The 212482-nt window shown below is 64.5% G+C and carries 215 protein-coding genes, 1 tRNA gene, 1 other RNA gene and 1 pseudogene; 129 read left to right on the top strand and 89 right to left on the bottom strand.

Annotated elements, in window-relative coordinates; all coding sequences use genetic code 11:
• Together Q0C17_RS09355 and Q0C17_RS09350 are read left to right on the top strand one after the other, a co-directional pair.
• The coding region (locus Q0C17_RS09355; protein ID WP_291204889.1) for an OmpA family protein at positions 1-414 on the top strand (414 nt) is incomplete at its 5' end.
• A 45-nt stretch (positions 415-459) separates the two neighbouring features.
• A complete protein-coding gene (locus Q0C17_RS09350; RefSeq protein WP_291204887.1) occupies positions 460-1419 on the top strand; it encodes an alpha/beta hydrolase in 960 nt (319 codons plus the stop codon).
• Here Q0C17_RS09350 and Q0C17_RS09345 read toward each other — a convergent pair.
• Together Q0C17_RS09345 and Q0C17_RS09340 are read right to left on the bottom strand one after the other, a co-directional pair.
• Entirely contained in the window at positions 1416-1880 is a 465-nt protein-coding gene (locus Q0C17_RS09345; RefSeq protein WP_291204884.1) for a DNA starvation/stationary phase protection protein, read from the bottom strand. The genes Q0C17_RS09350 and Q0C17_RS09345 overlap by 4 nt on opposite strands.
• A 98-nt stretch (positions 1881-1978) precedes the next feature.
• Positions 1979-3190: a pyridoxal phosphate-dependent aminotransferase gene (locus tag Q0C17_RS09340; protein ID WP_291204881.1), complete on the bottom strand. Its 1212-nt coding sequence runs from the start codon at positions 3188-3190 to the stop codon at positions 1979-1981.
• A gap of 226 nt (positions 3191-3416) precedes the next feature.
• Here Q0C17_RS09340 and Q0C17_RS09335 point away from each other — a divergent pair, with 226 nt between their 5' ends.
• The 6 genes from Q0C17_RS09335 to Q0C17_RS09310 all read left to right on the top strand — a co-directional run bounded on the left by Q0C17_RS09335 (position 3417) and on the right by Q0C17_RS09310 (position 8294).
• A complete protein-coding gene (locus tag Q0C17_RS09335) occupies positions 3417-3704 on the top strand; it encodes a hypothetical protein (RefSeq protein WP_291204878.1) in 288 nt (95 codons plus the stop codon).
• A 40-nt stretch (positions 3705-3744) separates the two neighbouring features.
• The gene (gene uvrC / locus Q0C17_RS09330; RefSeq protein WP_291204876.1) at positions 3745-5619 is read left to right on the top strand and encodes an excinuclease ABC subunit UvrC; all 1875 of its coding nucleotides are present in this window, start codon (positions 3745-3747) and stop codon (positions 5617-5619) included.
• Positions 5620-5645: 26 nt separating this feature from the next.
• Positions 5646-5998, top strand: a transfer-messenger RNA (tmRNA) gene (ssrA, locus tag Q0C17_RS09325).
• 93 nt (positions 5999-6091) lie between these two features.
• A complete protein-coding gene (locus Q0C17_RS09320; RefSeq protein ID WP_291204874.1) occupies positions 6092-6736 on the top strand; it encodes a DUF5671 domain-containing protein in 645 nt (214 codons plus the stop codon).
• Positions 6726-7220, top strand: coding sequence for a hypothetical protein (locus Q0C17_RS09315; RefSeq protein ID WP_291204871.1), 495 nt, complete (start codon positions 6726-6728; stop codon positions 7218-7220). Before Q0C17_RS09320 ends, Q0C17_RS09315 begins: the two co-directional genes overlap by 11 nt.
• Positions 7221-7304: 84 nt before the next feature.
• Entirely contained in the window at positions 7305-8294 is a 990-nt protein-coding gene (locus Q0C17_RS09310) for an SDR family oxidoreductase (RefSeq protein ID WP_291204868.1), read from the top strand.
• On the opposite strand, the gene Q0C17_RS09305 is transcribed toward Q0C17_RS09310, so the two are convergent.
• From Q0C17_RS09305 to Q0C17_RS09295, 3 genes are all read right to left on the bottom strand, one after another.
• Positions 8291-8599 (bottom strand): FAD-dependent monooxygenase, encoded by a 309-nt coding sequence (locus Q0C17_RS09305; RefSeq protein WP_291204865.1) that lies wholly within the window; start codon positions 8597-8599, stop codon positions 8291-8293. The two genes, Q0C17_RS09310 and Q0C17_RS09305, sit on opposite strands and share 4 nt — an antisense overlap.
• Positions 8600-8627: 28 nt before the next feature.
• Positions 8628-9299 (bottom strand): glutathione S-transferase, encoded by a 672-nt coding sequence (locus Q0C17_RS09300; protein WP_291204862.1) that lies wholly within the window; start codon positions 9297-9299, stop codon positions 8628-8630.
• Positions 9300-9406: 107 nt separating this feature from the next.
• A complete protein-coding gene (locus Q0C17_RS09295; RefSeq protein WP_291204858.1) occupies positions 9407-11371 on the bottom strand; it encodes a prolyl oligopeptidase family serine peptidase in 1965 nt (654 codons plus the stop codon).
• Between the two features lie 150 nt (positions 11372-11521).
• Here Q0C17_RS09295 and Q0C17_RS09290 point away from each other — a divergent pair, with 150 nt between their 5' ends.
• Together Q0C17_RS09290 and Q0C17_RS18165 are read left to right on the top strand one after the other, a co-directional pair.
• A complete protein-coding gene (locus Q0C17_RS09290) occupies positions 11522-12859 on the top strand; it encodes an ectonucleotide pyrophosphatase/phosphodiesterase (RefSeq protein WP_291204855.1) in 1338 nt (445 codons plus the stop codon).
• Positions 12860-12896: 37 nt separating this feature from the next.
• Positions 12897-13043: pseudogene (locus tag Q0C17_RS18165) on the top strand (dihydrofolate reductase); the annotation flags it as partial.
• Positions 13044-13254: 211 nt separating this feature from the next.
• Here the strand turns inward: Q0C17_RS18165 and Q0C17_RS09285 are convergent.
• On the bottom strand, positions 13255-14493 hold the full coding sequence (locus Q0C17_RS09285; protein ID WP_291204853.1) for an aminotransferase class I/II-fold pyridoxal phosphate-dependent enzyme: 1239 nt from the start codon (positions 14491-14493) through the stop codon (positions 13255-13257).
• 206 nt (positions 14494-14699) lie between these two features.
• Here Q0C17_RS09285 and Q0C17_RS09280 point away from each other — a divergent pair, with 206 nt between their 5' ends.
• The 4 genes from Q0C17_RS09280 (at position 14700) to Q0C17_RS09265 (ending at position 17528) form a co-directional block, all read left to right on the top strand.
• Entirely contained in the window at positions 14700-15158 is a 459-nt protein-coding gene (locus Q0C17_RS09280; RefSeq protein ID WP_291204849.1) for a ClpXP protease specificity-enhancing factor SspB, read from the top strand.
• A 12-nt stretch (positions 15159-15170) separates the two neighbouring features.
• Positions 15171-15623 (top strand): PaaI family thioesterase, encoded by a 453-nt coding sequence (locus Q0C17_RS09275; RefSeq protein WP_291204846.1) that lies wholly within the window; start codon positions 15171-15173, stop codon positions 15621-15623.
• Between the two features lie 11 nt (positions 15624-15634).
• Complete coding sequence (locus Q0C17_RS09270; RefSeq protein WP_291204843.1) at positions 15635-16219, top strand: hypothetical protein; 585 nt, start codon at positions 15635-15637, stop codon at positions 16217-16219.
• Positions 16220-16298: 79 nt separating this feature from the next.
• Positions 16299-17528 carry a cytochrome P450 gene (locus Q0C17_RS09265; RefSeq protein ID WP_291204841.1) on the top strand — a complete coding sequence of 410 codons (1230 nt, stop codon included), beginning with the start codon at positions 16299-16301 and terminating at the stop codon, positions 17526-17528.
• Between the two features lie 66 nt (positions 17529-17594).
• On the opposite strand, the gene Q0C17_RS09260 is transcribed toward Q0C17_RS09265, so the two are convergent.
• Complete coding sequence (locus tag Q0C17_RS09260) at positions 17595-17969, bottom strand: RusA family crossover junction endodeoxyribonuclease (RefSeq protein ID WP_291204838.1); 375 nt, start codon at positions 17967-17969, stop codon at positions 17595-17597.
• Positions 17970-17992: 23 nt separating this feature from the next.
• Positions 17993-18649 carry a Rieske (2Fe-2S) protein gene (locus Q0C17_RS09255; protein WP_291204835.1) on the bottom strand — a complete coding sequence of 219 codons (657 nt, stop codon included), beginning with the start codon at positions 18647-18649 and terminating at the stop codon, positions 17993-17995.
• A 141-nt stretch (positions 18650-18790) separates the two neighbouring features.
• Between Q0C17_RS09255 and fumC the strand changes: the two genes are divergently transcribed.
• From fumC to Q0C17_RS09210, 9 genes are all read left to right on the top strand, one after another.
• Positions 18791-20194 (top strand): class II fumarate hydratase, encoded by a 1404-nt coding sequence (gene fumC / locus Q0C17_RS09250; RefSeq protein ID WP_291204833.1) that lies wholly within the window; start codon positions 18791-18793, stop codon positions 20192-20194.
• 108 nt (positions 20195-20302) lie between these two features.
• Entirely contained in the window at positions 20303-21106 is an 804-nt protein-coding gene (locus Q0C17_RS09245; RefSeq protein WP_291204830.1) for an SDR family oxidoreductase, read from the top strand.
• A gap of 41 nt (positions 21107-21147) precedes the next feature.
• Positions 21148-21603 carry a GNAT family N-acetyltransferase gene (locus tag Q0C17_RS09240; protein WP_291204827.1) on the top strand — a complete coding sequence of 152 codons (456 nt, stop codon included), beginning with the start codon at positions 21148-21150 and terminating at the stop codon, positions 21601-21603.
• Between the two features lie 318 nt (positions 21604-21921).
• Positions 21922-23241, top strand: a complete 1320-nt coding sequence (locus tag Q0C17_RS09235; protein WP_291204825.1) for a type IV secretory system conjugative DNA transfer family protein — start codon at positions 21922-21924, stop codon at positions 23239-23241.
• Positions 23242-23316: 75 nt separating this feature from the next.
• Positions 23317-23619, top strand: coding sequence for a PepSY domain-containing protein (locus Q0C17_RS09230; protein WP_291204821.1), 303 nt, complete (start codon positions 23317-23319; stop codon positions 23617-23619).
• A gap of 173 nt (positions 23620-23792) precedes the next feature.
• Positions 23793-24089: an aspartate decarboxylase gene (locus Q0C17_RS09225; RefSeq protein ID WP_291204818.1), complete on the top strand. Its 297-nt coding sequence runs from the start codon at positions 23793-23795 to the stop codon at positions 24087-24089.
• 10 nt (positions 24090-24099) lie between these two features.
• Entirely contained in the window at positions 24100-24690 is a 591-nt protein-coding gene (locus Q0C17_RS09220; protein ID WP_291204815.1) for a GNAT family protein, read from the top strand.
• Positions 24687-24881, top strand: a complete 195-nt coding sequence (locus Q0C17_RS09215; protein ID WP_291204811.1) for a DUF4169 family protein — start codon at positions 24687-24689, stop codon at positions 24879-24881. Before Q0C17_RS09220 ends, Q0C17_RS09215 begins: the two co-directional genes overlap by 4 nt.
• Before the next feature lie 71 nt (positions 24882-24952).
• The gene (locus Q0C17_RS09210) at positions 24953-25078 is read left to right on the top strand and encodes a hypothetical protein (protein WP_291204808.1); all 126 of its coding nucleotides are present in this window, start codon (positions 24953-24955) and stop codon (positions 25076-25078) included.
• Positions 25079-25089: 11 nt separating this feature from the next.
• Here Q0C17_RS09210 and Q0C17_RS09205 read toward each other — a convergent pair whose 3' ends face one another.
• Positions 25090-26097 carry a hypothetical protein gene (locus tag Q0C17_RS09205; RefSeq protein WP_291204805.1) on the bottom strand — a complete coding sequence of 336 codons (1008 nt, stop codon included), beginning with the start codon at positions 26095-26097 and terminating at the stop codon, positions 25090-25092.
• Between the two features lie 114 nt (positions 26098-26211).
• Here Q0C17_RS09205 and Q0C17_RS09200 point away from each other — a divergent pair, with 114 nt between their 5' ends.
• Both Q0C17_RS09200 and Q0C17_RS09195 read left to right on the top strand, forming a co-directional pair.
• Positions 26212-27318 carry an NADH:flavin oxidoreductase gene (locus Q0C17_RS09200; RefSeq protein WP_291204803.1) on the top strand — a complete coding sequence of 369 codons (1107 nt, stop codon included), beginning with the start codon at positions 26212-26214 and terminating at the stop codon, positions 27316-27318.
• Positions 27319-27396: 78 nt separating this feature from the next.
• Positions 27397-27933 carry a DUF3833 domain-containing protein gene (locus tag Q0C17_RS09195; protein ID WP_291204800.1) on the top strand — a complete coding sequence of 179 codons (537 nt, stop codon included), beginning with the start codon at positions 27397-27399 and terminating at the stop codon, positions 27931-27933.
• Here the strand turns inward: Q0C17_RS09195 and Q0C17_RS09190 are convergent.
• The 4 genes from Q0C17_RS09190 to Q0C17_RS09175 are packed head-to-tail and all read right to left on the bottom strand — an operon-like array spanning position 27908 to position 30142.
• A complete protein-coding gene (locus tag Q0C17_RS09190; RefSeq protein WP_291204798.1) occupies positions 27908-28651 on the bottom strand; it encodes a hypothetical protein in 744 nt (247 codons plus the stop codon). The genes Q0C17_RS09195 and Q0C17_RS09190 overlap by 26 nt on opposite strands.
• 52 nt (positions 28652-28703) lie before the next feature.
• The gene (locus Q0C17_RS09185; RefSeq protein WP_291204795.1) at positions 28704-29252 is read right to left on the bottom strand and encodes a DUF5655 domain-containing protein; all 549 of its coding nucleotides are present in this window, start codon (positions 29250-29252) and stop codon (positions 28704-28706) included.
• A gap of 12 nt (positions 29253-29264) precedes the next feature.
• Positions 29265-29813, bottom strand: coding sequence for an SRPBCC domain-containing protein (locus Q0C17_RS09180; RefSeq protein ID WP_291204792.1), 549 nt, complete (start codon positions 29811-29813; stop codon positions 29265-29267).
• Complete coding sequence (locus tag Q0C17_RS09175) at positions 29810-30142, bottom strand: metalloregulator ArsR/SmtB family transcription factor (RefSeq protein WP_291204789.1); 333 nt, start codon at positions 30140-30142, stop codon at positions 29810-29812. Before Q0C17_RS09175 ends, Q0C17_RS09180 begins: the two co-directional genes overlap by 4 nt.
• Before the next feature lie 111 nt (positions 30143-30253).
• On the opposite strand from Q0C17_RS09175, the gene Q0C17_RS09170 reads away from it, so the two are divergent.
• The 7 genes from Q0C17_RS09170 (at position 30254) to Q0C17_RS09140 (ending at position 40374) form a co-directional block, all read left to right on the top strand.
• Entirely contained in the window at positions 30254-32590 is a 2337-nt protein-coding gene (locus Q0C17_RS09170) for an ATP-dependent helicase (protein ID WP_291204786.1), read from the top strand.
• A gap of 502 nt (positions 32591-33092) precedes the next feature.
• Complete coding sequence (locus tag Q0C17_RS09165; protein WP_291204783.1) at positions 33093-34133, top strand: rod shape-determining protein; 1041 nt, start codon at positions 33093-33095, stop codon at positions 34131-34133.
• A 28-nt stretch (positions 34134-34161) separates the two neighbouring features.
• The gene (locus Q0C17_RS09160; RefSeq protein WP_291204780.1) at positions 34162-35190 is read left to right on the top strand and encodes a rod shape-determining protein MreC; all 1029 of its coding nucleotides are present in this window, start codon (positions 34162-34164) and stop codon (positions 35188-35190) included.
• Between the two features lie 3 nt (positions 35191-35193).
• Positions 35194-35742: a hypothetical protein gene (locus Q0C17_RS09155; RefSeq protein ID WP_291204777.1), complete on the top strand. Its 549-nt coding sequence runs from the start codon at positions 35194-35196 to the stop codon at positions 35740-35742.
• Positions 35742-37691: a penicillin-binding protein 2 gene (gene mrdA / locus Q0C17_RS09150; RefSeq protein WP_291204774.1), complete on the top strand. Its 1950-nt coding sequence runs from the start codon at positions 35742-35744 to the stop codon at positions 37689-37691. Before Q0C17_RS09155 ends, mrdA begins: the two co-directional genes overlap by 1 nt.
• A complete protein-coding gene (gene rodA, locus Q0C17_RS09145) occupies positions 37688-38920 on the top strand; it encodes a rod shape-determining protein RodA (RefSeq protein ID WP_291204772.1) in 1233 nt (410 codons plus the stop codon). Before mrdA ends, rodA begins: the two co-directional genes overlap by 4 nt.
• Before the next feature lie 80 nt (positions 38921-39000).
• Positions 39001-40374: a sodium-dependent transporter gene (locus Q0C17_RS09140; protein ID WP_291204769.1), complete on the top strand. Its 1374-nt coding sequence runs from the start codon at positions 39001-39003 to the stop codon at positions 40372-40374.
• Here the strand turns inward: Q0C17_RS09140 and pip are convergent.
• A complete protein-coding gene (gene pip / locus Q0C17_RS09135) occupies positions 40371-41360 on the bottom strand; it encodes a prolyl aminopeptidase (protein WP_291204766.1) in 990 nt (329 codons plus the stop codon). The two genes, Q0C17_RS09140 and pip, sit on opposite strands and share 4 nt — an antisense overlap.
• Before the next feature lie 225 nt (positions 41361-41585).
• Between pip and Q0C17_RS09130 the strand changes: the two genes are divergently transcribed.
• The gene (locus tag Q0C17_RS09130; RefSeq protein WP_291204763.1) at positions 41586-42086 is read left to right on the top strand and encodes a hypothetical protein; all 501 of its coding nucleotides are present in this window, start codon (positions 41586-41588) and stop codon (positions 42084-42086) included.
• Here the strand turns inward: Q0C17_RS09130 and Q0C17_RS09125 are convergent.
• A complete protein-coding gene (locus Q0C17_RS09125; protein WP_291204760.1) occupies positions 42083-42436 on the bottom strand; it encodes a DUF423 domain-containing protein in 354 nt (117 codons plus the stop codon). The two genes, Q0C17_RS09130 and Q0C17_RS09125, sit on opposite strands and share 4 nt — an antisense overlap.
• Before the next feature lie 7 nt (positions 42437-42443).
• Positions 42444-42860 (bottom strand): PaaI family thioesterase, encoded by a 417-nt coding sequence (locus Q0C17_RS09120; RefSeq protein WP_291204757.1) that lies wholly within the window; start codon positions 42858-42860, stop codon positions 42444-42446.
• A 105-nt stretch (positions 42861-42965) separates the two neighbouring features.
• Between Q0C17_RS09120 and Q0C17_RS09115 the strand changes: the two genes are divergently transcribed.
• Positions 42966-44078 (top strand): hypothetical protein, encoded by a 1113-nt coding sequence (locus Q0C17_RS09115; protein WP_291204754.1) that lies wholly within the window; start codon positions 42966-42968, stop codon positions 44076-44078.
• On the opposite strand, the gene Q0C17_RS09110 is transcribed toward Q0C17_RS09115, so the two are convergent.
• Entirely contained in the window at positions 44079-44765 is a 687-nt protein-coding gene (locus tag Q0C17_RS09110; protein ID WP_291204751.1) for a GNAT family N-acetyltransferase, read from the bottom strand.
• A gap of 66 nt (positions 44766-44831) precedes the next feature.
• On the opposite strand from Q0C17_RS09110, the gene Q0C17_RS09105 reads away from it, so the two are divergent.
• Positions 44832-46724: an ABC-F family ATP-binding cassette domain-containing protein gene (locus tag Q0C17_RS09105; RefSeq protein WP_291204748.1), complete on the top strand. Its 1893-nt coding sequence runs from the start codon at positions 44832-44834 to the stop codon at positions 46722-46724.
• On the opposite strand, the gene dgcA is transcribed toward Q0C17_RS09105, so the two are convergent.
• The gene (dgcA, locus tag Q0C17_RS09100; protein ID WP_291204745.1) at positions 46725-47708 is read right to left on the bottom strand and encodes an N-acetyl-D-Glu racemase DgcA; all 984 of its coding nucleotides are present in this window, start codon (positions 47706-47708) and stop codon (positions 46725-46727) included. It abuts the gene before it with no gap.
• 87 nt (positions 47709-47795) lie between these two features.
• Here dgcA and Q0C17_RS09095 point away from each other — a divergent pair, with 87 nt between their 5' ends.
• Genes Q0C17_RS09095 through Q0C17_RS09080 form a run of 4 tightly spaced genes read left to right on the top strand, consistent with a single transcriptional unit; the run spans position 47796 to position 51241 of the window.
• On the top strand, positions 47796-48914 hold the full coding sequence (locus Q0C17_RS09095; protein ID WP_291204742.1) for an MlaE family lipid ABC transporter permease subunit: 1119 nt from the start codon (positions 47796-47798) through the stop codon (positions 48912-48914).
• Complete coding sequence (locus Q0C17_RS09090; protein ID WP_291204739.1) at positions 48911-49690, top strand: ABC transporter ATP-binding protein; 780 nt, start codon at positions 48911-48913, stop codon at positions 49688-49690. The genes Q0C17_RS09095 and Q0C17_RS09090 overlap by 4 nt, the downstream gene beginning before the upstream one ends.
• A gap of 7 nt (positions 49691-49697) precedes the next feature.
• Positions 49698-50654, top strand: coding sequence for an MlaD family protein (locus Q0C17_RS09085; RefSeq protein WP_291204736.1), 957 nt, complete (start codon positions 49698-49700; stop codon positions 50652-50654).
• A complete protein-coding gene (locus Q0C17_RS09080; protein ID WP_291204733.1) occupies positions 50651-51241 on the top strand; it encodes an ABC-type transport auxiliary lipoprotein family protein in 591 nt (196 codons plus the stop codon). Before Q0C17_RS09085 ends, Q0C17_RS09080 begins: the two co-directional genes overlap by 4 nt.
• Here Q0C17_RS09080 and Q0C17_RS09075 read toward each other — a convergent pair.
• Together Q0C17_RS09075 and Q0C17_RS09070 are read right to left on the bottom strand one after the other, a co-directional pair.
• Positions 51238-51435, bottom strand: coding sequence for a DUF2892 domain-containing protein (locus Q0C17_RS09075; protein ID WP_291204729.1), 198 nt, complete (start codon positions 51433-51435; stop codon positions 51238-51240). The two genes, Q0C17_RS09080 and Q0C17_RS09075, sit on opposite strands and share 4 nt — an antisense overlap.
• Positions 51436-51537: 102 nt before the next feature.
• Positions 51538-52737: an acyl-CoA dehydrogenase family protein gene (locus tag Q0C17_RS09070; RefSeq protein ID WP_291204726.1), complete on the bottom strand. Its 1200-nt coding sequence runs from the start codon at positions 52735-52737 to the stop codon at positions 51538-51540.
• Between the two features lie 206 nt (positions 52738-52943).
• On the opposite strand from Q0C17_RS09070, the gene Q0C17_RS09065 reads away from it, so the two are divergent.
• The gene (locus tag Q0C17_RS09065) at positions 52944-53483 is read left to right on the top strand and encodes a type VI secretion system tube protein Hcp (protein ID WP_291204723.1); all 540 of its coding nucleotides are present in this window, start codon (positions 52944-52946) and stop codon (positions 53481-53483) included.
• Between the two features lie 61 nt (positions 53484-53544).
• Here Q0C17_RS09065 and Q0C17_RS09060 read toward each other — a convergent pair whose 3' ends face one another.
• On the bottom strand, positions 53545-54660 hold the full coding sequence (locus tag Q0C17_RS09060; protein ID WP_291204720.1) for an acyl-CoA dehydrogenase family protein: 1116 nt from the start codon (positions 54658-54660) through the stop codon (positions 53545-53547).
• A 194-nt stretch (positions 54661-54854) separates the two neighbouring features.
• Here Q0C17_RS09060 and Q0C17_RS09055 point away from each other — a divergent pair, with 194 nt between their 5' ends.
• Positions 54855-55430 carry a hypothetical protein gene (locus Q0C17_RS09055; RefSeq protein WP_291204717.1) on the top strand — a complete coding sequence of 192 codons (576 nt, stop codon included), beginning with the start codon at positions 54855-54857 and terminating at the stop codon, positions 55428-55430.
• Here Q0C17_RS09055 and Q0C17_RS09050 read toward each other — a convergent pair whose 3' ends face one another.
• Positions 55431-55802, bottom strand: coding sequence for a VanZ family protein (locus tag Q0C17_RS09050; RefSeq protein WP_291204714.1), 372 nt, complete (start codon positions 55800-55802; stop codon positions 55431-55433).
• Positions 55803-55908: 106 nt separating this feature from the next.
• Between Q0C17_RS09050 and pepN the strand changes: the two genes are divergently transcribed.
• Together pepN and Q0C17_RS09040 are read left to right on the top strand one after the other, a co-directional pair.
• Positions 55909-58512 (top strand): aminopeptidase N, encoded by a 2604-nt coding sequence (gene pepN / locus Q0C17_RS09045; RefSeq protein ID WP_291204711.1) that lies wholly within the window; start codon positions 55909-55911, stop codon positions 58510-58512.
• A gap of 99 nt (positions 58513-58611) precedes the next feature.
• Complete coding sequence (locus Q0C17_RS09040; protein WP_291204708.1) at positions 58612-61020, top strand: PAS domain-containing sensor histidine kinase; 2409 nt, start codon at positions 58612-58614, stop codon at positions 61018-61020.
• Between the two features lie 7 nt (positions 61021-61027).
• On the opposite strand, the gene Q0C17_RS09035 is transcribed toward Q0C17_RS09040, so the two are convergent.
• The 6 genes from Q0C17_RS09035 to Q0C17_RS09010 all read right to left on the bottom strand — a co-directional run bounded on the left by Q0C17_RS09035 (position 61028) and on the right by Q0C17_RS09010 (position 66661).
• Positions 61028-61630, bottom strand: a complete 603-nt coding sequence (locus Q0C17_RS09035) for a histidine phosphatase family protein (protein WP_291204705.1) — start codon at positions 61628-61630, stop codon at positions 61028-61030.
• Between the two features lie 3 nt (positions 61631-61633).
• A complete protein-coding gene (locus Q0C17_RS09030; RefSeq protein ID WP_291204702.1) occupies positions 61634-62443 on the bottom strand; it encodes a manno-octulosonate cytidylyltransferase in 810 nt (269 codons plus the stop codon).
• Between the two features lie 26 nt (positions 62444-62469).
• Positions 62470-62895: a hypothetical protein gene (locus Q0C17_RS09025; RefSeq protein WP_291204699.1), complete on the bottom strand. Its 426-nt coding sequence runs from the start codon at positions 62893-62895 to the stop codon at positions 62470-62472.
• A 144-nt stretch (positions 62896-63039) separates the two neighbouring features.
• Positions 63040-64212 carry a S41 family peptidase gene (locus tag Q0C17_RS09020; protein ID WP_291204696.1) on the bottom strand — a complete coding sequence of 391 codons (1173 nt, stop codon included), beginning with the start codon at positions 64210-64212 and terminating at the stop codon, positions 63040-63042.
• A gap of 53 nt (positions 64213-64265) precedes the next feature.
• Entirely contained in the window at positions 64266-66299 is a 2034-nt protein-coding gene (locus tag Q0C17_RS09015) for a M56 family metallopeptidase (RefSeq protein ID WP_291204693.1), read from the bottom strand.
• Positions 66296-66661 carry a BlaI/MecI/CopY family transcriptional regulator gene (locus Q0C17_RS09010; protein ID WP_291204690.1) on the bottom strand — a complete coding sequence of 122 codons (366 nt, stop codon included), beginning with the start codon at positions 66659-66661 and terminating at the stop codon, positions 66296-66298. The genes Q0C17_RS09015 and Q0C17_RS09010 overlap by 4 nt, the downstream gene beginning before the upstream one ends.
• A 194-nt stretch (positions 66662-66855) precedes the next feature.
• On the opposite strand from Q0C17_RS09010, the gene Q0C17_RS09005 reads away from it, so the two are divergent.
• Positions 66856-67578 (top strand): DUF4197 domain-containing protein, encoded by a 723-nt coding sequence (locus Q0C17_RS09005; protein ID WP_291204686.1) that lies wholly within the window; start codon positions 66856-66858, stop codon positions 67576-67578.
• A complete protein-coding gene (locus Q0C17_RS09000; RefSeq protein ID WP_291204683.1) occupies positions 67578-68555 on the top strand; it encodes an alpha/beta hydrolase in 978 nt (325 codons plus the stop codon). The genes Q0C17_RS09005 and Q0C17_RS09000 overlap by 1 nt, the downstream gene beginning before the upstream one ends.
• 3 nt (positions 68556-68558) lie before the next feature.
• Here the strand turns inward: Q0C17_RS09000 and Q0C17_RS08995 are convergent, their stop codons facing one another.
• Complete coding sequence (locus Q0C17_RS08995) at positions 68559-69026, bottom strand: MarR family winged helix-turn-helix transcriptional regulator (RefSeq protein WP_291204681.1); 468 nt, start codon at positions 69024-69026, stop codon at positions 68559-68561.
• Positions 69027-69115: 89 nt separating this feature from the next.
• Here Q0C17_RS08995 and hppD point away from each other — a divergent pair, with 89 nt between their 5' ends.
• The 5 genes from hppD to Q0C17_RS08970 all read left to right on the top strand — a co-directional run bounded on the left by hppD (position 69116) and on the right by Q0C17_RS08970 (position 73363).
• On the top strand, positions 69116-70216 hold the full coding sequence (gene hppD, locus Q0C17_RS08990; protein WP_291204678.1) for a 4-hydroxyphenylpyruvate dioxygenase: 1101 nt from the start codon (positions 69116-69118) through the stop codon (positions 70214-70216).
• Entirely contained in the window at positions 70216-70764 is a 549-nt protein-coding gene (locus Q0C17_RS08985) for a VOC family protein (protein WP_291204675.1), read from the top strand. Before hppD ends, Q0C17_RS08985 begins: the two co-directional genes overlap by 1 nt.
• A gap of 145 nt (positions 70765-70909) precedes the next feature.
• The gene (locus tag Q0C17_RS08980) at positions 70910-71920 is read left to right on the top strand and encodes a fumarylacetoacetate hydrolase family protein (RefSeq protein ID WP_291204672.1); all 1011 of its coding nucleotides are present in this window, start codon (positions 70910-70912) and stop codon (positions 71918-71920) included.
• Between the two features lie 109 nt (positions 71921-72029).
• Positions 72030-72737: a CoA transferase subunit A gene (locus Q0C17_RS08975; protein WP_291204670.1), complete on the top strand. Its 708-nt coding sequence runs from the start codon at positions 72030-72032 to the stop codon at positions 72735-72737.
• The gene (locus Q0C17_RS08970; protein ID WP_291204667.1) at positions 72737-73363 is read left to right on the top strand and encodes a CoA transferase subunit B; all 627 of its coding nucleotides are present in this window, start codon (positions 72737-72739) and stop codon (positions 73361-73363) included. The genes Q0C17_RS08975 and Q0C17_RS08970 overlap by 1 nt, the downstream gene beginning before the upstream one ends.
• 43 nt (positions 73364-73406) lie before the next feature.
• On the opposite strand, the gene Q0C17_RS08965 is transcribed toward Q0C17_RS08970, so the two are convergent.
• Positions 73407-73694: a DUF1330 domain-containing protein gene (locus Q0C17_RS08965; protein WP_291204664.1), complete on the bottom strand. Its 288-nt coding sequence runs from the start codon at positions 73692-73694 to the stop codon at positions 73407-73409.
• Between the two features lie 133 nt (positions 73695-73827).
• Here Q0C17_RS08965 and Q0C17_RS08960 point away from each other — a divergent pair, with 133 nt between their 5' ends.
• A complete protein-coding gene (locus tag Q0C17_RS08960; RefSeq protein ID WP_291204661.1) occupies positions 73828-75015 on the top strand; it encodes an amino acid aminotransferase in 1188 nt (395 codons plus the stop codon).
• Here Q0C17_RS08960 and Q0C17_RS08955 read toward each other — a convergent pair.
• Complete coding sequence (locus Q0C17_RS08955; protein ID WP_291204658.1) at positions 75012-75935, bottom strand: thioesterase family protein; 924 nt, start codon at positions 75933-75935, stop codon at positions 75012-75014. The two genes, Q0C17_RS08960 and Q0C17_RS08955, sit on opposite strands and share 4 nt — an antisense overlap.
• On the bottom strand, positions 75932-76420 hold the full coding sequence (locus Q0C17_RS08950; protein WP_291204655.1) for a transcriptional repressor: 489 nt from the start codon (positions 76418-76420) through the stop codon (positions 75932-75934). Before Q0C17_RS08950 ends, Q0C17_RS08955 begins: the two co-directional genes overlap by 4 nt.
• 141 nt (positions 76421-76561) lie before the next feature.
• Between Q0C17_RS08950 and Q0C17_RS08945 the strand changes: the two genes are divergently transcribed.
• The 3 genes from Q0C17_RS08945 to Q0C17_RS08935 are packed head-to-tail and all read left to right on the top strand — an operon-like array spanning position 76562 to position 78463.
• Entirely contained in the window at positions 76562-76942 is a 381-nt protein-coding gene (locus tag Q0C17_RS08945; RefSeq protein WP_291204652.1) for a MarR family transcriptional regulator, read from the top strand.
• A gap of 25 nt (positions 76943-76967) precedes the next feature.
• Positions 76968-77813 (top strand): NlpC/P60 family protein, encoded by an 846-nt coding sequence (locus tag Q0C17_RS08940; RefSeq protein ID WP_291204649.1) that lies wholly within the window; start codon positions 76968-76970, stop codon positions 77811-77813.
• Complete coding sequence (locus Q0C17_RS08935; RefSeq protein ID WP_291204646.1) at positions 77810-78463, top strand: GNAT family N-acetyltransferase; 654 nt, start codon at positions 77810-77812, stop codon at positions 78461-78463. The genes Q0C17_RS08940 and Q0C17_RS08935 overlap by 4 nt, the downstream gene beginning before the upstream one ends.
• Before the next feature lie 69 nt (positions 78464-78532).
• Here Q0C17_RS08935 and Q0C17_RS08930 read toward each other — a convergent pair whose 3' ends face one another.
• Positions 78533-79282 (bottom strand): cytochrome c family protein, encoded by a 750-nt coding sequence (locus tag Q0C17_RS08930; protein WP_291204643.1) that lies wholly within the window; start codon positions 79280-79282, stop codon positions 78533-78535.
• Between the two features lie 166 nt (positions 79283-79448).
• Between Q0C17_RS08930 and Q0C17_RS08925 the strand changes: the two genes are divergently transcribed.
• From Q0C17_RS08925 to Q0C17_RS08910, 4 genes are all read left to right on the top strand, one after another.
• Entirely contained in the window at positions 79449-80285 is an 837-nt protein-coding gene (locus tag Q0C17_RS08925) for a prephenate dehydratase (RefSeq protein WP_291204640.1), read from the top strand.
• 90 nt (positions 80286-80375) lie between these two features.
• Complete coding sequence (locus Q0C17_RS08920; protein ID WP_291204637.1) at positions 80376-80612, top strand: hypothetical protein; 237 nt, start codon at positions 80376-80378, stop codon at positions 80610-80612.
• 28 nt (positions 80613-80640) lie between these two features.
• Complete coding sequence (locus Q0C17_RS08915; RefSeq protein WP_291204634.1) at positions 80641-81000, top strand: YciI family protein; 360 nt, start codon at positions 80641-80643, stop codon at positions 80998-81000.
• Positions 81001-82230 carry a DUF6596 domain-containing protein gene (locus Q0C17_RS08910; RefSeq protein ID WP_291204630.1) on the top strand — a complete coding sequence of 410 codons (1230 nt, stop codon included), beginning with the start codon at positions 81001-81003 and terminating at the stop codon, positions 82228-82230. It begins immediately after the preceding gene.
• Positions 82231-82232: 2 nt separating this feature from the next.
• On the opposite strand, the gene Q0C17_RS08905 is transcribed toward Q0C17_RS08910, so the two are convergent.
• The gene (locus Q0C17_RS08905; RefSeq protein WP_291204627.1) at positions 82233-83129 is read right to left on the bottom strand and encodes a LysR family transcriptional regulator; all 897 of its coding nucleotides are present in this window, start codon (positions 83127-83129) and stop codon (positions 82233-82235) included.
• A 176-nt stretch (positions 83130-83305) separates the two neighbouring features.
• On the opposite strand from Q0C17_RS08905, the gene Q0C17_RS08900 reads away from it, so the two are divergent.
• Positions 83306-83833 carry a hypothetical protein gene (locus Q0C17_RS08900; protein WP_291204623.1) on the top strand — a complete coding sequence of 176 codons (528 nt, stop codon included), beginning with the start codon at positions 83306-83308 and terminating at the stop codon, positions 83831-83833.
• A gap of 87 nt (positions 83834-83920) precedes the next feature.
• Entirely contained in the window at positions 83921-84379 is a 459-nt protein-coding gene (locus Q0C17_RS08895; protein ID WP_291204620.1) for a YHS domain-containing (seleno)protein, read from the top strand.
• 301 nt (positions 84380-84680) lie between these two features.
• Here Q0C17_RS08895 and Q0C17_RS08890 read toward each other — a convergent pair whose 3' ends face one another.
• Together Q0C17_RS08890 and nudC are read right to left on the bottom strand one after the other, a co-directional pair.
• The gene (locus Q0C17_RS08890; RefSeq protein WP_291204617.1) at positions 84681-84836 is read right to left on the bottom strand and encodes a hypothetical protein; all 156 of its coding nucleotides are present in this window, start codon (positions 84834-84836) and stop codon (positions 84681-84683) included.
• Between the two features lie 103 nt (positions 84837-84939).
• The gene (nudC, locus tag Q0C17_RS08885) at positions 84940-85857 is read right to left on the bottom strand and encodes an NAD(+) diphosphatase (protein ID WP_291204614.1); all 918 of its coding nucleotides are present in this window, start codon (positions 85855-85857) and stop codon (positions 84940-84942) included.
• 116 nt (positions 85858-85973) lie between these two features.
• Here nudC and Q0C17_RS08880 point away from each other — a divergent pair, with 116 nt between their 5' ends.
• Positions 85974-88163 carry a beta-propeller domain-containing protein gene (locus Q0C17_RS08880; protein WP_291204611.1) on the top strand — a complete coding sequence of 730 codons (2190 nt, stop codon included), beginning with the start codon at positions 85974-85976 and terminating at the stop codon, positions 88161-88163.
• Positions 88164-88178: 15 nt separating this feature from the next.
• On the opposite strand, the gene Q0C17_RS08875 is transcribed toward Q0C17_RS08880, so the two are convergent.
• The gene (locus tag Q0C17_RS08875) at positions 88179-91874 is read right to left on the bottom strand and encodes a peptidoglycan-binding protein (protein ID WP_291204608.1); all 3696 of its coding nucleotides are present in this window, start codon (positions 91872-91874) and stop codon (positions 88179-88181) included.
• 254 nt (positions 91875-92128) lie between these two features.
• Between Q0C17_RS08875 and Q0C17_RS08870 the strand changes: the two genes are divergently transcribed.
• The 7 genes from Q0C17_RS08870 to Q0C17_RS08840 all read left to right on the top strand — a co-directional run bounded on the left by Q0C17_RS08870 (position 92129) and on the right by Q0C17_RS08840 (position 100457).
• The gene (locus tag Q0C17_RS08870; RefSeq protein WP_291204606.1) at positions 92129-92611 is read left to right on the top strand and encodes a MerR family DNA-binding transcriptional regulator; all 483 of its coding nucleotides are present in this window, start codon (positions 92129-92131) and stop codon (positions 92609-92611) included.
• Between the two features lie 109 nt (positions 92612-92720).
• Positions 92721-94505, top strand: coding sequence for an acyl-CoA dehydrogenase C-terminal domain-containing protein (locus Q0C17_RS08865; RefSeq protein WP_291204603.1), 1785 nt, complete (start codon positions 92721-92723; stop codon positions 94503-94505).
• 109 nt (positions 94506-94614) lie between these two features.
• A complete protein-coding gene (locus Q0C17_RS08860) occupies positions 94615-95790 on the top strand; it encodes an acyl-CoA dehydrogenase family protein (protein WP_291204601.1) in 1176 nt (391 codons plus the stop codon).
• A gap of 5 nt (positions 95791-95795) precedes the next feature.
• Positions 95796-96230: a PaaI family thioesterase gene (locus tag Q0C17_RS08855; protein ID WP_291204598.1), complete on the top strand. Its 435-nt coding sequence runs from the start codon at positions 95796-95798 to the stop codon at positions 96228-96230.
• 22 nt (positions 96231-96252) lie between these two features.
• Positions 96253-97458, top strand: a complete 1206-nt coding sequence (locus Q0C17_RS08850; RefSeq protein WP_291204595.1) for an acetyl-CoA C-acetyltransferase — start codon at positions 96253-96255, stop codon at positions 97456-97458.
• 7 nt (positions 97459-97465) lie between these two features.
• Positions 97466-98191, top strand: a complete 726-nt coding sequence (locus tag Q0C17_RS08845) for a hypothetical protein (RefSeq protein WP_291204592.1) — start codon at positions 97466-97468, stop codon at positions 98189-98191.
• Positions 98192-98222: 31 nt separating this feature from the next.
• The gene (locus Q0C17_RS08840; RefSeq protein ID WP_291204589.1) at positions 98223-100457 is read left to right on the top strand and encodes a 3-hydroxyacyl-CoA dehydrogenase NAD-binding domain-containing protein; all 2235 of its coding nucleotides are present in this window, start codon (positions 98223-98225) and stop codon (positions 100455-100457) included.
• 189 nt (positions 100458-100646) lie between these two features.
• On the opposite strand, the gene Q0C17_RS08835 is transcribed toward Q0C17_RS08840, so the two are convergent.
• On the bottom strand, positions 100647-103310 hold the full coding sequence (locus Q0C17_RS08835) for a ribonuclease E/G (RefSeq protein ID WP_291204586.1): 2664 nt from the start codon (positions 103308-103310) through the stop codon (positions 100647-100649).
• 503 nt (positions 103311-103813) lie between these two features.
• Here Q0C17_RS08835 and Q0C17_RS08830 point away from each other — a divergent pair.
• The 4 genes from Q0C17_RS08830 to Q0C17_RS08815 are packed head-to-tail and all read left to right on the top strand — an operon-like array spanning position 103814 to position 108691.
• Complete coding sequence (locus Q0C17_RS08830) at positions 103814-104935, top strand: N-acetylmuramoyl-L-alanine amidase (RefSeq protein ID WP_291204583.1); 1122 nt, start codon at positions 103814-103816, stop codon at positions 104933-104935.
• A gap of 58 nt (positions 104936-104993) precedes the next feature.
• Positions 104994-106718 carry a tetratricopeptide repeat protein gene (locus Q0C17_RS08825; RefSeq protein ID WP_291204580.1) on the top strand — a complete coding sequence of 575 codons (1725 nt, stop codon included), beginning with the start codon at positions 104994-104996 and terminating at the stop codon, positions 106716-106718.
• A gap of 24 nt (positions 106719-106742) precedes the next feature.
• A complete protein-coding gene (locus Q0C17_RS08820; protein ID WP_291204578.1) occupies positions 106743-107621 on the top strand; it encodes a 4-(cytidine 5'-diphospho)-2-C-methyl-D-erythritol kinase in 879 nt (292 codons plus the stop codon).
• Positions 107618-108691, top strand: a complete 1074-nt coding sequence (locus Q0C17_RS08815; RefSeq protein ID WP_291204576.1) for a hypothetical protein — start codon at positions 107618-107620, stop codon at positions 108689-108691. The genes Q0C17_RS08820 and Q0C17_RS08815 overlap by 4 nt, the downstream gene beginning before the upstream one ends.
• 61 nt (positions 108692-108752) lie before the next feature.
• On the opposite strand, the gene Q0C17_RS08810 is transcribed toward Q0C17_RS08815, so the two are convergent.
• Positions 108753-109766, bottom strand: a complete 1014-nt coding sequence (locus Q0C17_RS08810; RefSeq protein ID WP_291204574.1) for a polyprenyl synthetase family protein — start codon at positions 109764-109766, stop codon at positions 108753-108755.
• A 168-nt stretch (positions 109767-109934) separates the two neighbouring features.
• Here Q0C17_RS08810 and Q0C17_RS08805 point away from each other — a divergent pair, with 168 nt between their 5' ends.
• From Q0C17_RS08805 to Q0C17_RS08765, 9 genes are all read left to right on the top strand, one after another.
• Positions 109935-110420 (top strand): hypothetical protein, encoded by a 486-nt coding sequence (locus Q0C17_RS08805; RefSeq protein WP_291204571.1) that lies wholly within the window; start codon positions 109935-109937, stop codon positions 110418-110420.
• The gene (locus tag Q0C17_RS08800; protein ID WP_291204568.1) at positions 110420-110626 is read left to right on the top strand and encodes a DUF2007 domain-containing protein; all 207 of its coding nucleotides are present in this window, start codon (positions 110420-110422) and stop codon (positions 110624-110626) included. The genes Q0C17_RS08805 and Q0C17_RS08800 overlap by 1 nt, the downstream gene beginning before the upstream one ends.
• Complete coding sequence (locus tag Q0C17_RS08795) at positions 110623-111354, top strand: methyltransferase (protein WP_291204565.1); 732 nt, start codon at positions 110623-110625, stop codon at positions 111352-111354. The genes Q0C17_RS08800 and Q0C17_RS08795 overlap by 4 nt, the downstream gene beginning before the upstream one ends.
• A 242-nt stretch (positions 111355-111596) precedes the next feature.
• Positions 111597-112493 carry a glycine--tRNA ligase subunit alpha gene (locus tag Q0C17_RS08790; RefSeq protein ID WP_291204562.1) on the top strand — a complete coding sequence of 299 codons (897 nt, stop codon included), beginning with the start codon at positions 111597-111599 and terminating at the stop codon, positions 112491-112493.
• Between the two features lie 61 nt (positions 112494-112554).
• Positions 112555-112947, top strand: a complete 393-nt coding sequence (locus Q0C17_RS08785; protein ID WP_366914794.1) for a DoxX family protein — start codon at positions 112555-112557, stop codon at positions 112945-112947.
• A gap of 132 nt (positions 112948-113079) precedes the next feature.
• Positions 113080-113394 carry a hypothetical protein gene (locus tag Q0C17_RS08780; protein ID WP_291204556.1) on the top strand — a complete coding sequence of 105 codons (315 nt, stop codon included), beginning with the start codon at positions 113080-113082 and terminating at the stop codon, positions 113392-113394.
• A gap of 176 nt (positions 113395-113570) precedes the next feature.
• Complete coding sequence (gene glyS, locus Q0C17_RS08775; protein ID WP_291204553.1) at positions 113571-115691, top strand: glycine--tRNA ligase subunit beta; 2121 nt, start codon at positions 113571-113573, stop codon at positions 115689-115691.
• 202 nt (positions 115692-115893) lie between these two features.
• Positions 115894-118611 carry a pyruvate, phosphate dikinase gene (gene ppdK / locus Q0C17_RS08770; protein ID WP_291204550.1) on the top strand — a complete coding sequence of 906 codons (2718 nt, stop codon included), beginning with the start codon at positions 115894-115896 and terminating at the stop codon, positions 118609-118611.
• A gap of 438 nt (positions 118612-119049) precedes the next feature.
• Positions 119050-120147 carry a cell wall hydrolase gene (locus tag Q0C17_RS08765; RefSeq protein ID WP_291204547.1) on the top strand — a complete coding sequence of 366 codons (1098 nt, stop codon included), beginning with the start codon at positions 119050-119052 and terminating at the stop codon, positions 120145-120147.
• Positions 120148-120227: 80 nt separating this feature from the next.
• On the opposite strand, the gene Q0C17_RS08760 is transcribed toward Q0C17_RS08765, so the two are convergent.
• The 9 genes from Q0C17_RS08760 to Q0C17_RS08720 all read right to left on the bottom strand — a co-directional run bounded on the left by Q0C17_RS08760 (position 120228) and on the right by Q0C17_RS08720 (position 131950).
• The gene (locus Q0C17_RS08760) at positions 120228-121037 is read right to left on the bottom strand and encodes an SDR family oxidoreductase (protein ID WP_291204544.1); all 810 of its coding nucleotides are present in this window, start codon (positions 121035-121037) and stop codon (positions 120228-120230) included.
• A gap of 50 nt (positions 121038-121087) precedes the next feature.
• Positions 121088-121945 carry a carboxylating nicotinate-nucleotide diphosphorylase gene (gene nadC, locus Q0C17_RS08755; protein WP_291204541.1) on the bottom strand — a complete coding sequence of 286 codons (858 nt, stop codon included), beginning with the start codon at positions 121943-121945 and terminating at the stop codon, positions 121088-121090.
• Entirely contained in the window at positions 121942-123504 is a 1563-nt protein-coding gene (locus Q0C17_RS08750) for an L-aspartate oxidase (protein ID WP_366914790.1), read from the bottom strand. The genes nadC and Q0C17_RS08750 overlap by 4 nt, the downstream gene beginning before the upstream one ends.
• The gene (locus tag Q0C17_RS08745; protein WP_291204535.1) at positions 123488-123958 is read right to left on the bottom strand and encodes a hypothetical protein; all 471 of its coding nucleotides are present in this window, start codon (positions 123956-123958) and stop codon (positions 123488-123490) included. The genes Q0C17_RS08750 and Q0C17_RS08745 overlap by 17 nt, the downstream gene beginning before the upstream one ends.
• Before the next feature lie 78 nt (positions 123959-124036).
• Positions 124037-125179 carry a quinolinate synthase NadA gene (nadA, locus tag Q0C17_RS08740; protein ID WP_291204532.1) on the bottom strand — a complete coding sequence of 381 codons (1143 nt, stop codon included), beginning with the start codon at positions 125177-125179 and terminating at the stop codon, positions 124037-124039.
• Between the two features lie 236 nt (positions 125180-125415).
• Positions 125416-127674 carry a hypothetical protein gene (locus tag Q0C17_RS08735; RefSeq protein WP_291204529.1) on the bottom strand — a complete coding sequence of 753 codons (2259 nt, stop codon included), beginning with the start codon at positions 127672-127674 and terminating at the stop codon, positions 125416-125418.
• A 141-nt stretch (positions 127675-127815) separates the two neighbouring features.
• A complete protein-coding gene (locus tag Q0C17_RS08730) occupies positions 127816-129249 on the bottom strand; it encodes a M20 family metallopeptidase (RefSeq protein WP_291204526.1) in 1434 nt (477 codons plus the stop codon).
• 102 nt (positions 129250-129351) lie between these two features.
• Positions 129352-130620, bottom strand: coding sequence for a dicarboxylate/amino acid:cation symporter (locus Q0C17_RS08725; RefSeq protein WP_291204523.1), 1269 nt, complete (start codon positions 130618-130620; stop codon positions 129352-129354).
• Positions 130621-130813: 193 nt separating this feature from the next.
• Positions 130814-131950, bottom strand: a complete 1137-nt coding sequence (locus Q0C17_RS08720; protein WP_291204520.1) for an AraC family transcriptional regulator — start codon at positions 131948-131950, stop codon at positions 130814-130816.
• 34 nt (positions 131951-131984) lie between these two features.
• Here Q0C17_RS08720 and Q0C17_RS08715 point away from each other — a divergent pair, with 34 nt between their 5' ends.
• Entirely contained in the window at positions 131985-132800 is an 816-nt protein-coding gene (locus Q0C17_RS08715; protein ID WP_291204517.1) for a DUF2306 domain-containing protein, read from the top strand.
• Between the two features lie 4 nt (positions 132801-132804).
• On the opposite strand, the gene Q0C17_RS08710 is transcribed toward Q0C17_RS08715, so the two are convergent.
• A complete protein-coding gene (locus Q0C17_RS08710; RefSeq protein ID WP_291204514.1) occupies positions 132805-134913 on the bottom strand; it encodes a lytic transglycosylase domain-containing protein in 2109 nt (702 codons plus the stop codon).
• A 108-nt stretch (positions 134914-135021) separates the two neighbouring features.
• On the opposite strand from Q0C17_RS08710, the gene dapA reads away from it, so the two are divergent.
• Both dapA and smpB read left to right on the top strand, forming a co-directional pair.
• Positions 135022-135903: a 4-hydroxy-tetrahydrodipicolinate synthase gene (dapA, locus tag Q0C17_RS08705; protein ID WP_291204511.1), complete on the top strand. Its 882-nt coding sequence runs from the start codon at positions 135022-135024 to the stop codon at positions 135901-135903.
• A 52-nt stretch (positions 135904-135955) separates the two neighbouring features.
• Positions 135956-136396, top strand: coding sequence for an SsrA-binding protein SmpB (gene smpB, locus Q0C17_RS08700; protein WP_366914793.1), 441 nt, complete (start codon positions 135956-135958; stop codon positions 136394-136396).
• Here smpB and Q0C17_RS08695 read toward each other — a convergent pair.
• Genes Q0C17_RS08695 through Q0C17_RS08675 form a run of 5 tightly spaced genes read right to left on the bottom strand, consistent with a single transcriptional unit; the run spans position 136393 to position 141494 of the window.
• Positions 136393-137436 (bottom strand): alcohol dehydrogenase family protein, encoded by a 1044-nt coding sequence (locus Q0C17_RS08695; RefSeq protein WP_291204504.1) that lies wholly within the window; start codon positions 137434-137436, stop codon positions 136393-136395. The two genes, smpB and Q0C17_RS08695, sit on opposite strands and share 4 nt — an antisense overlap.
• A gap of 23 nt (positions 137437-137459) precedes the next feature.
• A complete protein-coding gene (locus Q0C17_RS08690) occupies positions 137460-138479 on the bottom strand; it encodes a phosphotransferase family protein (RefSeq protein WP_291204501.1) in 1020 nt (339 codons plus the stop codon).
• Between the two features lie 27 nt (positions 138480-138506).
• Positions 138507-139169, bottom strand: coding sequence for a uracil-DNA glycosylase (locus tag Q0C17_RS08685; RefSeq protein WP_291204499.1), 663 nt, complete (start codon positions 139167-139169; stop codon positions 138507-138509).
• Positions 139159-141075, bottom strand: coding sequence for a gamma-glutamyltransferase (locus Q0C17_RS08680; RefSeq protein ID WP_291204496.1), 1917 nt, complete (start codon positions 141073-141075; stop codon positions 139159-139161). The genes Q0C17_RS08685 and Q0C17_RS08680 overlap by 11 nt, the downstream gene beginning before the upstream one ends.
• A complete protein-coding gene (locus Q0C17_RS08675) occupies positions 141072-141494 on the bottom strand; it encodes a TIGR02301 family protein (protein WP_291204493.1) in 423 nt (140 codons plus the stop codon). Before Q0C17_RS08675 ends, Q0C17_RS08680 begins: the two co-directional genes overlap by 4 nt.
• Positions 141495-141554: 60 nt before the next feature.
• On the opposite strand from Q0C17_RS08675, the gene Q0C17_RS08670 reads away from it, so the two are divergent.
• The 3 genes from Q0C17_RS08670 (at position 141555) to Q0C17_RS08660 (ending at position 144747) form a co-directional block, all read left to right on the top strand.
• Positions 141555-142469, top strand: a complete 915-nt coding sequence (locus tag Q0C17_RS08670) for a D-2-hydroxyacid dehydrogenase (protein WP_291204490.1) — start codon at positions 141555-141557, stop codon at positions 142467-142469.
• A gap of 19 nt (positions 142470-142488) precedes the next feature.
• Positions 142489-143670, top strand: a complete 1182-nt coding sequence (locus tag Q0C17_RS08665) for a PQQ-dependent sugar dehydrogenase (protein ID WP_291204487.1) — start codon at positions 142489-142491, stop codon at positions 143668-143670.
• Positions 143671-143739: 69 nt separating this feature from the next.
• The gene (locus Q0C17_RS08660; protein WP_291204484.1) at positions 143740-144747 is read left to right on the top strand and encodes a magnesium transporter CorA family protein; all 1008 of its coding nucleotides are present in this window, start codon (positions 143740-143742) and stop codon (positions 144745-144747) included.
• Here the strand turns inward: Q0C17_RS08660 and Q0C17_RS08655 are convergent.
• The 3 genes from Q0C17_RS08655 to Q0C17_RS08645 form a co-directional block, all read right to left on the bottom strand.
• Positions 144744-145019 (bottom strand): alpha/beta hydrolase, encoded by a 276-nt coding sequence (locus Q0C17_RS08655; RefSeq protein WP_291204481.1) that lies wholly within the window; start codon positions 145017-145019, stop codon positions 144744-144746. The genes Q0C17_RS08660 and Q0C17_RS08655 overlap by 4 nt on opposite strands.
• Before the next feature lie 106 nt (positions 145020-145125).
• Positions 145126-147078 (bottom strand): potassium transporter Kup, encoded by a 1953-nt coding sequence (locus Q0C17_RS08650; RefSeq protein WP_291204479.1) that lies wholly within the window; start codon positions 147076-147078, stop codon positions 145126-145128.
• Positions 147079-147243: 165 nt separating this feature from the next.
• Entirely contained in the window at positions 147244-148227 is a 984-nt protein-coding gene (locus tag Q0C17_RS08645) for a nitronate monooxygenase (protein WP_291204476.1), read from the bottom strand.
• A 209-nt stretch (positions 148228-148436) separates the two neighbouring features.
• On the opposite strand from Q0C17_RS08645, the gene Q0C17_RS08640 reads away from it, so the two are divergent.
• Both Q0C17_RS08640 and Q0C17_RS08635 read left to right on the top strand, forming a co-directional pair.
• On the top strand, positions 148437-148673 hold the full coding sequence (locus Q0C17_RS08640) for a hypothetical protein (protein ID WP_291204473.1): 237 nt from the start codon (positions 148437-148439) through the stop codon (positions 148671-148673).
• A 162-nt stretch (positions 148674-148835) separates the two neighbouring features.
• Positions 148836-149105, top strand: a complete 270-nt coding sequence (locus Q0C17_RS08635) for a hypothetical protein (RefSeq protein ID WP_291204470.1) — start codon at positions 148836-148838, stop codon at positions 149103-149105.
• A gap of 131 nt (positions 149106-149236) precedes the next feature.
• Here Q0C17_RS08635 and Q0C17_RS08630 read toward each other — a convergent pair whose 3' ends face one another.
• The 3 genes from Q0C17_RS08630 to Q0C17_RS08620 all read right to left on the bottom strand — a co-directional run bounded on the left by Q0C17_RS08630 (position 149237) and on the right by Q0C17_RS08620 (position 151783).
• A complete protein-coding gene (locus tag Q0C17_RS08630; protein WP_291204467.1) occupies positions 149237-150022 on the bottom strand; it encodes an SDR family oxidoreductase in 786 nt (261 codons plus the stop codon).
• Positions 150023-150098: 76 nt separating this feature from the next.
• Complete coding sequence (locus Q0C17_RS08625) at positions 150099-150521, bottom strand: NUDIX domain-containing protein (RefSeq protein ID WP_291204464.1); 423 nt, start codon at positions 150519-150521, stop codon at positions 150099-150101.
• Positions 150518-151783, bottom strand: a complete 1266-nt coding sequence (locus Q0C17_RS08620; protein WP_291204461.1) for a hypothetical protein — start codon at positions 151781-151783, stop codon at positions 150518-150520. Before Q0C17_RS08620 ends, Q0C17_RS08625 begins: the two co-directional genes overlap by 4 nt.
• Positions 151784-151854: 71 nt before the next feature.
• Here Q0C17_RS08620 and Q0C17_RS08615 point away from each other — a divergent pair, with 71 nt between their 5' ends.
• The gene (locus Q0C17_RS08615; protein ID WP_291204458.1) at positions 151855-152856 is read left to right on the top strand and encodes a patatin-like phospholipase family protein; all 1002 of its coding nucleotides are present in this window, start codon (positions 151855-151857) and stop codon (positions 152854-152856) included.
• Between the two features lie 14 nt (positions 152857-152870).
• Here the strand turns inward: Q0C17_RS08615 and Q0C17_RS08610 are convergent, their stop codons facing one another.
• Positions 152871-153278 (bottom strand): hypothetical protein, encoded by a 408-nt coding sequence (locus tag Q0C17_RS08610; RefSeq protein WP_291204455.1) that lies wholly within the window; start codon positions 153276-153278, stop codon positions 152871-152873.
• 65 nt (positions 153279-153343) lie between these two features.
• Positions 153344-153904, bottom strand: coding sequence for a 16S rRNA (guanine(966)-N(2))-methyltransferase RsmD (gene rsmD / locus Q0C17_RS08605; protein WP_291204452.1), 561 nt, complete (start codon positions 153902-153904; stop codon positions 153344-153346).
• A gap of 110 nt (positions 153905-154014) precedes the next feature.
• Between rsmD and Q0C17_RS08600 the strand changes: the two genes are divergently transcribed.
• The 7 genes from Q0C17_RS08600 to Q0C17_RS08570 all read left to right on the top strand — a co-directional run bounded on the left by Q0C17_RS08600 (position 154015) and on the right by Q0C17_RS08570 (position 159568).
• On the top strand, positions 154015-154797 hold the full coding sequence (locus Q0C17_RS08600; protein WP_291204449.1) for an enoyl-CoA hydratase/isomerase family protein: 783 nt from the start codon (positions 154015-154017) through the stop codon (positions 154795-154797).
• 23 nt (positions 154798-154820) lie between these two features.
• Entirely contained in the window at positions 154821-155258 is a 438-nt protein-coding gene (locus Q0C17_RS08595; RefSeq protein ID WP_291204446.1) for a nucleoside deaminase, read from the top strand.
• A gap of 65 nt (positions 155259-155323) precedes the next feature.
• Complete coding sequence (locus Q0C17_RS08590) at positions 155324-155992, top strand: crotonase/enoyl-CoA hydratase family protein (RefSeq protein WP_291204443.1); 669 nt, start codon at positions 155324-155326, stop codon at positions 155990-155992.
• Positions 155993-156058: 66 nt separating this feature from the next.
• A complete protein-coding gene (locus Q0C17_RS08585) occupies positions 156059-156799 on the top strand; it encodes a hypothetical protein (protein ID WP_291204439.1) in 741 nt (246 codons plus the stop codon).
• A 117-nt stretch (positions 156800-156916) separates the two neighbouring features.
• Complete coding sequence (locus tag Q0C17_RS08580; RefSeq protein WP_291204436.1) at positions 156917-157435, top strand: DUF2975 domain-containing protein; 519 nt, start codon at positions 156917-156919, stop codon at positions 157433-157435.
• Positions 157435-157695, top strand: coding sequence for a helix-turn-helix transcriptional regulator (locus Q0C17_RS08575; RefSeq protein ID WP_366914787.1), 261 nt, complete (start codon positions 157435-157437; stop codon positions 157693-157695). Before Q0C17_RS08580 ends, Q0C17_RS08575 begins: the two co-directional genes overlap by 1 nt.
• Before the next feature lie 124 nt (positions 157696-157819).
• Positions 157820-159568 carry a cation:proton antiporter gene (locus tag Q0C17_RS08570; RefSeq protein WP_291204433.1) on the top strand — a complete coding sequence of 583 codons (1749 nt, stop codon included), beginning with the start codon at positions 157820-157822 and terminating at the stop codon, positions 159566-159568.
• 22 nt (positions 159569-159590) lie between these two features.
• Here the strand turns inward: Q0C17_RS08570 and Q0C17_RS08565 are convergent, their stop codons facing one another.
• Positions 159591-160484: a LysR family transcriptional regulator gene (locus Q0C17_RS08565; RefSeq protein WP_291204430.1), complete on the bottom strand. Its 894-nt coding sequence runs from the start codon at positions 160482-160484 to the stop codon at positions 159591-159593.
• A gap of 122 nt (positions 160485-160606) precedes the next feature.
• Entirely contained in the window at positions 160607-161353 is a 747-nt protein-coding gene (locus Q0C17_RS08560; protein ID WP_291204427.1) for a sulfite exporter TauE/SafE family protein, read from the bottom strand.
• 130 nt (positions 161354-161483) lie between these two features.
• Here Q0C17_RS08560 and Q0C17_RS08555 point away from each other — a divergent pair, with 130 nt between their 5' ends.
• The gene (locus Q0C17_RS08555; RefSeq protein ID WP_291204425.1) at positions 161484-162785 is read left to right on the top strand and encodes an acyl-CoA dehydrogenase family protein; all 1302 of its coding nucleotides are present in this window, start codon (positions 161484-161486) and stop codon (positions 162783-162785) included.
• Positions 162786-162859: 74 nt separating this feature from the next.
• Here Q0C17_RS08555 and Q0C17_RS08550 read toward each other — a convergent pair whose 3' ends face one another.
• Genes Q0C17_RS08550 through Q0C17_RS08540 form a run of 3 tightly spaced genes read right to left on the bottom strand, consistent with a single transcriptional unit; the run spans position 162860 to position 164870 of the window.
• Positions 162860-163372: a VOC family protein gene (locus Q0C17_RS08550; protein ID WP_291204422.1), complete on the bottom strand. Its 513-nt coding sequence runs from the start codon at positions 163370-163372 to the stop codon at positions 162860-162862.
• Between the two features lie 22 nt (positions 163373-163394).
• On the bottom strand, positions 163395-164285 hold the full coding sequence (locus tag Q0C17_RS08545) for a phytanoyl-CoA dioxygenase family protein (protein WP_291204419.1): 891 nt from the start codon (positions 164283-164285) through the stop codon (positions 163395-163397).
• Between the two features lie 12 nt (positions 164286-164297).
• Positions 164298-164870, bottom strand: a complete 573-nt coding sequence (locus Q0C17_RS08540; protein ID WP_291204416.1) for a TetR/AcrR family transcriptional regulator — start codon at positions 164868-164870, stop codon at positions 164298-164300.
• Between the two features lie 119 nt (positions 164871-164989).
• Between Q0C17_RS08540 and Q0C17_RS08535 the strand changes: the two genes are divergently transcribed.
• Positions 164990-165700 (top strand): hypothetical protein, encoded by a 711-nt coding sequence (locus tag Q0C17_RS08535; protein ID WP_291204413.1) that lies wholly within the window; start codon positions 164990-164992, stop codon positions 165698-165700.
• Positions 165701-165760: 60 nt separating this feature from the next.
• Complete coding sequence (locus Q0C17_RS08530) at positions 165761-166129, top strand: hypothetical protein (RefSeq protein WP_291204410.1); 369 nt, start codon at positions 165761-165763, stop codon at positions 166127-166129.
• Positions 166130-166465: 336 nt separating this feature from the next.
• On the opposite strand, the gene ttcA is transcribed toward Q0C17_RS08530, so the two are convergent.
• The 7 genes from ttcA to Q0C17_RS08495 all read right to left on the bottom strand — a co-directional run bounded on the left by ttcA (position 166466) and on the right by Q0C17_RS08495 (position 172811).
• Positions 166466-167350, bottom strand: coding sequence for a tRNA 2-thiocytidine(32) synthetase TtcA (gene ttcA / locus Q0C17_RS08525; protein ID WP_291204407.1), 885 nt, complete (start codon positions 167348-167350; stop codon positions 166466-166468).
• Between the two features lie 174 nt (positions 167351-167524).
• Positions 167525-169762 carry a TonB-dependent receptor gene (locus Q0C17_RS08520; RefSeq protein WP_291204404.1) on the bottom strand — a complete coding sequence of 746 codons (2238 nt, stop codon included), beginning with the start codon at positions 169760-169762 and terminating at the stop codon, positions 167525-167527.
• 159 nt (positions 169763-169921) lie between these two features.
• Positions 169922-170383, bottom strand: a complete 462-nt coding sequence (locus Q0C17_RS08515) for a GIY-YIG nuclease family protein (protein WP_291204402.1) — start codon at positions 170381-170383, stop codon at positions 169922-169924.
• Between the two features lie 85 nt (positions 170384-170468).
• On the bottom strand, positions 170469-170828 hold the full coding sequence (locus Q0C17_RS08510; protein ID WP_291204397.1) for a nuclear transport factor 2 family protein: 360 nt from the start codon (positions 170826-170828) through the stop codon (positions 170469-170471).
• Complete coding sequence (locus tag Q0C17_RS08505; protein WP_291204394.1) at positions 170825-172063, bottom strand: FAD-dependent monooxygenase; 1239 nt, start codon at positions 172061-172063, stop codon at positions 170825-170827. Before Q0C17_RS08505 ends, Q0C17_RS08510 begins: the two co-directional genes overlap by 4 nt.
• Before the next feature lie 77 nt (positions 172064-172140).
• Positions 172141-172485 carry an antibiotic biosynthesis monooxygenase gene (locus tag Q0C17_RS08500; protein ID WP_291204393.1) on the bottom strand — a complete coding sequence of 115 codons (345 nt, stop codon included), beginning with the start codon at positions 172483-172485 and terminating at the stop codon, positions 172141-172143.
• A complete protein-coding gene (locus Q0C17_RS08495; protein ID WP_291204391.1) occupies positions 172482-172811 on the bottom strand; it encodes an NIPSNAP family protein in 330 nt (109 codons plus the stop codon). The genes Q0C17_RS08500 and Q0C17_RS08495 overlap by 4 nt, the downstream gene beginning before the upstream one ends.
• Before the next feature lie 76 nt (positions 172812-172887).
• Here Q0C17_RS08495 and Q0C17_RS08490 point away from each other — a divergent pair, with 76 nt between their 5' ends.
• Positions 172888-173574, top strand: a complete 687-nt coding sequence (locus tag Q0C17_RS08490; protein ID WP_291204388.1) for a winged helix-turn-helix domain-containing protein — start codon at positions 172888-172890, stop codon at positions 173572-173574.
• Here the strand turns inward: Q0C17_RS08490 and rnhB are convergent.
• Positions 173522-174130, bottom strand: coding sequence for a ribonuclease HII (rnhB, locus tag Q0C17_RS08485; protein ID WP_291204385.1), 609 nt, complete (start codon positions 174128-174130; stop codon positions 173522-173524). The genes Q0C17_RS08490 and rnhB overlap by 53 nt on opposite strands.
• A 263-nt stretch (positions 174131-174393) precedes the next feature.
• Between rnhB and Q0C17_RS08480 the strand changes: the two genes are divergently transcribed.
• Positions 174394-174813 (top strand): hypothetical protein, encoded by a 420-nt coding sequence (locus tag Q0C17_RS08480; RefSeq protein ID WP_366914792.1) that lies wholly within the window; start codon positions 174394-174396, stop codon positions 174811-174813.
• Here Q0C17_RS08480 and Q0C17_RS08475 read toward each other — a convergent pair.
• Together Q0C17_RS08475 and Q0C17_RS08470 are read right to left on the bottom strand one after the other, a co-directional pair.
• Positions 174795-175385 carry a hypothetical protein gene (locus Q0C17_RS08475; protein ID WP_291204380.1) on the bottom strand — a complete coding sequence of 197 codons (591 nt, stop codon included), beginning with the start codon at positions 175383-175385 and terminating at the stop codon, positions 174795-174797. The genes Q0C17_RS08480 and Q0C17_RS08475 overlap by 19 nt on opposite strands.
• Positions 175382-175759, bottom strand: coding sequence for a hypothetical protein (locus tag Q0C17_RS08470; RefSeq protein WP_291204377.1), 378 nt, complete (start codon positions 175757-175759; stop codon positions 175382-175384). The genes Q0C17_RS08475 and Q0C17_RS08470 overlap by 4 nt, the downstream gene beginning before the upstream one ends.
• A 54-nt stretch (positions 175760-175813) precedes the next feature.
• Here Q0C17_RS08470 and Q0C17_RS08465 point away from each other — a divergent pair, with 54 nt between their 5' ends.
• Together Q0C17_RS08465 and Q0C17_RS08460 are read left to right on the top strand one after the other, a co-directional pair.
• Complete coding sequence (locus Q0C17_RS08465) at positions 175814-176806, top strand: WYL domain-containing protein (protein ID WP_291204374.1); 993 nt, start codon at positions 175814-175816, stop codon at positions 176804-176806.
• Between the two features lie 73 nt (positions 176807-176879).
• Positions 176880-177653, top strand: a complete 774-nt coding sequence (locus Q0C17_RS08460; RefSeq protein ID WP_291204371.1) for an SDR family NAD(P)-dependent oxidoreductase — start codon at positions 176880-176882, stop codon at positions 177651-177653.
• A gap of 67 nt (positions 177654-177720) precedes the next feature.
• Here the strand turns inward: Q0C17_RS08460 and Q0C17_RS08455 are convergent, their stop codons facing one another.
• Positions 177721-178152, bottom strand: coding sequence for a hypothetical protein (locus Q0C17_RS08455; protein ID WP_291204369.1), 432 nt, complete (start codon positions 178150-178152; stop codon positions 177721-177723).
• Positions 178153-178223: 71 nt separating this feature from the next.
• Positions 178224-179207, bottom strand: a complete 984-nt coding sequence (locus Q0C17_RS08450; RefSeq protein ID WP_291204366.1) for an alpha/beta fold hydrolase — start codon at positions 179205-179207, stop codon at positions 178224-178226.
• A 136-nt stretch (positions 179208-179343) separates the two neighbouring features.
• Here Q0C17_RS08450 and Q0C17_RS08445 point away from each other — a divergent pair, with 136 nt between their 5' ends.
• The 7 genes from Q0C17_RS08445 (at position 179344) to Q0C17_RS08415 (ending at position 184398) form a co-directional block, all read left to right on the top strand.
• Positions 179344-180123, top strand: coding sequence for a TerC family protein (locus Q0C17_RS08445; RefSeq protein WP_291204363.1), 780 nt, complete (start codon positions 179344-179346; stop codon positions 180121-180123).
• 72 nt (positions 180124-180195) lie between these two features.
• Positions 180196-180984 carry an enoyl-CoA hydratase/isomerase family protein gene (locus tag Q0C17_RS08440; RefSeq protein ID WP_291204360.1) on the top strand — a complete coding sequence of 263 codons (789 nt, stop codon included), beginning with the start codon at positions 180196-180198 and terminating at the stop codon, positions 180982-180984.
• 3 nt (positions 180985-180987) lie between these two features.
• Positions 180988-181965, top strand: coding sequence for a quinone oxidoreductase (locus Q0C17_RS08435; RefSeq protein WP_291204357.1), 978 nt, complete (start codon positions 180988-180990; stop codon positions 181963-181965).
• A complete protein-coding gene (locus Q0C17_RS08430) occupies positions 181962-182543 on the top strand; it encodes a hypothetical protein (protein ID WP_291204354.1) in 582 nt (193 codons plus the stop codon). The genes Q0C17_RS08435 and Q0C17_RS08430 overlap by 4 nt, the downstream gene beginning before the upstream one ends.
• Positions 182544-182591: 48 nt before the next feature.
• Positions 182592-183065, top strand: coding sequence for a hypothetical protein (locus tag Q0C17_RS08425; RefSeq protein ID WP_291204351.1), 474 nt, complete (start codon positions 182592-182594; stop codon positions 183063-183065).
• Positions 183066-183140: 75 nt separating this feature from the next.
• Entirely contained in the window at positions 183141-183821 is a 681-nt protein-coding gene (locus tag Q0C17_RS08420; RefSeq protein WP_291204348.1) for a hypothetical protein, read from the top strand.
• 91 nt (positions 183822-183912) lie between these two features.
• Positions 183913-184398: a TspO/MBR family protein gene (locus Q0C17_RS08415; RefSeq protein WP_291204345.1), complete on the top strand. Its 486-nt coding sequence runs from the start codon at positions 183913-183915 to the stop codon at positions 184396-184398.
• A 9-nt stretch (positions 184399-184407) separates the two neighbouring features.
• On the opposite strand, the gene Q0C17_RS08410 is transcribed toward Q0C17_RS08415, so the two are convergent.
• Positions 184408-185217, bottom strand: a complete 810-nt coding sequence (locus Q0C17_RS08410; protein ID WP_291204343.1) for a hypothetical protein — start codon at positions 185215-185217, stop codon at positions 184408-184410.
• A 4-nt stretch (positions 185218-185221) separates the two neighbouring features.
• The gene (locus Q0C17_RS08405) at positions 185222-185446 is read right to left on the bottom strand and encodes a DUF2093 domain-containing protein (protein WP_291204341.1); all 225 of its coding nucleotides are present in this window, start codon (positions 185444-185446) and stop codon (positions 185222-185224) included.
• A gap of 137 nt (positions 185447-185583) precedes the next feature.
• Between Q0C17_RS08405 and Q0C17_RS08400 the strand changes: the two genes are divergently transcribed.
• Together Q0C17_RS08400 and Q0C17_RS08395 are read left to right on the top strand one after the other, a co-directional pair.
• Positions 185584-185775 (top strand): hypothetical protein, encoded by a 192-nt coding sequence (locus Q0C17_RS08400; RefSeq protein ID WP_291204339.1) that lies wholly within the window; start codon positions 185584-185586, stop codon positions 185773-185775.
• The gene (locus Q0C17_RS08395; RefSeq protein WP_291204336.1) at positions 185768-185995 is read left to right on the top strand and encodes a hypothetical protein; all 228 of its coding nucleotides are present in this window, start codon (positions 185768-185770) and stop codon (positions 185993-185995) included. Before Q0C17_RS08400 ends, Q0C17_RS08395 begins: the two co-directional genes overlap by 8 nt.
• Here the strand turns inward: Q0C17_RS08395 and Q0C17_RS08390 are convergent.
• Positions 185992-187026 carry a P63C domain-containing protein gene (locus tag Q0C17_RS08390; protein WP_291204333.1) on the bottom strand — a complete coding sequence of 345 codons (1035 nt, stop codon included), beginning with the start codon at positions 187024-187026 and terminating at the stop codon, positions 185992-185994. The genes Q0C17_RS08395 and Q0C17_RS08390 overlap by 4 nt on opposite strands.
• A 130-nt stretch (positions 187027-187156) precedes the next feature.
• On the opposite strand from Q0C17_RS08390, the gene Q0C17_RS08385 reads away from it, so the two are divergent.
• From Q0C17_RS08385 to Q0C17_RS08360, 6 genes are all read left to right on the top strand, one after another.
• A complete protein-coding gene (locus Q0C17_RS08385) occupies positions 187157-188035 on the top strand; it encodes a DDE-type integrase/transposase/recombinase (protein WP_291204330.1) in 879 nt (292 codons plus the stop codon).
• Positions 188036-188105: 70 nt separating this feature from the next.
• Entirely contained in the window at positions 188106-188414 is a 309-nt protein-coding gene (locus Q0C17_RS08380; protein ID WP_291204327.1) for a hypothetical protein, read from the top strand.
• Positions 188415-188533: 119 nt separating this feature from the next.
• The gene (recA, locus tag Q0C17_RS08375) at positions 188534-189628 is read left to right on the top strand and encodes a recombinase RecA (RefSeq protein WP_291204324.1); all 1095 of its coding nucleotides are present in this window, start codon (positions 188534-188536) and stop codon (positions 189626-189628) included.
• Positions 189629-189902: 274 nt separating this feature from the next.
• Entirely contained in the window at positions 189903-192545 is a 2643-nt protein-coding gene (gene alaS / locus Q0C17_RS08370) for an alanine--tRNA ligase (RefSeq protein ID WP_291204322.1), read from the top strand.
• Between the two features lie 27 nt (positions 192546-192572).
• Positions 192573-192977, top strand: a complete 405-nt coding sequence (locus tag Q0C17_RS08365; RefSeq protein WP_291204319.1) for a hypothetical protein — start codon at positions 192573-192575, stop codon at positions 192975-192977.
• 46 nt (positions 192978-193023) lie between these two features.
• Entirely contained in the window at positions 193024-193818 is a 795-nt protein-coding gene (locus Q0C17_RS08360) for a hypothetical protein (protein WP_291204317.1), read from the top strand.
• Positions 193819-193849: 31 nt separating this feature from the next.
• On the opposite strand, the gene Q0C17_RS08355 is transcribed toward Q0C17_RS08360, so the two are convergent.
• Positions 193850-193926, bottom strand: a tRNA-Pro gene (locus Q0C17_RS08355).
• A 173-nt stretch (positions 193927-194099) separates the two neighbouring features.
• Between Q0C17_RS08355 and Q0C17_RS08350 the strand changes: the two genes are divergently transcribed.
• Complete coding sequence (locus Q0C17_RS08350; RefSeq protein WP_291204314.1) at positions 194100-194807, top strand: peptidoglycan recognition family protein; 708 nt, start codon at positions 194100-194102, stop codon at positions 194805-194807.
• On the opposite strand, the gene Q0C17_RS08345 is transcribed toward Q0C17_RS08350, so the two are convergent.
• From Q0C17_RS08345 to Q0C17_RS08335, 3 genes are read right to left on the bottom strand one after another with little or no spacing between them, the layout of a single operon-like run.
• Positions 194794-195441 carry a glutathione S-transferase N-terminal domain-containing protein gene (locus tag Q0C17_RS08345; protein ID WP_291204311.1) on the bottom strand — a complete coding sequence of 216 codons (648 nt, stop codon included), beginning with the start codon at positions 195439-195441 and terminating at the stop codon, positions 194794-194796. The genes Q0C17_RS08350 and Q0C17_RS08345 overlap by 14 nt on opposite strands.
• The gene (locus Q0C17_RS08340; protein WP_291204308.1) at positions 195438-196370 is read right to left on the bottom strand and encodes a rhodanese-related sulfurtransferase; all 933 of its coding nucleotides are present in this window, start codon (positions 196368-196370) and stop codon (positions 195438-195440) included. The genes Q0C17_RS08345 and Q0C17_RS08340 overlap by 4 nt, the downstream gene beginning before the upstream one ends.
• Before the next feature lie 54 nt (positions 196371-196424).
• Entirely contained in the window at positions 196425-196814 is a 390-nt protein-coding gene (locus tag Q0C17_RS08335) for a MerR family transcriptional regulator (RefSeq protein WP_291204301.1), read from the bottom strand.
• Between the two features lie 71 nt (positions 196815-196885).
• Between Q0C17_RS08335 and Q0C17_RS08330 the strand changes: the two genes are divergently transcribed.
• Positions 196886-198139: an NADH:flavin oxidoreductase/NADH oxidase family protein gene (locus tag Q0C17_RS08330; RefSeq protein ID WP_291204298.1), complete on the top strand. Its 1254-nt coding sequence runs from the start codon at positions 196886-196888 to the stop codon at positions 198137-198139.
• A 10-nt stretch (positions 198140-198149) separates the two neighbouring features.
• Here the strand turns inward: Q0C17_RS08330 and Q0C17_RS08325 are convergent, their stop codons facing one another.
• Positions 198150-198527, bottom strand: a complete 378-nt coding sequence (locus Q0C17_RS08325) for a VOC family protein (RefSeq protein ID WP_291204295.1) — start codon at positions 198525-198527, stop codon at positions 198150-198152.
• Between the two features lie 68 nt (positions 198528-198595).
• Between Q0C17_RS08325 and Q0C17_RS08320 the strand changes: the two genes are divergently transcribed.
• Positions 198596-199081, top strand: coding sequence for an NAD(P)H-dependent oxidoreductase (locus Q0C17_RS08320; protein WP_291204292.1), 486 nt, complete (start codon positions 198596-198598; stop codon positions 199079-199081).
• 135 nt (positions 199082-199216) lie between these two features.
• Here the strand turns inward: Q0C17_RS08320 and ispH are convergent, their stop codons facing one another.
• Positions 199217-200176: a 4-hydroxy-3-methylbut-2-enyl diphosphate reductase gene (gene ispH, locus Q0C17_RS08315; RefSeq protein ID WP_291204289.1), complete on the bottom strand. Its 960-nt coding sequence runs from the start codon at positions 200174-200176 to the stop codon at positions 199217-199219.
• A 116-nt stretch (positions 200177-200292) separates the two neighbouring features.
• Between ispH and Q0C17_RS08310 the strand changes: the two genes are divergently transcribed.
• The 6 genes from Q0C17_RS08310 to Q0C17_RS08285 all read left to right on the top strand — a co-directional run bounded on the left by Q0C17_RS08310 (position 200293) and on the right by Q0C17_RS08285 (position 210347).
• Positions 200293-200850 carry a hypothetical protein gene (locus tag Q0C17_RS08310; RefSeq protein WP_291204285.1) on the top strand — a complete coding sequence of 186 codons (558 nt, stop codon included), beginning with the start codon at positions 200293-200295 and terminating at the stop codon, positions 200848-200850.
• A 3-nt stretch (positions 200851-200853) separates the two neighbouring features.
• The gene (gene argS, locus Q0C17_RS08305) at positions 200854-202623 is read left to right on the top strand and encodes an arginine--tRNA ligase (RefSeq protein ID WP_291204276.1); all 1770 of its coding nucleotides are present in this window, start codon (positions 200854-200856) and stop codon (positions 202621-202623) included.
• Between the two features lie 342 nt (positions 202624-202965).
• A complete protein-coding gene (locus tag Q0C17_RS08300; protein WP_291204273.1) occupies positions 202966-203952 on the top strand; it encodes a hypothetical protein in 987 nt (328 codons plus the stop codon).
• Positions 203952-205667 (top strand): hypothetical protein, encoded by a 1716-nt coding sequence (locus Q0C17_RS08295; RefSeq protein WP_291204270.1) that lies wholly within the window; start codon positions 203952-203954, stop codon positions 205665-205667. Before Q0C17_RS08300 ends, Q0C17_RS08295 begins: the two co-directional genes overlap by 1 nt.
• 503 nt (positions 205668-206170) lie before the next feature.
• Positions 206171-206686 carry a hypothetical protein gene (locus tag Q0C17_RS08290; protein WP_291204268.1) on the top strand — a complete coding sequence of 172 codons (516 nt, stop codon included), beginning with the start codon at positions 206171-206173 and terminating at the stop codon, positions 206684-206686.
• Between the two features lie 394 nt (positions 206687-207080).
• Positions 207081-210347, top strand: a complete 3267-nt coding sequence (locus Q0C17_RS08285) for a TIR domain-containing protein (RefSeq protein WP_291204265.1) — start codon at positions 207081-207083, stop codon at positions 210345-210347.
• A 394-nt stretch (positions 210348-210741) separates the two neighbouring features.
• Here Q0C17_RS08285 and Q0C17_RS08280 read toward each other — a convergent pair whose 3' ends face one another.
• The gene (locus Q0C17_RS08280) at positions 210742-211410 is read right to left on the bottom strand and encodes a GNAT family N-acetyltransferase (protein ID WP_291204261.1); all 669 of its coding nucleotides are present in this window, start codon (positions 211408-211410) and stop codon (positions 210742-210744) included.
• A 278-nt stretch (positions 211411-211688) separates the two neighbouring features.
• On the opposite strand from Q0C17_RS08280, the gene Q0C17_RS08275 reads away from it, so the two are divergent.
• Positions 211689-212482 (top strand): tetratricopeptide repeat protein (locus Q0C17_RS08275; RefSeq protein WP_291204258.1); only part of this gene is annotated, 794 nt, incomplete at its 3' end.

Genomic DNA, 212482 nt, shown 5'->3' with positions numbered 1-212482 from the left:
GAGTTGGAGGGACTCGAATCCCTTCCGCCGCCACCACCACCGCCACCACCACCACCACCGCCGCCGGCAGCCGTGCAGATGCCGGAGTTGTTCTACACGATCCAGGTCTCAGACCGGAGCGACGTGCGATTTGAGCCGTTCGAGCCGGTGCTGCAGTCTGCCCTCAGCCAGGGGGAAATTGCCGAAGTCATTATCCGTGCGCATACCGACAGTGTTGGCAGCGAAGCGGACAATCTGGCCCTCAGTCAGCGCTGGGCTGAGGACCTCAAGGGCTGGATAGTTGCCCGCGGCGTGCCCGCTTCCGCAGTCACAGCTGAAGGTCTGGGCGAGAGCCGCCCGCTCGAGGATGTGCCGGACGGCACGCCGTCCGCCGCTAACCAGCGGATCGACATCACCATCCGGTTCGGTGGATAAACCGTCTGCGCCGCGCGGTAAGAAAACAAGTTCGAGGAAACCAGAATGTCATCACGCCATCTCGTCGAGCCGGACCTGATCCCGTTCATTGAGGCAATGCCGACAATGACCCTTTCGGCGGAGAACCTCGCTGCGATCCGCGCCGCGCGGGAAGGGATGCTCAGCCAGCTGCCGCCATTCCCGGACACCGTGTCGGTCGAGCAGCGCCATATTCCCGGCCCCGGCGGCGCGCCGCCCGTCCGTACCAAGATCTATCGCCGAAAGCAGGGCGCCGTGCGGAGACCGGCGATCCTTCATCTTCACGGCGGCGGCTACATCATGGGCAATCCGGAATTCATGGGCCCGCAATGCGCGCTCTGGGCGGATGCCTTTGATAGCGTCGTCGTCGGCCCCGCATACAGGCTCGGGCCAGAGACGAGCTATCCCGGCAATGTCGAGGACGCCTATGCGGCGCTTGCCTGGATGGTCGCGAACGCCGCCGAGCTGGGCATAGACACGGCCCGCATCGCGGTCGCCGGCGAGAGCGCGGGCGGCGGGCTAGCGGCCGCGCTGGCGCTGCTCGTGCGTGACCGGGGCGAATACACCTTCTGCCACCAGCAGCTCATTTTCCCGATGATCGACGACCGCACGGCAACGCGCACCGACCTGTCGCCAATCTATGGCGAATACATCTGGAACAATGGCTCGAACCATTTCGGCTGGGCCTCGCTGCTCGGCCAGGCGCCCGGCGGCGAGAGCGTCTCGCCCTACGCGGCGGCCGCCCGCGCAGAAAGCCTCAGGAACCTGCCGCCCGTCTTCATGGCCACTGGCGCGCTTGATCTGTTCACGGAAGAAAATCTCGACTATGCCAAGCGCCTGATGGCGGACGGCGTGCCGGTCGAGCTGCATGTCTATCCCGGCGCCCCTCACGCCTTCATGCAGGCCACCACAGCCCGCGTCAGCCGCGCCTATGCACGGGACGCGATGGCCGCGCTGGGGCGCGCGCTCGGTGTTGAGCAGGCCTAAACCGCCGCGCGCAGCATCCAGGCCGTCTTTTCGGCGATCTGGGCACGCTGCGTGAACAGGTCGACAGAAACAGGGTCGTTGTTCTTCTCGGCCACCTTGATACCGGCCTTCGCGGCCTTGCTCACGGCTTCGTGCCCGGCGGCGAGATATTTCACCATCTCGGCGGCTTCCGGTACGCCATTGTCCGGCTTGATCGTCGCATGTTCCAGCATCTCGCCGGATGAGCCCGGCGCAAAATGGCCCAGCGCCCGGATGCGCTCGGCAATCACGTCCAGCGCGGTCCACAGCTCTGTGTACTGGGTCATGAACATGTTGTGCAGCTCGTTGAACCGCGGCCCCGTCACGTTCCAGTGGTAGCCATGTGTCTTGGTATAAAGCGCGTAGGTCTCACCGAGCAGAACCTTCAGCGCCTCGGCCGAAGTTTTCCTTGCGGCGTCTGTCAGGCCAATATCAATCGCCATGTCAGTCTCCTTGCAGCTATAGCAATCTGTGGTCGGGATATGGGGATGCACCCATCCGCGCACAAATGCGTATTGTCGGAAGGTGTTATAGACTGCGTCTATGACAAGGCAGCGCAGAACCGCTGGATGCGCACCAGCGCTTCCTTGAGCGCTGCGTCAGACGTGGCGTAGGAGATCCGGAACGTGCCCGGCAGGCCGAAAGCCTCTCCGAACACGATGGCCACCTTTTCGGCCTCCAGCAGCTCCGCCGCAAACGTCTTGTCGGTGTCGATCACTGTGCCCGAGGGGGCCTTCTTGCCGATCACGCCGGCGCAGGATGGGTAGACATAGAACGCTCCCTCCGGCTTGGGGCAGATAAGGCCGGCGGCCTTGTTCAGGCCCTCCACCATGAAGTTGCGGCGCGCCTGGTAGGCCGCGCGGAAGCCGGGCAGGAAATCCTGCGTGCCGTTCAGTGCCTCGACGCTCGCCCACTGGCTGACGGAGCAGGGGTTGGACGTCGACTGGTCCATCACCTTACGCATCGCGTTGATCAGCTTCTCCGGCCCTGCCGCATAGCCAATTCGCCAGCCGGTCATGGCATAGGCTTTCGATACGCCATTCATCGTCAGTGTACGGTCATAAAGCGCAGGTTCCACCTGCGCGATGGTCGAATATTCGAAGCCGTCATAGACCAGGTGCTCGTACATATCGTCCGTCAGTACCCAGACCTGCGGATGCCGCAGCAGAACTTCTGCCAAGCGCTTCAGCTCGGCGTATGAATAGGCGGCGCCCGTGGGGTTCGACGGCGAGTTGAGGATCAGCCACTTGGTTTTCGGCGTGATCGCCGCTTCCAACGCTTCCGGCGTCAGCTTGTAATTCGAGTTTGCGCCGCACGCCACGGCCACGGGCTTGGCGCCCGCCAGAAGCACGATCTCCGGATAGCTCACCCAGTAAGGCGCTGGGATGACCACCTCGTCGCCCACGTTCAGCGTCGCGATGAGCGCATTGAACAACACGGCCTTGCCGCCGGGCGACACGTTCACCTGGCTCGGCTTGTAGACGAGCCCGTTCTCGCGCGCGAACTTCCCGCAGATCGCTTCCTTCAGTTCCGGAATGCCGTCCGAGGGCGTGTACTTCGTCTTGCCCTCGCGGATCGCGCGGATGGCAGCTTCCTTGATGTTCTCCGGGGTGTCGAAATCCGGCTCGCCGGCGCCGAGCCCGATGACGTCCAGACCCATCCGCTTCATCTCGTTCGCCTTGGTCGTCACTGCAATCGTGGCGGACGGCTTCACGCGGGAAATGGCTTCGGAAAGCTGGATATCGGCGGCCATTGAAGAACGGTTCCTTTGTCGAGGGGAGGCGGGGCACGCATACCGGGGCGCCCTTTGCTCCGCAAGGCGCACCGCCCCGCTCAGCCGCGAAAGGTTTGGTTTCCCGCCGATTGCGCAGGACCCGTCAAATTTCATCGAAGAATTGGCGGAAAGGTAAAATAATTCCCGCATTCTGTTCATACGGGCGGGACACTTCAGGCCGCAGGGCTGGCCCGGAGGTAGTAAAATGTTTGGTGACAACTGGAAGGCGCGGATCGATTCCGTGCTCTCTGGCATCGGGCGGGACGTGAAAGACATGGCCCGCCAGGGGTGGCAATTCTTCGAACGTCTCGAGACGACCGAGCAGCTGGTACTGCTGGGCCTCGTGATGATTGGCCTGTTCTACCTGCTGGTTGGCCATTTCAAGGGCGGCAATGAGGAAGAAAAGGCGGGCGGACGCTTCATGGGCATCATGTTCATGACCGTTGCGGCAGCCGCCACCCTCGGATGGGTTGCGTCTGGCTACACCACATAGCGCCCTTCCTGCGCTGGCCGCGGTCGACTATCTGTCTGCCATGAGCGAGAATCAGGCCGGCGCAGCCCCCCGGCGCGGCGTCGATGTCATCAAGGACAACCTCTCCCGGCTTCCCGCGAAGCCCGGCGTCTACCGCATGTTCGGTGAGGCGGACGAGGTCCTGTATGTCGGCAAGGCCCGAGACCTGAAGGCCCGCGTTTCAAACTACACCCGCATGGGCGGCCATACCCAGCGTATTGCCCGGATGATCTTGCAGACCCGGCGCATGGAATTCGTCGTCACCGAAAGCGAGACGGAGGCACTGCTTCTGGAAGCCAGCCTCGTCAAATCGCTCAAACCCAGATTCAACGTGCTGCTGCGCGACGACAAGTCCTTCCCGTACATTCTGATACGCCGCAACCATGAGGCGCCTCAGATCAAGAAGTATCGCGGCTCGAAACAGGACGAGGGCGACTATTTCGGCCCCTTCGCCAGCGCCGGCGCCGTGATGCGTACGCTCGACACGCTGCAGAAAGCCTTCCTGCTTCGCACCTGCGAGGACAGCGTCTATTCCGCCCGCACACGCCCCTGCATGCTGCACCAGATCAAGCGCTGCGCCGCGCCTTGCGTCGGGCTGATCTCGAATGCGGACTATACCGAGCTTGCCGACGAAGCCGCAGACTTTCTGCGCGGGAAGGGGGTCGGCCTGCAGAAACGCCTCGCCGCCGAAATGGAAGCGGCCGCCGAGGCCATGGAATTCGAAACAGCCGCGCGCCTGCGCGACCGTATCCGCGCCCTCGCGCATGTCCTCTCGACGCAGGACGTGAACCCGGACGGCATCGAAGAAGCAGACGTCTTTGCTATCGCCATGGATGGCGGCGTCTCCTGCGTGCAGGTCTTCTTCATCCGCGCCGGCCAGAACTGGGGCGCCACCGTCCACTTCCCCCGCCATGAACGGGATCAGGGAGCTGAGGAAATTCTCGCCGCCTTCCTTGTCCAGTTCTACGACAAGCGTCCTCCGCCGCGCCTGATCCTCGTCAACGAGCTACCCGAACAGTCCGACCTCATTGCCGAAGCGCTTAGCCTGAAAGCCGGCCACCGAATCGAACTGCGCCGCCCTGAACGCGGCGCCAAGCGCGACCTTCTTACCCAGGCCGAACGCAACGCCGCCGAGGCGCTCACCCGCAAGCTGTCAGAAACTGCCAGTCAGGAGCGCCTGCTGCTGGAGGTGCAGAAAGTGTTCGAACTGCCGGGAGTGCCCGAGCGCATCGAGGTGTATGACAACTCCCACATCCAGGGCACCAACGCCGTCGGCGGAATGGTCGTTGCGGGCCCTGAAGGCTTCCGCAAGGCGGCGTATCGCAAGTTCAACATCAGGGACACGGAGATCACGCCTGGCGACGATTTTGGCATGATGCGCGAAGTCATGCGACGCCGCTTCGCCCGCGCGTTGAAAGAGCGCGAAGCCGGGCAAGACCAGGACTGGCCGGATCTCGTGCTGATCGATGGCGGCCTCGGGCAGCTGAACGCCGCGATCGAAACCCTCGCCGAACTTGGTCTGACCCCGGACGATGTCACCCTCGTCTCCATCGCCAAGGGTGTCGACCGGAACGCCGGCCGCGAGCAATTCTTCCGCCCCGGCCGCGCGCCGTTCAAGCTGCCGGAAAACGCCCCGGTCCTCTACTATCTCCAGCGGTTGCGCGACGAGGCCCACCGCTGGGCCATCGGCGCCCACCGTCAGAAACGCGCCGCTGAGGCGGCCCGCTCCCCGCTCGACGAAATCGAAGGTATCGGTCCCACGCGCAAGAAGGCGCTGCTCCACCATTTCGGCTCCGCTCGCGGCGTCTCCCGGGCCAAGGTAGCCGACCTCATGCAGGTCGAAGGCGTGAGCGAGTCCCTCGCCATTCGCATTCACGGCCATTTCAACGGCGGTTGATCGATCCACAGGGCTTAGCGCTTTATGGGCTTACAAGCCCGGCCCGGATCGCCTATATTGATCCTGTCTTCGGACTATGGCGATAAATGCGCGTGTAATAAGCGGCTCGGACCCGGGGGCGGTACCCGGCAGCTCCACCAAAAGACGGCCGGTCCGGCCGTTTCCTGATGGGGCTGAAATAGTGTCGACGGACGTGTAAAGACGAGGCTTTCGCTCGCTTGAGCTGCGTTAGAAGCTCAAAAGCAAATAGTTGCAAACGACAACTTTGCTGAGGGCGAACTGCTCGCCGCGTAAGCGGTGACGGTTTTTCCGACCTAAGTCCTACGGTTTCAGACCCGTAGGCGGGGCCCGGGGGCGCCTGGCAACAGAAGCCCCCACCTTTCCCGCCCGTGCAAAGGCCTTGCGCCCCGGCGCATTCCATTCCTATCCTGCCCACCAGCCCGGCAAGGGGCGCAAGAACAGGGCAGGACCCATGGCCATCAGTACGCTGACAGTCTTCGTCAAGGAGGCGCTCGAGAAGGGACAGGCCCGCGACCGGATCCGCGCCGCGCTGCTGGATGCCGGCTGGCGCGCGCCGGAGGTCGACGAAGCCCTTGCAACCTTTGCCGACGTTAGCTTTCCCGTCGCCGTACCGCGCCCGCAGGTCTATCTCTCGGCCCGCGAAGCCTTCCTCTATCTCCTGTTCTTCATTCTCCTTGCGGTCGTCGCCTGGAATCTCGGCTCGCTGCTCTTTGCGCTCATCGACACGGCCATCCCTGACCGACTCGAGCAGGGCGGCTATCTCGCCAGCAATCTGGATTTCCAGATCAACGGCGCCATCGCCGGTCTCGTCGTCGGCACGCCCATCTTCCTCTGGCTCGCCCGGCTGCTGCTGCGCGCACGCAAGGCCAACCCGGCGCTGCAGCGTTCGCGCATCCGCAAGTGGCTGATTTATATCAGCCTCGTCATTGCCGGCAGCATCCTCGTCGGCGACGCCATCTCGCTCGTCTACAGCTTCCTGTCGGGTGAGCTATCGCTGCGCTTCGCGTTGAAGTCCCTTGTGGTGGCCGCCATCGCCGGGGCAATCTTCGGCTACTTCATCACCAACGCAGAACAGGACGAGGGCGATGGCGTCTAGTCAGCACACCCTGTTCGGCGGCGCGCTAGCGGTTATCGTTGCGGGCGCCTGCATCGCCGGCCTCGTCATCACCGGCGGCCCAGGGCAGGCGCGCAAGGACAAGGAAGACGCGGCCCGCCTGGTCGCTGTCAGCCAGATGGCTTACGCGCTTGCCTGCTACCAGCAGGCCAGGGGGGATATCCCGGAAAATCTGGTGCTGGTCGATGCCGCGCTCGGCGACGCTGCCACCGGCATCCGCGAGCCGGGCCGCTGTCTTGATGCGCACACCGCCGCCGATCCCGTGACCGGCGCGCCCTTCCGTCTCCAGCGCGAGCGCAACAAGGTCACGCATATCTGCGCCACCTTCGCCGCAAAGAGCGAAGCGGACGAGGCTGTCTTCAGCCCCGTCGGCACCGGCGTCATTCCTGGCCTCAACGATGCCCGCCCTGTAGCGGGCGAACATTGCTTCGCGCTGAACCTCGAGGCCGACCTCGACACCTATTGAAGTGGCGCCCGCCGCATTGCCAAGGCGCGTGCCGGGACTATTCTGAACACAGGCAATCCTAAAGCGCCTCCAGGAGGAAACGACATGGGCCATGAAGGCATCAACCGCCGGCAGATGCTGGGTGTATCGGCCGCCGTGCTGGGCGCGGCCTGCGCGGCCCCCGCCGCCGGCGCGGACGCTGCCCGTCCGCTGGATGGCACCACCATCCTCATCACCGGCGCCGCTTCCGGCTTCGGCCGTCTGGGGGCGGAGCACTATGCCCGCCTCGGCGCGCGCGTCTTCGCCTCAATGCGCAACCTGCCGCGCCCCGAAGCAGCCGGCCTTGAAAAGCTCGCTGCGGAAGAAGGCCTCGCGATCGAGGTCGTCGAGATCGACGTGACCTCCGACGCGAGCGTCGCGGACGGCGTCGCCGCCGTGCTTGCGAAAACCGGCGGCACGCTCGACGTACTCGTCAACAATGCCGGCATTGGTCTGGGTGGCCCGGTGGAAGTACAGGACATGGAGGCCACGAAACTCCTGTTCGAAACCAACGTTTTCGGCGCCCACCGCATGGCCCGCGCCGTGCTGCCCGCCATGCGCGCTGCGAAGAAGGGGCAGATCTTCCAGCTCTCCTCACAGCTCGGCCGCGTTATTGTTCCGGGTCTCGGCCACTATTCGCCTACCAAGTTCGCCCTCGAGGCGCTCAGCGAAGGCCTCGCTTATGAACTCGTGCCCCACGGCATCGAGGTCACGATCATCCAGCCCGGCGGTTATCCCACCGAGATCTGGGCCAAGAGCACCAGCCGCGCCGCTGCTCTCAAGGCGCGCACGCCGCAGGACCTGCTCGACGCCTATCCGCAAATGACCGCCGGCATGGGCGAGCCAGGCAGCGGCGGCGGCAGCACCGATCCCATGGACGTGCCCCGTTCGATCGCCGAGATCATCCAGATGCCCCGCGGCACCCGGCCCTTGCGCCGCCCGGTCCATCCCGGCGCGAAGCCACAGGAAGCCATCAACGACGTCTCCCGCCAGGCCCAGCTCGCCATGCTCGGTGCCTCTGCGTATGGCCCCTGGGTCAAGGACGTTCTGGATTAGGCGGCCGGCCAGTCCAGCCCCGTATCCCAGCGCTCGGGCCTGAGTCCCAGGCCGACCGCGCGTGCGGGCAACTGGCGCAGCAGCCGGAGCATGAAGCGCGGGCCGATCTTCGTTTTAGCCCCCGGCGCCGGCCATGCCGTACGTTCCTCCACGGCGGCCAGATGCTCCGTGGTCAGAGGGCCCACGCTCACCGGCGTCCCCGGAATGCGCGCTGCCGCCGCGGCGTCCTGAACCCCGAGGTTCACGCCCATCCCGCCGACGGGCGACCTCCCATGGGCCGCACCGCCTGCCTCAAGCCTTCGCATGCCATCCCTCCGGCTGGCCCTGCGAAGATTATAGCAGGATTGTGCCTTTCCCGTCCTTCTCCATCGCCCGGATGTAGGAGGGATATTCGCGCATCTGCTTGAGGAAGCGGAACGCGTTCGGATAGGCCGCCTCGGTCATGCCGCCGCGGTGGGCGCACAGTTCCATCGAATAGCCCATTACCATGTCCGCCGCTGTCAGCGTGTCGCCGGCAAACCATTTGCTCTCCGCCAGCGCCTTCTCGATCTCGCGGAAGAGCGCGGCAAGGCGCGGCCCGTAAAAGGCCTTGTCCAGCCCGTCGACCATGGCCTTCGCCACCGGCCGCATCAGGAAAGGCGCGCGCGCCGTCAGCGCCATCATAACGAACTTGTTGGTCAGCAGAGGCTGCAGGCTGCCCTGTGAGGTGTGGAACCAGAACAGGTATTTCGCCCGGTTCGGTGCGCCCGGCTTCGGCCGCAGCCGACCGTCATCATGGCGGTCGAGTATGTAGTCGACGATGGCATTCGTCTCAGCCAGCGTCACGGCGCCGTCGGTGATAACTGGCGCAGTGCCCAGCGGCGAGACGGCCTTGTAGGCCGCCGGCGCCAACCGTGTCTGCGGATCCCGGTCGTAAAGCTTTACCTCGTAAGGCTCGCCAAGTTCCTCCAGCAGCCAGAGAATCCGGATCGATTGCGACTTTTCCAGATGGTGAAGTGTGATCAACGCAATGCCCTCCAGGCTCAATCGCCCGCAAGAAAGGTAGGCCGCAGCGGCCTGCTCGGCCAGTGCTGTCGTGGAGGCAAGCCCGTCTCGCCCCCACAGCCGGCAGGTCAGGGCGTCCCGATGACCTCTTTCAGGAACAGCGTCTCGGCCTCGCGCTGGGCCTCGATATTGCCCTTCTTCTTGAAGCCGTGGCCCTCGTCCATCGCCATCATGAACCAGCTTTTCACGCCGCTGGCCTTCAGCGCCGCGAGAATCTGCTCGGACTCGGTATACGGTACGCGCGGGTCGTTGAAGCCCTGGATGATGAAAAGGGGCTTGGTGATCTTCGAGGCGTTCTTCAGCGGCGAGATTGCATCGAAAAAGGCGGCGATGGCCGGGTCTCGCTCGTCGCCGTATTCCTCGCGGCGCAGGTCCACGCGGTAGCCTTCGGTGTTCTCAAGGAAGGTCCTGAAATCCGAGATGCCGACAATATTCACGCCCGCAGCGAGCCGGTCCGCATAGTCGATCATCGAGGCAAGTACCATGTAGCCGCCATACGAGCCGCCGTGGACGACCACTCTGTTTTTGTCGAGGTCCGGCTGCGCCGCGATCCAGTCCAGCAGCGCGCCGATATCCTCGACCGATTTCTTCCGGTTCACGCCATTGTCCAGCGACACGTAGGTCTTCCCGTATCCGGCCGAACCGCGCACGTTCGGCACCACTACCGCCAGGCCCAGCTCCTTCGCCCAGTACTGGTAGGTCGAGCTGAAGCCGGGGCGCGACTGGCTTTCCGGGCCGCCATGAATGGAGATGATCACCGGGTGCGGCCCCTGGCCGTCCGGCTTGTAGATGAAGGCCGGAATGTCCATACCGTCCGCATTCGGATAATCGAACATCACCGGCGTGATGAAGCTGGCGGGCAGCAGCCCGCCCGTCTCGGCCTCGGTCCAGCGCGTCAGGTTCAGCGTCGCGAGATCAAACGACCAGGCATCCCCAGGGCTGGTGGCGCCGTTGAAGGTGAAGCCGACCTGCGCCCCGCTCGGAGAGAAGACGAGCCCGCTCGCAATCCCCACCGGCAGCGTCGGCCCCGGCCGCACCAGTCCGCTCGCCACATCCAGCAGCCGGATCGTGCCCAGCCCGCCTTCGTTCAGCGTGAACACCACCGTCTTCTCATCCGGAGACAGCGCCCAGTCGGAAACGCCCCATCCGAGATTGCTTGTGTAGTTCGTCATCGTCCCGTCCGGTGCGATACGAACGAGGTTCTGGAACTCGCTGTCCTTGTCGGTCACCGTCAGCAGCGATCCGTCTGCCAGCAAGGCTGCGCCCGAATAGGCTACGTCATCGCCGGCATTGAACTCAGTCAGCGTGCCGGTCGCCACATCGAGGCTGTAGATGTGGCTCTTGGCGATCGACTTGTAGCGCTGCAGCACCAGCGTCTTGCCGTCGGCGGACCAGTCCACCGGTCCGATTGCGCCTTCGCCCTCCAGTGCTAGGCGCACGCTCGCCGGCTCGGCCGGATTGCTGATCAGGATGTCATTGTTCGGGTCGCCCGCATTGGTGCGCGCCCAGGCCACCAATGCGCCGTCATCGGACCAAAGCCCGCTGCCATTGCGCGAGCCGGGATCTGAAAACTGCGTGATCTTCCCGTCCTTCAGGTCGAACCGGTAGGACTGGTAATACTCGTCGCCGCCCTTGTCCTTGCCGAACAGGAACGCACCGCCTTCCGGGCTCACGTCGGCCGCGTTCACCGGCTCGCTATAGAAGGTCAGCTGCCGGCGCGCGCCTCCGGGAAAGCGCACCTCATGGATCTGGTTCACATCGGCAAACCGCGTCGACACCAGGATGCCGCCTTCGCCCGTCCAGTCCTGGAAGGTGTGCCCGCGCACATTGTTGTATCGGGCGAGGCGTTCCTTCACGTCCGCCGAGGCGACCGGCACGCGCTCTGTCACGAGGTTGCCGCGCGTCTCGCGCGGGCTCGCGGGGGCAGGGGCTTCCGTCAGACTTGCGGCGGGCGCTGCGCCGGTCTGCGCGCAGGCCACGAGCGCCAGCGCCGAAAAGCCGAGCAAAGCGGATCGAAGGGAAAGTGTGCGCATCACGGCGTCTCCTCGCAGTTTTTTTCACGTGACGAACTTTTTAGGGTGTTTCCTGCCCGCGTCACCTTCTTTTCAGTCACGGGCTTCACACAGCTGCGTCATCCAGGTTCTAAGGGGCTGAGCAATCACGCCCCGCGAAGGAGTATCCCGATGAACTGGCCCCACAGAGCGCAGCGCGCCGCCGCCGCGGCCGCCTTCGGCCTGCTCGCCCTCGCCGGTTGCACGACGCCGGCGCCGGCTGTGCCCGAATCGCCAGCCGAATCGCTCGCGCCCGCCTCCGCCGAAACGCCGCCGGCGCAAAGCGTCCTCCTCATCGGCCTCGATGGCCTCAACCCCGCCCTCCTGAAGGACTGGGACGCGCCAAACCTCAAAGCGCTTGCTGCGCGGGGTGTGCAGGCCGAGGCGATGCACCCCGTCATGCCCAGCCTCACCTTCGTGAACTTCTACTCCCTTGCCACTGGCCTCTATCCCGAAAACCACGGCATGGTGACGAACTACCCGTTCGATCCGCCCTCGGGAAAAATCTTCGACGTCGCCACCGGCCCGCAGGAGGAAATGTGGTGGGAAGGCGAGCCGATCTGGGTCACCGCCGAGAAGCAGGGCCTGCCCACAGCCATCATGTTCTGGCTCGGCTCCGAGGTCGCGCATGATGGTGTACGCCCTACCGTCTGGACGCCCTACCAGCACACCAAGCCGTATCAGGAGCGCGTCGACGAAGTCCTCGCCTGGTTCGACAAGTCCGAAGCCGATCGCCCCCGTTTCGCCGCCCTCTATTTCGACCGCGTCGACACCGCCGGCCACTATACCGGCCCGCGCTCCGACAAGACCAGGGAAGCCCTCCTCGAAGTCGATGGCTATGTCGGACAGCTCGTTGAAGGCCTGAATTCGCGCGGCTTTCTCGATACCACCAACATCATCATCGTCTCCGATCACGGCATGGCCGCGATCGATCAGGAGAAGGTGATCGAGGTCGGCCGGTTCATCGACCTCACCCAACTCACCGTCCCGCAATTTACCGGCAAGTATGGTGGTTCCGCGCAGACCTTCATCCAGATCTATGGCGAAGGCGAAGCCCTCGAGACGGCGTATGAAGGCCTCAAGACCGTCAGCGAACACATCCATGTCTGGCGCCGCGGCGAGATGCCCGCGCACTACCACATGGACCACCCGGTTCGCGGCCCCGCGCTCCTCGCCGTCGCCGATCCCGGCTGGACCATGCGCACCGCCGATGTCGGCGGCTGGAGCGTGCCCATCCCCGGCAACCACGGCTACGACAACCTCGCGCCCGAAATGAACGCCACCTTCATCGCCGCCGGCCCGATCTTCCCGAAAGGCGAAACCGTCGCCCCCTTCGAGAACGTCAACGTCTACGGAATGATGGCCTGCGCCCTCGGCATCACCCCCGCGAAGACGGACGGAGATGCGGCGGTTGTGGAGAAGGTGACAGGCGGGCGGTGCCCGGCCTCGGCGCCAAAGTCTGCGGAGTAGGAGCCCCGCCGCGGCCAAGCTGGCCTTCGGCCTCAACGTGGACGAATACCAGATCTACGTCCACCCGGTCGTCCTCGGCAAAGGCACGTTCATGTTCCGAGGCCCCCGCCCACGCTTCCGCCTCACCGGGACCGACCATATAGGTGAGAGCGTGATCAGGCTGACCTACATGCCCGCAAGCTAAAGCGTCTGCAGCTTTCCCGGCATCGAAGGCCCCGCGCTGAACACGCCGAAGATTGGGCCCCGTCTGCGGATTGCGCCTGGTCCGCGCGCAACCATCGCCTCCGCGGCCGCCTGGTCCTGCGGGTTCAGGGTTTGCATCGCGGATTTCACGTCGCTGTCAGTTTAATGCCCGGACGCCGCCGGCTCGCCGCTCGCCAGCAGGATGACAGGTTTCACGAATAGCGCGCCTCTACTTTCGCCGCTGCCACTCCCGCGCGCACGTCCGCGACGCTCGCCGCCAAATCCGACAGATACGCTTCTGCCACCTCCGCATGTTTCGGCGACAGCATCAGGTGGAGGCTCTGCGGCTCGGCCGTGAACGAGGTGAACCACCCCCGTGCGCGCATTGCGGCGTAGAGCGCCATCGTCTCCGCTTCCGGATGCCGGAACGCGACCAGCCCGAGCAGCGGCCGGCCCAGTACTTCGAATCCCAGTGCCCTTACGCCCGCCTCAATCTTCTCCCGCGTCGCGCACACAAGGCCCTGCTTCTCGCGGTAGCCCGAAACACCGAGCACGTTCATCACGGCCCAGGCTGCCGAAATCGCGCCGCCCGGCCGCGTGCCCGCCAGCGTCGGCGTCTTCATCGGCGAGCCCGACCAGTCGCGCATCGAGAAGGGCATGTGTTTGTAAAGCGCTTCCGACCGGAACAGCACGGTCGAGGCGCCCTTTGCGCAATAGCCATACTTGTGCAGGTCCGCGCTGATCGAGTTGACCGCAGGTACGGCAAAATCAAAGTCCGGCACGGCCACGCCGTTCATCCGCGCGAACGGCGCAAAGTAGCCGCCGACGCACGCGTCCACATGCAGCCACACGCCCTTCGCCGCCGCCACCTCACCGAGCGCGGCGATGGGGTCGATGATGCCGTGCGGAAAGTTCGGCGCGGAGCCGACCATCATGATCGTCGCCGCGTCCACCGCCGCTGCCATCGCGTCCGGGTCCGCCTCATAGCTGCCATCCGATTTCAGCGGCACGCGGCGCACCTCGATGTCCATCAGGTGCGCGGCCTTGTCGAAGGCGAGGTGCGCCGAGCGCGGCAGCACGATGTTCTGCCCGGCGCGGGGTTTAGCGTTCGCCCGCGCAAAATCCCGCGCGGCCTTCATCGCCATGGTGATCGAATCGGTGCCGCCGGACGTGATCGCCCCCGCCGCGCCCTCTGGACCGTGCAGCAGGCCGAGCGCCATGGAGATCACTTCCTTCTCCATCTGCGCCAGCGACGGAAAGGCAAGGGGGCCAAGCCCGTTCTCCGCCATGAACAGGCCATACGCGTCATGCTGGACATGGTGAACGTCCTCGCCCGCATTAAACACGTAGACGGCCGTCTTTCCGCCGCGCCAGTCCACATCCCCGCCGCCGCGCGCCACCATCTCGGCGCGCACCTCGTCCCAGGCTCGTCCCTCTTGAGGCATCTGCATGGCGTCTCTCCCTTGCGGCGTGTCCTGCAGCCTAGGCTGCCCCCGCCGGTCTGACCAGTCTGCACGCCCGCGCCTGCAGCCGGAAGCGCGCGAGACAGAAAATAAATGCTCGCGTGTTGCGCTAAGGCCGTTGCGGGCGGTCGTGGGTCTGCGTAATTTACGTTTCGCTAACCCAAAAACTCCTGACATGAAAAGCAGCGCGCAAGATGACGGATTACATCGGATACGAAGCGCTCACCCAGGCTGCCATGCGCGGCGTCGTGCGCGAGGCCCTGCGCCGCGCGAAAACGAATGGCGGCGTGCCCGGTGACCACCATTTCTACATCTCCTTCCGCACCCGCGCCCCCGGCGTGAAGATCGCCGACCATCTGGTCCAGCGCTTCCCGGAAGAGATGACCATCGTCATCCAGCACCAGTATTGGGACCTTGAAGTCAACGAAGGCCATTTCGAGGTTGTCCTGAAATTTGCCGGTGTGCCGCAGCACCTGTCGATCCCGCTTGCCGCGATCACGCGTTTCGTCGACCCCTCGGTGAACTTCGGCCTCACTTTCGAAACCCGCGGCCGCGATGCCGGCGTGCTCTCGCCCGCGCAGGAAGCTGTCGAAGAGGCTCCCAAGCCGCCCGCCGAAACGGTGGTCAGCCTCGACGCCTACCGCCGCAAGTAAGGCCCGTCGGTCTTGACCGAGGAGTCCAAACCCCGCGTCCCGGACGCCGACATGCTGGCGCGTTTCCAGAATTCGAAGAAACGCCCGCCCTGTTCGGATACGCTCGGCATGCGCCTCTCCGCGCTTTCGCAGGACGAGCAATGGGTGCGCATGGACTTCGACGTGCCGCAGATGTTCGCCAATCCCACCGGCGCCGTGCAGGGCGGCTTCATTGCCGCCATGATGGATGAGGCCATGAGCACCGCCGTCATCATCGCCTCCAACGTTACGATGACCGCGCCGACACTCGAAATGAAAACGAGCTACCTCAAACGCCTGATGCCCGGACCCGCCAGCGTGCAGGCCCGCATCCTCAAACTCGGCAAGTCTGCCTGCTTCATGGAGGCCGACTGCTTCGATGCCGCCGGCGACCTTGTCGCCCGCGCCACCGCCACCGCCATTCCCATGCTTTACAAGAAACTGTGAAGCGCCGCCGCATGGTTCGTTTCGCTGCCCTGCCGCTCGCGGTCTTGATGGCCGCCTGTGCTGCCCCGCAAGTGCCGGCCAGTGAACCGCCCATCACGGTTACGCGTCCGGCCGAAGGCCCTGGCGGGCGTCCCAACACGGAAGCGGAATGGGCCAGCGCGGCCATCCAGCAGCGCGCCGACATTCTCGCAGCCGCGAACGCCGCACCCGAGGTGAAGGCCCGCTTCGCCGAAATGGTCGACTGCGCCCGGTATGTCAGTGACTACAGCACGCGCCGCATCGCGGACGATATCAATGCCGGCCGCTCAAGGGATGAGGCCTGCGAAGCGAGCTATTCCTCGGCCTACACCGCCTTTGAGGCGCAGGCGGACGCCGCCCTGCCGCTCGCCGACATGGCGCGGTTCCAGTACTGGAATTCCGGCTGGGTTCTCGACCGGCACGAGTTCCGGCTGGTCGGCGATGCCGCTGCCCAGCGCGCCTATCTGCAACAGAAGATCGAAGCCTGCTTCGCCGCGCCGGACTTGCCGCCGCACCTCTCTGCCAGCCTCCTGACTCACTGTCCCATGGCCGCCTCGGGCGATCCCATCGCGAAGTGACCTTGCGAGACGGGGCGCCACAGCCCGAAAAATCGGCTATACACGTGCCATAACAAAAACGCTCCCGGGAGGAGACAACATGGCTGATGATCCGAAACCGCTGCCCAGCGTCCCGCAATCCGTCCTCGAACTCTCCGCGTTCAATCCTGTCGCCCGCGACAATCCCCATCCGTTGCTGAAATCCCTGCGTGAGGGCTGCCCCGTCATGCGCGACGAGGGCGCACGGGTCTGGGTCCTCAGCCGCTACAAGGATATCCGCGACACGGTGAACGACCGCACCTTCGTGCGCCATCCGCTGAACGCCGACCCCGAGTCGATCACTGCCCGCCTCGTCGAGGAGGGCAGGGAGCGGCGCACCAGCATCCTCTTCCTCGACGATCCGGACCATGCCCGCATCCGCCAGCCGCTCGCCAAAGCCTTCTATGCCCGTATCAACAGGATGCGGCCCGAGATCGAGGCGATGGTCGACAAGGTGATCGACGCCGCCCCCGCCTCAGGAGCGTTCGACCTGATGGAACAGGTCGCCGTGCCGCTTCCCGTGCTCGTCATCGCACGCATCATCGGGGTGGATGAAGCCCGCCTTGCGGATTTCCGTCAGTGGTCGGAAGATGTCATCCTCGGTCTCAATCCCGTCCGCACGTCGGAGGAGAACGCCCGCATGATCTCCAGCGGCGAGGCCCTCGATGCCTATTTTGGTGAGCTGATGCAGGCCCGCCGAAAAGCGCCGCAGGACGATCTCGTCACCGATATGGTCCAACTGCAGGCGAGCGGCGAGGCGAACGTCGAGGACGATGAGGTCCGACTCAACCTGCAGGCCCTCCTCGTCGGCGGCAACCTCACCACCACCGATCTCATCGGCAACGGCATCTGGCTGCTGCTGAACCATCCCGAGCAGGCCGCCGCACTGCGCGCCGATCCTGGCCTTGCTGCCCAGGCGGTGGAGGAAGTGCTGCGCTACGAAGCGCCGGTCCAGGTCACCTCCCGCATCGTCGAGGCCGACCGCACCGTCGCCGGTTGCCCGATGCAGAAAAGCCAGCCGGTCTTCATGTCGCTCGCCGCGGCCAACCGCGACCCTGACACGTTCGAGGCGCCGGACGACTTCGACATCACGAAGAAACGGGCGAGCCACATTGCCTTCGGCGGTGGCCCGCACATCTGCATCGGCGCCCCGCTCGCCCGCATCGAAGCGCGCCATGCCTTCGTCAAACTCCTGAGCCGCTATCCCAATCTGCGACTTCCGGAACAGGACCTTGCCTGGCGCACGCTGCCCTTCTTCCGCGGCCTCGAGCGGCTGATCGTTGAAAGTTGACCTGGTTCTTCCCGCCTTCGCCCAGCTCGAGTGGGGCCGGGGGCGGGAGGTAGCAGAGGGCGGGTCCTAAGCCCCCACAGCCTGCGCCCGCATCCATATGCCGTCCCGCTCGGCGCTGCGCCGCTCCACCAGCAGCCGCGCGACCTGGTGGTCATCCTCGAAGGCGTTGCCGACGAGCGAATCCAGCAGCGCCTTGGCCAGGTTGTCGAGGTCCATCCACGGCGCCTCGCCCAGATGCTCCATCACGATGTGTACGGAGTAATCACCATAGCCGGGGCGCAGGCGCGGGAAGTCCTTGCGGAAGAATTCCCGCAGCAGCGTCTTGTAATACTTGGTTTGCGTCGTCAGCCCGGCGCACGCCACCTCCAGCGCGCCATCCTCCGTGATGCGCGCGCGGACCTTGCCCGCGCTTATCCAAGCATGTGCGCCTGTTTCCATCATGCGATCATCCGGCCTGCTCTCGTTCAATCCGTCCAGCCTCTGGCCTTGCCCTTGACGCAAGCCCCCGTGCGCGCATCGAACTGATAACCATGCCAGGGGCAGGTCATCAGGCCGCTGGCATCCGGCTCGCAATCCAGCGGCAGTCCCTGGTGCGGACACAGATTAGGTACTGCTACGACCGATCCATCAGGGAGCTGCGCCGTCCGGCGAGCCTTGCGTCCGGCCGGTCCGGCCTTCACCGCTGCCGCGCGGTGCACCATCTTTGGCTCGTCCTCGTCCAGGATGCGCGTGAACAAGTCACGGTAGAACGCGCCGGCGGCCTCAACAGGAAATCCCGACCCCTCCGGTATGAAGAAACGCAAGGTGATCCGGCAGGTCTCTGTGCCGGTTTCCTCGAACCGGGCAACTGCGCGGCCATTCTCGGCGCCAGCCGAATAGGTTGCATTGGTATAGCCGCGCCGGTCGGGGTCGACCGTGACCTTCATGCGCATCGGAGTGCCATCCACCAGCTCGACCTCGGCATCCCAACCGTCCCGGTCGGCATGAATGAGTGAGGCAGCCCGGAATGTGGACCGGTGAACATGCGGAAGGTGCTCCCAGTCCAGTTCGTCCTCCACGGCCATGGCAGCGCTCGCCGCCAGGTCCCGGGTCAGACTGCCCACTTCGATCAAACCCTGCATGTTGCTGCTCCAGTCCGGCTTCGGCTGCCAGACTGCGCGGACACACCCGGTCCTGTCGAGCCCCTTCGCCCTTGATGGGGCGGGGCTCCCTCGCTAGACCGCCCGGGCAGATACAGCCCACCCCGATCAGGAGCCCAGCCGATGGCCAAGAAACCCGATACCCGCACCGAAACCGACACCTTCGGGCCCATCGAGGTCGAATCCGACAAGTACTGGGGCGCGCAGGCACAGCGTTCGCTGGGCAATTTCAAGATTGGCTGGGAAAAGCAGCCCCAGCCCATCATCCGCGGCCTCGGCGTCGTCAAGAAGGCCGCCGCCGAAGTGAACATGTCGCTGGAGAAGCTGGACCGGCTGGTCGGCCGCGCCATCGTGCAGGCCGCCGACGAGGTGATCGAGGGCAAGCTCGACGATCACTTCCCGCTGGTCGTCTGGCAGACCGGATCAGGCACCCAGTCGAACATGAACGCCAACGAGGTGATCTCGAACCGCGCCATCGAGATCCTCGGCGGCAAGGTCGGCTCCAAGGCGCCGGTCCATCCGAACGATCATGTCAACATGAGCCAGTCGTCGAACGACACGTTCCCGACCGCCATGCACATCGCGTGCGCCGAGCAGGTCGTCCACAAGCTCTTGCCCGCGCTGCAGCAGCTGCACAACGCGCTGAACGACAAGGCGCAGGCCTGGAAACACATCATCAAGATCGGCCGCACGCATACCCAGGATGCGACGCCGGTCACGCTGGGTCAAGAATTCTCTGGCTACGCAAAGCAGATCGAGAACGGCATCAAGCGGATCGAGATGACCCTCCCGATGCTGATGGAACTGGCGCAGGGCGGCACCGCCGTCGGCACTGGCCTCGCTTCGCCGGAAGGCTTCGCCGAAATGGTGGCCGATAAGATCAGCCAGATCACCGGCCTGAAATTCACCTCCGCCCCGAACAAGTTCGAGGCGCTGGCCGCTCATGACGCGATGGTGTTCACCCACGGCGCCATCACGACCGCCGCGATGAGCTGTTTCAAGATCGCCAACGACATCCGCTTCCTCGGCTCGGGTCCACGTTCCGGACTTGGCGAACTGGCTCTGCCGGAGAACGAGCCCGGCTCGTCGATCATGCCGGGCAAGGTGAACCCGACCCAGTGCGAAGCGATGACCCAGGTCTGCGCGCACATCCTCGGCAACAATGCAGCCATCGCCTTTGCCGGCAGCCAGGGCCATTTTGAACTCAACGTCTTCAACCCGATGATGGCCTACAATTTCCTGCAGTCCGTGCGCCTGCTGTCGGATGCGGCCGTATCCTTCACGGAGAACTGCGTCGTCGGCATCGAGCCGCGCCTCGACAATATCCAGCGCGGCCTCGAGAACTCGCTGATGCTGGTGACGCCGCTCAAGGAAAAATACGGCTACGACCTCGCCGCGAAAGTCGCCAAGACTGCCCACAAGAACGGCACGACGCTGAAGGTGGAAGCGCTGAAACTCGGCATTTCCGAAGCCGACTTCGACGCCATCGTCCGGCCGGAGAAAATGATCGGCCCGGATCCGGTATAAAAGGCCTTCTGCGGCCCGTTTTCCAGCCCCGCCGGATTTTTTGGTCTTGTTCCCGAAGGCCCTCGCGCCCACTACCAGCGTAGAGGAATTTTCCGGGAGGAACGGCACATGGATTTCGGCAACCTGTTTTCAGTCAAAGGCAAGACCGTCGTGATCACCGGCGGCTCGCGCGGCATCGGGGAGATGCTCGCGGCGGGCTTCCTGGCGAACGGGGCGAAGGTGATCATCTCCTCGCGCAAGGAAGCGGCCTGCCATGAAACGGTGGAGCGCCTCAAGGCAGAGTATGGCGGCGAGATCTATACCATCCCGTCCGATGTCGGCCAGATGGACGGCATCCTGCACCTCGCCGGCGAAATCGCAAAGCGCGAGGCCAAAGTTGATGTGCTGATCAACAATGCCGGTGTCGCCTGGGGCGCGTCGCTGGACGAATTCCCGGAAAAGGGCTGGGACAAGGTGATGGATGTCAACGTCAAGGGCATCTTCTTCCTGACGCAGAAACTGATGCCGTTGCTGCGCAAGGCGGCCAGCGCGGATGATCCGGCCCGTGTCATCAACATCGCCTCGATTGACGGCATGCACACTTCGCCGATGAGCGGATTTGCCTACGGAACCTCTAAGGCCGCCGTGATTCACCTGACCCGCTTCATGGGCTCGCAGCTGGCGAAGGAGCATATCCTCGTCAACGGCATCGCGCCGGGACCGTTCCCGACCTACATGCTGTCCACCGGCGTCGGGTACAAAGGCGAGACCGAGGGTGTGGACTGGGATGCCATCGGCGCACGCAGCCCGTCAGGCCGCGTCGGCCGGCCGGAAGACATTGCCGGCCTCGCGATGTTCCTGTCGTCGAAGGCCTCGGCCTACATCAACGGCCACACGATCCCCTGCGACGGCGGCATCATCTCGGCGAGCTGACGCCCTCGCGCCGGCAGGCGCACTCCCGGTGAGGTCAGTGCATGACGCAGGTCGTTCGCCTTGAGCAACACCTTCCGCTTGGAATGTCGACGCTTGCCGAGGCGGCGGCCTTGGAGGGCGTGCGCAATGTCGGGAAGCTGATGGCTGCCTGGGAGGCGGGAGAGCAGCGTTTCGACAGGGACGGCGCCGCGTTGTTTGCCGCGTTCGTTGACAAGGACCTAGTCGGAGTTGGCGGCGTGAAGCGGGAGGAGGACGCAGGTGAGTCTGCGATGCGGATGCATCGGTTCTACGTCCATCCGATGTATCGCAGGCAAGGCGTGGGCCGCGTGCTTGCGGATGCCGCCATGGCGCATGGCCTCGCCAGTGCCGCGCTGCTCACCTGTAATGCGCGCGCCAGCGCGGCGGCCGCCGACTTCTGGGAAGCGTCTGGATTTGCAAAGTGTGACGCGGCCGCCTATACGCATATCTTCCGTGCAGGGACGAAATGGACTGCATAGCTGCTATGTGCTATTTCCCATAATTCAACATTGACTTTGAACGCTTGTTGAATCAGCTTCTCCGGCAAGGGGGACGGTGGGCGTTCCCCGTCAGGAAGCAAACTTCAAATGTCCGGGTCATCTGATACTCCACGGGGCTGGGAAGCCGGGGGGGCAGAGACCAACACGCCAAAGCGCCGCAAAACGGCCACAAAATCGGCAAAGGCAGCCACAACGTCCATCGCGCCGGAGGCGCAGGCAAGTGCCGCAACGCCGGCAATGCCGCGCAAGAGGGCCCGGCCACCGAAAGCCGCCAACCCTCCGCCTGCGGATAATCCGTTGCTGAACGCGGGCGACAGCCTGCTGCTCGGCTGGCGCATCGAAGAAGCGCGCCAGCAGCTCGGTTTTCACAACGGGCCAGCGCCCGTCGCGGAAACCGGCAAGCCTGTCTGGCTCGACGGGGAAGGCCACCTCATCACGTTTGCTCGGACCGGCACCGGCAAAGGGCGGGGCGCGCTGATCCCTAACCTCCTGACCTATGAAGGCCCCGCCATCGTCATCGACCCGAAAGGTGAAGCCTGCCATGTCACGGCGCGCCGCCGCCGGGAGATGGGCCAGAAGGTGCATGTCATCGATCCGTTCGGCATCATCTCGCCGGAAACCGACAGTCTCAACCCGATGGACGCTTTCTCCATTCCCGGCGTCGATTTCTCGTCACTGGCTATGGACATCGCAAAGCTGCTCTCGGGCGGCGGCAAGATCGGCAAGGATCCCTTCTGGGACATCCGGGGCCACGATCTCGCCGCCGGCGTGATCGCCGCCGTCGCGGCCGTGCGCGAGCCCGAGGACCGCAGCCTCGTCCAGGTGCGCCGCCTGCTGAAGGACGGCGACCATCTGTTCCATCTCAACATGCTGGTCGAAAACTCAGGCAAGAAACTGCCGGCCTTCGCGCGCGAGGAAATCTCGAACTATCTCGGCACGACGGACGTCACGCGCTCCGGCATCCACGCCACCGCCTGCAGCTATTTCTCGATCATCGCCTCGGAGGCCGCGCAGCGCACGGTGTCCACCTCGACGATTGACCTCGCCGCCGTGCGCCGGGGTGATCCGATGACGATCTACCTTGTCGTTCCGCCCACACAGCTAGCCAGCCACGCGCCGCTGTTCCGCCTGTGGACGGCCGCGCTGATGTCGGCCGTTCTGTCGCGCGACGGAAACCTGCCGAAGTACCGCACGCTGTTTGCCATCGACGAGTGCGCCCAGCTGGGCGATTTCGGCCTGCTGCCGATGGTCTACACGCTGGCGCGTTCCTACGGCATGCGGGTCTGGGCCTTCTTCCAGGACCTGGCGCAGCTGCGCAAGGTGATCGGGGAGGATTGGCCGACGGTCATCAACAATGCTGCGGCGATGCAGGTCTTTGGCGTCGCCAACCAGCTCGCCGCCTCCGACCTTGCCATGGTGCTCGGCGATTTCACCGATGACGGACTGCGGAACATGGACCCGTCGCACCTCGCCCTGCAGGTTGCCGGGCAGCGCGGCGTCACGCAGCGGCGGCCGGACTACCTGATGGATCCCGCCTATGCAGGCCTCTTCGATCCGCACCCCTTGCTGGGCGGCACCCCCCCTGAGCGGCAGGGGGCGCGCACGCTCCTGCGTTGAAAATCACCCAGCCCCCTGAAACCCCGGCCGGGCGACCCTATGTCAGCCCGGCCGAACTATCGCAGGACCTTTCCGATGACTGAACTGCTCAGAAGCACGCTGCTCGCCGCCCTGCTGATGCTGGCCGGTGCCGGACCTGCGCTCGCCGGCAAGGATGGCAACCGCGCCGCGGCCGAATTCGAGATCAATGAGGCGCAGGCGCTGGAAATCGCCCGCGCGCAGGGCATCGCCGCCGTGCGCGAAGTGAAGGCCCGCCGGGGCGTCTGGAAGTTCGAAGGCGTCGATGCCGATGGCGTCGACCTCGAAGTCGAGATCGACGGCTTCACGGGCGAAGTCGTGAAGGTCGAGCGCTACGGCATGCCAGCGCAGGGCTTCTAGCCGGCGCGCCAGGCAGAAGGCCGCATGTGACGGTGCAGGCTCTCTGATTGCCGCACAGGAACACGCCCTCAACCGGCTTTTCTTCGACATCTGACACTTCTGCTGACGCTGGCGCGGCGGGCGGCTAGGATGGCTCAAGAGAATCACCTCCGGTCCAGAAAGACAAAAGCACCATGTCCAAGCCCCCCGTCGGCTCCAAATCCAATCCCTCGCAGTTCGATGTGCTCGGCAAGCTGGCCGAGGACGAGCCCTATTTCGTTATCCGGGCGCACGACCCGCTGTCCTCGGCATTGGTGGAGCTGCATGCCTATATCGGCGCGGGCCAGGCGGGCGCAGCCCATAACAAGCTGGCCGAGATCATGGCGCTGACCTCGCAGAAGCCGCCGCGCCCGGCCTCCAGCCCGAAATACCGCGAGACCTTCGCGATCTCGCTGGCGATGGAGCAGTGGCGCGACGCCAACAAGGACTGAGCCTCAGGCCATGAAACTCGCCCCGCATATCCTTGAGAATGCCCATGTGCGCCTGCGCCCCTTCGACGAGGCAAAGGATGCGCAGGAACTCTACGCGCTGGAGAAGCGCGCGCCGGAGATTTTCAAGCTCTGGTCCCACTGGGCGCCGGGCGACTGGGTGACCGAGTGGATCGATGTCATCCGCAAGCGGACGAACGACGGCACGATGATCCCGCTCACCGTGACCCGTGCGTCCGACGGCGGCTTCCTCGGCATCACCAGCTGGCTTGACCCGAGCGAAGCCAACAAGACGGTCGAGGTCGGCATGACCTGCTATGCGCCCGAAGCGCAGGGCACAGTGGTCAACCCCTCCTGCAAGCGCCTGCTGATGGGCCACGTGTTCGAGGAGTGGGGCGCCAAGCGCGTGCAGTACCAGGTAGACGAACGCAACATGCGCTCACGCACGGCCGTGCTGAAGCTCGGTGCGGTGCAGGAAGGCATCCTGCGCAACCACAAGATCGTGGGCAGCGGCCACATTCGCAATACGGTCTTCTTCTCGATCATCGACCGCGAATGGCCGGAGGTAAAGGCCAGGCTCGATGCTAGGATTGCGGCGGCATGACCAGGCCGATCAATCTCAACAAGGCCCGCAAGGCGAAGGAAAAGGCCGAGGCCGAGCAGCTCGCGAAAGAAAATCGCGCAAAGTTCGGACGCACCAAAGCCGAGAAGAAGTTCGAGGCCGCAAAGGCTGAAAAGCAGGCGAAGCTGACCGAAGCGCATCGCCGCGAATCGCCAGATCCGAAAGACGGTTAAAAAAGCGTTGACAAGGCGGCCTCCCGTTTGCACTTCGTGTCCTGCGTTGTGCCAGTGTGGGAGTGCGGGTCGTGGCGAAGAACATCCTCTACAAGACCGCGTTCAGTGTTGTGGCCTTCGCCGCCGGAATCGTCTGGGGCATTGCCGCCGAAGCCAGCGCGGCCGGCCTCCCGCTCATCGGTGTGTTCCAGGGCTGAAGCGTTAACGCTCAGCTCCCGCCAGTATCTTTTGCCTGATCGATCAGCGTGTTCTCGTACCGCCCGCGATTGACGCGCTCGAGGGCGTCGAAGATCGCTTTCGCATCCTTGTCCTTCAGCAGCGGGATGGCGCGCGCGAGTTCGGCGGCGCGGGCGTACTGCGAATGCGCGCCCGGCAGGTCGCCGCGCGCTTCGGCGCAGGCGCCCTGGTTGTGCTGGATGCCGGGCGCATTGGGGTAGGCGGAGGCCAGTTCGTCCCACTGCGCGCACGCGCCGAGTAAGTTGCCCTGTTTGGTCGCCTTTACGGCGGCGGCGAAGCGCGCATCGCCCTTTTCCTCTCCGGTCAGCGGCTTGGTGACGATCTCGGCGCGGAAGCTTGCCATGTAAGGCGCGATGTCGAAGCGGAAGAGGCGCACGGCCTCGGGTACCGCCTGCTGGATCATGCCATAGGGCGCGTCAAAGGGGTCATAGATCTCATAAAGGACCGAGCCGACCGTGCCGGTAGGTTGATCCGTATCCGGATATTCGCCGATATCGTAGCAGTCTTCCCGCTCGGTCGTGCCGCCCTTGGCGGAGGTGAAGACCGGCCGGTTGGCGGCGGTATCGACCAGCGTGGTGGTGACCTCGACGTCGACGATCTCCTTCAGACATTCGCGTTCGACTACCGCCCGGCGCTCGCAGTCGAAGGGCGCGTCCCATTCCACGCACTTACGTTCTGTCTCCCGGCGGATTTCGCCCCGGTAGCTCGTAACCGTGACGCCGCCGGTATAGCGCCCCTGCGGGCGGTCGGGGTCCTGCACGATGAACCAGGGCCTGCCTTCCAGTTCGGCAGAGCGGATGAGGGCGTCGAACTCGGCCTCCGCCACATCGCCGGCGGGCCCGTCGAAGCGCCCTGTGACCACGTCCGTATAGTCCAGCGCGGCCGGATAATTCGGCGCAGCGCGGGCGGCATAGTCGTATCCAGGTGTCTGGCAGGCGGCGACTATGCCCGCTAGGACCAGGGCGATCAGGCGCTTCATGTTTACCCCCGCTAAAGTCTAAGGATAGAGGTGCCGTCCCGGCGGCGCGGCGTCAATGGTTGACGAAGCGGGGCCTGCGTCCCAAGTCTCGCCCAGCTTTAAGAGGACATATCCATGGCGCGCACCCTGTTCACTCCCTTCAAACTCGGCAAACTGGAACTCCGTAACCGGGTCGTCATGGCGCCGATGACGCGCTCTCGCTCGCCGGGCGGTGTGCCGGGCGAGGATGTGGCGGACTATTATGCCCGCAGGGCTGCGGCCGATGTCGGCCTGCTTGTCACTGAAGGCACGACCGTGCGCCGGGGCGGCTCGTCGAATGATCCGAACGTGCCGAATTTCTACAAGGCCGATGCACTGAAGGGCTGGGGCCGGGTGGTCGAGAAGGTCCACGCCAATGGCGGCGCCATCGCCCCGCAGATCTGGCACCAGGGCATGGTGCGCAAGCAGGGCACCGGTCCCAATCCCGACGCGCCGACTGACAGCCCCTCCGGCGTCACTCATACCGGCAAGCAGGTGCTGCCTGAGCCGACGACCGCAGACGTAGACGACATGGTGGCCGCCTATGCGGACGCAGCCGCTGATGCCAAGCGCCTCGGCTTCGATACGCTGGAGATCCACGGCGCACACGGCTATCTGATCGACCAGTTCTTCTGGGACGCGATGAACAAGCGCTCCGATCGCTATGGCGGCAGCCTCACCGACCGCGCGAGCTTCGGCGGCGACATCATCCGGGAGATCCGCAAGAAGGTGGGCCCCGACTTCCCGATCATCCTGCGCTATTCGCAGTGGAAGCAGCAGGACTATACCGCACGCCTCGCGCCGACGCCGCAGGAGCTGGAAGCCTTCCTCAAGGTGTTCGTCGATGCGGGCGTCGATTGTCTGCACGTCTCGCAGCGCCGCTACTGGGAGCCGGAATTCCCTGAGATCGACGGCCCCAACGGCCTGAACGGCGCCGGGTGGGCGAAGAAGCTGACCGGGCTGCCAACGATCACGGTCGGCTCGGTTGGCCTTAATGGCGACTTTGAGAAATCCTTCGCCGGCGAAGGCGCGCCGCAGCGCTCGCTGGACGACCTGGAAGCCCGCCTCGACAAGGGCGAGTTCGACCTCGTGGCCGTCGGCCGAGCCGTCCTTCAGGACCCGGAATGGGCCAAGAAGGTGAAGGAAGGTCGCTTCGCCGACCTGCGCGATTATGATGGCAAAGCGCTGGCGACGCTTTACTAGCCGAGACCAATTTTCATCCGGCAGGGTCCGGGCTGCGTATCAAGCTCAGAAGTTTGATTGCAGACCGGACCCAAGCCCATGAAACGTGCCAGCCTTGTTGCTCCCGCTTTCGTTGCCGCCGCGGCGGCGACGGGGTGTGCCTCCAGTAGTTCGCTGGAACAGTTCGAGGCGGCGCCGCGCCAGCTGGTGCTGGAAGAATACTTCGACGGCAAGACGACCGCCTACGGACTGTTCGAGGACCGGTTCGGCAAGGTGCGCCGTCAGTTCAAGGTAGACATTACCGGCGAGGTGGAGGCGGGCCGCCTGACGCTGACCGAGAAGTTCCTCTATGATGACGGCGAGCGCGACACGCGCGTCTGGGAAATCGACATCCTCGGCGGCGGACAGTATCGCGGCACGGCGGGCGATGTGCCGGTGCCGGCGGTGGGGCAGGTCAGCGGCAATGCGTTCAACTGGAAGTACAAGGTCGACCTGAAGGTCGGCGGGTCGGTCTGGAATGTCGGCTTCAATGACTGGATGTTCCTGATGGAAGACGACGTGCTGATCAACCGCGCGTATGTCACGCGCTACGGCATAGAGATCGGGCAAGTCACGATCGCGTTCCGGAAAGGCTGACCACCAGCAGCACGACCGCAAAAGCGGCGGCCGGGATAAGGTTCGTCATCATCAGGCGGCGGTGCAGGGCGCGCCGCTCGGCCTCGCTCATGCCTGCAGTATCGTCCGTGCCCGGCCATTCGGGGCGGGAGGTGCCCCAGAGGGTCAGGAAGCCGCCTTCACCGCGCGCCATGGGCTGGCGCTTCAGCGGCACGCGGGCATAACTTGCGAGGGCCTGCGCGGCCTCGCCAGCAAGGGTGCTCCAGAGGTACGTGCGCGGGATCGGGCGGTCCTCGCCGAGAAAGATCAGGCGGCCATCCTTCAGGCGGATGGCGTAGACATGGTTGATCGTGACCATGCCGAGGCTGGTGATCGCTTCCTCGCGCCACTCGACATTGCGGATTTCGTCATAGCGCAGCGAACCGTCGAAGGCGGGCGCGCGGCCGAACAGGAGGCGCCCGGTCGGCAGGCGCAGCCAGGCCTCCTCGCGGCCGAGCGAGAGGCGCCATCCCCACTTCATGTGGCAGTCGCGGATGATGATGTTGGCGAGCTGCAGGAAGAAGACGACGGTGCCGGCGAGTACGAGCGCGGCCGCGTACTCCCCGTCCACCAGCACGGCTGCGGCGCCGCCTGCCGCGCCGATCAGCAGGACCCAGAGTAGGCCGCTGGTCAGCCCGATGCCCAGCCGGTCGGCGAGGCCGAAGCGGAACACGGTCGGCGGGGGCGCATCTGCAGGCATGGGGCGTCATCCGGTTGCTACCGGTAAAGGCGCAAGCCTCCCGCCAAACGGGTCAGGCCTTGTCGTAGGCCGCGTTCAGCCAGGCCTTCAGTTCGGCATCGAGGTCGGAGACGGATTCGAGTCTGACCTTGTGAGTGCACATGGCGCCGGGCTTTTCCTCGAGGAGGCGCGCCGTAGGCGCTGTGCCCTTGAGGTTCAGGCCGAGGTCGATGCGCGTTTTCGAAGCGGGCGTGGCGACGGCGAAATTCTTGTTGCGGCGGAAGGCGACGCTGGTCTTTTTCGGGGATACGTCGACATCCTTGCCCAGCGCGCGGGCAAGGGCTTCGAGTGCATCATAGACCGGGCGCAGCGCTTCGCGGCCAGCAAACTGGCCGGCGAGCAGGTCGCTCTCTGGCGCGTCTAACGTGCCCTTGGCCGTGTGGCAGATGAGGTTGGCATAGCCATGGCCGAGGCCGTGGGTCTCCTTCAGGAGTTTCATCTGGTCGCCGTGTTTTGGCAGGCCGCTCCTTCGGACAAGGTCTGCCCATTGATCAATAGATTTTCCGGTGTTCTTCAGAAGGTTGGCCTTCATAGTGTCCATCGGGTCGGTTTTCTCGGTCATGGCATCCTCCTTCTACTGATAGCGGCCGGGCGGCCAATATTCGATGCGGCAGGCCTTGGGCACGGTGAAGTTCAGCATGGGCCCGAGCGCCATGATTATCTGCGCTGTGAACTTCGGCTTGCCGGTTTCCAACAGCGCCTTGAGGTTCTCGGTGATGAAGGCGCCGCCGGGGACCATCGATTTTTCGGTCTTTGTGCCGGCGGGAACGCCTTCGGTGGTCAGCGTGAACTCCGTGCCGCCGTCGATATCCTTGAGGTCGTAGATGACTGTACACGGCGCATCCGGGTACTGCGTGAACTTCATCGTGTGGGCGTAGCGGTGGGGCGGGGAGAATTCGAGCACTTCGCCCGCGACGATGGCAAATTTTCGATCCACCGAAACCATGCGCATCGGCTTGCCTTTGGCGAGGCCGCCTTCGGCGTCGCAGACCGCGCCGAAAAAGAAGGGCAGGACCGCATCGGTCTTCACAAGCGTGTCCCAGACAACGCGGATCGGCGCGTCAATGGTAACGCGGTAGATGGCGCGTTCAGCGAGCGCGGGTTGGGCGTCAGGCTCGGTCATGGCTTGTCCTTTTCCTTGAGGGCGGCGGCTTCGGCGGCAAACTTGAGATGTGTCAGGCGCCGGGCGAAATGCTCCGTGTAGGCATCGAGCCAGCGATCCTGGATCATCTGTAGCGGCGCGGCGTTGAGCCAGAGGCGGCGCTGACGGCCGTTCTTCTCGCTGATCACGAGACCAGCCTGTTCCAGGACGGCGATGTGGTTCATCACGGCGATACGGCTGACATCGAAGCGGCTGGCCAGTTCGCCTACTGGCAGGCCGGGCTCTGCCTTCAGGATGTCGAGGATATGCCGCCGGCTCTCGTGGGAGAGCGCGTTGAAGACAGCGGACATGTCTTGATCTGTAAACATGTAATTACCTAATTACATATTGTGACGCGAGTCAATGCCCCCTGTCGCAGCACGGAAGGTGTCAGGTGGGCAGGTGGCTGCTATACGTTCACCATGAGTTCCAATCCGAATCGTCTCCCGATCAGCCAGATGGCATCTGCGCGTCCGCCCCAGCCGGTGGCAGAGGGCGCGCCGTACCTGAAGGGGCTGAACCCCGAGCAGCGCGAGGCCGTGCTGCACACGGAAGGCCCGCTATTGGTGCTGGCGGGCGCGGGCACGGGCAAGACGCGCGTGCTGACGGCGCGCCTCGCCCATATCGTGGCGACGCGGCTGGCATATCCGTCGCAGACGCTGACGGTGACATTCACGAACAAGGCCGCGCGCGAGATGCGCGAGCGGGCGCTGCACCTGCTGGGCGAGGCGGGCGAAGGGCTGCGCTGGCTCGGCACGTTCCACTCGATCTCGGCGCAGATCCTGCGCCAGCATGCCGAACTCGTCGGCCTCAAGTCCTCCTTCACCATCCTCGACACCGATGACCAGGTGCGCCTGTGCAAGCAGATTGTGCAGGCAGAGAACCTCGACCCGAAACGCTGGACCCCGCGCAACCTCGCCGGGCTGATCGATGGCTGGAAGAACCGCGCGCTGACGCCGGACAGGGTGCCGTCGGAGGAGGCTGCCCATTTCGGCAATGGCAAAGGCATCGAGTGCTACAAGATCTATCAGGCCCGGCTGAAGGTGCTGAACGCCTGTGATTTCGGCGACCTCTTGATCCACAACATCACGATCTTCCAGCAGAATCCTGACCTGCTGCGCGATTTCCATTCGAAGTTCCGCTACATCCTCGTCGATGAGTACCAGGACACCAACGTTGCGCAGTACCTTTGGCTGCGCCTTCTCGCGCAGGGCTCGAAGAACATTTGCTGCGTCGGCGATGACGACCAGTCGATCTATGGCTGGCGCGGCGCTGAAGTGGACAACATCCTGCGCTTTGACACGGATTTTCCAGGCGCGAAGGTAGTGCGGCTGGAACGCAACTACCGCTCGACCCGGCACATCCTCGCGGCGGCCTCCTCCGTCATCGCGCATAACAAGGGCCGGCTCGGCAAGACGCTGTTCGTTGGCGATGACAGCGCGGCCGCCGATGATGCTGACGCGCCGAAGGTGAAGGTGCGCGGCCTCTGGGACGGCGAGGCAGAAAGCCGGCTGATTGCGGACGATATTGAAAGCTGGGTGCGCGGCGGCGGGCGCCACGACCAGTGCGCCGTGCTGGTGCGCGCGTCCTGGCAGATGCGGGCCTTCGAGGAGCGGTTCATCCTGCTCGGGATTCCCTATCGCGTGATCGGCGGCCCGCGTTTCTTCGAGCGCGCCGAGATCCGCGATGCGATGGCTTACCTGCGCCTCGTGCGCTCGCCAGATGACGACCTGGCCTTCGAGCGGGTGGTCAACGAGCCGAAGCGAGGCGTCGGGGATTCTACCCTCGCCAAGCTGCAGGCCTATGCGCGGGCCGACGGGCGCAGCCTGTTCACGCTGACGCCGATGGTGCTGCAGACCGATGAGGTCAAGGGGCCGGCCAAGCGCGGGCTGACTGTGTTCATCGACCAGATCAGCATGTGGCGTGACAAGCTGGCCGGCGGCATGCCGCATACGGAACTCGCCGAGATGATCCTCGAGGAGTCGGGCTACACCGACATGTTGCAGAAGGACCGCAGCCCGCAGGCGCAGGGCCGGCTGGACAACCTCAAGGAACTTGTCCGTGCGATGAGCGAGTTCGACACTCTGGCGGGCTTTCTGGAGCATGTGGAACTGGTGATGGACGCCGCCTCCGGCGCGGGCAGCGATGACCAGGTGCAGATCCTGACGTTGCACGGGGCCAAGGGCCTCGAATGGCCGGTCGTGTTCCTCCCCGGCTGGGAGGAGGAGGTGTTTCCCTCAAAACGCTCGCTGGACGAGAGCGGGCTGCGCGGCCTCGAGGAGGAGCGCCGCCTCGCCTATGTCGGCATAACGCGGGCGCGCGAGCGCTGCTACATTTCCTTCGTGGCGAACCGTCAGATCTACGGGCGCTGGCAGTCGGTGCTGCCGAGCCGGTTCATCGACGAGTTACCCCACGAGCATGTCGATGCGGTCTCGGAGACAGGGTATTCCGGAATGCCGGGAGCTGAAAACGCATTTGTCGGCACAGTCGAGGACCTCGGCGAGCGCTCGAACTATGAGAGTCCGGGCTGGAAACGGCTGAAGGAGAATGCGGGCCGGCCGACCGGAGCGCCGCCGCGCGAAGCCTCGGGCCTGAACGTGACGGCCTCGGGGCCGGACTCCTTCACGGTCGGGGCGCGGGTCTTCCATGACAAGTTCGGCTATGGCCGGGTCGCTTTCACCGAGGGCAACAAGCTGACAGTCGACTTCGACAAGACCGGCCGCAAGAAGGTGATCGCAACCTTCGTGACGCCAGCCTGAGGAAACGGCCCGGGCCAGGAAAAATCGCAACGCCGGGAGACAGTCGGCCCGCCCGGAGGGGGAGGTTCGGCAGGCCTTCGCGCCGGGCCCGTGGAGGGGGGAGTCCCGCGGCGCGGGGTCATCACCGGCGTTGCAGGGTGAACATTGCCAGAGCCGGCATCAACCAAATCCGAACGATGCGTTCATTTCCCGCTCATCGGCCGACTCAGGGACGCATGATCGTTTGCCAGAAGTGTTCCAAAGCGTTAACGCGCCTCGGGTGTTTGTTAACTAAATCAGAACGATCCGTTCCGATTGCGGTTCGGGTACATCGGGCGCTCCCGCGGCCACCCTAGATTTTACAGGGGAGTTGGGCCTATTGAACGGAGCGTTCCATTTAACTGCGAGCTGCGCCTTGCTTTAAAGGAGCGTTAACGGCACATGATGTATAGGGCTGAGATCAAACAAGTGCATGTGGCCGAACGGAACGTTTCGGACCGTATAGAAAAGAGCTCGATTGAACATGATTGGTAGCCTCCTCGGCCTGCTCTCCACGGACATGGCCATCGACCTCGGTACAGCCAACACGCTGGTGTACGTGAAGGGCCAGGGCGTCCAGCTCGATGAACCCTCAGTGGTGGCCTACATGACGCAGGGCGGCCGCAAGATCGTCTATGCGGTCGGTGAGCAGGCGAAGAACATGCTCGGCAAGACCCCGGTCAACATGGAGGCGATCCGCCCCATGCGCGATGGCGTGATCGCCGACTTCGAAGTCGCCGAGGAAATGATCAAGCATTTCATCCGGAAGGTTCACAACCGCCGGGCGTTTGTGTCCCCCCTCATCATCATTTGTGTGCCCAGCTCCGCGACCAGCGTCGAGCGCCGCGCCATCCACCAGTCGGCCCTTGCGGCCGGCGCGCGCCATGTCGAGCTGATTGAAGAGCCGATGGCCGCCGCAATCGGCGCCGGCCTGCCAATCGATGATCCGGCCGGCTCGATGGTCGTTGATATCGGCGGTGGCACTTCGGAAGTGGCCGTGCTGTCCCTTGGCGGCATCGTCTATTCGCGCTCGGTGCGCGTCGGCGGTGACAAGATGGACCAAGCCATCGTCAACTACCTGCGCCGCGAGCAGAAGATCCTGATTGGTGAAATGTCGGCCGAGCGGATCAAGAAGGAAATCGGCACCGCCATGCCGCCGGAGAACGGCACGGGCATGGCACTGACCGTGCGCGGCCGTGGCACTCTCGACGGTGTGCCAAAGGAAACCGAAATCACCGAGGCGATGATCGCCGAAGCCCTGCGCGAGCCGGTCACCGACATCATCGATGCCGTGAAGATTGCCCTCGAAGCGATGCCGCCTGAACTCGCTGCAGACATCGTTGACCGCGGCATCGTGCTGACGGGCGGCGGCGCGCTGCTGCGCAACCTTGACACCGTGATCCGCAACCAGGCGCAACTGCCGGTGATGATTGCTGATGATCCGCTGAAATGTGTGGTCAACGGCTGTGGACAGGTCCTCGAGAATTACTCCAAGATGAAGAGTGTTCTCTGCCCGGAAGTCTAGGCTGCGGGCATTGCAGGGAGCCTGAGGCATGGCACGTTCCGGCCGTTCCAGTCAGAAATCAGGCGCGCGGCGGGTCACGCTGGGCATCCTGATTTTTGGCGCGCTGGCGTTGATCGTGGCGCAGTCGGCGCCGCAGATTGCCAGCTTCTTTGTCCCCACGCGCACCACGATCAGCGACCGTATCGGCGCGCCGGCGGATACAAGCCTCTGGGCCCGCGTCAGCGGGCAGGCGGACCGTGAGCGCCGGATCAAGGAACTCGAAAACGAAGTGCGCGATCTCGCGCGCTACAAGGCAGCTGCCATCTCGATGGCCGAGCGGATGGAGGCCTATGAGCGCATCCTGAACCTGATGGGCGAGCCGCCAGAGCGCGGCGTGACGGCGCGGATTACGACCGTGATCGATGGCCCGTTCGCGCAGACCGTTCTGGCCAATGCCGGCAGCCGGCAGGGCGTTGTGCCGGGCGCGGTGGCGCTGAATGAAGGCGGGCTTGTGGGCCGTGTCATCCAGCTGGGCGAAAGCTCCTCGCGCATCCTGCTGGTCAGCAATTATCAGAGCCAGTTGCCGGTGCTCGGCGAGGTCAGCGGCGTGCGCGCGATCCTGCAGGGCAAGGACCGTGACCGCGGCGTGCTGAAGGATCTGCCGGAAGCCGCCGATTTCATCGAGGGCGAACGCGTGCTCAGTTCCGGCGAAGGCGGCGCGTATCCGCGCGGCCTGGTGGTCGGGACGGCGACCAAGCAGAGCGGCGACTGGGTTGTGCGCCTCGCGATGCGCGACCATTCGAGCGGCTATGTGCGCATGATTGCGCCGCCGGACATCGTGGAGCCAGTGCCGGAATCGGAATTGCCGCCAGAGCCAGTGGTGGCCGAGGAAACGAAAACCCCGCCGGCCGCCGTGACGCGCCCGGCGCCGCAGCCGGCGCGTCCCGTCGCCGCCGATCCGCCGCCGGTCGTGGCTGCGGCGAGCGAGCCGCCCGCGCCGCAGGCGACATCCCAGACGTCTGAAGCGGATCCCAACACGGTCGGCGTTCCGGCCGCGCCGCCGCCCGGAGGCGAATAAGAGATGGCGGGCCCGCGGAACAACCGGAAGCAGCGCACGCTCTGGAGCCAGTCCGGCCCGAGCCCGCGGCTGCTATTCGGCGCCGCGATCATCGCCATCGTCGGCGTGCTCGGCATGACGCCGAAAGCCTTCTTCGGGATTCCGCTGGCGTGGCCGTTTGCGGCGCTGTGGGGGGCAATGGGTTGGGGCCGGGTTGGCCTTGCCTTGCGCCCGATGGTGCTGCTGGTCCTGTTCGGCCTGATGCAGGATATTGTCTCGAATGCGCCGCTTGGCTGTTTCGCGATGATCAACCTTCTCGTCTACGGCGTCAGCGCCGGCATTGCGGAACAAACGGACGGCATGCGCGATACGCTGGTTGCGGTGGTCGGCCCGGTAGTGATGCTGATCGTGGCGTTCCTGTTGGTCTGGGGCTTTGCCAGCATCACGAGCGACCATCTCGTGCGGGCCTGGCCGCTGATGACGAGCTTCATTGCAACCGGCGCGGTCTATGCGGTCGGCAATCAGATGTTTGACCTCGGCCGCCGGCCGGGCGAATCCCCGGGAGGCAGCTGATGGCACGCCGGCAGAGCCCTGAAGCGGATTTCGACCGGCGCCTGCTGCTCGCGATGGGCGCGGGCGGCGCGGTGTTCGCTACGCTGGTCGCGCGCCTGTCGCAGTTGCAATTCCTCGAAGCCGATCACTACGAGAAGCTGGCCGCCGAAAACCATATCCGTCTCGTGCTGTCGCCGCCCGAGCGCGGGGAAATCCTCGATCGGTTCGGCCGGCCGCTGGCCTCGCAGCGCCAGGCGGGCCGCGTGTCAGTGGTGCCGGAACGCCTGACGGACGCCGAGGCGACGCTGAAAAATCTCGGCCGGTTCATCGACCTGCCGGAAGCGCGCGTGAAGCGCGTTCTGCAGGACATCCAGAACAACCGTTTGCGCCGGGCGAGCTTTATTCCGGTCACCGTGGTTCAGGAGCTCAGCTATGAAGAGTTCGCGCGCCTGCGTGTGCGCGCCGTGGAAATGGAAGGCGTGGATGTCGAAATGGCGTCAACGCGGTCCTATCCGCGCGGCCGCGATTTCGCGCACGTGCTCGGTTATGTCGCGCGCGCCAGCGCCGATGACATCACCCGCATGGCCGAGGGACGCACCGGCCCGGAACTGAAGACCTTCGAGGACCTTCTGCGCCATCCGGACATCCGGGTCGGACGCCAGGGCATGGAACGGTTTGCCGAGGACTGGCTGCGCGGGCGCCCGGGGCGCCGCCGCGTCGTGACCAACGCGCACGGCCGTCCGATGCAGGAGCTGGAGCAGGACCCTGCAAACGCCGCGGTGCCCGGCAAGGACCTCTACGTCACGATCGACTCCGAACTGCAGCGCATCGCCATCGAGCGCTTCGAGGGCGAGAGCGGCGCGGCAGTCGTTGTGGATGTTGCGACCGGCGACGTGCTGGCGATGGTGTCAACGCCGGCATTCGATCCCAACTCATTCGTGAACGGAATATCCGGCAAGGACTATGCCGAGCTGCGCGACAATCCCATGGCGCCGCTCTATCCGCGCGCGCATGGCGGCGTGTATCCACCCGGATCGACCTTCAAGATGGTGGTGGCGACCGCCGCGCTTGAAGCGGGTGTGGTGAAGACGAGCGACACCGTACGCTGCGGCGGCTCTTACCGATTTGGCAACCGAACCTGGCACTGCTGGAAAAAAGGCGGCCACGGCACGATGAACATGCACAATGCCCTCAAGCATTCGTGCGACGTGTATTTCTACGAAATCGCGCGGCGCACCGGTGTGCGCAAGATTGCAGAAGTTTCGCATAAGTTCGGTTTCGGCGAGACCTTCGTGCTCGGCATGACGGGTGGCCGCTCCGGCCTGGTGCCGGATCCGGAATGGAAGCAGCGCGCGCGCGGCGAGCCCTGGTTTGAAGGCGAGACGCTGAACTTCGGCATCGGGCAGGGGCAGCTCGGCACGACGCCGCTGCAGCTGGCGCTGATGACAGCGCGGATCGCCGCGACCGGCGCGCCGCTGAAGCCGAACCTGATCGGGCTTGGCCCGCCCTCGCCGGAAGACAAGACGCTGGACGCGCCGCTCGACCCGGCAATCATGGAAATCCAGAAGGCCGGCATGTACGGCGTGACCTCCGAGCCAGGCGGTACGGCCTATCGCTCGGGTGACCTTGGCCTCGGCGGTCCGCGCCTTGCGGGCAAGACGGGCACGGCGCAGGTGCGGCGCATTTCGGCGGAAGAACGCCGCAAGGGCATTCGTGGCGGCGAAGACATTGCGCGGGAGCTGCGCGATCACGCGCTGTTCGTGGCGTATGCGCCGGCGGACAATCCGAAATATGCGGTGTCGGTCATCGTCGAGCACGGCGAGGGCGGCTCGCGCACAGCGGCGCCGGTGGGGCGTGACATCCTTGCTGCCGCGATCAAGATGAACAGCGGCCGCACGCCAGCCTATGCGAAGCGCGCAGCGGTCAAAACGCCGGATACGGACGGTGCGCCGGAAGGAGACCCGGCATGAGCCGCGACGGTTATACCGGTTTTACCCGCGGCGAGGCCCGCACCTCGACCGCGCGCGCGCTGCAATTTGCAAACTTCGGGCCGCTGGGCAAGGTGGCGCGGCTGCCTTGGAGCATCATCCTGCTGATCGTCGGCGTCGGGCTCACCGGTGCAGCGATGCTGTTCTCGGTCGGCTGGGATCCGGTGGCGCAGGCGCCGTCGCCGGAAGAGGCGGGGCTGTGGCGTGATCACCTGTCGCGCCTGGCAGTCGGCTTTGTGCTGATGATCACGCTGGCGCTATTGCCGCTCGGCATCTGGGCACGCCTTGCCTGGCCGGCCTATGCGACAGTGATCGTATTGCTGGTGCTGGTCGATTTCTTCGGGGTGATGGGCGGCGGCGCGGCGCGCTGGCTGAAGATCGGCCCGATCATCCTGCAACCGTCCGAGCCGGCGAAGCTCGCCGTGACGATGGCGCTCGCGAGCTACTATCAGCGCGCGATGCCGACGGGCGGGCAGAGCCCGCCGCTCTGGGTGCACGGCGGCGCACTGATCATCATGCTGATCCCGGCGGCGCTGGTGTTCAAGCAACCGAACCTGTCGACAGCGCTGGCGCTCGCTGCATCAGGCGCGATGATTATCTTCTTTGCCGGCATCGCGATGCGCTACGTCGCCGGCGCGATGGTGCTCGGGCTGGCGATGATCCCGGTCATCTACACGTTCGTGTTGGAGCCTTATCAGCGCGAGCGTGTGGATACGCTGATCGCCGGGATTACCGGCGAAGCGACCAATGGCCTCGGCGAGAGCTACCAGATCGAACAGGCCAAGATTGCTATCGGCGCGGGCGGGCTGAGCGGGCGCGGGTATCTGCAGGGCATCCAGTCGCAGCAGGAATACGTGCCGGAGCAGCATACAGACTTCATCCTGACGATTATTGCCGAGGAGTTCGGCTTCCTCGGCGCTGTGGGCCTGCTCGCCGTGTTCGCCTTCCTGTTTGCCTGGTCGTTCATGGTGGCCGCGAAGAACCGCAGCTGGTTCGGCCGGCTCGCGACGATCGGCGCGACCTCAACGATTGCCTTCTTTGCCATCTTCAACAGCGGGATGGTGCTGGGCCTCCTGCCGGTGCTGGGCATGCCGCTGCCGCTGATCTCGTATGGCGGCACCGCGCTGATCACCGTGATGGCCTGTTTCGGGCTGATCCTGTCGGCGCACCTGCACCAGGACGAGAAGCTGTCTGCGCGTGGATTGTTTTAGTCCGGAATCCTCAATTCGCGTTGATTTCTGCCTTTGAATGACTAGTGTCCCGCCAAACAATGCCCTGGGGAGCATGATTCATGGCAGAGATTGGCCGCAAGACCGAAGAATGGGGCTCCCGGATCGGGTTCATTCTTGCCGCCGTCGGCTCCACTGTCGGGCTCGGCAATTTCTGGCGCTTTCCCTATCTCGCCGGTGAGTATGGCGGCAGCGCCTTCATCATCATCTATATTCTCTGCGTGGTCTTCCTCTGCCTGCCACTGCTGATGGCGGAGTATGCGATGGGCCGGAAGTCCGGTATGTCGGCGGTCGAGGGCGCGCACTCGCTGGCGCGGGCGGAGAGCCGGTCGAAATACTGGGGGCTGGTCGCCTGGATCGGCACCGTCGCCTCATTTTTCATCCTGACGTTTTACGCCGTGATCTCGAGCTGGGTTCTGAGCTACATTCCGCAGGCAGTGTCCGGCGCGTTTGAAGGTATCGACGCAGCGGGCTCGCGCGCAAATTTCGAGGCGACCATCGAGAACCGGCCGATGGTGCTGGTGCTGCTCGCGCTGTTCATCCTCGCGCACATCGTGGTGGTGGCGCGCGGCGTGAAGAGCGGCCTCGAGCGGGTAAACCTGATCCTGATGCCGCTGTTCTTCGTGATGCTGCTCGGCATGGTCGGCTTTGCGCTGGTCGAAGGCGATGCGGCAGCGGCCGCAAGCTTCATCCTGAAGCCGGACTTCTCGCAGACGGGACTTCCGACCGTGCTGGCCGCGATGGGGCAGGCCTTCTTCTCGGTAGGCGTCGGCCTCGGTCTGATGATGACCTATGGCGCCTACCTGCCGCGCGATACCGACATTCCGAACGTGTCGGTGACGATTGCGCTGTCCAACACGCTTGTCGCCCTGGTTGCGGCGTTTGCCGTGTTCCCGATCGTGTTTGCGGCAGGCTTGTCGCCCGCGCAGGGGCCGGAGCTGTTCTTCGTGACCCTGCCCATCGCCTTCGGCCAGATGCCGGGCGGCGAGATCATCGGCGGCCTCTTCTTCACGCTGGCGCTGTTTGCGGCCTTCACTTCGTCTATCTCGCTGATGGAAGTGGCCGTCTCCTGGTTGGAGGAAAAGCAGGGCGTGACGCGCGCTGGGGCTGCGGTGGGCATCGGCTTTGCAGTGTTCCTGATCGGTGCGGGTTATGTGTTCTCGACCGAATACATTGCCTTCATGGAATTCGTGACCGGCTCGCTGATGCTGCCACTCGGCGGATTGCTGATTGCCGTGTTCGCGGGCTGGGCGCTGTCACGCGAGATGCTGATCAGCGAACTCGGCGACGGACGCGTGATGAACGTCTGGCGGTTCATGGTACGCTGGATCGCGCCGCCGGCGATTGCGGTGATCCTCGTGTTCGGCTCGCTGAGCGTTGCGTCGGGCAATGGCTGGCTGCCGTTGCCGGAGTGGCTGGCGGATCTCGTCAGCTAGGCGCGGGACTTGACCGCCAGCTGGTCGGCAAAATCGTCCGTGGCCTGAATAAGCCGGTCGATGATGCCCGGCTCCATCGAGGAGTGCCCGGCATCCGGTACGATGTGCAGCTCAGCTTTCGGCCAGGCTTTGGATAGCTCCCACGCTGTCGACAGCGGCGTGACCACGTCGTAGCGGCCGTGGACCATCACACCGGGTGTCGATTGCAGTTTCAGCTTCGTCTGTTCAAGCAGCCAGTTGTCGCTCTCGAAGAAACCATCGTTGATGAAATAGTGGCATTCGATGCGCGCGAAAGCGTCGACGAAGTCGTCCTCGTTGAAGCGCGGAGGCGTAGTGACCGGGCCTTTGATCGAAAGGGTCTGCCCTTCCCATCGGGCCCAGGCCCGGGCCGCGTCGATGCGGGCAGCAGCGTCCGTGCCGGTGAGGCGCTGGTAGAAGGCGGTGACAAGGTCACCGCGCTCGGCTTCCGGGATGGGGGCGACGTAGCGGTCAAAGGCGTCCGGGAACAGGCGGCTGGCGCCTTCCTGATAGAACCAGCGGATCTCGGATCTCGAGACAAGGAATATGCCCCGCAGGACGAGGCCGAGGACGCGGCTTGGATGGGTGACGGCATAGGCAAGGGCGAGGGTCGAGCCCCAGGAGCCGCCGAAGACTAGCCAGCTGGAGACACCGGCATGCTTGCGCAGGGCTTCGATGTCGTCGACCAAATCCCAGGTCGTGTTGCCTTCGAGTTCGGAATGGGGCGTGGAGCGGCCACACCCGCGCTGGTCGAACAGGAAGATGCGGTAACGCTCGGGATCGAAGAAACGCCTCATTTCTGGACTGGAGCCGCCACCGGGGCCGCCATGCAGGGCGACGACCGGAATTCCCTTCGGATTGCCCGATTCTTCCCAGTAAATCTCGTGTAAAGGCGAGACCCGAAGGCGTCCGGAGGCATACGGTTCGTGCCGGTGGTAGAGAATGCGGCGGCTCTGGCGTCTGTTCATGCGCTCTTCACTTATAATCGGCTAGCTTTTGGCCAATGACTGGACTAATGGCCACCCCACCCATACTGTTTTTATGGGTTGGGGTAATAGCTGCTGGCGGGTGGCAAATTGATGCGTAGCGTTCTTGTGTGTCTATCCCTAGGCGTTCTTGCGGGATGCGCAACCGTTTCGGTTGTGCCCGGAGAGGCAACGGTTGAGACCTCATTAACCAAGAGCCAATCTGAGTTGCGTCAGGCGTCCAATGCCTATTGCGACGAAGTTGTGAAGGCCGGCTGGGCCGAGGAAACGGGCGGTTTTGCTTCGCTTGCCGACACCCTTATGCATGGCCGCACGGAAGTCGCTGGCGCGCCAGGTTTCTATGCCGCGCGGATCGGGGCGGACTCCAAGGCTCCGGCGCTGATCCTTGCCCGGATCATTACGGACAGCCAGTCGGCCCGGGTCGGTCTTGCCGGCGTGACGGCCGAAGCCGAATCGGTTCTGCGCAGCGCAAATGCCAAGGCGTCCAACCGCGGAGACGTGATGAGCTTCGAGCGGGCGCTGGTGCGCGCACAGATGGCGCATCGCGGTTTCCAGGAAGCGCTGGACCTCGTGTCGGTGCGCGCCGACATGGACGTGAAGCCGATCGCCGCCGAAATCGAAGCCTTCGCGCGCGAGATCGACAGTGCCCGCACGATCGCGGACGGTCTGGCCGACCGCTATGTTGCTGAAGGCGCTGCCGGCTCCTAAGTCCGCCGGCCGGCGCCGAGGGCGAGCAGTGCCCAGCCTGCGAGCATACCTACACCGCCGAGCGGGGTGACCGCGCCCAGCCAGCGCGGCGCGCCGAGCGCCATGGCGTAGAGCGTCGCTGAGAAGATGACGCCGCCGATGAGCAACAGGGCGCCGCCGCGTGCGATGTGGCCGCCGCGTTCCGAGAGACCGGCGGCGAGCGCGGCTGCGGCATGCGGCAGGGCGTAAAGCGTGGCGGTGTGCCACCACGCTGCACCCTCTGCCGTAAGGCGGCCTTCAAGCGCGTGCGCGCCGAAGGCGCCTAGGGCGACCGAGGCGAATCCAAACAGGGCGGCGAGGCGGGCGAGCATACGGGTGTCAGGCCTTCCGGGGCAGCGCGTAGGTGACGATGGCGTGGCTTGAAGGTTTTTCCGCCCCCTCGATACGGATGTCCACATCGATGACGGCAAGGGCCTGGCCCATCTTCATCATCCGGCCTTCTGCCACAACAACGGCGCCGATGCAGGGGCGCAGGAAATTGATGTTGAGATTGCTGGTCACCGTCATCGGCTCGAGCCCCGTCTGCGTCATGATCACCATGTAGGCGACGCTATCGGCAAGGCTCATCTGCGTCGGGCCGGAGATGTAGCCGCCAGGGCGAAGGTGGGTCTCGTCGGCCTCGAGGCGCATGATCGCGCGCCCGGGCTCCATCAGGATTACCTGATTCTGGCGGCCGCGTCCTTTGAAGGCGGCTTCGAGAAAGGTGTTGGCCTCTTCAGCTGTGAACTTCGTCATCGCTCCCTCTCCCGGCGGCAGGCTTGATTGTGCCGGTGCCCGGCGTCAACCTACCCTGTACGACCCGTCCGCCAAGAGGTCACCCAAAGGAAGGAAGCCTGCGCCATGCTCACCGCCGGAGACGAATACCCGATCCACCAGACACCGGAACCGGTTGCCTTTGCAGGCTCGGACCGCAATTTCTATGACCGTTTCTTCTTCAACGGCTACAGCGCGGATGGAAAAATCTTCTTCGCCGCCGCGATGGGCGTCTATCCGCATCTGAACGTGATCGACGCGTCGGTGTCGATCCTGAAGGATGGCAAGCAGTCGACGATCTTCGCCTCGCGCCCGCTGAACATGCAGCGCATGGATACCTTCGTCGGGCCGATCTCGGTCAGCATTGTGGAGCCGCTCAGCAGAGTTCGCCTGACGCTGAAAGAGACTGAAGGCCTCGCGCTGGACGTCGAGTTTACCGGCCGCGCGTTTCCGATCGAGGAGCCGCGGTTCACCCGCCGCATCGGGCCGCGCATGATGATGGACCTCACCCGGATGACGCAGAACGGCCGGTGGGCCGGGACGCTGAAGATGGACGGCGAGACGATCAAGGTGGACCCGAAGAGCTGGACCGGAACGCGTGACCGCAGCTGGGGCGTGCGCCCGATCGGGACACCCGATCCGCAGCCGATGCACCCGGCGATGCCGCCGCAGTTCTACTGGATATGGACGCCGACAAACTTCCCGAACCTCTCCTTGTTCTTCCACGTCAACGAGGATGGCGCGGGCGAGGCGTGGAACGAGCGCGCCTCGCTGGTGATGGACGGCTCGGAACATGGCGGCGGCATTCACCTCGGAAATCCGAAGATGGAAGTGCGCTATGCCAAGGGCACGCGCCGAATGGAGACGGCGACCTTGTCGGTCACCGATCCGTCTGGCCGTCCGCATACGGTTGATTTCACGCCGCTCGGCACCTTCCTGATGAAGGGCATCGGCTATAACCACCCGGTCTGGCGCCACGGGGCGTTCCAGGGCGATCAGGTGAAAGTGATGCGCGAGGACTTTGCGCCCGGCAAGACGCCCTGGGCGGCGCTGGAGAACCTGCACATCCAGGAAATCGTAAAGGCCGTGCACAAGGGCCCGGACGGCGCAGGCTCGGAAGGCATTGGCACGTTCGAGCAGCTGTTCCTCGGTCCGCATGCGCCCTCGGGCTTCAAGGAAATTCTCGACGGCGCGGCCTGATCAGACGGCGCGTCGGGCGGCAGCCGCCAGCAGGCGCGCCCGCCGGGCGGCGGCTTCCTTGAGGCCGGCGCGCAGCGCGGTCCCGGCGGGCCCCTGCGTCAGCGGTTCGAGATTCTTCAGCGCGGTGTCGGTGTCGAAGCGGTAGCTGACGACCGGGCCTTCACGGTGGGCCGAGAGGCCGCTGAGGCTGCGGAAGAGCTGCCGGGAGGCGCGGTTTTCCGCCATCGTCTCGGCTGTGAGCCGCGTGATGCCGGCCGCGCGGGCATCGGTCAGCACGGCGGTGAGCAGAAGGCGCGCGAGGCCCTTGCCATGCCAGGCATCGAGCACGGCGAGGGCGAGTTCGGCCTCGTTGCTGGCGCCGCGGCGGATCGCGTGCACTGCGCCGATCGCCGGCTGGCCGGGCGCGGCATGGTCGATGGCGCCCCAGGCGATGTGCTTCCAGCCGTCAGCATCGCAGAGCCGCTCGATTACGTGGTCGGGCAGGGTCTGCGAGCCGTTGAAGAAGCGCAGGTAGCGTGAATGGTCCGACAGGGCCGCGATTCCGGCCTTCATGCGGCCAGTATCGCGCGGGCCGATGGGCCGCAGCTGGACAGACTCGCCGCTGTCCAGCTGGACGGGGAAACTGGGATATTCCATACGCGCAATGTTGCACTGCAACATGGCGGCAATGGGGCATGGCTCCAGCATGGATGCGATGTCATTTTGCAGTGCTTTTAGCGTGTCTTTTTGACTTTGAGCGGGTATGGGACGGCCATGCTGGAAATCCGTAACCTTGACTACCGCGTTGAAGCGCGCCCGCTGTTTGAAGCTGCGTCGGCGCGGATTTCGGCTGGCTGGAAGGTGGGCCTCGTCGGGCGCAACGGGACCGGGAAATCCACGCTGCTGCGGCTGATCCGGGAGGAGATCGCTGCGCCTGGCAAGGACAGCCCGATCCGATTGCAAAACGGGGCACGGCTTGGCTGGGTGGCGCAGGAAGTGGCGCCGTCGGATGAGACGATCATGGACGTGGTGCTGCAGGCCGACGCTGAACGCCACGCGCTGATGACCGAGTCAGAGACGGCCACCGACCCCGACCGGATCGGCGAGATCCACGCGCGCCTCCTTGACATTGATGCCTGGTCGGCCGAGGCGCGGGCGGCAGAAGTGCTGATGGGGCTTGGCTTCAAGCATGCGGACCTCTCGCGCGCGACGCGCGAGTTTTCCGGCGGCTGGCGGATGCGCGCGGCGATTGCTGGCGCCCTGTTCGCGCAGCCGGACCTGCTGCTGCTCGACGAGCCGTCCAACTATCTCGACCTTGAAGGCGCAGCCTGGCTGGAAGGCTATCTGCGCAAGTATCCGAATACGGTACTGATTGTCAGCCACGACCGCGAGTTGCTCAATCGAAGCGTGACGCACACACTGGCACTGGAACACCGCAAGCTGTCGATCACGCCGGGCGGATATGATGACTGGCTGCGCCTGCGCGCGGCGAAACTGGCGCAGCTGGAAAGCCAGCGTACCAAGCAGGCCGCCGAGCGTGCGCACCTGCAGGCCTTCGTCGACCGGTTCCGCGCCAAGGCCTCGAAGGCGAGACAGGCGCAGAGCCGCGTAAAGATGCTGGAGAAGATGCAGGACGTGTCGATCCCGATCGCGGAGCGCACGACGCCCTTCGTGTTCCCGGCGCCGGAATCGAAGCTGTCGCCGCCGCTTCTGGAGATCAAGGGCGCAGAGCTCGGCTACGGGCCGGGCGCACGCATCCTCAGCGGTGTGGACATTCGTCTTGACCCGGATGACCGGATCGCGATTGTCGGCACTAACGGACAGGGCAAGACGACGCTGGTGAAGTCCATAGCCGAGCGCCTGCCATTGATGGGCGGCAAGCGTCTTGCGCCGAAAGCCGTCCGTATAGGGTATTTCTCACAGGACCAGCTGGACGAGCTGACCGCCGGCGACACGCTGCTTGAGCACGTGATGCGCGCGCTGCCGCAGGGCACGCCGCCGGCGAAGCAGCGGTCGGTTGCGGCGCAGATGGGGTTCAGTCACGAGAAGGTCGAGACCAAGGTTGAGGCACTTTCGGGCGGCGAGAAGGTGCGCCTGATCCTCGGGCTGATCGCGCTGGAACGGCCACATATCCTTATCCTCGACGAGCCGACCTCGCACCTTGATATCGACAGCCGCGAGGCGCTGATCTATGCCATCAATGACTTCCCGGGCGCTGTGCTGCTGATCACGCACGATGTCTACCTCGCCGAAGCGACGGCGGACGAACTGTGGCTGGTGAAGGACGGGAAGGTCTCGCGCTATGACGGCGACCTGAACGATTACCGCACGCTGGTGCTCAGCACGGACCGTGAGAAGGCGGGGCCGGCAAAGGCAGCGGCTGCGCCCGATGATGAGCCGGCCGACAAGGCCGAGGCACGTCGCAAGGCGTCGGCCGCGCGCGAAGCTGCTGCGCCGCTGAAGAAGAAGGCGCAGGATGCGGAGAAGGTGATGGAGCGTCTCGCCGCGAAGATCGCGTCCCTGGACGTAGAAGTCGCCCGCCCCGACATCCCGCCGCACGAGGTGCGCCAACGTCTGAAGGAACGAGCGAAGTTCGTCGCCGAGAAGGAAGCGGCGGAAGCCGTGTGGCTCGAGGCAAGTGAAGCTTATGAAGCCGCGGTGCGCTGACTAGCCCCAGAGCGCGGCGGTTGGCGGTGAGATGATCCCTTCACGGATGATCAGGCCATCCCCGATGTCTTCCGCCAGCCAGAGCGGGCCGTCGAGATCGGCGGCGTCAGCGAGGCTGGCGAGCAGGGCGGCCGGCGCCATCGACAGGGAACTGGCGACCATGCAGCCGATCATCACGCCCATGCCGGACCGGCGCGCGGCGTGCACCATGGCGAGGGCCTCTGTAAACCCGCCGGCCTTGTCGAGCTTCACGTTCACGGCGTCATAGCTGCGCGCGAGCGTCTGAATGTCGGCGCTGGTATGGGCGCTTTCGTCCGCGCACACTGCAACCGGACCGGGGCGGTTCAGGAGTTGCTCGTCCTTGCCAGCCGGAAAGGGTTGCTCGATGAGCACAGCGCCGAGTCGCGCCGCAGCGGCGACGAGGGCGGGGTAGGCGTCCGCGGCGAGACCTTCATTGCCGTCGAGAATGAGGCGCGCACCGGGGCGGGCGGCGTGAACGGCGCGCAGTCGGTCAAGGTCGCCCTCGCCGCCGAGTTTCAGTTTCAGGAGGGTGCCGGGCGCGGCTTTTGCCGCTTCGGCCATACCCTCCGGTTCGGCGAAGCTGATCGTAACGGCAGTTTCGAAGGGTTTGGGTTCGGGCAGGCCCGCGAGCTGCCAGACGGGGCGGCCGGCGCGCTTGGCTTCAAGATCCCACATCGCGCAGTCGAGCGCGCACCGGGCGGCGCCGGCCGGCAGGGCCGATTGCAGCGCGTCGCGGCCGAGGCCTGCCTCCACTGCGCCGCGCAGGTTTTCTAGCGCAGCAACGACGCTGTCGACGGTTTCGCCATACCGCGCATAGGGAACGCATTCGCCCCGCCCCGCGTTGGTCCCGTCAGAGAGGCGTACCCGCACCGTCTCCGCATGTGTCTTAGCGCCCCGCGAAATCGCGAACGCCGCTCGCAGAGGCGTGGAAACACGGGCAATTTCGAACCGCAGATTTCGCATGGGTTAATCCTGCCGGGTGAAATGTGTTGGACTGGCCAGTCCTGTGCTTAAGCATGTTTTGCTAGAAAGGTCAGGCCAGTACGCAACATGACATCGCCTGTCGCCCCCGGTTTCGCGCTCGACAAGAGCGGCGAAGAGACCGTTCTCCGCCTGTCGGGGGACTGGACGGTGGCGACGTTGCACATCGTCGAGGCGTCATTTGGGGAGGTGAGCCTGCCCTCGGGCGCAGCCATCGACCTTGCCGGCCTGGGGCGCATCGACACGGCGGGCGCCTATGTCATCGACCGCATCGTGCGCTCGGCGCGCGATGCGCGCGTAACCGGCACCCCGGCCGCCGCCGCGAGCCTGATCGCGCAGGTGCACGCGGTGTCCGATCCCGCCAAGCCCCGTCCCCGTCGTACCTACGGGCTGGTCGACCTGCTCGAGCGCCTTGGCCGGGGCACGGTAGCCTTCTTCCGCGAAGTGACGGCGACGCTCGCCTTCCTCGGCGAGACGATGTTCACGATCATCCGCCTGCTGGCCCAGCCCTGGAAGCTGCGCTGGACGTCGATTGTCTCGGTGATGGAGGAGGCGGGCCTCAATGCCATGCCGATCATCGCGTTTCTCTCTTTCTTCGTCGGTATGGTCGTGGCCTTCATCGGCGCGACGACGCTTCGCGACTTCGACCTAGAGATCTACACAATCGAACTCATCGGCTATTCGATGCTTCGCGAGTTCGGCGTGGTGCTGACTGGCATCGTGCTGGCAGGGCGGACGAACTCGTCCTTCACTGCGCAGATCGGCACGATGAAGATGCGCCAGGAAATCGACGCGATGCAGACGCTCGGCCTGAAGCCGATGGATGTCCTGGTGGCGCCGCGCGTTCTGGCGATGCTTGTGATGACGCCGATCCTGACCTTTGTTGCGACGCTTGCCGGCATCGCGGGGGGCATCCTTGTCGGGTGGACCTCGCTGGACATCAACCCGAGCCTGTTCGTGGAGCGTCTGCGTGCGTCGGTGCCGCTTGACCAGTTCTGGGTCGGCATGTCGAAGGCGCCGTTCTTCGGCATGGTAGTCGCGATGATTGCTTGCCGTCAGGGCCTGCTGACCGGCGGCAGCGTGCAGTCGCTCGGCCACCGCACCACGACCTCGGTCGTGCAGGCGATCTTTGCTGTCATCGTACTCGATGCATTGTTCGCCATTTTCTACATGGAGCTTGGCATATGAGCGCCACGCCCATGATCCGTATCCGCGACCTCAAGGTGGCCTATGGGCCTAATATCGTGCTGGAACACCTGAACCTCGATATCCCGCAGGGGGAGATCGTCGGCATTATCGGACCGTCCGGATGCGGAAAATCCGTTCTGCTGCGTGCGATCACGGGCCTTAAACCGCCAGAGAGCGGCAGTGTGGAAGTGTTCGGCGAGCGGCTGGAAACCCTGTCGCGCGATGAGCGCACGGCGATCGAGCGGCGCTGGGGCATAATGTTCCAGGATGGTGCACTGTTCTCGAACCTCACCGTTCGCGAGAATGTCATGGTGCCGATGAAGGAGCATACGCAGCTCAGCCGCGGCCTGATGAGTGAACTCGCGGACATGAAGATCCGCCTGTCTGGCCTCGCCGCGAGTGCAGGCGACAAGTATCCCTCCGACCTGTCCGGCGGTATGCGCAAGCGTGCCGCGCTGGCTCGTGCGCTGTCGCTCGATCCGGAACTCCTGTTCCTCGACGAGCCTACGGCGGGGCTTGATCCGATCACCGCGGCGGGTTTCGATACGCTGGTGCGCTCGCTGCAGCGCGCCCTCGGGCTCACGGTCTTTCTGGTGACGCATGATGTCGATACGCTGCACGCGACGTGCGACCGCATCGTTGTGCTGGGCGAGAAGAAGGTGCTCGCGGTCGGAACGATCCCGGAACTAAGACAGGTCGATCATCCGTGGATTCAGGAGTATTTCAGCGGGCCGCGCGGTCGCGCGGCTGCCCCGATGGAACAGAAAGAGGCTTAGAAGAAGCATGGAAACCCGGGCAAACTATGCATTGATCGGCGTACTGGTGATTGTTGCCACCGCGCTCGTCGCCGGCTTTGTGCTCTGGCTCGGACAGTCCGAGTTCCAGCGCGACTACAAAGCCTATGACATCGTGTTCGAAGGCCCGGTCTCGCTCGAGAGCGGTGCGGCGGTGCGCTATATCGGCGTCAAGGTCGGCGAAGTAGCGACCGTGCGGATCGACAAGGCAGACCCATCAAAGGTGCGCGCGCATATCCGCGTGTCGCGCGAGACGCCGATCCGGGTGGACTCGACGGCCTCGATCCAGTTGGCTGGCATCACGGGTATAACCTTCGTGCAGCTGACAGCGGGCACGGGCGCGCCGCTGGAGGGCAAGCCCGGCCAGCCGGTGCCGGTGATCAAGTCCGAACGCACACTGGTCGATCAGATCGTGGCTGGCGGCGCGCAGGCCCTCGGCCGTGCGAACCTCACCTTTGACGGTATCAACCGCGTACTGACAGACGAGAATATTGCCTCGATGGGCAACTCGATCCGCAACATTGAAACCATCACCGCCAAGCTGGCCGCTGATGATGGACTGATAAGCGAAGCCTCGGTCACGCTGAAGAACGTGTCGGCCGCCTCGCAGGCTTTTGAGGATGCCTCGCGCGAACTGCAAACGGTCGGCGTCAACGCCGATGCGAGCCTGACGGAAGTGAGCGGCGACCTGAAGACGCTCGTAGGCGATTTCCGCAAGGTGGCAACTGCCGCAACGGGGACGCTGGCTGAAAGCCAACGCGCCGTAGCGGCAGCGACTGCCGTGATGCAGGGGCCCGCGACTGAGACATTCGAGAATACCGCCGCAGCCAGCCAGGACCTGCGTGTCCTGATCAACCGGCTTGACCGGACGGTGCGGGAAATTGAACGCAACCCGCAGGGCTTCGTCGTCGGCGAACCCCTGCCTTATGAGGAGAAACGGCGATGATCCGGTTCCTGATTGTCTCGGCCGGTCTTGCCGGTCTGGCCGGCTGCGTGAGTGTCCTGCCGACGCCGGAAGCCCCAGAGGCATATTACCGGATTGGTCCGATCCAGCCGCTGCACGAGCTGAAAGCGACGGTGCGTATCCGTGAGCCGGAAGCCTCGCGCCTCTTCTCCGGCCGCACGATCGCCGCTGAGGACGAGACCGGCGCGCTGCGCGTCGTGCGCGGCGTTCAGTGGACGGACAATGCGACCGAGATGATGCTGGGCGGCCTGCTGGACGCGCTGAACGGCGAGGGCGAGCACGCCGCGCTGCCCACCGGGGCCTCCGGACCGACGGAGTATGAAGTCACGTGGCGGATGAGCGAGTTTACACTCTACGGCGAGACGGCCCGCTGCCGGCTGGATGCCGCGCTGCTGAAAGGGCGCTCGCGCGCGGTCATTTCGCAGACGACGGTCTCGACGACAGCGGTGGCCCTCGACAGTTCGAATGCCGCCCGGGCCAAGGCGCTGACCGATGCCGGACGCGCCTGCATCAGCGAACTGGCTTCGTTCGTTGCCGATGAGACGGCAGAAGAAACGCCTCAGCCCTAGCCCTTTTTCAGCGGGCAGGTGTTGAGGCCCAGCAGGCTGTAGAGCGGGCAGGAGCCGATAACGCCGGTGACGAGCGGCACGATGCCGAGCCAGCCCCAAGGCGTCTGCGGGCCGACAAACACGAGGCTGATCAGTACGATACCGGCAATCACGCGCAATGCGCGGTCGATGGTACCTTCGTTGGTCTTGAACATGGCGCTCTCCAAGAAAAATGCCGGGCCCGCATGGCGAGCCCGGCATCATCCTCATTCCATCCGGTCTCCGGCGTTATCCGGAAACCTACCTAGCGCTCCGCCTCAGCCGACCTTCATCTCGTCGAAAGCGAGGTCCTTGTCGACGCGAACGTCCTGCGGCAGGCCAAGCACGCGCTCGGCGATGATGTTCTTCAGGATCTCGTCGGTGCCGCCCGCGATGCGCAGGCCAGGCGCCCACATGAAGCTCTGCTGGAAGATCGCATCGCCTGGCATCCGGTCGGTCTCGGTGATGATACCGTAATGGTCCTGCATCTCGATGGCCGAGTTGCAGATGTCCTGCAGGTGGTTGGCGGTGATGATCTTGCCGATCGAGTTCTCCGGTCCAGGCGTCTGGCCGCGCGAGAGGGCCGTCTGGGTACGGAACTTGGTCAGCTTGTAGCCCTGGGCGGCAACATACCAGTCAGCGAGCTTCTCGCGGAAGGCCTGGTCTGACATGGCGCCCGACTGCTGGGCATAAGCCATGATCTCGCCCCAGTCCGGACCGGGCGATCCGCCCACGGCGAGGCGCTCGTTCATCAGCGTAACGAGAGCCACTTTCCAGCCATCGCCCACGGCCCCGAGACGGTCGGTATCCGGGATGCGCACGTCGGTGAAGTAGACTTCGTTGAATTCGCGGCCGCCGGAGGCCTGGTGGATCGGGCGGACTTCAACGCCGGGCTGCTTCATGTTGACGATGAACATGGTGAGGCCCTTGTGTTTCGGAACCTTGGGGTTCGTCCGCACGAGGAGGATGCCGAAATCGGAATAGTGGGCGCCGGAGGTCCACACCTTCTGGCCATTGATCACCCACGTATCACCGTCCTTGACCGCTTTGGTCTTCAGACCTGCCACGTCTGAACCGGCCGAGGGCTCGGAGAAGAGCTGGCACCAGATTTCCTCGCCCATCAGGGCTTTCTGGACATAGCGGTCCTTGTGCGCGTCGGAGCCAAAGGCGATGACGGTCGGCACGCACATGCCGAGGCCGATGGCGAACGGGCCGGTGGGCGCGTCGAACTTCGATTCTTCTTGGCCCCAGATGACGGCCTCCATCGAGCTGCCGCCGCGGCCGCCCCATTCCTTCGGCCAGGTGATCTGGGCGAATTTGTTCTCGGCCTTGGTCTTCTGCCAGGCCTTGGCGCGGGCGAGCGCTGACTCGTTGGCCCCCCGCGGGCGGGCGCCGGATTTCGGCTCGAGGTGTTTCGAAAGGAAGTCATGCGCCTCCTTGCGGAAGGCGGCTTCGGCGGGGGTATCGTTGAAGTCCATGTCGGTCTCCGTTGCTTTCAGTGGCTTGAGGTTGAAACCGGGCGCGTTGCCCGGCTTGCAGTTTGGTAAAAATATTTTTGTGTGAACGCTTGCTGACAAGGCGTTGCCATATTCCATCCCAAATTGGGGCGTCGTATGGCATTCAGACGCCGGGGTGACGAGCGATGGGCTTCCGCCAGCGGCGCAGTACGAAGGGACAACGTCTTATGTCGAATATCTTTGCGCATACCCGCCGCATCGCTGCGGCTTCTGCCGCCTCCATGCTCATTGCCGGGCTCGCGCATGCCGGCGTCGAAGTGAAAGTCGGCAACGACAAGCTTGCCGCCACGGCCGCCACGATCAGCGTGTCGCAACAGCCGGTCTATGATCCGATCACCTACATGCCGGTCGAGCCTGCCAAGACGCAGCTCTACACAGGTGGCATCTACGTGACGCGCAATTTCGACTCCGGCTCCGCCAAGGTCATCAAGCACATCGTCAACGCCACGGCCGTTCCTGTCGTGGAGATCACGATCACCACGGACGGCTCCGCCGACAAGCAGGTCTGGAAGCTGACTGACGCCGTGCTGAACAACTACTCGACCTATACGGGCGAAGCTTCCCAGGTCATCGAGAACTTCGACATCACCTACAAGACTGCGACCCTGAACGTGTACACCGGCGGTTCGGCCACGCCGACCGACTCGGTCACCTGGACGGCTCCTGAGCCGGCCGCTGCGGTCGCCGTTGAAGAAGGCGGCCACTGATCCAGCATCAGACGGGCGGCGGGAGAGATCCCGCCGTCCGTTGCCTGCCGGGGCGGGTGCCTCAGGCCGCATTCTTCGCCTCGAGCGCGCGTACCAGCTTCTCTTTCCAGACCTTGGGAGAACCGGCCTGAACGGCCAGCAGTTTCGCCCGGCGATAGTAGAGGTGGCAATCGACTTCCCAGGTGAAGCCCATGCCGCCATGCGTCTGGATGTTTTCCTTCGACGCGAACCAGTAAGCTTCTGACGCGGCCACGCGGGCGGCGGCAGCGGCCTCCGGCAGTTCGGCGGCATCGGTTGACAGGGCCCATGCGCCATAGAAGCTGTTCGAACGCGCAATCTCGTTCTTCACGTACATGTCCGCCAGCTTGTGCTTGATCGCCTGGTTGCCGCCGATCGGGCGGCCGAAAGCATAGCGGTTCTTGGCATACTCGTTGGCCATATCGAGGCAGACCGAAGCGCCGCCCAGCTGTTCGAAGGCGAGCAGCACGGCCACGCGGTCCATCAGCTGCGCGTTCAGGGCTTCGCCCTCGCCCTTGCCGCCAAGGCGTTCGGCAGGCGTGCCGTCGAACACGATTTCTGCGTGGCTGCGGGTCGGGTCGATGGTCTGCAGCGTCTTGCGGGTGATGCCCTTGGCGGACAGGTCGACGAGAACCAGGGAGAGGCCCTTGCCTTCCTTGGCCAGCACGACCGCATGGGTCGCGATGTCACCGTCCGTGACCGGGATCTTGGTGCCGCTCAGCGTCTTGCCATCAAACGTGGTGCGCATGTTGGAGGCGTCCGCGTTGCCTGGGCCTTCAGAGGCGGCATAGGCGCCGATCACGTCGCCAGCGGCGATCAGCGGCAGGATGGCGGCTTTCTGCTTGTCGCTGCCGGCCAGCTTGACGGCTTCGGTCAGGAAGTAGGCGGTGGAGGCGAAGGGCACCGGCGCAATGGCGCGGCCCATTTCCTCGGCGAGGACGCACATTTCGAGCATGCCGAGACCAAGGCCGCCATGCTCTTCCGGAATGGCGGCGCCCAGCCAGCCCATCTCGGCAACCTTCTTCCAGAGGTCCTTGTGGAAAAGGGTCTTGTCGTCGTTGAGCACCTTGCGGACTTCCGAGGTCGGACACTGTGCCGACAGGAACTTCCGGGCTTCACCGGCAAGGTATTTCTGGTCTTCGGAGAAATCAAAATTCATGGCGCATTGGCTCCCATCGCCCTCGGGGCGTTACTTGTTATCTCGGATGGACAGAGAATAGCCCACTTTACGCGCGCGGAAAGGTGTGACCCAGCGGCAATGGCACTGCGACATTCGATCGAATTTTAAAGGTTCCGTTCACCGGAAGAGCACGCTCCTGTGGCAGCTTGGCGGCTGGATGAGGAGACGCACAGATGGCCAAGGCCCTGTTCCACAAATCGCAGCGCGTGTTCGTAAAGCCCGTCGGAACATGGGCTGTGGTCGAACACGTCGTTCCACACTGGGTGAAGGACGTTAACGAGCCGCTGCGCATCACCTATGATTGCGGTCTCGGGCGGCCGTTCCATGCCCACGAGCTTGTGTCGGAGCAGGCCGTACACAACCAGAACCGCGTCAGCGACGAAGATGACGACATGATGCTGGAACATTGGACTGTTGAGCGGCGCAGCATCAAGTGGCGCCCCAGCGAGTTCGGCGTCACGCTGGCAAATCCGGGAACCTACCCTGTGGTCACAACGGACGAAGGCAGCGCAGGCGGATGGCGCGTCGGCGGCACGGAATATGACCGTGATCCGCAGCGTATCGAACACCAGGCCCGCATGATCGTGCACACGCCAGACCTGATGCGCATCGCACGCCGCGTCGCGGAGTTTGCCTCGGACAATCCGGGCGAGTTCCCGGCCGACCTCAAACCCGTCGCCCAGCACTGCGCGCTGATCTTGCGCAATGTGTACCGGCTCGACGAGGAAATCACCGTCGCGGCCGAGTGATCACTGCGCCCGAGTGCGCGCAATGAACCAGACCAGAAGGTAGCCCGCCGCCGCGCCCAGCGCGTTGGCGGCGCCGTCGAGGACGGACGCTTCCCGCGTCTGCGTAAACACCGCCTGCGCGAACTCCAGCCCGGCGCCGTAAGCTGAGAGCACAAGCACCGTCGCAATGCGCCCGGGGCCAAACCACATCGCGGCGGGAATGGCCAGCATGGCATAGGCGCCGAAGTGACGGATCTTGTCGGAGACGTCCGGTGCCGGAACCGCGGCGCCTGACATCATCGACAGGTAGCCGATGCCGAGGGCAATCAGCAGGGCGATGACGAGGGCGGCGCGCCGGACATTGGGCGGGTAAGGTAAAAGGGCAGGCTTCATCCGCGTCTCTTGCCAGCCCGCGCGGTTGCGGACAACGGCCCTCGACGGGCCGGATGCGCCCCTATATTCCTGAGGACCCGTCCAGACAGCCCTGAGGAGCCCCATCATGCGGACCGAAACGCCGGTAGCGGTGAAACTCAAGGACTATGCGCCCTATCCCTTCAAGCTGACGCAGGTGACGCTGGATTTCGACCTCGGTGTCCAGAAGACTGTGGTCAAAGCGGCGATCTCGGTGACGCCGGTGGGCAAGGGGCCGATGCGCCTGGATGGCGAGGCGCTGCACCTCAACTATGTTGCGGTGGCGCTGCCGGGTGAGGCGTCCCGCCCTCTCGATCCGGCGGATTTTACGGCGGACGCGCGCGGGCTGACGTTGCACGCGCCGCCGGAAGGGCCTTTCGTACTGGAAACCGAAGTCGAGATCTCACCGGAAGCAAACACCGCGCTGTCGGGTCTCTATCTGTCCGGCGGCCGGCTCTGCACCCAGTGCGAGGCCGAAGGTTTCCGGCGCATCACCTATTTTCCCGACCGGCCGGATGTGATGAGCGCGTTCCGGGTACGGATGGTGGGGTCGAAAGACGAATTTCCGGTCCTTCTGTCCAACGGTACACCGGGCACCTGCGGCGACCTGCCGGGCGGACGCCACTATGCCGAGTGGATCGACCCCCACAAGAAGCCCGCCTACCTCTTCGCGCTGTGCGCCGGAGACTACGACGTGCTGCGAGACACATTTACGACGGCCTCCGGCAAGCACGTTGATCTCGGCATCCATGTCGACAAGGGCGATGCGGACCGCGCTGCCTGGGCGATGGACAGTCTAAAGCGCTCGATGCGCTGGGACGAGGAAGTCTATGGCCGCGAGTATGACCTCGGCGTGTTCAATATCGTGGCGGTGCGCGACTTCAACTTCGGCGCCATGGAAAACAAGGGCCTCAACATCTTCAACTCGGCCTATGTCCTGGCCGATGAAGCGACTGCGACGGACGCCGATTTCGAGGCCATCGAATCGATCGTCGCCCACGAATATTTCCATAACTGGACCGGCAACCGGATCACCTGCCGCGACTGGTTCCAGCTCTGCCTGAAGGAGGGCCTGACGGTCTTCCGCGACCAGAACTTCTCCGCCGACATGCGCTCGCGCCCGGTGCAGCGGATCAAGGACGTGATCAAGCTGCGCGCCCGCCAGTTCGTCGAAGACGCCGGGCCGCTGGCGCATTCGGTGCGCCCTGACACCTATGGCGCCATCGACAATCTCTACACCGCGACGGTCTATGAGAAAGGCGCCGAACTGATCGGCATGCTGCGCCGGATGATCGGCGAGGAGAAATACCGGGCGGGCATGGATCTGTATTTCGAGCGGCATGACGGGCAGGCGGTGACCATCGAGGATTTCTACGCCTGTTTCGAAGCCGTCACCGGCGAGGACCTGTCCGCCTTCCGCCGCTGGTATGCGCAGGCCGGGACGCCGGAAGTGCGCGTCGCCGAAGCATGGGACGCTGCCACCGGCACGCTCCACGTGAGCCTCGCGCAATCAGTGAAGCCGACGCCGGGCCAGCCGGTGAAACAGCCGGTTCCGATCCCGCTGCTCTGCGCGCTGCTGGACGGAAAGGGCGGCCATGCGGCAGAGCCTTTCCTGCACGTGCTCGACAGGGCCGAAGGCACGCTGGAACTGCGCGTCGCGCCTGGCAGCCCCCGCCCGCACCTCTCCATCGGCCGCGATTTCAGTGCGCCGGTGCGTATCGAGCGCAGCCTGACGCGGGCAGACCGTCTGGCGCTGGTGAAGGCGGAAACCGATCCATTCAACAAGTGGGACGGTCTGCAATCGCTGATCAAGGAAGAACTGGTCGCGCTGTCTGATGGCAGTCAGACCAATCCGGACCTCGAACTCGTAGAAGCCCTTGGCGCGGCCGTGCGCGGCGCCAAGGATGACCCCGCTTTTGCGGCGCTGCTGACGCGCCTGCCGGAAGTGGGTGAGCTGTTCCTCGAGCGCCAGCCGGCCGACCCGGTCGCGCTGGCCGGCGCCATCGCGAAACTGAAGGCGGCGCTATACAGCGAACTGGCGAGCGAGATTTCCGCGGCGCTGAAGGCCCCGCCACCGGCGCCTTATCATCCGGGCGCGGAACAGGCCTCCATCCGCGCGCTGCGCACGGCGTTCATCGGCCTGACCGGCGCTTCGGCTTCGCCTGGTGCTGCGCCCACGCTGCTCGGCCTCTACGAGCGCGCGCCCAACATGACCGAACGGCTGGCGACCCTCCGAGCGCTGATGTTCACGGCCGGCGGCGCGAAGCAGGCGGCGATCTCGTCGTTCGAGCGGCAATGGGCCGGCAACCCGCTGGTCATGGACAAGTGGTTCTCCGTCCAGGCCGCCACCGGCACCGCGGAGGACGTGAAGCGCCTGATTGCGCATGCGGCTTTCGACCTGCGCAACCCGAACCGGGTGCGCGCCGTCATTGGCGGATTCGCGATGCAGAACCTTGCAGCTTTCCACGCCCCCGATGGCTCTGGCTACCGGGCCGTGGAGGCGACGATTCTGGCGGCCGACAAGGCAAACCCCGCGCTCGGCGCGCGGCTGCTGACAGCGTTCGAATCCTGGCGACAGCTTGAGCCGAAAGCCCGGGCCGAGGCGGAGGCCTGTCTGAAGCGGCTGGTCGAGGCCGGATTGTCCGAAAACGCTATGGACATTGCCAGCCGGTCCCTGTCCGGCGGCGCCTGACAGACGTTAACAAAGTCCTGCCTTAGGTTAACCAAGCTGCAACATTTGCAGCCGAAACTCCCACGATCCGGCGATCCGTTTGCCGGCGACGGGGATACTTTGGGCAAGAACGCGGCGCATCCTACCAATGCCCAGATTCCGGAACGTCCGGAATTGAAGGCGCTGTGGAGGGATACAAAGCGGACCTGGACACTTATCATCGCAATCCTCGGCCTGCTGACGCTCGCGCTCAGCCTCAAGGCCTGGGACGAGCATCAGGCCGCTGAACGCGCCTTCCTGAGCCGCCTCGATGCCGAAGCGAAGATGCTGGCCGAACGCGTCTCTGCGCGGGCAGATGCGGCAGATGTCGTGTTGCGTCTCGTCGGCCAGAACGAACTCTCGAAATCCGAAGCCGCCAGCATCGCCAAGGGCCTCGACGCGCTGGTCTCGCTGCGCGATGCGGCTCAGTCGCCGCCGGGCTCCCGCCTCGGCGATGCGGCGGCCGCGGCGCGCACCCTGCCGGAAGGCGACTCCGGTCTGGTCCTCACGGTGCACGGTGACCTCGTGGCGGTCTCGGCGCTGCCGGAACGCCCAGCGCTCATCGCGCTGTCGCCGATCACGTCAACTTTTTCAAAGCCGGAGAACGCGCGGCTCACGCTTCGCTCGCCTGATGCAACGTTCAGTTTTGGTGGCGCGCACCTGTCATCAGCCGCGGAGCTGGCGCCGCTTGCGGGCGCGGCCATACAGTCCGGCCCGGACGTGCTGCGCGCGGGCACGGCCTGTGCGCCGATCGGTGAGAGTGCCGTCACCGTCTGCATAACCATCGCCCGGCCGCTCTTTGCGGCCGCCGACCTCGCGCGCCTCGCCATCTTCTTCCTGCTGCTGCTCGCGCCGGCGCTTGCCCTGTTCGGACTGACCCGCCGGCTGTCAAAACGCGAAGCTGAAGCGCTGGAGCAGGCTGCGCACAATACCGAGTCCGACCGCATCCTCGGCCTCGTTATGCGCGGCGCGCAGGCCGGTTACTGGGAATGGTCGCACACAACCAACACGATCTTCTTCAGCGACGGCGCCTCGGAATTCCTGGGTCTTGGCCGCACCGGGCTTGTTTCGCTGGACGACCTGCTGTCGCGCGCGCCGGTGGAGGCGCATGAACGCATCCGCGAAGCCTTCAACAAGGCGCGCACCATTGGCTGGATCCAGTTGTCCTTCCCCGTTTCCGTGCCGGGCGGGCGCTGGATCGAGATGCGCGGCAGCCTTTCAGACGACCCGAATACCGGCGAGCCCGTCTTCGGCGGTATCATGCTGGATGTGACCGAGCGTAAGCAGGCGGAGGACCGCGTCCGCGCGGCCGAGCGCCGGCTGCGCGATGCCATCGAGGGATTTGCCGGGCCGTTTGCGTTGTGGGATGCGCGCAAGCGGCTCCTGTTCTGGAACCGCGCTTTCGCGCTCGACTTCGGCCTGCAGGATACGCTGCGCGCCGGGATGGGCCATGACACGATGCAGATCGCCCGTGCGGGCGCGGTGCTCGTCGAGCGCCAGTCGAAGGAAGACAGCCGCACGACGCTGATCGCGCTGCGCTCGGGACGCTGGTTGAAGATGGTGGAGCGCCCGACCCCGGATGGCGGCCTTCTGACCGTCGGCGTCGATGTCACCGAGAACATCCGCAACGAGGAAGAGCTGAAGAAGCAGCAGGAGAAGATGAAGCGCACCGCGCTCGATCTCCAGCGCTCCGAAGGCAAGGCGAGCGAGCTGTCGCGCAAATACTCCGAGGAGAAGGCCAAAGCCGAGCACGCGGCCTTCACCAAGTCTGCTTTCCTTGCCAACATGAGCCACGAGCTGCGCACGCCGCTCAACGCGATCATCGGTTTTTCCGAGATCATGATGAACGAACTGGCCGGCCCGCTCGGCCATGCGTCGTACAAGGAGTATTCCCGCGACATCCTCATGTCGGGCCAGCACCTGCTCGACATGATCAACGACATCCTCGACATGGCGAAGATCGAGGCCGGCAAGATGACGATCACCACGCAGGCGATCGATCCGTCCGACCCGGTGGACGCGGCGCTGCGCATGATCCGCCGCAAGGCCGAGGAGAAGGAAATCGATCTCGTGCTTGACACCGCGCAGAACCTGCCGGACATCGACGCCGATCACCGCGCCATCCGCCAGATGGTGCTGAACCTCGTCTCCAACGCCATCAAGTTCACCGATCGCGGCGGCAAGATCACAGTGCGCGTCGAACAACGCGGGCCGGAGATCTATTTCGGCGTCACCGATACCGGCATCGGCATTCCGGCGGAGGATATCTCCCGCCTCGGCCAGCCCTTCGAGCAGGTCTCCAAGACCAAGGACCGCAATACAGACGGCACCGGCCTCGGCCTCGCGCTCACCAAGTCCTTTGCCGAAATGCATGGCGGCCGGCTGACACTGTCGTCGATCTATGGCGAGGGTACAACAGTCGCCTTCTACCTGCCGATCGGCGGGCCCGGCTCGCTCGGCCAGCAGGTCGTCTCGCGCGACGTGGCCTGAGGCCCCGTCAGGGGCGCTTGTTCCAGACCAGGATTTCAGACCGGCTGAGCGTGACCGCAATCTCGCCCCAGGCTCCGGTCTTCAGCTTGCGGTCCAGACCTTCAGGCACGGCCTCCACCACATCCGGAAGGAAGCGGGCGGTACCGTTGCTGGTCACGACCAGCACGTTCGCATCGGCCGCGAGCGCGCCGACATCTTTCAGCAAGTCAGACCACCCGGCGCGGGTGGCGGCCGGGTCAACGATCCAGCCCTGCGGCGGCGTGCCGTCCGTGTCCCACGCGTTCAGCGCGGCTTCGCCGAGACGGGCGACGACGGCCTCCTCCGGCTGGTTTTCGTCCGGGCCATAGTCGATCTCGCGCAGGAAGCTGCGGATCAGCAGGGCCGGAGAATCCGTCCGTGTACCGAGGATAGCACGGGCCGTTGCGCGGGTGCGTACCAGCGGTGAGGCGAGTGCGGCGGTGAAGGGCGTCTCGGCGAAATGCGCCGCCAGTTTTGTCGCCTGCACCTTGCCGGAGCTAGAGAGCGGAAGGTCCGTGCGACCGCCGACGCGCGTCACCACATCGCCCGGATCGAACGTATTGCCATGCCGCACGACGAACAGGCGCGCCATGGATCAGGCCTTGTCCGGATCGCCGTGCTCGGCGACGAGGCGTTCGGCGAGGGCAATGTCTTCGGCGGTGTCGATGCCCGGAATGGCGATGCGGCCGGGCTGCACTTCCACGGCCTGCACGGTCATGCCGTTCTCGATCAGGCGCAGCTGCTCGAGGCCTTCAAGGCGCTCGTAACGGCTTTCCGGCAGCGTGCAGTAGCGGCGCAGCGCTTCCAGCCGATAGGCGTAGAGCCCGACGTGCTGGCACACCGGCGAGAGCGGGCCCAGGGTGCGCAGGTCCTTTTCCTTTCGCATCGCGGGCAGGATGATCTTCGAAAACCAGATCGCGCGGCCGGATGGATCGGTCACCAGTGTCGTGCCGGAAAACGGCGTTTCCGCCTTGTGGGCGCGCAGCCGGTCGAGCGCTTCCCAGCTGAGGCGGATATAAGGCGTTGCGGCATCCGTCCCGGACGTTGCGAGCGCGTCCACGATGGCGACGACATGCGCGGCCGGTGTGAAGGGCGCATCGCCCTGCAGGTTGACGATGAATTCCGGCTGCGCGCCGAGCCCTTGGGCGGCAGCGAGTGCCCGGTCGGAGCCGGACGGCAGCGCCGGATCGGTCATCACCACCGGAATGCCGGCGTCGCGGCAGTGTTCGAGGATGCGCATATCATCGGTCGCGACGACGTATTCGGCGTTCTCCAGCCCGGCGGCCGCACGGCGTGCGAGGCTGGCGACGCGCTCGACCATGGTGCGCCCGGCTATTAGGGCCAGCGGCTTGCCCGGCAGGCGCGTGGATGCATAGCGGGCCGGAACGACGATCAGGGTTTTCATATCGGGTGGGGCTTTGCGTCAGCGCGTCATTGCTGGCTCTGGACCACCTGCGACAGGGCCATGATCGGGCCGACCCATTCCAGCGCGCTCTCCGAGACGCCTTCGTTTCGGAGGAACTGCGTGAAGGCAGGAATGAAGTCCGGATTGTCGCCGCACTGGCCGACAGCTGATTCCAGTTCGGGAACCACGATCTTCTCGAAGCTGTTCGCAAACCGGCGCAGGTCTTCGGCCTTGGCCGCCAGCAGGATGGCCTGCACGGGATCGACGTCGCCATCAGCGCGGACCAGCTGGCGCAGGTCGGATACGAGCGCGCGATTCTCTCCTGCGAAGCGTTTCAGGATCCGGTCGGTGCGGTACTCGACCCATTCCGTCGTGCACGGCTCCGGCGCCGTGGCACAGGCGCCGAGCGAGGTGGCCACGAGCAAGGCGGCACAGAGGGCACGAAGTTTCATGGCGTCAGCTCCCGGATGTTTGTCTGGCGCGCACCCTAACGGCTTGGGCGGGCGGCGCAAAGCACTGGCTGGCAGGCAAAAAAAGACCCCGGCCTTTCGGGCCGGGGTTGAGGATCTTGAAGATAGGGGGCTTTGCCAACGCGTTTAGCCGGCGCTGCCCCCGGGAGCGCGCATCGGGACCATCGGCGCGACGCTTGCGGACAGGCGGGCAGCTTCTTCGGCGGGGACGCCTGCCAGTTTCAGCGCTTCAGTGAGCGCCTCGCTTGGGGGCACGTCGATGTCCGGCGCAACGCCGTCTCCTTCCCAATCCTCGCCTGTATCGGGGTTATAAGTGCGGCCGACGGGAATGAAGGCCGTAAATTCGTCGCCGAGGTCTTGTTCGCCTCCAAAATGGTTGGCGCCATACGTCGCGCTGCCGATCAGCGTGGCCCGGGCGGTTCTCTTGAGCGCGAGCGCAAAGTGTTCCGCCGCCGAGCCCGTCATCGGTGATGTCAGAACAAAGACTTTCGCGTCTGCAAGCGGCGAGTCCGCGAGCGGGGTCACCCAGTGTTCGCGGACCACAAATTCCGGGTCTCCTTCAACAACCCGCAATGACGCAACGTCTGCGATTGGCGAACCGCCAGCCGCGTCAACGGACTTGCGTGTGGCCATCGACAACAGCCGGGTGGGCTCTGCAAACAGCCATGGGAAGATCTCGTCCATCTCGCCAAGGCCGCCTCCCATATGCGTCCGAATGTCGAAGATGATCACCTTGGCCTCTGCATGCGCGGCCATGAAATCCGCTGCGGCCTGATTGGTCTGCGGATCGCCAGGGAAGACGTTGAAGCGGACGAAAGCGACGCCGGGCGCGAGCCATTGCGGCGCCTCGATTGCCGGCGGCGGCGCGAGGCGCACCATCCGGGGCGGTCCTCCCGGTACGGGCGCGCCGTCCTCCGCGCCGGGCGGGCCAGCGATCACGATATGCGGGCCGCCGCCCTGGCCCTGATACATCACGCGCAGGTGGCCATCGGACGCAACAGCCTGCAGGTCTGCCGTAAGGCGTTCGGCCAGTTCGGCCCCGCTGAGGGAATCATAGGCGCCCGATTGGGCGTTCGCAGTCAGCATCGCGGCGTAACGCCGGCCCTGCTCCGGATACACGAAGTCGGATTCCAGCCGTGACGCGAGGGTTGCGGCGTAGGCGCGAGAGGCGATTGATGAGGCAGGCTCTTCTTTCGCCGACAAGGTGGCTGGTGAGGCGTTCGTGTGTGTGGTGCAGGCCGGAGCGACGCTCAGCAGAAGGCATGTCGCAACGAATGTTGCGGAGGCATAGGGCTTCATTTTTGGAGTCCTGTTGAAGGTCGAAGCAGACGGTGTTCTCAGTATGTTTTCGCCTATCGATCACTCGGCTCCGGCGGGACCGGTGCCGCCGGTCTTGCCGGCGCACCTTCCAGAGCGGAAGGCGGAGCGGGCGGCGCGGGGGCCACAGGCGCTTCAGACGAGTCGCTGCGGATCACCATGACGTGCTTGCGTTTCTGGCCTTCGGCTGCGGCCTTGAACGCGGCTTTCTCGGCTGGCGTGATGCCTGGATGGGAATCGACTGCGGCGAGGGTCGAGGCAGCCTTGAGGTTGGCGCGGTCGCCTTCGACACAGGCGAGGCGGAAGACTTCGCCCTGAGCATCGGCGCGCTCGATGATGCGCGTCTCGCCGGCATTGAGGTTGGCACCTTCGCAGGTTTCGACGAGATATTCGATCAGCTCGGCCTGGGCTTCGACCTTCGCTTCAAAATCGGCACCGAAGCGCTCTTCCATGATCCGTTCGATTTCGCCGGTGCGGGCTTCGATGCGCTTCTCAAGCAGCCTGACCTTGTGATCGACCGCTTTTTCATGGTCGCCGATGGCCGCTTCTCGGGCTTCCATCCTGGCTTCCAGTTCAGCGGCCTTGGCCTCGATCTTGGCGACCAGGGCTTCACGCTCGGCCTCTGTCATTTCCTTGCCATTGACGACCATGCGCTTGACGATGCGCTTGCCATTTTCTTCGGTGACGGTCTCTTCAAAAATCTCGTCATTGAGGCTGGCGTGCAGCTGACCAAGTTCTTCGCCCAACCGGCCGAATTCTTCCCAATCCGCACTTTCATGCATCTCGATGACCGGGCCGAGGACGTCCGGTCCCGTCAGTTCAGCCACGTCCAGTTCGATCAGGCGGTGCAGTTCTGCGATCTCCGGCGGCTCGTCCGGAACCGGCATCACTTTGGCCATCGGGTCGCCAAGCATCACGATCTGGCGATCGGTCTTCTCGCTGGTGATCAGGAGCGTATCGGACTCCACGCGGATTTCGTGGGTCTCGGTCTCTGTCGGCTCAGCGGCCGCGGCAACCGAGGCGGTGATGGCCAGCGTCGAGACGCCGAACAGGCAGGCCGCGCCGAAGCCGATCATGCGGCGGCGGGACGAGGGGGCGGGGTAGGTCATGCGGGTCAGTCTTTCCTTGAGGGCGTGGGTCAGGGGCAGACGGCCTGCGGCAATTGCAGGTTCGGGCAGGTGCAGCCGGGCCGCCTTGATGAGCGTGGACCCGTAGGCGTGCGGACTCGTCTGGCAGCGGGCCAGGACATCAGCGTCGCAGGCGGCTTCCTGATCTGTCCGGAACGCATTCCGGGCAATGTAAGCCAGCGGGTTGAACCACATCGCCGCCACGAAGAGTTCAGAGACCTGCAAGGCCCAGAGATCGCCGCGGCGCACATGCATCAGTTCATGGGCGAGAGCGGCGCGTGCCTCCGCTGGCGTGTAGTCGTCCTCGAACCAGGCCGGCATCACGACAACGGGGCGGAAAAGTCCGGTCACAAACGGACCGCGGGAAATCAGGCTCGCGATAAGGCGCGGCGGACGGCGAAGGCCGGTTTCCTGCGCAAGGCGGGCAACGAGGTCTGCCATGGGCGCCGAGACCGGCATCGCTTCGCGGTCAACCGTCTGCATGAAGCGCCAGTGAGAATAGAAACTGCGAGCGGCAAGGAACAGGGCGCCAGCAATCCAGGCGGCGACACCTGCCAGCAGCGCCAGCGCCAGAAGATCATCCGTCCACGCCGCGGGCGCCATGACGTCCGCCGGGACGGCTGCGGTGAGCGGCTCGGCGCCGGGTGTGCCGGCGTGCAGCATGACGCCGCGTTCGCTCGTATCTGCGGCCGCAACCAGGGCCGGCTGGGCGGCTGGCTTTGCAAAGGCACCGAAGTCGAGGTTCAGAACCGACACGGGGGTCTGCAGCGGCGGAAGGAAGAAGCGCAAGACCGGAATCGCCCACAGCATGTAGACGACGCCGGCGCCGAACTGACGCGAGACCGTGCGGCGCAGCATCAGCACGACAAGGATCAGCAGCGAGACGGCGAGCAGCGTTTCGAGGGCGTGGGAGACATCTCCGTTGAGGACCGCATGGATCATTTCTTCAGCTCCCCCAGGAGTTTCTCGAGTTCGGCAATGTCTTCGCTGGTCAGGCCGCGGCTGTCGGCAAGGTGGGCCACCAGCGGGGCGGCGCGGCCGGAGAAGACGCGGTCGATGAACTGCGTCGCGGCCTCGGCCTTGTATTCGTCTTCCTTGATGGCGGGGTAATAGAGATAGCGCCGGCCATCTTCTTCGGTCCGAAGCGCGCCCTTTTCGACGAGCCGGGCGAGGAAGGTTTTGACCGTGCGGATGTTCCAGTCGCGCCCGTCACCGAGCGCTTCGTGGACGTCACTGGCCGCGAGGCCCGGCCGCGCCCAGAGCACGTCCATGACCTCCAGTTCGGATGCGGAAATCTGCGCCATCTGCCACCTGTATATGACTACAGGCGTGGTCCTAATATTGACTACATGCGTGGTCAATAGGCCTTTTGTGAAATCCCGGTAAGGCGAACTTCCACAGCGGAGGGGCGCACGCGCCCTTCATTTCCGGGAATCCCTCCTGTAGGGTCTGCGCGTGTTGCGTAACCGTTTCCGGACGGCCTTGGGAGTTTGAAAGCATGAAACCTGGAATCCTGGCGGCTCTGGTTCTTGCGATGCTTCCGGCAGGCTGCGAATCGGCCGGGGCCTATGGCCCGGTCCTCGGCGGCATCCTCACCCAGCCCTCGGGCGAACTGACGCTGGGCGAAATCGACGCCGGCCTGCGCGAAGCGCTCACCCTTGGCACCGGCAACGTCGCCGTCCGCCTCGGTAAGGAGAATGGGTATTTCGGCGATCCGCGTGTACGCATCCCGCTGCCTCAGACGTATCGCAGCCTCCAGAAAAATCTCGCCGTTATCGGTGCCAGCGGCCCCCTGGATGATGTCGAGCTGCGCCTCAACCGCGCCGCCGAAGCGGCCGTGCCCGAAGCGCGCAGCCTGATCGTCAATGCGGTGCGCAGCATGACCATTGAGGACGCGCTCGGCATCCTTCGCGGCGGTGATACTGCCGCCACCGATTTCCTCCGGACCCGGACGGAATCGCAGCTGAAGGCTGCATTCACCCCGCATGTGCGCACCGCGCTCGCCCAGTCCGGCGCCTTCACCGCGCTGGAGTCCTATGCAGCGAGCGCCGGCCTCGGCGGCGCCACCTCAAGCTTGCAAGCGGATCTGACGTCGCACGCGGTGGGTCTCGGGCTTGACGGCATCTTCCTCTATGTGGCCGAAGAGGAGAAGAAGATCCGGGAGAATCCAGTGGCGCGCACGACCGACCTGCTCCGCAAGGTGTTTGGAGCTGCCGCCTGATGCGCCGTTTCCGCGAAGACATGAAGTCCGGCGGGCAGATGGCCGGCATAGAGTTCGGCGATCCGATAAAGCCGTTTGCCGCCGTCTGGCTCCACGCGACCGGCTTCAACGCAATGACCTACCAGTCGATGCTGGCGCCGCTCGGCCTACGCGCACGAGTTGCCGCGCTCGACATGCGCGGCCATGGCCGTTCGACGATGCCGTCCAAGGGCGGTCTCGCGTCCTGGAACAAATACCGCGATGACGTGATCGAGTTCCTCGAGAACGAGGCGCCGCAGGGCGTCGTGCTCGGCGGCCATTCGATGGGCGGCTGCGTCGCGCTGCTCGTTGCCGGCAAGCGGCCGGACCTCGTGAAAGGCCTCGTGCTCGCCGACCCGGTGATCCTCTCGCGCCGCACCTATTTCTGGAACCATGTCTTCCCTCCGATGAACTGGCTGATCGCGCGCAACGGCATGGCCGCGCGCGCCCGCAAGCGCCGCGGCGAGTTCAGCTCCTTTCGCGAAGCGCTGGACGGCTATTCCGGCAAGGCCGCCTTCAAATCCTGGCGCGAGCCTTTCCTCGCAGATTACTTGCTCGACGGTCTCGACCGCGCCGACAATGGCGCCGCCGACGCCGAGAAGCAGCGCTGGAAACTGCTCTGCACGCCGAAATGGGAAGCCAAGACCTTCACCGCCCAGCGCAACGCGCCCTGGAGCGCGCTCGCCAAGGTCCGCAAGAAGAAGATCCCCATCGTCATCCTTCGGCCGAACCGGGACTCGGTGATCTCCGACAAGGTCCGTGCCGAGATTATCCAGAAGAATCCGTCTCTGATGATGCGTGCTGTGCGCGGAACTTCGCATTTCCTGCCGATGGAAGCACCCTACGAGATCCGGGATCAGCTGTCGGCCTTCATCGCGCGCCTCGTCGAACGTTTCACGCTGGAAGAAGACGGCCCCGTTTCGCGCAACCTGCGCCAGCGCCGACGCCGGGCAGGCTAGGCCTCACCACAATTCCCGGTCCGGCGACGAAGCACCCGCCAGCTTGCCCATCAGCCGGGCGAGTTCGGTCTGTTCCTTGTCAGACAGTGCACTTACCAGGCGGGCCTCCTCGGCGAGCGCCAGCGGCACGATGAGGTCGTAGATGCCCAGCCCCGCCGGTGTCAGGACGAGGTTCGACCGGCGCGCATCGTCCGTGGACGGACGCCGCTCCAGGTAGCCCATCTCAATCAGGCCGGCGACCGCGCGGCTCACCGCCACCTTGTCCATCTGCGTGCGCTGGCCGATCTCGGTGGCGCTGATGCCCGGCGTGTCCGCCGTCACCGCCATGACGCGCCATTGCCAGACCGAGAGGCCGAACTCGCGGTCGTACAGTTCAGCTATCCGCTGCGAGATGGCGTTCGACAGCACTGACAGGCGGAACGGCAGGAAGGTCGACAGGCGCAGAGTGGCGGCGGCGGGCTTTTCGGGCATTCTGTCCTCGTCTGTCGCTTGCAGGGGGAAGCGAAATTAGTTACATATGAAACTATCTGTTGCAGCCTTGCAAGATGGGAACCTTTGCCATGGCCGATCTTTTCGACAATCCCGCCGGTCTCGACGGATTTGAGTTCATCGAGTTTTCCGCCCCGACGAAGGGTGTGCTGGAGCCCGTCTTCGAAACCATGGGCTTCACAAAGGTTGCCCGCCACCGGTCCAAGGATGTCGAACTCTGGCGCCAGGGCGGCATTAACCTGATCACCAACTACGAGCCAAACTCCGCCGCCTGGTATTTCTCGCGCGAGCATGGCCCGTCCGCCTGCGGCATGGGCTTCCGCGTGAAGAACGCCCGCGCCGCCTATGACCACCTTCTGAAGCAGGGCGGCGAGCCGGTCGAGGCGAAGACTGGCCCCATGGAACTGCACATCCCCGGCATCCGCGGCATCGGCAATTCGATCATCTACCTGATCGACCGCTACGATTCAGGCGCGGGCGAGCTGTCGATCTATGATATCGATTTCGAGTATCTTCCGGGCGTCAACCGCCACCCCGTCGGCGCGGGCTTCAAGGTGATCGATCACCTGACCCACAACGTTTATGGCGGGCGGATGAAATACTGGGCGGACTTCTACGAGACCCTCTTCAATTTCCGCGAGATCCGCTACTTCGACATCAAGGGCGAATATACGGGCCTGACCTCCAAGGCGCTCACCGCGCCGGATGGGAAAATCCGCATACCTCTGAACGAGGAAGGCAAGGGCGGCGGCGGCCAGATCGAGGAATTCCTGCGCGAGTTCAATGGCGAAGGCATCCAGCACATCGCGCTTATCTGCGACGATCTCTATACCTGCTGGGACGACCTGAAGAAGCGCGGCGTGCCCTTCATGACGGCGCCGCCGGAGACCTATTACAAGATGCTCGACGCCCGCCTGCCGGGCCACGGCGAGAACGTCGCCGGTCTCAAGGCGCGCGGCCTGCTGCTTGACGGCACGACCGAGGGCGGCGAGCCGCGTCTGCTGCTGCAGATATTCGCGCAGCCGCAGATCGGCCCGGTCTTTTTCGAATTCATCCAGCGCAAAGGCGACTACAAGGAAGGCTTCGGCGAAGGTAACTTCAAGGCCCTGTTCGAATCCATCGAACGCGACCAGGTCGAGCGCGGCGTGCTGGCGGTGAAGGAGAAAGTGTGATGGCAGCCCCCAAACTTCGCGGCGTCCACCACGTCGCCTATCGCTGCAAGGATGCGAAGGAGACGGTGGAGTTCTACCAGAAGACGCTCGGCATGGATTTCCAGCTGGCGATTGCCGAGGACCATGTGCCCTCGACCGGCGCCTATGATCCCTACATGCACATCTTCCTGGATGCCGGGAATGGCAACGTGCTCGCCTTCTTCGAGTTGCCCGAGCAGCCGGAAATGGGCCGCGACCCGAACACGCCGATCTGGGTCCAGCACATCGCCCTGCGCCTCGGCAGTCTCGAAGAACTCCGCGCCGCCAAGTCGCATCTTGAGTCGCTCGGCATCGACGTGCTCGGCCCGACGCATCATGGCATCTTCAAGTCGATCTACTTCTTCGACCCCAACGGTCACCGCCTGGAACTGGCTGCCGACATCGGCACGCCCGACCAGATGGCGCAGCTCAAATCCGTCGCCCAGCCGATGATCGACGAATGGACCGCCACGAAGAAAGCCCCGCGCCATGCGGCGTGGCTGCACGAGAAGATCCGGGAAGAAAGCTGACCTGCTCCCCTCTCCCCTGGGTGAGGGGCCGGGGATGAGGAGCGCGCAACATTTCCTCGCTTGCATTCTGTTGAGAGGGCGTGCTCCCTCACTCCAACGCCTCTCCCAAGGGAGAGGGGCCTAAAAACTCAGAGGAAACGCTTCCATGAAACTCGCCACCCTCCGGAACGGCACGCGCGATGGCCGCCTCGTGGTCGTCAGCCGCGACCTGACACGTGCCACCGACGCCGCGCGCATTGCGCCGACGCTTCAGGCCGCGCTCGACAAGTGGAGCATCTACGGGCCGGAACTGGAAATTCTGGCTGGGCAGGTGGAGCTGGGCTCGGTTCCGACCTTCCGCTTCCACGAACATGATTGCGAGAGCCCTTTGCCGCGCGCCTATCAGTGGGCGGACGGTTCGGCCTATATCAACCATGTCGAGCTCGTTCGCGCCGCGCGCGGCGACAAGGTGCCGGAAAGCTTCTACTATGATCCCCTGATGTACCAGGGCGGCTCCGACGGCTTCCTTGGCCCGCGCGACGCGATTCCTCTCGGCGATGCCGCCTGGGGCTGCGACATGGAAGGCGAGATCGCGGTGGTCACCGATGACGTGCCGATGGGCGTCAGCGAAGAGGAGGCGGCCTATCACATCAAGCTGATCATGCTCTGCAATGACGTCTCGCTGCGCGGCCTCATTCCCGGCGAACTCGCCAAGGGCTTCGGCTTCTTCCAGTCCAAACCCGCCAGCGCCTTCTCGCCCGTCGCCGTGACGCCGGACGAGTTGGGCCCCAACTGGCAGGACGGCCTCGTGCACCTGCCGCTGCGCGTCGATCTCAACGGCCAGCCATTTGGCCGCGCGAATGCAGCGGTGGACGCGACCTTCAATCTCCCGCGCCTGGTCGCCCACGCCGCAAAGACGCGTGCGCTCTCGGCCGGTACGGTCGTCGGCTCAGGCACAGTCTCCAACAAGGGCAAGGATGGTGGTCCCGGCAAACCGGTCAGCGAAGGCGGCCAGGGCTACTCCTGCATCGCCGAGATCCGCATGATCGAGACCATCCGCGACGGCGCGCCGAAAACACCGTTCATGAAGCCCGGCGACACCGTGCGCATCGAAATGAACGATGCCTCCGGCCACTCGATCTTCGGCGCCATCGAGCAGACGATTGCGTCGGTCTGATCTTATTCAACAGCCGTTGAAGTTTATGGCGCACTAGGGCATTCAGGCGCCGCAGATGATGATAGTCCCGCGAAAGCGGCGGCAACGCGACCAGGGAGTGACAGGCCGGATGGCAAGCAAGGTCTATAAATCGGCGAAGGAGGCTCTGGACGGCCTCACCTTCGATGGCATGACGGTGATGGCCGGCGGCTTCGGCCTCTGCGGCATTCCGGAAAACCTGATCCTGGCGCTGCGCGATAGCGGCGTGAAAAACATAACGGCCATTTCGAACAATGCCGGCGTCGATGATTTCGGCCTCGGCCTGTTGCTCAAGACGCGGCAGATCAAGAAGATGATCTCGTCCTATGTCGGCGAGAACAAGGAGTTCGAACGCCAGTATCTCTCCGGCGAACTGGAACTGGAATTCAATCCGCAGGGCACGCTGGCCGAGCGCTGCCGTGCCGGTGGGGCAGGCATCCCCGGCTTCTACACGAAAACCGGCGTCGGCACGCTCGTCGCCGAAGGCAAGGAACACCGCGAGTTTGGCGGCGAGACCTACATCCTCGAAACCGGCCTCGTCGCAGACCTCTCGATCGTGAAGGCCGAGAAGGCCGACACGCAAGGCAATCTGATCTTCAACAAGACCGCCCGCAACTTCAATCCGCCAATGGCGATGGCCGGCAGGGTCACCGTCGCCGAAGTAGAAGAGATCGTTCCGGCCGGTGATCTGGACCCGGACCATATCCACCTGCCGGGCATCTTCGTGCAACGCCTCGTCAAGGGCACATTTGAAAAGCGCATCGAGCAGCGCACCACACGCAAGCGGGAGGCAACCTGATGCCCTGGACACGCGACGACATGGCGGCCCGCGCCGCGAAAGAACTGCGCGATGGTTACTACGTGAACCTCGGCATCGGCATCCCGACGATGGTGGCCAACCACATCCCCCACGGTATGGACGTGACGCTGCAGAGCGAGAACGGGATGCTCGGCATGGGTCCGTTCCCGTATGAAGGTGAGGAGGACCCCGACCTCATCAATGCAGGCAAGCAGACGATTACGACGCTGCCGCGCACCAGCTTCTTCGACAGCGCGACCAGCTTCGCGATGATCCGCGGCGGCCACATCAACATCGCCATCCTCGGCGCCATGGAAGTCGCCGAGAACGGCGATCTCGCCAACTGGATGATCCCCGGCAAGCTCGTCAAAGGCATGGGCGGCGCGATGGACCTCGTTGCCGGCGTCAAGCGCATCGTCGTCGTCATGGATCACGCCAACAAGGCGGGCGAATCCAAGGTGCTGAAAGCCTGCACCCTGCCGCTCACCGGCAAGGGCGTCGTCAACCGCATCATCACCGACCTGTGCGTGATGGATGTCGTCCCCGGCGGCCTCAAGGTCATCGAACTCGCGCCCGGCGTGACGATGGACGAAGTGAATGCGAAGACCGAGGCGACGCTGGTTTGAGCCTGCAAACCCCTTCTCCCAGGGGAGAAGGGGCTTTCAAGGCTCACACGCCCTCGACGAACAACACCCGGTAATCCGCCGCCTGGAAGCGGTGCACCTTCGCCGCCGTGTATTCCGGGCTGTCATACCAGGCCTTGGCCTCGGCCATGGTCGGGAAAGCGAGGATCACCACGCCGTCGGCAGCGGCGCCTTCGGTCACTTCGTGCTTTCCATAGAAGGCCAGCGGCGTGATCTTGTGGTCGCCGCGCGCCCCGCCGGCGGCCGCGCCGTACTTCGCCATGGCGTCGGCATCGCGCAGCTTCTCGCGGATCAGGATTACATAGGCGGTCATCAGGGTCTCCCTCGGTTTGTTTGAGGCACCTTTCGTCAAGGCGCGCGACCGCGCAATTCCTTCCGCCGCGTCGCGGGGTTTCAAGCCCGCGCAAAAACCGCTACGGCTGCGCGAACTTTACCGGGTGCCCGCAATGTCCCACTTTTCCGTTCTCTCGACCCTGCCGCCGGATGCGCTGCTGGGTCTGATGACAGCCTTCCGTGCCGACCCGCGCGAGGACAAGTACGATCTTGGTGTCGGCGTCTACAAGGATGAGGCGGGCGAGACGCCCATCCTAACCTCCGTAAAGAAGGCCGAGGCGCGCCTCATCGCGGCGCAGACCACCAAGGTCTATGAAGGCCCGCGCGGCAACACGGACTATTGCGACCACATCGAGGATTTCGTCTTCGGCAAGGACCATCCCGCCCGCAAGGAAGGCCGCACGATTTCCTTTACCACGCCCGGTGGCTGCGGCGCCCTGTTCCAGGGTGTCAGCCTGATGCGCCGCACCGGCACGAAGCGCGTCTGGGTGTCGAAGCCCACCTGGCCGAACCATCCGAACGTCGTCAAGTCGCTCGGCCTCGAAGTGATGGAATATGCCTACGCCCGCGACGGCGAGTTCTACCGCCTTGGCATGCTGGCAGACCTTTCCGCGGCCCAGCCCGGCGACGGCGTGATCATCCAGGGTCCGTGCCACAACCCGACCGGCATTGATCCGCATATCGACGACTGGCGCGCCCTTGGTGCGATGGCGAAGGAAAAGGGCCTCTTGGTCATACTGGACGTCGCCTATCACGGCTTCGCCCAGAGCCTCGAGCGCGACATGGACGGCGTACGCGCCTTCATGCTCGAGGCGGGCGAAGCGATGGTTGCCTATTCCTGTTCCAAGAATTTCGGCCTCTACCGCGAGCGCACGGGGTGTTTCCTCGTGCTCGGCGAAACGCCGGCCGGCATCGCGGCGGCCACCACGCATGTCGCTGACAATGGCCGCGCCACCTGGTCGATGCCGCCGGCCCACGGGGCAGGGATCGTCGCAACGATCCTCGGCAATGCAGAGCTGCGCGCCGAATGGGAAGCCGAGCTCAACGCGATGCGCACACGGATGAAAGGCCTGCGCGCCTCGCTCTCCGATACGCTGGTCGCCGCTACCGGCTCCAACGCGCTCGCCGCGCTGAAGGCCCAGAACGGCATGTTCTCGCAGCTTCCCGTGACCGCCGCCCAGGCGGTCGAACTGCGCGACAAGCACGGCGTCTACATGCCCTCGTCGGGCCGCATCAACATCGCAGGTCTGAACCCGAAAGACATTCCGGCGCTCGGGAAAATCCTCGCAGCCTATCTCTAGATAGTCAGCCCGCGCGGCGCGATCCGTTCCAGCTCCGCCAGCATTTCCGGCGGCGCCTCAACGGCCTTGCGCGCGTCGAGGTCCAGCGAGATCGCCACTGCCTCGCACGTCGCCCAGGGCCCACCCGTCACCGGGTCCATGAACCAGTGCACCAGCGCATGCGTCTTGCCCTGCACCTTGCCGAGCGAAGTATAGGCGGCAAACAGGTCGCCCGCCTTCGGGTGGTGGTGATAGCGCAGCCGGTATTCCAGCACCGCCGCGCCCATGCGCCGGCCGCCCGATGTCTGGCCAACCCGGTTGCGCCAGTCATGCAGGAGGTTCGGCACCGAGTCCGAGATCCGGCCGATTACCCAGTAAGGCTGCATCCAACCGTTCACGCCGCAATGCTGCGGCGGCACCGCGCCCATGCCGATCAACGGCGCGCCGACGGCCTTTACGCGGTCGAGGGTGATCTCGCTCAGCGGCAGACCCGGCTGATCGGGGTCGAAGGAGCGGGGCAGGGCTTCAGCCGGCGTCTCGCCGCGCATCGCTTCCAGCTTTTCCAGTACGCGCCGGCTCCAGGGGAAGGCGGTGCCTTCTGCCGTGTCAATATGGACGATCCGTGTACGGAATGAAGCCGCCAGTCCGCCATCCGAATGGCGCAGCTCCTGGTAGATCACGGCTTTGTCTTCGCCGATCTCCAGCACGCAGCCGCGCATCGAGATCGGCTTGCCGGGAAGCACCTCGCGCACGAAGCGGATATGCTGGTCGATGGGCAGGATGGTTGAGGGCGTCTCCAGCCGGAAGGCATTCGGCATGCCGGCCGCATAGGCGAGCGCCGTCATCCCTTCCAGTTGCTTCTCGACATAGACGCGCACGTTCATGTGCCCCATCTCGTCGCAGTCCCACTGATTGCAGCTGCCTTGCCAGAGGGGGATCATGCAGCGCAGTTCCGGCATGTTCCGCGCACTTCGACGACTGCGCGCGCCATGCGGAAGCCGGCGCCCTTGGTTTCTGTCTTCAGCGCATCGCTGGTGGCGGTGGCGTGCAGTTCCTCAGCATTGTGGCAATTGTCGCAGATCAGGAACACGGCCGAGTGGCTGTGGCTCGTATGGCCACAGGCGACATAGGCGTTGAGGCTCTCGATCTTGTGGACGAGGCCGGTCTCCTGCAGGAAATCCAGCGCCCGGTAGATGGTGGGCGGCTTCGCCGCGCCCTCACCGTCAAGGTTTGCCAAGAGGTCATAGGCCTTCGCAGGCCCGTCGTTTTCGAGCAGCAGACGCAGCACCTTGCGGCGAATGCGCGTCATCCGCTGGCCCTGCCGCACGACCATGGCTTCCGCCTCGTGCAGGAAGGCTTCGGCGTCCTTCGGACTGCACGGCGTATTGGCGTGCCCGTGGGTATGGGAGGGGTGTGTCGCGGCCATACCCCTATTTCGGGTGTTTCGGTGCGTATGTGAAGGGGCGGGCGGCGTTCCGGGTCTGGACGGCCCCGGCAAATCACTTGAGATTCCCCTCAGACGCGACTCGGGCCCGGGGGCCGGGCGCGGTGTGGAGGCCTTGGAATCATGCAGTTATCCGAACGGGACGGGCTCGAACTCTGGCGCAAGGCGGTCACCGCCTCGGTGCGCTCTGACGCGCCGGACCTCACGGCACGCCAGCAGGCGGTGCTGATGTCGGTGGCGCTGATGCCGGGCCCGCACACCGTACGCGGCCTGGCCGAGCATCTCGGCGTCGCAAAGCCGGCGATCACCCGCGCCCTCGACGCACTGGAGCGGCTGAACTTCATCCGCCGCCTGCCGGACGATTCGGACCTTCGCTCCATCTTCATCGAGCGCACGCCGGACGGCATGACCTACCTGCGCAGCTTCGCCCGTCTTGTCCTTGCGGCCGCTTCCGGCGAAGAAGCTGGCGGAAAGCCTCCGGCTAAGCGCTCCAACGCCGCCTGAGGCGTCTGCCTCGGAGCTGCCTGCCATGCTGCCCTTCAATGACGCGCGCCTTGCACGGCCATCCGGCACGCCCGTGCGCTACCAGGTGACAGCCGGTGTTGCCGCCGTGCGCGAGACGCCCGCGCCCGATGGCCGCCTCGGCACGCAGGCTCTGCACGGCGAAGGGGTCGACGTGTTCCATGAAGAGGGCGAGTTCGGCCTCTGCCAACTGGTGCGTGACCGCTATACCGGCTGGGTCAACATGGACGCGCTCTCCGCGCCGGCCCTTCCGCAGACGCACAAGATCAGCGCGCTGCGCACCTATTGTTTCTCCCAGCCGGACATCAAGTCCGCCCCGCGCTTCATGCTCTGCCTCGGCGCGCGTGTCGCCGCCACCGGTCGCACCGATGGCGTGTGGACCGAATGCGCCCGCGCCGGATGGGTCCACCGGCACCATCTCGCGCCACTGGATGTGTTTGAAAGCGATCCTGTCAGCGTGGCTGAGCGCTATCTGGAGACGCCCTACCTCTGGGGCGGGCGCGAAAGCCTCGGCCTTGATTGCAGCGGCCTTGTCCAGCAGGCCTTCGAGGCGTGCGGTGTGCGCCTGCCGCGCGATTCGGACATGCAGGCGGCCTGGGCGGGCGCGCCCGTAGAGAACTGGCAGGCGCCCGGCGCGCTGAAGCGAGGAGACCTCGTGTTCTGGGAAGGTCATGTCGGCCTGATGACCTCGCCGGACACGCTGCTGCACGCCAACGCCTGGCATGTGGCTGTCGAGCGCGAACCGCTCGCCGAGGCGATTGCGCGCCTACGAAACGTTGCGGGCGACGTCACCGGTGTGCGGCGCGTTTCTCTGGCGGCCACCGGCGCGCCGGACTGGCTCATCGCCGGATGAGCGGTCTCGACGCGCCCATTCTGCAGCAAGTCACAGACCCGCGTACGCGCCTTTTCCAAGACGCCTTCGCACTCTATGAAACGTCCATTCCGCGTGCGGAGCAGAAGACGCGCGACGAAATCCTCGCCGGCCTCGGCCGCGAGGACGTGCGCTTCTGGGCCTACACGCGCGGCGACGAAGCGCTCGGCATGTCGATCCTGTTTGCTGACCGCGCGCACAACACGATGCTGCTGGAATACCTCGCCGTCTCGCCCGCCGCGCGCCGCGGCGGTATCGGCTCGGCCCTGTTCACCGCGTCCTTCGAGGCGAGCCGTTTCGACGCCGCCACGCAGCTGCTGATCGAAGTCGATTCCGAAGCGGAAGACGTCAGCGACGCCGAACGCGCCATCCGCCTTAAGCGCAAGCAGTTCTATCGCCGCCTCGGGTGCCGCGAGGTGCAGGGTTTCAACTATATCCTGCCGCTCGCCCATTACGGCCCTGCGCCGCGCATGAGCCTTCTTGTTCTCGGCGCAGACCGCGCCGCGCTCGACACCGTGGATCTCCGCCGCGCCCTCGCCATCATCTACCGCGAGGTCTACGCCCAGCAGAGTTACGACGCCCGCCTCGATCTGATGTTCGCGGGCCACGGTCCGCAGCTGCAACTCGTCTAGGGATACCCTCAAAACAAAAACCCCCGGCCGGAGCCAGGGGTTTTCAGATCGGACGTTAATGCCGGGCGATCAGGTTGGCTGGACTTCTTCGGCCGGGGCTTCAGCCGGCGCGCCTTCAGCGGGCGGGGTCGCTTCCGCCGGAGCGGCCTCGCCGCCGGCCGGAGCCGCTTCGCCCTCAGCCGGGACTGCCTCGCCTTCAGCCGGAACGACTTCACCTTCAGCTGGCGCAGCCGCTGCCAGCGGCGCCGGGAAGGCCGGTGCGCCTTCCGTATTGGCAGCGAGGTAAGCGATCACGTTGGCGCGGTCGGCATCCTTCTTGATGCCGGCGAAGGACATCGAGGTGCCCTTCATGTAGCCGGCGGGGCTCTTCAGCCAGGCGTCGAGATTCTCGTAGGACCACTGGCCTTCAGCCGCCTTCATGGCGCCGGAATAGTTGAACCCGGCGATGTGCATTTTTGGCCCGCCGACGATGTTGTGCAGGTTCGGGCCGGTGCCGCTGGCGCCGCCGGGAGTGATCGTGTGGCAGGTCGAGCACTGGCCCGCAAAGGTGCGCTCACCGCGCGTCAAATCGGCCGAAGCAAGAGCCGCGCCGAGGTCGAACACTTCTTCCGCCTCGGCGGTCGAGGCAGCTTCGGCGATTTCGATGCAGTAGTGGAACTTCTTGCACATCTTTTCGCTGAGGGTTGCCGGCTCTTCGTGGTCGCCGTAATGGCCGCCTCCACCGCCGAACACGAGGCTCGGCAGGGTGGCCAGGCCCATCAGGCCGAGGGCCGTGGCGAGCAGGGCGCCCATGATCTTGTTGAGACCGAGTTCTCCCATAGGGCAATCCTTCGAATCTATTCCGTTACGAGTGTCTTGGCGGGCGCCTTTTGGCACGCTAACCGGGTGCACACAATATAACGGGTGCCTCTCCGGGGCGCTTCCCCCCATCGTCGCGGCGATCAGACGCACGTCGAAACCGGGGGTCAGGGCAGGGATTTCCTCAATGAGCCAGAAAATTGCCTATCAGGGCGAACCGGGCGCGAACTCGCATATCGCCTGCAGCGAGGCCTTTCCGGCCCACGAACCGATGGCCTGCCGCACGTTCGAGGACTGTTTCATCGCGGTCGAGAAGGGCGAGGCTGCCCTTGCCATGATCCCTGTGGAAAACACCATCGCCGGCCGGGTCGGCGACATTCACTACCTGCTGCCCTCCACTCAGCTGCACATCACCGGCGAGTATTACCTGCCTATCCGCTTCCAGCTGATGGCGCTCAAGGGCGCCCCCCTCTCCGGCGTGAAGAAGGCGCGCTCCCACATTATGGGCCTCGGCCAGTGCCGCAATTTTCTGCGCAAGCATGGCATCGAGGCGGTGACGGCCGCCGACACCGCCGGCGCCGCCCGCGAAGTCGCCGAACTCGGCGACCCGTCCGTCGCCGCAATCGCGCCGCGCCTCGCCGCCGAAGTCTACGGCCTCGACATCCTCGCCGAGGACATCGAGGACGCCGCCCACAACACGACGCGCTTCGTCATCATGTCGCGCACTCCCGCCGACATCGATGCCGGCGACGGCCCCGCCAAGACCGCCTTCCTGTTCGAGGTGCGCAACATTCCGGCGGCGCTCTACAAAGGCCTCGGCGGCTTCGCCACCAACGGCGTCAACATGACCAAGCTTGAAAGCTATCTCACCGGTGGCTCCTTCGAAGCCTCGCAGTTCTACGCCGAGATCGAAGGCCACCCCGACGAGCGCCCGGTTCAACTCGCGCTGGAAGAACTCGGCTTCTTCTCTCAGTCGCTGAAGATCCTCGGCGTGTTTCCCAAGACGGTGGTGGCGAAGCTCTGAAGATTTTACCGCGCCATTGTCGAAACCGGCGGCGCTCACGGCTCATCACAGCAGGCAGGAATGGTCCTGCCGCTGTGATGGAGTTTTCACGTGCCTCGCTTTCTTCCGGCCCTCGCGGCCCTCGCGCTCGCCGCCCTGCCGGCTGCGGCTGAAACCAGTACCCTGTTCCTCTGCGACGCGCCGCTGATATCCGAAAGCGAGGCCCCCACTGGCGAACGCGTTCTCGGGGGCTATTTCCAGATCGAGACCGCTTTGCGCGCCGCTGCCGAGGCCTATGCGGGGGAGCCCCCTTGCTCGAAACGCGGCGGCATGACGGCGCCGCAATAGTCGTCGCCCGGATCAAGGAACCCGAACCATGCAGTACATGTTGATCTTCACCGAACCTGCAGAAACCTTCGCCAGGCGCGAAGACCCCGCCGAAGCCCCTGCCTATTGGGGCGCCTGGGCGACCTATATGGGCGCCGTCGCTCAGGCCGGCATCATGGTCAACGGCGACGCCCTCCATCCGCCGCACACCGCCACGACCGTCCGTATCCGGAACGGCAGGCGCGAGGTGCAGGACGGCCCCTATGCCGACGTCAAGGAACAGCTCGGCGGCTATATCGTGATCGAGGTCGCCGGTCTCGATGCCGCGCTGGCCTGGGCCGCGAAGGCGCCGTCGGCCGAGTACGGCGCGGTCGAGGTTCGCCCCGTGTTGCCACCGCCGGTGCGCTGAATGAACGAGGGAGACGCCCGCGCCGCCGCCGAAGCCGCCGCGCGGATAAGCTACGGGCGTCTCCTCTCCCACCTCGTGCGCACCACCCGCGACATCGCCGCCGCAGAAGACGCACTGTCGGATGCTTTTGCCAGCGCGCTGCGCATCTGGCCGGACCAGGGTGTGCCGCGGCGTCCGGAAGCCTGGCTCCTCACTGCGGCCCGCCGCGCCGCCGGTCATGTCCGCCGCCATCAGGGTGTGCGCGATGCCGCAGCGCCCGCGCTCGAACAGGTTTACGATGCCATGCAGTCGCGCACGCCGTCCGAGTTTCCCGACGAGCGCCTCAAGCTGATGTTCGTCTGCGCCCATCCCGCCATCGACGAAGCCATCCGCACACCACTGATGTTGCAGACCATCCTTGGCCTCGACGCGGCGCGCATCGCGCGTGCCTTCCTGGTCGAAGCGCCTGCGATGTCGCAGCGCCTCGTACGCGCGAAGGCGAAGATCCGCGATACGGGAATTGCCTTCGAGGTTCCCGAAGCGTCTGCACTGGACGACCGCCTCGAAGACGTGCTCGCCGCCATCTATGCCGCCTACACGCTTGGTTGGGACGAGGTGCCGGGCGAGGAGCCCGCCGGCGAGCCGCTGACCGGCGAAGCGATCTTCCTCTCGCGCCTCGTCGTCAGGCTGCTGCCGGGGGCGGCGGAGGCGAAGGGCCTGCTCGCGCTGATGCTGGCCAGCGCAGCGCGCGCCGCTGCGCGCCGCGACCCGGACGGCGCCTATGTTCCGCTCAAGGATCAGGACGTGCGCCTCTGGAACGGCGCCTTCATCGCCGAGGCCGAAGCCTGCCTGCGCGCGGCCGCGATGATGGGACGGCCCGGCCGCTTCCAGACCGAGGCCGCGATCCAGTCGCTGCACAACCAGTCAGTCATGCTCGGCGAGGTGCCTGCCGAGGCGCTGCTGACCCTCTATGATGTGCTCGTGCGCCAGTGGCCATCGATTGGCGCCGCAGTCGCGCGCGCGGTCGCCTACGGCGCACATCGCGGCGCCGAGGCAGGGCTCGCGCGCCTTGGCGAAATACCTGCCGAGCGCATCACGTCCTACCAGCCCTACTGGGCGGCGCGCTTCCATCTGCTGAAATCAGCCGGTCAGTTGAAGGAAGCCGCCGAGGCTTGTGCGCGGGCGACCTCGCTGACCCGCGATCCGGCGCTTGCGGCGTTCCTTTCTGCCCGTCTCGGCAAGCCGGGCTGAGATCAGCTGTGCGCCACCTCCAGCCGCGTCAGACTGCACGCGGCGGCAATCGCAGGCTCAGCATGGTCGATGAACAGCTTCGCCTTGCCGCGCAGCTTGCCCGAACTCCAAACCGCATGGATCGCGAGGCTCGGCCCGTGCCAGTCCGGCAGCACACGGACGAGACGGATCTCGCCGGTGCATTCGGAGGCAAGCCAGGCCGGCGCGAGGAAGAGGCCCAGCCCGCCGGCAGCCGCTTCGAGCAGCGTCTCGCCCGAAGATGCGCGGAACGGTCCGTCGACTTTCGCTTCCACCGTCTCGTTGCCCTTGCGCAACTCCCAGGTCGGCTGCCGGCTGTGACGGAACACGACCGCATCATGCGCGGCAAGGTCATCGGGATGCTGCGGTGTGCCGCGCCGGTCGAGATAGGACTGCGAGGCCCACAGCACCTGCGGCGCTTCGCCGACCTTCTTTGCCATCAGGCTCGAGTCGCGCAGCTCGCCGAGACGGAAGGCGATGTCGACACCTTCCGCAACGAGATCCGTGATCGCGTCGTCGGAGATCAGGTCGATGCGGATGTTCGGCCAGGCGCCGAGGAAGCTGGTGGCAGCCGGCGCCACTACGCGCCGCCCGAAGGAATGCGAACACGAGATACGCAGCAGGCCGACCGGCTGATGCTCCAGTCCGCGCGCCTCGGCTTCTGCTTCGTCATACTCGGTGAGGATATCTGTCGCGCGTTTGTAGAAGCGGGTGCCTGCCTCGGTCAGGCTCAGCGCACGGGTCGTCCGTTGGAAGAGGGTCGTGCCGAGGCTCTCCTCCAGATCCTGGACCCGGCGCGAGACCGTTGGCTGTCCCAGTTCGAGATCGGCGGCTGCGCGCGAGAAGCTGCCCGCATCCGCAACGCGAATGAAAAGGCGCATTGCATCAATCCGGTCCAAGAACATCCCCCTTATGCAGAATACGCATGAACATAGGATATGTCCGCGCGATCCGCGAGGGGACGCCTCACGCAGGCGTGAAGCCGCCTCACAAAGGCGTGCTTAGTCGCGCCGCAGCTGCGGTGGCATATGCGGCCGGACAGAGGGACACACCAGACATGACACGCCATCTGCGCACCTATGCGCCCATCGCCTATTCAATCACCGCCGCTGCCGTCTTCCTCGACAGCCTCCGCTTCAAGTTCACCAATGCGCCGGAGACGCAGACCATCTTCGGCAAGCTCGATAGCTGGGCGGCCAGCTTCGGCGCGGGCGGCCTCTTCGCGCAGACGGGCCTCTTCAGCCAGTACGTCATCGGCTCGGCAGAACTCATAGCGGCGGCGTTTCTTCTCGCCAGCCTTGTGCCCGCGCTCAAACGCCTGCGCATCATCGGCGCGCTCATCGCCGCCGCCGTGATGAGCGGCGCCGTCGGCTTCCATCTCTTAACGCCTCTCGGCATTGATCCGAACGATGATGGAGGCGGCCTGTTCGCCATGGCGGTCGTCGTCTGGCTCTCTTCGGTTGCCATGCTGATCGCGGGGCGCAGCGTGCTCGGCGAACTCGCCGGCTCCATCACGCGCGTGCTTTTCCCGCGTGACGCACGCTCAGCCCTTCAGGGACCGATTCCGCCCCCTCAGCGGCCCTGATCCGCTGGCCGCGGCGGCGCGCCGCCCCTTCGCATCGCCGCAGGGGCCAGTTTATTTCTTCAACCCCGAAAGTGGAAACCTGATCCCATGAACCTCCGTACAATCCTCGCCGCCGCCGCCATCGCCGTGGCGCCCGCCATGCTTCTCCCGCCCGTCGCGGCGGCCGAACCGCCGATCTACACCAGCGCCTTCGACGACATCGCGGTGCAAGGCTACGATCCGGTCGCCTACTTTGCTGAGGGCAAGCCGGTAAAAGGCACGAAGGCATTCGCCACGACCTGGAACGGCGCTGAGTTCCGCTTCGCAAGTGCAGCGAACCGCGACGCTTTCAAAAAAAACCCGGAAGCCTACGCGCCGCAATACGGCGGCTACTGCGCCTGGGCGGTCAGCCAGGGCTACACCGCGAAGGGCGATGCGAAGCACTGGAAGATCGTCGGCGGTAAACTGTATCTCAACTACAACACTTCCGTACAAAAGAAGTGGGAAGGGGATATCCCGGGCTTCATCTCGGCCGCAAACACCAACTGGCCGGACGTGATCAACTAGAAAATGGCGATTCCGGCTCAGGCGGCGCCCGCGCAGATCCTGCCGGCACCGTTGCGTTTGAGCGCGAAGGACGGGCGGCGCGAAGGCGTCGGCATGAGCGCGAAATGCGGGGCGGTGAGGGCGGAGGATGCGCCGTCAGAGGGGCATCGACGCGGTTATTCGCGGACCGGGATGGCCAAGGAATCCGAGCGCTGCGCGCCCTCATCCGGCGCTTGAACTCTCGCGGCAAATTCCTTGAAAATACAAAAGAAAAAGGGCGAGCTTGCGCTCGCCCTTTTGTATTTTGAAGTCGTCCGTAGACTTACTTCTTCTTCGCTTTTGCGGCCGGCTTTTTGGCCGGAGCAGCTTTGGCGGTTTTAGCGGCCGGCTTTTTCGCGGCGGCTTTCGGCGCAGCTTTTTTCACGGCAGGTTTTTTTGCGGCGGGTTTTTTCGCAGCAGGTTTTTTTGCAACAGCCATCTTCGATCTCCTTTGAGTGGCTCGCCAATAATATCGTGATTCGCGGGAATGCAACTCCTAAAATTCATTTTTCAGGCGAGTTCCTGTAACCGTCCGTACACGGTCAATCGTCCCGTTCGGCCCAAACCTTCAATATATGATGGGCAATTGCAGAAGATGGCGGGCAAAAAAGTTCGGCATGCTTGCCTGAAAGAATTTCTCTCATTTCGGCGCGCGGAACCCATCGGGCGCTCTCGAGTTCCTTGGAGTCGATGTTGATCTCCTCCGTTTGGGCCGGAAGGATGAAGCCCATCATCAGCGAAGAGGGGAATGGCCAGGGCTGGCAGGCGACATATTCTGCCGTCGCAGGGTCGCACACGATGCCCGCTTCCTCGAAAAGTTCGCGCGCAGCCGCCTGTTCGATCGTCTCTCCCGGTTCGCAGAAGCCCGCGAGGCAGGACATGAAACCAGCCGGCCAGAATTTCTGGCGCCCGATGAGCGCCTTGCCATCTTTCACCGCCAGCATGATCGCCACAGGGTCGGTGCGCGGGAAATGTTCGGTGCCGCACGCGGTGCACTGCGCCTTCCAGCCCGCATCGGTGATGCCATTCTTGCCGCCGCACTTCGCGCAGTGTCCGTGCGAGGCATGCCAGAGGAAAAGGCTGCGCGCGGTTGAGGCGCAGTTGGCATCCATCGCGGGCAGGCGCGCGGCGGCCTGGCGGAAATCGGTGAACTCGCCGATGCCTTCGATCAGCGAGCCGGCCAGTTCGAACTTCGCCGGCAGCTCGACCGCGAACACCGGCGCACCCGCCTTGTCCTCACCCAGGAAGAGGCGCGGCGAGCCCGGCGAGATGCGCTCTGTCTCCGGTCCCATCCAGACCAGGCCGCCATCGCGGCCAATCAGCGGCGCGCCGTCGCGCAGCAGCAGGATCAGCACGTCGTTGCGCCTGAAAGCATCTTCAAGCCAGGCTTCATTCGTGCGGCGATGGGCGGCACGGTCGATGGGCTTGGCGGCGAGGGGCATGTCATTCGAGTTCGTCATGGCCTTCGCACTAATCCGGTTTTCGCCGCGAGGGAACATCCCTGTGCCAAACCCGTGCCTTTACTCCGCCCAAGTCTGGTGTGCTTACTCGGCTCTCAGACAGGGAGGGGAGTCCCATGAAATTGATGTCCGCTGCGAGCCTCGCGGTGCTGGTGATGACGGCGGCTGCCTGCACCACGCCGCGCACGAAGACGATGGAAGTGCAGGCGCAAACCCTGGCGCCGGCGGTGGCGGTGAACCGGTTTGCCGATCTCAAGCTCGCCGAACCGGACCGCAATGTGCCGGCCTATGCCGACACCGCGCTCGATCCGCTGCGCGCGCCCACGCTGACGCGCTTCAACAGCGAAGCGGAGTTCCTCTCCTGGCTGACACTGGTGCGCGAGGCCGCGTCGCAGCGCGGGGTCCACAACTGGCGCGACATGCCGGTGGCGATGTCCGCGCCAACCGGCGTGATGGACAGCGCCGCGATGTCGCCGCCGCCTCCGCCGCCGCCCGCGATGGCGATGGAAAGCGCGGCACCGGAAGAGGTCGTCATCACGGGATCGACGATCCCTGCCGACCCGTCGAATCCCGAGATCACCAACAACCAGAAAGCCGGCGTCGACGAAGGCGGCATCGTCAAGCAGATCGGCAACCATCTCGTCGTCCTGCAGGACGGCCGCCTCTTCGTCACCGACCTGATGCCCGGCGGTGAGCCCGGCCTGAAGCTCACGGACCGCGCCAACGTCTACCGCTCCGACCAGGAAGATACCTGGTATGACGAGATGCTGGTCGCGGGAAGGACGATCCTCGTGACCGGTTATTCCTACGGCGAGAATGCGAGCGAGTTCACTGTGCTCAAGCTCGGCGCGGACGGGAAGGTGACGCGCGAGGCGACCTTCTACATCTCCTCGGACGATTACTATTCGGGCAGCAACTATGCCTCGCGGATGATCGACGGGAAGCTCGTCATCCATACGCCGATCTTCACGTCCGGGCGCGGCTGGTGGGACGCGTTCGATCCGCCGGAGATCCGCGAGTGGCGCAAGGAAGGTCCCGAAGGCGAGCGCGAGCATGTGCGCGGGCGTCCGCTGTTCCGCGCCGAGGACATCTGGATGCCGGTACAGCGCCTGCTTGAGCCGGTGATCCATACGGTAACAGTCTGCGATATCTCCGGGGCGACGGATTCTTCTGCGCCGCTGTGCGAGTCGACCGCGATCGTCGGCACAGAGTTCCATGAATTCCTGGTCACCAAGGATGCCTTCTGGCTCTGGATGAATCCGGGCTGGGCGGAAATGTCGAGCGAGTCCGATGGGCGTTATCAGGCCTGCCCTGAGCGGAGTGGGCACGCGCCGGTGCGCGAGATCGCGACATCCGCGCTCGTGAAGCTGCCGATCAGTGGCGACATGCCTTCGGTGCTAAGTGTGCGGGGCATGCCGCAGAACCAGTTCTCGATGGACATGGATGCCGGAACTTTCCGCGCAGTAGTCGACTGGCAGTCAGCCGCTTGTCCCGTCGGCTGGAGCACGCCGGCGACGCTGACGTTCTTCGATGCACCCATGTCAGCGTTCACGAACACGTTCACGGACGCGCCGGGCGGACGCTATGTGCCGCTGCCGTCGCCGGGAGCGTCGAGCTACGAGGCGCGGTTCACCGAGAAGCACCTTGTCTATGGCGCGCGTGAAGGATGGGGCACCTGGGCGCCCGGCCAAGGCGAAGCGGTGCGCGACGATGCCCGCGCCATCATCGTCCCGGTCGACAATCCGTCCTGGCCGGTCACCGTCAGCGTCCCGCATGACGTGATCCGGGCCGAGCGCGCCGGTCCCTACATGGCGCTCACCGGCTACCGCGACTACAAGGGCCTCAGCGTCTCGCTCATCGACCTGCGCCTTGAGGAGCCGGCGGTCGCCAGCACCTTGGTGATGGAGAACCGATACGAGAGCGAGAACCGCAGCCACTCGTTCAACAGCCGCATCGGCGCCGACGGCAAGGGCCTCATCGCGCTGCCGACCGTCTCGCGCTCGGAGGAATCTGAACGCTGGTGGTGGTGGTCATCGAGTTCGGATCTCAGCTACCTTGAGACCGACGCTGCGGGCAAGCTCTCCAAGGCCGGCGAGCTGATCGCCACGCGCCGCGACCCGGAACTGGAAAGCGCCACAGGCTATGAGTGCGAAGTTTCCTGTGTGGACTGGTACGGCAATGCCCGCCCGATCTTCACCGGCGGCCGCGTCATCGCGCTGGTCAATTCCGAACTGATCGAAGGCGTCCACGAGAGCGGAACGGTCCGCGAGATCCGCCGCATCGACCTGACCGCAAAGCCGGACTAGCGCCCGGCGGATGCCTCAGCTCCGGCGCGTGCCGCCGGCCCGTGCGTTCAGGTGATCGACGAGTTCCGGCGTGATCGTGCCGGTCACTTCGAGGCCTTCCGCAGTCTGGTAGTCGGCAATCGCATCAGCCGTGCGCGGGCCGATCACGCCGTCCGGCGTGCCGGCGCCATAGCCGAGACGTCCGAGCGCGGTCTGCACGGCCTGCACCTGCAGCGGGTTGCCGGTGTTCCAGCGCTGCGCGCCGAAGCGGCCATTGGCAAGGGCGACCGGTGTCGCGGCCTTCCACTTGCCGGCCTTTTCGATGGCGTCGATCGACTCCGTCATCGGCAGGCGGGTGCGCAGGTTGGCGACTTCCTGTTCGGCGCCGGTGTCGCCCGCACGCGCCGCGATCTGGAACCAGAAGAGAGCCGTTGCGAGGTCCTGCGGCGTGCCGATGCCTTCGGCGTGGACGACGCCGAGATTGTACTGCGCGTCGACGTGTCCCGCCTGGCCCGCTTCATGGAACCAGGTCACGGCATCGGCTTCCGACTTTGCGCCGCCTTCGCCTTCGGCGAGGAACAGGGCGTAGTCGTACATCGCATTGACGTGTCCGGCTTCGGCGGCCTTCTGGATGAGGTTGCGGGCCTCGATCATGTCCTTGTCGACGCCCTGGCCGCGCTCATAGAGTTTACCAAGTTCGTACTGCGCGGGCGCGATGCCCTTCTGCGCGGCGCGGCGCAGGAACGAAGCGGCGGTCTCGAGATCGCCTTCCGACATCCGCACCTGCGCGTACTGGTACTGGGCGACTGCGTTGCCGGCATTGGCTTCGGCTTCGACGGTGACCACCGACGGAATCGGCGGGAAGCTGCCATCACCGCGCACAGCGCCCTTGGCGGCCGTGTAGATACCGTCCGGTTCCGGGGTCAGCATTGCGGACAGTTCCGCGGGCTTCAGCGAGGGCGGGCTGCCCGCATCGATAGCTTCGGCAGCGCTGACGATGGAGCGGATGGCGGCTTCTTCCGGCGTCAGGTCGGCGGCGGGTTTTGATGCCAGCTTCACCGCCGGCTTCGCAGCGGGCTTCGGCGCGACGGCGGGTTTCTTCTCCGGGATTACTGGCTGGACCGAGGCGAGCAACGGGGCGGGCTCCGGCGTTTCCGCTTTCGCGGAAGCGGCTTTCGCCAGGGCCATGATGTCGTCCGGCGCCGGAGCAGCTTCCGCCGTATCGATCTCGCCGAACAGGGTATCGGCCACCAGCGGCGCTTCATCCTCGAACAGCATCTGCTCGGCATCCACCGGGGCCGTCTTGCTCGCGGCGGCCAGTGTCGTCGCAGCGGCGGCGCCGGTCATCGGATCGACATAGGTGTCGACCGGGCCGGACAGCGTCGGTGTCACTGGCTGCTTGCCGCGCAGGTAGAGATAGCCGCCGACACCGGCGCCGGTGATCGCGACTGCAGAGGCGGCGAGCAGCAGCGGCACTTTCGATCCGTTGCCCTTGGTCTTGGCTTCAGCCGGCAGCGGCGCTGCGCGCGGCTTGGAGCGGGCCGGCGCCTCGGAGGCGGCCAATGCGGCGCGGCGGGCGCGCGCCAGGTAGTCGGCGGTTTTTTCGTCTTCGGTTGCATCGAGCGGGGCAAGCGGCGCGGTCTCGGCCTGCGTGCGGGCGAAGTCCGGCTCGTTGTCGAAGATGTCCGACTCGCGCGTTTCGGTATGGCTGTTCTCAAGGTTGTCCTCGACCATGTCGAACCCGTCGAGTTCGGACACCGGGTCAAAGCCGCGAGCATCGTCGAGATCTTCTTCCGGTTCGGTCACAGTCGTCTGCGACGGCTCAAGCGGTTGCAACACCGCCTCCCGTGCGGGTTCGGAGAACGCTTCGTCTTCCTCGAGCGGCGCGTCTGCAGCCGACAGCATGCGCTCGCCGGCGGCGCGGATCGCATCGAAGTCGGACTTGTACGGGCTCTCGGTCGAGGGCGTCTCGACAACTTCCCAACCCGCGAAACCGGCTTCGAATTCGTCGGCGTCATTGATGTCGCTATAGCGCGGCGTCTGAGGCACGGGTGCAGCGTCGATTTCGGCTTCGAACATCGAGGCGGATTCAAACTCGGCCTCGTGCGCGCCGCTGAACATGCCGTCATCGTCAATCGTGTCGTCGAACTCTGACGGCAGAACGGGCATCGTCTCGACATGCGGCGGCGATGTGAAAGCTTCGAGATTTTCGAGGCGTGTTGCGAGCGCGGCAATGGCGCGCTGCACCGGGGAGAGCGACTCTGAGGACTGTGCGTTCATCCGCTCGAGGCGTTCGGAGACACCGGCGAGCGCGTCGGAGAGACGCGCATCGGAGGCCTGACGCATGCCGTCGATGTCCTGGGCCAGCGCGGTCAGCGCTTCGTCCTGGCGTTTCTGAAGGCGCACGGCAGCGACGGTGACCTGCTCGCCGACCTGCTCGATCGCTTCAGCGCTGCGCAGTTCGCTCTCTTCGATCCGGTCTTCGACGTGGGCTGCGAGCGCATCGATGCGCTCGGCGACCTGCGTGCCGAGTCGGCCGATCTCTTCCTGCACGGTCGCAGTCATGTCCGCCGGATCGCGCGCTTCGACTTCGGCGAGGCGGGCCTTCAGTTCACTGACTTCCGCCTTCAGACGCTCTTCAATCCGCTCGTCCTGGCTGGCCGCGGCCTGGGCAATCTCGGTCGCCATCTCGAGGCGGGCATTGTCCACGGCGCTGCGCACCGAGCGGGTGAGGTCTTCGAAGCGTGCTTCGAATTCCTGCTTCAGGCGTCCTGCAAGTTCCGGATCAACCTGACTGGCCACCGCTTCGATCCGCTCATCGAGATGGGCGAACGTCGTCTCGAGGCTCTTGAGCGCGGTGTCGGTGCTGGTCTCGGCCCGGTTCAGGCGTTCCTGAATCCGCAGCAGCGTCGATTCCATCGAGTTCAGCGCACCGGATACATCCGCCTCCACGGCGCTGAGGCGCTCCTCGGACTGGCCGGACGCGGCGAGGCGGTCCTGCACCTGCGACTCGAGGGTGTTCATCCGCTCGGCCAGGACGCGGGCTGTGCCTTCGGCGCGAAGCTCGGCCTGCTCGACGGCGCGTTCAACGCGGGCTGCAGCTTCCGAGAGCGTTCGGTCAACGCGCGACTCCATGCCTTCAACGCGGTCGGTGAGATCGGTGAAGCCCGATTCGATCCGGCCCTTGATGGCGACGGTTTCGTTCTGGGTAAGCTCGGCTTCCTCATAGACATGCGTGGCCAGCTTGCCGAGCGCGCCTTCGAGCGCCTTCAGCGCTTCGACATTGTGATGGTTGCGGTCGTCCTGTTCGAGGCGGCGCACTTTCGTCTGCAGCGTCTCGTGCGTCTGGCGCATCTCGTCGATCAGGCCTTCGACATGGCCGGCAATGGCCACGGTGGTCTGTTCGGAGTTCTGAAGGCGGGCGACGAGGCCGTTGATCGTGTGGTCTATGCCGTTGATGGCGAGGGTTGAGCGCGCCTCGGTGGCTTCGATGCGGCGGGTCAGCCGGTCAAGTGCGGCTGCCGAATCAGGCGTGTGAATGGGCGGCGGCGGGGGCGCGCCGGTGCGGCGGGTATAAGAGTAGGAGGTTTCGCCCGGCTGGGGTTCTTCCACCATGGTCAGCAGGCGGTTGAGATACTCCCCCAGGGTGATGCCCTCGGCCAGTGCCGCTTCACGAGCCGCTTCGCGCGCCCGCTGGTCGGTGCTGAACTTGCTCCATCCGGTCTGGCTCATACGCCCGCTCCTCACGCTGCCGCTCCCTCCCGTCAGGTTAAGGGAAGGGCCGCAATTATTTACACCTCGCCAGAATTGACCGGCGTCCGTTAAGGCCGCGTTAAAGGTAAGATTCTGCGTGGGTTTCCCGCGTGGGGCGTGCGGGTCACTGTCTTTCCCTTCGCGTAAGCGGAAATTTACGTTGACGTTCGCGTAAAGGCGCGATTAGAACGCGTTATAAGAAGTCTGCAGACTCGAACGGAGGAGCCAACGTCATGCAACATCGTACAATCACGTCCATTTCTGCCGCCGATTCCCGCACCTATACAATTTCCGAGCTTGCCCGGGAGTTCGGGGTGACGCCGCGCGCGCTGCGTTTCTATGAAGACAAAGACATGCTGCATCCTGCCCGTGACGGCATGATGCGCCTGTATTCCAACCGCGACCGGGCCCGGCTGACGATCATCGTCCGCCTGAAGCGCCTCGGCCTGCCGCTCGCCGACATCCGCGAGATCCTGGACCTTTATGCCCTCAACGACGGCAAGCGCGCCCAGACCAAGATGATGCTGGAGAAGTTCCGCAAGCAGGCCGCCGAGCTGGAAGTCCAGCGCGGCGACATCGAAACGGCGCTGACCGAACTCTATAAAGGCATCGAGTGGCTGGAAGACCTCGTCTCCAACAACGGCGCTTCGGAAGAGACCAAGCGTCAGGCCGCCGCCTATGAGCAGGTCGCTCGCAAGCAACTCGACGAAGTCTGAGTTTCTGCTACCGATAAAATTGTAGATTAGCAGGCGTGTTGGAATGACTTTTCCAACACGCTTTGCCATTCAAGGCCGCAAACATCCCGTTTGAGAGGAGCCTATCCCGATGCCGCGTTATGACGCCCCCGTCCGTGACATGCAGTTCGTGCTGCACGAAGTGCTGCAACTCCAGAACTATTCGAACCTTCCCGGCTTTGCCGAGGCGACCCCAGAGACGATCGACCAGATCCTCGAGGAAGGCGCCAAGTTCGCCAAGAACGTCCTGTTCCCGCTGAACGCTGTCGGCGACCGCCAGGGCTGCAAGCGCAATGCGGATGCCAGCGTGAAGACGCCGGACGGTTTCCCGGATGCCTACAAGCAGCTCGTCGAGAATGGCTGGCCGCTCCTGTCGGCGCACCCTGAAATGGGCGGGCAGGGTCTGCCGCACGCCGTCAACATCGCCTGGACTGAGATGGTTTCGGCTTCGAACATGGCCTTCGGCATGTATCCGGGCCTGACCCACGGGGCCTACCAGGCGCTGATGGCGGGCGGTTCGGATGAACTGAAAGCCAAGTATGGCCCCAAGATGGCCTCGGCGGAATGGGCCGGTACGATGAACCTGACCGAGCCGCATTGCGGCACCGATCTCGGGCTGATGAAGACGAAAGCCGTTCCGCAAGGCGATGGCACCTACAAGATCACCGGCCAGAAGATCTGGATCTCCGGCGGCGAGCAGGACCTGACCGAGAACATCATCCACCTTGTCCTCGCCCGGATCGAAGGCGCCCCGGAAGGCATCAAGGGCGTCTCGCTCTTCGTCGTCCCGAAATACCTCGTCAATGATGACGGCACCCTCGGTGCGCGCAACGCAGCCAGCTGCGGCGGCCTCGAAGAGAAGATGGGCATCCACGGCAACGCGACCTGCGTGATGAACTATGATGGCGCGACCGGCTGGCTCGTCGGCGATGAGCACAAGGGCATGCGCACCATGTTCGTGATGATGAACGAAGCCCGCCTGGGGGTCGGCCTGCAGGGTCTGTCGCAAGCCGAGGTCGCCTATCAGAACGCGCTCGACTTCGCGAAGGACCGCGTCCAGGGCCGCTCGCTGACCGGCACCAAGGCGCCGGAGAAGCCCGCAGATCCGATTATCGTGCACCCGGACGTGCGCCGCATGCTGCTGGAGCAGAAAGCCTTCATCGAGGGTGCCCGTGCCTTTGCCTACTGGGCCGCCTTCCAGGGCGATCTCGAGCACAAGTCGCCCGACGAGAAGGTGCGCGAGAAGGCCGGCGACTACATGGCCCTGCTGACACCGGTGGTGAAAGCCTATCTCACGCATAAGGGGTACGAGAGCGCCAACCTCGGCCTGCAGGTGCACGGCGGGTCGGGCTTTACGCGCGAGTGGGGCCTCGAGCAGATCGTGCGCGATTGCCGCATCACCCTCATCTATGAAGGCACCAACGGCGTGCAGGCGCTCGACCTTGTCGGCCGCAAGCTCGGCGCCAATGGCGGGCGTGCGGTATTCAGCTTCTTCGCCGAAATCGACGAGTTCGTCGCGTCCGCCGAAGCGATCCCTGGCATGGAGCCCTACCTTGAGGGCCTGAAGACCGCCCGCGCTCAGCTTCAGGACGGCACAATGTGGCTGATGCAGAACGGTATGAGCGACTTCAACAATGCCGGCGCCTCCAGCCATGACTATCTGCACCTGATGGGCCTGACCGCCCTGGCCTACATGTGGGCCCGCATGGCCAAGCTGTCCCTGGAGAAGGGCGAGACGAAAGATCCGTTCTACGCCGCCAAGCTCGCCACGGGCCGCTACTTCGTCGAACGCATGTTGCCGGACACCGCCGCCCACCTCGCGAAGGTTAAGACGGGTTCGGCGGCGATGATGGCAGTCAGCGAAGCGCAGTTCTGATACATTCCTGACGCTGCGGTACGGATGGCGAAACCGGACCGCAGCGACTACATCCTGACGTGAACGTAAGCGGCAACCCGCGTGCCGCGCCCGGCCTGGAGATTGCCCGATGCAGACAAGTCCCCTCAACGTCCCGAAGTCCGCCTGGCGGCAGGATGAGGAACTCGACATTTTCGCCGATGCCGTCGGCCAGTTCTTCGAAAAGGAATGCGCCCCGCATGTGCCCGCCTGGCGCAAGGCCGGCGTGGTGCCGCGCGAGATCTGGAGGAAAGCCGGCGAGATGGGCCTGCTCGGCGCCTCCGTGCCGGAAGAGTATGGCGGCGCGGGCGGGGACTTCCGCCACGAGGCCATCATCATCGAACAGCAGCAGTGGAAGGGCATCGACGGGTTCGGCATCACGCTGCACAACGCCATCATCGCCCCCTACATCACCGCCTACGGCACCGAGGAACAGAAGCGCCGCTGGCTGCCGAAGATCTGCTCGGGCGAAATCGTCACCGCGATCGCGATGACCGAGCCGGGCGCGGGCTCGGACCTGCAGAACATCAAGACGACCGCCAAGCGTGACGGCAACGAATATGTCGTCAATGGCTCGAAGACCTTCATCTCGAACGGCCAGACCGCCAACCTCATTCTCGTCTGCGCCAAGACCGACCCGACCAAGGGCGCCAAGGGCATCTCGATCGTCTGTGTCGAGACAGACCCTGTCGAAGGCGAAGGCGGCTTCCGCCGCGGCCGCAACCTGGACAAGGTCGGCCAACATGCGGCCGATACCTCCGAGCTGTTCTTTGACGAGGTCCGCGTGCCGGCGACGCACCTCCTCGGCGACGAGGAAGGCAAGGGCTTCATCCAGCTGATGCAGAAGTTGCCGCAGGAGCGGCATATCATCGGCCTGCAGGGTATCGGCATGATCGAACGTGCGATCCACGAGACGGTCGCTTATGTGAAGGGCCGCAAGGCCTTTGGCGGCACGATCTGGGATTTCCAGAACACGCAGTTCAAACTGGCCGAGTGCAAGACCGAGGCGACCGTGGCCAAGGTGTTCATGGATCACTGCACGGAATTGCTGCTGCAGGACAAGCTCGACGCGGCCACTGCGTCGATGTCGAAGTACTGGGTCTCGGACCTCCAGTGCAAGATCATCGACGAGTGCCTGCAGCTGCATGGCGGCTTCGGCTACATGGACGAGTATCCCATCGCCCAGATGTATGCCGATGCCCGCGTCCAGCGCATCTATGGCGGCGCCAACGAAGTGATGAAAATGCTGATCGCGAGGACGCTGTAGAGGCAATGCCTGACCGTCACCTCCTTCGTGACGTCTTTCCGAGCCCTGCGAGGAGCTCGGTCTCCCTCGGCTTTGAACTGCTTGAGCTGGACGCGAAGGCGATGACCACGCGCGTCCGGTTCAATGGCAGTCCCGAATTCACCAATCCTGCCGGCTATATCCAGGGTGGCTATCTCGTCGCCATGATGGATGACGCCATCGGCATGCTGACGACCGTGAAGGCCGGCACGTCGAAATATCCGTCTACGGTGGACATGCATACGCACTTCCTCCGCCCCGTCCGCACAGGCCCCATCGAAGTGGCGGCCCGCTTACGCAATATCGGCCGCGCGATGGTTTTCGCAGAGGCCGACCTCTTCGACTCGCGCGGCAAGGAAGCCGCGCGCGCCACCGCCTCCCTGACACTCAACCCGGTCAAAGCACCGGCGACCCCATCCTGATCCCCCGAAAGGAGCTTTCAAAATGCCCGAAGCCTATATCTACGACGCCGTCCGCACGCCCCGCGGCAAAGGCAAGTCCAGCGGTGCGCTGCACGAGATCACCGCACTCAGTCTCGGCACGCAGGTGCTGCAGGCCATCCGCGACAGGAACAATCTCGACACCTCGAAAGTCGATGATGTCGTGTTCGGCTGCGTTTCGCCGGTTGGCGAGCAGGGCGGTGACATTGCCCGCATTGCGGTGCTGAACGCCGAGTATGCCGAGACGACCGCCGGCGTGCAGGTCGACCGGTTCTGCGCGTCCGGCCTGGAAGCCTGCAACATGGCTGCCTCGAAAGTGATGACCGGCGAGGCCGACATGGCCATCGGCGGCGGCGTCGAATCGATGAGCCGCGTGCCAATGGGCGCCGCCGGCGGCGCCTGGTCGACCGATCCGCAGATCGCCATCAAATCCTACTTCACACCGCAAGGCATCGGCGCCGACACGATTGCCACGAAATACGGCTTCAGCCGCGATGACGTGGACGCCTTCGCCGTCGAGAGCCAGCGCCGCGCCGCGCAGGCCTGGAAGGAAGGCCGCTTCAAGAAATCTATCGTACCGGTGCGCGACCAGATGGGTGGCATCCGCCTCGCCCATGACGAGTTCATGCGCCCCGACACGACCATGCAGACCCTTGCCGCGCTGGACCCGTCCTTCGCCGGGATGGGCGCCGCTGGTTTCGACGAAGTGATCAAGCAGCGCTATCCGGAACTCGAGAAGATCAACCACGTGCACCACGCCGGCAACTCGTCGGGCATCGTGGATGGCGCCTCGGCCGTCCTGTTCGGTTCCGAAGCGATGGGCAAGGCCACCGGCATGAAGCCGCGCGCCCGTGTTCGCGCGATGGCGTCGATCGGCTCCGAGCCCGGCATCATGCTGACCGGCCCGACCTACGTGACCCAGAAGGTCCTCAAGAAAGCCGGCATGACTGTCGAGGACATCGACCTGTTCGAACTTAACGAGGCGTTCGCGTCCGTCGTCATGCTGATGATGAAGCTGCTCAACATCCCGCACGAGAAGATGAACGTGAACGGCGGCGCCATCGCCATGGGCCACCCGCTGGGTGCGACCGGCGGCATGATCCTTGGCACGATGGTCGACGAACTCGAGCGCACCGGCAAGAAGACCGCACTGGTCACCCTGTGCGTCGGCGCCGGCATGGGCACGGCCACGATCATCGAACGCGTCTGATACGCTCATGCGCGGCGCCGACCGGTACAGCGCGCTTTCAGCGGACTCGATCCTCACGACGCTCTCGCGTCTTGGGGACCGGGTGCGCGAGCGCTTTCCGGACCGGGGCCTGACGGGCGTCTGCGCCGAGCTTCAGCGCATTGCTGAGGCGCATGTGAAGCGGGTGGTTGACGTATCCAAGCCTCACCTGCTGTTGCGCGGGCTGGTTGCGCTCGTCCTCCTTGCCGGCCTGTTCATGGCCGGTGTGGGGGTGGAGCAGAAAGTCCGCCAGCTGATGATCAATCCTGATGCCATCGGGTTCGAGGGCATCGAGGCGATTGCCAACATCCTGATCCTGATGGGCGCAGCGATCTGGTTCCTGTTGAACCTGGAAACCCGCATCAAACGGTCCCAGGCGCTGGGCGCCCTGCACGAGCTGCGTTCCATCGCGCATGTCATCGACATGCACCAGCTGACCAAGGATCCGGCGAGCCTGCTGGGCGCGGGGCGCACGGCCTCCTCGCCTGACCGGGACCTCTCGCCCGCCGACCTCATGCGTTACCTCGACTATTGCACCGAGATGCTGTCGCTGACCGGCAAACTCGCCGCGCTCTGCATGCAGAGCGTGCGCGACGAAGTCGTGATCCACACCGTCAACGAGATCGAAGGCCTCACCACAAACCTTTCCAGCAAGATCTGGCAGAAAATCATGATCATCCGTTCGGAGATCGATCTGCCTGTTCCAAAATCCTGACCCCAGTTTTCCGCATACAAGGAGCCATTCCATGAACCTCGAAACCTTCAAATGGGACATTGATGCCGATGGCATCGCCCATGCCATCTTCGACGTGCCGGGCCGCAGCATGAACACGCTGACCGGCAAAGCGGTCGCCGACATCATTGCAATCACCAAGGAAGTCGCCACCAACGATGCCATCAAAGGCCTCGTCATCTCCTCCGGCAAAGCGAGCGGCTTCTGCGCCGGCGCCGACCTTGGCGAAATGGGCAGCCGCGCGGGCGCGGGCGGCGAGCAGAAGAAAAAGTCCGTGGACGAACTTAAGAAAGAGCAGTTCGATGCCGGCTTTTCGCTGAACGGCACGCTGCGCAAGCTGGAGACCTGCGGCAAGCCGGTTGCGATCGCGCTGAACGGGCTCGCGCTCGGCGGCGGTCTCGAAGTGGCGCTCGCCGGGCATTACCGCGTCGCCGCTAATGACAATCCGAAGCTGCAGTTCGGCCTGCCGGAAGCCAAGATCGGCCTCCTGCCGGGCGCCGGCGGCACGCAGCGCCTGCCGCGCCTTGTCGGCGTTCAGGCCGCGCTCCCGCTGATCCTGCAGGGCGAAAGCTTCACAGCCGAGCAGGCGAAGGCGATGGGCGTCGTCAACGAACTCGCGCCGTCCTCGGAAACCGTCGCCCGCGCGAAAGCCTGGGTGAAGGCAAACCCGAAAGCGAAAGCGCCGTGGGACGAGAAGGGCTACAAGGTTCCGGGCGGCGTGCCGCACAAGTCGCCGGGTGTCGGCCAGGTCGCCACGATGGCGAACATGATGCTGTCTTCGAAAACCTATGGCAACTTCCCGGCCCAGAAGAACATCCTCTCCTGCATCTATGAAGGCATCCAGGTGCCGATCGATGCCGGCCTGCGCATCGAGACGCGCTATTTCATCAACACGCAGCAGCGCCCTGAAGCGAAAGCAATGATCCGCTCGCTGTTCCTGTCGATGCAGGAACTCGGCAAGGGCGCCAACCGCCCCTCCGGTCATCCGAAGACGGAGTTCAAGAAGATCGCCGTCATCGGCGCGGGTCTGATGGGCGCCGGCATTGCCTATGTGCAGGCGAAGGCCGGCATTCCGACCGTGCTCGTCGATGTCTCGAAAGAGGCTGCTGAAAAGGGCAAACAATACTCTGTGCGCCTCGTCGAGAAGGATGTCTCTCGCGGCAAGCTGTCGAAGGAGAAGGGCGACGCGCTGCTCGCTCTGATCACGACCACGGACAATTACGATGACTTCAAGGGCGCCGATCTCGTGGTCGAGGCCGTTTACGAAAACGAAGAGCTGAAGGCGAAGATCACCAAGCAGGCTGAAGCCGTGCTGGGCGCGGATGCCGTATTCGGGTCCAACACCTCGACGCTGCCGATCACCGGTCTCGCCAAGGCGTCGAAGCGTCCGGCAAACTTCATCGGCATCCACTTCTTCTCGCCGGTCGAGCGCATGGGTCTCGTCGAAATCATCATGGGCAAGGAGACCAGCGAGGCGACCCTGGCGAAGTCGATCGACTATGTGCTCGCCATCCGCAAGACGCCGATCGTCGTCAACGACAGCCGCGGCTTCTACACCTCGCGCTGCTTCGGCACCTATACGCGCGAAGGTATGGAAATGCTGGGCGAAGGCATCAAGCCGGCGATCATCGAGAATGTCGGCCGCCAGGCCGGCATGCCGATGGGTGCGCTTGAAGTCTCCGACTCGGTTGGACTCGACACCGCCCTGAAAGTGACCCGCGCCATGGCCGAAGCCACCGGCGTTGATCTGCAGTCGGACGAACGCACAAACTTCCTCGCCTGGCTGGTCGAAGACCAGGGCCGCGTTGGCCGGAAAGCCGGCAAGGGCTTCTACGACTATGACGAGAAGGGCAAGCCGTCGCGCCTCTGGCCGGATATCAACAAGCAGCTCGAGATCAAGGTCGACGAATGTCCGCCCGCGCTGAAGAAGGAGCTGACCAACCGCTTCCTCGTCCGCCAGGCAGTGGAAGTCGCCCGCTGCTTTGAGGAAGGCGTGATCACGGATGCGCGCGACGCCGACATCGGCTCAATCCTCGCCTGGGGCTTTGCCCCGTTCACCGGCGGCTGTTGCTCCTACATCGACCTGATCTGGGGCATCAAGGAATTCGTCGCCGAAGCCGACCGCCTCGCCGATAAGTACGGCGACCGGTTCCGCCCGAACAAGTTGCTGCGCGACATGGCCGCCAAGGGCGAAGGTTTCTACGACCGCTTCCCGCCCGCCGGCACGAAAGCCAAAGTGCCCGCCTAGGTTTTGCGGCCACAAGCTGAAGAGGCCGGAGCAGCGCTGCTCCGGCCTCTTCTTGTTTGAGGCGGATCAATTGCGATCTCCCCGGTCGCGCGTCATCCTCAGATGAATTCTGCCATCAAGGGGGAGGCGCCGGAAAAAAAAGGGCGGCCGCAGCCGCCCTCTCGTCAATCCAAAACATCCGCTCCCGGATTATTTCTTTGCGCGGTTCCACCAGCCGGTCTTGCGCGGGCCTTCGGGCTGGGGCGCAGGAGCGGGTTCCGGAGCAGGCGCGGGAGCCGGCGCTTCGGCTTGCGCCATCACAGGTTCCGGCTCAGGCGAGGGCGCTTCGGCAACCGGCTGTGCTTCCTCGGCCGCAGGAGCAGCCGCGTCCGCCTCAGCTTCAACCGGCGCGGCTCTCGGGCGGCGGCTGCGCGGGGCGCGGGCTTTCGGGGCAGGCGCCTCGGCAGCAGGTTCCGCCTCGCCTTCCATCGGAGCCTCGAGTTCCAGCTCGGCGGCGACGCCTTCTGGTTCCTCATCCGAAAGCATGGCATCGGCGCTGGCCGAGAGGCCGTCGAGATAGGCGCCGCCATCGGCGATCGCGGCAATCTCGGAACCCTCCGGACGTCCCTCGCCCGAACGGCGGCGGCGGCGGCCGCCCCGGCGTCCGCGGCGGCGGCGCTTGCGCGGGCCTTCCTCGCCGTCTGCACGCGGTGCAACACCGGACTCGTCACCCTCGTCCTCGTCGTCCTCACTATCATCCTCATCCGAGGTGATCACCGCGTCGCCCTGAGCCGGGGTCTCGGCATCGACCACTTCAAGGCCCGTCTCGCGGGTTTCGCCGCGATTGCGGCCGCCGCGGCGGCGGCGGCGGCGCTTGCGTCCGCCATTGCCGCCTTCGGCGCCCTCGGGGCGTTCGGCCCGCGGCTCGGCAGCGTCTTCGCTGTCCTCTTCCGTCTCCTCAGCGGTGTCTTCGATGTCCTCGGCGTCTTCATCGTCCTCGTCGCGGACCGAAGCCGGGGTGGGCTTCATCAGCGAGCGCGGCGTCTGGCGCTTCTTCGGCTTGGCATTCGGGTCACGCTCGGCATCAAGCTGGAAGTCGCCCGGCAGCATGTCTTCTGATGAATGGATCGACACGGCAAAGCCGGCGACCCGCTCGATCTCAATCAGCGCTTCGCGTTTGTTGTTGAGGATGTAGAGGGCCACATCCGTCGGCGCCTTCACCGAGATGCCCTTCAGCGCGCCGATGGCAGCCCGGGCCTCGATGGCGCGGATCAGTTGCAGCGCAGCTGACGGAATCGAGCGGCGGCGGCCGGTACCGTTGCACGCTTCGCACGGATCGGAGGTTGCCTGCAGAACGCCCTGGCGGCGGCGCTGGCGGGAGATTTCCATCAGGCCGAACTGCGAGATGCGGCCATGCTGGACGCGCGCGCGGTCAACCTTCAGGCACTCCTTCAGGCGTTTCTCGACGGCGCGGTTGTTCTTGTTCTCCTCCATGTCGATGAAGTCGATGACGATCAGGCCGGCGAGGTCGCGCAGGCGCATCTGGCGGCACGCCTCTTCGGCCGCTTCCAGGTTGGTGCGCACGGCGGTCTGCTCGATATTGCGCTCGCGGGTCGATTTGCCGGAGTTCACGTCAATAGCGACAAGGGCTTCGGTCTGGTTGATCACCAGATATCCGCCCGACTTCAGCTGAACGGTCGGCGAGTAGATCGAATCGAGCTGCCCTTCGACGGCTTCGGCGACATAGAGCGGATCATCCTCCCGCCACTGCTGAACCTTCTTGGCCTGGCTCGGCATGATGATCTTGGCGAGGTCTTTCGCCTCGCGGTAGGCGTCGTCGCCCTGGACCCAGACTTCCTCGATCTCCTTGTCGAACATGTCGCGCATGGCGCGGTGAACGAGGCCGCCTTCGGCATTGATCAGCGCAGGGGCTTCGGAGGTCAGGGTCTTTTCGACGATCTGTTCCCAGAGTTTCGAGAGGTAGTCATAGTCGCGCTTGATCTCGGCCTTGGTGCGCTTGGCGCCGGCGGTGCGTACGATCAGGCCCTGGCCTTCCGGGATGTCGAGTTCGGCGACGATGGACTTCAGGCGCTTGCGGTCGGCCGAGTTGACGATCTTGCGCGAGATGCCGCCGCCCCGGGGGGTGTTCGGCATCAGTACAGAATAGCGACCTGCGAGCGAGAGATAGGTGGTGAGGGCGGCGCCCTTGTTGCCGCGTTCTTCCTTGACGACCTGCACCAGCATGACCTGCCGGCGGCGGATCACTTCCTGGATCTTATAGCGCTTCGAAATCGGCGTCCGGGTGGAGGCCGGGCGGGCGGCACGTTCGCTGCGGGCGCGCTGGCGCGGCTGGCTGGGTTTCGGCGCATCTTCGCCGCCGTTCTCTTCGCCGTCGCTCTCGTCCTCGTCGCCGGCTTCAGCGTCCGCTTCGGTCTCAGCGCCGTTCTCGCCGTCTTGGTCATGATCGTGGTCGTGATCATGGTCGTGGCCGGAATGGTCATGGCCGCCGCGTTCCATTTCGGCGGCAACGCCATGGGGCACGTACGGGCCGTCATCATCGTCATCGTCCTCGATGGCGGCGGCGGCTTCTTCGGCGGCTTCGCGCAGCAGGGCTTCGCGGTCCTCGGCGGGCAGCTGGTAGTAGTCCGGGTGAATCTCGCTGAAGGCGAGGAAGCCATGGCGGTTGCCACCGTACTCCACAAAGGCCGCCTGGAGCGAAGGCTCCACCCGGGTCACTTTTGCGAGGTAGATGTTTCCGCGGAGTTGTTCGCTGCCGGTTGATTCGAAGTCGAAATCGTCAACCTGGCCGTTGTTGACGATCGCTACCCGTGTTTCTTCGGGATGGGCGGCGTCGATCAGCATCAATCTGCTCATGTAACAGAACCTTTCGGTCCGGCGCAGCGGGCCAGGGCGCATGGCGCCTCGGTTGGCCCCGAAGGCCGGCAATATGATTTGAGGGGAATGCCACGCCTGACGGCTCCGCGAATCGCATTGGCGACCCGGCGGTTCCTGTATTGGCGGCGGCACAGTTGCGCATTGATCCTTGCTTTCCGGAGCGCGCGGCCCGCTTGCCTTTCCGGGGAAGCCGGGATGGTGCGCGCTAGAGGGAAACCTTTGGGCCAGCCCCTTCGGACGGCCACGGGTTGATAGTGCCCAATTTCATCCGGAAATGAAAGGGCCAAATTCCGAAGGTCCTGCGGCCCGCCGTGAAGGCGCGGTCAAGCGGAGGTTAATCTTCATCGGTCTAAGAGCAAGGTTACCGACCGTTTGACTGCTTGCCAGGCCCGCGAACTGATCCAATGCCGAGATTCCTGCCTATACTTTTGATATTACTAGGATTTATATGGTGCCTGCCGGCTTCGGCAGACGTCACGCAGGTGCGAATCGTAGGCGACGGCGCCCCCACCCGGATCACCATCTGGACGGATGTCGCCGAAACCGCTGACGGGCTGGTGACGGAAGCGCCAGGGGAACGCAAGGTTGTGCTGCTTCTCTCGCAGAACGGGTACTCTGCAGCGGGTGAAGGCAGTGGCGGCGTGGAGTCCTGGTCGCTGGAGCCGGGCCGTCTGGAATTCGTGCTGGACCGTCCGATGGCGGTCACCCGGATGCTGCGTTTGCCGCCGACCGGCAAGGAGCGCGCCTACCGGGTGATCCTTGACCTCGATACGATCTCTCCGGCTCGCTACACGGTGGCGGCGCGCCGGGATGTGAAGAAACTGGCGAAACTGGAAACCGAGATGGCGGCGGCCCGGGCCGAGGCCACGAAACAGCTCGCGGGCGGCAAGTGGCCGGCGGGGCGCTCTCCTGGGGGCGCGCGCAAGCATGTGGTCGTTATCGACGCCGGGCATGGGGGCAGGGACCCCGGCGCGATGGCCCTGACGGGCGGCAAAGAAAAGGAAATCACCCTCAAAGCGGCGCTCGCCCTGCGCGACGTTCTGGAGAAGGGCGGCAAATATGATGTGCGGCTCACCCGGGAGTCAGACATCTATGTCGAACATGAGGACCGGGTAACGCTGGCGCGCAATTGGGGCGCTGACCTGTTCATTTCGCTGCACGCCGATGCGGCAGGGTCCGCCTCGGTGTCCGGCGCCTCGGTCTATACGATCTCGGCCCGGGGCGAGACGCGGATCGACCGGGAGGCGACGAAGAATGACTGGAAGATCGCCATCGAAGATGGCACCCCAGAACGGCTGAACGGCCTGCTGGAGGATCTCGTCAAGCGCGAGACCAAGACCCGCTCGGCGGAGTTTGCCGAGTTCCTGCTGCCCCAGCTGGAGAAGGCCGGGCCGGTGCTGCGCAATACCCACCGGAATGCCGGCTTCTATGTGCTGTTGGCCCCGGACGTGCCGGCTGTGCTGCTGGAGCTCGGCTTCCTGACCAATGAGGCGGATGCCAAACGGCTGCAGTCCGACAAGGGCCGCAAGGCGGCGGTGGAGGCGATCGCCGAGGCGATCGACACGTATTTCGAGGCACAGGACTTACGGCTTGCAGCCAACTGAGACCTGCCGCGGCGCGCCGCCCCTTGCCGCATCTGCCGGATGCTGCGAATTTCCGCCGATGAAAACCCAACGTTTCCTGCTGGCCCTCGCGCCGCTGCTTCTGGCCGCTGCCTGCGCCTCGAGCCCGTTCTCGCGTACCACCTATCCCTCCGCCGACCGGCCGGATGAGGCCCGGGCCTACAGCGACTTCATGATCGCGCGCTTTGCGGCGCTGACCAATGATCCCCAGGTGGCGGCGCGCCACTACGCTTCGGCGATCAGCACCGCGCCGGAGGATCTGGGTGTGGCGGAGCGGGCTGTGTTCTCCGCGCTGCTGGCCGGCGACTACGGCGTCGCCGCCGGCCTTGCGCGGCGGGCCAATGATGCCGGCAGCGAAGCGGCGCTGGTGCGCCTGACGCTGGCGGTGGATGCCATCGCACGCGGCAAGACGGAGCACGCCATCGAGATCATCGAGGCGAGCGACTTGCGCGCCTTCAACCGGATGATCGCCCGCAACCTGGAAGCCTGGAGCCTGCTCGACACTGAAGGCGCGGCGGCCGCCGAGGCGATGTTGCAGCAGAACCTGACCGGCGATGCCCGCCTCGACAATGCGACGCTGCACATGCTCGGCCTGATGCAGGCAGCGGCGCGCAATGACGCCGGTGCGATCCAGACCTTCGACCGGATCTGGGCCTCGGGCGCGCGCCTCGCTGTGGGCGCGGAGGCTTATGCCGAGCTGCTTGCGGCGAGCGGCGAGCGCGACAAGGCGGTGGCTATCCTCGACCAGTTCCGCACTGAAGTCGGCGCCAACGCGGCCCTCGGCGTCTTGAAAACGCGGATCGAGGCAGGCGAGACCATCACGCCGAAACGGCTGACAACGCGCCAGGGTGCAGCGCTGGCGATGTTCCTGCCGGCCTCCGCGCTCATGCTGCAGACGGACGATGACATCGCCTCGGTCTATTTCGTGCTGGCCGTTGCACTCGACCCGCAGCTGCATCAGGCGCGCACGCTGCTCGGCCAGTCGCTGGTGCAGGGCAAGCGGCCGGATGCGGCCATCCGTGTGCTGAGTGATGTTCCGGCCTCCTCGCCGTTCTATGCGGCGGCGCGCGGCCAGATTGCCGGCATCCTCCTGTCACAGGAAAGACCGGACGAGGCACTGGTGGTGGCCATCGAGGCGCTGAAGATAAAGCCGGAACGCAGCCTGCGCCTGCAGGTGGCCGACCTTCACCGGGCGCAGGAGCGCTATGCCGAGGCCGAAGCTTTGCTGACCGAAGTGATGCTGAGTGACGAAGCCGAAGGGCGCAAGGACTGGCGGGTGTTCTTCCTGCGCGGCGCCTCGCGTGAGCGCCAGTCGAACTGGGAAAGTGCGGAGACGGACCTGAAGGAAGCGCTCGCGATCGATCCGCACAATGCGAACGTGCTGAACTATCTCGGTTATTCCTGGATCGACCGGGGCATCAATCTGGAAGAAGGCTTCAGCCTGATCCGGCAGGCTCTGGTGCTGGAGCCGCAGTCGGGCCATATCGTCGACAGCCTCGGCTGGGCGCACTATCAACTGGGCCAGTATGACGAGGCGGTGGAGCTGCTTGAACGCGCGGTGGAACTGCTGCCCGGTGATCCCGTACTGAATGACCATCTTGGCGATGCCTACTGGAAGGCCGGTCGCCGCAAGGAGGCGGGGTTCCAGTGGAGCCGCGCCCTGAAACTTGATCCGCAGGCGGATGACCGCGTGGTGATTGCACAGAAACTGGTGACGGGCCTTGCTGCGGCGCCGGCACCTGCCGGCGCGCTTGTCGCGCAATAGGCAAGACGCCGGGGAGGGCGGACGATGACACTGCTAAAAGCCTGGGCGCCGGCCAAGGTGAACCTGTTCCTGCATGTCGCCCCGGTAAAGCCGAACGGACGGCATGATCTCGACTCGCTCGTCGTCTTCTCAGACGAGCGCGCCGCTGACTATGTGACAGCGGAGGCGGCAGATGACCTCAGCCTGACGGTTTCCGGGCCGTTTGCCCCGGTATCGGGCCGGGTCGAGGACAATCTTGTGCTGAAGGCGGCCGAGGCGCTGCAGGCCGCGTCCGGCTGCAGGAAGGGCGCAAAACTTGCCTTGCAGAAATGTCTGCCGGTGGCGGCAGGGATCGGCGGCGGATCGTCGGATGCGGCGGCGGCGCTGCGGCTGCTGACCGAGCTGTGGGGGATTGATCCTTCATATGCGGCGCAGGTGGCGCCCGGCCTTGGCGGGGATGTGCCGGTGTCGCTTGCGGCCGTGCCGTCGCTGATGCGGGGCGAGGGTGAACGGGTGGAGCCGGCACACCTGCCGTTCCGGATTCCCGCGCTGCTGGTGAACTCACATGCGCCGTGCCCGACCGGGCCTGTGTTTGCCGCCTATGATGCCGCTGGCGGGGGCAAGGATTTCGTGGAGGTCGATCCGCTGCCGGGCTTTCTCGACAAGGACCACCTGACCGACTGGCTGGCCTACCAGCGCAATGACCTCGAGGCGCCGGCGACGGCGCTGGTGCCGGAGATCTCGGACGTGCTGGATTTCCTGCGGGCGCAACGCGGTGTGCGGCTGGCGCGGATGAGCGGATCGGGCGCGACCTGCTTTGCGGTGTTCGATGCAATCTCGCTGGCGGAACTCGCCTCGGTCGCACTGAAGGCCGAGAAACCGGACTGGTGGTCGGTGCCGACGCGACTGGGCGCGGCAACATGATCCTGGCAGCGTTGTTGCTGGCCCCCTTTGCGGTCAGCCTTTTCGTCTGCTGGCTGATGATCCGGTTCGGCCCGAAAGATGCGCCCGACGGGGCGCGCAAGATGCAGACAGCGCCAGTGCCAAGTTCCGGCGGAATAGGAATTCTTGCAGGGCTCACGGCCGGCGCGGCCGTGCTGGCGGCGGCGGGGGAGCCGGTCGCGGCGCTGCTCGGGCAGCCGCCGCTGGCAGGACTGGCTGCGTTCACTGTGTTTGCGGCGCTGCTCGGCTGGTATGATGACGCCTCCGGCATGCCGGCGCTGCCGAAACTGCTGGCGCTGCTGGGCGCAGCGGTGATCGCGGCCCAGATCGGGCCGGTACCGGAACGTATCTGGCTTAGCGGGCTTGATATCGGGCTCGGGCGGATTGCCGGCATGCTGCTGGTGGCGGCGTGGATCTTCGTGATGGCGAACGCCGTGAATTTCATGGACGGCGCCAATGGCATCGCGCTTGGCTCGGCGCTGATCATCCTCGCGGCGCTGGCCTTGTTGCTGCTGCCGCAGGCGGCGTATGCGGCAGACCGGGACGCGGCGTCGGTGATGCTTGGCCTGCTGCTGGCTGAAGCGGCAGCGATCGGCGGCTTCCTCGCCTGGAACCTGAATGGCCGCCTTTTTGCTGGAGACGCGGGCTCACTGTCCGTAGGCGGACTGATCGGCGGGGCCTCAGCGATGTTTGCCATCAACGGGCCGGTGCTGATCCCGCTGACTCTGTGCCTGCCAATCCTGGTGGACGTGTTCATGACACTCGGCTGGCGGGCGCTGAAGGGACGGCCGGTGATGCAGGCGCACCGTGACCATGCTTATCAGTTGCTGCTGCGGTCTGGCTGGAGCCATGGCCGCGTGGCCCGGCTGTGGTGGGGCATGACGGCGGTTTGTGCGGGGGCGGTGCTGGCCGGGCCGTTGGCGAGCTTGTTCGGCGTGTCTGGCGCCGGCGGACCGCGGCTGGATGCGGCGGTGTTCGGCGCGCTGCTGATCGCTGGGATTGTGCTGTGGGTTCGGTCGCGGGTGACGCTGGGCCGGGCGCTGGCGGCATAGCTGCCTTCCTGAGGGACATCGCCTCCGGCCTCTCCTGCGCTTGCAGATGAGGGGAGCGGGTTCAGTACGCTCGGCTGACGCAGAAGTCTGCGAGGTCTTCGAGCGCGTCGCGGAAGGGGGAGGCTGGAAGCGTGCGCAGGGCGCCCTTGGCGAGGGCGGCATAGGCTTCGGCTTCCTGAACGGTGGCCTCAGAGGCGCCGGTCGCACGGATCAGGTGGACAGCGTGGGCGAGGTCCGAATCTTCCTGCGTGGCCGGGTTCAGGGCGCGGTCCCAGAAGGCGCGGTCTTCGTCCGAGCCGCGGCGTCGCGCGATGATGACCGGCAGGGTGATCTTGCCTTCCCGGAAATCGTCGCCGACGGATTTGCCGATGACCGACGTGGTGCCGCCATAGTCGAGCGCGTCGTCGATGATCTGGAAGGCGAGGCCGAGATTCTTGCCATATGTGGCGAGCGCCGGAGCGTGGCCTTCGCCGCCGCCCGACATGGCCCCGGTTTCGGCTGCGGCTTCGAACAGGGCGCCGGTCTTAGCCTCGACGATGGCCAGGTATTCTTCGGTCGGCAGGTCGCGCGTCGCCATGGCGGCGAGCTGACGCACTTCGCCTTCTGCGATCACGGTGGAGGCGGTGGCGAGGCGGTTCAGGATGGTGAGGCTGTTGGTCTCGACCAACAGGTTGAAGGCGCGGGCGAAGAGGAAATCGCCGACGAGGATGGATGCCTTGTTACCCCAGAGGGTCTTGGCGGCGGGCTTGCCGCGGCGCAGTTCGCTCTCGTCGACGACGTCGTCGTGCAGCAGTGTGGCGGTATGGATGAACTCGACGGCCGCGGCGAGGGCGTGGGTGGCGGCGCTGGCCTTGCCGACGGCGTTGGCCGCAATCAGTGTGATCAGCGGGCGCAGGCGCTTGCCGCCGGCGGAGACGATATAGCCGGAGAGGTCCGGGATAATGGCAACGGGGCTGGCAGCGCGGGTGGCGAGGAGATGCTCGACCTGGCCCAGATCGTACGCGACCAGGGCCTGCATCCGGTCCACCACCGAAGACAGGGCCGCCTTGCTTTTCGGTTTGGGGGCAAGGGTCAAGACGGGAACTCCGGGGATGGCTCTGACTTGTTAGGTAACTCTACGTGAGGGGTTCGCCAAGGCGACGTGGCACCCGGCCGCACGTATTGGACCCTGGACGGGGCGGCCAGCAACCATGAATCCTTCGTAAGGCTGACAAGCGAGCCGGATTCGCGCTAGATGTGGCGCATGAAGCACGTATTCCTGATCCCCGCCCTCGCCGTGATGGCTGCTTGCGCCACGACGCCGGCTTATGGTCCCGCCAAGTCCGATCGCGGCGTTGGCTACCTGTCCCAGCAGATCGAGCAGGGGCGGCACATCATCTCCTATACCGATCCCGACCCTGTACGCGCGCGCAACATGGCCTTGCTGAGGGCGTCCGAGATCACCCTGATGGAGGGCAAAGACTGGTTCGAGATCACCAGCGAGGGAGCCGATACCGAAGAGTCGCGCGGTGGTGGCCCGTCGGTCAGCATCGGTGGAGGCACCAGCAGCTATGGCCGCTCGTCCGGCGTCGGGGTGGGCCTAGGTATCGGCATTCCGCTGGGCGGCGGCGGCTCAGGCAAGACCACGCAGACCATCGAGATCGTGACTGGCGCGAACCCCAAACCAGACAGGCCGTCGGCGTATGACGCCCGATCAGTGGACATGAATCTGCGGGTTACCGCGGGCTGATGGAAGAGGTCTTCCGGACGAACGATCCGGTGAAACTGTCTTACATCGAGCATCTGCTCGCCGAAGCCGGCGTGGCATTTGTCGTGCTCGACCGGCACATCTCGGCCATCGAGGGCAATATCGGCATCTTTCCGCGCCGTGTGCTGGTAGCTCAGGGCGAAATTGCCCGTGCGCGTATGGCGCTGCGAGGCGTAGAGCCCGGATGAGCGCCACGACACAAGATACCGTCTATCAGGGCCGGGTAACGCTGGTGCAGCCGGCGGCGGGATTTCGCGCAGGGTTTGACTCGCTTGCGCTGGCGGCGGCGCTGCCGGCGCTGACCAGGGGCGAGGCGCTGGAGCTGGGCTGCGGCTGCGGCGGCGCGCTGTTGCCGGCGGCGTTCCGGCTTCCTGGGGTGAGTTTTACAGGTGTTGAGCAAGCGGCTGAGACAGCGGAGCTAGCGCGCGCAGGCGCGGGGCTGAACGGGTTTGGCGCACGGGTGAGCATCGAGACGGGCGAGGCCTCGACCTTCGTGCAGGGGCAGGAAAACCGGTTTGACCTGGTGTTTGCCAATCCGCCTTACTTCGAGCCGGGAAAGATCTCGGCGCCGGGCGAGGGCAAGGCGGGGGCGTATATCGAGAGCCTGCCGCTGGAAGGCTGGGTGAAGGCGATGTTGTTTGCTGCAAAGCCGCGGGCGCCGGTTGTGATGATCCACCGAGCGGCAGAGTTGGCACGGCTGCTGGCGCAGCTCGACCGGCAAGCGGGAGAGATCACGGTGCTGCCGCTGGCCTCCAAGGCGGGCGAGGCGGCGCGGCGGGTGCTGGTGCGGGCGCGCAAGGGGCTGAAGCGGGGGCCGCTGACACTGCTGGCGCCGCTGGTGACGCATGAGGTCGATGGCAGCGCGCGGACGGCGGCGGCGCAGGGCATCGTCGAGGGTCAGGCAATCGAGTGGTGAGGGCGCTGATCGCTCTTGTAATCGGGGGTGGGGGGGCCAACTTTAGGCTTTGGGGGCCAACAAGGGCGCAAGACCATGTTCACCTTCCTCTTTATTGCCGCCCTCGCGCTGGGCATCGCGATTTCGTGGATCGGGTGGTTCGGGCAGCGCGACTACAACACCGAGCGCCGGAAAAAGTGAGACCGGTTGCGCGGGGGCGGGCTTGGCGCTAGGCCGGGATTTCCCTGACCGATGAGTTCAAGATGCCTGCGCCCAAAGCCCATGCCAAACCGAAATCCTTTCAGGACCTGATCCTGACATTGCAGGCCTACTGGTCCGCGCAGGGCTGCGCGATCCTGCAGCCGTATGACATGGAAGTGGGCGCCGGGACGCTGCATCCGGGCACCGTGCTGCGCGCGCTGGGGCCGAAGCCGTGGCGGGCGGCATACGTGCAGCCCTCGCGCCGGCCGAAGGATGGACGCTACGGCGAGAACCCCAACCGGCTCGGGCATTACTATCAGTTCCAGGTGATCCTGAAGCCGAACCCGGCAAATCTGCAGGATCTCTACCTCGAGAGCCTCTACCGCATCGGGATCGACCCCGCTGTGCATGACATCCGCTTCGTGGAGGATGACTGGGAGAACCCGACCGTGGGCGCCTGGGGGCTTGGCTGGGAAGTCTGGTGCGACGGGATGGAAGTCAGTCAGTACACGTACTTCCAGCAGGTGGGCGGCCTCGATGTGGCGCCGGTTTCGGGCGAGCTGACCTACGGGCTCGAGCGACTTGCCATGTACGTGTTCGGTGTGGACCGGGTCTATGACCTGCCGTTCAACGATCCGGCGAGCGCGGTGCCGCTCACTTACGGCGACGTGTTCCTCGAGAACGAGCGCCAGCAGAGCGCGTTCAATTTCGAGCATTCGGATGTCGAGATGTTGAAGCGCTGGTTTGCCGATTGCGAGAACCAGTCGAACGCGCTGCGCGCGGCGGGCAAGCCGCTGCCGGCGTATGACTATGCGCTGAAGGCCTCGCACACGTTCAACCTGATTGATGCGCGCGGCGCGATTTCGCCGACCGAGCGGCAGGCCTATATTGCGCGCGTGCGGGACCTTGCGCGCGGGGCGGCGGCGCAGTGGGCCGAGAGCGACGCGGCGAAGGCTTAGGGCTTGCCTCTGGACCGCCTCCCGCGTGCGAAAAAGGGACGAGACATGAGCGTACCATTGAATACCCGCACCGCCCGCGCTTGCTGCAATCCGCATCGGCGTGGCGCTTCTGATCTTTGTGCATGGCGCGGCTCGCGTAGCGGCGGGCGGCGTGGCGCCGTTCGGGGGCTGGCTGGAGGCACAGGGGTTTCCGGTGGGGATTGCCTGGGCGTGGGGCGTGACGGGGTATGAACTGGTGGCGCCGGCCTTCATCATCTTGCGCCGGTTCGTGAGCGTGCTCTGCCTCGGGCATGTCGGGATCCTGGCGCTTGGGATGGTGATGGTGCACCTGCCGAACGGATGGTTCGTGGTCGGCCTCGGGCGCAACGGAATGGAATACAGCGTACTGCTGATCCTGTGCCTGCTGGCGCTGGCCTTCGTGCACTGGCCGAGGCCGCATGATGAGCGAGCCTGAACGTTTATTCATATAAAAAACAATCACTTACGCGAAGATTCTTTTGGAGGGTGGCGACGGAAGCGGGCCGGCAGGTGCGTTGAAGGGGCGTGATCCGGTTCGACGGGTCACTCAAACAGAGAGGACCATCCCATGTTCAAACCCCTGATTGCCGCTGCATTGATTGCCGCTTTCGCTGCCCCGGCGGCGCTGGCCGGACCGGCCGAACGCCTTGGCCGGATCGACCACCGCCTGACCGCCGCCGAGATCCGCGGCGACATCCCGCAAGACAGCCGCGCTGATCATGCCGAAGACCGCCTCGACCGGTTCGAGAACAAGGCAGACCGCCGCGAGAGCCGCCGCGACGAAGCGTATGACCGCGGGCCGCGCGACGTGGCTGAGGACAAGCTCGACCGCGCCGAGAACCGCCTCGACCGCCGCGAAGACCGCATCGATCGGCGCCTCTAGGCCAGGCGTCAGCCCATTCCGGCGAGGGCCGGAACCCGGACGGCCTGCTGGTAGCAGGCATGGGCCGGGCCCCGGTCTGGCCGGGGTGGGCCGACCTGTCGCCGCGCGCCGCCCTTGACCCCGGCGCGCGCGCGTCTATGCCGTGACCCACGCGAAACTCCTGCCGCCGGGGCCCCATGGCTGAACTCCTGCTTGAACTCTTCTCCGAGGAAATTCCTGCGCGCATGCAGGCGAAGGCCGAGGCGGACCTGCTGGCCGCGCTGACGGCGCGCCTGAAGGCGGCGGGGCTTGGCTGGAAGAACGCGTTTGCGGTGTCCGGCCCGCGCCGGCTGACCGCTGTGGTCGAAGGGCTGGACGCGCGCTCGGCGGATGTGCGCGAAGAGAAGAAGGGCCCGAAGGTCGGCGCGCCGGAGCAGGCGATTGCGGGCTTCCTGCGGGGGGCGGGGCTCGCTTCCCTCGACCAGGCGGAGATCGTCTCCGATGCGAAGAAGGGCGACTTCTATGTGGCCTATCTCTCTGTGCCGGGACGCGACGCGAAGGATGTGATTGCCGAAGCGGTGCCGGAGATCGTCAAGACGTTCCACTGGCCGAAGTCCATGCGGACGGCGGACGGGGACCTGCGCTGGGTGCGCCCGCTGCAGCGGATCACCTGCCTGCTGGACGGAGGCGTAGTACCGTTCGAGGTGGGCGGCGCGGCGAGCGGGAACGAGACCGAGGGGCACCGCGTGCACGGACGTGGTCCGTATACGGTCAAATCCTGGGCGGACTACAAGAAGCAGCTGGAAGGCAAGGGCCATGTGATCCTGTCGCGGGCGGACCGGCGCGCGCGCATCCTGGCGGGAATCGAGGACGTTTGCAGCGCGTCCGGGCTGGAGCTGGTGCCGGATGAGGGGCTGCTGGAAGAGGTGACAGGGCTCGCGGAATGGCCGGTGGTCGTTCTGGGACAGATGGAGCCGTCGTTCCTGGACCTGCCGCCGGAAGTGATCCGCCTGTCGATGCGCACGCACCAGAAATACTTCGCGGTGAAACGTCCGGGTGCCGAGGGATTGGCGCCGAACTTCATCGTGGTGGCGAACATTGCCGCCACTGATGGCGGAGCGAAAATTGCCGAAGGCAATGCGCGCGTGCTGTCAGCCCGCCTGTCGGATGCACGCTTCTTCTGGGAGAAGGACAAGGCAACGCCGCTGGAGGTGATGGGCGAGAAGCTGAAAACCATCGCGTTCAAGGAAGAACTGGGGTCGCTCGGCGACAAGGTAGACCGCGTGGCGGCGCTGGCGCGGGAACTGGCGCCGAAGGTTGGCGCGGACCCGGTGCTTGCCGAGCGCGCGGCGCGGCTGGCGAAGGCGGACCTTGTGTCGGAGATGGTCGGCGAGTTCCCGGAACTGCAGGGTGTGATGGGGCGGTATTATGCCCGGGCTGCGGGCGAAGACGCGCGCGTCGCCGATGCGATCCGCGATCACTACAAGCCGCAGGGGCCGAACGATGCCGTGCCGTCTGAGCCGGTAGCGGTGGCCGTCGCGCTGGCGGACAAGCTCGACACGCTGGTGGGCTTCTGGGCGATTGATGAAAAGCCCACGGGATCGAAGGACCCGTTTGCGCTGAGGCGCGCGGCGCTTGGCGTGGTGCGGATGATCCTAGAAAATGGCGTGCGCCTTAAACTGTCGGATGCAATCTTGAATGCGCCGCTCGCTGTCAAACCCGCCGGTGATGGCGGGCGTTCGAAAAGCGTCAAAGAGGCGGTTGCAAAGGCAGTCGACACACTCGTCGATCCTACCCTCCTCGCCTTCTTCGCCGACCGTCTCAAGCAAGTGCTTCGTGATCAGGGCAAGCGGCACGATCTGATCGACGCCGTGTTTGCGCTGGGTGAGGATGACCTCGTGCTGATCGTGAAGCGGGTCGAGGCGCTGGGGGCGTTCCTGGAGACCGAGGACGGGGCGACCTTGCTGGCAGGGTATCGCCGGGCGGCGAACATCCTGAAGGCGGAAGAGAAGAAGGGCGCGCTGCCGGAGAACCTGAAGGTGGATGCGGCGCTGGTGGCCAAGGGGCCGGCGGCGGAGCAGGCGCTGGCGAAGGCGGTGGCGGCGGCCGAAGCGGCGCTCGCCGCGCCGCTGGCAAACGAAGACTTTGCCGGGGCGATGCGCGTGCTGGCAGGCCTGCGTGCGCCGGTCGATGCCTTCTTCGACGGGGTGATGGTGAACGACAGTGACGCGGCCGTGCGGGCCAACCGCCTGGCGCTGCTTGAGGCAGTGCGGGACGCCCTGCACAAGGTGGCGGATTTCTCGCGGATTGAGGGCTGAGGCAGTTTGTTCCGCTTCAATACGCGCACGCCGCGATATCGCGGCAACACTTACCTCGAGGCGAGAAAATACAACGTTGTCACTCGCCTCGGAAACGAAACGCGCACTTCTCATTCCGTGTGCGATGCAGCATAGGACTTGCAAATGGACGGACCGGGTAGATTCCATCCGTTCACCAAGATGACAGGGAAGGCGATTTCGCATGGCTGAGGCAGCACGCAAGGGCGCAGAACAAACCTGGGTCTATGCCTTCGGTGGCGGCACGGCGGACGGCGATGCCTCCATGAAGAACCTGCTGGGCGGCAAGGGCGCCAACCTCGCCGAAATGGCGAAGCTCGGCCTGCCGGTACCTCCCGGTTTCACGATTTCGACCGCTGTATGCGTCGCCTATTACCAGACGGGCCGGGCCTATCCGGCGGGCCTTGAGGCGGAAGTGAATGCGGCGCTGGCTGCGTTGGAGCGCCAGTCCGGCAAGGGCTTTGGCGACCCGGCAAACCCGCTGCTGGTGTCCGTGCGGTCGGGCGCCCGCGCCTCGATGCCGGGCATGATGGACACGGTGCTGAACCTCGGCCTCAACGAAGCGGTGGCCGAAGGACTCGCCAGGCTCGCCGGCGACCGGTTTGCCTATGACAGCTATCGTCGCTTCATCCAGATGTATTCGAACGTCGTGCTGGGCCTCGGTCATGACGAGTTCGAGCATATCCTGGACGATTACAAAGAGCGCGAAGGCCTCGACCTCGACACCGACCTGAATGCCGATAACTGGAAAGCGGTGATCGTGCGCTACAAGGCGGCGGTGCAGAAGGAACTGGGCCGGCCGTTCCCCGAAGATCCGCGCGAGCAGCTTTGGGGCGCCATCTCGGCGGTCTTCAACAGCTGGATGAGCGACCGCGCCATCATCTACCGCAAGCTCAACGACATTCCGGAAGACTGGGGCACGGCGGTCAACGTGCAGGCCATGGTGTTCGGTAACCTTGGCGAGACCTCGGCGACGGGCGTGGCGTTCACGCGCGATCCGTCGAACGGGCAGGCGATCTTTTACGGCGAATACCTGATCAATGCGCAGGGCGAGGACGTGGTGGCGGGCATCCGCACACCCGCGCCGATCTCGCGCGAGCGCGCCGCGACGCTGGGTTCGGGCGACAAGCCGCTCGAGGACGCGATGCCGGAGGTCTACAAGCAGCTGCGCGATGTCGCTGCGAAGCTGGAACATCACTACAAGGACATGCAGGATATCGAGTTCACGGTCGAAGCCGGCCGCCTCTACATGCTGCAGACCCGCAACGGCAAACGCACGGCGGCTGCCGCGGTGAAGATCGCCGTCGACATGGTGCGCGAGAAGCTGATCAGCGAGAAGGAAGGCCTGCTGCGGCTTGATCCCTCGCAGCTCGACCAGCTGCTGCACCCGCGCATTCCGAGTGATGACGAGAACAAGAAAGCTGGCGGCAAGCCCTACGACGTGATCGTGAAAGGCCTGCCGGCGAGCCCTGGCGCTGCGGTCGGCAAGGTCGTTTTCGACTCCGACGAGGCCTTCCTGCTGGCGGGCAAGGGCGAGGACGTGATCCTGGTGCGCGTCGAAACGAGCCCGGACGACATCAAGGGCATGCATGCCGCGCGCGCCATCGTGACGGCGCGCGGCGGGATGACCAGCCACGCGGCCGTGGTGGCGCGCGGCATGGGCCGGCCCTGCGTGTGCGGGGCGAGCGACCTCAAGATCGACGTGGCACGCGGCGAGTTCAGTGTGCGCGGGCGCACGTTCAAAAAGGGCGATACGGTCACCATCGATGGCGGCACGGGCCGCGTGATGGCAGGCGCAATTGCGCTGATCAAGCCGGACCTGTCGGGTGATTTCGGCGAGCTGATGAGCTGGGCCGACAAGGTGCGCCGCCTGAAGGTGCGCGCCAACGCGGAGACGCCGCTGGATACGCGCACGGCTGTGGAGTTCGGCGCGGAAGGCATTGGCCTTTGCCGCACGGAGCACATGTTTTTCGAGGAAGAGCGCATCCCGGCGGTGCGCTCGATGATCCTGTCCAACGACGAAAAGGGCCGCCGCGAGGCGCTGGCGAAACTGCTGCCGATGCAGCGGTCTGATTTCGAGGAAATCTTCCGCATCCTGGAAGGCCGCCCGGCGACGATCCGGCTGCTGGATCCGCCGCTGCACGAATTCCTGCCGCATACGGACGAAGACATCGCGAATGTGGCGAAAGCCTCCGGCATAAATGCCGACGAGCTGCGCCGCCGGGCGCATGACCTGCACGAGAGCAATCCGATGCTGGGCCATCGGGGCTGCCGTCTCGGGATCACATACCCCGAGATCTACGAGATGCAGGCGCGTGCCATCTTCGAGGCGGCGGTCAACGTCGCCAAGGAAGGCAAGCTGAAACCGGTGCCGGAAGTGATGATCCCGCTGGTGGCCACGCAGCGCGAGCTGGCCATCCTCAAGGCGCTGGTCGACGAGACAGCAAACACCGTGTTCAAGGAGACGGGCGTGACGGTCGATTATACGGTCGGCACCATGATCGAGCTGCCACGCGCGGCGCTGCAGGCGGGCGAAATTGCCCATTCGGCGGCCTTCTTCTCCTTCGGCACAAACGACCTGACCCAGACGACGCTGGGCATCAGCCGCGACGATGCGGGCCGCTTCCTGCAGGCCTATTCGGAGAAGGGCATCTACGAGAAGGATCCCTTCGTGACACTGGACCAGGAAGGCGTCGGCGAGCTGGTCAAGATTGCGGCCGAGCGCGGCAAACGTACGCGCCCCGGCATCAAGCTGGGAATTTGTGGCGAGCACGGCGGCGACCCGGCCTCGGTGGAATTTTGCCACCGCGCGGGCCTCGATTACGTCTCCTGCTCCCCCTACCGGGTGCCGATCGCGCGTCTTGCAGCGGCACAGGCGGCGCTCAAAGACAGCGCAAAGTAGCCTCTGGCAGCCAAAACCGCGGGCGCTTGAGTGTTGTTTTTCAGCAACAGGGGCCCCATCCCTGAGTCGCTTGGGTTGAGGCCTGAGGGGCCTGAAAACATAGCATTTTCAACTGGTTAACGGCAATTTCATCGAAGTTGCATGAAGGCCCGGTTCCCACCTGCCGGCGACCCTGTCGACTTTGTCACTCAGAAGGTTGGCTGATTTATTGCTAGATACTCCCGGGTGGGCCACATCCCCCGTGCTCCCAGGGAGCGTGGTGGGACGCGTTAGGTCCTCTGACAATGCGTATAACCCTGAAAGCTCGGGTACCAAGGCGGAACGATACCGCTGTCCGGGCAAAGAGGAACGGTGATGTTAAGGTTTCTTCAACCAAGCCAGACGAGTCTGGTCACCCTGAATGGGCTGCGTGAAAAGCTCAAACGTTGGTGGCTCGGAATGACGGATCAGGAACAGCGTGAAGTGTTCATTCGTGGGGGGATGATTGCCGTTTGTGCAGTCACCGCCACCGTGTCGCTCCCCGTTATCTCGAGCCAGCAGGTCAGCCTGCGCGCCGAAGCCGAATACCGCGCCGAGGCCGAGCGCTTCGCGATGTTCCAGGATGCCGGCCTCGCCGTGCGCACCGATGCGCATACGCCGGCCCTTCTCGACACGCCCTGGCTGCGCACTGTCGAATACACGCTGAAGCGTGATCCCGATTCCTCGATGAGCCGCTATGCAATGCGCGACCGTGATGGCGCAGCGCTGCAGACGCTGGCCTCGTTCCGCGCCGAAGATGTTCAGCGTGCGGAGACCATCGATTCCGAACTGATGTGCATGGCGCAGGCTGTGTACTACGAGTCTGCCCGCGAGCCGCTCGAAGGCCAGCTGGCGGTTGCCGAAGTCATCGCCAACCGGATGCAGGACCACCGCTATCCGGACACTGCCTGCGGCGTAGTCTTCCAGGGCGCGACGCGCACCACGGGCTGCCAGTTCACGTTCACCTGTGACGGCGCCATGAAAGTGAAGCCGAAGGGCGAGAACTGGGCCCGCGCGAAACGCATTGCCGCGCACGTCCTTATGAACCTCAACGAGGAACGCACGGGCGGCGCCACGCACTATCACGCGACTTATGTGGACCCGATCTGGAACTCCGGTCTGATCCAGACCAACAAGGTCGGCCTGCACATCTTCTACCGGTTCCCGCGCGGCGCCGAATGGGCAAGCGTGGAGCGCAACTTCCAGGCCCGCAAGCAGTCCGTCGCGCTGCAGCTCGCGGCGCTCGATGCCGGCACGGCCGGCCCGGACGCGGTCGACGAAAGCCTGCTGTTCGCAGAAGGCTCCTCGGCCGGCGACGATGGCTACTATGCCGTGACGCCGACCACGGCCCCGGCCGCTGTCTCGACCTCGACGCGCACGATCTCGACTGGTGCGCCGCGCCTGATGAGCCTGCAGAAGGTGCCCGCGACGGAGCCGAAGGAAGCAGTCCCGGAACTTGATGAATACACCGCCCGCCAGATCGGCGCGCCTTCGGTTTCGGTGGACGGCGCGCTCTGATACTTCCACGGTAGGTACCACAAGACATGAAAAGGCCGCCGGTGATGAACCGGCGGCCTTTTGCTATCGGTTGCGGCCCGTCAGGTGCGCGGGGGCACGCCCTTGCGGATCTGCTTGCGTACAAGGCCTGGCAGCCAGCGCGTCATGAAGCGCGCGCGTTCAGCCTCGCCGCCAACCATGTACTGGATGTCATCACCGTGGGCGGCTTCCCAGGCTTTCTCGGCGGCCATCGAGACCGGATAGATGGTCGCGCCGTTCGCCTTCATCTGGTCCGACATCTTCTCGTTCGAGCCTTCTTTGGCGCCCATGTCGAGGATCGGCGTATCGACGAACCAGGGCATCAGGCTGGTGACGCGGATGCCGAGATCGCGGAACTCGGCGTCGAGCGCTTCGGATAGTCCGCGTACGGCCCATTTGGAGGCGGAGTAGACAGCAAGCTGCGGCGCACCGACGATGCCGGCGGTGGAGGCTGTGTTGACGATGCGGGCTCCGGGCGTGGCTTTGAGCAACGGCAGGGCAGCGTAGACGCCGTTGATGACGCCCTTGACGTTAATGTCGATGACGAGGTCGGAGTCTTCCGGCGGCACCTCCTCGAACCAGCCATGGCGGCCTATGCCGGCATTATTGAAGAGCACATCCATTTTTCCGCCGGTCGCGGCGCTGAAGCCTTCGATGGCGGCCGCCCAATCGGGGCGCTTCGTGACATCGAGTTTGGCGGCGTGGCTATTGCCGCTGCCGAGCTCGGCGGCGACGGATTTCAGGCCCATCTCGTTCACGTCATAGAGACCGCAGAACCAGCCCTGTTTCGAGAAGTAACGCGCAGTTTCCGCGCCGATGCCGGAGGCTGCGCCGGTGATGAAAATGCTCTTGCGGCCGTTGGCGGTGGTCATGGCTGACATCTCCGAGTCGCTTGCGCCGGTTTGGCGCGCGGGATCGACTGTCAGACGACATCCAGTCCAAGGTCAAGGTTCGGTGCGGAATGGGTCAGCGCGCCGGACGAAATGAAGTCCACGCCTGTTTCGGCAATTGCCGCAAGGGAAGACAGCGTAACGCCGCCCGAGGCTTCGAGCGGCACGCGGCCGGCGGTGAGCGCGACGGCCTGGCGCAGGGTCGCGAGGTCCATGTTGTCGAGCAGGATGGCATGAGGGCCGTGCTTCAACGCTTCCTCGAGCTGAGCGAGATTGTCGACCTCGATCTCGATCATGCGCAGGTGACCGGCATAGGCCTTGGCCCGGGTGAGCGCGTCAGCGATGGAGCCGTTGCAGGCGGCAATGTGGTTGTCCTTGATGAGGATGGCGTCGTCCAGGCCGTAGCGGTGAGACGTGCCGCCGCCGCAGCGCACCGCGCGTTTCTCCAGCGCACGGTGGCCAGGCGTCGTCTTCCGTGTGCAGACGACCCGGGCCCTGGTGTGGGCGACGGCGTCGACATACTGGCGGGTGAGGCTCGCGACACCCGAGAGGCGGCCGAGGAAATTCAGCATCGTGCGCTCGGCGATCAGGATGGAGCGCGCGGCGCCGTCGAGCTCGGCGACCGTGTCGCCGGGCGCGAGCGCAGCGCCGTCATTCTTTTTTACGGTGAGGCGGACGTCCGGATCAATGAGGCGCAGCGCATGGGCGGCGGCGTCGAGCCCGGCAAGCACGCCCGGTTTGCGCGCCGCGATCCTGGCGCGCATGCGCGTGCCGGCGGGGATGGTCGCATCGGTCGTCAGGTCGCCGGCGCGGCCGAGATCTTCGGTCAGCGCGAGGCGCACAATGGGATCGAGGATGACCGCGGGCAGCGGTGGGATGTCGGTGGTCATGGCGTTACGCGCTCGCGGAAGGGATGGGCGATGAACTGGCGCTGCGGCTTGCCGGTGTCCGGATAGTCGCGGCGGAAATGGCCGCCACGGCTTTCGGCGCGGGCGAGGGCGCCCTCAGCAACAAGGCGGGCGGCGGTAAGCGCAGGGGCGCCCGGGGCTTCTGCCTCAAGCTGGCGGCAGAGGTCGAGGAGCTTCGTCAGGCCGGCCGCATCGCGCACCACGCCGCAATGGGCGGACATGGCTTCGCGCAGTTTGAGGAGGCTCTGATCGGTAAGTGCGGAAGGGATCGACGCTTGGCTGGCAGCTGGCGCGTCAAGCGTGGCGGACATCAGGCGGCGCGAGATGCGCTCGGCGAAGACGACGGCTTCCAGTAGCGAGTTCGAGGCGAGGCGGTTGGCGCCGTGCGCCCCTGTGGACGAGCATTCTCCGCATACGGAGAGGCCCGCCAGCGTCGAGCGGCCCCAGAGGTCGGAGACAATGCCGCCCATGTGGTAGTGTGCGGCGGGGGCAACCGGAATGCGGTCGCGGCGCGGGTCGATGTTTGCGCTCATGCAGGCGCCGAAGACGGTAGGAAAATGGTCAGGGAAATGGTCTCCCACGGCCTTGCGGCAGTCGAGGAAAGCGCCGCGTCCGGCCATGCGTTCGGCATGGATCGCGCGGGCGACTTCGTCACGAGGGGCAAGCTCCGCGAGCGGATGATAGTCCGCCATGAAGGCGCGGCCATCGGCGTTGTGGAGTGTTGCGCCCTCGCCGCGCAGCGCTTCAGTGGCGAGCGGGGCAGGGTCGCGGCCGATGTCGATGCCGGTCGGGTGGAACTGGACGAATTCGAGATCAGCGAGCAGGGCGCCCGCTTCATATGCCATCGCGATAGCATCACCCTGAGCTTCGCGCGGATTGGTGGTGACCTTGAACAGGCCACCGGAGCCGCCGGTGCACAGGGCTGTGGCGCGGGCGGTGCGGGGCGTGAAGTGGCCGGAGGCATCGCGCAGCACGACACCGGCGACGCGGCCATTGGCATCCTGGAGCAGCGAAACGGCGCGTGCGCCTTCGATGAGTTCGATGCTGGGGGTGGCCTGCACGGCGGCCACGAGGGCGTCCATGATCGCCTTGCCGGCGAGGTCTCCCGAGACACGGGCGACGCGCGGATGCGAGTGGGCAGCCTCGAGGGAAAGCGCGAGGGCGCCTTCGGGCGTGCGGTCGAACGGCACGCCGAGGGCGAGCAGGTCGCGAACGCGAGCCGGGCCGTCTTCGGCGATGAGGCGGGCGATCACCGGATCAACCAGGCCTGCGCCGGCGGCGACCGTGTCGGCGGCATGCTGGGCGGGGCTATCAAGCGGGTCGAGCGCGGCGGCAAGGCCGCCCTGCGCCCAGGCGGAAGAGGCCGCCTGGCCGAGCGGCGAAGGCGAGATGACGAGGCAATGGCGGGGGGCGAGCTTCAGCGCGAGGAACAGGCCGGCCAGGCCCGCGCCGACGATGAGCACGTCGACGCTCGCGCCGGCTTCGGCGTGCACACGGTGAGCTGCCCCCTCGAACATGGCCCTGTCAGGAAATCCCGTCATTCGCGCGGCGGAACTCGACCGGCGCGGTGACGGCAGAGACGAGCGCGCCGAACATGCGCTCATGGCTCTGGATCGTCAGGGTGAAATTGTCCGGCACGTAGTACATCTCCGGCATCTTGGTTTCGATCATCTCCTCGATCGTCGAGCGGATGGAGACCTGATCGCCGAAGCGGCGTGCCTCACACGACTGGCGCACGACCGAGCGGCCCCACATTGAGCACATTTCCACGGCGATGACCTCGCACGTGTACAGTCCTTCGTCCGGATGCGGAGAAAGGTTCATCGTGCCGGTCATCACGCATTGGCCTTCGCGGTAGGGCTTGGTCTGGAAGCTCCAGTTGCCGAGCACGTCTGACTTGTCCTTGTCGCCCTTGCCCTTCACGGCGGCGGCCGGGAGACCGGCCACGAGCGCAATCATCATCAGGCCGAGAACCGGCCTCAGGAACTTCGACATGGACGCCTCCTCGACTAGGGTCCGGTTGACTTCACTGCTTCGGCCTGCGCTTGGCAAGCCGTCTCAATCATACGCTTCTCAGATCACCATCTCGAGTTCGAGCGGCACCTGACCGGTCTTGAAGGCCAGCGGACGCGCCATTTTCGGCAGGGCCAGCATCGCGTCCAGCGCCGCCTTCGCGCGCACGCGCACGTCTTCCGGTATGGTCACTTCGTGCTGGCCGGTGACCAGGCAGTCATAGATGTTTTCCAGCGTGATGCGCTTCATGTGCGGGCAAAGATTGCACGGCCGGATGAAGTTCACGTTGGGGTTCTCAGCGGCTACATTGTCGCTCATCGAGCATTCCGTGAGGAGGACGACCTTGTTCGGCTGGTTCTCGGACACGTAGTTCGAGAGGGCGGATGTTGAGCCCGCAAAGTCGGCTTCCTGCAGCACGTCCGGCGGGCATTCCGGGTGCGCCAGGATGATCACGCCGGGATGGGCTTCGCGCAGCTGTTTCACGTCCTCGCCGGAGAATTGTTCGTGCACCTCGCAGGCCCCCGGCCAGGTGAGGATGCGGATGCCGGTCTGGGCGGCAACGTTCTTGGCAAGGTACTGGTCCGGCACGAGGATGACCGTGTCGGTGTTCCACGCTTTCGCGATGTGCTCGACGACCTGCGCGGCGTTCGAGCTGGTGCAGGTGATGTGGCATTCAGCCTTAACGTCGGCGGTGCAGTTCACATAGGTGACGATCGGATAGTCCGGGAATTTCTGCTTGATCAGGCGCACGTCGGCGCCGGTGATCGAGGCGGCGAGCGAGCAGCCGGCGCGGGTGTCCGGGATCAGCACGGTCTTTTCCGGGGCGAGGATCTTGGAGGTCTCGGCCATGAAGTGGACGCCGGCCTGCACGATGATGGCGGCGTCCGTTGCGGAGGCTTCGCGGGCAAGCTGCAGCGAGTCGCCGCGGAAATCGCCGACGAGGCTGAAGATGTCCGGCGTCATGTAGTTATGAGCGAGGATGACGGCATTCTTCGCCTTCTTGAGCCGGTTGATGCCGGCGACCAGCGGGGCGATCGCAGGCCATTCCATCGGCGTGACGAAGTCCGCGACCAGCGGATACAGCGGGTCGGTCTCGGCCTTGACCGCGTCGTCATAGGCAAGGCCGCGGGCTTCGGCGGCGGACCTACCGCGCAGCGGGGTGGGGGTGGGGCAGCCAGGGCCGGAATCGATCAGACGCGCCATGTTATCCTCCAGGACCGAGCCATTATGCTCGATTTGAGTATAAGTTAGGCCTGACACTCCGCATTTCAAGACAGTGTCCCTGGAAATGCGGGAGGGGCAGGGCTCTTCGTGACGGCTCTGTTACTTTTGCGCACTCTGAGCAAAAGGGGTTCTAGCGAATCGGGGCGCCAAAGGCAAGGCCGCGCCACCTTTTGGCCATGATTGGGCTGGGGCGCTTGGCCTCACTCTACGCAGTGTTAGCTGCTCCGCGTCAGTTGGGCGATTTGCGTCAGCAACCTCTCGAACATCGCTTCTTCGCCCGGCTTCATCCAGATGCCCGCGCCCATTCGCTTCAACCGGTCGTACTCTCGCTGAATGCTGCGCAAGGGACGCCGGCGGGATACCTGCACCTGCAACTCTTTCAGTCGCTGCTCGTCCGCTTCGCTCGGTGATTGCCGTGCCATGTTGATGTTCATGAGCTGTTCGGTCGCGAACGACCTGTCTTCCACCCTGCCTTGGCGCACCGGATGCCACGTCTTGGCCTCTTCCAAGGAAACGCCCAGGATGCCAGGCGCTTGCTCCAGATCAACGAGGCGGGCAGCCAGCACTCGGGCCGCCTCAAGCGTGCCCTTGTCGCCCAACATCGAGAACGCCCGGGTGCGTTGAACGTCAAGCCCGCGGTCTGTCCGGATCAGGAAAAGCAACTCCGAGAGCGCCAGATAGTCTGCTTCGGTCCGGTCTTCCGGATGGGAAGCGCGGAAGTCGGCAATCGCATCGTCGAGAAATCTCTCGAACTGGCGCCTCTTGGAGTGTCCATCGGGATCGTCGGCGCGCTCGGTCTGTAACAGATCAGAGTACCGCTTGCTAAGTTGCCTTAGGCGGTCGCCGACCGTTCCGAGAACCAGACCCTCGGCCAGCCAGGAAACGACTTCAAGCAGCCTCTTGTCGGCAGCCTGATCAGATTTCGAAAGCTCCAGAGACAGTTCGCTCAACCGGCGAGGATTGTATCGGAAGTCGCCACGGTCAAGCTCAACGCTTTCGCGCCGATGCTCCTCAAAGAAACGCTCCCACTCTGGCTTGATGGGCGGCTGGCCATTTGTGGCGGCCTGCCAAGACTCTTCAAGGATCTTGCGCTCCATGAACGGGTCAAAGAAATCGACTTGACCGTTCTTGAAAAGGCTCTTCTGAGCGCTGTTGCGCTGAGCAATGCCGATTGCCTGCAACAGGGCGGCGATGATCACGACGTCGATGATCAGCCTTGAAGCAAAGATCACGTGCCGTCCGAAAGCTGTGTTCGAGTCAAAGACCTGTGCTTCCTCGACCTGATAGATATCGATCCATGACACAATCGGCACGCCCTTCGCCAACTCTGCTCCGAAGAAATTGAACCAATTGATCAACGACATATCGTCGGAGCTCTTGGGAAAGAAGCCGAACTCGAGCTGTGCCTGGCGCAAGGCAAGTGGCACGAGAACGAACAACCAAGCATATCCCATCAGCGCTTCGTCGCGCAGGTCATTGGCAAAGCCGATACGGAACTTGTCCGACTTGGTCGTCTGTATTCGGAGAGCCTTTTCACGGTCGTCTTCGACCCATGCCCACCGGCGACCAAGCGCGAGGATGATAATCATCGCCACGGAAATCGGCACCAAGCCAAGGGGTTCCGGCAGCGCGTAGCCCATACCGGCCAAGGGGAGCATCACCAGCAGCAGCATTGCCTGCGGCATGAACCAGCCTGGCAGCGTGGCGCCGGACAACGGCGCAACCAACCTCACCAGCAGCGCGTCAATTCCGCTGATTATGGCCCCGGGATGTGCTGCGCCACTCGCCTTGATTGGTGTCATCGGGCTTTGCTCAATCAAGGCTTTGAAGCCGGCAAGGTTGGCAATCACGATGAATGACAGGAATGCGGATACCACAACCGCCATCGAAACTAGTCCGAAGTATCCGGTTATTGAGAACATGCGCTGTCCGGCCGCCCATGCGCCTGCTCCCACAATCATGATGATCGCGATAGTCGCCAGTATCGTCATCGAACTGATAGGTCCGTCCGGATCAACCAAGTAGCTTTTGGTCTTGCGCGTGTTGATCGCTTCGAGCGCGACGAGGTGGTAACCGTAGCAGAGGGGCGCGAACGCAACGCCAAGCGAGACCAGAAAAAGCGCAGTCGCCCTCCAGTCCCAATTTTCTATGGCCCATGGAAAACTGAATGGCAGTAGGGACTTGCCATATGCGCTCCATGCAAGCACCGCGAGCAATCCTCCCATCCAGAAGAATGCCGCATAGAATCCGGGCCGTTCTTCCGTTCCCGGATCATGAGCCTTGGGAGTGTTATCCCAACTGCGTTGAACAAGCAGCAGCCCGCATATGACGTGCGCTATCAAAAGGCTTGCGACAGTACCTGCAGCTTCAGCGAAGCTTCGAAAGGGCCGGTCGTCCGTAAGATCCTGTACGGCGAAATACGTACCGGTGCCCGCGAGCAGGAATGCAATGACCAGCACTTCGAGTTCGTGCATTGGTCCCAGTCGGCGACGTCCGCGCCAACTGCCTGATGTGTTGCTCTCTGCCTTATCCACCCTCGCCCCCATTTCCCGCACAGCGAGAAACTAATCATTGCTCAGCGAGCTTGGGAAGAGGGCGCAATTCAAATTGTCGTTCTAGTCCTTGAAGAGGTCGATCACCGCCGCCGTCATCGCGTCGACGCCGGTTGCGATGGCGGGGTCGTAGTCGGGGGCGAAGAGGGGGGAGTGTAGCGAGGGCAGCGGCATGCCGTCGACCTGCGAGGCGGCGTATTTGTCCGCGCTGACGGCGCCGAGCCAGAAGATGACGCCGGGAATCTTCTCGTCGGTGCGCGCATACTGGCTGAAGTCCTCGCCGCCCATGACGGGCGGGACCGCGCGCACGTTGGCGGCGCCCAGCTCGGCACTGATGGCGGCCATGGCGCGGGCGGTGAGGTCGGGGTCGTTATAGGTCGCGGGGGTGAAGTCGCTCTCCACCGTGATGACGGGTGCGGGCGCGCCGAAGGCGGCGGCCTGGCCTTCCGCGATGCGCTTGATGCCGTCGAGCAGCATCTGGCGCGTCTTGTCCTCGTAAGAGCGCACGGTGATCAGTAGTTCGGCTTCATCCGGGATGATGTTGTGCTTGGCGCCGGCCTTGATCGAGCCGACGGTGACGACGGCGGAGTCGAGCGGGTTGGTGTTGCGCGAGACGAGGCTCTGCAGCGCGACGACGATGTGGCTCGCCACGAGCACGGGGTCGACCGTCGTGTGCGGATAGGCGCCGTGGCCGCCGACACCCTTCACTTTGATGTCGACCGAGTCGACATTCGCGAGCGCAAAACCGCTGGAATAGGCGATGGTGCCGGCGGGGGCCCCGGCTGAGACGTGCAGGGCAATATTATAGTCCGGCTTCGGGAACTTCGTGTACAGACCTTCGGCGAGCATCGCCTGCGCACCGAGGCCGATTTCCTCCGCAGGCTGAGCAATCATCACCAGCGTGCCTTTCCACTTGTCCTTCTCTGCGATCAGGCGCCGGGCGGCGCCGACCCAGACGGTCATGTGGATATCGTGGGCGCAGGCGTGCATGACGTTGCTTTCAACGCCGGTCCAGGTTTCGGAGACGACCTTCGAAGCGAAGGGAAGGCCGGTTTGCTCCGGCACGGGCAGGGCGTCGGTGTCAGTGCGGATCAGGATGACCGGGCCGGGGCCGTTCTCGAAAACGCCGACTACGCCATAGCCGCCGACGCCGGCGCGCACTTCGCCGTGGTCCTTCATCGACTTGTCCTTGACCCAGGCATCGCCGACGCCTTCGGTGACTGTAAAGCCAAGCGTTTTCAGCTCGTTGGCGAGGAGGGCAGAAGTCTGTGCTTCCTTGAAGGAGAGCTCCGGCGTCTCGTGGAGCTGCTTGTAGAGGGCAACGAGGTTTTCGTCGGCGACGCGCAGCGGGCCTTCGGGCATCCCGGGAATACTGGCCGCGGCAGCGGTGGCCGAGCCTTCGCCGGTGCCGCCTGTGCCGCCAGGACCTGCGCCGGTTTCATTGCCGCAGGCGGTCACAAGTGCCAGCGCGCTGACCGCAAGAAGGAGATTTTTCATGCCCGTTACCCCGTCCAGAAAGTGCCTACACGCCCAGCCCGACTTGTGGACGGTTCGGGGCAGCGTAGCGGGATGGGCGGGTGGGGGGAAGGGTTTTGTGGGTCAGGCCGTCTCGGGAGCGATGACGCGGACGCCCTTGTCGCCGCGGTTGAGGATGGTGGTGACCGTGAGGTCGGCGGTGACGTTGCCGACAGTGCGGAAGATGTCCGGGATGACCTCGACGGCAAGGAGCAGCGGGAGCAGTTCGATCGGCGCGCCGATGGCAAGACAGATGGGCGCGACGGAGACAAAGAAGCTGAGCTGGCCCGGCAGGCCGACCGATGAGATCGAGACGGCGAAGGCGACGAGACCGGCGGCGATGAACTGGGCGAGGGTCGGCTCGATGCCGTAGATGTGGCAGATGAAGAGGACGACGGCGAGGTTGGCTACCGGGCTCGTCAGGCGGAAGACGGCGACGGCGAGCGGCAGGACAAGGCCCGCGACGTGTTCGGGAATGCCGAGGTTCTTGCGCGCGCACTCGACCATCACCGGCAGGGTACCGATGGAGGACTGGGTGGAGAAGGCAACGACCTGCGCCGGCGCGATGGCGCGGGCGAAGCGCACCGGGCCGACGCGGCCGAAGAGGGCGGCGAGCGGGTAGCAGGCGATCACGACCGCGATGCCGCCGGCCGAAACAAGCAGGATATAGTGGAAGAGCGCGCCCGAGGCCCCGAGGCCGCTGCGCAGACCAAGCGTGAGCGACAGGGCGAACACGCCGAGCGGGGCGGCGAGCAGCACCCATTTGACGATGACGATCATCGTGTCGGCGACGGCGTCAAAGAAGCTGACGAGCAGCACGCGCTGTGCATGCGGCAGCCGGGTGACGGCGAAGGCGAAGAAGAGCGCGAAGATGACGAGCGGCAGGATGGCATTGCCGGCTGCGGCCGCGACGGGATTGGAAGGTGAGAGGGATTTCAGCCAGGCGCCGAACTCTATGGCCTGCGAGGCGGGTGCATCTGCGCCTGTGGCGCCGGCGACGAGGACGCGCGCGCTTTCCGCGTTCACTGGCCAGGCGGCGAGAACCGCTTCGTAGGAAAGGAGTGTGGCGACAATGGCGCCGGCAAGGAGGAGGGCGAACCAACTGAGCGCGCGGGCAGTGAGTCGGCCGGCGGAGAGCGCGTCTGATACGGCGGCGACGCCGACGACCAGCAGCGCGAAGACGAGCGGGATAACCGTCATTTGCAGGAAGCCAAGCCAGAGCGAGCCGATGGCCTCGGTGACGGAAACAAGTTCTACCGGGACGCCCGAGACGCCGCCCAGAAAGGTGCCAAGGCCCAGTCCCAGGGCAAGGGCAATCAGCACCTGCGCCGAAAGCGATTTCAGAAATTTCACGCGTATGCTCCCTCAGCTCAGGGATGTTCAGAGCATCGCAGCGCGTGGGGCGCAAGAGCGCAGCCATTCACGGGCGCAGCCGAGCTGGCGCAGTGTCAGCCCCGAGGTCTTCGCCAAGCGGGATCGTCGCGGTGAGCACGTATCCGTCTGCCCCGGATTCCTGCACTGTCTGCGGGCGGGCATTGCGCATGTTTCAGACCGGGACATCACTTCGGGCCCGGCGGGCGGCCTTCAAGTCGCGCGGGCTGCTGCCGGTCCAGCGCTTGAAGGCGCGTGAAAAGGCGGAGGGATCAGAGAAGCCGACCAGATAGGCGGTTTCGTTCACGGAGACCTGCTGGCCGGCGAGATAGTGCAGCGCCATTTTGTGGCGCAGCGTGTCGAGCACCTCTGCGAAGGTGACCCCTTCGGCCTTCAGGTTGCGGTAGAGCGTCTGCCGGCTGACGCCGAGCCGGGCGGCAATGCGGTCGACACTCACCGTGCCGGTATGGAGGACGGGCAGGGTCATCGCCTCGACCCGGCCGCGCAGGGTTTTCGAGTTTTCGAGGTCCTGAAGCAGCGCATCGCCGCGCTCGGTCAGGACGCCGAACACATAGCGGGCCTCGGGCTGGATCTGCACCTGCGTCCAGCCGGGGTGGATGCGGATCGCGTTGCGCTCGCTGCCGAAGGTGACGGGGATCTGCCAGAGCGTATCGTATCGGGCGCGGTAGGGCGGCGCGGGATGCGTGACCTGCGCTTCAAGGGCGAAGGTGTGCTGTGGGAAATCGCGCCGGGCACTGACGATGAAACGCGACAAGGTGGATTCGGTGAATTCGGGGAAGCTGTTCGGATCGGGACGCAGGTCCTCCATCCAGAGTCCGCCTGCGCGCTCCACGAGACGGAAGCGCGGACCTTCGCCGAGGCCTTCGATCTCGACGACCAAGCGGCCGAAACGGTTGAGCTGGCCGAGAGCTTCCATCATGTTCGCGCTGGCATGGCTGATGAGGCCGACAACCGAGAACTTCCGGAAGTCGCTGGCCGCGCCGAATTCCAGCGCGAGGGCGGCGTTGCCGGTTTCTTCCTTGCCCGCGCGCATCAGCGCGGCGTAGCGGGAGACGGGAATGCGGTCATCCTGATCGGCCAGGTCCGCGGCGCGCAGACCGCTGCGCTGGAGGAGGCGCGCCTCGTCCGCACCCTGAACGACAGCGAAATCGAGCAGCGCTCTTGTGAAGCCAGCGGACAGCGTGGGCTCCGCCGTGGGGAGGCCTGCGATGTTACGCACGATCATGTTTTTCGAGCGCACTGTCATGGCCTCATATCGTTTCAGGGCGATAGCATATCGCCAATCGATCATCACCGCTTTCGCCAGTGCAAGCAAGGAAACTCGAATGACAGATGCTCTCGCCGCGCGCCCGGCAGGGCGCAGGAACGTTGCCGATACAGCGCTGAACAGCGCCGCAACACTTTGGTTTTGGGTGACGTTTGCGGGGCAGGCCGCGTTCCTCTATTTCATCGCGGCGTTCTATGGGCCGTCGACCCTGTCCGGAAACTTTGCGGATTGGGACCGCAATCCGTTTCTCTCGCATGGGTATGTCGCCGGAGACGCGATGGGCAATGTCGCTTTTGCCGCGCATGTACTGATGGCAATGATCGTGGTGCTGGGCGGGATGCTGCAACTCGTGGCGCAGGTGCGCCAGCGCGCCCGGTGGCTGCACCGGTGGAACGGGCGGATATTTCTCGTCATGGCAATGCTGGTCGCCGCGACCGGGCTGGTGATGGATGTGTCGCGGGAGATTGCGCATGAGGGCCTCGCGTCGAACTTTGCGATCAGCCTGAACGGTGTGCTTGTTCTGGTGCTGGGAACGCTGACCTGGCGGGCGGCGGCGGCGCGCAATTTTGCCAGCCACCGGCGCTGGGCGCTGCGTACGTTCGTGGTGGTCAACGGTGTGTTCTTCCTGCGGATGATGATGTTCGGTTACATCATCCTGGCGCGGGCGCCGCCCAGCGACGCGTGGTTCCATGTGCTCGGCTTTCTCTCCTACCTGCTGCCGCTGGCGATGATGGAACTCTACATCCGCGCGAAGGAGGGTCCGGCGCCTGCGCGGTTTGCCATGGCCGGCGCGGTGCTGGCCGCGGCGGCGTACACAGCGGCGGGCGTCGTGGGCTACAGCCTGATCTTCGTGCAGCAGGCGCTGAACGCCTGATGCGTCAGCGGCGGCCGCGTTTCAGATCGTCGCTGAGCTGTATGTCTTCGGGCTCGCCGGTGAGGCGGTGGCGGTAGACCTGGATGTTCTCCAGGACGCGCTGGATGTAGTTGCGCGTTTCGGAGAAGGGCACGAACTCCACCCAGTCAATCGGGTCGATCTGGCCGGTGCGCGGGTCGCCGTAGTCGCGCACCCACTGGTTGGGGCGGGACGGGCCGGCGTTGTAGGCGGCGGCAGTCATGATGTAGCTGCCGTTGAACTGGTTCAGCAGCGTGTCGAGGTGCAGGCCGCCAAGGGTCATGTTGTAGCCGGGATCCGAGGTCAGCCAGGACTGCTCGTAGGGCATGCCGCGCAGGCGCGCCTCATTGCGGGCGGTCGCAGGCATGAACTGCATCAGGCCGCGCGCGCCGACGGGGCTTTGGGCATTGGGGTTGAACTCGCTCTCCTGGCGCGTGATGGCGAGGACGAAGGCGCGCTCGACCTGAGGCTTGCGGCTGATAGCGGGGCTGAGCACCGGATAGGCGGCGCCGGGGGCCACGACACCGCGCTGGAGGCCGGCTTTGCCTATGCGCACGCCGACTTCGGGGCTCGTATACTTCGCCGAGAGGCTCGCCAGCATTTCGTAGTCGACCGGCTGTTCGAGCTGGTCATCGAGGAAGAAGGCGAAGTGGCGGAAGCTTTCACGTTCGCCGGCCTCGCCGAGGAGCTGCATCGCCTGCACAATCGGCATGGCGTTGAAGCGGGCGAGATCTTCCGCCGACGGAAGGGGCGGCGCGCCGAGGGTGACCTTCTTGTCGCCGATCCGTTCGGAGGCGAGTTGGCCGTAATAGGTAAACTTGTGGGTCGAGGCAGCGCCATAGGCGGCGAGAGCGGGCTCGCTCTGGCCGAGGGCGTCGCGGGCGCGGCCGGTCCAGTAATAGCCGCGCGCAAGGCTGACCGGGCTGGAGACGCCGGCTGTCATCGATTCGAAGTGGCCGAGGCTGCGCGTGGCGTCCCCGTTGAGGCGCAGTGCGATCCATCCGGCGAGCCATTCGGCGTCGGCAAAGTCTGCGCCGGCATTCATGCCGTGCGGGGCAGCCAGCTGGTAGGCGCGCGTGTAGTTGCGAAGTTTCAGTTCCTCGCGCGTGGCAATGGCGCGCTCGTCCCAGAGCCTGCCCCGGCCGGCGGCGGGCACGTCCTTGCCGTCAATCTGGCGCAGGAGATCCGTGACGCCGTCGACTTTCTTCTGGCGGCGCCATTTGGCGCGCTCATAAAGGAGGCCCGGGTGCGCCTGCAGGTGCGCCGGCACGGCGTTGATGGCGGCATCGACCGTGCGCGCTTTCTTTGCCAGCGCGATTCGGGCGTCGGCTAGCTTGCGATGGTCGGCGTTGAGCTGGGGCTTGAGCGCTTCGGCAGCACTGGTCTGACCGGTCCAGAGCAGGAAATCGACGCGGGCGCGGTGATCCTCCTGGCTGAGCGTCTGTCCGTACCGGGCGAGCACGATCCGCTGCAGGTCACTGTCGAGCGTGTTGTTGCGCCAGACATCCTTGATGACTTCATCGGCGCGCGTGCGGTTGCCGGTTTCACGAAGGGCGTTGGCGAGGGCGACTTTGCCCGCGCCGGTGGCCGGGCCGGACTTTTCCAGCCAGGCCACGCGGGCTCTGGCGTCGAGCGCCGAAAGTTCGATGATCTCCTCGGCGCGTTGGCGCATCTTGGAGGTCTGCGGCCAGCCGTCGAGCAGGGTGAGGGCGTGGTCCAGTTCGTCGAAGGTCATTCCGGGCACGCCTTCGCTGGCGCGCTTCCACATGATCAGGTTTTTCAGGACCGGGTCCGGCGCATTGTACTGGAGGCTCGACAGCTCCGACCACTGGCTGCGTTCCGCCGCACTGAGGGCGCGCGACAGGTAAAGCACGCTGGCAGATTTCTGGGCGAGGGCTGGGGCGGGCGCGGAGGTGGTAAGCGCAGGGCTGGCCGGCGTGGCCGTGTTAACGCTCAGGACCGGGGCCGGGGCGACAGGCACAAGGTTTTTGCCCGGCTTCAGGCTCGGCGTTTCGGGGGCAATGGCGCCCGCGCTGCTGGTGACCAGCGCCGCCAGCGACACAAAAACTGCGAATCTCCGGGCAAGTGTCATCATGGCCTATGTTTATTTCTGTCTCAAAGCGTGACAATCCAACCTTAGCAGCCTAGCACGCATATCCCACGAATTCCTGAAACGAATCCCTGAAAAGCAGGCAATATCAAGATGTTTTCCGGCTCCATTCCCGCGCTCGTCACACCTTTCCGGAATGGTAATGTGGACAGGGACGCCTTTGCCGCGCTGGTCGAGCGCCAGATCGCCGGAGGCTCCGCAGCGTTGGTACCCGTGGGGACGACGGGCGAAACGTCGACACTGTCTACTGAAGAGCACAAGGCGGTCGTTTCACTTTGTGTTGAGGTCGCCGCCGGACGGGTCCCGGTGATTGCGGGCGCGGGCTCGAACGCGACCGATGAGGCGATCGACCTGGTACGCCATGCCAAGGCCGTGGGCGCGGACGCCGCGCTGGTCGTCTGCCCCTATTACAACAAGCCGAATCAGGCGGGCCTGTTCGCGCACTTCAAAGCGATCAATGACGCCGTGGCGCTGCCGGTGTTCCTCTACAATGTGCCGGGCCGCACGATCGTCGATCTGATGCCCCAGACCGTGGCGGCGCTGGCGGCGCTGCCGAACATCATCGGCATCAAGGACGCAAGCGACGAGATGGAGCGCGTGGCACTGCACGCCCACCTGATCGGGCCGGACGAGCAGTTCATCCAGCTTTCGGGCGAGGATTCGAGCGCGCTGGCGCACCGGGCGATGGGTGGGTCAGGCTGCATTTCGGTGACGGCGAACGTCCTGCCGGAGGCCTGCGCCGCCATGCATGCCGCGTTCGATGACGGCGACCTTGAAACCGCGCGCGCCATCAACCAGCGGCTCGTGCTGCTGCACCGGGCGATGTTCTCGTCTCCTTCGCCGGGACCGGCGAAGTATGCGCTGTCGCGGATGGGTCTCTGCGCTGAAGACGTGCGCCTGCCGATCACGCCGCCGGACGCCGAGGCGCGCGCACAGATCGATGCGGCGCTGCGCCATGCCGGCGTGAATATCTGAAATCATGGCCACCAAGCCGAAGACCCCAGCCGTCAAAGGCCGCACTGACGGGATGGTCGCCGAGAACCGGCGCTCCCGCCGCGAGTATGCCGTGGAGGATACGCTTGAGGCGGGCGTGATGCTGGTCGGCTCGGAAGTGAAATCCCTGCGCGATGGCAGAGCGAACATCGCAGAGGCCTATGCTTCGGTGGAGCAGGGCGAGCTCTGGCTGATCAATGCCGAAATTCAGACTTATGGCGGGGCAAACCGTTTCAATCACGAGCCGCGCCGGAAGCGCAAGCTGCTCGTCTCGAAGCGGCAGCTGGCAAAGCTGTCGCAGGAAGTGGACCGGGCGGGGCGCACGATCGTGCCGCTGAAGCTCTACTTCAACGATAAGGGCCGCGCGAAACTGCTGATCGGCGTCGCCACCGGCCGCAAGGCGCATGACAAGCGTGAGAACGAAGCCAAGCGCGACTGGGCGCGCGACAAGGCGCGGATTCTCAAGGGCGGCTAAAGCCCCAGATCAAACACCATCTTCATCGCGCCGTCGGCCCGGCGGTCGAACAGGTCGTAGGCGCGTACGCCGTCCGAGAGCGGAAGATTGTGCGTGATATAGCGTTCCGGCTTGAAGCGCCCCGATTGGACCAGCGGGATCAGCTCCGGCCATTCCTGCGGGACCGAACATGTCCCGATACGGAAGGTCAGGCCCATTCCGAAGGCCTTGGACATCGGGAACTCGAACGTTCGGTCCTGCGCGACACCGACAACCGAGACCGTGCCCCGCTTGCCGGAGAGGCCGAGCGCGGCGCGGATGGTGGCCGAGTGGCCGACCGCTTCGATGACGCTGTCGCACATGCGGCCGCTGGTGGCGTCCTGAATGATCTCGCGGGCATGGGCCGGATCGGGTGTCTCGAGGCCAATGGCACGGCCGGCGGCGCGGCGATCCTCCACGAGGTCGATGCCGAAGACGCGCGCGGCGCCCATGATGAAGGCCGCTTCCGCCGCGAGCAGGCCAATGGGGCCGAGGCCAACGACCGCGACGGTCGAGCCGCGCTGGATGTCGGCATTGCGCGCGCCGAACCAAGCGGTGGCGAGCGCATCGGTCATCATGAGCGCTTGGTCGGCGGTGATGCCGTCCGGAATCTTCTGGGCGTTGAAGTCGGCGGCGGGAACACGAACGAATTCAGCCTGGCAGCCCTGTAGCCGGGACGAGAGACCGTAGCAGCCGGCGGCGTTGTTGGCGCATTTGTTGACGACGCCCGCAAGGCAGGCGCGGCACTGGCCACAGCCGACGGCCGCCGAGATCATCACCTTGTCTCCGGTCTTGAGCTGACGCACGCCGCGCCCGGCCTCGACGACCTCGCCGACCGCCTCGTGGCCGACGCAGTAGCCGGTATCTTCGGAGAAGGTTTCGCCATGATAGATGTGCAGGTCGCTGCCGCAGATGGCGCACTTGTCGACCTTGATGATCGCGTCGCGGTCATCGTGCAGTTCGGGGTCCTTCATCGTCTCGTAGGCGATGTCGCGCGGGCCGCGGTAGACGAGGGCTTTCATGGAACGTGTCCTTTATGCGGGGCTTAGCTGATCCAGCGGTTGGCGCGTTCGAGCAGGCCGATGGTGCTGGCGTGGAGCTGGTCGCCCGTCGCTTTCGGGGCTTTCCCGGCACAGGCGCGGGCGTAGGTCCCCTCGAGGATGATGCCCAGCTTGTAGCAGGCGAGCACGCCGTACCAATGGATGTGCAAGAGGTCGCGTGTGGTCTGTTTCGCGTAATGTGCGACGAGTTCGTCCGCAGACGGAAAACCTGTCCAGGGCGTGACGGAGACGGTGCCGGTGTTGCCTTCCGGCCAGGTGGCGAGCAGCCAGCCGAGATCGAGCAGCGGATCACCGATGGTCGTCAGCTCCCAGTCGACGATGGCGGCAAGGCGCGGCGCATCGAAGCGGTACATGACATTCGCGAGGTGATAGTCGCCATGGATGATCCCGGGCTGGAATGTACCTGGCCGGCGTTCTTCAAGCCAGCGGCTGACCCCGGCGATGTCCGGCAGGTCCTTGAGGCCGTCCCATTCGGGAAACTCGGCGTAGGATTCCAGCTGCGCCTTCCAGCGGCTTACCTGGCGCTCGAGATAGTTGTCCGGCTTGCCAAGGCCGGTGAGGCCGAGGGCGACATAGTCCTGCGCGCCGAGAGCAGCGATGCCGTCGACGAGGGAGAGGCCCATCTGGTGGCGCAGGTCCGGCGAGGACGCGAAAGGCTCCGGCAGGCCGGAAGTGGCGTTGAAGCCGTCGATGGGCTCCATCAGGTAGAAGGCGGCGCCAAGGACGGCCTCGTCCGGGCAGGCGGCGATCAGCTCCGGGTGCGGAACATTTGTGCCTTTGAGGGCCGCGAGAACCCGCGCCTCGCGGCGCATGGTCTCGTTCGAGTTGGCGCGCAGCACCGGAGGCGGGCGGCGCAGCACATAGGCGCGCCCCGAACGAGAGAATTTCAGGAGAATGTTCTGCGTGCCTCCGGCCAGGCGCTGGACGTCTTCCAGCGGGCCGGCGCCAAGGCGTTCGGTATCCATCCAGGCCGAGAGGGCGGCAAGATCAACGGGCGTTTCCATTGCGCCAGAGTGGCGAATGCGCCGGGTTTAGCCAAGGGCTTCCTTCGCGGAAGCAAAGACGGCCTCGAACATCTCCGCTGTCAGGCGCCCGGTATTCGTGTTGTAGCGCGAGCAGTGATAGGAGGAGAGGAGCGTGACGGGCCGTCCGCTCACGGACACTTGGTAGCGTGTGCCGTGGCCGAAAGGATGGGGGCCGAGTTTCAAGCCGAGCGCGCGCAGCGTGGAATCATGGCTGATCTTGCCGAGGCACACTATGACCTTCAGCTTCGGCAGCGCGGCGAGGCGCGATTGCAGGAAGGGGCGGCAGGTGTTGATCTCCTCGCCTACCGGCTTGTTCTCCGGCGGCACGCAACGCACGGCATTGGTGATCAACGCGCCGGTCAGTTTCAGGCCGTCGCCGGGGTCGGCGGCATAGGTGCCTTTGGAGAAGCCGAACTTGTCGAGGGTAGCGTAGAGCAGGTCGCCCGCCCAATCGCCGGTGAAGGGCCGACCGGTGCGGTTGGCCCCCGTGACGCCCGGTGCGAGGCCGACGATGACCAGCTCGGCCGTGTCGCTGCCGAAGCTCGGCACGGCGCCGTTGAACCATGTCGGCTCCTTTGCGCGGATGGCCTCGCGGTAAGCGACAAGGCGGGGACAGAGTGGACAGTCGCGGGGCGCTTCGGGCGGCGCCGCGAGGGCCTTAGTACCCATCCGCGCTGCCGTCCTTGCGCATTTCGGTGGCGGCGATCCAGGCGCCGGAGTTGAAGTCGCGCATGATCGCCTGGTAGCCACCATAGTTGGCTTCGCAGCAGGTAACGCTGTAGCCGCGCGCCTGCAGTTCGGCGGCGGCGTCCGAGAGGCCGCGTTCGAGCATTACCTTGCCGGTGCCGACATCGCAGTCCGCTCCAAGACCATCGGTCGGCTCGCAGCCGCCATCATGTTCCCAGCGCGCGGCGTCGCCCGCTTCCTGCAGGCCCATGCCGAAATCGACGAGGTTCGTGATGATCTGCACATGGCCCTGCGGCTGCATTGCGCCGCCCATCAGACCGAAGCTGAGCCACGGCTCGTAGGGGCAGGCGAGTTCCGGCGCGGTGGCCCGCACCTGGCAGCCCGGAAGGTCTTTCTTGAACGCAAAAGCGGGGATGATCGTGTGGAAAGGGCGCTTGCCGGGGGCGAAGACGTTCGGATGATTGGGGTCAAGGCTGAACAGCTCGCCGCGGTCCTGGAACATGAAGCCGAGCCCGTCCGGCACGAGACCGGAGCCCATACCGCGATAGTTTGACTGGATGAGGGAGACCATCATGCCGTCTTTGTCCGTAACGGTGAGGTAGGTCGTGTCGCCGTCGCGCAGGGCGGCATCCGTGATCTCCGTACCCGGAGCTACGGAAGGGGCGGCCTTCTTCACGTCGATCAGCTGGCCGCGTTTCGCATTGTAGCCGGGCGCGACGAAGATAGACGGGTCAATGCCGGAGAAGGCAGCGTCCGAATAGCCGAGCGCACGGTCAGCGAAGGCGAGTCGCTTGGCTTCGATCATGGCGGTCAGGGCATCGGGCGATCCGAAGCCCATGGACTTAAGGTCGAAACGCTCCAGCATCTCGAGCATCTGCAAGGCGGCAACGCCTTGCGTGTTCGGGCCGAGTTCGCAGACCTTCACTTCGCTGCGATATTCGACGCAGATCGGCTCGACCCATTCGCCCGTGTGGGCGTTGAAGTCGTCATAGTCGAGCTTGCCGCCGATGCGGCCGAGATAGGCGGCCATATTCTTGGCCATGATGCCCGTGTAGAATTCGTTGCGGCCCTTCTTGCCGAGGATTTCCAGCGTGTTTGCAAGGTCCGGATTGCGGAATAGGGAGCCGGCAACCGGCGCGGGGCTGAAATAGAGTTTCCTGGCATTGTCGAATTCTTCCAGTTCGCCGCGCGCGAACGCCGGCGCGAAGCGGCTTTCCCCGCGCGACCAGTACCAGGCAATCATCTCCGGGATCGGCGCGCCTTCTCGCGCGTACTTAACGGCAGGCGCCAGATTGTCCGCCATCGGACGTTTGCCGAACTTGCCATGCAACGCGAACCAGCCATCGACGGCGCCGGGGACGGTGACGGTGATGGTGCCATAGGAGGGGAGCGACTTGCCGTCCTTGAACTGGTCGGCTTTGGCCTGCGCATCGGCAAGGGTCGCGTCCATCGCGGAGCGCCCCGAGCCGTTATAGCCGTAGAGCTTCGCGGTCTTCGGGTCCCAGACGATGGCGTAGAGGTCGCCGCCGATGCCGTTGCCAGTGGGCTCGACAAGGCCCAGCATGGCGTTGGCGGCAATGGCGGCGTCGACCGCCGAGCCGCCGGCTTTGAGTACGTCCAGCGCCGTCTGTGTTGCCAGCGGATGAGCGGTTGCGGCGGCGCCGTTCGGGGCGACGACGGCTGAGCGCGAGGCGATCGGACGGCCCGCTTCAGGGCGCTGGCCGAGTTTCGGGTAGGCGTCATTGTCCAGCACCGGGCCCGGCATCGGCGCCGCTTGCCGGTCGAGCGGGATGGCAACAGCCGGCATCTCGGGCGGCGGCGTTTCAAGCAGTGCGCAACCGGTCAGGAATAGGGCGCTGAGGCTGCCCGCAATCGTGGTGCGTATCATTCAAAACCCCTGCCGCTGCGTTCCCGTTTCGGAAAATAGTGTGTGGCCATGCGCGTGGCGATTTCCTTGCCGCGGTCCGCATAGCGCGCTTCGGCGGCCACCGCCTGACTGTCGCAGATCCGGTAGTCGTCGCTCGTGTCCGAAAAACCATCATTGAAGGCGCGCACCAGCGAGGAGCGCAGCTCGCCCGAATCAGGGGCCTCATAGGCCAGCATGTCGGCCATGTAGCGGCGCCAGTACTGGTCGTCCCGGCCGTTGCAGCGCACGCGGATGGCGTGCGCGGAGCCGAGAATGCCCGCCAGGTCGGCGGCATCGCGGAAGTAATCCGGGCCGCGCGGGGGCAGGCCGGACTGCGCGACGCTTGTGCCACTGCCCAAGGCAAGGCTAAGCACGAGGGCATGAAAACATGTCTTCTTCATGCGCGGACTTTCGCCCGCCTTCGCCCGCGGCTCAAGGGGTTGGAAGCCGCTGTCCGTTTCGTGACCATCGATGATGCCGGCAAGGCCCATGACGGATGGACCAGCGAGGCGCTGGATGCCCTGCCGCCACTGGACATTGCGTTCGGCAATTCCGACGGGTTCTATTCGCCTGCGGTTCGGGAGTTCATGACCGGGATCCTGAAAAGTCCGTCGCTGGACTGGTTCCAGTCGGCAGCAGCCGGCATCGAGAACCCGGCGCTGGTGATGATCGGCCAGAAGGCGCGGCTTTACACGACGAATCACACACAGGCCGAAGCGATGGCGGAATGGGCGCTTTGGCAGGCGCTGGATTTCCTTCGCAATGGCCCCCGACACAGGGCCTTGCAGGCCGAGGGAGCCTGGAAGCGGACGAAGGCGCGGGAGATCAGGGGTTCGCTCTGGCTGGTGGTTGGCTACGGCTCGATCGGGCAGGCGGTCGGGCGCCGTGTGACGGCCCTGGGCGGCCAGGTCACGGGCCTGCGTCGTTCGCCGGGGCCAGCCGAAGGCGCTGCGCGGATCGTGGCGCCCTCCGAGCTGATGACCGAGCTGCCGCGCGCAGATATTGTGCTGCTCTGCCCGCCGCATACGCCGGAGACCGAGAATATGGCCGGGGCGGACTTCTTTGCCGCGATGGCGCCGGAGGCGCTGTTCCTGAACCTCGGGCGCGGGGCGCTGGTGGATGAGGCGGCGCTGATGGCGGCGCTGGATGCGGGGCGGCCCGCCTTCGCGGCGCTGGACGTGACACGGACAGAGCCGCTGCCTGAAGGCAGCCCGCTTTGGCGCCACCCGAAAATTTCCATCACGCCGCATGACAGTTCAGAAACGCCGGGAACAGTGGCGGGCGCCGACGAGACTTTTCTCGCAAATCTGGCGCACTATTTAAGCGGCAAGCCTATGAAACATCTCGTTGAACCCGTTGCCTTCCTCGCGGGTTAGTGACCAAAGGAGCTCCATCATGTCCCCTTCCAAATTGATCGCCGCTTCCGTGGCCGCGTCTGCAATTGCCTTTGCCCTGGCCGCTTGTGCGAGCGAGGCGCCAGCGGGCGCAGCCCCTGACCCTGATCGCGGCTTCCGCATAACCGGCACCGACGGCACGGTGCTGCGCGCCGCCGAACTTGCGACCTTCGAAAATCCTTGGGCGATGACCTTTCTGCCGGACGGACGCGCGCTGGTGACCGAGAAGGACGGCGCGATCTGGCTTGTGAACGCAGATGGCAGCAAGGCCGGCACGCTATCCGGCGGACCTGACGTGGACGCGCGTGGGCAGGGCGGCCTGGGCGACATCATCCTGCACCCGGACTTTGCAACGACCGGGCAGGTCTACATTTCGTACGTCGAGCGTGATGCCGACAATTACCAGCTTTCAGGCGCAGCCGTCGAATTGGCGAAGGTGACGTTGACTGCAGGCGGCGGGACCGTCAGTGAGCGGACTGTTGTCTGGCGGCAGTTCGACAAGGTGACCGGTGATGGCCATTATGGCCACCGCCTCGCGGTCTCGCCGGATCGCCACCTTTTCATCACCTCGGGCGAGCGTCAGAAGTTCGCGCCCGCGCAAGACATGGGCTCTACGCTCGGTAAGGTCGTTCGCCTCAATCTGGATGGTAGCATACCGGGCGACAATCCGTTTGCGTCGCAAGGCGGCCCCGCCGCTGAAGTCTGGACGCTCGGTCACCGCAATCCGTTGGGCATCGCCTTCGCATCGGACGGCAAGCTGTGGGTGCACGAGATGGGTCCGGCGCATGGCGACGAGCTCAACCTGATCGTCCGCGGAAAGAATTATGGCTATCCGGAAGTATCAAACGGAAACCACTACGATGGCGGCGACATTCCGGACCATTCGACACGTCCCGAATTTGCTGCGCCTGCCGCCTATTGGGTGCCGGCGATCAGCCCGGCCGGGCTCGATCTCTATGAGGGCGCTCTGTTTGCGGACTGGAAGGGCAACGCCCTGATTGGCGGCCTGTCCGCGCAGGCCCTGGTGCGCGTGGCCATCAATGCTGACGGCACGGCCACCGAGGCTGAGCGTTTCAAGTGGGGCAAGCGGGTCCGCGAGGTTGAGGAAGGCCCGGACGGTGCGATCTACGTCCTGGAGGACAAGGGCGGCGCCCGGTTGCTGCGGCTGACGCCTGCCGGGTAAGCCCGGCATTGCAGGGCGCCGCGACTTGACGCAGACACGGGCGGCAAACCTTTCTCAGGCAGGCCGCCCATGATCCGCACTTACGCCAACCGGTCCGGTCGTTTCGTGCTCGCCGGGGGTGACCTTGCCGCGCTGGACCAGGCGGTCTGGGTCGACCTGCTACGCCCGACGAAGGACGAAGAAGTGGCGGTCGAACGCTCCTTCGGCATCGATGTGCCGACGCTTGAGGAAATGAGCGAGATCGAAATATCGAGCCGCCTGTATGCGGAAGAGAACGCACATTTCATGACGGCGATGATGCTGTCCAATACGGACGGCGACAATGTGCTGATGTCACCTGTGTCGTTCGTGCTTGCCGGAGAACACCTCATTACGCTGCGTTACGAAGAGCCGCGCGCCATTGATGCCTTCGTGGCGCGTTGCCACAAGGCAGGCACGTTCACGGCGGAAGGCCTGATGGCGGGTTTGCTGGAGGGGCTCATTGAGCGCGCCGGCGACGTGCTGGAGCGCACGGGGCATGAACTTGATGGCGTGTCCCGCGAGATATTTGCCATTCCGCCGCCCGTTCCAAAGCAGGCGCCGGTTGCTGCTCTCCTGGCGCCCAAGCCGAAGCCGAAACCGCGCGACTTTCAGTCCGTGCTCGAACAGATCGGCCGCAAGGGCGACCTTCTCTCGAAATTGTATGAAAGTCTCGTATCAATCCAGCGGCTGCTGACCTATGCAACCGCTGCCGCGCAGGCGCGCAAGCTAGAAAAGGACGCCGCGGGGCGGTTCAAGGCGCTGAGCCGCGATGTGCAAGCCCTCATCGACCATGCGGGGTTCCTGACTCAGAAGATCAATTTCCTGCTCGATGCCACGCTCGGCATGATCAACATCCAGCAGACCGGTATCATCAAGATCTTTTCGGTCGCCGCCGTGGTGTTCCTGCCGCCTACGCTGATCGCGTCGATCTACGGCATGAACTTCGACTTCATGCCGGAACTGGCCTGGCCTTACGGCTACCCTTTTGCGGTGGCGCTCATGGTGCTGTCCGCTATCGTGCCCTACCAGTTCTTCAAGTGGCGCGGCTGGCTCTAGGCGCTATTCGGCCAGGAATTCCCGCAGTGGCGCGAGCGATTGGGCGGGTCTTCTTCCATCGGCGCATGGCCGAGGTCCTTACACGCAACGAGGCGGTTGTCCGGCAGGAGCCGCGTATAGCCGGCAGAATTGCTGAATGGGATCAGCCGGTCCTTGCGTCCCCAGAGCAGCAGCACCGGCGCCTTGATCAGCGGCAGCCGCATCACCGGATCCTTCAGCGCCGTCTGTTCCATCCGCGCGAGTACGGCAGCCCGCCCGCCGGGCGCCAGCATCAGGCGCGGTAGCGTTTCGCCGTAACTTCGTTCAGCCGCTTCGGATTGCCATAGCTCGCCGCAAGGTTCAGGCGGATGGCGGATTTCGGAAGTGTGAAGCGCTGGCTCACACGACGATCTGCGCCCCCAGTTCCACAGCGCGGCCGGACGGGATGTGGAAGAAGTCGCTTGCATTCGCCGAGGCGCGCGCCAACGCGATGTAAATCTTGTCCTGCCAGTGCGGCATGCCGCCCTTCTGCGAGGGAAGCACGGTGCGTCGGCCGAGGAAGAAGCTCGTATTCATGATGTCGAACTTCGGCCCGCCAGACTTACGCATCTGCGCCAGAACGCGCGGCACGTTCGGGCTTTCCATGAAGCCAAAGGTCAGCTCTATCGAGACGAAATCCTCACTCAGCTTATGGACGACGGCGCGGCTGCCATCTGGCACGCGAGGCGTGTCGGCAGTCACGACCTTCAGGATCACGTTGCGCTCGTGCAGCACCTTATTGTGTTTAAGGTTGTGCAAGAGAGCGATGGGCGCGGCATCGAGCGTGCTGGTCAGGAACACCGCCGTGCCGCGGACGCGGGCGGGCGGGCCGATCTTCAGTGACTCGATCAGGTCGATCAAGGGCACTGAGTCCCGCCGCGTCTTCGCCATCAGGATTCCGGTGCCGCGCACCCAGGTCAGCATCATGAAGAGCAGGCACCCGCCCAACAGGATCGGGAACCAGCCGCCCGCGAATACCTTCAGGAGGTTTGCGCCGAGGAAGGCCGAATCCACGACAAGGAAGGGCGTGACAATCAACACGGCAAGCCAGGGGCGGAAGCTCCAGAGCTTGGTCATCACGATGTAGATGAGGAAGCTATCGACCATCATCGTGGCGGTCACGGCGATGCCATAGGCGGAAGCGAGGTTGGAGGAGGAGCGAAACACGATGACGAGCGCGATCACGCCGGTCAGCAGCAGCCAGTTGATCTGGGGCAGGTAGATTTGGCCGCGCTGCTCCTCGTTGGTGTAGCGGATCTCGAGGCGCGGCAGCAGGCCGAGCTGGATCGCTTGCTGGGTGAGGGAGAAAGCCCCGGTGATGACGGCCTGGCTGGCGATGATCGTGGCCGCCATGGTGAGCAGCGATAGCGGCACGAGGCCCCAGTCCGGTGCCATCAGAAAGAACGGGTTCTCGGCAAGTTCGGGATGGGCCAGAACCATCGCACCCTGACCGAGGTAGTTCAGCGCAAGGCAGGGCAACACGAAGAACAGCCAGGCGCCGCGGATCGGGCCTTTGCCGAAATGACCCATGTCCGCATACAGAGCTTCCGCGCCGGTCACGCACAGGAAGACCGACCCGAGCACGATAAAGGCTGCTGCGCCGTGCGTGGTGAGAAAGCCGATCGCATAGGCGGGGTTGAAGGCGGCGAAGATGCCAACGTCGTCGCGGATATGCATGATGCCGAGCGCGGCGAGGACGAGAAACCAGACGACCATCAGAGGGCCGAACACGAGCCCGACCTTGCCGGTCCCGCGTGCCTGCGCCGCGAACAGGGCGACGAGAATGCCGATGGCGACAGGCTGCACCCAGTTCGGATTGAAGGCCGGGATGGCGAGGTTGATGCCCTCGACCGCCGACAGAACCGAAATAGCGGGCGTCAACACTGCGTCGCCATAGAACAGCGCCGCGCCGGCGACGCCGAGGAGGAACACCATGGAGGTGCGCCGGCCAATGGCATGCTGCGCCAGCGCCATCAGCGACAGCACGCCGCCTTCGCCCTTGTTGTCGGCCCGCATGATGAAGATGGCGTATTTGATCGTTACCACGAAGATCAGTGCCCAGAGCATCAGGGAGATCACACCGAGCACTTCGGCGCGCGCGAGGCCGTCCTTCATCGCGCCGTGCAGGGACTCGCGGAAGGCATAGATCGGGCTGGTGCCGATATCGCCGTAGACGACACCGGCCGCCCCGACGGCCAGCGCCCAGAACTTGTCCTTGCCGTGCCCATGCGCGGCGGGGGCGTAGGTGTCAGGGGAATGTCCGGGAGGGGGCGACGGGGTGGAAGGCTCGCGAACAGGCGTTGAACCTGTCATTCTTGGCTCCGGCCGTGCCGATCGGATTTATGGAAAAGGCCTCTCCGATCGCGGCGGGGCGCGGCATACGCCTCTTTCGCGGTGGGCGCAATGCGGGCGCTTCAAAGGGAAAAGGCCTGTCCCGCAGGAGCGGGACAGGCCTTTTCCCCCGGTCGGCGTGATGGATCAGACCTTGGCTTTCGCCCGCAGGCTGTTCATCCGGTCGATCGAGGCCTCCGCGTCGCGCATGATGTCGGCAACGATAGCCGCCACCGGCTTTACCTCGCGCACCCCGCCAGCCGACTGGCCCATGGCAAAGCAGCTCGAGTCGGGGTTCAGTTTGGCCTCGTCGGTAATGCCGCCGATGCCGCCGATCACGCCGGTCTGGGTCGAGTGGATCGCCTGGAATGGGAAAGGCTTGATGTCCTGCGGGCGCTGTTCCCAGTCATTAATGTAGTCGTTGGTGCGGCAGCGCATCGGCTTGCCCGAATAGCAGCGCGTGCGGGTCGTGTCGGTGTCGCCGGCCTCGACGACGGCATTCTTGTACATGTTGGCGGCGTGGGCTTCGGCCGAGGCAATGAAGCGGGTACCCATCCAGACGCCTTCGGCGCCGAGGGCTAGGGCGGCGGCAAGGCCGCGCCCGTCATAGATACCGCCGGCCGCAATGACCGGAATTTTGACCGCCTCAACCGCCTGGGCAACCAGCGGCATTGTGCCGACAAGGCCGGTATGCCCGCCGCCTTCGCCGCCTTGCAGGATTACGGCGTCGCAACCGGCTTCCTCGGCCTTGACCGCGTGTTTCACGGCCCCGCCGACCACCATCACTTTCACGCCTGCCGCCTTCAGCCGCGCCATGATGGGCAGGGGCACGCCTAGGCCTGCAACGAACGAATCGGCGCCGCCCTTGATGATGACGTCGACCGATTCCTCGAGGCTTTCGGGGCTGGCGGCGAGCAGGTCCACGCCAAACGGCTTGTCAGTCAGCTCGCGCACTTTCTTCATCTGGCCGGCGATGAACTGGGGCGAAGTGCCCGCCATACCGAGGACGCCGTACCCGCCCGCGTTGCACATCGCGGCGCAGACTTCCGCATAGGAAACCCCGCCCATGCCGGCCAGCATGATCGGATGTTGGACTTTCAGCAGGTCAGTCAGCCGGGTTTTGAGCGCCATGGGAGTCTCCGTTGGGTGTCTTTGGACTGCCTAATCCTTAGGCTGCCGCCCCAAGGTCAACGCAAGAGTCTTTGGAGCAACTGCACAAGGTGTCCTTTTTGGAACAGAATTGCCGCGTATTTGCCGCAATCTGGCCCCGATCAGTGGGCATGAGCGCAGGGTCCGGGGAGAAAACGGCCGGGCAGGGTGTCAAAAGAAGGAAAATCCCAATGACAAAGCTGTTTGCTGGCGCTGCCGCTGCAATCCTTTTCGCGGGTGTCGCGTTCGCAGGTGAACCGGCCCCCGCAACTGAAATCGTGGAAGCTGAAGCCGCTGTCGAAGCGGTCGCAGTGGAAGACGATGGTGAAGCCGAAGCCGTTGAAGTCGAAGCCACCGTTGAGGCCGAAGTCGGCCCGGCGACCGCTGACACCGAAGAAGGCGTTACCGAAGAAGCCGCTCCCGAGTAATCGGAAGCTGGCTTGAAGCTGCCCTTTCCCATAGGCGGGCGAGGGTTTTCTTCAACCGAAGCGAATAGATCGCACAGAACTGAAGAATTAACTTTCAGCAATGTTCAACAGGTGCTAGAGCACCGATCGTTCGCAAGAACACTCAACAGGGGTACTACCATCATGAAAATGCTCGTCCTTGCTGCCGCCGCTGCTTCCGCCCTCGTCCTCGCCGCTTGCGGCGCGACCGAAGAAGCTGCTCCGGCCGCTGAAGAAGTGACCGTCGAAGAAGTGGCTGCTGAAGCTGCTGCAACGACCGAAGAAGCTGTCGTCGAAGCTGTCGAAGCTACGACCGAAGCCACCGACGTTGCCGTTGAAGCAGCGACCGACGCCGTTGAAGGCGCTGTCGCTGAAGCAACCGAAGAAGCAACGACCGAAGCCGCTCCGGAGTAATCTCCCGCGGCCCGGCTTGCCGGCCTAAAAGATAAGGCCGCCTCCTTCGGGAGGCGGCCTTTTTATTTGGCGGAACGGCGCATAAAAAGGGGCGCCGAAGCGCCCCTTCGCATTGATCTGGACTGGCCGAATCAGAACTTCGCGTAGCCGCCATCGATGACAAGCGTGTCGCCCGAGTGATACTTCGAGGCGTCCGAAGCCAGGTAAACCGCGATGCCGCCGAAGTCTGCCGGTTCACCCCAACGGCGAATCGGCACTCGGGTGATGACCTTCGTGGCGAACACGTCATTGCCCTGCGCGCCTTCGGTCATGTCGGTGGCGATCCAGCCCGGCAGAACCGAGTTGGCCCGGATGCCGTAGCGGCCATATTCCACGGCGCACGCATTCATCATGGCGATCAGACCGCCTTTGGTATGGGCATAGGCCTGGTTGCGGCCGGCGCCCTCGATGCCGGCAAGCGAGGCCGTCCCGACGAGGCTGCCACCCGGATCGCCTGCCTTGGCGCGTGTTACCATCGACTTGGCCGCTTCACGCAGCGTGAAGAAGGCGCCCTCGGCGTTGATCCGCTGATTGTAGCGCCAGGTGTCCAGCGTCATGGTCTCGAAGGAGGCCGCGCCGCGGCCGACGCCGGCGTTCGCGATACAGGCGTCGATGCGCTTGAACTCTTCTTCTGCCTCTTTCATCGCCTTCACGACCTGGTCTTCCTCACCGACATCGACGACCCATGCCTTCACCTTGCCCGTGCCAAGCTTGGAGGCGGATTTGACGGCGGCATCATTGTCTGCGGTCTTGCGGCCCCAGATGACGACATCGGCATTGGAGGCGGCCAGCGCCTCGACCATGCCGAGGCCGATACCCTTGTTGCCGCCGGTGACGACGACAACCTTGCCGCTGAGATCAAAGGGTTTGTAAGTCATGTGCGGAAATCCTCCCTGGAAATCTTCTGGTGTTGTGACCGTCTACACTGGCCTTCCGCCGCGGAGGGTCAAGGGCCTACCCTCGCGCCAACCTGCGCGCCGACTCAATCACCCGGCGGGTCTCGTCCCAGAGCGGCAGCGCTGTCAGCTGCGCGGGAGAGATCCACTCGGCATGGTCGGCATCGTCGCCCGCGACCGGCTCGCCGCTGATCCAGACGGCCGCATAGTCAAAAAGCACATAATGGCGCGCCACGGCGCCGGTGCTGCGCGAGGTGAAAATCGCATCCACCACATCGACGAGGCCGACGAGCCGCGCCGTGATGCCGGTCTCTTCCGCAAGTTCGCGCAGCGCTGCCGCCTCGGCGCGTTCGCCGAACTCGATGCGTCCACCGGGTATCGACCAGTCTCCCGCCAGCGGCTTCGTGCCCCGGCGGATCAGCAGTACGTCGTCGCCCTTGAAGCACACCGTGCCAACGGCGGGTTGCGGTTTGCCGGTCATAGCCTTCGCTCCAGCAGCGCGACGGCCTCGACGTGCGCAGACCAGAGGAACTGGTCGATGGGGTGAATACGGACGATCCGGTAGCCGCCATCCACCAGCGTGCGCAGGTCGCGTGCCAGCGTGGCAGGATCGCACGAGACATAAGCGATCTTCGGTACGCGTGATTTTGCAAGCTCCGCCACCTGCGCGGCAGCGCCGGCGCGAGGCGGATCGAGCACGACGCCGCCAAGCCGCGACAGCTCCGCCGCGCCATAGGGGTTGCGGAAGAGATCGCGCACCTCGGCCGTGACCGGCTTCAGCCCGTGCGCGGCACGCACGGACTCTTTCAGCGCCTCGATCGCTGCCGCATTGCCTTCCGCCGCCAGCACGCTGGCCTCGGCGGCGAGGCGCAGCGCGAATGTTCCGCATCCGGAGAAAAGGTCCGCGACGTGGACAGCGAACTTCAGGTGTTCGCGCACAATCCGCTCCATCTCCGCCTCGGCCTCGGCGCTTGCCTGCAGAAAGCTCCCCGGCGGCGGCAAGAGGTTCGCGCCGCCCGCCGGCAGGCTCGGCCTCCGCTCGGTCAGCACGTCCGCATCTTCAATCGAGACGCGCGCAAAGCCGGCCCTCAGCGCCGCGCTTGCTGCCTCCGCGCGGGCGAGCGCTTTCACCTCTTTCGCGAGGCCCGTGATGTGCAAATCGAGGCCTGAGGCCGTCTCCGTGACCAGCATGCCAATCCCGTCCTTGTCATCCACCAGGTATCCGGCGATCTCCCTGAGGCGCGGCAGGGCAGCGACGATCGACGAGCGCGCCACGGGACATTCTGCCAGCGCCACCAGTTCATGGCTCCTGCGCGCGTGGAAGCCGACCACCACCTGCTTGCCCATCCGCCTGGCCGTGAACGCCGCACGCCGACGCGAGCCGGCCGGCGTCACCCATGTGTCCACCACGTCCGCTTCAATCCCCCGGGCCCTCAGTGTACGGAGGATCTGCTCGCGCTTGAACGCAGCATATGGCGCGGGCGCCATATGCTGCAGCGTGCACCCGCCGCATGTGCCGAAATGCCGGCAGGCTGGCCGCGCCCGCTCCGGCGAGGGCGCCAGCACCTCCAGCAGCTTCAGCCGCTCGCCCATACCCTCCACCCTTACCGTCTCGCCCGCCAGCGTAAACGGCACGCTCACCCAGGCGCCCTTCTCCTCGGCGCGCCCGTCGCCCTGCGCGCCGACCGACTGAATGGTTAAGCTGCGCGGGCCGGAGGCAGGGGCGTCTTGCGGGGCAGGCATCCGGTCTCCGGGGCTGGCGGGCTGGTGCGCACTCCGTTAGCAGGGGCAGGCGCTGCATGAAAGGAGCCCTCATGGCCAAGGCCAAAGGAAAACCCCGCCCCATCAGCCTTGCCCTGCAAGGCGGCGGCGCGCACGGCGCCTACACCTGGGGCGTGCTCGACCGGCTGAGCAGCGAGGAAAGTCTCGCCATTGAGGCCATCTCAGCCACCTCCGCCGGGGCGATCAACGCAGTGGCCTATGCGGCCGGTCTCGCCAAGGGCGGCCCGGAAGGCGCACGCGCCGAACTGGCGTCACTCTGGCGCAAGGTGTCCGATGCCAGCTCGGCCCTAGGCGCTTTTGGCTCGGCCGGGTTTGCCATGGCGACGGCGCTGCAATCCCTCGCCAGCCCCTACGACCTGAACCCCTTCAACTACAATCCGCTACGCACCCTCGTCGAAGCCGAGATCGATTTCGGCGCAGTCCACGCGTCTGGCCTCAAACTCTTCCTGTCGGCCACGAATGTTGAAACCGGCAAGGTGCGCGTCTTCTCGAAGGGGGAGATCACCACAGATGCCGTGCTCGCCTCGGCCTGCCTGCCGCAGAGCTTCCAGGCCGTGGAGATCGGCGGCACGCCTTATTGGGATGGCGGCTACATGGGAAACCCCAGCCTCTTCCCGCTGATCTATTCCGGCGCCCCGCGCGACGTGCTGCTCGTCATCCTCAATCCGCTCACGCGCCCCGGCACGCCGAAGCGTGCGGCCGAAATCCAGGAACGCCTCAACGAGATCAGCTTCAACGCCTCGCTGATCGGCGAGCTGCGCGCGATCGCGTTCGTCCAGCGCCTCATCGACGACGGCATGCTGAAAGAGACGGTGATGAAGAAATACCGCAGGCTGAACATCCACGCCATCAGGGGCGGGCAGGACCTGATCGGCTACAACCTCGCCACCAAGTCCGACACGCGCTGGCGCTTCCTCCTCGAACTGCGGGACAGGGGAATTGAAGCCGCCGACCGGTGGCTCGCCGATTGCGCCAAGGATGTCGGGACAAATAAATCGAGCTTTGACATCAGAAGTGAGTTTCTGGAGGCCTGACGGCGTGGATAGTATCAGACGTCGATACGGCTCCAGCCTGTCAGTCTTTGAATCGAATCCCGGATTTTCCGAACCGGAAAAGGCATCTGGATTTCCTCTGTTTGCGGACAAAGATCAACCGTCGAAAGCCGGTATGCCGGCCAACCCGTGCTTATGATGGGTGGCGGTTGTACAACGCAGCCGATCAGTCCGAATTGATCTCGGTTGCGCGCAAGGAACCTCTCGACCCGTCGGAAATCTCCCCGAAACCATTCCGCGTGCACGCCAAATTCTTTGCGAACACAGTCGGCCAGGATTTCGACCAGGAAGTCTCCCCTTGTTTGGAAGAATGCGGATTTCTTGAGCGGCGTCTGTGCGGACGCCGCTGTGATCAATGGCAGTCCCCCGGCCGCAGCGATGAAGGCTCGACGATTGAGGTCCATTCATTTTCTCCGGATCGACGCCGGTATTGAACCATCTTTTTTGCCGATGCTGAATCCGTTTCGGATTACATTCTTTTCAGAAAACTCACGCGCGCGGCGCCATAGTCGCGGACGTCGATCAGCGTCCAGCCAGGGAACATGAGCATCTCGTCCGATCCCGTCTCGGCAACCACCAGCGCGTCGTCCGCCAGCCACTTGCCATCCGCCAGGCAATCCAGCGCCGGCTGCACCAGGCCCTTGTGATAGGGCGGGTCGAGGAAAGCGAGCGTGAAGGGGCTGCCGACGCCCGCCGGCTTGTCGCCGAGGTCGGTGGCCGAGCGCCGGTGCAGGCGCGTGTTGCCGAACAGGCCCAGCGCCTCGATATTGTCACGGATCGCGCCGCGCGCGCCGTGGTCTGTCTCGACGAACAGGCAGAAGGCCGCGCCCCGGCTCATCGCTTCAAGCCCTAGGGCGCCCGAGCCCGCGAACAGATCGATCACCCGCGCGCCCTCCAGCGGCGGAGCCCAGTCCGCATGGGCGATCACGTTGAACAGGCTCTCCCGCGTCCGGTCACTGGTCGGCCGCGTACCCATCCCCTTGGGGGCAATCAGGGCGCGGCCCTTGTGCTGTCCGGCGATGATGCGCATGCGATGTGTCCAGGTTGAAGACGACAGCGCTTTAGCATGACGAGGGCACTTGAACAGCCTTGCGCTCGTTCCTGCGCAGGCGCAGTCTGCCAAAAATCGGGAGGTCCGGGATGGCGAGCGTCACAACTGAAACCAAAGGCGCAACCCGCCTCATCCGCTATGCGAATCCGCCGCGCCATTACATGACCGCCGAGGGCGCGGGGTTGATGCTGGCGGCGGTGCAGGCGGCGTCTGCCGATCCGGGCATCCGCGCCATCGTCCTGACGGGTACGGATGATGTGTTCGTGCGCCACTATGATGTGTCCGAGATCGTCGCGGTGGGCGAGGCGGTACGGGCCGGGCAGCTGAAGCCGGAGGATTTCGAGCGCGGCGGATTTGCTGACATGATCCGCGCAGTCTTCGACTCTCCGAAGCCCGTCATTGCGGCTATCAACGGTGTCTGCATGGGCGGCGGCTTCGAGCTTGCGCTGGCCTGCGACCTGCGCATCGTGGCGAACCGCGTGCCCCTGATCGGCCTACCGGAGACGCGCGTTGGCATCTTCCCGGGAGGTGGCGGCACGCAGCGCCTGCCGCGGATGATCGGTGAAGCGCGGGCACTCGAGTTCATACTCCGTGGCCAGACAGTCGACGCCGAAGGCGCGCTGGCACTCGGTATCGTGAACGCGGTCGCCGCAGACGCCGTGACCGAAGCGCTGGCCATCGCAGCCGAACTCTCCGAACGAGGCGCCGAGGGCCTCGCTCACGCCAAGCGCCTCGTGCGCGGCGCCCTCACTTGGGGTCTCGAGGTGGGCACGCGCGAGGAACAGCACGGCTTCCACGCTGTCCTGAAAGCCGACAGCGCGATGGCGGCGATGAAGGACTTCCTCGCCACCGGCGAAGACATTACACGGTAGCGATGACCACGCTGCCTTCCCCCATGCTTCGCGCCCTGGAACTCGCTCGTGCCGCCGCTCAGGCGGGCGAGGTGCCCGTCGGCGCCGTGATTGTTGATCCCGCCACCGGCGAGATCATCGGCGAGGGTGCCAATGCCCCTGTGATGGCGCATGATCCGACGGCCCATGCCGAGATCATCGCGCTGCGCTCGGCGGCGGCGAAGCTTGGCAACTACCGGCTCACCGGCCTGCATCTCTACGTCACGCTGGAGCCCTGCGCGATGTGCGCCGGCGCGATCAGCTTCGCGCGTATCGGCAAGGTCATCTACGCTGCCACGGATCCAAAGGGCGGCGCTATCCTCCATGGCCCGCGCTTCTTCCAGCAGCCGACGTGCCACTGGCGGCCGGAGGTGGAGCAGGACGACGCAAACGACATCGAGGCGGGAGACATGCTGCGCGAATTCTTCCGCTCACGGAGGTAGGCCGCAGGGGGCTTGCTTTCCCTTATGTCACGCCGCTCACATCGGCTCCAGACACAGGAGCCTCCATGACCGCCACGCTGAAGATCGAGAACGACATCGCCCTCATCACCATGGATGATGGCAAGGCCAACGCCATCAGCCTCGCGATGCTGGAGGCCGTCAATGCTGCGCTTGACGAGGCGGAGAAGTCCGCGAGCGTGACCGTCCTTACCGGGCGCCCCGAGCGTTTCTCCGCCGGGTTCGACCTGAAATTCCTCGCTTCCGCCGCGCCTGAAGACGTCCGCCGCCTGGTTAATGGCGGCGGCAGGCTGGCGTTCCGCCTGTTCACTTCAAAGCAGCCTATCATCATCGCCGCCACAGGCCATGCCATCGCAATGGGCGCCTTCCTGCTGCTCGGCGCAGACACGCGCATCGGCGCGCGCGGCGCCTACAAGATCGGTGCGAACGAAACCGTCAACGGCATGACGCTGCCTGGCTTCGGCGTCGAGCTGCCCCGCGCCCGCCTTAACCCGATGTACCTCACCGAAGCGCTCGTGCAGGCCCGTCTCTATACGCCGGACGAGGCCGTGCCCGTTGGCTGGCTGGACAAGGTGGTGGAGCCCGGCGAGGTCCACGCTGCCGCGATGGCCGAGGCCGAACGCCTGAAGCTGATCGCCAACGGCGCCTATTGGCGCAACAAGATCCTCGCCCGCCAGCCCGCCATCGACGCGATTCTGCCGACCCTGGCCGACTGATCGCTCTGGCCACCGCGCCCGTCCCCTCCCAGGATTTTCCCACGGGAACTTCCGGGGGGATGCCGAATGCTGCTGCGCCGCGTGATCAGCCATGTCCGCAACCAGGAATGGACCGCCATCGCCATCGACTTCCTGATCGTCGTGCTCGGTGTGTTCGTGGCGACCCAGGTCGCCAACTGGAACGCGGCGCTTATCGAGCGCGAACTGGAGCGGGCCTATCTCCTGCGTCTGCATGAAGAAGTCTCGATCATGATCACGCAGCAGGAAACCGAACGGGCAGAAACCGTGGCGCGGGCCAAACGCCTGGAAGAGGTCGCGGCCTATTTCGAGGCGTTCGGCACGCCGGACGCTGCGACGCCTGAACCGGTTAGCGAACACTGCAGCGGCGTGATTTCATCCCACTTATTTGCCGGCGACATCACCCTTCCGCCGACGATCAGTGAACTGATTTCGACAGGGCAGATCCTGCTTGTATCGAACCAGGCACTCCGAATGCGGATCGTCCGCTTCGCGCAGGCCATCGACGAGTATGGACAGCTGCGCCATGACATTCAGGTGGACCGGATGGTCCTTTCGCGGAAGTATCCGGACCTGATCCGGCTCTCGCCGGTCGACCGGGCCCAAAGCGTCTGCGATTTCCCGGCAATGGCGCAGTCACAGGCCTTCCGGAACGACTTGCTCGACAACGAGCGACGGTTCAAGGCCTATGCCGCCGGGGTGATCCAGGGCCAGCAGGGTCTCCGCCAGGGCCTGCACGACGCGCTCGATATCGAGCTGGAGATCACGCATGTGGAGACGGCCCCATGACTGAGTGGATCGCATAGAGGGCGGGCACCAGCCTGTTCCAACTCCGAAAAGCGAAAAGAAATTATTGTAAAACAATAATTTTTGCCCTATGTAACTGCCGAACAGGGAGATCTTCGCATGACCCGCTCCGATACCAACGAAACGCCGGCCTCGGCCCTGCGCGACACATCCTGGCTGTCCGTCGCGGCCATTGTCGTCGTCGTCATGATGCTTGGCTCTGTCGCTGCCGACATAACAGGCAAGGTCGGCGCCATGGTGGTCACGCAGGAGACCTGGCGCGACGTGTTGCAGGCCTTCCTGCTGGCGCTGCTGGTCAACACGCCGACCCTGATCATCGTGGGCGTCCTCGGGGACTTCGCCGGCCTGTTCGGCCGCACCGGCGAGGGCGAGGTCTTCTCGCCCCGCAATCTCAGATCCCTGCGCAGTGCGGGCAGCGGCCTCATCTGGGCCGCCGCCGCCAGCGCGATCATCGTGCCGACCGTCCTCAGCTGGACCACCGGCGACGGGCGCGGCTTCATCTGGCAGGTCAACGACCTCGCCCTCGGCACAGCCGCCATGGGCGCGGCCATCCTAGGCCTGTCCCATGTCTTCGCCGAAGGCATCCGTCTCAAGTCCGACAGCGACCAGATCATCTGATGGCGCGGGACATCATCGTCACACTCGACGTGATGCTCGCGCGCCGAAAGATGAAGGCGAAAGAGCTCGCCGCCGCCATCGGCATCACCGAGGCGAACCTCTCGCTTCTGAAGTCGGGCAAGGTCAAGGGCGTGCGTTTCGAGACGCTGGCGAAGCTGTGCGAGGCGCTGGACTGCAAGCCCGGCGACCTGCTGGACTTCGGCGAAACGGTTGCACCGCGCGCGCCTGCCCATCCTTTGGAGCCGGACGGCCTCGCCTGAACAGGCTTGAGGCAGCACTGTGTTTCGCCGGTGCGCAGGCTATCTAATGTGGCTGCATGGGGTGTCAGGCGACTCCCGGCTCGCATAGGATGCATCCAACCATACCAGACAAAGGGGGCGCCGCATGGAACAGGTCATCGATCACGCCGCCTCCGGCCACGGCCCCAGCCCGGTCCTGATCAAGGACCTGCTGGTCTTCCTGATCGCCACCGGCATCCTCGTGCCGGCCATGCGCTTCATAAAGATCCCGACCGTCATCGCCTTCATGCTAGCGGGGCTTGCGCTCGGTCCCTTCGCGCTCGGGCGTCTCGCCCTGGACATCCCGATTCTCGAGTTCTTCTCAATCTCTTCGCCGGAATCCGCGCTGCCCTTCGCAGAGCTGGGCGTGCTGTTCCTCCTGTTCCTGCTGGGGGTCGAGTTCTCCTTCGCCAGGCTCTGGGCGCTGCGCAAGGTCGTGGTCGGCGCCGGCGGCGGGCAGGCGATCCTCAGTGCGGTGGCCATCGCCGGGGTCTGTCTCGCCTTCGGGCTGGACCTTCCCGTCGCGATGATCCTCGGTCTCGCGCTCGCCCTGTCGTCCACCGCCATCGTCATGCAGGTACTGATCGAGAGCAAGCGCGCCGCCCAGCCGGTCGGCCGCGCCACGCTCGGCGTGCTGCTCTTCCAGGACATCCTGGTCGCGCCGATCCTTATTTTCGTCGGCTTTGCCGGCATGAAGGCCGACGCCAACATGGCCGGTGTCCTGATCGATGCCCTGATCCGGGGACTGATCGCCATTGCCGTGATCTGGGCCATCGGTCACTACCTCCTCGGCCGCGTTTTCCGCCTTGCCGCCGCCAGCGGCGGACGCGACTTCCTGATGGCGCTGACCCTGCTCACGGTCGTGGGCGCCGCCGCAATCACCTACAGCGCCGGCCTCTCGCTTGCCCTCGGCGCCTTCCTTGCCGGCCTCCTCGTCGGCGAGACCGAGTTCAAGCACCAGACCGAGGTCGACCTCGAACCCTTCAAGGGCCTCCTGCTCGGCTTATTCTTCATGACCGTCGGCATGAGCCTCGACCTGCCGGTGATCGCCGACCAGATCGTCTGGATCCTTGCTGCGCTCGCGGCGCTGGTCACCATGAAGGTGCTGATCGCCTATGTCGCCTGCCGCCTCTTCGCAGGCAACCATCCGCTCTCGCTCGAGGCGGCCCTGCTGCTCGCGCCCGCCGGAGAGTTCGCCTTCGTGGTGCTGACCGCCGCCCGCGCCGCAGAGGCCGTGCCTGCTGATGCCGCCACGTTCGCCTCCGCCGTGGCCGGACTTTCCATGCTGCTGACGCCGCTGCTTGGCCAGCTCGGCCGCCGCCTCGCCCGCGGCAAGACCGCAGAAGGCGAACTGCCGCCGATGATGGACCTCGACCATCTGACCGACCACGTGATCCTCGCCGGGTATGGCCGCGTCGGCCAGTCCATCGCGCGTCTTCTGGTCAACGAGGAAGCTGCCATCGTTGCGATAGACCGCGAGCCCGACAAGATCCGCCTGGCCCGCAAGGCCGGGGTGCACGCCTATGTCGGTGACGCCGCCCGCGGGGAGTTCCTGAAGGCCACGGGCATTTCGCGTGCAGCCATGCTGATCATCACGGTTGATGACCCCGACCGTGCCGAAGCCATGGTGCGCTGCGCCCTGGAGTTGCGCCCTGACATGACCATCCTCGCCCGCGCACATGACGGCGACCACATGGTCCGCCTCAGCGCCGCCGGCGCCAGCCATGTCGTGCCCGAAGCCATCGAGTCCGGCCTCCAGATGGTCCGCATCGCCCTCGAAATCTTCGGCTACGACCAGGAAACCGTCCGCACCCGGATCGGCCAGGCCCGCGACGAGGAGTATCGCCGGGCCTGAGCTGGCCCGCCAGAACGGAAGGCTAGAGCTCCGCCGCAATCTCGCGCAACACGCCGCGCAGCCAGATCATCGCCGGGTCCTCGGAATTCTCCCGGCGCCAGTACACCACGCTCCCCAGCATCGGAGAAGGAATCGGCAGGTCCAGCACCACAAGTCCGGACGCCTCCGCCATCGGCCGCGGCGCCACCAGTGCCAGGTGCGAACGGCGCACGGCCTCAATGGCCGGCTGGTGGTTCGGCAGGCGCAGCACGGGCGTGATCCGCCCGCCGGCCGCACGCGCTATTTCCTCCACCAGGCTTCGCCCCTCGCGCCGGCTGGAGACGGCCACGTGGCGCAGAGCGAAGAAACGCTCCGGCGTCAGCTTCTTTTTCGCCACCGGATGATCCGGCGCCAGCATGCAGGCATAGGGTGTCGAGAACAGTGCCTCGCGCTCGAGGTTTGCGCCGCGCAGTTCCGGAACATCGATGGCAAGGTCAAGCCGGCCGGAGGCGAGTTCTGTGGAGATCGCGCCCCGGTCGATCTGGCTCCAGGCGAGCCGCAGGCCGGGCGCAACCTGCTCCAGCTTCGCCGCCATCGGCGGCACCAGCATGTAGGCCGAGGCATCGCGCGCCGAAATGTTGAAGACGCGCGTCGAGCGCGCAGCATCGAATTCCGAGCGCGGCTCCAGCCCGCCGCGCAACCGGTCCAGCGCGTCACGCACCGCCGGCATCAGCGCTTCTGCCATCGCGGTCGGCTTCACGCCGCGCCCATCGCGCACGAACAGCGGGTCCTCGAAATGCAGGCGAAGGCGCGCCAGCGCATTGCTTACCGCCGGCTGCGTGATGTGCAGGCTCTCACTGGCGCGCGTCAGGCTGCGCTCGGTATGGATCGCTTCCAGCACGGGCAGGAGGTTCAGGTCGAGGCTGCGCAGGTTCATCTATGGTAAATCTCGTACATCACGGATGGTGATGATTGAGTTTCATAGAATAAAGTAGCCGAATAGTCGATACTGGGGCATTGCATCGCGCAGAAGTGGAGACCTTGCGCATGCCCGCCGTGCTACAGCCATCCCGCCGACTTCAGCAACATCGCCGCGCCAATCGCGGTGACCAGCCATTTCATCGCCCGCTTGAAGTCGACATCACTCATGCGCTCGAGCAGCTTGCCGCCGAGAGTCGTTCCGAGCATCGAGAGCGGGACCGCCAGCGCAAAAAACCAGACGGGCGGAATGGAAGCCCCGCCAGCGGCGGCAATAACCGGAACGCTCCAGAACACGATCTTCACAAGATGGGCGAGCACCTGCGTTACCGACTTGGTAGCCACGATCGCGCGCCGGTCCATATCAGTCGTGACAAAAAAGATATCGAGCAAGGGCCCGGCAACGCCCCCCAGCGTATTCAGGGCCTGCACGGCAAAACCCGCCAGTTCCGCTTGGCCTCGCTTGAGTATGTCCAGGCGGATCCAGCCCTTCGGCAGCCAGACGAGCATCGCGGTGGCGGCGAGGAACAGGTAGACCGCGCGGGCCTCCGGGCGCCAGGAAATGGCCATGAGAACGAAAAAACCCGCAACTGCGCCAAGGGCGTAGCGGCGGAACACGCGCCAGTCGATGTACTGGCGCCAAAGGAAAGCGCGATAGCCGTTGGAGACCATTTGCACGGCGCCGTGAACGACCATTGCGGTCGCGACGGGCAGCATCGCGGCAAGGACGCCCATCAGGATCAGCCCGCCGGCCATGCCGAATATGCCGGAAATGAAGGCGGTGACCAGCACAGTCACAAGGATCACGAACGCCGAGGCAAAGCTCATATCCAGCGCCTTAGCCGAGTCCCTTCGCCAGCGCGAGAGCCAGAAAGAATTTGCGCGCCCCCCGGCGCGTCAGGTACGCTGGCGTCCAAGAACAGCAGAAAATATGAACCCTCGGAGAGGAAACAGACCCATGCCTGACACCCAACGCACCGGCGCAGAACCCGCCGACCTGAATGACCTTCGCATGTCGGAGGCGGTTCGCCCGCTTTACGACCATGTGGTGAAGTTTATTGCCGAGACCGTGAACCCGATGAGCGTCGAGTTCCACCGCCTCGGGGAAGGCAACAAGAACATCTGGACCTACGCCCCCGGCCAGCTCGAGTGCCTCGAGAAAGCCAAGGACGAAGCCAAGAAGCAGGGTCTCTGGAACTTCTTCCTGCCGGACGCCGAAACCGGCGAAGGCCTGTCGAACCTCGACTATGCTTACATCGCCGCCGAGCTTGGCAAGAACCCGATGGCGTCGGAGACGATGAACTGCTCGGCGCCGGACACCGGCAACATGGAAGTGCTCGAGCGCGTCGGCACCCCCGCCCAGAAGGAAAAGTGGCTGAAGCCGCTGCTCGAAGGCAAGATCCGCTCTGCCTATGTGATGACCGAGCCGCACATGGCCTCATCGGACGCCAAGAACGTCTCGATGAAATGCGAACTCGACGGTGACGAGTATGTGCTGAACGGCGAGAAATACTACGCCTCCGGCGCCGGCGATCCGCGCTGCCGCATCATGATCGTGATGTGCCGCTCCAACAACGGCCCGGACGTGAACCGCCAGCAGTCGCAAGTCCTTGTCCCGCTGCCCCATCCGGGTGTCGAGATCGTTGGCCCGATGCACGTCTTCGGCGAGCCGGACGCCCCTCACGGCCACATGCACCTGCGTTTCACGAACGTGCGTGTGCCGAAGGAAAACATGCTGCTCGGCGAAGGCCGCGGCTTCGAGATCTCGCAGCTGCGCCTCGGCCCGGGCCGTATCCACCACTGCATGCGCTCAATCGGCCAGGCTGAACGCGCGCTTGACCTGATGTGCATCCGCGGCCTCAGCCGCGAAGCCTTCGGTAAGCCGTTGGCCAAGCTCGGCGGCAATACCGAGATCATCTCCCGCGCCCGTATCGAGATCGAAGCCATGCGCATGATGGTGCTGAAAGCGGCCAAGGCGATGGACGTCCTCGGCAACAAGGAAGCCCGCATCTGGATCTCGATGGTGAAAGCCATGGTGCCTGAGCGCGTCTGCCAGATCATCGACCAGGCGATCCAGATCCATGGCGCGACCGGCGTTTCGCAATGGACCCCGCTTGCCCGCATGTATGCCAGCCAGCGCACCCTGCGCCTCGCTGACGGTCCGGACGAAGTCCACCACATGGTCGTCGGCCGCCATGAACTGCGCAAGTATGAAGGCGGCGTCGAAGACCCCTCCCTCGCGGCCATCTGGCGCAAGTAAGTCCGGCTACGGATTGAAGACATGAGGGCGCGCGGCGGGAAACCTCCGCGCGCTTTCTTGTCAGTAGCGCTGCGTCACGGCTTCTGCTCAGTCAGGGCGATCCGGTTGCCTTCGCTGTCTTCGAACTCGGCCACATAGCCGAGATCGCCTATGTCTTTCTTTGGATAGAGTATGCGCGTGCCGGCAGCGGTCGCCCGGGCAAGGACATGGTCAATTGAGGCGACGCGGAAATAAAGGATCGCCCCTGTCTTCGACGGGACATAAACATCGCCCTTGGCCAGCGCGCCGCTCGCGCCGAGACCGTTTTGCGCAGGTGGAAATAGGGCCATGTCGTAACCGTCGATGATTTCACGGGTCAGGGATACGCCGAATACGGAAGCATAGAACTGGACGGCCCTGTCCATGTCGGTGACAGGAATCTCGAAATAGGTCATGGCCGGTGTCATCGGCATTGTTTCCTGTGCCTTGTCCTGTATTTCGGGGCGGGTGTCGCGGGCGGAGGCGCAAGACGCGACTGTCCAGATCGCAGCGGCCAGAAAGACGCGGCCTGCGGTGCGCGGTATCATCTTGATCGTCCGGTTTGGCATGCCTGCTCCTTGATCTGGCGTGTCAGGATGAGGTGGCCGCACGCTGTGAAACCTTCGCATACAGATCATCACCCCAGCCTTTCACTTCGCCGGAGAACAGCGTTTCCGGCGGCACGATTTCCGGACCCAGTCCGGGCGCAAGCGGCGGGGAGAAATAGCCGAGCGCATAACTGCCCATCGAATAGCCGATCAGGCGCTGCAGCTCCGGCGACAACCTCGCGGCGATTTCCGGCGGGCAGGAGAGATACTGGTTCTCCTCCTGCCGCAACCAGCCGAGCGAGTAGGTGATATTGATGCCGACGCGATCAGCGTTCGAGACGTTCGCGCCGCCCGAATGGATCACCGAGCCGGTATACAAGATGACTGACCCGGCCTTCATCTCGGCATAAGTGGTCTCATCCTCGTGCGCGCCGCGCCCGTCTTCCCAGAGATGGCTGCCGGGCACGACGCGCGTTGCGCCGTTCTCCCGGGTGAAATCCGTCACGGCCCAGATCATGTTCAGCTGCGGCTCGATGCTGCGTTGCAGGTAGCCGCCCCAGGCGAGGCGGTCGCGGTGCAGCACCTGCGCGCCCTGTCCCGGCTTGATGCGGATCACCTGCGTCAGGTGCAGCTGGTAGCGGTCGCAGAAGGGCGCGAGGAAAGCGCCCGTCGCGGCGTTCACCAGCGGATCCATCACCAGGTCGCGGCATGCCGGTGAGCGCGCGACGAGAGCGCCGGTGCGCGTCGTCAGTCGCCCGGTGAAATCGTCCCGGCCATGGGGCGTTGCCTCCACATAGGGCATGATTTCCGTCCGCACACGGGCAAGAAGTTCGGGCGTCATCAGGCCGTCGATGATCACGGCGGCATCCTCCGCCAGAATCTTCATCACCTCGTCACAGGTGGCAGTTGCGGGAAGGTGTTTCAGGCTGGGCATGGCGGGCCTCCTTCAGGCAGGTTTGGGTTTCAGGCTGGCAAACAGGGGGCCGAGCAAGGCGGCGAGCTGAGCTTTCTGGCGCTCCGGCGGCCAGCTGTCCGGCTCCAGGGTCGCGCGCGTGCCGACGCCGTCGACCGCAGCGATGACTGCGCAGGCCACGACGCGGGGCGTCTTCGAAACCGCCGCGAAGCGCTCGCTCAGCGCCGTCTCAATCTCGAGGTAGTATTGCTGGTGGATCGCCCGCAAACTTTCAGAGAAAGGCGCGCGGCCCCAATAGGCGAGCCAGACGCGCCAGGCGCTCCGCCCCGCATCATCCAGCGGCAGCGCGTCGGCAAAATCCTCGAGCCTGAGGCCCGTGCCGACCGAGTCGATCCGCTCAGCGAGGCGGGCGCAGATTTCCTCCAGCGCGGCTGCCAGCAAGGCGTCCTTGTCCGGAAAATAGTGGGCCAGGGCTCCGGTCGTCACGCCTGCGGCGCGGGCGATGTCCGACAGCTTAACCTCATCCAGCCCGCTCCGGGCAACTGCTTCGGCAGCAGCGCTGGCAAGGGCGCGTCGGCGTTCGTCATGGTCAACAATTTTTGGCATAACCGTGATAATAAATAAAATCTACCCTGCGTCAAGCCTGGAAACTTGTCCGGATACGTCCGGATTGACACCGGCCTGCCACAGGCAGACGCTCGCCGCTTCAAGGAAGGACCCGTGCCATGCGTTTCAAGTCTGCGTTAGTTGCCCTGTCTCTGATAGCTGCGATCCCGGCTGCGCCCGCCCTGGCGCAGGACATGGAGCGGATGATTGTCACCGCCAACCGCGTCGAGGAGAGCGAGCGGCAGAGCGCCCCCGCCGTCTACCGGCAGATACCGGCAGACTTCCTGCTCGTGGCGCTGACTTTCCAGAGCGCCACGCGCGACACCGGCGAGCGCGCCAAGGAACTGGAGACGATGTTCAATCGCCTCAAAGCCAAGGCGGCGAAGACTGACGGCATCAATCTTGTCGGCGGCACGCTTGGCCAGTCCACGGCGGATATCGACACCGTTCTGTTCACGGACGTTTACACGAACGACTATTCCGGCACCGGCCGATTCACGTTGACATTGAGCGTCGACACGAAGGCCGATGAATCGTTCGAGGCGCTGATGAAGCGGGCGCAGGCTTTCGTTGCGTCGATCGAGATGGCCGGCCGCTCCGAAGCCTATCTCGGCGACAACCAGTTCATTGGCGCCCGCGACGTCGCCAAACACCGCGCCGATCTGGTTGCCGATATTGCCGCCGAGGTCGCTGCCCTGAAAACAAGCTTTGCACCGGCCAAGGTCACGCTTACCGGGCTCGAAAGCCGGATCATCACCCAGCCTTCCGGTCCGCTGGAGCTGGAGATTTTCATTCCGTACACGTTGAACCTGGAGAGCGGCGGCGAGTAGCAGTCTTGCCCACGTGCTGGGATTTCGGCATCCGTAGCGCCGTATTCCGAGGGGGCGTGAGTGAACCGGCTGACGCATTTCTTCCGTCGGCTACACAATGTGTTGGGCCTGATCCTTGGCGCGCAATTTGTTCTCTGGGCCGCGTCCGGCCTTTTTTTCCTGCGTCCGATCGAGCAAGTGCGCGGCGAACATCTGCGCAGCAGTGCGCATGCGACCTTCGCGGAGCTGCCCGCCAGCGCCGCGCCCATGGATGGGATCCTCGCCGCGACGGGTGAGCCGGTGATGGCGCTGAAGGTGAAGCCCTGGCTCGGCCGCCCGGTCTGGGAGGCGGAGACCCATTCCGGCAAGGTGATGCTCGATTGTGCGACGGGCCAACCGCTGACTCCGGTTTCGGACGCCGATGCCCGCCAGATGGCCGAGGCCGGCTGAGCGGGCGAGGGCAGGCTAACCGGGCTTAGGCTTGTTGATGAAACACCGCCTGAAGCCGGCCGCGGCGCCGGCCGGCCGATGTGGCGCGCCGAGTTCGAAGGCGCCGACAGGGCGACCTTCTGGATCGACCCGCAGGTCGGCGAGATTGCCGCCGTCCGCACGGACTGGTGGCGCGCTTTTGACCTTTCCGGGAGCCTGCACATCATGGACTGGACGAGCCGCGAGACGATTTCGTCCTGGTGGATGAAGCTGTTCTCGTTCGGCGCGCTGGTGCTGTCGCTCGCCGGGATCTGGCTGGTCATCGACCGGCTGCTGAAGAGGCGCCTGCTGAATTGGTCAGAACGGCACGTTGGGATCGTCCTCGCCGGCCGCGCCGAGCGCGAGGCCGGCGAAATCGAAGACTTGCGGGTCGTGCAGATGGCTCGGGCGGACATTCGCGAGCGCGCGGGCCATGACCTGGCGCACGCCTGGCTTCTTGCGTTCCCATTCGTCGAGCAGGTGTTTCATCGCCACGCGCTGCAGGCCGTCCTGGCTGCCGCAGAGATTGCAGGGGATAATCGGGAAGTTCATCGCCTCGGCGAACTTCGCAAGGTCGGACTCCGCCGAGGTGATCAGAGGACGGAAGACCATCACGTCGCCCTCATCGTTCAGGAGTTTCGGCGGCATCGCGGCAAGGCGGCCGCCATGCACGAAATTCATCATGAAGGTCTCAAGCGCGTCATCCCGGTGATGGCCGAGCACGATCGCCTCGCAGCCTTCTTCGCGCGCGACGCGGTAGAGGATGCCGCGGCGCAGGCGCGAGCACATGGAGCAATAGGTTCGCCCGGCTTCGACCTTTTCGGTGACGATCGAATAGGTGTCTTCGGTGATGATCCGGTGCGGCACGCCGACCTTGGCGAGCCAGTCCGGAAGGACGTGTTTCGGAAAACCAGGTTGGCCCTGGTCAAGGTTGCAGGCAATCAGGTCCACCGGCAGGGCGCCTTGCCATTGCAGGTCAAGCAGGACCGCAAGGAGGCCGTAGGAGTCCTTGCCGCCGGAGAGGCAGACGAGCCATTTCGGGCGCCGTTTATCGCTGGCCTCGATGGCGCGGCGGTCGACGAGACCGTAGGTGTCGATCACTTCCAGCGCCCCGCGCACGAGGCGCTTGCGCAGCTTCTTGAAGCTCACGGAATCTGGCGCGTCCGCGAACAGGCTGGGCGAGGGGGCGAAGGTATCGGCCATGCCGGGGATTTGCCACGGGCGGGGTTGGTCAGCAAGGGCAGGAGGTTGCACGCAGCCGCTGCTGCTGGCGCAGACTGATGGCTTGCCCTGTTTCTGAGCAAAGCCTGCCATCTTCCATTGCTTCGCAATGGGGTCCTCCTCTCCCACACAGTGGGAGAGGAGGGATGCCTAGTATTACAGGGACCAGCCGAGTTCGATGCCGTAGATGCGAGGCTGGTTGAAGATGCCGGACAGGTTGTTGAAGTCGATTGCCGAAACCGTGCCGACTTCGTCGGTCAGGTTGCGGACGAAGGCTTTCGCCGACCAGGGCCCCTTGCGGTAGCCGAGCGCCGCGCCGCCCTCCCAGCGCCCTTCGGCGGTGAACTCCGTCGATTCGTACAGGAAAATGTTCGAGTCGGAACGGAACGACCAGTCGGTGGAAGCGAAGACCTCGCCGCCGCGCCAGTCGCGCGAATAGTCAAACGCGAAATTGGCGATCCATTCCGGCGCTTGCGGGAACGGGTTGCCGTCGATCAGGGCGCCGCCGGTGACCGGATCTATCGGGTTGAGCACGGTGCAGGGCGAGCCGCAGATGCCGGCCGTGAGACCTGCATCATCGATCTCGGTGTTATTGTAGGAAAGGCCCGCGCTGAAGGCGAGGCTTTCGGTAAGCAGGGCGCGGATGTCGGCTTCAAAGCCGTAGCCCTTGCCTTCTTCGGCGTTCAGCAGCTGGTTGAAGTTGCCGGCGCCGCCGATGGCGGTGAGCTGCAAGTCTTCAACGGTATAGGTGTAAGCAGCCAAGTTGGTGTCGAGACGGCCATCCAGCAGGGTTGTTTTGACACCCACTTCATAGCTGTCGAGGATTTCGGAATCGGCTGTCGTGATCGCGTCGCCGAAAACGAGGCGGCCCTGGATCGACGGGGCACGGAAACCCCGGGCTATACGGCCATAGACGTTAGTGTTGTCGTCCACCGCATAGGTGAGCGAGGCATCCCACGAGAGCTGTTCGTCACCGACGCTGACGGTGGGCGGGTTGATATTCGGCGCGCCGAACGGCGAGAGCGTGCGGCGGGCGGTCAGGTCCTTGCTTTCGTCCGTGTACCGAAGACCGACCTGGCCGGTGAGCCGATCGGTCAGGTCATAGGCGAGGCTACCGAACACGGCGATCGAGTCCGTTTCCTGGGTCTGGAAGGCCGTACCGTTTTCGGCGCCGCCTGCGAGCGTGTTATAGCTGCGCGAACTGATGTCGATCTCTTCATTGAAGGCGTAAAGGCCAGCGGTCCAGCGCAGGGCGGCGTCTTCGCCGTTCGACAGGCGAAGTTCGTGGGTAATCTGCTGGTGATCATCGATCCCGTCGGCCGACTCGGCCGGGAACGGAATTACCCCGGGCGCCGATCCGGTCGGCAGGAAGGCGGCGCCGGCGCCGCCGTCGACATCGCCGCGTGAGAAGGTTTCAACGGTTTCGTAGCCGAAGAGGTAAGTCAGCGTGGCGGCTGAGAGCTCCCAGTCGGCGCGCGACGTGAAGCCGAGGGCATCCGTTTCGAGAGTAGAGTAGATCTGCGCATCGGCAAAGTTCACTTCGCGGTCAAAGCCGGGCCGAGGACCGGACTGGCCGGTCTGGAAGGCGTTGGCCTGGAATGAGACCTGGCCGCCGTCGAGCGTGCGGCCGTGCAGGTTTCCGAGCCAGGTGAGATTGTCGGTGACATCGACCTTCACCTGCGCGCGCCAGGCGAGGTCCTCGTAACCACCTGCATCGGCGCCGCCTGTAGGAAGGGCCGTTTCGATAAAGTCGTCGCGCGTCTGGAAGACGCCGGCGAGGCGCACAGAGACGCGGTCCGAGATCGGTCCACCGACAGCGCCTTCGATATTGGCTGTGCCGAACGTCCCGTAGGAGGCACGGGCATAGGCATCAAGTTCGTCGCCGGGCTTGACGCTTTCAAACTTCAGCGCGCCGGCCGGCGTGTTGCGGCCGAACAGGGTGCCCTGCGGCCCGCGCAGGACTTCGACGCGCGCGGTGTCGAAGACGGGGAAGCCCTTCAGGACAGGGTTTTCATAGACAATCTCGTCATAGATGAACGAGACGGGCTGGGACGCATTGAAATCGAAATCCGTATTGCCGAGGCCGCGGATATAGGGGCGCGGGAAGATGCGGCCATACGAGGTTTCGATGATCAGGCTGGGGACCCGGGCAGTGAGGAACTGAATGTCCTCGCCGGCCTGGCCGAAAGTGGCGAGAGCGGACTCATCGAGCGACGTCAGGGAGACGGGAACGTCCTTGATGTTTTCTTCGCGCTTCGTCGCGGTCACGGTGACCGACTTGAGCTTCAGCGCCGCATCTTCGGTCGATGCATCCTGAGCGAGTGCGAAGGGGGCGAGGATTGCAATGGCACAGCAGGAGGCCATGGCGGCGCGCCATGTTCGTGTAGGTTTCATGGAACAGTCTCCGGGATGACTAAAAAAGCGCGACAGGCGCCCGGTCACCAAGAATATCCGTGACTGAAAATTCTCAAGGGGATGACAGGTTCTTGAAGGCGATTTTGGCGCCGCTGCGTGTTTCAGGTCACGCTCGCGCGTGGAGCGAATTGATTTGCGTCAGGCGAGCCGGTTGCCGCCGCCGAAGGGGAGGCGGAAGAGGTTTTTCCACCATTGGCGCCAGCGCCAGGCGCGGCGGAGCTTGGCGTTCGACGGCATGTCGAGCGCGCCGCGAGGGACGAGCATGTCGTTCATGAGCGGCTGGTAGCGGCGGATGAGGTCTTCCTCAATGCGGGCGCGCTCCGCCGCCGTCCGTACAAGGAGGACATGGCGCTCGGTGGCGCCGCGTTTCCACCAGGCCTCCCACCAGCGTTCATGGCCGTAAAGGCGCGACCGGAAGCTGGTCGCCTTGCCGATATAGAGGGGCTCCAGGAAGAAGCCGAAGCGGCGGCGCACAAAGATGTAGATGCCGCTGCCTTCGGGAATGCCCTTGCGCGTCAGCGTGATCTTGAACCGGTAGCCCGCGCCGGTTTCACCGCGCCAGACATGCCAGCCGAAAAGGAACCATTGGAAAAGGAACATGAACCCACCACTGCCGCCCGCGAGGATGCGGGACACGCGGTGCAGAATCGGCGATTTGCGGTTAACACTGCATTAACTGCTGACCTCAGGCAGGCATCACATGGACATAAACTTCGTTGAGCGTGATCTTGCCGTCGCGCACGAGGCAGAGATCGAAACCGCGCATTCTCCCGTCCGCGCCACTGGGGCCGATGGCGCAGTACCAGCGGCCACAGAAACCGCCGGGGATCGGCCAGGTTTCGTCCGGCGTGTAGATCATCTTCGGCGTGGAAGCGAAGAGGCCTTCGAGATAGGGCCGCAGCAGGATATGGCCGGTGAGGCCGGCGGCGGTCTGGGCGTCCTTGTAGACGGTATCTGCGGAATAGAAGCTCAAAAGCTTTTCCACATCCTTGGCGCTCCAGGCGGCGAGCCAGTCGGCATTGAAACGGTCGATGTCGAAGCTCATGCTGTCTCCAGTCCCAGGACGCGGGCGCGGTGAGCCTCGGTAAAAATTTCGGGCGGGGCGTTTTCGGGGCCCGCCATGATGGCGACGCCGTGGAGGCCGAGCATCGGATCTGCGGCCTTGCGCTCATGATAGAGTCGGCGGCGCTCGCGGGCAGCCTCGCCGAACTCCATGTCGAGCGCAGCCTGGATCTGGCCGGCGAAGCGCAGGCGGCGCATCCGCTCGGTGCGCTCCTCCGCATACGAAGCAAAATTGGGCTGCTGGCCAGCGGGCGTTGCCTTCAGGATGTCGGAAACCATGCGCACGTCACGGTAGGTGATCGACAGGCCAAGGCCGTTGATCGGATCGTTCCAGCCGGCGGCGTCGCCGATGAGGACGCAGCCTTCGCGGAAGGGCTCATCGGTCCAGCTGTCATTGTTGAAATAGGAGAAGAGCGGGCCGGCGGGCGTGCCGGCGGCGAGGGCGGCATTGTCTGGGGCGCAGGCCATGCGGAAGGCTTCGAGGAAGCGGCGTGCGCCGTCCTCGCCGTTGAAGCGGCCCTTCTCCTCTAGGGCGTAGCCGCCATAGACCCGCACGCGGTCACCTCCCTGCGGGAAGGCAAGGAAGCCGAAATTGTTCTCGGTGCCGATAGCCTGGCGCGTGGGGTTCCAGCCCTTTACGTTCTCGACCAGCAGGCCGGCGAACCAGTGGTGTGGCTTGTCCTGATGCAGCGGGATGCCGGCGGCGGCGCGTACTTCGGACTGGCGGCCTTCGGCGCCGACGACGAGGCGCGCTTGAGCGGTGTGCTGGCGGTCTTTATGCGTGTACGTCACTGACGGGCTCGCGCCGAGCGTGATCTTGTCGATGATCACAGGGCGGAGCGTTTCGGCGCCGGCGGCAGTTGCGGCGTCATAGAGCGTCTGGCAGTGCCGTGGATGGCCAAGGCAGAGGGGGCCTGGCACGTCGGTGGCGAAGATGCCGAGGGGCAGGGGAGCTGCTTCGCATGTCTCCGGAGCGAGGCTTTCGTCGTAAGTGACGTGGTCGGTGATGTGGTGGCCGCCAACCGACATCAGCAGGTCGTAGAGTTCGAGGCGCTTCGTTTCGGTGACGCCCCAGGGCGCGATCCATTCGCCGCGCACGCGGTCTTCATACTGTTCGGATTTTTCCAGCAGCAGGACAGAGCGCCCGGCGCGGGCCATGACAGTGGCCAGGGCGCTGCCGCCGATGCCGCCGCCGACGATAACAAGATCGTAAGTCATAGGCGTATTCCTCCGTATCGGTAGGTAACGCCGGAACGGGCGCAATGGCAAACCCTGACGCGGCGTCCGGCCTTTGTTCAGCCGATCGCGGCGCGGCTGTCGGCGGGGGCCTGGGCCCGCTCGAGGCGGCCATAGTCGCGCGTGACTTCGGCGATGCGCAGGCGGTAGTCGCTGAGGATGCTGGCGCGTCCGGCGGCCTGCGCTGTACGGTGTGCTTGGATATTGCGCCACTGGGCGATGGCCTCTTCATCGCGCCAGAAGGAAAGGGAGAGGAAGCGGCCCGGATTTGCGAGGCTCTGGAACCGCTCGATCGATAGGAAGCCGTCGATCAGGGCGAGCTGCGGGTTCAGGGCAGCAGCGATGTCGAAATAGTCCTGCGCGTGTCCCTCATTGGGGAAGGCTTCGAAAATGACAGCGATCATGCGCGCACCAACGGCGCGTGGGGAGCGGAGGCGAGCTTCAGGAAGATCCGGTCTTCGCGGCGAAGGAACTGCTCACGTTTGGCGAAAGCGTAGTTTTCGCGCCCGATGGGATCGTCGGCGAGGCGCGCCTTGTAGGCTTCGTAAGCGGCGAGCGAGGGCAGCGTGTAGACGCCGTAGGCGGTGGTCGTGGAGCCTTCATGCGGCGCGAAATAGCCGATCAGGTCTGCGCCGCAGCGCGGGATCGCCTGGCCCCAATGGCGGGCATAGTGGGCGAAGGCGTCCTGCTTGAAGGGATCGATTTCGTAGCGGATGAAACAGGTGATCATGGGGCGTTTGTCCTTGGTTGGAATGGCGGCCTTGTAGCGGCTTGTCTGCGCGCAATGGTTCGATTAGCGTCGAACCATGAAGGATGGACCTGACATCTCGCGGATAGCTGCGCTGATAGGTGATCCGGCGCGCAGCAACATGTTGCTGGCAATGCTGGACGGGCGGGCGCTGACGGCGGGCGAGCTTGCCTCGCAGGCCGGGATCACCAAGCAGACGGCCAGCTCGCACCTGGCGCGGCTGCTTGATGGCGCGCTGGTTGCGCGCGAGGTGCAGGGGCGGCATCATTACTACCGGCTGGGCGGCGCGGATGTGGCGCAGGCGCTGGAGGCGCTGCTAGGGGTTTCGGAAGGGCGTACCGGCACACGCACGCGGACGGGGCCACGCGACCCGGCGCTGCGCAAGGCGCGCATCTGTTACGATCACCTGGCAGGCGAACTGGGTGTGCTGTCTTATGACAGGCTGATGGAGGACGGCGTTCTGGTGCGTCGCAGCGGCGTGCTGGGCGTAAGCAAGGCAGGCTGGGCGCGGCTCGGCGAGATCGGTGTGACGGAAGACGGGCTTGCAAGATCGCGGCGGCCGGTGTGCAAGGACTGTCTCGATTGGAGCATGCGGCGCCATCACCTGGCGGGGCAGGTCGGCGCGGCGCTCCTTGTACGGATGTTCGAGCGCAAGTGGGCGAAGCGCGTGGCGGGTACGCGGGTGATCCAGTTCACGCCGTCCGGGGAAGCGGCCCTGAGGACATGGCTTCGCGCACCGACCTGACCGGGGCGAAACTCATCCGGTGGAGGATGCAGGGTCCGAGGCGGGCGAGGGCCTGCGCATGGGCGGCAGTGCCGTAGCCCTTGTGCTGGCTGAAGCCGTAGCCGGGATGCTGGGTGCAGAAGGCTTTCATCTGCGCGTCGCGGTGGGTTTTCGCGAGGATCGAGGCGGCGGAGATGGCGGGCTCGGTGAGGTCGCCCTTGACGACGGCGCGGGCGGGGGCGGGCAGCGCCTTCGGCAGTGCGTTGCCGTCGATGAGGATTTCGGCGGGCGCGCGGGAGAGTGCGGCGATGGCGCGCGTCATGGCAAGGAAGGTGGCCTCGCGGATGTTGAGGCGGTCGATCTCCTCGGGGCTGGCTTCGGCGACGGCCCAGGCGAGGGCGCGCGCGCGGATTTCCGGGGCGAGGCGGTCGCGCGCAGCCTCGCTGAGTTTTTTGGAATCGGTGAGGCCGGGGATGGCGCGTGCAGGGTCGAGGATCACGGCGGCGGCAGTGACGGGCCCGGCCCAAGGGCCCCGGCCGGCTTCATCGACGCCGCAGGTGAGGAGGGAGACGCGCATAGCCTGAGTCTAGACGGGAGTCGGGCCGGATGGCCAGATCGCGGCAGCATTGACCGTCGCAGACGGCGGGATTATCCAGCCCGCCATGATGATCCAGTGCGCGCCTCTCAAGCAGAAACAGATCCGCCAGGCGGCGGCGCCGGCGCGTGGGCGCGAGCGACAGGGACGCTGATTCCCCGCTCTCCTCAATGAGCCGCTGCCCGCCCGGCCCCCGAGGCGGGCTTTTTGCTTTCCGTATCCTGAACGGATTTGAAATGACACCGATGACTGATGACGAGATTGACGAGACCGTGCGCGGCTTTCTGGCCTGTAGCTTGCCGAAGGCAGGCTGGACGCATGCTGCGCATTTTGCGGCGGCGCTCTGGCTGGTGCGGCACCGCGGCGAAGCGGCGGCGCGGGCTGAAATGCCGGGGCTAATCCGGCAATATAACGAGTCCGTAGGCGGACGGAATACCGATACAGAAGGCTACCACGAGACGATCACGCAGGCCTCGTTGCTTATAGCTTCGCGGGCGCTCTCGGCGGCCGGAGACGCGCCTCTGAGCGATGTGCTCGCATCGCTGATGGCAGGCCCGTGCGGCCAATCCGGCTGGATCCTTGCGCACTGGACGAAGGATCGGCTGATGTCGCCCGAGGCCCGGCGCGCATGGCTGGCGCCGGACCTTCAGCCGCTGACGGGCTGACGCACCGGGAGCGCGGCGACGCGGGTCCAGTGCATGAGCCAGTTTTCGGTCCAGGTGGCGCCGCCGTCGTCGGAGGCCATTTGGCGCCAGCGGCAGGACGTTGGCGTGATTTCGTCCCAGACGCCGCGATAGATGAAGGTCTTTCCGTCCACGGTTTCGGCGGCGTCAAAGATGCCGGCGCCGCTGGCAAAGCCGCCGGACGTGCCGGGCCCAAGGAGGACGCCGCTCTTGGCGTTGACCCAGAGGTCGTTCCAGACCTTCTTGTCCTGGTCCAGCAGGCGCAGGCCCATGCCCGAAAAATCGCGGGCGGGGATGCGCAGCTCCTCGACGCTGCCGGCGCCGCTCAGGATGGTCCAGCAGGACGCTTCGCCTTCGAACGTGTCCCATTGGGCGCCGGGGGATGGCAGGCGGCGATGTGTGATCTTCCATTCGCCTTGCAGGAAGTCGAATTGGCCGGGCTGGCCCGTGGGAATGTCCGTCATCGGAGGGGTTCCTTTGTCTGTGTGGGTGCAGGCTGCGGCGGCAAGCGCCGCGAAGAGGAGGGCGAGGGCCTGGCGGCGGTCGGGTGTCATGCGCGGGCCTCCGGCCGGAAGGCGGACCAAATCGCGAAGCCGAGGGCGGGCAGGCCGGCAAGGTCTGCAAGGGCAATGGTGCGCAGGTGGGGCGGCTGGCCGGCGGACTGATAGATCCACACGAAGCTCACCATGCTGATGGCCGCAAGGATTGCGGCGGCCGGGCGAGCCGCAGGATCAAAGGCGGCCCAGAGGCAGAGGGCGCAGACGCCGGCAAACAGCGCGGCGCGGTGGTGCAGCAGGGCAAACGCGGCGTCATGCGATGGCACTGCGTAGAGCACGGTGATCAGCGCCGGGCGCACGGCAGCAAGGGCCGGCACTACGTGCAGGGCCGCAAGGCAGAGGAAAGCAAGAGCAGGCAGGATGGCCCACATGGCGGCAGCTCCGGATTGCATGGGACGGGCATACACGGCATAAACTGACATAGAATGTCAGGATTTAACGCGGGCGCGAAAAAAATGCAGGCGAGCCGTCTCTTGTCGATCCTGATGCTGCTGCAGCTGCGCGGGCGCGTCAGCGCCGAGACGCTGGCCGAGGAATTCGAAGTCTCGGTGCGCACGATCTACCGCGACATCGACCAGCTGAGCGCGGCGGGTGTTCCAGTCTACGGTGAACGTGGACGCAGCGGCGGCTTCCAGCTGGCCGGCAACTATCGCACCCAGCTGACCGGCATGACGCCCGCGCAGGCGGACGCGCTGATGCTGGCAGGCGCGGGACAGGCGGCCGAGGCGCTGGGCATTGGCGGTGAGCTTGCCGAGGCGCGGCTGAAGCTGCTCGCCAGCCTGCCACCGGACGCCGCCGCCCAGGCCGACCGCACAGCATCGCGCTTTCATCTGGATACGGAGAACTGGTACGCGACGGACGCTGCTGCGCGCTGGCTCAGCCCGCTGGCAGAAGCCGTTTGGCAGGCGCGCCGCATCGAAATTGATTATCGCAGCTGGAAAGCGCCGGTATCGCGCCGCCTCGATCCGCTCGGCCTCGTGCTGAAGGCGGGCACCTGGTATCTCGTGGCGCGCGATGGCCGCGCGATACGCACCTACCGCGTAGCGAATATTGACGCGTTGCACGTGACTCAAGGCGGGTTCAGGCGTCCGGCGAAGTTCAATCTGGCGCGCTACTGGGCAAAGTCCGCCAAGGCTTTCGAGGCGAGCCTCGTCACCGAGACGGCGGATGTGGCGTTGTCGCCGCTGGGGCTGACCTGGCTGCGCGATGTGAACCCGCGCGCCGCGGCGGCCTTCGAGAGAGGCGCAGGCGCACACACGAAGCCCGGCTGGCAGCGGGCGCGGATACCGCTTGAAGCCTCGCGCTTTGCTCGGCTGCAATGGCTGGGGCTAGGCAGCGAAGCCGAAGTGCTGACGCCGCCGGCGCTGAGGCGGCAGATCGCGGCAGAGGCAAAGGCGGCCGCCGCGCAGCACGCCTGAGCGGCTTGGCGCGGGGTAAAGTCTGGCCTTTCGCTGCGGAGGGCGCCAGCATGGCCAAAACGGAGGAACGGTTATGGATCTGGGACTGAAGGACAAGGTGATCTTCATCGCGGGCGCTAGCCGCGGCATCGGCCACGGGATTGCCGAAGTGCTGCTGGAAGAGGGCGCAAAGGTCGCGCTGACGGCGCGGGGCGCGGAATCCCTGGAAGAGACGCGTGCGGATTTTGCAAAGCGTTTCGGCAAGGACAAGGTCTGGAGCTTTGCAGGCGACCTGACGCAGACCGCGCCCATCGAGGCGGCGCTCGCGGCGTGCGAGACCGAGTTCGGGCCGATCACCGGGGCAGTGGCAAATGTGGGCCTGTCGCCTTCGCCGCTCGGTCTGAATGTGAGCGACGACGAATGGCAGGCGGGGCTCGACCAGAACCTCAACTCCGCCTTCCGCCTCGCGCGCGGCGCTATTCCGCGCATGGCGAAGAATGGCGGCGGCAGTTTCCTGTTCATCAGCTCCATCGCAGGCCTCGCCGCGCTCGGCACGCCGCTCGACTATGGCGCAACCAAAGCGGCAGTGAACCACCTCTCGACCAGTACGGCGCGCTTTGCGGCCGAGACGAAAGTCCGTGTCAATACAATCGCGCCCGGCAATATCATCTTCCCCGGCAACAACTGGGAGAAACAGTCGACCGGTCCGCGTGCAGATAACTGGTGGCGCTGGATCAAGCGCGAGGTTCCGATGAAGCGCTTCGGTCAGCCGCGCGAGATCGGCGATGCGGCAGCTTACCTTCTGTCCGAGCGGGCAAGCTTCGTGAACGGCGCGGTACTGGCAGTGGATGGCGGGCAGACACGGTAGGATAAGGCCGCGCGCTCCTCCCTGTGCGGGGGCAAGCGGGGTGTCAGCGCTTTAATCCGCGAGCGGTCTATTGAAGGCCCGCGCCAACGACCGGTTTGAGGACAATCTTCTCGGTGGGCTGCGCAAAGCAGTCGCCGCGTTTCATCGTGATCTTGGACGGGAAGCCCTTTTTCTGGAACTTCAGTTCCACGATCCCCCAGCGATCCCAGACGACGCCGCCGGGCGCGACGAGAGCGGCTGGGCAGGTCTTGCCGACATAGGTGGGCTCGACCCAGTAGCCGGTGAAGGTGCCGCGATTATCGTAGTTGCCGCCGAGACCGGGCACGAAGATGAAGGACTGCTCGACGCCCATAACGGGTGTGTAGCCGAGGACGGCGGTGTCGCCTTCATCGCTGAGATAGGTGACCTGATTGCCGCTGGGCAGGGTCCAGACTTCGTCGGCCAGCGCGGGCAGGGCCAGCACAGCGGACAGGACAGCGGCAGCAAGTGTGCGGAACATGGATTCGTCTCCCCAAAGATGGGCGCAGCTAATCAGGGCCGCCGGAAAATAGATAGAGCGATTTTGCGCGCCTAGACGACGCGCCCCTTCAGGCTTGTGAGCCAGGCAACGAGTGCGGCGTTGACCTCGGCGGGACGTTCCTGCTGGGTCCAGTGGCCGCAGCCGGGCAGGACGACGGCCAATTCCAGGTTCGGCACGGCCGGACGCATCTTGCCGATGGGGTCCGTCACCATGCCGAAGCCGTTGAAGGCAGGGTCCTTGTCGCCGGCGACGAAGCAGGCGGGCTGGGCGATCGTCCGGCCGCGGAAGGCGGAGAGGTAGTCGAAGTCGCGCGTATGGTTGCGGTAGCGGCTGATCGGGCCGAAGAGGCCGGAGGCGCGGAACTCGTTTTCGTAATAGGTGAGGTCGGCTTCGGTCATCCAGCCGGGCATTGCGGCAGGCACGGTAAGGGTGTCCATGAGGGTCGCGCTGGACGGCAGGCCGAGCTTCCATTCGCCCTCCTTCGCATCGCCGGAGATCGAGTAGTAGAAGCCGGCGAGGAAGCGGCGAAGGTCTGCTTCGAGGTCGGCTTCGGCGCGGCCTGGATTGCGGAAATAGGACTGGTAGAAGAAACGGTCACGGTCGTCAAAGACGCGCTTGATGACATCGTCGAAGGAAAATTCGGGGGCGCCGTAGAAGGGCACGGAGAGGGCGGCGACGGCAGCGATCCGGTCCGGCCGCGTCAGGGCCGTGTTCCAGACCTGCGGCGCACCCCAGTCATGGCCGATGAGGGTGAAGGGCGCATCCGGCGAGAGCGCGCCGCCTACACCGATGATGTCACCGATGAGGGCTTCCATGCGGTAGTCCGCGACATCCGGCAGGCGGGAGGAGCCGCCATAGCCGCGCACGTCCATTGCGGCGGCCGTAAAGCCGGCGGCGGCGATGGGGGCGATCTGGTGGCGCCACGAATACCAGCTTTCGGGGAAGCCGTGGACCATCAGCACAAGCGGGCCGGAGCCTTCAATGGCGACGCGGATCTGCGCGGCGCCAGCGTCGATGTTGCGGAATTCTGGCATGGAGCTCTCCCGTGGATCGCCTGATGCTGCTGCAGGGCAGGCATGCGCGCAAGACGCTCCCGAAGGGAAGGCCTTGCCGAAAATCGCGGCGCAGGCTTCACTCAGCGCCAGATCTCCAAAAACAAAGGCGACACCCATGGCCGAACTTCTCGCCTCTCCCGCCTTCTGGGGATCCCTCGCGACGCTGACCTTCCTGGAGGTTGTGCTGGGGATCGACAACCTACTGTTCATCTCCATCGCGACCGGCAAGCTGCAGGGCGCAGAGCGCAAGCGCGCCACCCAGATCGGTATCTGGGGCGCGATGGGGCTGCGCATCATCATGCTGTCGCTGATCTTCGTTATCATCGGGCTGGATAAGGAGGCGCTATTCATCCTGCCGCACGAACTGGCGATGTTCGTGGCGGGCGGCGATGCACAAGCGGCACACCATTTCGAAGAGATCACGATCAAGGACCTGATCCTGCTTGCGGGCGGCCTGTTCCTGCTCTGGAAAGGCACGCAGGAGATCCATGCCTCGGTCGAAGGCACACACCACGAGGAGACGACGGCCAAGTCGACCCTCACGAGCGTGGTTATCCAGCTGTTCGTCATCAACATCGTCTTCTCGCTGGACTCGGTAATCACTGCGATCGGTATGACCGACATCCTGGCGGTCATGGTGGCAGCCGTGGTGCTCTCGACCATCGTGATGGCGGTGGCGGCGGACCCGCTGTCGAAGTTCATAGCGGAGCATCCGACGACGAAGATGTTGGCGCTCGCCTTCATTTTGCTGGTCGGCGTGGCGCTGGTGGCGGACGGGCTCGGCTTCCACATTCCGCGCGGGTATCTCTACTTCGCCATCGCCTTCTCGCTGGGCGTGGAGCTTCTCAACATCCAGACACGCAAGCGTGCGGGGTCGAAGCTGACGGCGCACTGACGCCGCGCTGAACAGAAGGCCCCGCCCCGATGAACTGGGGCGGGGCGCAGAAAAAAGATACGGGAGGAATACATGACGGCACACCATATCAAGTTCGAGCGGCGGGAAGACGGGATCGGCATCCTGACCATCGACCGGGCCGAAAAGAAGAACGCGATGACCTATGCGATGCTCGCGGCCTTCATCGGCAAGGTTCGCGAGGCGGCGCAGGATGATTCCGTCCGTGTACTGATCGTAACCGGGGCGGGCGGCACGTTCTGCGCCGGCACCGACCTGGCAGACCTCTCCACCATTCCGGGCGAGACGCGCGGCGTGCGCGGTGGGGCGCACGAGAATGACGTCTGGTGGCCGCTGGTGTCCTGCCCGAAGCCGGTGATCGGCGCGATTGACGGCTATGCCGTCGGCATGGGCGCCGAGTTCACCAGCCAGTGCGACGTGCGCATTGTGACAAACCGGGCGCGGTTTGCCTGGAACTTTGCGCACCGGGGCCTCGTGCCGGATACCGGCGCGGGCAGCTGGCTGCTGCCGCGCCTGATCGGTCATTCACGCGCGCTGCGACTGCTCTACTCCGGCGCCTTCCTTGAGGCGGCGGAGGCGAAAGAGATCGGCTATGCCAACGAGATCGTCACGCCGGAAGCGCTGATGGATGCCGCCATCGCGGAAGCCAAGCGCTACCTAGTTTCTTCGCCCTTCTCCATCCGTCACATGAAGAGCCTCGTCTACCAAGGCCTTGCGCGTGAGTTGCCGGAGCACATGAAGGAACACGTCGCCACAATGTCGGCGTGCTTCAAGTCTGCCGACCACAAGGAAGGCGTGGCCTCCTTCCTCGAGAAGCGGCCGGCAAAGTTTACAGGGAAATAGGCAATGACCCATCCTAATTCTTACGCGATCCGGATGCACGAGACGGGCGGTCCGGACGTACTTAAGGTGGAGGCGCTCGCGCCCCGCGAGCCGGGGCCGGGCGAGGTGCTGGTGCGCCAGACAGCGGTCGGGGTAAACTTCATCGACACCTATCATCGCACGGGCCTCTACAAGTTGCCGCTGCCCTTTGTTCCTGGATCGGAAGGCGCGGGTATCGTCGAGGATGTGGGCGAAGGCGTCGAGCATGTCGGACCGGGCGACCGGGTCGCCTATACCGGGCGCAGCACCTACGCGACGCATTATACCGGGCCAGCCGCCGGCGTTGTGCCATTGCCGGCGGGCATCAGCGATGAGGAGGCCGCCGCGATCCTGTTGAAGGGCATGACCGCCTGGATGCTGCTGGAGGAAATCCGCCCGCTGCAGAAGGACGAGACGGCACTCGTCTGGGCGCCGGTCGGCGGGGTCGGCTCGCTTCTGACACCTTGGGCGAAGCACATTGGCGCGCGGGTGATCGCGGTCACCTCCAGCGCGGCAAAGGCGGAGCGCGCAAAGGCGCTCGGCGCGGATGACGTGGTGACTGGCTATGACAACGTGGCGCAGAAAGTCCGTGAGCTGACGGGCGGGAAGGGCGTCGACGTGGTCTATGACAGCGTCGGCAGGATTTCAGCGGAGGCTTCGCTCGCCAGCCTGCGTCCGCGTGGCTGGTTCATCACCTATGGCAACGCGTCCGGCGCAGCAGACCCGATCGCGCCGGGACGGCTGGCCGCTGGCGGCTCGCTGGTGATGACACGGCCGACATTGTTCAACTTCACCGACACTCCGGCCTCTCTGGCGCGGGCTTCAAAGCGCCTGTTTTCGCTGGTCGAGAAAGGCGTGCTGAATGCCGATATCGGTCAGAGGTTTGCGCTCAAGGACGCCGCCGAAGCGCACCGCGCGCTCGAGAGCGGTACCACGACCGGGGCAACGCTGCTTATCCCATGAGCCGCACAACGGTTGCACACGGATTATCACTGACGGGACATCCCGCGATCCTTATGCCGCTTGCGTCGGCGCTCGCCGCGGTCTCTGATGGGCGCTCGCCGGAAATGGCCAGCACAGTACTTGTTGCCGCCGGGATCGTTGCCGCCTCAGTGTCTGCGTTCGCGCTGCTTCAGGTCCGCCGCGGAAAATGGGCAGACACCGATGCGTCCGTGCCCGCGGAACGCAGCCAGTTGAACCTGTTCCTCCTGCCGGTGCTGGCTGTCGCAGCAGCCTGGAGTGTGTGGAGCGACCAGCCTGAGGCGCTTTCTGCAGGTTTATCTGTCGCAGCAGGGCTGGTTTGCCTTGCAGTCCTTGCGTCGCGTTGGCTGAAACTCTCGTTGCATGTGAGCTTCGCCTTTTTTGCGGCGAGCCTGTTCTGGCCGGATCTGCGCCTTGTCGGATGCGGACTCGCGATTGGATGCCTGATTGGCTGGTCGCGGATTTACCTGGCGAGGCATAGCCTGGCAGATGTGCTGACGGGAGCCCTCGCGGGCGGGCTTGCAGGATTTGCCTTTCAATCTCTGCTGACTATTCCCTAGTCTCGCCGCAATTCAGGTGGAGCTTCAACAGGCAAAGTGGAGACAGTCATGAAGGCGATCTGGGTGGTGGTTCTGGCGGCAGGACTCGGCGCATGCGCGCACGAGGCTTCGGGACCGAAGACGGTGACCGAGCTGCACCAGCAACATACCTGGCAGCACGAGCCCGGCGCCGAGCTGCAGGCTTCGATGGCAAAGGAATTCAGCCGCATCGCCCACCGCGCAGGTCGTGCCGCCACGATCGCGCAGCTGGCCGAGGCGGGCTATGAATGCACCTTTGGCGAAGCACATGAGGACTATCCGGAGCCCGCAGCCGTGTGCACGCGCAGCTTTGCTTCGCGCGCCTGCCAGTTTGATTGGGAAGTGTCGTTGACCAGCGATCCGAAGACGCCGGACAGTGTGGACGAGACCGACACCGGCTTCAAACGGGACTGTGTCGGCACGGGAGATGACTGGCCGGAGCCAGTCAAATCGGCGATCGATGACCAGTTGGCTCCCATGCCGGACATTACCGAGACGTATTGAGATCCACTGATTCCGGCCTATGGACGCGGCCTCGATGCCCGGTACGCTGCCGGTTGGATTAAACAGGTGGATCTGATGATGCGAAAAACAGCCGCTGCCCTGATGATGCTGGCCGCCGCGCCGTTCGCGGTGGCCGACGAAGTACCGGGGCTGAAAGCCTTGCAGGATGCGATGGGAGGCCTGTTTGTTGTGATTCCCACCGATCCGGCGACCGGGGCATCGATGATGGAAGTCGTGAAGACGCCGGAGGGCGGCGAGCAGCAGGTCGTCGTGGCCTTCCTGGATGCAAACGATGCGGCGCGCACAGCGGTGAAGGCCGGGCTGGCGGACCGAGCAGAGGGCCGCCTGGTCAACGCGGCCGAACTGATTTCGCTGGCGAAGGGCGAGATCATCTGGCGGACGAATGCGGAGAACGCTTTGCTGGTGAACGGCGACGCGACCCGTCCTCCGTTGTTCTATGTCACCGGACCGGGCGATGACCCGCTTATCCAGCCTGTGGAAGGTGACACGCGGATAGTTTTTTATGTTGATGCGATCGCAGCCGATGCCGCCCGTGTGGCGGCGCAGAACAGTCTGTCGGCGGCAGGCCAGCCGACCGAATTGTCGGTGATTGCGGCGGACATGATCAGCATTGTCGAGGGCATTGGCTCCGGCAAGGTGAAGGACGCCTATATCGCGTCATCGCCGACCGTGATTATCTGGGCAGCCCAGTGGGAGCAGGGTAAGCGGCTGATCCGGGACTACAGTCCGAACTGATCGGACTGTTGCGATCATCCACGGAAAGTTTGCAGGCGCCGGGCGCGGCCCCATATGGACCGGAGCCGCAGGCCTCAGAGGACACCGGACGATGCTGACACCCGAAAACCTCGCCGCGCTCGGCGGGTTCGTCCTCGCCAACTTTGCTGCGGCCTCCAGTGGCGCGGTCTTCCGGCCCGGCGCCTGGTATGCGGGCCTTGCCAAGCCGCCCTGGACGCCGCCGAACATCGCCTTTCCGATCGTGTGGACGATCCTCTTTGTACTGAACGCCGTCGCGGGTTGGCTGGTCTGGCTGGCGGGCGGAATGGATGCGGCCTGGGCTCTGGCGCTCTACGGAGCGAGCCTCGTGGTCAATGCAAGCTGGTCGGCCGTGTTCTTTGGCCTGCGGCGGATGGGGCTCGCCTTTGGCATCGTCCTGACGCTTTGGGTGTCGATCGTAGGCATCCTGGCGGCGTTCGCGCCGTTCAGCGCCGCCGCTGCATGGATGCTGGCGCCCTATCTCGTCTGGGTGACCATTGCATCGGCGTTGAACCTGCGTGTCTGGCAGTTGAATCCGCAGGCCCGCGTAGCGGTCTAGGCGAAGCCGCTAGAAGCCCGAAACGGCCTTGACGTTGCGCGCCGCGTCGATCTCGATCACTGCGCCCGCCCGCCGCCCGCCCGCGATCATGCGCCGCGTGAGGCGCTCATAGTGCTGGATGAACCGCAATACCCAGTCGCGCCGCTCCGCCGGCATCACTTCGCCGCGGCCCGCCCATAGCGCGGCCTCCTGCTGCAGGCGCCAGCCCGCGACGCATGCGAAGTCCGGTGCAGCGAGATGACAGAAGCTGTCTGCGCGGTCCCACAAGTCTGCATAGCTGCCCGCGAGTGCCGCCTCCTGATACCGGCGCCATGCCCCGTCGATGTCGGACGCCTCGACCGCATTCAGCGCCGCGGCATCGGGCGCGGCCGCATCGGGCAGGGCGCCCATCATCCAGCCCTCCACGACGATGGCGGCGGGCCGGCCCGCAAACCGGCGCCACGCTTCTGGCGACGCACGGTCATCGGCGAGCTTGTTGAATACCGGCAGGGGCGTTTGCGCGTCGTCGCCTGCGCTGCGCAGCGCCGCGAGGGTTTGCGCCAGCAGCACAAGATCATGCGTCCCCGGCGGACCGCGCGTCTGGAACAGGGGGCTCACCTGCACCGCGAGCAGGCCTCGCTCGGCACGGGTGAGATACACATCATCGAGACTGAGGCCCGCGACTGGCCGGACCAGCGCCGCGATCGCTTCGGCCAGGGCGGTGGACTTGCCCGCCCCTTGCGGGCCTGACAGCATCAGTAGCGGCGTATGCCCGGCCGGCGCAGCCGCAATCGCACCGTCAATCCACGCGCCCACAGCCCGCGCAATGGCACGCGTCAACCGCTCAGCCCCTGGGCGGGGTCAGGGGCGGCGTCAGGCGCTGTGCGGCGGCTTCCGCGTCCCAGTAGGCTTCCTGCAGGTCAACGCTCCAATAGCGCAGCGCGCTGAGGGGAATCGGTCTACCGGTCACGGCGCAGGCGACGAAACTGCCCGGCGACAGGATGTCATAGTCATTATCGCCGTAGCGCAGGCGGGCTTCGCCGCCGGAAGTTGCAGAACGTGTGAGCATGGCCGGTACCATGCCTGAGACAGCCGCAGAAGAAAAGCCGCCCGGGAAAAAGTTGGCACTGTCTCACTTTGAATTTACAGGCATTTGAAGGCCCGCGCGAACTACTGTATGCTTAGCGTCAAGCAACAGGAGTTCGCATGGCCCGTCCACAATATTTTGTGGTCCAGAACCACGAAAAGGAAGCGTTTGAGGTAGCGGTAGAAAGCAATCTCAACGACGGCTGGAGGCTAGTGGGCGGATTGTTTATGACAACGATCCCCACTTATGACGGCGGTCCTGTCAAGCTTCACTACTGCCAAGCCATGACCAAAGGAGGCAAACATGCCTAAAGGACCCAAAGGCGAAAAACGCCCCGCAGACGTCATCGGCAACGCCATCAAGATCGCCAGGATGGCGACGGGTGAAGATCCGAAGGATGACGAGTCGCTATCCAGCGCAGCCGCAGAGATGGGCCGCAAGGGCGGCAAGGCTCGGGCGTCAAAGCTGACGCCCGAGAAGCGTGCGGAGATTGCTAAGAAGGCTGCTCAGAAGCGGTGGAAGAAAGATTAGAGGCCTTTGCCGTCATCTTTTTCTTGATCGTAATCCATCGGGAGCATCGGCGTCTCCCCTTTGCGCGGGTAGTGCTCATCCAACAAGTTCATGAACTCGCCCCACGATTTGCTTATCCGCATAAACGCAACCACTGCACCGAGATGTTCTTTGAGCTTGGGGTACCCGATGTTTTTGGTCAGACTTTGAGTGTAACGCGCTGTTGGACGCCCTAAACTGTTGCGCGGAGTGACGCGCTTGAGTTCTTTCAAGACACCCGCTTCCAGCCTTTTGTACACAATGTCGTTGGTCAGGTGGCCGAAGTATTGCGGCCTACGAACGGACTCTGGAGAAAAATCCAATCCCCGAAGACGAAACATGTGTTCATAAAATTCCGGTGGAAATGTTTGCACCCATGTTTGCAGCTCTTTCGCCACCCAAGCCTCCAACAACCTTGCCAGCGCATCCTTGGCGCGATCCCGCTGGTAGCCGGTTGCTTCATCAACAAGCGCAATAATGCCTATGCGCGCGAACCCGCGCACGAGAATTTCCGCCTGTCGCGCAATGTGTTCCTGTTGCTTTTGCAATACCCCTGCACTTCGTGCGGCCAACACTGCTTCACAAATGTCCGCAAGTACGGTTGCCTCATACCCGTATGCTAGGCTTCCCGACGTGGTGCGGAAGCGAATTGGTTCAGCGGTCCGGTCGATCAACTCACTGGAAACAAAAGGTTTTAGGCGACCCTGCGCAGTAAATTTCGCAAGGCGGTCCCCACCTTTGCTGTAGCTGCCACCATGGGACATGTTTAGCGCCCCAATCAGACCCGATTGCTGGAGAACGCGCCGACCGTCATCGAGCACGTAGCAGGCAATATCAATATTACCGATGCGAAGGGGGTGGTCTTCAGATCCGTGGGTTGCCTGCTTTACTTCTCCCGACCAACGAGCAGCAGCGCCCTTTTTTGCCTGAGCCTTTCGCTGCTCGGTTGTGAGCAACGCCATACGCGCCGCGCCGCCCTTTGCCTTTCCTTTGTGTTCAATCCCGTCATCCATAACAGCTTCCTATGCCAGCAAAATTAGGTTAAGCAGGCATATCCGCCATTAATGCTAATTATGCAAGCATAATTTTATGGATGCCAGCAAAATGCTTGACGCTAAGGATAAAAGTTCATATCAAAAGGGCATGGCAAATGTCCTTCCCCTCGAAAAGCGCGCGCTGATCCTTCAGATGATGGTGGAGGGCTCTTCCATGCGCTCCATCAGCCGCATTGCTGGCGTCTCCATCAACACGGTCGCCAAGCTGCTCGTGGACGCTGGCGAGGCTTGCCTGCTGGCCCATGACGAACTGGTGCGCGGCGTCAATTCCAAGCGCGTCGAGTGCGATGAAATCTGGTCATTCATTCACACGAAAGAGCGCAACAAAGGCGCCGCCAAAAACTTCACCGCTGAACACGGCGACGTGTGGACGTGGACGGCTATCGATGCCGACTCCAAACTGATCGTGTCCTATCTTGCAGGCACTCGCACCGCTGTCAGCGCAGAAGCATTTCTGTCGGATCTGTCTGGCCGTCTCGCAGATCGCATCCAGATCGACACGGATGGTCACTCCGCCTACGCGCCCACGATCAAAAAGGTTTTTCGCGGCATGATTGACCATGCCTCAATCGTCAAAATCTATGCCAACGTGAAATCAGGTCACAAGCACTACGCCCCGCTGGAATGTGTTGGCGTGAAGAAGGACGCAGAGTGCGGTAAGCCTGATCTGCGCAAGGCTTCAACGTCCTACGTCGAGCGCCAGAACCTCTCTATGCGGATGGGTATGCGCCGGTTCACGCGCCTGACAAATGCACACTCGAAAAAGTATGAGCAGCACCTGTACGCGCTGGCGCTGTACTTCATGCACTACAACTTCTGCCGGAAGCATCAGACGCTCGGCATGACACCGGCAATGGCCGCTGGCCTGACGGACAAGCAGCACGACATGACTTGGATTGTCGGAAAGATTGACACCGCTGCACCGCCACCGAAGCCGCGCGGTCCCTACAAAAAGAAGTCAGCGTGAGGCGCCGAGAGGGCGCCAAGTCTGACCGCCATCCTCAGACATCCACACCTTCTCACCAGGAGAATTTTTCATGACTGACAAAAAGGAAGTTGAAGCTGCGACGGGCCAGCCAGAGGGTATTCCTCCGGTTGTCGAGAATTTGTTGGGGCTCGAATTGTACGCAGATACTGCACTATTCTTTGCGCACAAGAACGGGAACGTATCCATACAGCTTACCTCCTTAAGGTTTGACAATGGCGACAAGGGCGCCGCCAAGTGGGTTACGGTTGGGCGCTTGGTTATGCCAATTGCGGGCGCTCAAGCGCTGTCCGCCGGACTGTTCGACTATCTGAAGAGTCACGGGCTAACCCCCGAGATCGATCCAAAAAATTCAAACTGAGACAGTACCAAAAAGTTTCCTCTTTGTTCTCCGGAACAAATAGTGTACACCCGGTTCCAGCACGGCAATCGGGGGCCTTGCCAAACCGACCCCCATGGTAGACCTAAGGAGACGACTCAATGACCAAACCTGCTCTGGCGATCGTGCAGAAGGAAACTGGCGTGGATAAGCAAAAAGCCCTCGAAACGGCGCTCGGCAACATCGAGCGTTCCTTCGGCAAGGGCTCCGTGATGCGCCTCGGCGACAAGAAATCGATGGATATCGAGGCGATTTCTACCGGTTCGCTGGGTCTGGACATTGCCCTTGGTATTGGCGGCCTGCCGAAAGGCCGGATCATCGAGATTTTCGGGCCGGAAAGCTCGGGCAAGACGACCCTTTCGCTGCACTGCGTGGCCGAAGCCCAGCGCAATGGCGGCGTGTGCGCTTTTATCGACGCCGAACACGCGTTGGACCCCGTCTATGCCGGCAAGCTGGGCATCGACTTGGACGACCTGCTGATTTCGCAGCCCGATTCGGGTGAGCAGGCACTCGAGATTGCCGATACGTTGGTGCGCTCCGGCGCCGTCGACCTTCTGGTCATCGACTCGGTTGCGGCTCTCACCCCGCGCGCGGAACTTGAAGGCGAGATGGGCGATTCGCTGCCCGGCCTTCAGGCCCGTCTGATGAGCCAGGCCCTGCGCAAGCTCACGGGGTCGATCTCCAAGTCGAAATGCATGGTGATCTTCATCAACCAGATCCGCATGAAGATCGGCGTGATGTTCGGCAACCCCGAGACCACGACGGGCGGTAACGCCCTGAAATTCTACGCTTCTGTGCGCCTCGATATCCGCCGCATCGGCCAGATCAAGGAACGCGAGGAGGTGATCGGCAACCAGACGCGCGTCAAGGTGGTCAAGAACAAGGTCGCCCCGCCATTCCGGCAGGTCGAGTTCGACATCCTCTATGGCGAGGGCATTTCCAAGACCGGCGAGCTGATCGATCTGGGTGTTAAGGCCAATGTCGTCGAGAAATCGGGCTCCTGGTACTCCTATAACGGCGAGCGCATCGGTCAGGGCCGTGAAAAGGCCCGCCAGTTCCTCAAGGACAATGTCCCGATCGCCAACGAGATCGAGGATGCAATCCGCCGGAATGCAGGTCTTCTTGCAGAAGAACTCCTTGCAGCCGGGATGAATGCGTCCGAGGATGACGAAGCGCCCGACGCCGCCGAAGGTTGATCCTGGCGGGTGAGAAAGGGACAACGGTTTCGCGGTTTCCTGCCGTAACACAGGAGGCCGCTGGCCAGACCGGCGCGCAGGATGGAACCTGCGCGGGGCCGGTCCGGTAAGCTTCCGGCCTATCGATCTCCGGGCCGGAAGAGTCCCCTTTGCGGCGCGCCTTGTCTTGGCGTGCTGCAAAGGGGCCTTTATATCGCCTCTGTAATCCTGTGCGCGCCTCGGCTAAGGCGGGCCCGAGAACCGTTCCAGATTTGGCAAGGACCAGAAGCGAAACATGCAAGGCGTTAACGAGATCCGCGAAACGTTCCTCAGCTTTTTTGAGAAGAACGGCCATACGCGCCGGGCGTCTGCGCCGCTGGTGCCGCAGAACGACCCGACCCTGCTGTTCGTGAATGCCGGCATGGTGCCGTTCAAGAACATCTTCACCGGAGCCGAGGTGCCGTTTGCGCCCCGTGCCACCACCTCGCAGAAGTGCGTGCGCGCCGGCGGCAAGCACAATGACCTCGACAATGTCGGCTATACCGCCCGCCACCACACCTTCTTCGAAATGCTGGGGAATTTCTCCTTCGGCGATTATTTCAAAGATGACGCGATCCGCCTCGCCTGGGAGCTGATCACGAAAGATTACGGGCTCGACCCCAAACGCCTGCTGGTCACGGTCTATGCCGAAGACGAAGAGGCTGCCAGTATTTGGAAGAAGGTCGCCGGCTTCGACGATTCGAAGATCATCCGCATCGCCACAAGCGACAATTTCTGGTCGATGGGCGACACCGGCCCTTGCGGCCCCTGTTCGGAAATCTTCTTCGACCATGGCGACAAGGTTGCGGGCGGCCCGCCGGGCAGCGCCGACCAGGACGGTGACCGGTTCATCGAGGTCTGGAACCTCGTCTTCATGCAGTTCGAACAGCACGAAGGTGGCAAGCGCACAAGCCTCCCCAAACCGTCGATCGACACGGGCATGGGTCTCGAGCGCATCGCCGCCGTGCTGCAAGGCCAGCACAACAACTACGACATCGATCTCTTCCGTACGCTGATCAATGCCGAAGAGGCCGTCTATGGCCAGAAGGCAGCAGGCGACAAGGCGCCTTCCTTCCGCGTCATCGCCGACCACCTGCGCACGTCTGCCTTCCTCGTGGCGGACGGCGTGCTGCCGTCAAACGAAGGGCGCGGCTATGTGCTGCGCCGGATCATGCGCCGCGCCATGCGTCACGGCCATATGCTCGGCGCGCGCGAGCCGCTGATGCACAAGCTCGTCCCCGCGCTGGTCGCCGAGATGGGCAAGGCCTATCCGGAACTCGGCCGCGCTCAGGTTGCCATCGAAGCTGCCATTGAGCAGGAAGAGGCCCGCTTCCAGCGCACGCTGGGCAATGGCCTCGCGCTGCTCGACAAGGCGCTGCTTGACCTCAAGCCGGGCGCCGCGCTGCCCGGCGATGTCGCCTTCAAACTGTCGGACACTTACGGCTTCCCGCTTGATCTGACGCAGGACATCCTGCGGGGCCGCGGCCTTGAAGTCGACGTTGCCGGCTTCGAAGCCGCGCTCGATGTGCAGCGCGATGCGAGCCGCGCCGCCGGCTTCTCCTCGGGTGACCGGGCGACCGAAGAAATCTGGTTCGAGGCGCGTGCAAAAACCGGCGCCACGAAGTTTGCCGGCTATGGCGCAACCTCCGGAGACGGCAAACTGGTCGCTATTGCAGTCGGCGGCGTGCTGGCCCCGGAGCTTCTCCCGGGCGAGGCCGAGCTCGTGTTCGACACGACGCCCTTCTACGCCGAGTCCGGTGGCCAGGCAGGCGACCACGGCGAGATCATCTTCGACGGAGGCGCGCGCTTCATCGTGCGCGACGTGCAGAAGCGCGCCGGCGACCTGCATGTCCATATCGGCGAACTCGTGTCCGGCAACGCGAAGCTCGGTGCGAAGGGGCAGCTGAGAGTTGACGCGGTCCGCCGCAAGCAGGTGATGGCGAACCATTCGGCGACGCACCTGATGCACGCCGCGCTGCGCAAGGTGCTCGGCGCCCATGTCACGCAGAAAGGCTCGCTGGTCGAGGCCGACCGGTTCAGGTTCGACTTCTCGCACGGCGCGCCGATGACGCCGGCCGAGATCGAAGCGGTGGAGGACGAAGTCAACGCCCAGATCCGCGCTAACATCGAGACCGGCATCAAGGTGACGAGTCCCGAGAAGGCCATCGAGGCTGGCGCGCTGGCGCTGTTTGGCGAGAAGTATGGCGATGAAGTCCGTGTGCTGTCGATGGGGGAGCCCGGCGATGGTGGCCGGTCCTACTCAGTCGAGCTGTGCGGCGGCACGCACGTGTCGCGCAGCGGCGATATTGCCGTGTTCGCGATCCTCTCGGAAGGCGGCGTGGCTGCGGGTGTGCGCCGGATCGAGGCGGCCACCGGCGCCGAAGCGCTGAACTATCTCAAGGGCCGCGCCCAGATCGCGGCGGATGTCGCCAAGAGCCTGAAAGTCCCGCTGAAGGATCTGCCGCGGCGCGTCGCCGCGCTGACTGAAGAACGCCGCACGCTGGAGCGCGAGCTCAACGATGCCAAGCGCAAGCTGGCGATGGGCGGCGGTGGCGGCGCCTCCGGCCCGGAAGTGATCAATGGCGTCAACCTGATCGCCCGCGTCGCGGACGGCGTCGGCAGCAAGGACCTGCGCCCGCTCGTGGAGGAGGCGAAAGCCACCATCGGCTCGGGCGTGGTCGTGTTCGTCGGCATCGAAGGCGGCAAGGCCGGCATCGCGGTCGGCGTCACCAAGGATCTCACCGCCACGCATTCGGCTGTCGACCTCGTGAAGGTCGCGGCGGCGGCCATGGGCGGTGCCGGCGGCGGTGGGCGCCCCGACATGGCGCAGGCCGGCGGATCGGACGCCAGTAAGGCCGATGAGGCCCTGGAAGCTGTGCGTGCGGCCCTGAAGGGCTGAGCCGGGCGGCTGGCCGGAGGAGGGCTCTTGCCAGCCGGATACTCAGGCACACCGCTCGCGAAGAAGCTCGGGTTCACCGATGGCTTGCCCGTCTGGGCGTGCAATCTGCCAGGCAGTGTGCGCACCGAAATCGGAGTGGCCGCAAGCCCCCGCTTTGTGGCACGCCCGGTGAAAGGTCTCGCGGCGGCGCTTCTGTTCCACACGGCTGCGGCAGAGCTGGATGCAGACCTCGCGACGCTTCGCCCGCTGCTCGCCCCTGATGGTATGGTCTGGGTCTCCTGGCCCAAGAGGGCGGCGAAGGTGGCTACCGACATTACCGAGGACGTGATTCGCGCCCGGGCGCTGCCGATGGGCTTCGTTGACGTGAAAGTCTGCGCGGTCGATGCGGTCTGGTCCGGTTTGAAGCTGGTCATCCGCAAGGAAATGCGGTGAAGGTGCAGGAAGCGGAAACTTGAGCCGATAAGCAGACGGGCCCAGAATGCACCTGAACAAGCGCAGCCTTTTGCCAGTGTGCCTGATGGTCTTCGCCGTGCTCGTCGGTTGCGCTGCCAATCGCGGCAAGATCGAGCTGACGCCTTTTCCGCCGTCTTCCGTCGAATATCGCAACTACACCCAGGTCTATCATCCGCTGGAGGGCCACCAGCCGAGGAAGTTCCCGCCCGGCTTCGAGTTCCGGTTCGACGCAGTCGAGCCGCAGCCGGACGGGTCGATCGTACAGAAGCTGACGCAAAGCTGGGGCTCTGCCATCAAGTGGGAGGGCGAGCGGCAACTGGCCAAGACCCAGGGAAAGTATGTGGTCGAGGCCACGATCTCCGAAGTGTGGCCCGGTGTCGTCTACGCGCCGCTCTGGCTCTATTCCGAAGGCAGCGCCGAGAGCGGTCACGAGTTCGACTTCGAGTACATGGACGGGCGCCTCGAATACAACCTGCACAATGGCGATGGCGGTTTTCGCATGCGCTCAGTCCGCAAGGATCTCGCAGGCCACCGTGTGCGCTGGACGATCGAACGCCGGCCCGGCCGGGTGACTATGTCAGTCCTCAGCCTCACAGATGGCTGGACCGACCGGCTGGTCGTGCGCCCCGCGACCGTTGCGCGATGGGCCAGGCTGGACCGGGCGCCGCCGAACCTGCACTTTCCGCCCGACACCATCCCGATGTTTCCGTTCACGGAACTCTGGCGCTGCAATGCGCCGGGATGGTGCGGAACATGGAAGCCGCTGGCGCCCGGCCAGACGATCAACATGACCCTGCATGGCTATCAGTTTTCACCCTGAGTTCGGAGCGGTCCGGAAGGGGCGGGAAAGATGGTCGGAGTGAGAGGATTCGAACCTCCGACCCCTAGCTCCCGAAGCTAGTGCTCTACCAGGCTGAGCCACACTCCGATACCATCCTTTGCCGGGGGCGCCGCGAGGCGTCCTGGCCGGGAAGTGGCGCTTTTACGCGCGGTGCCGGATTTTGCAAGGGGGCAAAAGGGGCGGCGCCGGGCGATTGCCCGCCCGCAATAATCCTGCCGGAATTGCCGGGCAGGGTCCTGCGCGGGGCAAAGTGAGGTGAGATGCGCGCAGCATGGCTTTCTGGTGGACTGGCGGCCTTCTGGCTCGCCGGCTGCGCTGCGCTGCCGGATGCGGCGACCGGAGCAGACCTCCCGGACATCGCCGTGCCTGCCGCGCCAGACGCTCCAGCCCCACAGCCCTCCCAACCGCCGGCTGGTCCGCTGACAATCGACCGCTTGCCGGGCGATTTCCCGCACGGCGGGGAGGCCCGCGAAGCTGCCGATATCGACCTCATCGTCGTGCATTCCATCGGCGGACCCACCTGCCGGGACGGCGCAGTCTACTTCACCCCCGCCAATGGCAGCGCGGTGTTCTGGCGCGACTGGTTCCTCGGCGAAAGCGGCAAGAGCATCCATTATGTGATCGGGCGTGACGGCGATATCGCCCAGCAGCGGCCCGAGCTGCGCACGGCCGGGCATGTCAGCTTCGGCGGGATCATGTCTCAGGTGAACCGGCGCTCGATCGGCATCGAACTGGTCAACCGCGGCGATGGGCTCGAGCCGTTCCCGCAGCCGCAGCTTGCCGCCCTCTCCGCCCTCGTGGCCGACATCGCAGCGCGCTATGGCCTGCGGCCCGAAGCCCTGGTCACCCACGCTGCCCTGGATGACCGCATGCAGCCCGAGTGCGGCGGCGTGCCCCTTCGGCGCAATCTCGATCCCGGCCCGCTCTTCCCGCTGGCGGATGTGCGCGCGGCGATCACACCGGAGTGAGAAAGAGCTCGGTATCGCCCGCCTGCCAGCGCGGCAGCTTGGCCATGATGGCAGCAAAGCGTGGGCTTTCGTTGTGTTCCGTCAGCCAGCGCCGCAAGACGGCGGGCGCTTTGGCCGTCCAGAAGTCCGTATCCGTCGCTGCAAACTGGCGCACGAAGGGGAAGATGGCAAAGTCGGCCAGCGTCGGAAGGGCGCCGAAGAGTTGTCCGCCATTGTCTTCAAGGTGCGCCGAAAGGCCGGCAAGAATTTCCAATCCGGCATCGCGCGCGTTGCCTTTCGGCTCTGCGTGGCGTTCCGGATATTTGTAGCGGTCGAGGGCGCGTTTGAACGGGCCGTCATTCTGCCGGATGAGGCGTGCGGTCTCTGCCGCGTCGGCGCGCAGCCAGCCCTCCGGATCATTCTGCGCGAGGGCCCAGTGCATCACGTCAAGGCTCTCGTCGATCACGCGTCCATCCGTCAGCACAAGGACGGGAACGGTTGCCTTTGGGCTTGCGGCGAGCATTTCCGGCGGCTTGTCGCGCAGCACAACTTCGCGCACGCGGACGGGCAGGCCGCTTGCGGCGAGAGCGAGCCGGGCGCGCATGGCATAGGGACACCGGCGAAAGGAATAGAGGATGGGCGCAGGCGCGCTCACGCGTCTTCTGCCTTTGGCGCCATATGGCGCTCGCCTCGGGTGCGGGCCAGTTCGATCTGGCGCTGGCGCTCGGCAAAGCGCGCACGCTGGGCGTCCGTCATCTCACCGATACAGGCCGGGCAGGAGATGCCTTCCACATAGTCAGCTGACTGACGGCTCTCAGCTGATACAGGCCGCCCGCAGGCATGACACAAAACATGTTCGCCTTGCGTCAGGTCATGGCGAACAGACACGCGCTCGTCAAACACATAGCATTCGCCGTGCCACTTCGTCTCCGGCTCCGGCACTGTTTCGAGGTATTTCAGGATGCCGCCCTGCAGATGGAAGACATCCTCTATGCCTTCGGCCTTAACGAAGCTGGTCGCCTTCTCGCATCGGATGCCGCCGGTGCAGAACATGGCGATCTTCGGCGTGCGCCCCTCGGTTTCGAGGCGCGTGCGGAAGTCCCGAAACCATGCCGGGAATTCCCGGAAACTCTCCGTCTTCGGATCAATCGCGCCTTCGAAGGTACCGATCGACACTTCATATTCGTTGCGCGTGTCGATCAGAACCACATCCGGATTGGAGATCAGCGCATTCCAGTCTTCCGGTTTCACATAAGTGCCGACCAGCGCATTGGGATCGGTGCCCGGCACGCCCATGGTCACAATCTCGCGCTTCAGCCGTACCTTGAGGCGCGGGAAAGGCATCGCGTCCGCTTCGGAAAACTTTGCCTCCAGCGTTTCTGCACCGGGCAGGGCGCGCAAGGTGGCGAGCGCCGCCTCCACGCTCTCCGCGCTGCCGGCGATTGTACCGTTGACGCCTTCCTCCGCAATCAGCACCGAGCCTTTGATGCCGAGATTGCAGAAGCGCTGCGCAAGCGCCGCGCGGCGCTCGGTATAGTCCGGGAATCGGAAGAACTTGTAGAAGGCGGCGACGCGAAAGCTCATGGGCGGCTTATGACAAAGGGCGGGCGGGGTTTCCATGGGACGGAGCAGCGCGCCCTAGAACCGGATCCGGCTGACATCGGCATGATTGTCCGGTCCGGGATTCTCCTTGAAGTAACGGATGGCGGATTCGACGCGCCGGCGCGTGTCCCGTAGCGCTTTCATATGCGCGTTGATGGCGCCGAGCTTTTGCTCCAGCGCCGCCGAGACGGTCTCGCAGCTTGGCCGCGTGCCGGGGCTGGAGGCCATGAGCGCCGAGATTTCCTCAAGCGAAAAACCGAGCGACTTGGCAAGATCAATCATCCGGAGGCGCTCGATCGTTGCAACGTCATAGTCCCGGTAGCCGTTGGGTGCGCGGTCGGCCGCTGGGATCAAACCGTTGGTTTCATAATACCGGATGCGCGAAGCGGGCAGGCCGGTGCGTTCAGAGAGCTCGCCGATTTTCATCTGCCTTGACCTTCAACCATGGTTTAAGGTTTAGGCCAGCTGCGTCCGCCATTCAACCGAGGTCTGATTCCATGTCTTCTTCGCCGCTTTTTGCGCCTCTGACCCTGCCCAACGGGGCCGTACTGCCGAACCGCCTCTGCAAGGCGGCTCTCGAGGAGAACCTCTCCGCGCCCGGTCAGGTGCCGGGCAAGGACCTGTTCAGCCTCTATCAGGCCTGGGCAAAAGGCGGCGTCGGCCTCGTGCTGACCGGCAACGTGATGGTCAGCCCCGCCGCAATGACCGGCCCTGGCGGCGTCGTGCTTCAGGCGGGCAGCGACCTCGCTCCGTTCCGCGAATGGGCGAAGGCTGGCAAGCCAGCGGGCGGCCACCTCTTCATGCAGATCAATCACCCCGGCCGGCAAATGTTCGCCGCAATGGGGGAGCAGGCGGTCGCGCCTTCTCCTGTGCCGGTGGACCTGGGGCAGCACTCCAAACTGCTGGCGCAGCCACGCGCGCTCGAAGAGAGCGAGATCCGCGAGATAATTGCCCGGTTCGCAACCACCGCCGCCCTCGCAGAAGAGGCAGGCTTCACCGGCGTGCAGGTGCATGCCGCGCACGGCTATCTGATCAGCCAGTTCCTCTCGCCGCTCGTCAACAAACGCACCGACCAGTGGGGCGGCAGCCGTGAGAACCGCGCGCGTTTCCTGCTGGAGGCGGTGAAGGCTGTGCGCGCCAAAGTCAGCCGCGGCTTTTGTGTTTCGGTGAAGCTCAACTCGGCGGATTTCCAGAAGGGCGGGTTTGACTTCGAAGATGCAAAATGGGTGGCGGGGCAATTGAACACGCTAGGCCTGGACCTTCTTGAACTGTCCGGCGGAAACTATGAAAGCCCGGCGATGCAGGGGCAGACGGATGATACGTCGACTTCCAAACGCGAAGCCTACTTTATCGATTTCGCGCGCCAGATTGCCGAAGTGACGAGCGTGCCGATCATGGTGACGGGCGGGATATACCGCCTGGCGACGGCCGAAGCGGCGCTGACCAAGGATGCCAAGGGTTTCGGCGTGGAAGTGCTGGGGATCGGCCGGGCGATGGCCTATGTGCCGGACTTGCCGAACCAGTGGCGGGCCGGCAGGATGACCGAGGTGAACCTGCCGGAAGTAACGTGGAAAAACCGCACGATGGCGGGCATGGCGACTATGGCGCTGGCCAAGCGGCAACTGAACCTTGCGGCTAGCGGTAAGCCCGCCGCCTGGAAAGCCTCGCCGCTTCTCACCGTGATCCGTGACCAGATGAAAACGCAGAAACTGACAAAGCGGTACAAGGCCTGGCGGGCGAGCGGCGCCTGAAGAAGCGGGCTCACGGCATCTGGGTGAGGCTCAGATTGTTGCCATCCGGATCGTTGAACCAGCAGACTTTCACCATCCCGCCGGGCGCAGACCAGACGCCATCGCCGTCCTGGCCGAAGCCGGGATAGACGAGGAATTCGACGCCCTTCGCCTTCAGGGCGGCGATGGCGGCGCGGATGTCCGGCACGGCCCAGCCGAGCACGGTGTGGGCGCCCGCGGTGTGGCCCGGCACGGTCGTAAGGCGCAGCGTGGTGCCGGCGAGATCGAACACGGCGGCGAAATCGTCGGTGGAGAGGTGGGTTAGGCCGAGCACGTCTTGGTACCATGCGCTCGCGCGCTTATGGTCCGGTGTGAGAACGAAGGTGATGGCTTTGGCGTTCGTCAGCATGTCATGCGGCCTCCCCACCGCCGGGGGAAGCATAGCACGGCGCGGAGCACGTGTTTAGGATGCTTGCAATGAAACAGCTTCTGATCATCTGGCATTCGCGGACCGGGGCGGCGGAGGCGATGGCGCGGGCGGCGTATGAGGGCGCGCGCGGGGAAGGCGAGGCGCGGCTGCTTCGGGCGGGCGAGGCGCAAGCCGAGGATGTGCTGGCGGCAAGCGGGTACCTGTTTGCGGCGCCCGAGAACCTTGCGAGCCTCAGCGGGGAGATGAAGGAGTTTTTTGACCGGTGCTATTATCCTGTTCTGGGGCGGGCCGAAGGACGGCCCTATGCGCAGATGATTGCGGCGGGATCGGACGGGGCGAATGCGGCGCGGCAGCTGGCGCGGATTGCGACGGGCTGGCGCCTCCGGGAAGTGCAGCCGCCGATGATCGTGAATACGGATGCTCAGACCACGGAGACAATTCTGGCGCGCAAGAGTTTGGCGCTGCCGACGCTGGCAAAATGCCGCGAACTGGGCGCCGGGATGATGGCGGGGGTGACGAGCGGGATCTGGTGAGGCCCTAGCCGGGGTCTGGCTCGAGGCCGGACCAGAGCGCCGGGCGGACGCCGCGCACGCGCTTATCGGTCTTTGAATGTGCAGCCTGAGTTTCGGTGCTTCGTTGGCCAACTATACTTGGCGCTTACGACGGGTTCACCCCACCAACACCCGTGGCAGTTTGAACGTCACGGTTTCGTCGGCCGTCTTCACGGTTTCCATCTTCACGTCGAAGCGGGCGCGGCAGGCGTCGATGACGCCCTGGACCAGGTCTTCGGGGGCGCTTGCGCCAGCGGTGAGCCCCAGGGTCGAGACGCCGTCGAACCAGGACCAGTCGATGTCGTCGGCGGAGGCGATGAGCTGCGCGCTCGCAGCGCCGGCGCGCAGGGCGACCTCGACGAGGCGGACGGAGTTTGAACTCGTCCGTGCACCGATCACCAGAACGAGGCCCGCGCCGGGGGCGAGGACCTTGACGGCTTCCTGGCGGTTGGTGGTGGCGTAGCAGATGTCTTCCTTGTGCGGCGTGGAAATTCCTGGAAAGCGCGCCTGCAGGGCGGCGACGATTTCGGCAGTGTCGTCCACGCTGAGAGTCGTCTGCGTGAGGAAGGCGAGGTTGGCCGGGTTTTTCGGGGCGTAGGAGGCCACGTCTTCCACGGTTTCGATGAGCGTGACGGTGCCTTCGGGGAGCTGGCCCATCGTGCCGATCACTTCGGGGTGGCCGGCATGGCCGATGAGGACGATCTCGCGCTGGTTCTGGTAGTGGCGCTCGGCCTCGATGTGGACCTTGGAGACGAGGGGGCAGGTGGCGTCCAGGTAGATCATGTTGCGGCGGCTCGCCTCAGCGGGCACCGATTTGGGCACGCCGTGGGCCGAGAAGATGACCGGGCGGTCGTCCGGGCACTCGTCCAGCTCCTCGACGAAGACGGCGCCGAGGGCCTCCAGGCGCTCCACCACATGGCGGTTGTGGACGATCTCGTGGCGCACGTAGACGGGGGCGCCCCACTTGGCGAGGGATTCCTCCACGATCTGGATGGCCCGGTCGACCCCGGCGCAGAAGCCCCGGGGGGCGGCCAGGCGGAGGGTGAGGGGGCGTCCGGGGGGCTGGGCGGGCGTCATGGGGGGCTGAAATCTCCTGCGCCAGGTAAGTTGCGTGCGGGCGCCAAGGCATTTAACACGAGCGGGCTATTACATGGACCGGCCTTTACACTTGGCCAAGACGGAAACGCCGACGCATGCTGAAATTTGCTCCTCTTTTCCTCGCTCTGGTCCTTGCGGGCTGCAGTACGCGCCTCGCGCAGCAGCTGGATGACACGCCGAACGCGGGCCCGTGCCCGGTGGCGGGGTCGATTCACGACGCGGCCCGGTATGTGAAGTTCCAGGATGGCGGCGGGCAGCTTTACTCCGACATCGCTTATACCGGCGAGATCACGAATGTCCGGCTGTATTGCCGGTATTTCAAGGAGACCCCGCTGGAGGCCGAGATCGAGGTGGAGTTTGCCTTCGGCAAGGGCCCAGCGGCGACGGCGAATGCGCATGACTACCGGTATTTCGTGGCGGTGACCCGCCGCAACGGGAAGGTGCTGGCGAAGGAATACTTCAATACGCGCGCCGAGTTCGAGAGGGGCCTGGTGACAGGCACGTCGGAGCTGGTGAACAAGATTGTCATCCCGCGCGCCGACGAGTCGATCTCGGGCGTGAACTTCGAGGTGATCGTGGGCTTTGAACTGACGCCCGAGCAGATCGAATTCAACCGATCCGGCAGCCGCTTCCGCCTCGACGCGGCGAAATAATCCATGGCGAGCCTGGCTAGGGAGCTGTCGGCCGCCGCGGGCGCCGCGTTCGAAGCCGTGGGCCTGGAGGCACGTTTCGGCGAAGTGCGCCGGAGCGACAAGCCGGAGCTTGCGGATTTCCAGTGCAATGGCGCGATGGCGGCGGCCAAGTCGGCCGGGCGCAACCCGCGCGAGATTGCGGTGGAGATTGCTGCGGCGCTGAAGGCGCATCCCCTGGTGCTGTCGGCCGAGGTCGCGGGGCCAGGGTTCATCAACTTGCGCGTTTCGGAGGCGGCGCTGTCCTTGCGGGCCGACGCTGTGCGCGGCGATGCGATGGCGGGGGCGGAGAAGGCGGCGGATGCGGCTGTGACCGTGATCGACTTCGGCGGCGCGAACGTGGCGAAGCCCATGCATGTTGGGCACCTGCGCTCGGCGGTGATCGGCGACACGCTGCAGCGCATGCTGCGCTTTGCCGGCGATACGGTGATCTCGGACGTGCATCTCGGCGACTGGGGCCTGCAGATGGGCCACCTCGTCACCGAGCTTGAGGACGAGCAACCGGGGCTGGTCTATTTTGATGCCGCGTTCACGGGGCCGTATCCAAAGGAGGCGCCGGTCACGATCGGTGACCTAGGGCGGCTCTATCCGCAGGCCAGCAACAAGGCCAAGGCCGACGAGGCGCGCAACGAGCGCTCGCAGAAGGCGGTCGCAGAAATGCAGGCGGGCCGGGCAGGGTACCGCGCGCTGCTGCGCCACTTCATCGAGGTGTCGGTGGAGGCGCTCAAGAAGGACTATGGCTTTCTCAACGTCTCGTTCGACCTGTGGAAGGGTGAGAGCGATGTAGACGACCTGATCCCGGGTCTCGTGGAGCGGTTCAAGGCGGCGGGCCTTGCCGAAAAGAGCGACGGGGCATGGATCGTCCGCGTGGCGAAAGAAAGCGACAAGAAGGAAATCCCGCCGGTGATGCTGGTCAACAGCCGCGGCGGCACAGGCTATCACACGACGGATCTCGCCACGATCCTCGACCGGATGGAAAACCTAAGCCCCAAGCCGGAGCGGATGCTGTACGTAGTGGACCAGCGTCAGGCGCTGCACTTCGAGCAGGTCTACCGCGCGGCTGACATGCTGGGCTTGATCGAGGAAAGCCGGCTGGAGCATATCGGCTTCGGCACGGTGAACGGCACGGATGGCAAGCCGTTCAAGACGCGCGAGGGCGGCGTGCTGCGGCTCGCGGACCTGCAGGCGATGGCGCTGGAAGAGGCGGACAAGAAACTTGTCGCCGCGAACCTGCCGGCGGATATGGGCGCGGAAGAACGCGCCGATGTGGCGAAGAAGGTCGCGGTAGCGGCGCTGCGTTTCTCGGACCTGATGAACACGCGCACGACGAATTATGTGTTCGACCTTGAGCGCTTTACGAGCTTCGAGGGCAAGACCGGGCCCTACCTGATGTATGCAGCGGTGCGGGTGAAATCCGTACTGCGCAAGGCGGCGGAAGCGGGTCATGCGCCGGGAAAAGTAGCAGTGACTGAAGATACAGAGCGCGCGCTTGTGCTGCAGCTCGACGGCTTCGGCGCGGCGCTGCTCGGCGCGCGCGAGAAGCGGATGCCGCACATTCTTTGCGAGCATCTCTACAGCCTCGCGCAGGCGTTCAGCGCGTTCTATGCGGCGCTGCCGATTGCGGCAGAAGCGGACGCAGGCAACCGCGCGAGCCGTCTGGCCCTGGCCGACGCTGTGCGTCACCAGCTGGAGACGGGACTTGGTCTGCTGGGTATTGCGGTGCCAGAGCGGATGTAGGCGATGAGGCGCCTTGGTTATGCAGCGGTTGGGTCGAACCGGCTGGATGCGGCCGATATTGTCGCGTGCGCTCAAGCGCTCGATCGGCAGAAACGGGCCCAGAAAGAGACATTGGAGATTGAAGCTCGTATCGACTGGGTTTGGCCCATTTGCGACGCTCAAGAACCGAATGTACCCGAGCTTTTCGGGGGCTTGGGAGCACGGAACGCGCTTTTGACTGCCGGCGGTCCCGCGCACCCTTGCCTCCATGCAGTGCCGCTCCCCCTCACTTGCCGCCCATTCAGTTCTATGTAGACTTCAGCAATCTGGCAGGCGAAATCCTGCGGCCGGGGGAAGAGAAAAATGACGTCTGAGGTGCGCCGCGTTCGGCTGGCCAAGTTGTTTGGCATTCTTAGATTTGCTGTCCTGGCAGCGGCCATGGTCCCCGCCTCCCTTCACGCCCACGCTCAGGCGTTCACACTGCCGCCGCCGGAGAAAGTGCCGACCCTCCTCGGCATCGACCTGCCGCTGCGCCCGGGCGAACGACTCGTGCCCATCGGGACGGGGGATTGCTCGGCTGTTGTCTTTGCGCCGCGAGAGAAGCTCTTTCAGGTTCATAAGACATTCTGGAGCGAACGCGAATGGTTCGGCGCTTGCCGGTTCGGACTTGCGCATGGTGAAGCCTACCTGAAGGTCCGCGATTCAGTTTTTCTGCCACAAAAGATGATGTACGGCGTGCCCGTTCCTGCCGCCGAAGAGCTTCGCGCGGAACGACATGACGTTGCCTTTTTTAGTGGCACGGCGTTTCACGACCCTAGCGCCAAAACAGTCAAAATGTTCGACTTAAGTCGTGACCTTGGCGGGACATTTTTTTCTGAGCCAGATTTCCTGTCCCAGCATTTGAGCTCACTTTCGCTCGAGTATACGGATTCTGCAGGTGTGGGCCGGCAAACGCTAATACATGCCCTAGACATGCTGAATTTTTGTTCGGGTCACGGCTGGCCATTATTTGAAGCTTTCAGCGGGGAAATCAAAAAGTCCTGTCGCAGGAAGACCGCTGAAAAGCTCGTCCTTGTTCGCAGTGAAGTTCTGCAGGGGGAGTATCACGGTGACTTTCCACCTGTTTGGTTAAAGGCTTGTGCGGTCAGTCAGGACGGCTCGTCATTCGAGTGCGGCAAACTTCTGAAGGAAGCGCTCGGCAAAGATTTTGCGGAAGTCCAATCCATAATGGCAGGCAGCCGAGCCGCCCGTGCCGCCGCAAACCAGGAAATCTTTGCCCGCTACGCGCCTCTTGAAGCTGCGCTTGAAGCAAGGCTGAAGGACAAGGTCGCAGCTGGGGGCGCGCAGTGATGGGCAATGATCGACAACTTGCGAAAACCGGCCGCGCCCTTGTGTTTGCCAGCCTGTTTGGCCTGCTGGCCAGTCCGGCGCTGGCACAAGCCAGCGGCTATGACGCCAACTGCGATCCGCGCAACTACACCGCCGACGAAATGGTGCAGCAGGAGCTCTGCTCGGCGCATGTCGGCTGCCGGCTCACCCAGAAAGCGATGACCTCGGCCTGCAAGGTGAAGGACTTCTTCTCCAATCTCGGCGGCGCACTCAGCGGGCGCAGTACGCCCGACAATATGGATGTGCTTGAAGCTCTGAATCGTTCCGAAGTTCCGCAAACCTCCGGGGTGAAAAGCACGAATGCAAGTGCGCGGCCTTACTATGAAGGTGCGCGCCTGCCGTCCTATGACCGGACAAATGCGGCTCAGATCAGCATGGAGCCGCCGGTGGACGGAAAGCCATCCGGCTCCCTCAACTGGGACAAAGACGGCACGGTCCGCTGGTTTGAGGGCACCGGCGCGCGCAATGCGTCGAAACAGCTGTCCGGCAATGGCGTGCAGATCGACTCCACGGGTCGCATCAGGGCCGGCATCCTGATTGATGACGCCATTGGCGGCGGCGGGATCGCACGCACGCCGGATGCCTCCTGGGCAGGTGGAAATTTCAAGTCCGGCCGTCTCGAAGGCGATGGGTACCAGCTCAAGTCTGACGGGACCGGCAATGCACCCGTTCTGGAAGGAACCTTCAAGGACAATCAGCCGGACGGCATGATGCTGGCGACATATCCGGACTTCAGTTCACGGAAGGAATTGTGGAAGGACGGGAAGCTGATCGTCGCCGGACCAAAGGTGGCCAAAGGTCAGGTGCCGCCCACTCCCAAGTCCCCTCAAGAGGAAGCGGCCGAGAAAGCCGCTGCGGAAGCGGCCGCCTTCGCCGCCCAGCTCTCCAGCGAAAAGAATCCCGGCGCCCTCTATGCCCTTGGCGACGAGTGGGCCGAGAAGGGCGATATGGCCAAAGCCAAGTCCGCCTGGCGCGAACTCATCAAGCGCTTCCCGGACAGCCCTTTCGCCATCAAGGCCACGGACAGACTGTCCGGCGGCGGCGCCGCATCCACGTCCCGCTCCAGTCCGTCGGCCGAAACCTTTACTGGCACGGTGGACTTCACCGGCGTCTGGGTCGGCGAAAGCACTGGCAACCGTGTAGAAGTCGATTTTAAGCTCGAGGGCATCTCCATCGTGGCTGCCGGACCGCGCGCGCCCGGACAGGCTGAGGGAACACAACTCTTCCGGGTTCAAAGCCCGGGCGTTTATGTTCACACGTTTTCGGACGGCATGCAGGCCACAATCCGGATGGAAGGGCCGGATAGGTTGCGTATCACAAACCCGGATGGCTGGAACGACCTGTTCGTGAAAGGTGGTACCCGGTCCGCCACTGTGCAATCCGCTGCGTGTACCGGCAGCCCTAGCCAAGCTTTTGCTGCATTCAACAACGAATTGGAAGGCTTCAACGCGCGCTATCCGGTCCAGCCGCAGTGGGGAACGCGCGACCTGTACAAGTTCTCGATCTTCTTTGGCACGGAAAGTTTGAAGATATTGGAGAAGTATCGCGGCTGTATGTCTGAATCGGATTTCACGACCAACTGGAACGCGCTCAACGGCTCCAAGGAAACAGGCATGAGTGGCTGCCGCGCGACCTCAAGTGATGGTGGCAGAGGTTGCGTGGCGGAGTATCCGTAACGGCGGCGGATTGCGTGCACGGGGCTGCGCAGACCGCAGATCTCAATTCGGCACCTGCGGATACAGAGCTTGCTCGGTTCGCTTGAACAATTGTCAGGCGGGGGATCATCTCACCTTTGACGGTTGAGAAAACGCGCGCTGCGATGCTTCTCCAATGACTGCTTTCGGCGAACCCCGGCCTGGTGGCGGTGAGGCCGCCAGACGGCACGATTGGATCGACCCTGCCGGTCGAGTACCCTGACGATCTGAGCCGACCTGGCCCTTTTGACCCGGCCGCTCATCCATCACGGACGCCTCGCTGCCCAGAGGTTCAGGTCAATCAGGTCATCCCGCAGAAACTCTCAGGCTCCGGGCGACCTTTGACTCTCACGCGCTGGCGACGACCAAAACTGTTTCAACGTGAACCGAAAGCCGATACGCTCGGCGATGGCGCTAGCAAAGTATCATGTCCCAGATTTGACGAAATCCGGTTGACAGATTTGGTGAGCCACGCTGGAGGGGCGATGAAAGTAAACTGGCTTGTCAATCATGTTCTGATGCTCAGCATACTGCTATTAAGCGGGGCGGCCGTTTATGCGTTCTGTTTCGTAGTGATGTCTTGGCCATCGGATCGGTGCCTGGGAGCTGCAGCCAATCTAATGGCATGGCTACACGCCCTATGGCTCGTTGCAGTAGCGATCGAACTAGATGTGTTCGGCCTGAAAGCACGGGCTCAGGTCGTCTGGGCTATAGCGTTTACTGGCTTTAGCGGGAGTTTTGTCTTTTGGGGATTTTTCGCCCCACTGATGAAACCAGAGGCGGCAAATGAAATTGCACGCGGCGCTGTAGCAGTTTTCGCTTCATTCTATTTCACTTTGGCGGCTGTTACTGCAGATAAAGTATCAAGCTCGCTTGGTGGTCGGCTTGCAGCTTTTTGGGTACTTCTCAACTGGCCAGTATTCCTGTTCTCCTTGTCTCATGCCATTCTCCGCGCTGCAGAACGATCCAGGAAGCAGCAAATCGAAGTGTCCTGCTTCTAAACATTCAATCGGCAGATCAGCGAAAATTGAAAGCACGCAGCGGCCCAACCGTGGACGGAATGTCCAGTTCCGGCGATGTCCGGCCTGGCGGCGAGGACGCAGCCGGATGACTGGACTGAGGCGACCCTGCCGGATGCCGAGATCGGTCATCGGAGCCGACCTGGCCCAAACCTGCCGCTGCCAATCGCTCTGACCAGTGTCAGGTCACCGCCGGAAACCCTACGCCCAGCGCTGAGCGGGTTGATCCCGCCTTGGGTAGTTCTCCGCCAGGAGGGGCCTGCGACGCCCAGACAATGCCCCCCCCAATTTCTAAGCAGGCCAGAAGCCGCAAGCGCTCAAACGTGACACGTCACGATCCGCTCGTTAAATTCTCGCCGTATAGGGAGACGGTAGCATGGCATATTACCGGGCATTCTTTAGCTATGGGCGAGTTGACGACAAAATCGCCAACTGGCTCTGGGCCCAGCTCGACCGCTACCGCACGCCGAAAGGGCTAATAGGGGTTGAAGGCAAGCTCGGCCCGATACCGGACAAACTGCACAAGATTTTTCGCGACCGCGCCGATCTCGGCTCCGGCGGCCATGTCACAGAGGAACTGGAGGCCGCACTTGAGGCTAGCGAGCGACTGATCGTGCTTTGCACTCCCGCTTCGGCGAAGAGCTTCTGGGTCAATCAGGAGGTGGAGACGTTCCTGCGGCTAGGGCGAGAGGATCGGATCTTCCCAGTGATCGGTGCGGGGAGCCCGGACTGCGGCGATCCCGAAGCCGAGTGCTTTCCGCCGGCCCTGCGCGGCAAAGGCATCCTGGCGGCGGACCTGCGCGAGATCAAATTGCCGAACGGTCAATTGGTGGGCGACGGGCGTGAAGGCGGGCGGTTGAAGTTGATCGCCGGGCTTTTGGGCGTGGATCTCGACGCGTTAGCGCGGCGCGAACGGCGGCGACAGCGCTTTCTGGTAGCAGCCTTAAGCGCAGCGGCTTTGGTGTTCGCAGGGCTCGCGGTCGCGGCGGGCGGGCTCGGCTGGCTAGCGCAGGTGCGTGGAGAACAGGCAATGCAGAATGAACAGCGGGCGCTGAAAAGCGAAGCTGAGGCCGTGGCGAACGCCGCAGCGGAACGTTCTGCCCGAGTGGCGGAAGTCGCCGAACGCGAACGCGCTGACGCCGAAACCGCCAAAGCCATCGTCGCCGCCCGCGAAGCCGAACGTCAAGAAGGCTTCGCCAGCGCCAACGCTGAACGGGCGCGCAATACTCTGCACCGCCTCTTCGCCACCCAAGCCTGGGAAAAAATTGAAGCAGGTCAGTATCTCGCCGCAGCACGTTATGCTTTGGCTGGAATGCGACTTTCACCAGAAAATGAGGGGCTTTACCAAGCTGTGCTTGGCGCGGCGATGCACGAAGCGGGCGAAAGCGCACCTCCGCTTATGCATGACGGCGAGGTTGTAGCGGCGAGCTTCTCGCCTGACGGTACTCAGATCGTGACGGTGCCCTTCGGTGAAGGCGCCAAAATCTGGAACGTTGCTGACGGGCGCCATATCGTTACCTTGGGTGGACACTTGGGCTTTGTGTTCGGAGCAGCATTCTCGCCTGACGGCCGGCGCGTAGTGACCGCGAGTATGGATAAGAAAGCTATTGTTTGGGACGCTGAAAATGGCATCCTTGTCGCCACCCTTGATGGACATACAGGCGACGTCTACGAATCAGCGTACTCGCCTGATGGACGGCGGATTGTGACTGCCAGTAAAGACGGAACGGCAAAAGTCTGGGACGCAAGCAACGGACGCTTGATTGCCTCTCTTGACGGCCATGATTTTGCGGTGCTTAGCGCAGCTTTCTCTCCGGACGGTCGGCATATTGTTACCGCAAGTGAGGACGGGACCGCAAAAGTCTGGAACGCAGACGACGGCAATTTGGTCTCCACTTTCCGCGGACATAGCGAGCCAGTGATTGTTGCGAAATACTCATTGGACGGACGGTTCTTAGTCACCGCAAGCCGTGATGGAACGGCCGCAGTCTGGGCCCCAGACGACGGACTCTTAGTCGTCACTCTGGCCGGCCATCAAGACGCAGTACTAAGCGCAGAGTTCTCCCCTGACGGGCGACGCATTGTCACCGCAAGCAACGATCAGACCGCCAAAATCTGGGACGCAAGCGATGGGAGCCTTGTTGCGACTCTCAGCGGGCATAAATCAGCAATTTCTGGCGCAGCGTTTTCACCGGATGGCGCGCTGATCGTTACCGCTAGTCTCGATAAAACTGCCAAGGTCTGGAGCGCCGTCGATGGGCACCTTGTCTCCAGCCTCCGTGGGCATGAATATGAAGTCTTCAGCGCCGCTTTCTCGCCAGATAGCAAGCGAATTGTTACGGCTAGCAAGGACAATTCGGCAAAAGTCTGGGAGGAACTTTCTGGACGACGGCTCGTCAATCTGACCGGAAACAAAGGAGGAATGAAAGCACCGATTATATCATCTGACGGTCAACATTTTGTATTAACTAGCGATGAACTCACCGCCAGCGTCTGGGATGTTGGCGACGGGCGCCTGGTGTCCACCCTTCGCGGGAACGGGAAGCCAATAAAATTGGTGGCACTCTCGCCGAATGGTGCATTGGTGGCTACTAGATCTAGGGGCAATGCCGTCGAGGTTTGGGACACTTTCAATGGGGAATTGGTCACAGCATTTAAAGAGCGCAATGACGGAGGCCCTAGCGATAACGGATTGCATAGCGTCACCTTCTCACCAGACGGGCAACGCATCGTCGCAATTTGGCGCGGAGGAGAGGAGACCGTCAGCGTACGGAATGCAACTGACGGAAGCTTCGTCGCCAAGCTTAGCGGCGATGATCAGTCATGGACGGTAAATGGAGTCGCGTTCTCGCCAGATGGGCAACGCATCGCCACTGCGAACGAATCCGGAATGGTTAGTGTCTGGGAAGCAAGTAACGGGCGTCTAGCGTTGCTCCTTAAAGGACACGAACTGGGCGTAAAAAGTGCAGCGTACTCCCCGGATGGTAGCCGCATTGTCACTGCAAGCGATGACGAAACGGCGAAAGTTTGGAGCGCTAGCAACGGACGCCTCGTAGCAACACTCAGCGGCCATGGAGACCAAGTATTAAGTGCCGCTTATTCAAATGATAGTCGGCGCGTGGTGACAACGAGTCAGGATAAGACCGCAAAGATCTGGGACGCGGTTAGCGGACGCCTTGTTGCCACCCTCACCGGGCATGACGGAAGTGTCTTGAGCGCGGCATTTTCACCAGACAGGCATCTCGTTGTTACTGCAAGTGAGGATCGAACAGCTAGGATCTGGAACGCTGCCGATGGAAAGCATCTTGCCACATTCAGCGGATTCGAAAACCGAGTACGAGACGCGAAGTTCTCGACGGATGGCAAGCGCATTGTCACGGCGAGCGAGGACCGGACCGCCATAGTCTGGGATGTGCGCCGCCTCGCTCAAGACTGGGCAACACTTCAGCGGGAGGCCTGCACTAACCTTCTTGGTGCCAAAGGTCGGGCATTTGAACAACGCGAAATCGACGCCGATCAGCTTCTCCTCGCCGAGTGGTCAGACGCCACGCGCGATGTGTGCGAAGACGTGCCGGGGGTAGAGAGTATCAACACCCTGCGCCAGCGCGCGAACCTGTGGGAGGCGCAGGCGGAACGGAACTGAATAACCCACCTTCCAATCCCTTTGACCTTCAAGCCATCTGTCCCCGACGTCAGCGCACCATGCGCACCAATCTGGGAGGATGCTCGTCGGATAGGTGCATATCGTCCAATGTTGCGCCGCGGTACTGCAACGCAAGGAGCGTCGATTGCGGTGCCACCGCGCTGACACCAGCGCCGACGATCTGCATCGTGGAACCGCAGTGACCTGAGCCCAAATTGGTCCCGCATCTAAGTCGAGAATTTGCTCACAATCCGTCATTCGGCGACAGGCGGCCTATGACCACTTCCGGCGAGATTCCGTCGAGCGGCGGCGTGGCTTCCCAGCGACTGGTTTGAACTGACGCTGCCGGTCCGGAATCTGACGATCGTAGCGGACCTGGCCCCAACGGACCGTTTCAAGCGAGCCTCTTGCGCACAATGTACCGACGAGTGCCGGCGCGCCCGATCCGTTCGAATCCTGTCTTCTCGAAGGAGCCCACAAATCCGCCGAAACGATAGCTCGGAGAGTCTTCATCGACGGGATAGCCTTCCAACACCGTCGCGCCGTGCGATTTAGCAAGGGCCTCGGCTGCTTCCAGGAGGCTGTTGAAACCACGTTGGCCGCGAGCCGAACGCGCCACGAAGAAGCAAACAACTGACCAGACTTGCTCTTTGGCGTCGCCAGGCTGCATGCCTGCCATGGTTGTTCGGTAGGTATCGCGAGGCGCAATTGAGCACCAGGCAACCGGCACTTCGCCAGCATAACCGAGAATGCCGACAGGCCCACCCGTATGGATCCGCTGCTTCATTGCGGCCTTGCGGCTGGCGCCGTCGGTTGAGGGTGACTCAGCGCCGCTGCTCCGCCATACCATGCACCAGCAACTTTTCGGTCCGCCGCGACTCTCAAACAGTTTTTCGAAGTCGGGCCACGTCTCGGCAGTTACTTCACGAAAACTCAACTCGGCCTTGGCGGCCGTCCCGTCGCGTTCTCCGCTTGTTTTATCTAGACGCTCAACCATCGAAGAAACGATACACGATGTCGGCACCGAAGACAGGGGGCGCCGCAATTCGGCGAAGTCCGGCATGGTTCCCGTGAGGCGGCCGAATGACCCGATCGGATGGATCCGGTCAGTTCCGGAGTTTGACGGCGGGAGCTAACCTGGCCCTATTGCCACATTCGCTCTAATCTAAAAATCGGTCCGCAAGCTATCGCTGATCCGAAATTCTTGGGGCAATTCCCGACTAGGTGACGCCGACCTTTGAAACCACCCTATCGATCACAAAAGATTGACCGGACCGGCTCCTGGCTTGCTAGTGAGGGCAGCTTGAAAGTAAGCTGCGATAACTAAACGGAGTTGCGCTTATGACCTTCCGTACTCTCATCGCCGCAGTCGCAGTTTGCGTTTTTTCGGGTCCCGGGTTCGCCGCAGGAGGCGGGGGGGGGGGCTCCTCCCTGCCTAGCGCGACAGGGCCCAGCTACGACCCGGTGATTGAGTACCAGGCTGGTCTGAAGTTCTTGCAGGCCGGCGATTTTGAGAAGGCGGAGCGGGCATTCAAGCGCGTGGTCGGCGTAGCAAAGACAGACGCAAATTCACACTACTTGCTCGGTATATCCCACCTTGAGCAAGCGGAATGGAAACCAGCCGTTCGCGCCCTCAAGAATGCAGTTAGGCTCAATCCTGATTTGCATGATGCAAGGTCCCGTCTTGGTGCTGCTTACATTCAGCTCGGCGACATTGAAAAAGCAGATCAGCAATTGGCAGAACTCGTTGCCGCAAAGACCGCGTGTGCCGGATCGTGTGCGGCCTCTGCAGACATCGATGCGGCGCTGGCCCGGATCGAAGCTGCAAGAACAAGCCCTGAAAGTGGACCCGGCGATGTCAGCGCGTATGGCGAGACTTTGCAACTGGCGTCGGCTGATGGCTCCTATCTTAGCGCCGTCCGCCGCATCAATCTGGGCGACTTTGACGGCGCCAAAGCTGAACTTCAGGCTGTGCTCACGGCTGTTGGACCGAATCCCGATGTCCTGACCTATCTCGGCTTTGCCAATCGAAAGCAGGGGCATTTTGAAACCGCGCTCTCGTTTTACACCGCAGCGCTATCGGTCGACCCCGGGCATCTGAACGCCCGCGAGTATCTAGGCGAGTATTATGTCGA

Origin of the sequence: Hyphomonas sp. (assembly GCF_022844445.1) — a bacterium.
Classification (GTDB): domain Bacteria; phylum Pseudomonadota; class Alphaproteobacteria; order Caulobacterales; family Hyphomonadaceae; genus Hyphomonas.
This window is presented reverse-complemented; position numbering and strand designations above follow the sequence as displayed.

Excerpts from the sequence above, each read along its gene's own strand:
- Q0C17_RS09350 (WP_291204887.1), top strand. The coding sequence starts at position 460 with ATGTCATCACGCCATCTCGTCGAGCCGGACCTGATCCCGTTCATTGAG.
- Q0C17_RS09345 (WP_291204884.1), bottom strand. The coding sequence starts at position 1,880 with ATGGCGATTGATATTGGCCTGACAGACGCCGCAAGGAAAACTTCGGCC.
- Q0C17_RS09340 (WP_291204881.1), bottom strand. The coding sequence starts at position 3,190 with ATGGCCGCCGATATCCAGCTTTCCGAAGCCATTTCCCGCGTGAAGCCG.
- Q0C17_RS09335 (WP_291204878.1), top strand. The coding sequence starts at position 3,417 with ATGTTTGGTGACAACTGGAAGGCGCGGATCGATTCCGTGCTCTCTGGC.
- uvrC (WP_291204876.1), top strand. The coding sequence starts at position 3,745 with ATGAGCGAGAATCAGGCCGGCGCAGCCCCCCGGCGCGGCGTCGATGTC.
- Q0C17_RS09320 (WP_291204874.1), top strand. The coding sequence starts at position 6,092 with ATGGCCATCAGTACGCTGACAGTCTTCGTCAAGGAGGCGCTCGAGAAG.
- Q0C17_RS09315 (WP_291204871.1), top strand. The coding sequence starts at position 6,726 with ATGGCGTCTAGTCAGCACACCCTGTTCGGCGGCGCGCTAGCGGTTATC.
- Q0C17_RS09310 (WP_291204868.1), top strand. The coding sequence starts at position 7,305 with ATGGGCCATGAAGGCATCAACCGCCGGCAGATGCTGGGTGTATCGGCC.
- Q0C17_RS09305 (WP_291204865.1), bottom strand. The coding sequence starts at position 8,599 with ATGCGAAGGCTTGAGGCAGGCGGTGCGGCCCATGGGAGGTCGCCCGTC.
- Q0C17_RS09295 (WP_291204858.1), bottom strand. The coding sequence starts at position 11,371 with ATGCGCACACTTTCCCTTCGATCCGCTTTGCTCGGCTTTTCGGCGCTG.
- Q0C17_RS09290 (WP_291204855.1), top strand. The coding sequence starts at position 11,522 with ATGAACTGGCCCCACAGAGCGCAGCGCGCCGCCGCCGCGGCCGCCTTC.
- Q0C17_RS09285 (WP_291204853.1), bottom strand. The coding sequence starts at position 14,493 with ATGCAGATGCCTCAAGAGGGACGAGCCTGGGACGAGGTGCGCGCCGAG.
- Q0C17_RS09280 (WP_291204849.1), top strand. The coding sequence starts at position 14,700 with ATGACGGATTACATCGGATACGAAGCGCTCACCCAGGCTGCCATGCGC.
- Q0C17_RS09270 (WP_291204843.1), top strand. The coding sequence starts at position 15,635 with ATGGTTCGTTTCGCTGCCCTGCCGCTCGCGGTCTTGATGGCCGCCTGT.
- Q0C17_RS09265 (WP_291204841.1), top strand. The coding sequence starts at position 16,299 with ATGGCTGATGATCCGAAACCGCTGCCCAGCGTCCCGCAATCCGTCCTC.
- Q0C17_RS09260 (WP_291204838.1), bottom strand. The coding sequence starts at position 17,969 with ATGATGGAAACAGGCGCACATGCTTGGATAAGCGCGGGCAAGGTCCGC.
- Q0C17_RS09255 (WP_291204835.1), bottom strand. The coding sequence starts at position 18,649 with ATGCAGGGTTTGATCGAAGTGGGCAGTCTGACCCGGGACCTGGCGGCG.
- fumC (WP_291204833.1), top strand. The coding sequence starts at position 18,791 with ATGGCCAAGAAACCCGATACCCGCACCGAAACCGACACCTTCGGGCCC.
- Q0C17_RS09245 (WP_291204830.1), top strand. The coding sequence starts at position 20,303 with ATGGATTTCGGCAACCTGTTTTCAGTCAAAGGCAAGACCGTCGTGATC.
- Q0C17_RS09240 (WP_291204827.1), top strand. The coding sequence starts at position 21,148 with ATGACGCAGGTCGTTCGCCTTGAGCAACACCTTCCGCTTGGAATGTCG.
- Q0C17_RS09230 (WP_291204821.1), top strand. The coding sequence starts at position 23,317 with ATGACTGAACTGCTCAGAAGCACGCTGCTCGCCGCCCTGCTGATGCTG.
- Q0C17_RS09225 (WP_291204818.1), top strand. The coding sequence starts at position 23,793 with ATGTCCAAGCCCCCCGTCGGCTCCAAATCCAATCCCTCGCAGTTCGAT.
- Q0C17_RS09220 (WP_291204815.1), top strand. The coding sequence starts at position 24,100 with ATGAAACTCGCCCCGCATATCCTTGAGAATGCCCATGTGCGCCTGCGC.
- Q0C17_RS09215 (WP_291204811.1), top strand. The coding sequence starts at position 24,687 with ATGACCAGGCCGATCAATCTCAACAAGGCCCGCAAGGCGAAGGAAAAG.
- Q0C17_RS09205 (WP_291204805.1), bottom strand. The coding sequence starts at position 26,097 with ATGAAGCGCCTGATCGCCCTGGTCCTAGCGGGCATAGTCGCCGCCTGC.
- Q0C17_RS09200 (WP_291204803.1), top strand. The coding sequence starts at position 26,212 with ATGGCGCGCACCCTGTTCACTCCCTTCAAACTCGGCAAACTGGAACTC.
- Q0C17_RS09195 (WP_291204800.1), top strand. The coding sequence starts at position 27,397 with ATGAAACGTGCCAGCCTTGTTGCTCCCGCTTTCGTTGCCGCCGCGGCG.
- Q0C17_RS09190 (WP_291204798.1), bottom strand. The coding sequence starts at position 28,651 with ATGCCTGCAGATGCGCCCCCGCCGACCGTGTTCCGCTTCGGCCTCGCC.
- Q0C17_RS09185 (WP_291204795.1), bottom strand. The coding sequence starts at position 29,252 with ATGACCGAGAAAACCGACCCGATGGACACTATGAAGGCCAACCTTCTG.
- Q0C17_RS09180 (WP_291204792.1), bottom strand. The coding sequence starts at position 29,813 with ATGACCGAGCCTGACGCCCAACCCGCGCTCGCTGAACGCGCCATCTAC.
- Q0C17_RS09175 (WP_291204789.1), bottom strand. The coding sequence starts at position 30,142 with ATGTCCGCTGTCTTCAACGCGCTCTCCCACGAGAGCCGGCGGCATATC.
- Q0C17_RS09170 (WP_291204786.1), top strand. The coding sequence starts at position 30,254 with ATGAGTTCCAATCCGAATCGTCTCCCGATCAGCCAGATGGCATCTGCG.
- Q0C17_RS09165 (WP_291204783.1), top strand. The coding sequence starts at position 33,093 with ATGATTGGTAGCCTCCTCGGCCTGCTCTCCACGGACATGGCCATCGAC.
- Q0C17_RS09160 (WP_291204780.1), top strand. The coding sequence starts at position 34,162 with ATGGCACGTTCCGGCCGTTCCAGTCAGAAATCAGGCGCGCGGCGGGTC.
- Q0C17_RS09155 (WP_291204777.1), top strand. The coding sequence starts at position 35,194 with ATGGCGGGCCCGCGGAACAACCGGAAGCAGCGCACGCTCTGGAGCCAG.
- mrdA (WP_291204774.1), top strand. The coding sequence starts at position 35,742 with ATGGCACGCCGGCAGAGCCCTGAAGCGGATTTCGACCGGCGCCTGCTG.
- rodA (WP_291204772.1), top strand. The coding sequence starts at position 37,688 with ATGAGCCGCGACGGTTATACCGGTTTTACCCGCGGCGAGGCCCGCACC.
- Q0C17_RS09140 (WP_291204769.1), top strand. The coding sequence starts at position 39,001 with ATGGCAGAGATTGGCCGCAAGACCGAAGAATGGGGCTCCCGGATCGGG.
- pip (WP_291204766.1), bottom strand. The coding sequence starts at position 41,360 with ATGAACAGACGCCAGAGCCGCCGCATTCTCTACCACCGGCACGAACCG.
- Q0C17_RS09125 (WP_291204760.1), bottom strand. The coding sequence starts at position 42,436 with ATGCTCGCCCGCCTCGCCGCCCTGTTTGGATTCGCCTCGGTCGCCCTA.
- Q0C17_RS09120 (WP_291204757.1), bottom strand. The coding sequence starts at position 42,860 with ATGACGAAGTTCACAGCTGAAGAGGCCAACACCTTTCTCGAAGCCGCC.
- Q0C17_RS09115 (WP_291204754.1), top strand. The coding sequence starts at position 42,966 with ATGCTCACCGCCGGAGACGAATACCCGATCCACCAGACACCGGAACCG.
- Q0C17_RS09110 (WP_291204751.1), bottom strand. The coding sequence starts at position 44,765 with ATGCTGGAGCCATGCCCCATTGCCGCCATGTTGCAGTGCAACATTGCG.
- Q0C17_RS09105 (WP_291204748.1), top strand. The coding sequence starts at position 44,832 with ATGCTGGAAATCCGTAACCTTGACTACCGCGTTGAAGCGCGCCCGCTG.
- dgcA (WP_291204745.1), bottom strand. The coding sequence starts at position 47,708 with ATGCGAAATCTGCGGTTCGAAATTGCCCGTGTTTCCACGCCTCTGCGA.
- Q0C17_RS09095 (WP_291204742.1), top strand. The coding sequence starts at position 47,796 with ATGACATCGCCTGTCGCCCCCGGTTTCGCGCTCGACAAGAGCGGCGAA.
- Q0C17_RS09090 (WP_291204739.1), top strand. The coding sequence starts at position 48,911 with ATGAGCGCCACGCCCATGATCCGTATCCGCGACCTCAAGGTGGCCTAT.
- Q0C17_RS09085 (WP_291204736.1), top strand. The coding sequence starts at position 49,698 with ATGGAAACCCGGGCAAACTATGCATTGATCGGCGTACTGGTGATTGTT.
- Q0C17_RS09080 (WP_291204733.1), top strand. The coding sequence starts at position 50,651 with ATGATCCGGTTCCTGATTGTCTCGGCCGGTCTTGCCGGTCTGGCCGGC.
- Q0C17_RS09075 (WP_291204729.1), bottom strand. The coding sequence starts at position 51,435 with ATGTTCAAGACCAACGAAGGTACCATCGACCGCGCATTGCGCGTGATT.
- Q0C17_RS09070 (WP_291204726.1), bottom strand. The coding sequence starts at position 52,737 with ATGGACTTCAACGATACCCCCGCCGAAGCCGCCTTCCGCAAGGAGGCG.
- Q0C17_RS09065 (WP_291204723.1), top strand. The coding sequence starts at position 52,944 with ATGTCGAATATCTTTGCGCATACCCGCCGCATCGCTGCGGCTTCTGCC.
- Q0C17_RS09060 (WP_291204720.1), bottom strand. The coding sequence starts at position 54,660 with ATGAATTTTGATTTCTCCGAAGACCAGAAATACCTTGCCGGTGAAGCC.
- Q0C17_RS09055 (WP_291204717.1), top strand. The coding sequence starts at position 54,855 with ATGGCCAAGGCCCTGTTCCACAAATCGCAGCGCGTGTTCGTAAAGCCC.
- Q0C17_RS09050 (WP_291204714.1), bottom strand. The coding sequence starts at position 55,802 with ATGAAGCCTGCCCTTTTACCTTACCCGCCCAATGTCCGGCGCGCCGCC.
- pepN (WP_291204711.1), top strand. The coding sequence starts at position 55,909 with ATGCGGACCGAAACGCCGGTAGCGGTGAAACTCAAGGACTATGCGCCC.
- Q0C17_RS09035 (WP_291204705.1), bottom strand. The coding sequence starts at position 61,630 with ATGGCGCGCCTGTTCGTCGTGCGGCATGGCAATACGTTCGATCCGGGC.
- Q0C17_RS09030 (WP_291204702.1), bottom strand. The coding sequence starts at position 62,443 with ATGAAAACCCTGATCGTCGTTCCGGCCCGCTATGCATCCACGCGCCTG.
- Q0C17_RS09025 (WP_291204699.1), bottom strand. The coding sequence starts at position 62,895 with ATGAAACTTCGTGCCCTCTGTGCCGCCTTGCTCGTGGCCACCTCGCTC.
- Q0C17_RS09020 (WP_291204696.1), bottom strand. The coding sequence starts at position 64,212 with ATGAAGCCCTATGCCTCCGCAACATTCGTTGCGACATGCCTTCTGCTG.
- Q0C17_RS09015 (WP_291204693.1), bottom strand. The coding sequence starts at position 66,299 with ATGATCCATGCGGTCCTCAACGGAGATGTCTCCCACGCCCTCGAAACG.
- Q0C17_RS09010 (WP_291204690.1), bottom strand. The coding sequence starts at position 66,661 with ATGGCGCAGATTTCCGCATCCGAACTGGAGGTCATGGACGTGCTCTGG.
- Q0C17_RS09005 (WP_291204686.1), top strand. The coding sequence starts at position 66,856 with ATGAAACCTGGAATCCTGGCGGCTCTGGTTCTTGCGATGCTTCCGGCA.
- Q0C17_RS09000 (WP_291204683.1), top strand. The coding sequence starts at position 67,578 with ATGCGCCGTTTCCGCGAAGACATGAAGTCCGGCGGGCAGATGGCCGGC.
- Q0C17_RS08995 (WP_291204681.1), bottom strand. The coding sequence starts at position 69,026 with ATGCCCGAAAAGCCCGCCGCCGCCACTCTGCGCCTGTCGACCTTCCTG.
- hppD (WP_291204678.1), top strand. The coding sequence starts at position 69,116 with ATGGCCGATCTTTTCGACAATCCCGCCGGTCTCGACGGATTTGAGTTC.
- Q0C17_RS08985 (WP_291204675.1), top strand. The coding sequence starts at position 70,216 with ATGGCAGCCCCCAAACTTCGCGGCGTCCACCACGTCGCCTATCGCTGC.
- Q0C17_RS08980 (WP_291204672.1), top strand. The coding sequence starts at position 70,910 with ATGAAACTCGCCACCCTCCGGAACGGCACGCGCGATGGCCGCCTCGTG.
- Q0C17_RS08975 (WP_291204670.1), top strand. The coding sequence starts at position 72,030 with ATGGCAAGCAAGGTCTATAAATCGGCGAAGGAGGCTCTGGACGGCCTC.
- Q0C17_RS08970 (WP_291204667.1), top strand. The coding sequence starts at position 72,737 with ATGCCCTGGACACGCGACGACATGGCGGCCCGCGCCGCGAAAGAACTG.
- Q0C17_RS08965 (WP_291204664.1), bottom strand. The coding sequence starts at position 73,694 with ATGACCGCCTATGTAATCCTGATCCGCGAGAAGCTGCGCGATGCCGAC.
- Q0C17_RS08960 (WP_291204661.1), top strand. The coding sequence starts at position 73,828 with ATGTCCCACTTTTCCGTTCTCTCGACCCTGCCGCCGGATGCGCTGCTG.
- Q0C17_RS08955 (WP_291204658.1), bottom strand. The coding sequence starts at position 75,935 with ATGATCCCCCTCTGGCAAGGCAGCTGCAATCAGTGGGACTGCGACGAG.
- Q0C17_RS08950 (WP_291204655.1), bottom strand. The coding sequence starts at position 76,420 with ATGGCCGCGACACACCCCTCCCATACCCACGGGCACGCCAATACGCCG.
- Q0C17_RS08945 (WP_291204652.1), top strand. The coding sequence starts at position 76,562 with ATGCAGTTATCCGAACGGGACGGGCTCGAACTCTGGCGCAAGGCGGTC.
- Q0C17_RS08940 (WP_291204649.1), top strand. The coding sequence starts at position 76,968 with ATGCTGCCCTTCAATGACGCGCGCCTTGCACGGCCATCCGGCACGCCC.
- Q0C17_RS08935 (WP_291204646.1), top strand. The coding sequence starts at position 77,810 with ATGAGCGGTCTCGACGCGCCCATTCTGCAGCAAGTCACAGACCCGCGT.
- Q0C17_RS08930 (WP_291204643.1), bottom strand. The coding sequence starts at position 79,282 with ATGGGAGAACTCGGTCTCAACAAGATCATGGGCGCCCTGCTCGCCACG.
- Q0C17_RS08925 (WP_291204640.1), top strand. The coding sequence starts at position 79,449 with ATGAGCCAGAAAATTGCCTATCAGGGCGAACCGGGCGCGAACTCGCAT.
- Q0C17_RS08915 (WP_291204634.1), top strand. The coding sequence starts at position 80,641 with ATGCAGTACATGTTGATCTTCACCGAACCTGCAGAAACCTTCGCCAGG.
- Q0C17_RS08910 (WP_291204630.1), top strand. The coding sequence starts at position 81,001 with ATGAACGAGGGAGACGCCCGCGCCGCCGCCGAAGCCGCCGCGCGGATA.
- Q0C17_RS08905 (WP_291204627.1), bottom strand. The coding sequence starts at position 83,129 with ATGCGCCTTTTCATTCGCGTTGCGGATGCGGGCAGCTTCTCGCGCGCA.
- Q0C17_RS08900 (WP_291204623.1), top strand. The coding sequence starts at position 83,306 with ATGACACGCCATCTGCGCACCTATGCGCCCATCGCCTATTCAATCACC.
- Q0C17_RS08895 (WP_291204620.1), top strand. The coding sequence starts at position 83,921 with ATGAACCTCCGTACAATCCTCGCCGCCGCCGCCATCGCCGTGGCGCCC.
- Q0C17_RS08890 (WP_291204617.1), bottom strand. The coding sequence starts at position 84,836 with ATGGCTGTTGCAAAAAAACCTGCTGCGAAAAAACCCGCCGCAAAAAAA.
- nudC (WP_291204614.1), bottom strand. The coding sequence starts at position 85,857 with ATGACGAACTCGAATGACATGCCCCTCGCCGCCAAGCCCATCGACCGT.
- Q0C17_RS08880 (WP_291204611.1), top strand. The coding sequence starts at position 85,974 with ATGAAATTGATGTCCGCTGCGAGCCTCGCGGTGCTGGTGATGACGGCG.
- Q0C17_RS08875 (WP_291204608.1), bottom strand. The coding sequence starts at position 91,874 with ATGAGCCAGACCGGATGGAGCAAGTTCAGCACCGACCAGCGGGCGCGC.
- Q0C17_RS08870 (WP_291204606.1), top strand. The coding sequence starts at position 92,129 with ATGCAACATCGTACAATCACGTCCATTTCTGCCGCCGATTCCCGCACC.
- Q0C17_RS08865 (WP_291204603.1), top strand. The coding sequence starts at position 92,721 with ATGCCGCGTTATGACGCCCCCGTCCGTGACATGCAGTTCGTGCTGCAC.
- Q0C17_RS08860 (WP_291204601.1), top strand. The coding sequence starts at position 94,615 with ATGCAGACAAGTCCCCTCAACGTCCCGAAGTCCGCCTGGCGGCAGGAT.
- Q0C17_RS08855 (WP_291204598.1), top strand. The coding sequence starts at position 95,796 with ATGCCTGACCGTCACCTCCTTCGTGACGTCTTTCCGAGCCCTGCGAGG.
- Q0C17_RS08850 (WP_291204595.1), top strand. The coding sequence starts at position 96,253 with ATGCCCGAAGCCTATATCTACGACGCCGTCCGCACGCCCCGCGGCAAA.
- Q0C17_RS08845 (WP_291204592.1), top strand. The coding sequence starts at position 97,466 with ATGCGCGGCGCCGACCGGTACAGCGCGCTTTCAGCGGACTCGATCCTC.
- Q0C17_RS08840 (WP_291204589.1), top strand. The coding sequence starts at position 98,223 with ATGAACCTCGAAACCTTCAAATGGGACATTGATGCCGATGGCATCGCC.
- Q0C17_RS08835 (WP_291204586.1), bottom strand. The coding sequence starts at position 103,310 with ATGAGCAGATTGATGCTGATCGACGCCGCCCATCCCGAAGAAACACGG.
- Q0C17_RS08825 (WP_291204580.1), top strand. The coding sequence starts at position 104,994 with ATGAAAACCCAACGTTTCCTGCTGGCCCTCGCGCCGCTGCTTCTGGCC.
- Q0C17_RS08820 (WP_291204578.1), top strand. The coding sequence starts at position 106,743 with ATGACACTGCTAAAAGCCTGGGCGCCGGCCAAGGTGAACCTGTTCCTG.
- Q0C17_RS08815 (WP_291204576.1), top strand. The coding sequence starts at position 107,618 with ATGATCCTGGCAGCGTTGTTGCTGGCCCCCTTTGCGGTCAGCCTTTTC.
- Q0C17_RS08805 (WP_291204571.1), top strand. The coding sequence starts at position 109,935 with ATGAAGCACGTATTCCTGATCCCCGCCCTCGCCGTGATGGCTGCTTGC.
- Q0C17_RS08800 (WP_291204568.1), top strand. The coding sequence starts at position 110,420 with ATGGAAGAGGTCTTCCGGACGAACGATCCGGTGAAACTGTCTTACATC.
- Q0C17_RS08795 (WP_291204565.1), top strand. The coding sequence starts at position 110,623 with ATGAGCGCCACGACACAAGATACCGTCTATCAGGGCCGGGTAACGCTG.
- Q0C17_RS08790 (WP_291204562.1), top strand. The coding sequence starts at position 111,597 with ATGCCTGCGCCCAAAGCCCATGCCAAACCGAAATCCTTTCAGGACCTG.
- Q0C17_RS08780 (WP_291204556.1), top strand. The coding sequence starts at position 113,080 with ATGTTCAAACCCCTGATTGCCGCTGCATTGATTGCCGCTTTCGCTGCC.
- glyS (WP_291204553.1), top strand. The coding sequence starts at position 113,571 with ATGGCTGAACTCCTGCTTGAACTCTTCTCCGAGGAAATTCCTGCGCGC.
- ppdK (WP_291204550.1), top strand. The coding sequence starts at position 115,894 with ATGGCTGAGGCAGCACGCAAGGGCGCAGAACAAACCTGGGTCTATGCC.
- Q0C17_RS08765 (WP_291204547.1), top strand. The coding sequence starts at position 119,050 with ATGACGGATCAGGAACAGCGTGAAGTGTTCATTCGTGGGGGGATGATT.
- Q0C17_RS08760 (WP_291204544.1), bottom strand. The coding sequence starts at position 121,037 with ATGACCACCGCCAACGGCCGCAAGAGCATTTTCATCACCGGCGCAGCC.
- nadC (WP_291204541.1), bottom strand. The coding sequence starts at position 121,945 with ATGACCACCGACATCCCACCGCTGCCCGCGGTCATCCTCGATCCCATT.
- Q0C17_RS08750 (WP_366914790.1), bottom strand. The coding sequence starts at position 123,504 with ATGACGGGATTTCCTGACAGGGCCATGTTCGAGGGGGCAGCTCACCGT.
- Q0C17_RS08745 (WP_291204535.1), bottom strand. The coding sequence starts at position 123,958 with ATGTCGAAGTTCCTGAGGCCGGTTCTCGGCCTGATGATGATTGCGCTC.
- nadA (WP_291204532.1), bottom strand. The coding sequence starts at position 125,179 with ATGGCGCGTCTGATCGATTCCGGCCCTGGCTGCCCCACCCCCACCCCG.
- Q0C17_RS08735 (WP_291204529.1), bottom strand. The coding sequence starts at position 127,674 with ATGCACGAACTCGAAGTGCTGGTCATTGCATTCCTGCTCGCGGGCACC.
- Q0C17_RS08730 (WP_291204526.1), bottom strand. The coding sequence starts at position 129,249 with ATGAAAAATCTCCTTCTTGCGGTCAGCGCGCTGGCACTTGTGACCGCC.
- Q0C17_RS08720 (WP_291204520.1), bottom strand. The coding sequence starts at position 131,950 with ATGATCGATTGGCGATATGCTATCGCCCTGAAACGATATGAGGCCATG.
- Q0C17_RS08715 (WP_291204517.1), top strand. The coding sequence starts at position 131,985 with ATGACAGATGCTCTCGCCGCGCGCCCGGCAGGGCGCAGGAACGTTGCC.
- Q0C17_RS08710 (WP_291204514.1), bottom strand. The coding sequence starts at position 134,913 with ATGATGACACTTGCCCGGAGATTCGCAGTTTTTGTGTCGCTGGCGGCG.
- dapA (WP_291204511.1), top strand. The coding sequence starts at position 135,022 with ATGTTTTCCGGCTCCATTCCCGCGCTCGTCACACCTTTCCGGAATGGT.
- smpB (WP_366914793.1), top strand. The coding sequence starts at position 135,956 with ATGGTCGCCGAGAACCGGCGCTCCCGCCGCGAGTATGCCGTGGAGGAT.
- Q0C17_RS08695 (WP_291204504.1), bottom strand. The coding sequence starts at position 137,436 with ATGAAAGCCCTCGTCTACCGCGGCCCGCGCGACATCGCCTACGAGACG.
- Q0C17_RS08690 (WP_291204501.1), bottom strand. The coding sequence starts at position 138,479 with ATGGAAACGCCCGTTGATCTTGCCGCCCTCTCGGCCTGGATGGATACC.
- Q0C17_RS08685 (WP_291204499.1), bottom strand. The coding sequence starts at position 139,169 with ATGGGTACTAAGGCCCTCGCGGCGCCGCCCGAAGCGCCCCGCGACTGT.
- Q0C17_RS08680 (WP_291204496.1), bottom strand. The coding sequence starts at position 141,075 with ATGATACGCACCACGATTGCGGGCAGCCTCAGCGCCCTATTCCTGACC.
- Q0C17_RS08675 (WP_291204493.1), bottom strand. The coding sequence starts at position 141,494 with ATGAAGAAGACATGTTTTCATGCCCTCGTGCTTAGCCTTGCCTTGGGC.
- Q0C17_RS08665 (WP_291204487.1), top strand. The coding sequence starts at position 142,489 with ATGTCCCCTTCCAAATTGATCGCCGCTTCCGTGGCCGCGTCTGCAATT.
- Q0C17_RS08660 (WP_291204484.1), top strand. The coding sequence starts at position 143,740 with ATGATCCGCACTTACGCCAACCGGTCCGGTCGTTTCGTGCTCGCCGGG.
- Q0C17_RS08655 (WP_291204481.1), bottom strand. The coding sequence starts at position 145,019 with ATGCTGGCGCCCGGCGGGCGGGCTGCCGTACTCGCGCGGATGGAACAG.
- Q0C17_RS08650 (WP_291204479.1), bottom strand. The coding sequence starts at position 147,078 with ATGACAGGTTCAACGCCTGTTCGCGAGCCTTCCACCCCGTCGCCCCCT.
- Q0C17_RS08645 (WP_291204476.1), bottom strand. The coding sequence starts at position 148,227 with ATGGCGCTCAAAACCCGGCTGACTGACCTGCTGAAAGTCCAACATCCG.
- Q0C17_RS08640 (WP_291204473.1), top strand. The coding sequence starts at position 148,437 with ATGACAAAGCTGTTTGCTGGCGCTGCCGCTGCAATCCTTTTCGCGGGT.
- Q0C17_RS08635 (WP_291204470.1), top strand. The coding sequence starts at position 148,836 with ATGAAAATGCTCGTCCTTGCTGCCGCCGCTGCTTCCGCCCTCGTCCTC.
- Q0C17_RS08630 (WP_291204467.1), bottom strand. The coding sequence starts at position 150,022 with ATGACTTACAAACCCTTTGATCTCAGCGGCAAGGTTGTCGTCGTCACC.
- Q0C17_RS08625 (WP_291204464.1), bottom strand. The coding sequence starts at position 150,521 with ATGACCGGCAAACCGCAACCCGCCGTTGGCACGGTGTGCTTCAAGGGC.
- Q0C17_RS08620 (WP_291204461.1), bottom strand. The coding sequence starts at position 151,783 with ATGCCTGCCCCGCAAGACGCCCCTGCCTCCGGCCCGCGCAGCTTAACC.
- Q0C17_RS08615 (WP_291204458.1), top strand. The coding sequence starts at position 151,855 with ATGGCCAAGGCCAAAGGAAAACCCCGCCCCATCAGCCTTGCCCTGCAA.
- Q0C17_RS08610 (WP_291204455.1), bottom strand. The coding sequence starts at position 153,278 with ATGGACCTCAATCGTCGAGCCTTCATCGCTGCGGCCGGGGGACTGCCA.
- rsmD (WP_291204452.1), bottom strand. The coding sequence starts at position 153,904 with ATGCGCATCATCGCCGGACAGCACAAGGGCCGCGCCCTGATTGCCCCC.
- Q0C17_RS08600 (WP_291204449.1), top strand. The coding sequence starts at position 154,015 with ATGGCGAGCGTCACAACTGAAACCAAAGGCGCAACCCGCCTCATCCGC.
- Q0C17_RS08595 (WP_291204446.1), top strand. The coding sequence starts at position 154,821 with ATGCTTCGCGCCCTGGAACTCGCTCGTGCCGCCGCTCAGGCGGGCGAG.
- Q0C17_RS08590 (WP_291204443.1), top strand. The coding sequence starts at position 155,324 with ATGACCGCCACGCTGAAGATCGAGAACGACATCGCCCTCATCACCATG.
- Q0C17_RS08585 (WP_291204439.1), top strand. The coding sequence starts at position 156,059 with ATGCTGCTGCGCCGCGTGATCAGCCATGTCCGCAACCAGGAATGGACC.
- Q0C17_RS08580 (WP_291204436.1), top strand. The coding sequence starts at position 156,917 with ATGACCCGCTCCGATACCAACGAAACGCCGGCCTCGGCCCTGCGCGAC.
- Q0C17_RS08575 (WP_366914787.1), top strand. The coding sequence starts at position 157,435 with ATGGCGCGGGACATCATCGTCACACTCGACGTGATGCTCGCGCGCCGA.
- Q0C17_RS08570 (WP_291204433.1), top strand. The coding sequence starts at position 157,820 with ATGGAACAGGTCATCGATCACGCCGCCTCCGGCCACGGCCCCAGCCCG.
- Q0C17_RS08565 (WP_291204430.1), bottom strand. The coding sequence starts at position 160,484 with ATGAACCTGCGCAGCCTCGACCTGAACCTCCTGCCCGTGCTGGAAGCG.
- Q0C17_RS08560 (WP_291204427.1), bottom strand. The coding sequence starts at position 161,353 with ATGAGCTTTGCCTCGGCGTTCGTGATCCTTGTGACTGTGCTGGTCACC.
- Q0C17_RS08555 (WP_291204425.1), top strand. The coding sequence starts at position 161,484 with ATGCCTGACACCCAACGCACCGGCGCAGAACCCGCCGACCTGAATGAC.
- Q0C17_RS08550 (WP_291204422.1), bottom strand. The coding sequence starts at position 163,372 with ATGCCAAACCGGACGATCAAGATGATACCGCGCACCGCAGGCCGCGTC.
- Q0C17_RS08545 (WP_291204419.1), bottom strand. The coding sequence starts at position 164,285 with ATGCCCAGCCTGAAACACCTTCCCGCAACTGCCACCTGTGACGAGGTG.
- Q0C17_RS08540 (WP_291204416.1), bottom strand. The coding sequence starts at position 164,870 with ATGCCAAAAATTGTTGACCATGACGAACGCCGACGCGCCCTTGCCAGC.
- Q0C17_RS08535 (WP_291204413.1), top strand. The coding sequence starts at position 164,990 with ATGCGTTTCAAGTCTGCGTTAGTTGCCCTGTCTCTGATAGCTGCGATC.
- ttcA (WP_291204407.1), bottom strand. The coding sequence starts at position 167,350 with ATGGCCGATACCTTCGCCCCCTCGCCCAGCCTGTTCGCGGACGCGCCA.
- Q0C17_RS08520 (WP_291204404.1), bottom strand. The coding sequence starts at position 169,762 with ATGAAACCTACACGAACATGGCGCGCCGCCATGGCCTCCTGCTGTGCC.
- Q0C17_RS08515 (WP_291204402.1), bottom strand. The coding sequence starts at position 170,383 with ATGTTCCTTTTCCAATGGTTCCTTTTCGGCTGGCATGTCTGGCGCGGT.
- Q0C17_RS08510 (WP_291204397.1), bottom strand. The coding sequence starts at position 170,828 with ATGAGCTTCGACATCGACCGTTTCAATGCCGACTGGCTCGCCGCCTGG.
- Q0C17_RS08505 (WP_291204394.1), bottom strand. The coding sequence starts at position 172,063 with ATGACTTACGATCTTGTTATCGTCGGCGGCGGCATCGGCGGCAGCGCC.
- Q0C17_RS08500 (WP_291204393.1), bottom strand. The coding sequence starts at position 172,485 with ATGATCGCTGTCATTTTCGAAGCCTTCCCCAATGAGGGACACGCGCAG.
- Q0C17_RS08495 (WP_291204391.1), bottom strand. The coding sequence starts at position 172,811 with ATGATCACCTGTTTCATCCGCTACGAAATCGATCCCTTCAAGCAGGAC.
- Q0C17_RS08490 (WP_291204388.1), top strand. The coding sequence starts at position 172,888 with ATGAAGGATGGACCTGACATCTCGCGGATAGCTGCGCTGATAGGTGAT.
- rnhB (WP_291204385.1), bottom strand. The coding sequence starts at position 174,130 with ATGCGCGTCTCCCTCCTCACCTGCGGCGTCGATGAAGCCGGCCGGGGC.
- Q0C17_RS08480 (WP_366914792.1), top strand. The coding sequence starts at position 174,394 with ATGACTGATGACGAGATTGACGAGACCGTGCGCGGCTTTCTGGCCTGT.
- Q0C17_RS08475 (WP_291204380.1), bottom strand. The coding sequence starts at position 175,385 with ATGACACCCGACCGCCGCCAGGCCCTCGCCCTCCTCTTCGCGGCGCTT.
- Q0C17_RS08470 (WP_291204377.1), bottom strand. The coding sequence starts at position 175,759 with ATGTGGGCCATCCTGCCTGCTCTTGCTTTCCTCTGCCTTGCGGCCCTG.
- Q0C17_RS08465 (WP_291204374.1), top strand. The coding sequence starts at position 175,814 with ATGTCAGGATTTAACGCGGGCGCGAAAAAAATGCAGGCGAGCCGTCTC.
- Q0C17_RS08460 (WP_291204371.1), top strand. The coding sequence starts at position 176,880 with ATGGATCTGGGACTGAAGGACAAGGTGATCTTCATCGCGGGCGCTAGC.
- Q0C17_RS08455 (WP_291204369.1), bottom strand. The coding sequence starts at position 178,152 with ATGTTCCGCACACTTGCTGCCGCTGTCCTGTCCGCTGTGCTGGCCCTG.
- Q0C17_RS08450 (WP_291204366.1), bottom strand. The coding sequence starts at position 179,207 with ATGCCAGAATTCCGCAACATCGACGCTGGCGCCGCGCAGATCCGCGTC.
- Q0C17_RS08445 (WP_291204363.1), top strand. The coding sequence starts at position 179,344 with ATGGCCGAACTTCTCGCCTCTCCCGCCTTCTGGGGATCCCTCGCGACG.
- Q0C17_RS08440 (WP_291204360.1), top strand. The coding sequence starts at position 180,196 with ATGACGGCACACCATATCAAGTTCGAGCGGCGGGAAGACGGGATCGGC.
- Q0C17_RS08435 (WP_291204357.1), top strand. The coding sequence starts at position 180,988 with ATGACCCATCCTAATTCTTACGCGATCCGGATGCACGAGACGGGCGGT.
- Q0C17_RS08430 (WP_291204354.1), top strand. The coding sequence starts at position 181,962 with ATGAGCCGCACAACGGTTGCACACGGATTATCACTGACGGGACATCCC.
- Q0C17_RS08425 (WP_291204351.1), top strand. The coding sequence starts at position 182,592 with ATGAAGGCGATCTGGGTGGTGGTTCTGGCGGCAGGACTCGGCGCATGC.
- Q0C17_RS08420 (WP_291204348.1), top strand. The coding sequence starts at position 183,141 with ATGATGCGAAAAACAGCCGCTGCCCTGATGATGCTGGCCGCCGCGCCG.
- Q0C17_RS08415 (WP_291204345.1), top strand. The coding sequence starts at position 183,913 with ATGCTGACACCCGAAAACCTCGCCGCGCTCGGCGGGTTCGTCCTCGCC.
- Q0C17_RS08405 (WP_291204341.1), bottom strand. The coding sequence starts at position 185,446 with ATGCTCACACGTTCTGCAACTTCCGGCGGCGAAGCCCGCCTGCGCTAC.
- Q0C17_RS08400 (WP_291204339.1), top strand. The coding sequence starts at position 185,584 with ATGGCCCGTCCACAATATTTTGTGGTCCAGAACCACGAAAAGGAAGCG.
- Q0C17_RS08395 (WP_291204336.1), top strand. The coding sequence starts at position 185,768 with ATGCCTAAAGGACCCAAAGGCGAAAAACGCCCCGCAGACGTCATCGGC.
- Q0C17_RS08390 (WP_291204333.1), bottom strand. The coding sequence starts at position 187,026 with ATGGATGACGGGATTGAACACAAAGGAAAGGCAAAGGGCGGCGCGGCG.
- Q0C17_RS08385 (WP_291204330.1), top strand. The coding sequence starts at position 187,157 with ATGGCAAATGTCCTTCCCCTCGAAAAGCGCGCGCTGATCCTTCAGATG.
- Q0C17_RS08380 (WP_291204327.1), top strand. The coding sequence starts at position 188,106 with ATGACTGACAAAAAGGAAGTTGAAGCTGCGACGGGCCAGCCAGAGGGT.
- recA (WP_291204324.1), top strand. The coding sequence starts at position 188,534 with ATGACCAAACCTGCTCTGGCGATCGTGCAGAAGGAAACTGGCGTGGAT.
- alaS (WP_291204322.1), top strand. The coding sequence starts at position 189,903 with ATGCAAGGCGTTAACGAGATCCGCGAAACGTTCCTCAGCTTTTTTGAG.
- Q0C17_RS08360 (WP_291204317.1), top strand. The coding sequence starts at position 193,024 with ATGCACCTGAACAAGCGCAGCCTTTTGCCAGTGTGCCTGATGGTCTTC.
- Q0C17_RS08350 (WP_291204314.1), top strand. The coding sequence starts at position 194,100 with ATGCGCGCAGCATGGCTTTCTGGTGGACTGGCGGCCTTCTGGCTCGCC.
- Q0C17_RS08340 (WP_291204308.1), bottom strand. The coding sequence starts at position 196,370 with ATGAGCTTTCGCGTCGCCGCCTTCTACAAGTTCTTCCGATTCCCGGAC.
- Q0C17_RS08335 (WP_291204301.1), bottom strand. The coding sequence starts at position 196,814 with ATGAAAATCGGCGAGCTCTCTGAACGCACCGGCCTGCCCGCTTCGCGC.
- Q0C17_RS08330 (WP_291204298.1), top strand. The coding sequence starts at position 196,886 with ATGTCTTCTTCGCCGCTTTTTGCGCCTCTGACCCTGCCCAACGGGGCC.
- Q0C17_RS08325 (WP_291204295.1), bottom strand. The coding sequence starts at position 198,527 with ATGCTGACGAACGCCAAAGCCATCACCTTCGTTCTCACACCGGACCAT.
- Q0C17_RS08320 (WP_291204292.1), top strand. The coding sequence starts at position 198,596 with ATGAAACAGCTTCTGATCATCTGGCATTCGCGGACCGGGGCGGCGGAG.
- ispH (WP_291204289.1), bottom strand. The coding sequence starts at position 200,176 with ATGACGCCCGCCCAGCCCCCCGGACGCCCCCTCACCCTCCGCCTGGCC.
- Q0C17_RS08310 (WP_291204285.1), top strand. The coding sequence starts at position 200,293 with ATGCTGAAATTTGCTCCTCTTTTCCTCGCTCTGGTCCTTGCGGGCTGC.
- argS (WP_291204276.1), top strand. The coding sequence starts at position 200,854 with ATGGCGAGCCTGGCTAGGGAGCTGTCGGCCGCCGCGGGCGCCGCGTTC.
- Q0C17_RS08300 (WP_291204273.1), top strand. The coding sequence starts at position 202,966 with ATGACGTCTGAGGTGCGCCGCGTTCGGCTGGCCAAGTTGTTTGGCATT.
- Q0C17_RS08295 (WP_291204270.1), top strand. The coding sequence starts at position 203,952 with ATGGGCAATGATCGACAACTTGCGAAAACCGGCCGCGCCCTTGTGTTT.
- Q0C17_RS08290 (WP_291204268.1), top strand. The coding sequence starts at position 206,171 with ATGAAAGTAAACTGGCTTGTCAATCATGTTCTGATGCTCAGCATACTG.
- Q0C17_RS08285 (WP_291204265.1), top strand. The coding sequence starts at position 207,081 with ATGGCATATTACCGGGCATTCTTTAGCTATGGGCGAGTTGACGACAAA.
- Q0C17_RS08280 (WP_291204261.1), bottom strand. The coding sequence starts at position 211,410 with ATGCCGGACTTCGCCGAATTGCGGCGCCCCCTGTCTTCGGTGCCGACA.